Origin of the sequence: Cupriavidus sp. UME77 (assembly GCF_014170355.1) — a bacterium.
In the GTDB taxonomy this organism is placed as follows: domain Bacteria; phylum Pseudomonadota; class Gammaproteobacteria; order Burkholderiales; family Burkholderiaceae; genus Cupriavidus; species Cupriavidus basilensis.
On record NZ_LZZU01000046.1, the window covers coordinates 1 to 189,522 of the forward strand.

The following is a 189,522-nucleotide window of genomic DNA, read 5'->3' on the forward strand; positions in this document are numbered from 1 at the left end:
CTCCACGCGCCGCGCGCGCCACCATGGCCCTGTTTTTTGTCAACGGCGCCACCTTTGCCACCTGGGGCGTGCATATCCCGACCATCAAGGCCCGCTTCGGCTTGTCGGATGCGGTGCTGTCGCTGGCCATGCTGGCCGTGGCCGGGGGCGCCATCGCGGCGATGGGGCCGGTGGGGCGCTGGGTGGGCCGCGTGGGCAGCGCGGCCGCTTGCCGGCGCAGCGGGCTGGTCTACGCCCTGGCTACCGTGGCCATCCTGGCCATGCCGGAGTTTGCGTTGCTGATCCTGGCGCTGATCGCCTTCGGCATGGCCAACGCGGCCTTCGACGTGGGCATGAACGCGCAGGCCGCCACGGTGGAGGCCAGCCGCGCGCGGCCCATCATGTCCGCGCTGCACGGCATGTTCAGCCTGGGCGGCATGGCGGGCGCGGCGGTTGGTGGCGTGCTGCTGGGCCTGGGCGTGCCGCCGCTGGCGCACGCCCTCGGCATGGCGGTGCTGACCGCGGCGGTCACGGCGGGCGTGGCGCCCTGGCTGCTGGACGACCATCCCGTGCCGCCACCTTCCGCGCATCACCGCGCGCATGCGGTGCGCGCGCTCTGGCTGCTGGGCCTGATGGCGTTCCTGGGCCTGGTTGGCGAGGGCGCGATGTATGACTGGTCCAGCGTCTACATGCGCGAGGTGGCGCTGGCGCCGGACGCCTGGATCAGCGCCGGCTATGCCGCCTTCTCCGGTGGGATGGCCTGCGGCCGCTTTGGCGGCGACCGCCTGCGCGCGCGCTGGTCGGACGCGCGCACGCTCGGCGCCAGCGCCTGGGTAGCATTCGTGGGGATCCTGCTGGCGCTGTTGTGGCCCGCGCCGGCGGCGACCCTGGTCGGCTTCGCACTGATGGGCCTGGGCGCGGCGAACATGGTGCCGATTTTCTTCGTGGCGGCTTCGCGCCTGCCGGGCGTGGCGCCGGCCGAAGCTATCTCGCGCGTGGCGCGCTTTGCCTATATCGGCCTGCTGATGGGGCCGGTGATGATTGGCGGCGTGGCCCATGTCACCAGCCTGCAATACGGCCTGGGGGTGGTTGCTCTCACCATGGGCTGGATCGCCGTGGCGGGCGCGCGCCTGGCGCGCCCTTACCTGTTGGCCCGCAAGGCATGATGCCCAGGGGCTGGCTCAGGCAGCCTCGCTCCACGCCGGAGCCTGGCGCGTGCCGGCCCCTTCGAACACGAAGGTATCCATCGCCAGCACGCCATAAGTGACCTCATCGGCCACGCGTGCCACGCCGGCTGGCGCCTGCTCGGCGGGCACGCCTTCGTGCGGGCCCAGCGCCGCGCCCAGCGCCACGAAGAACGGCAGCAGGTGCTCGTCGGCGGGATGGGCGCGGCGCGCATACGGCGCCTGCGCGCGATAGTCCGCGATGCGCGTGGTGTCGCCGGTGGCCAGCGCATCATCCAGCGCCTGGATCATCCAGCCGCGGAATGCCTCGACATAGGGCTCGACGGGCGAGCCGTGCTGCTCGCGCCGGCCCCCGGCACCGAAGACTTCCTGCAGGTTGTGGGTAAAGCTGCCCGAGCCCAGCACCAGCACGCCCTCGTCGCGCAGCGGTGCCAGCGCGCGGCCGATCTCGATCTGGGCTGCGGGGGGGAGATAGGGGTTCAGGGCCAGCTGCACCACCGGGATGTCGGCATCCGGGAAGAAATGCCGCATCGGCATCCAGGCGCCGTGGTCCAGCGGGCGCTCATCGTCTTGTAGCACTACCGCGGCGCCGGGGACCTGCGCGGCCTCGACCAGCGCCTTGACGCGAGCGGCCAGCGCCGGCGAGCCCGGGGCGTCGTAGCGCAGTTCGTACAACGCGCGCGGAAAGCCGCCGAAGTCGTGCCACGCCTCCTGCCGCTCGCGGGTGCCGACCACCAGGGTGCTGTAGATCCAGTGCGCCGAGACGACCAGCACGGCGCGCGGCTTGCGCGCCCTCAGCACTTGGCCGAGGGCGTCGAAGGCGGCGCCGCTCGGGCCTGGCTCGAGGGCAAGCATGGGCGAACCGTGGGAGATGTAGATGGCGGGAAGCATGATGGCGGCCTTCAAGTCCTTTTGATAGCAGTGTTCAGTTTGACAAAACTACCCTGCCCCTGCGCCACCCATTTGCGGACACCTCCATCAAAAAACTTGAATTCACGCGGCGCCACCGTACTTCCCGCCACCGCACGCACGGCCTGCCAACCCTGCGAGCGTGGGGTGCACCACACAACGCTTTAAAGATTCGGACACGCAGCGGGCAATCGGCTTATGATTCCAGCACGGGGTCCGGTCCAGCTTTGCGCGGCGCAACGCGTTGTCCGCGCAGGTCCGGTCAAACCCCGCATGACTGGATACGACGCGCCATGAAGCGTGTCAGGTTGGAGAACACCGTGGTCAAGCGCACAGCCCACAGGCCCTTGCTGCCCCATGCGAACTGGTGGCAGCCAGGCGTGTTTGCAAGCGGACCGGCTGTGCTCCTATGGATCGCCGCCCGCCTTCCCGCCCCCTTGCTGGTCGATGTATTCAACGCGCCTGGCGCCCCGGCGCTGCTCAACCATGTGGGCGATTCCGTCTTCGTGGCCGGGTGGGTCGGCAGCGCCCTGTGGCTGTGGCTCACGCGCCAGCGCCCGGATACGCCGGAGCCGCGACAAGACGCCGGCCCGGGCGAGGCGCCCGACGCCCGCAGCGCGCGCCAGCATCACGCCAGCCAGCCCTGAATCCCGGTCGTCGCGCGCCCTGGACGCCGGGCACGCGCATGCGTGCTTCACGTGGAACATTCCACGGGGCGCTGGCCGCACAGCCGGCCATGCGAATCTGACTCCACACGCTGCCATCCCGCTGGCGAATTAAAGAATCGCTTACTATTCTGCCTTTCAGAGCGCATGCCCGGTTTCGAGGCAGGCCTCCCGCCGATTTCTCACCGCATCAAACGCCACATGCAAGCCAACGCTGCAATACCTCAAGTCCACGAAATATCCAAAGCCCAACGACGAAAGGCCATCCTCGCCGCCACCATCGGCAACGGCCTGGAGTGGTTCGACTTCACCGTCTACAGCTTCTTTGCGCTGATCATTGCCAAGCTGTTCTTCCCCACCGGCAATGACCTCACGTCTTTCCTGCTGACCGTCGCCACCTTCGGCGTGGGCTTCTTCATGCGCCCGGTCGGCGCCATCGTGCTCGGCGTCTACGCCGACCGCGTCGGCCGCAAGGCAGCGCTGACCCTGACCATCCTGATGATGGCACTCGGCACCGCCATCATCGGCCTGGCGCCCACCTATTCGTCGATCGGCCTGTGGGCACCGGCGCTGATCGTGCTGGCCCGGCTGATCCAGGGCTTCTCGGCCGGCGGCGAGGTCGGCGGCGCCACCGCCTTCCTGATCGAGCACGCGCCCGATGAGGAGCGCGGCGCCTATGCGAGCTGGCAGCAGGCCAGCCAGGGCATTTCCTTCATGCTGGGTGCTGCCATGGGCGCGCTGGTGATCAACGGCCTGGAGCCGGAGCAGATCGATGCCTGGGGCTGGCGCATCCCGTTCCTGTTCGGCCTGCTGATCGGCCCGGTCGGGATGTATATCCGCTCGCACCTGGAAGAGCCGCCCGCCTTTGAAGCCCGCCGCGCCGAACGCGCTGCCAGCAAGGTCAAGTTCTCGCCGCTCACGCAGGTGCTGCGCGACCATCCGCGCGAAGTGCTGGCCGGCCTGGGCGTGACCATCCTGTGGACGGTCTGCACCTATGTGCTGGTGTTCTACATGCCGTCGTACGCCAAGCAGCAGCTCGGCCTGCCCCTGGGCGCCACCTTCCAGTCGACCGCACTGTGCGGCGCCATCATCCTGGTGCTGTGCCCGCTGATGGGCATGCTGTCCGACCGCGTGGGCCGCAAGCGCATGCTGGGCACCGTGGCGCTGATCATCGGCGTGCTGGCCTATCCGCTGTTCCACTGGCTCAACGTCTCGCCGACCACCCAGACCCTGCTGATGGTCCAGGTGATCCTGGGCATCCTGCTGGCGGCCTTCACCGGCCCGGCGCCGGCCGTGCTGGCCGAGCAGTTCCCCACCGAGGTGCGCTCCACCGGCCTGTCGCTGGCCTACAACTTCGCCGTGACCATCTTCGGCGGCTTTGCCCCGCTGATCGTGACCTGGCTGATCGCATCGAGCGGCAGCAAGCTGGCGCCGGCCTACTACGTGATTGCCGCGGCCGCGATCAGCTTTGTCGCGCTGCTGTTCATGCACGACCGTACCGGCAAGCCCCTGCAGTAATACCGCCCTACGTCGCATTGGATTGGAAAAGGCCAGCCGCAAGGTTGGCCTTTTTCTTTGCGCTCAGTCCGGCGGCTGCTGCGCGCCCAGCACCCGCAGCAGCCGCCAGGCCATCAAGCCCAGCACGCCGACCGCCAGCAGCAGCGCACCCCACAGGATAAGCCGCCGGTTGCGCTGGGTGTCCGAAGGCACGGCGGCTGGCGGCGATGCCGTCATGCCCGCAATCCGGGCGTCGGCGATCGCCGGTGCGGGCCCGGCCAGCAACGCAGCCCGCGCGACCGCCCCGGGTTCTTGCGCCGCGCCCGGCGGCTCCCCCACCGCCAGCGAGAACGGCTGCGCGCCGCGCGCGACAAAGGTCACCACGGCGGGGCGCCAGCCAAGCGCCAGCACCGGCATGCCAGCGCCAAGCCCACCGGCGCGGGCATCCACGCTCAGGCGCCACAGGCGATCCGTGTTGCGCCCGATCGCCAGCTGCGCGCTTTCCTGCTCGGTGCCCGCCGCGCCGGAAAGACGGTAGAGCTGTGCGCTGCTGACCATGCGCCAGGCCGCCTGCGCATCGGGCCGCGACCACAGCGTGGCCTGCACCACCGTATTGGTCTGCGGCAGGCGAATGCGCACGCGCTCGGCCGGAAAGCGTCCGCCGCTGTCGAACAGGTAATCGCCCCCAGGCTGGGCCTGCGTGGCGACGATACCGTCGCGCCACTGCAGCGCCAGCGGCGAAGGCTGGCTGGCCGCCACGGTCTCCACCTGCACGCGCGCCGGCACGGGCGGCGCGCCCTGCCACTGCAGCCGCAGGTAACGCGCCCGCAGGCGCCCCAGCGCAATGCGGTCCTGGCTCAGCGTGCTGCCCTCGCGGCTCAGCCGCAGCAGCTGCGCGCCGCCCGCGGTTTGCCAGTGCTGCAGGTCGTCGCTGCTGGCAATGTCCACCGTGCCCTGGTAATCGCCATCCGGCAGGCCGATCACGACCGCGCCAGCGTCGTCGCGCAACTGGCTCAGGTCGAGCAGCCATGCCCCGGCAGTGCCAGCTGCGGGCGGGACGGTGGCGGCGCGCAGCGCGCCGTCGGTCCCGATCACCACGCCCATGGGCGCGGACTGCCGCGACTGCGCGGCCGGCAGCGCGAACCACGGCACATCGTGCAGCGTGCGTACCTCGGCCGCCGGCTCGGGCGGCAGATCCAGCGCGTAAGGCAGCAATTCGCCCGTGCCGTTGCGCACGCGCAGGTCGGCCAGCCCGGGTCGCGTGCTATGGGTGTAGACATCGGCGTCCAGGGTCACGGCGTAGTACGCCGCGTCGCGTTCGGTCGCCAGCGCGAACCGCTCAGCCCACGCGGGCAGCGGCAGCGCTGGCAACAGCGCGGCCAGCAGCATCGGCAGCGCCCGCCCGGCCGCGGTTCGGAAAGCCGCCATCACGTCGCCTCCTCTTGCTTCGGCGGCAGGGGCGAGAAGTAGCCGATCAACAGCAGCAGCACGCCCACACCGATAAACGAGATGATCCGCTCGATGCCCTTGACGAAGGACAGGTCGAACAGGAACAGCTTGATCACCGTCACTCCCAGCAGCGCGCCCCCCACAAACCACAGCGCGCGCGCGCCGCGGCGGGTGGCTGCCACCATGGTGATCAGCGCCAGCACGGTCCAGAACATCGACAGCGACGCCTGTACCAGCGTGGAGCCGCCCAGGCCCTCCAGCGTGTAGGGCACGCCGGCCCAGTGGTGCAGCGTGCGCAGGAGCACGGCGTTTAGCCACAGCAACACGGTGGCGATCGCGGCGTACCCGAGCACGCGCGGCCGCGTGGCCAGGCCGGCGGCGGCAAGCCGGTGCTGCCACAGCGCCACCGCCAGCATGGCAAGCAACTGGGCGACATCGAGCGGGTTGAGCAGCGGCAGGTAGGAAAGCGGCGCGGCGTCGCCGTCGCTGGACACGCTGGCAATGCTCCACAGCCACAGCAACGCCACCAGCGGCAGCGCGCCATAGAGCAGGTAAGCACGCTGGAAACGCCCCACCGGCCAACGCAGGCGCCAGCCCCAGGCCGAGAGCAGCGCCAGCAGCCCGCCATAGCCATAGGCCCAGGCGCTCCAGCTCCAGGCGCCCTCCGGCACATAGGCGCGCAGCCGCCAGTAAGCCTCGGTGGACAGCAGCACGCACACTGTCCAGAACAACAGGGCATGCATGGGCACCAGCAAGGCATCGCGTTCATCGTCCTGCTGCCGCCACAGCAGCAGCCAGGCCGCGCCGAACACAACCAGCCAGGCGAGCGCGCCAAAGCCGAGCAAGGGCGACGCCGACGGCACGATGCAGCTAAGCACGCCCAGGACCGCCAGCAGCGGCGCCATGCCCTGCGCCGGCACGCTGGCCAGCGGCCACGCCAGGACGCGCCGCGCCACGTGCGCCAGCCACGCACTCAGCACCGTGAACAACGCCAGCATGTCGAGCAGGGCGCGCAGCTGCCAGCCCCGCACGCTGTGCCAGTGCTGGATTTCGATCACGCCGCCGCCCAGCCACCACAGCAGCCCCCACAACGCCGCGCCCAGTCCGAGCGGCGCGCATGGCGCGGACCAGGCACGCGCCTCGGGCTGCCCGTGCAGGCGCCAGCCGCTGAAGACACCAGCCACCGCCAGCAGCAGCGTGCCCACGTAGCGGCTGTTCAGCACCGGCCACGCCAGTTGCGTGGCCTCGAACAAGCTGCCCGCGGCAAACGCCGCGCCGGCCGCCAGCTGCAGCAGCAGCCCGCTGGCCAGCGCAAGGCGCCGCTGCTGGCGCACCCCCACCCACACCACGGCAGCGCCTTCCACGGCCCATACGGCGCTTGTGGTGCGCCCGTCGAACGCCAGCGGCACCGCCAGCGACGCAAAGATGACGCCCAGCGCCAGCACGGCTTCAAACAGCAACCCCAGGCGATCGCGGCGCGCCGCCAGCCAGGCCGCCAGGCCGAGATAGAAGGCGGCGAGCGCCACCGCGCTCCATGCCATGGCAAAAGGAATATTGCGCACCAGCGCGGCCTGCAGCCCCATGGCCAGCAGCGGCGTGCCGAACACCAGCGTGCCGTCCACGTAGTCCTTCAGGCTGACCTGCCGGCGCAGCGCATAGCGCAGCGCGATGCCCGTATACATCAGGAAAAACAGGATCAGGAACGGCTCCGTGGTGGCGAGCAGCTCGGGCCGGTAGTTCAGCGCGCCCCAGGCCGTGCCGATGCCAAAGGTAAACGCAAAGCCGAGCAGGTTGAGCTGGCGCCAGGCCCGGAACCAGGCAATGGCAAAGATGCCGGCATTGAGCAGCGCGTAGTAGCTGAACAGCATCACATGGCTGCCGCCGCCCGTTGCGATCAGCACCGGGGCAAGGAAGCCGCCAGCGCTGCCGGTGAAGGCCAGCGCCGGGGCGTTCTGCAGCACCGCGAGGCCGCCGGCGAGCGCGCAGATGGCCACCATCAGCGGGAACGCGGCCGCGGCCGGCAGCAGCCCGTAGAGCTTGGTGGCGGCGAAGACGGTGAGATACAGCACGCCCACGCCACCGCCCTGCAACACCAGCGCATAGGCGGCGCGCCGCTCACGCAGGCGCCAGCCCGCCAGCAGCAGCACCACCGCGCCAGCCGCCACGCCGGCCAGCCGGAACTCGACCGGCAGCATGGCATTGTCGGAGGCGTACTTGAGCAGGAACGCCACCCCGAAGAACAAGATCAGGATGCCCACCCGCACCACGCTGTTGCCGCCAAGCAGCCAGCCGCGCGCGGCGGATATCGCGCGCTCGACGAAGTCGGGTTCGCCGGGCCCGAGCGTGGACGAAAGCGGTGGTTCAATGTGGCGCGCGCTTGCAGGTGCGGGAGCCGGAGCCGGAGCTGGCGTGGGGATCGGCGCGGGCGCCGCCTCAACCGGGATTGGAATCGGGATCGGGATCGCCGCCGGGATGGATGGCGCTGGCACCGCGACACTGGCAGCCGGTGCGAAGGACGGGAATTCGCTGGCGGCAACCGTACCCGGCGCTGCGCCAAGGCCCGATGTGGCCGATGGGGCGCCCGCGCTCTCGCCGCGCAGGCTCGCCAGCTCGCGCTTGAGCGTGGACAGCTCCTGCTCGAGCCGCAGCACGCGGGCTTCGAGCGGAGCCGCCGCCGCGCCCTGCACCTCGCCGTCACCAAGAGGCCGGGTGGGCCGGTCACTGACCATCCAGCCAAAACCGAAGCCCAGGACCGCGCCCGTCAGCGCACCGCCAAACCCGGCCGCCACCATGCCGAGCACCAAGCCAATCACCCCGAATATCCAGCGCATCAGATGAGGTTTCGCCTAAGAAGGTTAGGGAAGGCGGCGGCCGTTGGTGCGGATACTGCGTTTGCCGGCATCCGTAACCGCCTGCACCATGCGTGCCCAGTGTAACGCCAGGGCGACATTTCCAGGCGATTCCGGGCGCTTCCAGTCGATATGCGCCGGCTGGGCGCTTGACCGCGGGGTTATTCTTCTTCGCCCTCTTTATGGATATTGATCACATGCCGCGCCTCGAACCAGAGCGGCATGCCGGGCGCCATTTCTTCCGTGCAATAGGGCTGGTTGTCCAGCTCGCCGCTGTAGAGATCGCCTTCGCGCCCGGTCACGATCACCCACATGCGTTCCACGTGCTGCTCCTCGCGGTCCTGCTCGTCGGCGGTGACGATGCGAAAGATCAGCTTCACCAGCTGGCCGGCCTGCAAGGCCTGGCGCTCCGCCAGTGCCGGCACCCAGAACGTCTCGGGGTGCGCCTCGCCGATGACCTCGCCGTCGTCGAGCTGCCAGCCGTCTTCTTCGATGGTCGCCAGTCGTTTTTCCATGTCAGTCCTCTCAATCAATTCGTCCTTTACGGGCGGCATCGTAGCAAATGCGCCCCGAGGCCGCGCGGGCGCGACATGCAGCGCGAGTCGCTTTAAGATGGCAAATCGAAGGAGAACGCACCCATGGCAGCAGATAGCGACGTGACAAGAAAAGTGGCACCGAAAGCAGCGAAGAAAGCGGCGAAGAAAGCGGCGCACGCGGCGACAAACATCGTGGCGGACACGGAGCGCCAGCGCTGCAGCTGGTGCGGCACGCTGGAAGACTACTGCCACTATCACGACAACGAATGGGGCTTTCCCGTCGACGACGACCGGCGCCTGTTCGAGAAGCTATGCCTGGAAGGTTTCCAGGCTGGCCTGAGCTGGCTCACCATCCTGCGCAAGCGCGAGGCGTTTCGCCGCGCCTTCGCCAACTTCGAGATTGAAAAGGTGGCCCGCTTCGGCGAACGCGATATCCAGCGGCTGCTGGGCGACGCCGGCATCGTGCGGCACCGCGGCAAGATCGAGGCGGCGATCAACAACGCGCAGCGCGCCCTGGAACTGCTGGAGACGGAGCCGTCGCTGGCCGCGTACTTCTGGCGCTTCGAGCCCGATCCGGCCAGCCGCCCCAAGCTCCTGACGCCGGAAGTGCTGCGCACCATGGCCATCTCGCCGGAATCCACCGCGCTGTCCAAGGACCTGAAGAAACGCGGCTGGCGCTTTGTCGGCCCCACCACGATGTACGCGCTGATGCAGGCCATGGGCCTGGTCAACGATCACCGGGAAGGCTGTGCAACGCGTGAGGAAGCCTTGCGAGCAAGGCAAGCGTTCAAGGTGCCGCGAAGGTGAGGTAAACGTCGGGCAGGCGATGGCAGCACGCGACGCCAACACGTATACCTGCTGGCGAGGATGCCCGTGCAGGTATACGTGCGAAGCGCTGCAACAAAGGCGGGCAACGTATACGTCCGGCGCAATGGTTGCCTTATGTCTTTCTTTATTGTTTACGTATACCAATATAGTAGTAGTAGGTAAACGGCCCGTTTTTCCGTGGATAAGCCGGTTTTTCCCTTTCCGCTCAATGACTTGCGGATGGGATAAGCCCTAGGGAATACCCTGATCTCGCGGGATATCTATTGGACGTATACGTGGCGGGAAAAAACCGCCTCGAAGTTGTTCGTATACGCCCCACAACCCACCCCCAGCCGGGGCACAGCTTTCCTGCCTGCTTATCCCCAGGTTTTTGCCAGGTTATCCACAGCCCGGGGTAAACGCCTCTCGCTTTCATCGATCGCATGTTGTGTCCTGCCCAACCGCGGCCAGCATGCGTGTCTGTCGTTCTCCAACAGGTTTACCCGAAAAAGTGGCGACGCCGGCGCTATTGGCGCCGCCAGGCGGGTGGCATGGTCCATGCGGTTAAGGGTTCAGAGCGCGGCGCCGATGCTCGTTTCCTTCCACGTTCCCACCGTCCCACCTGGAGCCATCGCTCCTTTGGAGAACCGTCATGAAGATCAACCGCCATGAACCACGAGAGAGCCGGCCCTGCTCGCGCATGCAGGCAGCGATGCGAACGCTGCGCCGAGGAGTCCTGTTGATGCGGGTGCTCGCGCTGTGCGCGAACAGCATCGCCTATGCCCAGCCGCCCGCACCGGTCCAGTCTTTGGTCACGCCAGAGCAGACGTTTGCGCAGGGTTACCTCGAAGCCGTCTCCACCGGCTATGACAACGGCCAGGTGCTGCTGGGATCCGAGGGCATCGCACCCGTGCGGTTGCCGCATGCGCCCGTCCCTCAGATCAAGCCATCCCCAGCGCCGTCCGCCCCGTCACCCACGGCCGCAAATCCGTCGGTGGTCCCGGTTTCGCAAAAGACGCGCCGCGAGTAACCGCGGTGAGCCGTGAGAACGACGTGCGCCCTGCGGGCGCATCAGGGAATGCCGTACTCCAAAACAAAAAACGCACTACGTCGTTAAACGTAGTGCGTTGTCTTGTACTGCGAATCCTGGTGGACCGAAGGAGGATCGAACTCCCGACCTCTGCATTGCGAACGCAGCGCTCTCCCAGCTGAGCTATCGGCCCGTGACGAACGATTGTAGCTCAGTTTTTCGCGGCTGTTCAATCACGTTGCCATGCCTGCGTTGCCGGTCATGCCGCGCACCGTCGGCAGGTTCAACGGGCGGGCGGTGACCTCGCCGGAGGCGCGCAGCCACTGGGCCATCAGGTCCCAGATCGGCGGGCTGCCGCTCTGGCGGGCGTCTTCCGAGACGGGTGCCCAGCCGGCTACCTTGTAGGTCTTGGCGGCGTCGATGGGCTGGCCCTTGAGACGCATTTCGGTGATGCGTTTTCCCATCGACGCGGTGGGGTCGATGGTGTATTGCAGGCCGCCCACGCGCACCATGTCGCCGCCTTGCTGGTAGTAGGGGTCGGGGTTGAACAGGTTGTCGGCCACGTCTTCGAGGATGGTCTTGATGGTCTCGCCGCTCATCGCGGTGACGGTGGTGTGGGGATACGTGATGGCGGTCTGGTCCATCAGGTGTTCCATGGTGATGGCCTGCCCGGGCAGCAGCGTGGTGCCCCAGCGAAAGCCCGGCGAGAAGGCGATCTCGGCGCCCTGCACGTCCATCAGGCCGTCCAGGATCAACTGGTCGAACGTGCCGTTGAAATTGCCGCGGCGATATAGCAGGCCGCTGTTGCGCGCCAGCACTTCGCCGAGTTGCTTCTCGTACGGCGCGCGCACCTTGGCGATGAGCGCGTCCATGGCGGGATCGGCGGCGAGGTAGTTGGCGAAGACCGGCAACAGGCGGTAGCGGAAGCCGCCGACCTTGCCGCCCTTGACGTCGAAGTCGAGCACGCCGAGGAACTTGCCGTTGGAGCCGGCGTTGGTGACCAGCGTGGTGCCCCCGGCGTTGCTGACTGGCACCGGCGCCGGCATGCCGTCGTGCGTGTGGCCGCCGAGGATAGCGTCGAGCCCGCGCACGCGCGAGGCGAGCTTGAGGTCCACGTCCATGCCGTTGTGCGACAGCAGCACGGCCACTTGCGCGCCCTTGCCGCGCGCCTGGTCGATGACCTGCTGCAGGTTTTCTTCCTGGATGCCGAAGGTCCAGTCGGGCGTGAAGTAGCGCGGGTTGGCGATTGGCGTGTAGGGGAACGCCTGGCCAATGATGGCCACCGGCACGCCGTTCATCTCGCGGATCACGTAGGGGTCGAAGACGGGATCGCCGAAGTCGTTGGTCTTGATGTTCTGCGCGAGGAAGGCGACCTTGCCCTTGAAGTCGCGCTCGACGATCTCGGTGACGCGCTCGGCGCCGAGCGTCATCTCCCAGTGCGGGGTCATCACGTCCACGCCCAGCGCCAGCGCGGCGTCGACCATGTCTTGCCCACGCGTCCACAACGCGGTGGCGGAGCCCTGCCAGGTGTCGCCGCCGTCGAGCAGCAGCGCGCCGGGCCGCCCGGCCTTGAGCTGCTTGACCAGCGTGGCGAGGTGGGCGAAGCCGCCAACCTTGCCGTAGCGGCGCGCGGCTTCGGTGAAATCGAGATAGGTGAAGGCGTGGGCCTGCGCGCTGCCGGGGGCGATGCCGTAGTGGCGCAGGAAGGCCTGCCCGACGAGGTGCGGCGGCTTGCCCGCGTAGTCGCCCACGCCGAGGTTGACGTTGGGCTCGCGGAAATGCAGCGGGCGCAGCTGTGCGTGGCAATCGGTGAAATGCAGCAGGTGCACATTGCCGAAGCGCGGCACGTCATAGAGCTTGCCGGCGGCCTGCGCGGCTTGCGCGTCGGTGGCGGGAAAGGTCATGCCGCCGGCGCCGGCGATAGCCAGCACCTGCAGGAACTCGCGTCGGTTCATTGTCTCGTCCTGTGCATGTCATGCGCCGGTGTCAGGCTCTTGCGACCCGGCATCTTGTGGCCAATGTGGCCGGTGTGGCCAATGTGGCCGGTGTGGCCGATGTGGTTGATGCGGCCGATACGGCTACTTCTGCGTTGGCGTGGCGTACCTGGCCAGCGCCGCGACTTCCTCTTCCAGCATCTCGCCCACCTCCTTCTGCACGACCTTGCCGTGGGCGTCGATCACATACAGCTCGGGCAGGCCGCGGCGCTTGCCGAGCGCGGCGCGCAGCGCCGGCGTGTCCATCGCGGCGGGGAAGGTGTAGCGGTGCTTCGCGATGTAGGCGGTGGCGTCGCGAGGGTCCTTGTCGATGCTGACCGCAAGCACCTGCAGCCCGCCGCGCGCGCCGCCGGTGCTCTCGAAGAGTTTTTGCAGGCGCGGGTTCTGCAGTGCGCAGAAGGGGCACCACGATGCCCAGACTTCCACCACCAGCGGCCTGCCAGCCAGGTCGGCGGGTGTCAGGACCCGGCCGTCGAGCAACTGCACCGGTGGCAGGCGCACGGTGTCGCCTACCTCCAGCGCGGCGGCCGCGCCGCTCCAGGCCACTGCGGCAAGCAGCAGCACGCGCGCGCGCCGCAGGGAGCCTGCCATGCGGCTGGGTGTCATCGCGCAGCCTTACTGGTTGACCGGCGAGGCCGGGTCCAGCAGCAGCGCCATCACGTCGCGGATCTGCTGCTCGGTGAGAATGCCCTTGTGCCCGAAGCGCGGCATGTTGGAGCAGGCCGCGAACGCGCTGGAATCCCAGATCTTGCCCCAGGTGTACTTGAGCACGGCCTCGGAGTCGCCGCGCAGCTTGCCGTACTGGTACAACGACGGGCCGATATTGCCAAACGAGATCTCGGCCTTGGTCATCTGGTGGCAGGCATAGCAGTTGGCGCCGTTGGGGCTGCCGACAGCATCGGAAAACTGCATGCCGCGCCCGTTCTGGGCGGTCTTCTCGCCTTCCTTCCAGTCGCCCAGCCATTGCTTGTCGGCGGGGTACTTGATCTGCTTGAGTTCGGCGGCCTCGATCTTCCTGGCCACCGCGGCTGGCACCTTGGAGCGGTCGGGGTAGTCGCTGCAAGCCTTCTGCATGGCGTCGCGATCGAGCACGCCTTCGACCGTGGCCGGGCCCTTGGAGGTGAAGGAGCTTTCGATCAGCTTCTTCATGTCGGCGTCGCTGACGGCGGCGACCTTGGCGGTGACGTTCGCAGGCTTTGTGGCCTTGGCCGGCTTGGCGCTGTCTTCCGCGTGAGCCATGCCAGCCATGCAGGCCAGCATGGCGACCGTGGCCAGCGTGCCTTGTGCGTATTTATGCGCTTGTTTCATCTCTGCTCTCCCTTGCCTCAGCGCTTCATGGCCGGACCGTCATAAGTGCCGCCGTTTGCGTTCCTGGCGAGGAACAGGCTCAGCGCGGTGATCACGTCGGAGCCATAGGCGGGTTCGGGAAAGCGCTGCTGGCGCAGGCAGTCATAGAGGCGGTGCTGCATCGAGCGTACCTCGCCCTGCGAGACGCGATAGGCGGGCCACGTGGTGTACGCGGCTTGCGCGCCTTGCTTGGTCAGCAGGTTGGGCAGTTCTTGCAGGCGGATGCGCTGGCCGTCCACGGCGTGGCAGGTGGCGCAGGCGAAGTCGTAGGCACCGCCACGGTAGAAGAACATCTTCTGGCCGAGGGCGTACACGCGCTTTTCTTCGGGATGGTTCAGCTCCACGTTCATCTTGACGCCGCGCGACTCGCCGGCCACGAAGGCCACCAGGCGCTCGATGTCGGAGGGCTTGCCGGTGGAGGCGAAGGGATTCTTCAGGGCCTCTTCCTGGGTCAGGCCCTGCAGCGTCACGCGGCAGTAGGCCAGGCGTTGCTCCAGGTCCATCACGCGCCCGGTGTCCTTGAACAGGCGCGGCAACTCGGCGTAGGCGCCCTTGGTCACGCCGGGGCCCTTGCCCAGGTCGCATTGCTCGAGCGAGGCGTTCTTGGGGCCGGCGGGCTTTTTCCAGAGTTCCTCGCCGGCGGCTTCCCATAGTTCTGCGGGGTTGCCCTCGGCGAGCATCTGCCGGTACTTGGCGATTTCCTCGGCGGTGCTGCCCTGGGCGTGCACCGCCGCGGCGGCAAGCGCCACGGTGCCGGCCAGCGCCAGCGCGGCGCCGGTGTGGCGGCGTCTGATCGTTTTCATGGGGCTTCTCCTCGGGGCCTCCGGGGCCTGCCGCCGTGTGGCGCCAGGCCGCGCGGGCCCATCTTATGGCTTGTCTTCCCGTTATTGGCGCCCGGTGCGGGCCGGCTCTTGCGCGGGTGCTGCTTACAACCTGTCAGCTTACAACCTGTCTGCTTGCAACGTGCATTTACGGCTTGATGTAGGCATAGCCTTCGTCGAACTGCAGTTTGGCCACTTCCACCACGCCAGCCTGTACCACCTTGGCCTCCATCAGCAGGCTGGACTCCGGAATCTTGCGCGCCATGAGCGTATTGCGGCAAACGCGGAACTCGACGCCGGAACTGGCCAGCGCGCCGACCGCCGCCTCGAAGGTGTTGCCGCGCGCGTCACGCGCGCCTTCCACGATGAAGTCCACGCCGTAGCCAAACGCCACCACCACGATCTTGGTATCCGGCGCGGCGTTCAGGTGGTTGCGCAGGTTGGCCATGGCTCGCACCGCCTGGTCCGTGCCTTCGGACAGCTGGTAGACCACCTTGACGCGCCCGCCCTTGCCGGCAGCCACCGGCGCCGCTTGCGCCGCCGCCTTGGCAGTCAAGCCGATCGCCGCCAGCGCCGCCGTTGCTCGAATAAATGCTCGCCGCATGATTGCTATCCTTCCGGTCGCGCCCCCGCGCGCACCATGCGCCGGCCCGGGCCCGACATTCGACCTGAACCATAGCAGAGGATGCCGCTGCCCGCTCGGCCTGGCCGGTACCGGCCCGTACCCGGTCCGATCAGGAAATGGTCGCTTCGTCGGTCCGCTTGTCACCGCGGTTGTCGACCCAGGTCACGGTGACCTTGTCGCCCTTGGCGCCGCCCTTGAACTTGAAGTTCAGGAAGGGATCCTTGGATACCGCCGGGCCGAACTGGGCCTGGAATACGTCCTTGCCTTTGCACTGTGCCGTCACGCTCTGGATATGCCAGGCGGGAATGATCTTGCCGGACGCGTCCTTGCGCTGGCCGGTTTCCATGTCGTGCTTCATCAGGATCTTGACGTCGACCACACCGCCGCTCTCGGCGGCACGTACGCGCATCGGGTCTGCCATGTTCTTTCCTCTTTCAGGTAATGGTGGGGCGGGAAATCCGCTTGGGTGGATGGGAGCGTGGCCTCAGCCGCCGCAGCCACCCAGCGTCACCTTGATTTCCTTGGACGCCACGTACCATTTGCCGCCGGCCTTGACGGCGGCGTACACCATCGAGGTCTGGCCCATCTTCACCCGCGTGGAGACGAAGGGCTCGGTGCCGGCCGGGATGATGAAATCCGCTGCCAGCGTGTTGGGATTCTTTTCCACCAGGATGGCGATCTGCTCGGTGCCAGGGATGTTGCTGGTCACGGCGACCGGCACCACGGCGCCGTTCTCGGCGATGTCGGGGGCGGTAAAGACAATAGCGGTGCTCTTCTCGGTGCCGCTGCCGCCAAACGCCTTGATGACGTCGGCCACGCTCTTGCCGTCGAAGGCGGTCTTGTTCCACTCCGCCGCCTGCGCCTTGCTGATCAGGCCGGTGGCGGCCATCAGTGCGAGCACGGAGGTGACCCGCAATACGTCTCGTCGTTTTGAATGCATTGTTTCCTCTTCTCCTGCGTTTTCCGTTCCGGCTTGGTTTTCTGTTGGCCTGCCGCGCCTTTTTCGCGCCGCAGCGGGCGGTGCATTGCCGCCCTCGCACAGGGGCGCCAGCGGCGCCCCTTTGGTCCCGAAGCCGTAACCGGTCCGGGCAGGGCTTGCCCTGGCTGTGCTTACTTGGCCGGGGCGCCTGCCAGCACCCACTCCACGACCGTCTTCAGGTCGGCGTCGCTCAAAGCGGCATTGGCGGGCATCGGCACCGGGCCCCAGACGCCAGCACCACCACTCTTGACCTTCTTGGTCAGCGTTGCCAGCGCGTTCTTGTCGCCCTTGTACTTGGCCGCCACGTCCTTGTAGGCCGGGCCAACCAGCTTCTTGTCGACCTGGTGGCAGCCCATGCAGGCGTTCTTGTTGGCGATTTCCTGGGCCTTGGCGGCATCGACTGCAGCGTTGGCCGAGGCGGCGCAAGCCAGCATCAGCGTTGCGATGACAAACTGCTTCATGGATATGCTCCGAACTTTGAAGAGCCGTGGGGACGGCGAAAAGCCCGCTCGCTGCCAGTGTTGCCTGTCGGCACGGCCGGCGCGGCGGCGCGCTGGCCGCGCCACGGGGCGGCCAGTCCGCTATTTTGCCTCAAGAATCCACCCCACCACGGTGCGCAGGTCGGAATCGGGAATCTGCGCCTGGGGCGGCATCGGCATGCTGCCCCAGGCGCCCTGCCCGCCCGCCCGGATCTTGTGGGCGAGCGCGTCCTGCGCATCCTGCCCCTTGTACTTGCGCGCGACCTCGGCAAAGCTCGGGCCGACCAGCTTGCGATCGGTGGCGTGGCAGGCCATGCACTGGTACTGGCTGGCCAGCTTCGCACCCGCCGTCTCGCCGGGTGTGGCCGGGGTTGCCGGGATGGCGGCCGCGGGTGCGCTGGCGCCACCGCCGGCCGCCCAGCCGCGCGTGGGCCCTACGGTGCGCTGTTGCGCCGCCAGGTCGCCGTGGGCATCGCGGGCATAGGCCGGCATGGTCGACACGATCTTGACCGTGGGCGTGCAATCCTTCATGCACGCCGTATTGCGCGTATCCGCCTGGCCCCGCCCGGGCCACAGGCCGTGCTGCAGGGTCATGCCATTGCGGTTCGGCATTTTTTTCTGCACCTCGGCGATATTGCCATCCGACAGCGTAAAGTCCGCCGGCACGATATCGCCCAGGTTGAGCAGGTAGGCCGTGACCGCGTAGACGTCGTCGGCGGACAAGCTCCGGGGCGCGTTCCACGGCATCGCACGGTGGATGTAGTCCCACAGGGTGCTGACCGTGCTGACCTTCATCAGCGTGGTGCGGTACGGCTGGTTGCCGGTCAGCGAGGCCACCCGGCCACGCCGGATATCGCCGGCGCTGGTGCCGCCGACGATGGGCGAGAACACCTCGTTGGACTCACCGAAGTCACCATGGCACGAGGCGCATTTGCCGTCCCAGATGGTTTGTCCCTGCGACACCGTGCCGCTGCCCTTGGGCAGGCCCTGGAAGTCGGGGCGCACATCGATATCCCAGGCCTTGAGCTCGGCCGGCGTGGCAGTGCGGCCGAGCGCCGCACGCGCATTGTCAGCCGGAGCGGCGGCCATCGCCACTTGCACGCATAGCGCGGCGGCACAGGCGAGTATTGCCGCGCGCCCGGCATCGGGCAAGTTAGTCAACGTGGACATTGGAGACCTCGCCGCCATCGGCCACCTGCCAGCTCTGGATGGCGTTGTTGTGATAGATCGAGCGCGCACCCCGCACCGCGCGCAGTTGCGCCAGGCGGGGCTGCACGTAGCCGGTCTCGTCGATGGCGCGGCTCTGCAGGATGGCGGGGGAGCCGTCCCACACCCAGTCCAGGTTGAAGCGCGTCAGGCATTTGGACAGCACGGGCGTTTCCAGCCTCGCGGTGCGCCAGTTGCGCCCGCCGTCGACGGACACATCGACGCGTTTCACGCGCCCGCGCCCGGACCACGCCAGCCCGCTGATGTTGTAGAAGCCGCGCCCCACCAGCTGTTGCCCGCCGGAGGGCGTGGTGATGACGGACTTGCACTCCTGGATCGAGGTGTACTGGCGCAGCATGCCGTCGGGCATCATGTCCACGTAGTGCACGGTTTCGTCCTTGGTGTTCCACGGCTGGTCGCCGAGCTCCAGCCGGCGCAGCCACTTCACCCACGACACGCCCTGCACGCCGGGCACCACCAGCCGCAGCGGGTAGCCGTTTTCGGGGCGCAGCATCTCGCCGTTCATGCCCCAGGCGACGATGATCTCGTCGGCCAGCGCCATCGGGATGGTGCGGGTCATGCCTGAACCGTCGCCGCCTTCGGCCAGCAGATAGTGCCCGCGCTTGAAGTCCGCGCCGGCATCGTCGAGCAGGACCTTGAGCGGCACGCCGGTGAACTCGCAGCACGACAGCATGCCGTGGGTGTATTGCACCGTGGGCACCGCCACGTTGCCCCACTCCATGCCGGTATTGGCCCCGCACTCGATGAAGTGCATGCGCGACACCGCGGGCAGGCGCATCAGGTCGTCCATGGTGTAGACGCGTGGCGCCTTCACCAGGCCGTTGATCATCAGGCGGTGGCGGGCCGGATCGATGTCTTGCCAGCCTTGATGATGCCGCTCGAAGTGCAGGCCGTTGGGCGTGATGATGCCGAAGAAGCCTTGCAGCGGGGCAAAGGATACCGAGGCCGCCGATACCCGCGTCAGGCCTGGCGACTCGCGGCGCACCAGGTTTTTCTCGAACGGTGACGGCTGGCCGTAGGGATGCGCGGCAACCGGCTGGCCGAGCGTGGTGGCCCAGGGCTGCGGGGTGAGGATAGCGTCGTCGCCGGCAGCGCCATCCGCTGCGCCGGCCCGGCCGGCAACGCCGGCGGCCAGCGCGGCTGCGGCGCCCAGGAAGCTCTTGCGCAGGAAGTCGCGGCGAGGGCTGTCGGACGCGCCTACGCCATGCTGCATGATGTCCTGCTGCAGCGAGGCGCTGACGAAATGCTCCGGCGCACGCACGATGCGCCCGGGGCGGCTCTGTTCCGGCACTGCGGTCTCCTCCGGCTTGCGCGTGCGGCGCCAGCGGCGCCGTCGGCGAACCTGTTGTGGGTCAGCGCCCGCGCAAGCGGACGGCTGCCGTCAAACCTTGGTGCGAGCTGCTCAGCGGCTGCGCCGACGCGGTGCCGGGGTGGCCTGCGGCATGAAGCGATCGACCATGCTTGCTGGCAAAGCGCTGTCTTCCAGCCGGCTGGCGACCTGCACGCAGACCGTGCGGCACAGCTCGATCACGCTCTCGTCCTCGATGGCGTAGAACACGAGGTTGGCCTCCTTGCGGCGCGACAGCACGCCCGCGCGGTACATCGCGGTGAGATGGCGCGACACATTGGTCTGCGACGATCCCACCGTCTCCACCACGGTGCCCACCGGCTTCTCGCCATCGCACAGGGCGTGCAGGATCTTCAGCCTGGTGGGCTCTGCCAGCAGGCTGAAATACCCCGACACTTTCTCGAACACGCGATCCATCTCATCCATGCCGTTCAATATATTCGTATATGCGTAATTGCGCATATAGTGTTTACCCCTTCGCGTACCGAAGCCGCTGAACGGGCCATAGCCGCGCGCCATGGCGAAGGCTGTCTCTCCCTCTCCCCTCAGGGGGAGAGGGCCGGGGAGAGGGGTGGCTCAGCTAGGAACCACTTGAAGCGAGGCCCGTGGTGTTTTCCAGCACGACAGCGCAGATCGTGACTGCCGCGGACCGCCTTCAGCCCAGCATGTCGGCCCAGATGGCATCCGCCCATGCCTGCGCATAGGTGCCTTCCAGCGCGTTCGGCGCCGCCGACAGCCCGCCTGACCCGGGCACCGTGACCATGGTCTTCTGCGCGGCATCGTAGCGATGCACGCTGGCGACATGGATGGCCTCGCGCTCGGAGGTGAAGCTGTAGCAGGTGTTGTTGTACAGCGGCTCGGGGTTGGGCGCGTGGCCGGCTAGCAGCGACACGATGGCGGCGGCCGCCACCTTGCCATGCTGGTTGGCCATATGGCCCGACTTGGGCATCAGCGGCGCAATCTGGATGGCATCGCCCAGCACGTGGATATTGGGCGCGGCCTTGGATTCGAAGGTGAGGAAATCGACCTCGCACCAGCGGCCGTTGGCAGTGGCCAGCCCGCTTGCAACGGCGATGGCCCCGGCCCGCTGCGGTGGCAGCAGGTTGAGCACGTCGGCGCGCTCGTCGTCCTGCACCTCGAACTTGAGCGTGCGGGTGACAGGGTCCACATCGACGGCGTTGTACTGCGGCCGGTACTCGACCATGCCCTGGTAGCGCGTGGCCCAGACCTGCTTGAACAGCGCTGCCTTGGAGGTGACGTCGGGATTGGCGTCAAGGATCAGCACCTTGCTGCGCGGCTTGGCCCGGGTGAAATAGTCCGCGACCAGGCAGGCGCGCTCATAGGGGCCAGGCGGGCAGCGATACGGCGCCAGCGGAATGCTGATGGCGAAGGTGCCGCCGTCGCGCATGGCCTCCAGCTGGCGGCGCAGGCCCACCGTTTGCGGGCCGGCCTTCCAGGCGTGCAGGATCTGGTCGCCGCCGGGCTGGGCGAGGCCCGGGATCTCGCCGCAGAGCACGTCCACGCCGGGCGAGAGCACCAGCTTGTCGTAGGTGAGCGTGCCGCCGCCCGCCAGGCGTACCTCGCGGCGCGCGGCGTCGATCGCGCTGACATGGTCGCGCACGACCTTGACGCCGTGGCGCTTTGCCAGCGCATCGTAGGACAAGGTGATGTCGTCGATGCGCTTGCTGCCGGCGAGCACCAGGTTGGACAGCGGGCAGGACACAAAGCTGGCGTTGGGCTCGACCAGCGTGACCTCGATGCCCTGGGCGCTCCATTCGCGCAGGTAGCGCGCGGCAGTGGCGCCGCCATAACCGCCGCCCACCACCACCACCTTTGCCTTGCGGGTCGCGGCCCGCGCGCCGAGCGTGCCGAACATGGCCGTGCCGGCCAGCGCGCCGAGAAACTCACGTCGTTGCATCTGGAAATCTCCTTGCCGGGTTGCAGGGTTAGCGCACGGCGGCGAACCAGCCCGCGATGGCCTCGATCTGCTGGTCGCTGTAGCCCTTGGCGATCTGCTGCATCACGGTGGCTTCGCGCTTGCCTTGCTTGAAGTCCTGCATCTGGCGGACCAGTTCGGACTGGCTGCGCCCGGCGAGTGCCGGCACCACGCTGCCCGCAGGCGCGCGGCCGGCCGGGCCGTGGCAGCCGGCGCAGGCGGCGGCCCAGTTGCGTGCCTGCAGCGCGGTGGCGCCGGGCGCCTGCGCGCGCGCGCAGGCTGGCAAGGCCAGCAACGTCAGCGCCATTAGCGCCGCAGTCAGGGCAGCTGGTGTGGGGGTCTGGTTCATGGTGTTCGCTCCGGGGGTCGCGCCGCGAGGGCGTGCCAACCCTAGCACAGCGCAGCGCGCGCATGTGATGCGAAATCCGCAGATCGAACTGCGCCGGCTGCTGTCAGGTGCGGGCGGCGGACGGCAGCAGCCCGCAGAGTCGGCGGGCGCTGCGCGAAAGGCGGGAGCCTGGCGGGCCGCCTTTCGCGCCTGGCCGTTCAGGGCAGGTTACGGCCGGGCGGCAATGCCACCGGCGAGGCAACGGGCGATGCCACCGGGCTGGTCGTGGCGCCGCTGGCGGCGTCGGGTGCGGTTTGCGCAGGCGCCGACTGCACCGGTGCGGGCGTACCAGGTGTGGCGGGCGCTGCGTCTGTCGGCGCGGTCCGCCCGGTGGCGGCAGCGTCGAGCCTGGCCGCCTCGGCTTCGGTCACATAGTCGAAGGCCTTGACCACCTTGACCACGCCGCTGGCATTGCGCGCCACATCGGTGGCGCGCTCGCCCTCGGGCGGCGTGACCACGCCGAGCAGGTAGACGACGCCCTTCTCGGTGACGATCTTGATCGAGTTCGAGGGCACGCCATCGGCAGTGACCAGCATGGTCTTGACCTTGCTGGTGATAAAGGTGTCCTGGCTTTGGGTGGCAAACGACGGTGACGAGATGATCTCGAGCTCGTTGACCACCTCGCGCGCATTGGGCAGGCCCTTTACGTATTGCTCGATCTGCTGCTTGACCGTGTTGTCCTTGGCTTCGCCGGTCAGCAGCACCTTGCGGTTGAAGACCGTCACGCTCACGCGGGCCTGGCCGTTGTAGCGCGAGTTCAAGGTGTTCTCGGCTTCGAGCTGCAGGCCGCGGTCGATGGTCTGGGTAGCGGTGGGCCGGCGGTCGGTGGCCATGGTCACGCCGCTGGCCATGCCGGCAGCGATGACCGGAAAGCAGCCGGCGAGCTGCGTGGCCGCGACGGTCAGGGCCGCCATCATGGCGGCGGTGCGGGCCAGGCGTGGCAGGTGCCCGGTCAGCCGGGCGGCGCGGGATTCACGCGGGTTGGGCAGAGTCGTCATGCGGTCCTTGCTGAAAGCGGTGGGGCAAAAAAACGGTGTTGGCAAAAGGCGGCTGCGCCGCGCGGCGGGCTTGGGTGGGCGCGGGCCTTACCCCTCGCCCAGCAACGCTTCGTCGATGCCGTCGCACAGGCAATGCAGGGTCAACAGGTGCACTTCCTGGATGCGCGCCGCGCGCTCGCTGGGCACGCACAGGTGTACGTCGAATTCGTCGAGCAGGCCGGCAAGCTCGCCCCCGCCCTGGCCGGTCAGCGCCACCACGCTCATGTCGCGCTGCTTGGCGGCCAGCACCGCGGCGATCACGTTGGCGGCGTTGCCGGAGGCGGACATGGCGAGCAGCACGTCGCCCGGCTGGCCGAGCGCCTCCACCTGCTTGGAGAACACCACGCTGAAATCGTAGTCATTGCCGATGGCGGTGAGGATGGAGCTGTCGGTGGTCAGCGCAATCGCCGCCAGGCCCGGGCGCTCGCGCTCGAAGCGGCCGATCAGGTCGGCCGCGAAATGCTGGGCATCGGCGGCGGACCCACCGTTGCCGCAGGCCAGGATCTTGTTGCCGCTGGTGAGCGCGCCAACCAGGCGCTCGATCGCCGCGGCGATGTGCGGCGCCATCACCGTGGCGGCCTGGCGCTTGGTCTCCGCGCTGTCGAAGAAATGCTGCTGGATGCTATCGATATGCATGGCTCGATCGGCCTTCTTGTTTTCAAACGCTTTTCAAATACGGCATGCGCCGCAAGATACCGCTGCATTATGACGCAGGCGCCTGGGCTGCCTGCCGCTTCATTGCGCCGCGCCAGCATCGAACGCATCGCGGATCCATTCGAGGCGGCCCGGCTCCAGCGCGACCACATCCAGCCGGCAGCGCGGCTCGAAGCCCTGCCCTGCCTGCGCCGCCAGGTAATGCGCCGCCGCCAGCAGGATGCGCCGCTGCTTGGCGGGCGTGACGCTGGCCGCCGCACCGCCATAAGCACGGCTGGCGCGCTGGCGCACCTCGACAAACACCAGCGTGCCGTCGGCCTCGCGCATGATCAGGTCGATCTCGCCGCCTTTGCAGCGATAATTGCGAACCACGAGCGCCAGGCCCTGCCTTTGCAGGTAGTCCAGCGCGCGCGACTCGGCCCGGGCTCCCCGCGCCTGCGTCGGCGACATCGTGGATTTGAATGATGGTTTCAACGGAAGTTCTCAAGCATGACTGACTGGATCTCCCTGGCGGCCGGCCAGTCCTACCCGTCCGGCACCCTGTATGTGGTGGCCACCCCGATCGGCAACCTGGCCGATCTCTCGCTGCGGGCGCTGCACGTGCTCGGCCTGGTCGACGCCGTGGCCTGCGAGGACACCCGCAACACCGGGCAACTGCTCACGCGCGTGGGGCTGCATCGCCCTTTGCTGGCGGTGCACGAGCATAACGAGCGCGAAGCGGCCGAGCGCATCAACGCGCGGCTGGCGGCCGGCGAGCGCATCGCCTATGTGTCCGATGCGGGCACGCCCGGCATCTCGGATCCGGGCGCGCGGCTGGTGGAAGCGGCGCGCGCCGCGGGCCACGCGGTGGTGCCGCTGCCCGGCCCGAGCGCGACGGTGGCCGCGTTGTCGGTGGCGGGCGCGATGCTCGACAGCGGTGACGGCCGTTTCACCTTTGCCGGTTTCCTGCCGCCCAAGGCGCGTGCGCGCGCCGACGCCATCGCCGGGCTGGCCACGCTGGACCATGCCTGGGTGGTGTATGAGGCGCCGCACCGCATCGCCGACACGCTGGCGGCGCTGGCCGCCGCGCTGCCGGCCGGCAGGCGGCTGCTGATTGGCCGTGAGCTGACCAAGCTGTTCGAGGAAATCAAGGTGCTGCCCGTGAGCGAGGCGCCGGCCTGGCTGGCCGCCGATCCGTCGCGCGCCAAGGGCGAGTTCGTGCTGGTGGTGGAAGGGGCCGCGCCCACGGCGGCGGATGCCGGCCTGCCCGACGCCCGCGCCCAGCAGGTGCTGGGCCTGCTGCTGGCCGAGTTGCCGGCCAAGCGGGCCGCCAAGCTTGCCGCCGCCATTACCGGCGCGCCAACGGATGCGCTGTACCGGCTGGCGCTGGCGCAGCGCGCCGAGGGTGGCGCGGACGACGAAGCCACGGAGTAAGTTGGAGACAAGCGCGAGGCTGGCGCCGTCGGCCTCGCGGACCTGGCAGGGCTGCATGGTCCGCGCCCCGGCTCAGCGGCTCTTGCGCTTGGTGGTGGCAGGCTTGCGCGCCTTGCGGGCCGTGCGCGCCGGCCTGGCGGGATTGTCGGCCATCTCGGAAACGGTGGAGGCATCGTCGCCGCCATCGCCCGCCTCGTCGTCGCCCGGCGTGATCTGTGGCCCCAGCGCCGCCACCTCGGAGCGCGACAGGCGCCGGATCTCCACCTGCGTCGAGCCGTGGTCGGTGAAGCCGAGGCGCTTGGCGGCGCCGTAGGAGACATCGAGGACGCGGTTGCTGTGATACGGCCCGCGATCGTTGATGCGAACCACCGCGACCTTGCCGTTACGCAGGTTGCGCACCAGCACCCAGCTGTCGAGCGGCAGCGAGGGATGCGCGGCGGTCATCGCACGCATGTCGAAGCGCTCGCCATTGGCGGTCTTGCGGCCATGGAAGCCCTTGCCATACCAGGATGCCAGGCCACGCTGCTCGAAGGAGCCCAGATCGGGCCGCAAGCCTTCCAGCGAGCCCTGGCCGGCGCCCTCGCCCAGCGCATCGTTGCCGCCGCCCCAGCGGAACAGGCCCCAGCCGTTACCGTTGTCTTTCTGGGCATGATCGGTCGCCTCGCCCCTGGCGGCATCATCGGCCTTGCCATTCTTGCCGCCGGTTTTGTCGCCGTTCTTGTCGCCCTTTGCCGTCTTGCCCGGCTTGGCAGCCTTGGCACTTCCCGGGGTGGCGGCAGTGGGCATGCCCTCCTGCCCTTCATCCGCCGGCGGGATCGCACAGGCGGCCAGCGCCAGCGCGCACGTGGCGTGCAGGCACAGGCGGACGATCCGCCCGGGGCGGGAAAAATAGGGGGGTAACCAAGACATCGCGGGAGTCTAGCATCACGCAGTTACACCTATGGCCTTGATTATGTTACGAATTGTCTGTAACACGCGGCAAAAACCGTACCCGATTCGGCGGCGGTCGGGCGCAATGCCAGTCCTGGCAAGGCTTTCGCGGTGTGATGCCCGCATGGCTTCATGTCCTGGCCGCGCTGCCGGGAGAAGTACGTTCCAGTGTGCCCGACGCTACAATGCGGGGACGATTCCAATCGCGGGCCGTCCCGGCGGTTGCGCCAATTGTGGCGCATCAGGCGCTCGCGGCTTCCGCGGCTTTCGCGATCTCCCGCGTTCCCCCTCCTGAATTCCGCTCCATGCAAGTCCTATTGATTCCCGTGACGCCCTTCCAGCAGAACTGCGCGCTGCTGATCGACGAGACCACCGGCCGCGCCGCGGTGACCGATCCCGGCGGCGACCTTGACCGCATCCATGCCGCGGTCAAAGAGCACGGCGTGACACTGGAGAAGATCTTCCTCACCCACGGCCATGTGGACCATTGCGCGGGCGCCGCGTCGCTCGCGCGCGAGCTTGGGATCCCGATCGAGGGGCCGCACGAGGACGAGCGCTTCTGGATCGAGCAACTGCCCGAGCAGACGCGCCGCTTCGGCTTTGGCCATGCCGAGATCTTCGAGCCGCAGCGCTGGCTGGACACGGGCGACACCGTGCAGTTCGGCAGCGAGACGCTGGAGGTCTACCACTGCCCGGGCCACACGCCCGGCCACGTGGTGTTTTTCTCGCGCGCCAACCGGCTTGCCATCGTGGGCGATGTGCTGTTCGCCGGCTCGATCGGCCGCACCGACTTTCCGCGCGGCAACCACGCCGACCTGATCCGCTCGATCCGCACCCATCTGTGGCCGCTGGGCGAAGACGTCACCTTCGTGCCCGGCCATGGGCCCGTCTCCACCTTTGGCGAGGAGCGCAGGAACAACCCGTACGTGGCCGACCACCTGATCGATGTGGCCTAGCGGGCCAAACCCGCCACCGCTCTTCCCGAACCTCATTTCCAAGGCAGGCCATGGCCAAGCGACAGGCACCTGACACCCGTCCCGAAATCTATGTCAGCACCGACGTGGAGGCCGACGGCCCCATCCCCGGACCGCACTCCATGCTGTCGTTCGCCTCCGCCGCGATGCTGGCGGACAAGACCGTGCTGAGCACCTTCTCGGCCAACCTGGAAACGCTGCCGGGCGCGGCCGGACATCCGGCGCAGATGCAGTGGTGGCAAACCCAGCCGGAAGCCTGGGCCGCCTGCCGGCGGGATCTGGAACCGCCCGAGCGGGCCATGGTGCGCTACGTGGAGTGGGTGGAAAGCCTGCCTGGCAAGCCGGTCTTCGTGGCCTTTCCCGCTGGCTTCGACTTCACCTGGATGTTCTGGTACATGATGCGTTTTGCCGGCCGCTCGCCGTTTGGCTGGGCCGCGCTCGACATCAAGACGCTGGGGTTCGCCATGACCGGGCTGCCCTACCGCAAGACCGTCAAGCCGGCGCTGCCGGCCGCGTGGAAGGACCCGCTGCCGCACACCCATGTGGCGCTGGACGATGCGCTGGAGCAAGGTGCGCTGTTTTGCAACATGCTTGCCGAGCTGCGCGCGCGGGAGGCCACGCTGGCCGCCGCGCAAGCTTTGGCCGAAGGCGACGGCGCGCCGCCGGCTCCCACGGCCTGAGCAGGCTGGCCTGCGGGTTGCCGCGGGCCTTGCGCCGGCCTCGCATCCTGGGCCACGCCAGCTATAGTTAAGTCGTATATGGCATCCGAACCCACCCCGTCTCTCAGGGCTGCCGCGGCGCCACGCCATATACGGCTTGCACGGCCTCGCGAGCCACGCCCAGGAGGTGTCGCCCATGCGTTTCCATCCCAACCTGCACTTGCGCCAGATGGCCGGCCGGTTGCATTGGCCGCACGTGACCCCATCCTCGCGCGAGTCCACCCGCCCGCACTCCCTGGAGGACGATGCCGAAGTCGCCAAGGCCACGGTCTACGTGAGCGCGGTGACGCTGGTGATCCTGCTGGTGGTCCTGGCGGCAATCGCTTTCGGCCAGGAGGCCATGCACTGGCTGGGTGTTCATTAGACGACCCGCCTGAAGCAGTCCAGCCTCCCTGACCGGGCCGGCCCTCACCTAGGTGGGGGCCGGTTTTATTTCGGGGCCAAGGTTTGCCGGCGCCGGCTCAGGCCAGCAAGGGGGCGACGTTCTCGGGCGGGCGGCCGATGGCGGCGCGGCGGTTGCGCACCACCAGCGGGCGTTGCAGCAGGATGGGGTGGTCGGCCACCGCGCCGAGCACCTCGGCATCGGTCAGGCCCGGATCGGCCAGGCCAAGTTCCTTGTAGGGCGCTTCGTTGTCGCGCACCATCTCGCGCACCGGCACGCCTAGCATGGTGTGGAGCTGTTTGAGCGTGGACAACGTGGGTGGCGTCTTCAGGTATTCCACGATCTCCACGGGCTCGCCCAGCCGGCCAGCGGCTGCCTCGACCAGCGCGAGGGTTTCGCGCGACTTCGAGCAACGGGGGTTGTGATAGATGGTAATCATGGCGGCACTCCTGGTTCGACCGAGGCCCCGGCGCCGGGGCTGAAACCCGCACTATACAAGCGGCGTTGCCCGCCCGCATGCCCCCGAGAGGTGGCATACCGGCTCAGGCCGGGCTTTGCCCCTGCGGCGCCAGCCGCAGCAGGGCCGCCACGGTGGCGCGCAGCCCGGCGCGCAGCGGCTTGTCGTGGCGCAGCACCAGCGCCAGCGTGCGCGCCAGCGGCGGGGCCAGCGGGCGCACGGCGATCCGCGCGCGCGGCTGTCCCGGCGGCAGCGCCATGCCAGGCAGCACCGAATAGCCCAGCCCGGCGCCCACCAGCTCCTTGATCGCCTCGACGCTGTCGAGCTCCATCACCGGGCGTGCGCTGATGCCGGCGCGCAGGAACCATTCGTCCACCAGCCGGCGCGTATTGCCGCCGGGCGAGAACAGCACCAGCGGCCGGCCGGCCAGGTCGGCGGGCGCCACGGTAGCGGGCAACGGCTCGTCGTCGGCGGGGCCGATGGCCACGAACGGGTCTTCCAGCACAGGCGTGATGTCGAACATCCGGCCAGAGGCCGGCAGCGTCACGAAGGCCAGGTCCAGGGCGTTGTCTTCCACCCCCTTGAGCGCCTCGCCGGTGTTTTCCGTGCTGACCACGATCTCCAGCGCAGGCATGGCGCGGCGCAGGTCGCGCAGCACCGCTGGCAACAGGTAGATGCAGGCGGTGGCGCCAGTGCCCAGCCGCACCCGGCCGACCACCCCGCCAGCGTGGCGCGCCATGCTGTCGTCGGCGGCGGCCAGCGCACCGGCCACGCCGCGCGCGTGCGCCAGCAAGTCCTCGCCGGCGGGGGTGGGCAGCACATGGCGCCCTACCCGCTCGAGCAGGCGCAGGCCATAACGCTGCTCCAGCTGGCGCACCTGCAGGCTGACCGCCGGCTGGCTCAAGCCGAGGCGCTCGGCCGCCGCCGAAAAGCTGCCAAGATCGCAAACCAGCGAAAAAGCCTGCAGGAAGTCGGGATTGAGATGCCGCATGCCAAAGAATTTCTTATGCGCTGCATAAGTCAGCGAAGCTTCCTTTATAGCATCGGCGCAAGTTAAGGTAGCAGCGTGCCCTGGCCCTTGCCACCGCCGGGCAGCTCGCTGCAACACGGCTCTCATCCACGTATCGCTTTTCCTCCGGCATCGACTACGCTCGAACCGGCTCACCTGCCCAGACCGCTCGCCGCGCCTGCATCATGAAAGCCCCTCTCGCCACACTCAGCGCCGCCTCCGCCACGCCGATGGCCGTGGCCAATGCCACCGCCGCCGTCCAGGCTTGCGCCAGCCCGTCGATCCGCGACGCCACCGCTGCCGACATCCCCGCCATCCAGGCCATCTACGCGCACCACGTGCGTCACGGCCGCGCATCGTTCGAGGAAGTCGAGCCAGGCGTGGACGACATCCGCCTGCGTCACGCCGAGGTGAAACGCCAGGGCCTGCCCTACCTGGTGGCCGAGCGCGGTGGCGAGGTGCTGGGCTATGCCTACGCCAGCGCCTACCGCACGCGCAGTGCTTACCGCTTTGCCATTGAGGATTCGGTCTATATCGATGAGCGCTACCGGGGCCAGGGCCTTGGCCTGGCGCTGCTTGCCGCGCTGGTGTCGCGCTGCGAGAGCGGCCCGTGGCGGCAGATGGTGGCGGTAGTGGCCTGCACCGCCAGCGGCGAAGGCGCTGGCTCGCTGGCCTTGCACGAGCGGGTGGGCTTTCGCACCATCGGCCGGCTGCAGTCCGTCGGGTTCAAGCACGGGCAGTGGATCGATACGGTGCTGATGCAGCGGTCGCTGGGAGATGGGGACGAAACGCCGCCGGTGGAGCGTTCTGCCAGGCCGTAAGTGCTGGCCGGCCCCAAGCCGGCAGACAGCCGATCCACCTGAATTAATTCCAATGAGGAATTTTAAGTGGATCTTGCTAGGTAAATATATTCGTCATGCGCATGATCTTGCGATCAAGGCTGATGAGAGGGCGCGGCGAGCGCCTGCCCCCTCGTTTAGTCCCAAGGCTGATACCAGCCCCGGGACCATGACAGATCAACCGATCAGATCCGACAGCGCCAGCGCCACCACCTTGGTGGCACGGTTCAGGTCGTTCAGGCGCAGGTTCTCGTCCGAGTTGTGGCCGCGCGCTTCCATCAGCGTGCGCGGGCCGGCGCCGTACAGCACGGTGGGGATGCCGTACTTGGTGTAGTGGCGGGCATCGGTGTAGAGCGGCACGCCTTGCACCGGGATCTCCACGCCGAACACTTCCTCGGCACGGCCCTTCAGGGCGCCGATCAGCTTTTCCACGCCCGGCAGTTCCGACAGCGGCTCGGCCAGGATGATGCGCTCGACCTTTACCTCGATGCCCGGACGGTCCTTGGCGGCCTTCTCGACCACGGCGCGCAGCTCGCCTTCGGCATCGAAGCCGATTTCCTCGGGGATCATGCGGCGGTCGACACGGAAGGTCACCAGGTCCGGCACCACGTTGGTGTTGATGCCGCCCTTGATCAGGCCGACGTTCAGCGTGGCAGTATCGATGCCCAGCGTCTTCGACTTGCGCGTGGCCAGCTCGGCACGCAGGCCGTAGATGGCTTGCAGGATGTGAGTGGCGGCTTCGATCGCGTCCACGCCGGTGTGCGGCATGGCGGCGTGGCCTTGCTTGCCCTTGACCGTCACTTCCACGTGCAGGCAGCCGTTGTGGGCCGAGGTGATGCCGTAGGAGAAGCCGGCCGAGATGGCGTAGTCGGGCTTGCTCAGGCCCTGGTCGAGCAGGAACTTGGGACCGATGTCGCCGCCGGTTTCCTCGTCGTACGTGAATTGCAGCTCCAGCGTGCCGTTGAGCTTGGCGCCTTGCTTTTCGGCTTCCATCAGCGCCAGCACGGCGTACGTGTAGGTGGCGAAGTCCGACTTGGACACCGCCACGCCGCGGCCATACATGACCGGGCCGTGCTCGCTGTCGGCGATCTCGCCGCCGTACGGGTCCTTGGTCCAGCCCAGGCCCGGAGGCACCACGTCGCCGTGGGCGTTCATGGCGATGGTGGGGCCACCCGTGCCAAAGGTCTTGCGCACCAGCAGGTTGGTGGCGCTGATCATGCCAGCGGCCTTGACCAGCTCGTCCGGCACCTTGTGCGCTTCGACCTTGAAGCCCAGGCCTTCGAGCAGCACCTTGGCGCGCGCGCCGTGCGCGTCGCAATCGCCCGGCGGGTTATCCGACGGCACCTTGACCAGTTCGGCGAGGAAGGCTTCCTGCGCGGAACGCTGGGCGTCGATGTAGTTGGTGAGCGTGGTCTGCAGCGGGTTCACGTTGTCTCTTGCGGTCATGTTGATTCTCGAAAAAGTCTCTCAGGATGGCGGATGCGGGCGCTTTACTGCTGCCGCGCGGAATGCTTGTCGAAATGCTCGACGAAATCGCTGAACACGGCAGCGGCGCTGGCGGCGTCCTCCGCGGTCATGATCTCGGTGGGGTGATGGCTGATGCCACCGTTGCCGCAGCGCACAAACAGCATCGCGACATCGGCAATGGCCGCGATGGCCATGGCGTCGTGGCCGGCGCCGGAAGGCAGGTGCCGCACCGGCAGCCCCTGGCGGGCGATGGCGTCCGCCCATTGCTGTTGCAGCCAGGGCGCGCACGGCACGCTGACGGCCTCATGGGTCTTGCGGATCTGCACGCGCACATTGCGCCGGGCGCACACGCGCTCGATTTCCGCCAGCACGTCATTCACGGCAGCCTGGCGCACGGCGTCTTCGCCGGCACGGATGTCGATGGAAAAGACCGCGCGGCCCGGCACCACATTGGCGGCGCCGTTAGGCACGTTGAACTGGCCGATCGTGCCGACCAGGCCAGGCAGGCCACTGCAACGGCGCTCGATAAACAGGCCGATCTCGGCGCCGGCCATGGCGGCGTCGCGGCGCATGTCCATCGGCACGGTGCCGGCGTGGCCGGCCAGCCCTTCAAGTTCCACGATAAAGCGGGTGGCGCCGGAGATCGCGGTCACCACACCCAGTGACAGCCCTTCGTTGAGCAGCACCGGGCCTTGCTCGATATGGACTTCCACGAACGCCAGCACCTGCTCGCGCGCATGCGCGGCGGCGGGCAGGCCAGCGGGATCGAAACCTGCCGCGCGCATCACTTCGCGCATGGTCTTGCCCGAGTCGTCCACGTTGTCGAGCACATTGGTGTCGAAGGTGCCGGCGATGGCGCGGCTGCCCAGCAGCGTGGCCTTGAAGCGCACGCCCTCCTCCTCGGCAAAGCCGACCACCTCGATGGCGAACGGGAAGCGCTTGCCCTGGCGGTTCCACTGCGCCACACAGGCGACCGGGAGGATCACGCCGAGGTTGCCGTCATAGCGGCCACCATCGCGCACGGTGTCGAAATGCGAGCCGGTGAGCAGCGCGGGCGCATTGGGCGCGGTGCCCTCGTAGCGGCCGATCACGTTGCCGGCCGCGTCGCGGCGCACCGTCATGCCGGCAGCCTGCATCCATTCGGTGAGCTGCGCGGCGGCGCCGTGGTGAGCCTCGGTGAGATAGGTGCGGGTGAGCATGCCGGGCTGCTCGGTGTGGACGGCCAGGGTATCGGCCCAGGCCATGATGCGCGCCCCGGTTTCGGTAGCGGGCGTGAGGGTTGCTGCCATGCGTGTCTCCTGCTGGAAGTGCGCGAATGCGGGTGGCGCCGGATCATGCAAGCCCCGCGCTAGCGGTGCCTCGGGTGCCGGACCGGCGCCGCCGGACCATCCCGGTGCGCCCTGACTCTCGTGCGAGAGCTCTATTTTGTGCGATTCATGGTAGCACAGTGAATTCAAAAATTGCATACAAAAATGATATGCACTATATTGGCTTCCACGTTCCGACAATTCGCTGCGGACAATCCGATCCGGACAGCGAGTTGCGTGGATTCCGCACCGACAAGAGAGCGAATCCACGATGCGGCGCAGCCCTCACCCGGCAGCGCGCGCGGGACGTCAGGCCGGCTGTCCGCCACGCGGGCAACCGGCAATTCCACAGCACGACAGGATGCGCCAGCCAACGTCTAGGACGCGTCCGCATGGAGACAACGATGCACCCAGCAGTCCAGCAACGGCCGGCTTCCGGCCGCCCGCAAGCCGCCTTTTCGCGCTTCTTCCAATCCCTGTTTGGCCAGGTCCTTGTCGCCCTGGTGCTCGGGACTGCGCTCGGGCTGCTTTTCCCCGAATTTGCCGCCAAGCTCAAGCCGCTCGGCGATGCCTTTATCAAGCTGATCAAGATGCTGATCGGCCCGATCGTGTTCTGCGTGGTGGTGGCGGGCATCTGCGGCGCCGGCGAGCTCAAGAAGGTGGGCCGGGTCGGCATCAAGGCTGTGCTCTATTTCGAGGTGGTCACCACCATCGCGCTGGCGCTGGGCATCGCGCTGGCCTACATCTTCCACCCCGGCACCGGCATGAACGTGAACCCGGCCTCGCTCGACGCCTCGGCCATGTCTGCCTACGTGGACACGGCCGAGAAGGTCAAGAGCGCGGGCATGGTGGACTTCCTGCTCAAGCTGATCCCCAGCACGGTGATGGGCGCGTTCGCCAGCGGCGACGTGCTGCAGGTGCTGCTGGTATCGATCCTGTTCGGTTGCGCGCTGTCGCTGGTGGGTGAGCGCGGCCAGCCGCTGGTGACGATCATCGATACTTTCTCGCACACGCTGTTCAAGATGATGGGCTTCATCATCAAGCTGGCGCCGCTGGGCGTGCTGGGCGCGGTGGCCTTCACCGTGGGCAAGTACGGCATCGGCTCGCTCAAGCAGCTGGGCTACCTGGTGCTGGTGTTCTACGGCGCGGTCGCCTTGTTCGTGATGGTGGTGCTGGGCACGGTGATGCGCCTGTGCGGCTTCTCCGTCTTCAAGCTGATCCGCTACCTGCGTGCCGAGCTGCTGGTGGTGCTGGGCACCGCATCGTCCGACAGCGTGCTGCCCCAGGTGATGAAGAAGCTGGAGTTCCTCGGTATCAAGAAATCGGTGGTGGGCCTGGTGATCCCCACGGGCTACTCCTTCAACCTGGATGCCTTTTCGATCTACCTGACGCTGGCGGCGGTGTTTATCGCCCAGGCCACCAATACGCCGCTGGCGCTGGGCGACCTGCTCGGCATCCTGGCCGTGGCGCTGGTCACCTCCAAGGGCGCGCATGGTATCCCCGGCTCGGCCATCGTGATCCTGGCGGCCACACTGTCGGCGCACCCCGCCATTCCCGCCATCGGGCTGGTGCTGGTGCTGTCGGTGGACTGGTTCATCGGCATTGCCCGCGCGGTCGGCAACCTGATCGGCAACTGCGTCGCCACCGTCGTGGTCGCCGCCTGGGAAAAGGATATCGACCGGGCTCGCGCCCACGACGTGCTCAACGGCAGGATCGACGCCAGCGACCTTGAGGCGGGCTTTGCCCCGGCGCCGCACGAGGCCGCCCTGGCTACCCCCGGGGCATCCCCGCTGCCCGGCGCGGCCGCGGGGCGCTAGAATCTCGGGATTCCTCCAACCGAGACGCTGCGCAAGTGCGCGACCATGCCTGAGCATATCGACCCTGCCATGACCGCCGAAGCGATCGCCGAAGACATCGTCGCGGCGATCGTCTCGCACCGCCTGCCGCCCGGCACCAAGCTGCGCGAAGAGGCCCTGGCCAGCGTCTACCGCGTCAGCCGCACCAAGGTGCGCGCCGCGCTGCTGATGCTGTCCAAGGACAAGCTCATCCAGATCGTGCCGGACAAGGGCGCCTTCGTGGCCAAGCCCAGCGCCGAGGAGGCGCGCGAAGTGTTTGCGGTGCGCCGCATCCTGGAGGCGGCCCTGGCCCGTGAATTTGTGGCGCGCGCCACCGCCGCCGACTACAAGCGCATCGACCGGCACCTCGTCGCCGAGAAGAAAGCGCTGGGCGGCAGCGATGCGCATGTGCGCACCCGCCTGCTCAGCGATTTCCACATCATGCTGGCGGACGTGGTGGGCAATGGCGTGCTGACCGGCATGCTGCAGGAGTTGTCGTTGCGCAGCGCGGTGATCACCATGCTCTACCAGTCCCGCCGCGACGCCGCCTGCTCCTCGGATGAGCATCGCGACTTCATCGAGGCTGCCCGCGCCGGCGACACCGAGCGCGCGGTGACCCTGATGGTGGAGCACCTGAACCACGTCGAGGCGGCGCTGCATTTCGAGCAGGTGCCCGCCGCCCGCAGCAAGGACCTGGTGACGGCGCTGCTGGCCTGAGCCCGGCACGCAGCTGCGTGCTTGACCCAGGTCAAGGCGCGCCACGCGCCTTTGCATCATCATCGACCTCGTCATGAAGCTGCGGGGGCGCGCTTCATGACACACTGGCCCGTCCATCGCGGACGGCAGCCCGCACGCCGGCTTGGGTGCGGGCTTTTTCTTTTGCGCGCCGCGCGCACCGTCATTGCCAGATCGGCGCGTGATCGAATCGCGGCTTCGGAGTAGGATGTCGGAGGCCCAAGTCAGAGGCCGCTTAAAAGATCAGTGAAGATCAATGGCAAAAGATAAAAGCCAGGAGACCGACATGACCCGTTCCAGCCGCCCGGTGGCGATGCCCGAGGCATCGCCAGAGCCAGCCCGCGCCATCCTGCTCCCCGATTTGCCGATCCTGGCGGCCCCGCCATCCGTGCGCCCGCGCCGCGTGCGCGGCTGATCTTCCCGCCCGACTCCCGTGCCGGGCCATCCGCTTTCATCATCCAACCCATCCTGGTGAGGGAAACCCATGTCCAACGCGTTCAAAGATGACGTCCTGGCCGGCAAGGTCGTGTTTATCGCCGGGGCCTCGTCCGGCATCAACCTGGGCATCGCCCGGCATTTTGCCAAGGCGGGTGCCAGGCTGGCGCTGGTCAGCCGCGACCCCGAGCGCATCGCCGCGGCGGCGGCCAGCATCAACGACGCCGGAGGCAGCGCCATCGGCATGGCGGCCGATGTGCGCGACTACGCCGCGGTGGAGGCGGCGCTCGCGCGCACGCGCGACGAGCTTGGCCCGATCGATATCGTGATCTCGGGCGCGGCCGGCAATTTCGTGGCGCCGGCGCTGGGCATGTCCGCCAACGGCTTCAAGACCGTGGTGGATATCGACCTGATCGGCACCTTCAATGTCTTTCGCGCCTGCTTTGCCTTTCTCAATGCGCCGGGCGCCTCGCTGATCGCCATCACCGCGCCGCAGGCGGTCAACGCGATGATGTTCCAGGCCCACGTATGCGCCGCCAAGGCCGGCATCAACATGCTGGTGAAATGCCTGGCCATGGAATGGGGCCCGGCCGGCGTGCGCGTCAACGCCATCTCGCCCGGCCCCATCGCCGGCACCGAGGGCATGGCGCGGCTCGCTCCCACGCCGGAAATGGAGGCGCGCTTCAAGGCACGCCTGGCGCTGCGCGACTACGGCGACAAGGACGATATCGCTAATACGGCGCTGTTCCTGTCCACCGACAACGCCCGCTATATCACCGGCACCATCGTCGACTGCGATGGCGGCAGCAAGCTGGGTGACGCGTCCGCCGACGCACTGCATCCGCCCAAGGCGCCGGGCAAGCCGGCCTGAGCCGCGCGGCGCTCCACGCACCCAAGCCTTCGTGCATTTGCGCATTTGCACATTTGTGCGTCAGAACACCAACGACAAGGAGACACCTATGACATCACCCGTGCTCTATCACGCCGCCGAGGGCGTGGCCACCATCACCCTGAACCGCCCCGACGTGCTCAACGCGCTCAACAGCGCGCTGATGCTAGAGCTGCGCGCCGCCGTCGAGCGCGCCGCGCAGGACGAGGCCGTGCGCGCAGTGGTGCTGACCGCCAATGGCCGCGGCTTTTGCGCAGGCGCCGACCTGGCCGGGCGCGAGCCCGGGCTGCAGGATTCGGGCACGCTGCTGCGCGAGCGCTATCACCCGATCATCCTGGCGCTGCGCAATATGCCCAAGCCCGTCATCACCTCGGTCAACGGCGTGGCGGCCGGCGCCGGCATGAGCCTGGCGCTGGCCGGCGACGTGGTGCTGGCTGGCCGCTCCGCGTCGTTCCTGCAGGCGTTCTCGAAAATCGGCCTGGTGCCCGATGCGGGAAGCACCTACTTCCTGCCGCGCTACGCGGGCGAGATGCGCGCCCGCGCGCTGGCCATCCTGGCCGAGAAAATCGACGCCGAAGAAGCCCATCGCATCGGCCTGGTGTGGAAGGTGCATGAGGACGATGCGCTGCCGGCCGAGACCGCCAAGCTGGCCGCCCACCTGGCGCAGATGCCCACCTTTGCCTACGGCCTGATCAAGGAAGCACTCAACGCCAGCCTGGAGAGCGACCTGCCGGCGCAGCTCGAACGAGAAGCCACGCTGCAGTCGCGCGCATCGAAGAGCGAGGACTTCAAGGAAGGCGTGGCGGCGTTCCTGGAAAAGCGCAAGCCCGCATTCAAGGGCCGCTGACCACCGCTGGCTACGCACCGCACCACCAATTCGAAATCAATTCGAAACCAGGAGACGCGCACCATGCTAGGCCTCATGCAAGACCGTCCGTTGCTGATTTCCTCACTGATCGAGTACGCCGCGCAGTACCACCCGCTGCAGGAGATCGTGTCGCGCACGATCGATGGCGGCACGGTGCGTTCCAACTACGCGCAGGTGCACCGCCGCGCAAAGCGGGTCGCCAGTGCGCTCGTCGGCCCCGGCGAGCTGGGCGGACTCGACGTTAAGCAAGGCGACCGCGTCGGCACGCTGGCGTGGAACACGCATCGCCACCTGGAGCTGTACTTTGGCGTGTCGGGCGCGGGTGTGGTGCTGCATACCGTCAATCCCCGCCTGTTCCCCGAGCAGATCGACTACATCATCAATCACGCGGAAGACCGCGTGCTCTTCTTCGACCCGTGCTTCGCGCCGCTGGTGGCGCAACTCGCGCCGCGCCTGTCCAGCGTCAAGCACTACGTGGCAATGACCGATCGCGCCGGCACCGACGCGCTCGGCCTTGCCGGCAAGCTGCCCAGCCTGCTGTGCTATGAAGACCTGGTCGAGGCCGGCAGCGAGGACTATGCGTGGCCGCAGTTCGACGAGCGCACCGCGTCGTCGCTTTGCTACACATCGGGCACCACCGGCAACCCGAAAGGCGTGCTGTATTCGCATCGCTCCACCGTGCTCCACAGCCTCAAGGCCTGTGCGTTCGACACCTTTGGCGTGAGCGCGGACAGCGCGATCCTGCTGGTCGTGCCGCTGTTCCACGCCAACGCCTGGGGCATGCCCTACGCATGCGCCATGACGGGGGCCAAGATGGTGCTGCCCGCCCAGCACCTGGACGGCGAAAACGTCTACCGCATGCTGCGCGACGAACGCGTGACCTTTTCCACCGCGGTGCCCACGGTGTGGCTGATGCTGTTCCAGTACCTGGATGCGCATCCCGAGATCGATCCGCGCTCGCTCGGGCTGAAGCTGGCCGGCGTGGGCGGCTCCGCCGCGCCGGCGGCGATGATCGAGCGCTTCGAGCTACAGTTCGGCGCGCGTTTTGTCCAGGGCTGGGGCATGACGGAGACCAGCCCGATCGGCGTGATCAGCACGCTCTTGCCCAAGCATCAGGGGCTGGGCACGCAGGAGCAGTTGAAGATCAAGCTCAAGCAAGGCCGCGCGCTGTGGGGCGTGGACCTGCGCATCGAGGACGACCAGGGCAACGCGCTGCCGCACGACGGCCAGGCCTTTGGCCGGCTCAAGGTGCGCGGGCCGTGGATCGCCTCGGCATACTTCAAGGCAGAGCACGACGCGCTTGACGCCGACGGCTGGTTCGACACCGGCGACGTTGCCAATATCGATGCCGACGGCTATGTGCAGCTGGTGGATCGCGCCAAGGACGTGATCAAGTCCGGCGGCGAGTGGATTTCTTCCATCGATCTGGAGAATGCCACCATGGGCCATCCCGCCGTGGCCGAAGCCGCCGTCGTGGGCGTGCCACATCCCAAGTGGCAAGAGCGCCCGCTGCTGGTGGTGGTGCGCCGCGCGGGCAAGCACGTTAGCGCCGCCGAACTGCTCGAGTTTCTCGCCGCGCGCGTCGCCAAATGGTGGGTGCCCGACGACGTCGCCTTTGTCGACTCGCTGCCCCACACCGCCACGGGCAAGCTGCTCAAGGTGAAGCTGCGCGAACAATTCAAAGACTATGTCCTGCCCACGGCGCAGGACCCGATTCCAGCAAGGAGCCATGCAAGATGAGCACCAGCAGCGACCGCATCATCCTGACCCTCGAAGAGGGCGTGGCCGAGGTCAGGCTCAACCGGCCCGACAAGATGAACGCGCTCGACCCCGCCATGTTCGACGCGCTGATCGAGACCGGCCAGCGTCTCGCGCGCGAACCGGACTTGCGCGCCGTTGTGCTGTCGGGCGCAGGCCGCGCATTTTGCGCCGGGCTCGATATGCAGAGCATGGCCGGGCTGGGCGATGGCCAGGGCGACGCCATCGCCGCGGGGCGCCTCGCGGCGCGCAGCCATGGCATCTCCAACCGCCCGCAGTTCGCCTGCATGGTGTGGCGCGAACTGCCGGTGCCGGTGATCGCCGCGGTGCACGGCGTAGCGTTCGGCGGCGGCTTGCAGGTCGCGCTCGGCGCCGACCTGCGCTATGTCACCGCGGACACGCGCATGTCGGTGATGGAGATCAAGTGGGGGCTGGTGCCCGACATGGCCGGCATGCTGCTGATGCGCGGCCTGGTGCGCCCCGACCGCCTGCGCGAGCTGATCTACAGCGGCCGCATCGTCACCGGTGAAGAAGCCTGCGCGCTGGGCCTGGCCACCGCCGTGGTGGACGACCCGCGTGCCGCCGCGCTAGCCGCCGCGCGCGACATCGCCAACCGCAGCCCGGACGCAATCCGCGCCGCCAAGCGCTTGATGCAGGTGAGCGAAGACGGCGACGGCGCCGCCATCCTGCTGGCCGAATCGGTCGAGCAGGACCGGCTGATCGGCGGCGCCAACCAGCGCGAAGCGGTGATCGCCAATATGGAAAAACGGGCAGCGGCGTTCAAGCCGGCGTCGTAGTGTTGCATGGCGCCGGCCGAGGTGCCTGGCGCTCCGCGTCTTGCGCGCTCAGGCGTGCCGACGCGTTCGCTGGCGCCGCATCCGGCGACAGAGCGCCACGTAGACCGCCAGGTTGAGCGCCAGCACCACGGCGCCAAGCACCATCTGGATCTCGCGCGTGAGGCCCTCGGGATAGATCAGCGCCAGCACGTAGTGCTGCACAAAATCCCCGCCATAGGCTGGCTGCCCCGCGCGCTCGCGCAACGCATTCTCCAGCGGCGTGAGCGGGCAGATCCATCCGCTCCACTCCACCACCACGCCCCAGGCCGCCGCCGGCAGATGCAGCCAGGCCATGCGCGGCCAGCGCAGCACCAGCAAGCCGCCCAGCATGACAAAGACGATAAAGGCGAGGTGAAACAGGACGACCGCGTCCGCGAGCCACGCCGCCATCATCGTCCTTGCCGCCCGGTCCAGTACCCCGGCACCGCGAACGCCGCCTTCAGGTGCTCGATAAAAAAACGGATCTTTGCGGGCACCGGACGCTGCTGCGGGTACACCGCAAGGATGTCGTAATCCGGCAGCGCATACTCATCCAGCACCGTGATCAGCTCCCCGCTCTCCAGCTGCGGCAGGATTTCCCAGGTGGAGCGCCAGCCCAGCCCCAGGCTCTCGCCCGTCCAGCGATGCAGCAACTCGCCGTCGTTGCAATCCAGGTTGCCATTGACGCGCACCGTCACCGTCTTGCCGTCCTGCTGGAAATACCAGCCGCGCTGCTGGCCTCCCTGCAGGTTGAACGCCAGGCAGTTGTGCTGCGCCAGGTCGTCCAGCGTCTGCGGCACGCCATTGCGCGCGAAGTAGGCCGGCGTGCCGCACACCACCCGCTTGTTGGTCGCCAGCTTGATCGCGACAAAGTTTGGATCGATGGCCCCGCCGATGCGGATGCCCACGTCATAGCCCTCGCGCACGAGGTCCACCACGCGGTCGGTCAGGTTGAAGGAGATCTGCACTTCGGGATTCGCCGCCAGGAACGCCGGCGCATGCGGCGCCACATGCTTGCGCCCGAACGCGGCCGGGGCCGACACGATCAGGTGGCCGGTCGCCTTGTGCTTGCCCTCGGCGATCAGCATCTCGGCCCGGTCCAGGTCCGCCAGGGCCTTCTTGCACTGCTCCATGAAAGCCGCGCCCTGCTCCGTCACCACGATGCGCCGCGTTGAGCGGTGCAGCAGCTTCACGCCGATGCGCGCCTCCAGCGCATTGATGCGGCGCCCGATCATCACCGGCGTCACGCCCTGCGTCAGCGCGGCGGCGGCCATGCTGCCGTGTTCGACGACGGCGATAAAGGCTTCGATCTGTTTTAGCTTGTCCATGCGGTGTGTCTCCTGGGCGTCATTGTGGCGCATTTGCAGGCGGCGGGCATGTGCTTGGGGCTATGTGGGCTATGGGGCTATGGGGCCATGGGGGCGATTAGGGTGGGGGTACTCAGGCGCCCGGACGATGCATCACCGCACTCACCTGCCCGCACGCACCGCGGGCCGCCCGCGCGGCATCGTTTGCGCGCAGTGCCGCACCTCCTTGCTGAACTCGGCGCAGGCCTGGGTCATCAGGTCTTCCGAGCGGTAGACGAGGAACACGCGGAACTCGGGTAGTTCGTCGCTGATCGGCAGGCGGATCAATGACGAAGGATCGAGCCGCAGCGGGCCGGTGCCGTCGAAGACGAAGTCGGACCACATGCTGATCAGGTCGGTGCGCGTGGCCAGCTGCAGGCCGAGCAGGTTGGAGGCGCTCTGCACCACGCGCTTGGGCATGTCGAGGCGGTGCAGCCGCATCACGCTGGCGAGCGGGCTGCCGGGGTCGTCGAGGGGGTCGAGGACGAGCCAGTCGGCGTCGAGCAGCGGCCGCAGCCGGCGTACCCGCCGCAGCGGATGGCCGGCGCGCACGGCCAGCGACATTCCGGTGGAAAACAGCGGTTCCCACTGGAAGGCGCCGGTGCCCGGGCCGCTGTTGGTGGAGATCAGGCCGAGGTCGAGCCGGCCTTCACGCAGGCCTTCGAGGATCTGTTGCGGGCGCAGCTCGAAGCCGCGCAGGGCAACGTTGGGAAAGCGCTTGCGGAACGCGGCCATGGCGTCGGGCAGCGGGCCGCTGGAGGCCACCGCGGTGAAGCCGATGTTGAGCTGCGCGTCGGCGTGGCCGCGGATGGCTTCGATGTCTTCCAGCGCATGGCGCAGCTCCTGCTCCACCAGGCTGGCGCGCTTGACCAGCGCCACGCCATAGGCGGTCAGGCTGACGCCGCGCACGGAACGCGACATCAGGGTGACGCCGAGTTCGCGTTCGAGTTCGGCGATGGCTTTGGACAGCGCCGGCTGCGACACATGGAGGCTGCGCGAGGCTTCGTGGATGCTGCCGTGCTGGGCCACCGCCAGCAGGATGCGTAGTTGCTGCAGCTTCATCTTGGCTTTTCCTCTTTTTATGTTCTTCCAGGCTCTTCCAGGCGCCCCGCAACGGTGCGCGCCGCCCCGGCGCCGTGCCCGAGCGCCGTTGGCGGCACTACGGCGCGGACCTGGTGCCGCGCCGCGAATGCCCACGGCACAAGGTTTCTCGGTACTTGTACCGATAGCGGCGCGACAGTGGTTATGACGGCGATGCCATTTGGTTATCAGGATGAAAATATATGATTTTTGGCTTGCCGTGTTTGCCTCAATACTTCATCGCCAGGGAGTCCCCACATTCCCGCGATGGATGCCCGGCAAGCGCCGGCCTCCACGGCCCTCACCCCGCCACCCCCTCAACCAGTTCGTGGAGACACCGACATGAACGATGCCACCCTGCCTGCGGCGCCTTCGCTGGCCCCTTCCCAGGCCGCGCCCGCAAGCCCGGCGCGCCAGAGCCAGTCCCGCCTGATCGCCGCCTGCTCGATCGGCAATGCGCTCGAGATGTACGACTTCACCGTCTACAGCTTCTTCGCGCTGCTGATCGGCAAGCTGTTCTTTCCGTCCGACAGCGCATACGGCTCGCTGCTGCTGGCGGTGGCAACCTTCGGCATCGGCTTCGTGATGCGGCCGCTGGGCGGCTTCGTCATCGGCAACTACGCGGACCGCCATGGCCGCAAGGCGGCAATGACGCTGACCATCGGGCTGATGGTGATTGGCACGATGTGCCTGGCCTTCGCCCCGACCTACGCGTTCGCTGGCTTGTTCGGGCCGGTGATGATCGTGGCCGGACGCCTGCTGCAGGGCTTTTCGCTGGGCGGCGAGATTGGCGCCTCCACCGCCATGCTGATGGAGTCCGGCGGCGTCAAGGGCCGCGGCTTTCGCGTCAGCTGGCAACTCGGCAGCCAGGGCATCGCGGCGACGCTGGGCGCGCTCACGGCCGCCATTCTTTATGGTGTGCTGCCGCAGGCTTCGCTGGAAAGCTGGGGCTGGCGCGTGCCCTTCGTGCTGGGCCTGCTGATTGCGCCTGTGGGGTTGTATATCCGAGCTCACCTGGACGAGACGCACACGGCCGAGGCGCACGCGCCTAGCCCGCTCGGCACGCTGTTCCGCGAGCATGGCGGCACGGTGGTCAAGGGCATCCTGACCATCATCGGCGGCACGGTCGCCACCTATCTGGTGGTGTACTTCATGCCCACCTACATGATCCGCGAACTGCATCTGCCGCCATCGCTGTCGCTGCTGTCGGGCTGCGTGACGGGTGTGGTGTGCCTGGTGATGTCGCTGGTGGCCGGCACGCTGGCCGACCGCCTGCCGCACCGCAAGCCGCTGGTGCTGGGCTCGATGGCCTTTACGCTGGTGTGCCTCTATCCCGCGTTCTGGCTGATGACCCATTACCCGAGCGTGCCGCTGGTGCTGTCGCTGTCCGCGTTGCTGACCGCCAGCGTCTACCTGGGTTCCACGCCGATGCTGCTGATGATGATGGAGCTCCTGCCGGCCCATGTGCGCGCCAGCGGCCTGTCGGTGATCTACGCGGTTGGCGTGACGGTGTTCGGCGGTTCCTGCCAGTTCATCGTCACCTGGATGCTGGCCAAGACCGGCAACCCGATGGCGCCCGCCTTCTACATGATGGCCTGTGGCACGGTGACCATCCTCGCGGTGCTGACGATCCGCGAAAACGCCCAAGCGCATTGAGCGCTCTCCTCCCTCTCCTCCTCTACCCGGCCAGGCTGGCCAGCTTGCAGCAAAGGATAAACACATGACCCGCGAACCGACCCTGACGCCCTTCCAGCTGCTGCCGCACCTGCTGCCGGCGATCCAGATCGATGCCGAGACTTTTATCGGCATCCGCCGCCAGATCCACGCCCAGCCTGAGCTCGGCTTCGAGGTTGGCGCCACCAGCAAGCTGGTGGCCACCTTGCTGGAGAGCTGGGGCTACGAGGTGCACACGGGCATCGGCAAGAGCGGCGTGGTGGGGCAGTTGAAGCTTGGCAACGGCAAGCGCCGCCTGGGCATTCGCGCCGACATGGATGCGTTGCCGGTCGTCGAGGCCACGGGCCTACCGTATGCCAGCAAGATCCCGGGCAAAATGCACGCGTGCGGCCACGACGGCCACACCGCCATCCTGCTGGCCGCCGCCAAGGCGCTGGCGGATAGCCGCGATTTCGATGGCACCCTCAACCTCATCTTCCAGCCCGACGAGGAGAACCTCTGCGGCGCGCGCGCGATGATCGAGGATGGCCTGTTCACGCGTTTCCCGTGCGATGCCGTGTTCGCCTTGCACAATATGCCAGGCGTGCCCGCCGGCACCTTCCGCGTGCTGCCCGGCCCGGTGAGCTTGTCGTCCGACGTGGCCGACGTGACCATCAAGGGCGTGGGCGGGCACGGCGCCATGCCGCACCGCGCGCGCGATCCGATCGCGGCTTCCGCGGCCATCGTCACCGCGCTGCAAACGGTGGTGGCGCGCAACGTGGCGCCGGACGATACGGCCGTGCTATCGGTGGGCTTCATCCGTGGCGGCGCCACGCACAACGTGATTCCGGACTCGGTCACGCTGGGCCTGAACGTGCGCGCGGCGCGCCCGGAGACGCGTGCGCTGGTGGAGCAGCGCATTCGCGAGATCGTGAGCCTGACCGCGCAGGCGCACGGCGTGGAGGCGCATATCGACTATCGCCAGCTGACGCCGCCGATGGTCAACACGGAGGCCGAAACAACGCTGGCGCAGCAGGTCTGCGCCGAACTCGTCGGCACCGACAAAGTCGTCACGCAAGCCCCCAAGGGCCTGAACGGCAGCGAGGACTTTGCGTGGATGCTCAACGAGGTGCCGGGCTGCTACCTGATCCTCGGCAACGGCGAAGGCGAGTTCGGTGGCTGCATGGTGCACAACCCGGGCTACGACTTCAACGACCAGGTGCTGCCGCTGGGCGCGGCTTGCTGGGTCCGGCTGGCCCAGACCTACCTGGCGGGTTGAGGCAGCGCAGGCAGCGTGGACGGACCCGCTGCTGCGTGGTCCGTGCGGTCCGCGTGCGCCGCGGCATCCGCCTCTGGCGAGGTCGCGGCTGCATCCCCGAGCGCGCTTGCCTGGAGGACTTCGGGCGGTACCGGCGCCGGAGATGGGACCGCGGATGCGGGCGCTGCCATGGGTTCGGCGGCGACCACTGCCGATGCCGCCGCGGGCGGTGTCGGCGCTTTTTCCAGCTGCGCGCTGATCTGTGCCGCTTCGCCAAGCACGTAGGCAAGCCGGCGCAACGGCCGGCTGACCTGCAATTGCAGGAAGACCGCCAGCGCCGCGCCCGACACGAAGACAAGGCCGTAGAGCGACAGCAGCGGCAGCAGGCTACCGCCTTTGCGCGGCAACTCGAACAGGCCCGTGACCAGCACCAGCGCGGCCGGGCTGACCGCGATCAGCAAACCGATCGTCCTCGCCATGCCCTCCCACATCCGTAACTGCACCTCCACCCGCCGTGCCCTGGCGCGCAGCGCCTGGGCGGGGACGCGCGCCAGCGAGCGCAGCAGCGCGCTCTCCGCCTCATCGTGCCGGTCGACCTGGTCGACCAATGCCCCGAGCGGATCGCGCAGCTTGCGCGCCAACGCCGGCAGGTGCGTGAGCAGCAGCGCCGCAAGCCCCGCCACGCTGCCGCCCAACAGGCCATAGACCAGGCGCGCCAGCCATGGCGCCAGCGTCTGCTTGATCTGGTACCTGGTGTACAGCACGGCGCCGGTCACCAGCAGCGCAGCCACCGAACAAGCCCAGAACAGCACCAGCAGGCCCCTCTGCAGCCGCATCAGCTTCATGGCGGCCGTGGGCGAACCGGCGGTATCGGATACGGCGGGCGTCTTGCGCTTGAGCGCGTCAAGCAGTTCGCGGGTGGGAGGGAGCCTGGTATGCATGGCGGTCAGGTTGGCAATAGGTGGTTCCTGCGCCGTGCCTTGGCACAGGTACTGGCGCGATACCCGCACATTGTCGCCATTTAGCGGGCCGCAGGGTGTGCGCCGGGACCGACGGGCGGGCTTTTCCCGCAATTTCCTACGTATCGTTGCCGTCACACAACGTAGTTCCATGACACGCGCCAGGCCGCGCCGGGTGACCGTGTTTTCTGCCTCGATCGGCCTCATTCGATATCACGGGTATCGAATCAACTGATCTCCCTTCCCTTTATCCCAACCCGCTTGCGGGAATAGCATGGACTCCAACAGTGATTCGCAGCCATCCATAGCCATTCACAAAACATCGCATCCACGATTGGAGACAGACATGCCGAAGATGAGAGCAGTTGACGCGGCCATCGCCGTGCTGGAAAAAGAAGGTATCACCACCGCGTTCGGCGTGCCCGGCGCCGCCATCAACCCGTTCTACTCGGCCATGCGCCGGGCCGGCACCATCGACCATTTCCTGGCGCGCCACGTGGAAGGCGCCTCGCACATGGCCGAAGGCTACACCCGCGCCGAAGCCGGCAATATCGGCGTGTGCATCGGCACCTCGGGCCCGGCCGGCACCGACATGATCACCGGCCTGTACTCGGCCTGGGCTGACTCCATCCCCATTCTCTGCATCACCGGCCAGGCGCCGCGTGCACGCCTGTACAAGGAAGACTTCCAGGCCGTCGACATCGAGTCGATCGCCAAGCCGGTGACCAAGTGGGCCGTGACCGTGCGCGAGCCGGCGCTGGTGCCGCAAGTGTTCCAGCAAGCCTTTCACCTGATGCGCTCGGGCCGCCCGGGCCCGGTGCTGATCGACCTGCCGTTCGACGTGCAGGTCGCGGAGATCGAGTTCGATCCGGAAACCTACCAGCCGCTCGCCCCGTACAAGCCGGTTGCCTCGCGAGCGCAGATCGAGAAGGCCATCGCCATGCTCAACGCGGCCGAGCGCCCGCTGATCGTGTGCGGTGGCGGCGTGATCAACGCCGACGCGGCCGAGCTCCTGGTGGAATTCGCCGAGCTGGTCAACGTGCCGGTGGTCCCCACGCTGATGGGCTGGGGCGTGCTGGCCGACGACCACCCGCTGCAAGCCGGCATGGTTGGCCTGCAGACGTCGCACCGCTACGGCAACGCAACGATGCTGGCATCGGACTTCGTGCTCGGCATCGGCAATCGCTGGGCCAACCGCCACACCGGCAGCGTCGAGGTCTACACCAAGGGCCGCAAGTTCGTGCACGTGGATATCGAGCCTACCCAGATCGGCCGCGTGTTTGGCCCGGACCTGGGCATCGTCTCCGACGCGAAGGCCGCGCTGGAGCAGTTCGTGGAAGTGGCGCGCGAGATGAAGATGGCCGGCCGCCTGCCGTGCCGCAAGAGCTGGGTGGCGGACGTGCAAAAGCGCCGCCGCACCATGCAGCGCAAGAGCGATTTCGACAACGTGCCGGTCAAGCCGCAACGCGTGTACCGCGAGATGAACCAGTACTTCCCGCGCGATGTGCGATACGTCTCCACCATCGGCCTGTCGCAGATCGCCGCCGCGCAGTTCCTGTCGGTCAACGAGCCGCGCCACTGGATCAACTGCGGCCAGGCCGGCCCGCTGGGCTGGACCATTCCCGCCGCGATCGGCGTGAAGGTGGCCTCGCCGGAATCGGATGTGGTGGCCATCTCGGGCGACTACGACTTCCAGTTCATGATCGAAGAACTGGCCGTGGCCGCGCAGTTCAAGGTGCCGTACATCCACCTGGTGGTGAACAACTCCTACCTCGGCCTGATCCGCCAGGCGCAGCGCAATTTCGAGATGGACTACTGCGTGCAGCTGGCCTTCGACAACGTCAACTCGCCTGAGCTCAACGGCTACGGCGTGGACCACGTGAAGGTGGTGGAAGGCCTGGGCTGCAAGGCGATCCGCGTGTTCAAGCCGGAAGACATCGCGCCGGCCTTTGCCGAGGCGCGCGACCTGATGGCCGAATTCTCGGTGCCGGTGGTGGTGGAAGTGATCCTGGAGCGCGTGACGAATATCGCGATGGGCACCGAGATCGACAACATCAACGAGTTCGAGCCGATCGAAGACATCGAGGAAGCCATCCTCAAGGAAGAAGTGGAAACGGCGTAAGCACAGCAGGCTGACAAGCGCGGGCCACGAGCCCGCGCGCAGCGCTGTGTCCCTTGATGCGCCCCCAATCACCGCCTCCGCGCGAGCGGAATCACAAGACAAGTCATCCGGAGACATCCATGCCAAAACTTGCCGCCAACCTGACCATGCTGTTCAACGAAGTGGCCTTCCTCGACCGCTTTGAAGCCGCCGCGCGCGCGGGCTTCCGCGGCGTGGAGTTCCTCTTCCCCTACGCCTTTCACGCCGACCAGATCGCAGACCGGCTCAACCGCTTCCAGCTCGACCTGGTGCTGCACAACCTGCCGGCGGGCAAGTGGGAAGCGGGCGAGCGCGGCATTGCCTGCCACCCGGACCGCGTGAGCGAATTCCAGGACGGCGTGGGCGAGGCAATCAAGTACGCCAAGGTGCTGGGCGTGCGCCAGCTGAACTGCCTGGTCGGCATCCAGCCGCAGAACGTCAAGCAGGATCAGGCACAGGAAACGCTGGTGGAAAACCTGCGCTTCGCGTCGCAGGCGCTCGGCGCCGAGCAGATCGACCTGCTGGTCGAGCCGATCAACACATTCGACATCCCCGGCTTCTTCCTGTCGCGCACGCAGCAGGCGCTGGACCTGATCGCACAGGTCAACGCGCCCAACCTCTACGTGCAGTACGACATCTATCACATGCAGCGCATGGAAGGCGAAATCGCCGCCACGCTCAAAGCCAACCTGCCGAAGATCAAGCACGTGCAGCTGGCCGACAACCCGGGGCGCAACGAGCCGGGCACCGGCGAGCTGAACTACCACTTCCTGTTCAAGTGGCTCGATGAGATCGGCTACGGCGGCTGGGTCGGCTGCGAGTACAAGCCCCGCACGACCACGGTGGAAGGACTGGGCTGGCGCGCGGAACACGGCGTGCAGTAATTTCTGTTCATGCTGTGAGCGCGCGGCGCTTGTTTGCTCCCCTCTCCCGCTTGCGGGAGAGGGGCCGGGGGAGAGGGACGGCGGTCGTTACGACGGCGTGCTGAAAAAACCGTTGGCTTCGTTTCCAGTGGTTCCTAGCTAAGCCACCCCTCTCCCCAACCCTCTCCCCCTGAGGGGAGAGGGAGTAAACGCCGGCGGGCATTTCAAGCGGCTCTGGCAAGCGCTTCAAGCCACGCAGCAGGACTGAAAAGGGCATTGCATCACCAACACAGGTTTCAACATTCCATCAAGGAGACATCACATGGCAAACCAACGCAACGTCGGCTTTATCGGCCTGGGCATCATGGGCGCACCGATGGCGGGCCACCTGCGCGCGGCCGGCCACACGCTGTTCGTGCATGACGTGAACCCCGCACCGCAAGCGCTGGTCGATGCCGGCGTCACGGTCTGCACCAGCGCCGAGGAAGTCGCCAAGCGCGCGGACATCATCGTGATCATGGTGCCGGACACCCCGCACGTGGAAGCCGTGCTGTTCGCCGAGAAGGGCGTGGCCGCCGCGCTCAAGGCCGCCGGCAAGGAAGCCGCGCACGGCAAGATCGTGGTCGACATGAGCTCGATCTCGCCGATCGCCACCAAGGATTTCGCCGCGCGCGTCAACAAGCTCGGCGCCGCCTACCTGGATGCACCGGTGTCCGGCGGCGAAGTGGGCGCGAAGGCCGCATCGCTGACCATCATGGTCGGCGGCCCGCAGGAATCGTTCGACGAGGTCAAGCCGCTGTTCGACCTGTTGGGCAAGAACGTGACGCTGGTCGGCGGCAACGGCGACGGCCAGACCACCAAGGTGGCCAACCAGATCATCGTGGCGCTGAACATCCAGGCCGTGTCCGAAGCACTGCTGTTCGCCTCCAAGGCGGGCGCCGATCCGGCGCGCGTGCGCCAGGCGCTGATGGGCGGCTTCGCGGCTTCGCGCATCCTGGAAGTGCATGGCGAGCGCATGGTCAAGCGCACCTTCGATCCGGGCTTCCGCATCGAGCTGCACCAAAAGGACCTGAACCTCGCGCTGCAGGGCGCGAAGGCGCTGGGCGTGGCACTGCCCAACACCGCCACCGCGCAAGAGCTGTTCAACACCTGCGCCGCCAACGGTTGGGCCAAGCAGGACCATTCGGCACTGTGCCGCGCCATCGAGATCATGTCCAACCATGAGATCGCCAAGGGCGGCGCCAAGTAAGCCAGCAGCGCCATCACGGCCTGCCTCGGCAGGCCAGCATCACTCCCGGCCGCTCGCGGCCGGGAACGCAGCACTTCCGGATCCCGTCATGCTCGCCACCGATTCCTACCCTACCCTGCAGGCGCCCCAGCGCCCTGCCGGACTCACCGATCCGCGCGCCCTGCTGCGCGACCTGTTCGATACCGCGGTTGCCGCCGTCAGCGCCAGCCATTGCCTGCCGCCGCAACTGCCCACGCCGCCCAAGGGCCGCACGGTGGTGATTGGTGCCGGCAAGGCCGCCGCCGCCATGGCGCAAGCTGTCGAGGCGCACTGGCAAGGCGAGATTTCCGGGCTGGTTGTTACGCGCTACGGGCATGGCGCGCCGTGCCAGCGTATCGAGGTGGTGGAAGCCGCGCACCCGGTGCCCGACGAAGCCGGCCAGCGCGCCGCGCAGCGCATGGTGGCGCTGGTCAAAGGCCTGACCGCCGACGACCTGGTGCTGTGCCTGATCTCCGGCGGCGGCTCCGCGCTGCTGGCCGCACCGGCCGACGGCATCACGCTTGCCGACAAGCAAGCCGTGAACCGCGCGCTGCTGAAGAGCGGCGCCAATATCGGCGAGATGAATTGCGTGCGCAAGCACCTGTCGGCGCTCAAGGGCGGCCGGCTGGCGTTGCACTGCGCGCCCGCACGCGTCGAGACCCTGTTGATTTCCGATATTCCCGGTGACGATCCCACGTTGATCGCCAGCGGCCCCACCCTGCCCGACGCCACCACCTGCGCCGACGCGCTGGCGGTGATCGCCAAGTACGGCATCGAAGTGCCCGCCAATGTGCGCGCCCACCTGGAGAGCGCAGCGGGCGAAACGCCCAAGCCCGGCGATGCGCGCTTTGACGGCCATCGCAGCGTCACGCTGGCCACCGCGCAGCAATCGCTGGAAGCCGCGGCGGCGCGCTCGCGCGAGCTGGGCATTGACGCCCATATCCTGTCCGACAGCATCGAGGGCGAATCCCGCGATGTGGCGCTGGTGCATGCCGCCATCGCGCGGCAGGTTGCGCAGCATGGCCAGCCGTTTCGCAAGCCCTGCGTGATCCTGTCCGGCGGCGAGACCACGGTGACGGTGCGCGGCAACGGCCGCGGCGGGCGCAATGCCGAATTCCTGCTGGCGCTCGCGGTCGCACTGGACGGCCTGCCGGGCGTGCATGCCATTGCCTGCGACACCGACGGCATCGATGGTTCCGAAGACAACGCCGGTGCGTTGCTCGCCCCCGATACGCTGACCCGTGCCGAGGCGCGCGGACTGTCCGCGCGCGCGCACCTCGGCAACAACGACGGCTACGGCTTCTTCGCCGGCCTGGACGACCTGATCGTTACCGGCCCGACCCGCACCAATGTGAATGATTTCCGCGCCATCCTGATTGTGTAAGCAAGCAGGCATGCCACGTGTTTGAACAACGGCGCGCCCATCGCGGCGCGCCGCCCGAGATTGGAAGAGGAGACAAAATGAGACGCCAGCGCAAAGCCAAGATCGTTGCCACGCTCGGACCGGCCAGCACCGACATCGAGGTGATCCGTCAGTTGTTCGATGCCGGGGCGGATGTCTTTCGCCTGAACTTCAGCCACGGCTCGCACGACGACCACAAGCGCCGCTATGACGCCGTGCGCCAGGTCGAGGCCGAGACCGGCCGCCCCATCGCCGTGCTGGCCGACCTGCAAGGCCCCAAGCTGCGCATTGGCACCTTCGCCGCGGGCAAGGTGGCGGTCAAGGCCGGCGACGCCTTCGTGCTCGACAGCGATCCCAGCCCGGGCGACGCCACGCGCGTGCACCTGCCACATCCGGAACTGTTCCGGGTGGCCGCGCCGGGCCAGTCGCTGCTGATCGACGACGGCAAGGTGCAGTTGAAGATCGAGGCGGTGGCCAGCGGCAGCATCGCCACGCGCGTGGTCAACCACGGCACGCTGTCCGACCGCAAGGGCGTGAACGTGCCCGACGCCGTGATCCCGATCCCCGCCCTGACCGAGAAGGACCGCAAGGACCTCGACTTCGCGCTGGCGCTGGGCGCCGACTGGATCGCGCTGTCGTTCGTGCAGCGCCCGGCCGACATCGTGGAAGCGCGCGAGATCATCGGCACCCGTGCCGGCGTGCTGTCCAAGATCGAGAAGCCCGCCGCGCTGCAGCAACTCGAAGAGATCGTGCGCGTGTCCGATGCGGTGATGGTGGCGCGCGGAGACCTGGGCGTGGAACTGCCGCCGGAACGCGTGCCGGGTGTGCAGAAGCGCATCTTGCGCATCTGCCGCCAGCACGGCAAACCCATCGTGATCGCCACGCAGATGCTGGAATCGATGATCGATTCGCCGGTGCCCACGCGCGCCGAAGCCTCCGACGTGGCCAGCGCCATCTATGACGGCGCCGATGCGGTGATGCTGTCGGCCGAATCGGCCAACGGCCGCCACCCGGTGCCGGCGGTGGCCATCATGAACCGCATCATCACCGAGGTGGAGCGCGATCCGCTGTACCGCAACCTGCTGGACGCGGGGCATGAGGCGCCGCTGTCCACCCGCCAGGATGCGATCTGCGCGGCGCTGCGCGAGGTCACGCAGATCATCGGCGCGGTGGCTACCGTCACCTACACCTCGTCGGGCTCCACTGCGCTGCGCGCCGCACGCGAGCGGCCGTGCGCGCCCATCGTCAGCATCACGCCGAACCTGGAAATCGCGCGGCGGCTGGCGATTGCGTGGGGCGTGCATTCTACCGTCAGCCCGGACGTGCAAAGCGTGGACGAGATGGTGAATGCGGCAACCCGCGCGGCGCTGGCAGAGGGCTATGCCGAACCCGGCGACCAGATCACCATCGCGGCAGGCATGCCGTTTGGCCAGGGCGGCACCACCAACCTGCTGCGCGTGGCCGAGATCGGCGGCGCGGAGCCGGGCAAGGCGCAGGGGCAAGCGGCTGCCAGCACGGCACCGGCGGTTACCGCCTGATACACCACACGCATGCGTTGGCGGCATTGCCGTTGCTATACTGATCGACACGCTGCGGCCACCTTTTTGCCGCGGCGATCAACCAGTAATGCGGAGCCACCATGCGTCTCGACGACGAAGCCGAAAGCCAGAATGTAGAAGACCGCCGGGGTGAAGGCTCCGGCGGTTTCGGCGGCTTTGGCGCGGGGCCCAAGACGCTCGGCATCGGCACCATCCTGGTGGCGCTGGCGGCGTCTTATTTCTTTGGCATCGACCCATCCGTGATCATGCAGGGCGCCTCGGTGCTGCAGGGCTCGCAGCAGCAAGCGCCGCAACAGCAGCATGTGCCCAGCCATCCCCCCGCCCGGGACCAGATGACGGTCTTCGTGCGCAAGGTGCTCGGTAACACTGAGCGCACCTGGTCGCATATCTTCGAGACCGATCTCAACCGCCGCTATGCGCCGCCCACGCTGGTGATCTTCTCGGGCGCCACGCCTACCGCCTGCGGCACGGGCCAGTCGGCCATGGGGCCGTTCTATTGCCCGGGCGACCAGAAGGTCTATATCGACCTGGCTTTTTACGATGAATTGCGCCAGCGCTTCGGGGCCGGTGGCGATTTTGCCCAGGCCTACGTGATTGCCCACGAGGTCGGCCATCATGTGCAGAACCTGCTCGGCGTGTCGGGCAAGGTCGACGCCGCGCGCCGCCGCATGGGCGAGGCGCAGGCCAACCAGTTGTCGGTGCGCGTGGAGCTGCAGGCCGATTGCCTGGCCGGCGTATGGGCCGCCACCGCAGAGCGCTTGAACCAGCAGTTGCTCGAACCCGGCGATATCGAGGAAGGCCTCAAGGCTGCCGCCGCCATCGGCGACGACCGCCTGCAAAAGCAAGCCCAGGGCTATGTCGTGCCGGAGGCGTTCACCCACGGCACCAGCGAGCAGCGCACGCGCTGGCTGCGCCAGGGCCTGACCAGCGGCGACATCCGCAAGTGCGACACCTTCGCGGCCAAGCAACTCTGAGCCACGCATCCGGATGACTGCGCCGCCCCCCCTCCCCCGGGGGCAGCGCCCCCTCGCTGGTGGGGCACTCGTTTGTGCTGAATTCGCCATGTAAACGTTGTTTACAAAGTGAGCGGTGTTTATAATCGCGGCCATGTCCGCCATCCGCCCAGCACAATCCAGCCCGTCGGCCCCGCCCGCAAACGTACCCGCCACGCCGGTTGCCGCGCGTGCCGGCGCGCCCGTTGCGCGGGCCAGCGGTGCCGAGCTGCGGCGCGAAAGTGTGCGCGAAGCCTTTTTCAATGCTGCCCGCGCATTGTTTGCCGAGGCGGGCTTCAGCGGCGTCACGCTGCGCCGCATCGGCGAGCGCTGCGGCTATAGCGCGGCCGCCATCTACCGCCATTTCGAAGACAAGACCGCACTGCTGTTCGAGCTTTGCGCGCAGGACTGGGTACGCCTCGCGGCGGCGCTGGCCGACGCGCGCGCCGCCGCGGGCACGCCTGCGCTGGCGTTGCCGGCCGTGCTCGATGCCTATGTGGCGTGGGCCCTGGCCAACCGCCACAGCTATCACCTGATGATGATGATGGGCCTGCCGGCCGACGCCGAGCGCGCGATCGACCTGCGCTGGGGCGAGCGTTTCCCGGAAGACCCGGTGAACACGGTGCTGTTGGCTTGCGTGCATGACCAGCAAGCCACCGCGCTGATCGATTCCATGTACGACCCCGGCGATGTCACCAATGCGCTGTGGACTGCCGTGCACGGGCTGGCCGCGCTCGAAATCACGTTCGAGCACCTGCCCCACGAGGACTGGCAGCCGCTGGCGCGTCGGCAGCAGGTGCTGCTCGCGGCGCTGCTGCGCGGCTTCTCCCGACCGTCCCGCTAGAGCGACGGCCAGACACACTTCCCCACAGCGTTTCTGCCACGCTGCCCGGCGCGTTTCACCGCTCGCATCTCGCGGTGCCCGCGCGCCGGATCCGTTCCACCGCGCGCTCGCGGCAGCTAGCCGCCGCGCACGCGCAAAACAATCCAATGTGCCATGGCGTCCTTTTTTCTTCGCCGGCCCGCGTTCGCGTGGGTTATTGCCATCCTCACCATGGTGGCGGGCCTGATCGCCCTCACCCGCATTCCCATCGCCCAGTATCCGGCGGTGGCGCCACCCACCGTGATCGTCTACGCGGACTATGCCGGCGCGTCCGCGCGTACCGTGGAAGATGCGGTGACCGCGGTGCTGGAGCAGCAGATGCACGGCATTCCCGGGCTGCTCTACCTGGATGCCAGCAGCGAGGGCGGCGCCGCCACCATTACGCTGGGCTTCCGCCAGGGCACCGATGCGCAGCTGGCGCAGGTCAACGTGCGCAACCGCGTCATGCAAGCCGAGCCGCTGTTGCCGGAGGCGGTGCGCCGCGGCGGCATCTTCGTGGACCAGGCCGGCAGCAGCCCCTTCATGTATGTCTCGCTGGTGTCGCAGAACAGCCAGCTCGACGAAACCGCGCTCGGCGACTTTGCCGCCGCTTCGGTGCTGCCGATGCTGCGCCGCCTGCCCGGCATCGGCAAGGCGGAGCCCTACGGGGCCGAGTACGCACTGCGCATCTGGTTCGATCCCGACAAGCTCAATGCCTACGGCCTTACGGCCGCGGACGTCGAACAGGCCATCAAGGCGCGCAACGGCGACGTCACCCCGGGGCAGCTCGGTGGTGCGCCAGCGGTGCCGGGCCAGCCCTACCAGGCGCTGGTGCGCCCGCCCCGGCCGCTCGCCGAGCCGGAGGCCTTCGGCCAGATCGTGGTGCGCGCCGGCGGCGACGCCTCGCTGGTACGGCTGCGCGACGTGGCGCGGGTGGAGCTGGGCGCCAGCGACTACCGCTACAGCTCGCGCCACGATGGCCAGGTGGCAGCCTCGATCGGCCTCAAGCTGGCAGACGGTGCCAACGTGCTGGCCACCTCGCGCGCGGTGCGCGCCGCGCTCGACGAAGCCGCACGCGGCTTCCCTGCAGGCATGCGCTACGAGATCTCATCCGACAACGCGCAGTTCGTCGAACGCTCGATCTGGCGCGTCCTGACCACGCTGGGCGAAGCCACGGCGCTGGTCTTCCTGATCCTCTACCTGTTCCTCGGCAACCTGCGCGCCACGCTGATCCCGGTGATCGTGGTGCCGGTTTCGCTGCTTGGCACGGTCGCCTGCCTGTACGCGTTCGGCCTGTCTCTCAATGTGATCACGCTGTTTGGCGTGGTGCTGGCGATCGGCATCCTGGTCGACGACGCCATCGTGGTGGTGGAGAACGTCGAGCGGATCATGCGCGAAGATGGCGTGGACGCCATGGAGGCGGCGGCCCGCTCGATGCGCGAAGTGTCCGGCGCGCTGGTGGGTGTCACGCTGGTGCTGTGCGCGGTGTTCGTGCCGATGGCGTTCCTGGGCAGCGCGGTGGGCGTGATCTATCGGCACTTCGCCATCACGCTGGCGATCTCCATCGCCTTCTCGCTGTTCTTCGCGCTTTCGCTGGCGCCGGCCATGTGCGCCAGCCTGCTGCGCCATGCCCCGCATCCGCAGCGCGGCCCGCTGGCCTGGTTCGAGCGCGGCTTCACGGCGCTCACCGCGCGCTATGCCGGCTGGATACTGGCGCTGCAGCGGCGCCGCCTGCGCTGGCTGGGCATCTACCTGGCGCTGGCGGTGGCCGGCGGCGTGCTGATGTGGCAGATCCCCGCGGGCTTCCTGCCAGAGGAGGACACCGGCGAACTGGTGATCGATATGGAACTGCCCGCGGGCGCCACGCAGGAGCAGACGCGCGCCACCGTGGCGGCGCTGGAAGCGTGGCTGAAAGCCGGCAAGTATCCCGTGCGCTCGACCTTTGCCGTGCTGGGCTGGAGCAATTCCGGTAACGGCGAGCAGCGCGCCAGCATGTACCTGGCGCTGCGGGACTGGTCGGAGCGCGGCGCCGACGAACGCGCGGACGCCGTGCTGGCCAGGCTCCAGGCCGGGCTGGAAGCGTGGCCCGGGCGGGGACAGGCGCAGCTGTACGCGTATAACGGTGCTGCCCTGCCCGAGCTGGGCAGCACCGGCGGGCTCGACATGCGGCTGGTGGCGCAGGCCGGCGCCGGGCGCGAAGCGCTGTTTGCCGCGCGCGACAAGCTGCTTGCCGCCGTCAAGGATGAGCCGTCACTGGGGGAGGTGCGCGCCACCACCGGCCAGCCGGCGCCGGCGCTGGACCTGCACATCGACTATGAGCGCGCGCGCAGCTTTGGCGTGGAGCCGGAGGCCATCCACCATGCGCTGTCGGCCACGCTGGGCTCGCGCTATATCGACGAAGTCGCGCGCGAAGGCCGTATCCGCCGGGTGATCCTGCAAGCGGATGCGCCTTACCGCATGGACCCGGCCAAGCTATCGCGCGTGCATGTGCGCAATGCCAGCGGCGGCATGGTGTCGCTGGGTGCCTTCGCCGAACTGGCCTGGGGCAAGGGCGAAGCGACGCTGGAGCGGTTCAACGGGCTCACCTCGGTGCGCATCAACGCCGAAGTGGCGCCGGGCCACAGCACCGGCACAGCCATGGAACGCCTCACGGCCAAGGTGCGCGAGCTGGGCGGCGCCTACGACGTGCGCTGGACCGGGCGCGCCTTCGAGCAGCAGCAAAGCGGCACGCAGGCGCCGTGGCTGTTTGCCTTGTCGATGTTGTTCATCTTCTTGTGCCTGGTGGCGCTCTATGAAAACTGGACCTTGCCGCTGGCAGTGCTGCTGATTGTGCCGGCGGGCCTCGTTGGCGCGCTGGTGGCGATCTGGCTGCGCGGCATGCCGAACGACGTCTACTTCAAGGTGGGCGGCGTGGTGATCATGGGGCTGGCGGCCAAGAACGCCATCCTGGTGGTGGAATACGCCGAGCAGTTGCGCCGCGGCGGCATGGACCTGCTGGAAGCCGCCGGCCAGGCCGCCCGCCAGCGGCTGCGCCCGGTGGTGATGACCTCGCTGGCCTTTATCCTGGGCGTGGTGCCGCTGGCAATCAGCACCGGCCCGGGTGCGGCCGCGCAGCGCGCGGTCGGCACCGGGGTGCTAGGCGGCATGCTGGGCGCCACCGTGATCGGCTCGCTGGCGGTGCCACTGCTCTATGTCTTGATCGGGCGCAGGCGTGCCGGGCGCGAACGGCAATGACAAGGCGCGTGGCGCCCACTGGCGTTCGGGGTAGTTCGGGGTAGTCGGGGCGGGGAACCTACGAGGCTGCCGGAGGAAAAACGAAAGGCAGGGAATGCGGGGTGCGGCGGGCAAAAATCACCCACCCGGCGGGAGAGAAAGGAGGAGGAGGTCAGCCGGGCAGGTGGGAGATAAAACGGGGAGCAACAGCGATACCGAAGCGGCCACCAGAGTGGCCGCCGGGTAACACGGGGTCGGTATCAGACCCGGTAGCCGTACAGCGAGCCGTCGCCGCTGCGCGAGTTGTCCAGTGAGCTGGCTGCGATCTCGCCACTGAAAGCGGCACGGGCACCATCGGTGAACGTGTCGAACTTGCCGGCCTTCGCGCCGTCGGTGAACGTGTCGAACTTGCCGGCCTTCGCGCCGTCGGTGAACGTGTCGAACTTGCCGGCCTTCGCGCCGTCGGTGAACGTATCGAACTTGCCGGCCTTCGCGCCATCGGTGAACGTATCGAACTTGCCGGCGCGTAACGCGTCGGCGTACACGTCGAACTTGCCGACCTTGCTGTTGGCGGGGGCCGCCAGTACCGCGGCCGACGAGGCCACCATCAGCACGGCGAGAGCGCTGCCAAGGATGCGTTTGGCATTCATTTGGGACTCCTTCAACTGATTGTGTCGTTCTTGCTTTTAATTTGCTGTACAAGCTGCCCCGGCAAATCTATGTTGCGCTGCAGGCACGGACTGAAGATTAGTGGCTTGGCGGGCAAGGAGAAATACCACTGCGACGAATGGTGCGTTGCGAGTCGTGAAACGCTGGAAAGTCGGACGAACGGCGCGGATTGGCCGCCCAATGGCGCGGTGGGAGGGCTTGCGAGGGGGCGCGGCGGGTGGCCAAAGCGATGCCTGATGGCCCGCCAGCCCAGGCCGGAGGCCGGTCCGCGGGCGAACAGCTTGCTCGCGGGCTAGCGTTTTGCGGGATGGGCGGCGCCGATGAGCGCGCGCCGGGGCGCCACGACCGGCGCCCGGAATCAGCCTTGAGTCGGCCTGAAAGTACCAAAAAAGTGCAGGATAAGCTTTTGACCAGGCCTTAGACGGTGTACTGGCCGTTGGCCTCAGGCTGGAAAGACAGCTCCACCACGGTGACGCTTTGCTCACGTCCGTCCGGCAGACGATAGCTCACGGTCTGCCCGGCGCGCGCGCCCAGCAGCACACGGCCGATCGGCGACAGTACCGACAGGCGGCCTTCCTCGAAATCGGCGGTATCCGGATAGACCAGCGTCCAGCGGCGCGGCGTGGCCTCGCCCTCCAGCGCGCACAGCAGGCTGGAGTTCATGGTGACCACATCCTTGGGAATTGCCTCGGCCGGCACGATGGCCGCGCGCTCGAGGATGCTGTCGAGCATTTCGGCCAGCGGCGCGGCGCCGGCGCGGCCCGCGATGCGCTCCAGACGGGTGACGTCGAGCTCGGTCAGGTAAAGGGTCGGTTGTTGTTTGGACGATGCCGTCATGATGAATCCTCGCTAAGTGGCGATGCGGCGACCCGGAACAGGCGGGAGCGATCCGTCGGGGATCGGCTCCTGGCGTTGCCAGGTCATGAAATAAGGTGAGCTGTTACCGGCGGTCAGTACCGGCGGGAAAACCGCGAACTGGGGGTGACTCGGCCCGGTTCAGCGTCTGCCTGCGTTGGGGGGAACGTCAGGCTGGGAACCGGGCAGGATCAAGCGGTGCGCTGATCCGGCGGCAGGCAATCGCCTGTTTGGCTTGTGCGCGCGGCGCCTGGACTGCGCGCGCGGTCGCGCCGGCCTGCCCGACAGGGGCAAGCTCGACAGCAATCGGCGACAGGCAGCAAGGCGTCATTGGGTGCGGCAGCAATTGGAATGGAAAATCGGGAAAGCGCGCCATGCGGCGAAACTGACGAGAGCAATGGCTCACTCAAAGGCTTCGTCGCGGGCTCGGCCCGCCGCTTTTTCACCAGCTTGGTGCGCGGCAGGTAAAGGGATCGTAGCATAGCCGGCACCGTTCAGGCACCGGGGCGCAACCCTTACGCTTGGCTCTCAGGATGCGGATGGCATTCGCAGGCGGCGCCGGCCGCGGCCTGCTGCAGGTTCTGCAGGATCCCGCATTCGCTGGCCGGATGCGGCTGGTCGCAAGTATGGCGAAGTGCCCGCAACTGCCCTTCCAGCGCCTCCAGCGCCACGCGCTGGGCGTGGATCTGCTCGATCTGGCGATCCAGCAGGCTGTTGATATCGTCGCAGGCCAGTGTCGGATCGCGCTCGAAGTCGCGCAGCCGGCGCACGTCGGACAGGCTCATGCCGAGGGAGCGGCAGTGCCGCACGAAGTTCAGCTGCAGCAGATGGCCGTCGCCGTAGCGGCGATAACCGTTGTCCTCGCGCTGGGGCGCGTCGAGCAGGCCTTCGCGCTCGTAATAGCGGATGGTTTCCACGTCGCAACTGCTGTGCTTTGCAAGCTCACCGATACGCATGCCGACTCCAGGTCACTCCCGACCGCATCAAATACCCTGTAGTAATTACGGGGTTAGTCGACAGTGTAGACCATCGTGGCAAGCCTTGCCAGCTTCGTGCTCAGCCCGGCGCCGGGCCTCGCGCCTGGTTGCGCAGCGTGAGCGTGCGCGGCACGAAGGCCGCGCGCATCACCTCCACCGCCAGCTCCGGGCGGGCGGCGCCGCACATGAACACATCCACGGCGGCAAAGCCGTACTCGGGCCAGGTATGGATGCTGATGTGCGACTCCTTGAGCAGCAGCACCCCGGTCACGCCCAGCCCCGGCCCGAAGTGCCGGAAGCGCGCATCGACCACGGTGGCACCGGCGACCTGCGCCGCCTGGTAAAGCACGCGCTCGACCAGTGTGGCATCGGCCAGCAGGTCGCTTGCCACGCCTTGCAGGTCGGCAAGCAGGTGGTGGCCGAGCACGGCCGGGCAAGGCAGGGCTGGGGCGTTCATGGCCGCCGGCTCATTTGTGGCCGCCGCCAGAGGACCAGCCGCTGGAGCCGGAGGAACCGCCGCTCCAGCCACGCGAGCTCGCGTATCCGGACGAGCCGGAACCGGTGGATTCGCCGATGTTGAAGAAGGTCGTGCCGAACAGCACGATGATGCCGTAGACAAGATAAAGCAGGCGCACGCTGACTCAATCCTTTCCGGCCCAGCGCTGGACCAGCCAGATCGGCACCCAAAGCAGCAGGAAGCCGATGACGATAGTGAACCAGCCCCGATCGGTGACGAGCGCCACCGGGACATTGAGGATGGCGAGGAGGATGGCGTAGACCTTGGCGCTCTTGCGGCAAAAGGCGAGGTCGGCGCTACTGCCCGCAGCCGATGCGCGCGCTGCCTGCGGCGCGCGGGCGGCCTCGGCCAGCCCCGGGCTGGACTTGAACCACTGCGCGAGCTGCGCGCGCGCCACGGTGGTGGACAAAGTCCAGACGATCTCCGTGCCGGAGGTCTCGCGCGTGAGCCGGCGCGCCGGCTTGCCGAATTCGGTCAGGCGCGTGGTGTCGCCCACCTTGACGCGCCAGTTGAAGGTGCCCGCCGCGTACAGCACCTCGCTCTCGTAGTCGTAGCCTTGCTGGAACGTCTGGCCCTGGTAGCTTGCGGCCGTGCCGGAGACCATGCGCGGCCAGGTATCCAGCACCTCGACCCGGTCCCAGCCGCTGTCCTGCTCCACCAGCCACATCAGGCCACGCTGCTCGTTGAACAGCAGATACTCGACCCAGGTGGAGGCTTCTTCCTCGTCGTTGTCGGTGCACTGCATCAGGCCCAGCACCGTGTACGGCTTGCCGTCGATGTTGCCGATGTCGCCCGGCGCCAGGCTGGTCTTGAGCGCATCGAGCTCACGCTGCTTTTCCAGCACGAGAGCCGTGGAGGTGGAGCAGTCGATTTCGCTGTGGCAACTCGGGCAGACCACGAAACTGGCCACGCCCGCGCGGTAGGCGATCGGGCCGCCGCAGCCCGGGCAGGCCAGCGGCACTGCCTTGCCGCGGTAGCGGTCGGCGGTGCCGGCGATCTGGTCGGCCTCGCGCAGCAACTGGCATTTGAGCTGGTCGAGCGTGACCGCCTGGCCCGTATAGATGGCAGGCGGATCGCCGTCGGCGTAGTCGAGCGTGAGGAAACGGCCTTCGTCGCGGAAGTCCGCAACCTGCGCGGTCCAGCCCGCGCCCACCGTGAACGGCAACTCGCCCTGCCCGCCGGTGCAGCGCGCGCTGCGCACGTCGCTGGCCAGGTAGCGATGCTTGTCGAAGTACAGGGGCGTGCCGGGCGTGAGCTGGTCGTAGCGCGGCAGCGCCACGCCGTTAAGCTGGGCGGCGGATTGCTCGGCCGTGACGCGCCGGGTCAGCATGTACTGGCCGGAGGCATCCGCCAGCCAGCCGTCGCTGCCGTCGTCGAACAGCAGGTACCACTCGTTCCACAGGCCGGAGTCGTAGCGCAGCTGGATGCGGCCGACCAGGGTGAAGCCCTGCCCGTCCCACTGGCCCGTGGTGTGGATCTGCAGCGGCGTGTAGTCCTCCAGCACGGTGGACATCTTGCCGATGTCCTTGACCGTGTCGGCGTCCTTGAGAAGCGTGCTGTGGCAAAACTCGCACACCACCATCACCGCGGCAGACGAGCGGAAGGCCGCCGGCGCGCCGCAGCTTGGGCAGTTGATTTCTTGCATGCTTAAGGGATAGGGGCGCGCTCAGCCGATCAGTTTCTTGAGGATCTCGGCCTTGGCGGTGTCGAACTCCGCCTGGGAGATCAGGCTCTTGTCGAGCAGGTCCTTGAGCTTTTGCAGGCGTGCGGCGGGATCGTCGGCGGGCGCGGCCACTGCGGCCGGCGCCGCTGCCGCAGCGGGTGCGGCAGGCTGGACGCCGGCGGCGGCGCCAAGCCCGCCCGCCATCGCCTGGCCCATCACCGCGCCCGCCGCCAGGCTGGCGCCAAGGCCGGCCACGCCGCCTTCGTTCTGCGCGGCCAGCGGGATCGAGGTGGCGACCTGGTACTGCGTGAACTTCGCCATATCGCCCATCATGCCCATGGAGATACGGGTGTCGATGGCCTTCTGCAATTCTTCCGGCAGCGACACATTGGTCACCGCGAAGTTATCCAGCGCCACGCCGTAGCGCTCGAACTCCGGCGCCAGCTTGTCGCGGATGGTCTGCGACATCAGCGCCTGGTTGGCGGCCATGTCCAGGAAGGGTACCGAGGCGCCGCCCAGCGTGGCGGTCATGGTGGCGATCAGCAGGTTGCGCAACTGCTCTTCCACTTCGTCGCGGGTGTACTCGGCGCGCGTGCCGCTGATCTCGGTATAGAACCTGGCGGCGTCGGCCACCTTGTACGAATACAAGCCGAAGGCGCGCAGCCGCACCATGCCGAAATCGGCGTCGCGGATGGTAATCGGCTGGGCCGTGCCCCACTTGCGGCCGATCTGCAGGCGCGTGCTGAAGAAGTACACATCCGACTTGAAGGGCGACTCGAACAGCTTGTCCCAGTTCTTCAGGTAGGTCAGCACCGGCAGCGTTTGCGTGGTGAGCTTGTGCATGCCGGGCCCGAACACGTCGGCGATCTTGCCTTCGTTGACGAACACCGCCATCTGCGACTCGCGCACGGTCAGGCTGCCACCGTACTGGATTTCCATATCCTCCATCGGATAGCGCCAGGCCAGTACGCCGTCCGTGTCCTCCGTCCACTGGAGGATGTCGATAAACTGCTTCTTGATGAACGATCCGATGCTCATGGCAATCCCCAGGTTCTCAGCGTTGTTCCAGCACGTTCAGGAAGTCAGGACAGGCAGGCGGCATTGATCAAGCCGACCGTCACTGAAATAGCGCCCATCAGGCCGCCCATGCCGATATTGTTCGATTCGATCGCTGCATCCATGTCGGGCAGCGCGCGCGCCAGGCCCGCGTAGGCCAGCGCCTGTACCAGCATCGCCCCCACCGACCACACCAGGAACATCAGGAAGGTGTCGTTGTGCTGGATGCTGGACGACAGCGTAAAGCAAAAACCGATCATCGCCCCCGACAGCGAAAGCGCCGCCGCGAGGTTGCCCTGGCGGATCAGCGCGAACTCCCGAAACGGCGTGATCCTGGTGTAGACTCCGACGAACACCGCCAGCAGGGCAAGGCCGGCCAGCAGGTGCAGCACGTAGGCGTAGATGGCTTGCATCTTGGTTGTTCTCCGGCTGGTTCTACGACGGTGTTCCGGGCTGCCGCAACAGTAAGCGAGCCGTGAATCGTGAAGCCATATTGGCGATATCAGCATTGTTGGCAGTTGGCGCCCAAGTATATCCGTTGTCCATTTCGGTTCATCACAACTTTTTTGCGGTTTGCCAGGCGTGCGCGCATCGCGCGGCGGCTCGCCTGAGCGTCACGCCTGCCCCTCCCGGCTTCCTTCCCGGCTTCCTCTCCGATCCCCGATTCCCGATTCCCTAGCCCCGATGCGCGACCGTACCCTTGTTCTTTCGGTGTTGATCGTGGCGTCCTGCGGGCTCGGCTACGAGCTGATCGCCGGCGCCTTGTCCAGCTACCTGCTGGGCGACTCCATCCTTCAGTTCTCCTCCATCATCGGCTGCTACCTGTTCGCCATGGGCGTGGGCTCCTGGCTGTCGCGCTATGTGAAGGACGAGGACGTGCTGGCGCGCTTCATCGATATCGAGATCCTGATCGGCCTGCTCGGCGGCATCTCCGCGGCGCTCCTGTTCGTGGTGTTTGCCTGGCTGTCCGCGCCCTTTCGCACCGCGCTCTATGCCATGGTGTTCGTGCTCGGCGTGCTGGTGGGCATGGAGATCCCGCTGGTCATGCGCGTGCTCAACACGCGGCGCACCGCCTTCAGTGAGCTGGTCAGCCGCGTGCTGACGTTCGACTACCTTGGCGCGCTGGCTGTCTCGCTGGTGTTCCCGCTGGTGCTGGCGCCGCGCCTGGGGCTGTCGCGCACCGGCTTTTTGTTCGGCATGCTCAATGCCGGCGTGGCGCTCGTCACCATCCATATCTTCCGCGATGAACTCAAGCCGGTGATGTCGCGCATGCTGCGCGCCTCGCTGGTGCTGGTGCTGCTGGCAGGCGGCTTCCTGGCCTCGGGGCGGCTGACCCACTGGGCCGAGCGCGGCATGTTCGGCGACGAGATCATCCATAGCGAAAGCACGCCGTACCAGCGCCTGGTGATCACGCGCTGGAAGGACGACATGCGCCTCTATATCAACGGCAACCTGCAGTTCTCCTCGCGCGACGAGCACCGCTACCACGAGGCGCTGGTGCATCCCATGCTGCAGGCGCTGCCGTGGGCGCGCCGCGTGCTGGTGATCGGCGGCGGCGACGGGCTGGCCGTGCGCGAGATCCTCAAGCACAAGAACATCGAGCACGTGACGCTGGTCGACCTCGACCCCGCCATGACCACGCTGTTCTCGCGCAGCGAGCCGCTGGTGGCGCTGAACCAAGGCTCGCTCAAGGATGCGCGCGTGCAGGTGGTCAATGCGGATGCCGCGCAATGGATGGAGCAGCACAACGAGATGTTCGACGCCATCATCGTCGACCTGCCCGACCCGTCCAACTTCGGCCTGGGCAAGCTGTACTCGGTGCCGATGTACAAGCTGATGTCGCACCATCTCGCGCAGAAGGGCTATGCGGTGGTGCAGTCCACCTCGCCGTACTTCGCGCCGCGCTCGTTCTGGGATATCGACGCCACGTTGCGCGAGGCGGGCCTGCATACCTGGCCCTACCACGCCTATGTGCCGTCATTCGGCGAATGGGGCTTTATCCTTGCGGGCAAGCGCGACGACTACACGCCGCCCACGCGCTACACCGTGCCGCTCAAATTCCTCGATGCCGACAGCACCGCGCTGATGTTCCGCTTCCCCGCCGACATGGCGCCGCGCGAGGCGCGTGCGAACCGGCTCAACGAGCAGTCGCTGGTGCATGACTTTGAGCAGGACTGGCGCAATGTCATTCGCTGATCCGCATCCCCCGCATTCGGAGCTGGCATGGACCGCCGCCGCTTCCTGATCGCCGGCGCCGGCGCGGGCGGCCTGGGCTTGCTGTCCGGCTGCGATCGCCTGGGCGACGATACCAGCCGCTTCCTGGCCGGCGTGGGCCTGCGCGAGCCCATGCCTGTGGTGCTGCGCCCCGGCATGGCCGAGGGCCACGCGCTGCGCGATGCCGCCAGCTGGCCGTCGACCGTTTCCGCGCAGGATGAGATCGTGACCGACGTCGCCATCCTGGGCGGTGGCGTGGCCGGGGTCAGCGCGGCGTGGCAGCTGGCGCGCGGCGGCCTGAAGGATTTCCTGCTGGTGGAAGGCCCCGAGTTCGGCGGCAACGCGGCGGCCGGAAGTTTCGGCGGCGACCTGGCCTTCCCGCGCGGCGCGCACTATCTGCCGCTGCCCTCGCCCGAATCCACGCACATCCGCGAGATGCTGGCCGACACCGGCGTGATCCAGCGTGACCCGTTCGCCGCGCGGCCCGAGTTCGACGAACGCGCGCTGGTGCATGCGCCGGATGAGCGCCTGTTCTTCGACGGCAAGTGGCACGACGGCCTGCTGCCTGGCGACGCTGCGCCGGAGCAGGAAGCGGCGCAGCACGCGCGCTTTCTCGCGCGCGTCGAGCAGCTCAAGAGCGCGCGCGGCAGCGACGGCCGCAAGGCCTTTGCCATCCCGCTGGCGCTGGCCTCGCAAGATCCGGCCTGGACCCGGCTTGACCAGCAAAGCATGCGGCAGTGGATGCTGGCCGAAGGCTTTACCGCGCCCACCCTGCACACCTATGTGGACTACTGTTGCCGCGACGACTACGGCGCGGGGCACGAGCTGATCTCGGCCTGGGCCGGCCTGTACTACTTCGCCAGCCGCGCGGGCCATGCAAGCGATGCGGCCGACGGCGCCGTGCTGACGTGGCCGGATGGATTGCACGCGCTGGTGACGCGGCTCTCGGCGCGGATCGATGCGCACCGCGGCGTCAAACCTGGCACCCAGCCCTGGCGCCGTCCCGGCATGGCGCTGCAAGTGCAGGAGCAGGGCCGTGGGGTGTCGGTGCTGTGTGCCTGGTGGCCGGATGGCGTTGGCGCCCGGCCGCCGCGCCTCTACCGCATCCGCGCGCGCCGTGTGATCTGCGCCATGCCCCTGCATGTGGCCGCCCGCGTGGCGCCGCTGCGCGAATTCGGCTTCGACCCGGCGCGCCACCTGCCGCCCACCGCGTCCTGGATGGTGTCCAGCTTCCGCCTGCAGGGCTTCCCGCCGGAGGCGCCGGGCGTGCCGCTGGCGTGGGACAACGTGGTGCACGGCGGACGCGGGCTGGGTTATGTGGTGAGTACCCATCAACTGATCCGGCAGGCAAAGCCGGCAGCCACGGTCTTTACCGCGTACTGTCCACTGGACTTTGCGGCCAGCCCCGGCGCGGCACCGCGCTCGCTCACCGACACCCGCCGCTGGCTGGCCGAGGCCAGCGCCGCCGAGCTGATGGACTATGCCACCACCGATCTGCGCACGGTCTACGGGCGCGCCTTCTGGCGCCACGCGGATGCGGTGGAAATCACGGTGCGCGGGCACGCCATGGCCTCGCCGCGCACGGGCTTTCTGGGCAATGCCGGCGCCGCGGCCCTGCGCGCGGCCGATGGCCGCATCCTGTTTGCCCATGCGGACCTGTCCGGCGTGTCGGTGTTCGAGGAAGCGGCGTGGTGGGGTACGCGTGCCGCGCGGAATATCCTGGGCTGAGCGCCGTGGAGTGATGCTTTCGCCATAACATGCCACGGCGGCGCATCCTGTAGAATTCTTTGCTCGATTTCGTGTCGAACCCCCTGACACGCGATCCCAACCCCAATTTTTCGTGCGCGCCATCCGCTTACTGCTGCTGCTCCTGATGCTTGCCGTCATGCCCTTCCAAAGCTGGGCAGGCGCACGCACGTGCGCAGTGGGCAACGCGGTGCAGGCGGATGCGTGCAGCACCTTGGCACAAGACGCTGCTGTCGCCACGGCAGACGATGCGGCGCATGCTGCCGCCATCGATGCCAGCGGCGCCCCGGGCCCCGCTGACGTTGACGTTGGCAGTGCCGGCGACGCCAAGGATCCGTCGCAGCCCGGCGCCGACCTCGCCGAATCCCTGTTGCCGGCCTCGCCCCCGCGCTTCAACGCAGGGCTTGCCCGCAGCGCAGCGCCCGCGCACCGCGCGGGCGTCATGCCCGACCCCGACCTCCCCCTTCAGCAGCGCCCTCCCAGCGCCTGAGTCTCCCCCGCGCGTGCGCTGGCCTTGCGTGCGCTCGTAGTCAGGTTCCCGGTTTTCCTGTCGTTAGTCTCCTGCACGCGGCGCGCCTGGCTTGGCGCTGCGCGTGCTTGCGATGCGCGCCCCCGTTTTCACCATGGCATTGATCACTTCCTCACACAAAAAATGAAACGCGTCCTGCTCTTCCTGGCGACCAACCTCGCCGTCATGCTTGTCCTCAGCTTCACCGCCAGCTTGCTGGGCGTGAACCGCTTCCTCACCGGCAATGGCCTCAACCTCGGCATGCTGCTGGCATTCGCCGCGCTGATGGGCTTCGGTGGTTCCTTCATCTCGCTCTTGATGTCCAAGACCATCGCCAAGTGGTCGACCGGCGCGCAAGTCATTACCCGGCCCAGCAACGGCACCGAAGTCTGGCTGGTGCAGACCGTGCAGAAGCTGGCTGACCGCGCCGGCCTGCCGATGCCTGAAGTCGCCATCTATGAAGGCGAAGCCAATGCGTTTGCCACCGGCGCCACCAAGAAAAGCTCGCTGGTAGCCGTTTCCACCGGCTTGCTGCAAACCATGTCGCACGACGAAGTGGAGGCCGTGCTCGCGCACGAAGTCGCCCACATCGCCAATGGCGACATGGTCACGCTCACGCTGATCCAGGGGGTGGTCAACACCTTCGTGATCTTCCTGGCGCGCGTGGTGGGCTACTTCGTGGATTCGATGCTGCGCAAGAACGATGAGGAATCGAGCGGCCCCGGCATCGGCTACATGATCACGGTGGTGGTGTGCGAGATCGTGTTCGGCATCCTGGCCAGCATCATCGTGGCCACCTTCTCGCGCCATCGCGAATACCGTGCCGATGCCGGCGCGGCCAAGCTGATGGGCAGCCCCACGCCGATGGTGGCGGCGCTGCGCCGGCTGGGTGGCCTGGACTCAGAAGGCCTGCCGCAGAACATGCAGGCGATGGGCATTGCCGGTGGCAAGTCGTGGCTCTCGCTGTTCTCCAGCCACCCGCCGATCGAGCAGCGCATTGCCGCGTTGCAAGCTAAGGCCTGAGGCCCTTGCCGGGCTCCTCTGGGCTCGCCCGGAACGCTGCCCGATAGCGTTCCGGCGTGGTCTGCACATGCCGCTGGAAGGCCTGCCGCATCACGTCGGCGTTGGCAAATCCAGTCGCGCGGGCGATGCCATCCAGGCGTCGCCCGTCTTCCTCCAGCATCCTGCGCACCGCTTCCACACGTAGCCGTTCCACGTAGCGCGCCGGCGTCTCGCCGACCTGCCGCGCGAACACGCGCGCGAAGTTGCGCGGGCTCATCGCCACGCGCTCGGCCAGCACCTGCACCGACAGGTCGCGCGCCAGGTGCTCCGCCATCCAGGCCTGCAATTCACGCAACTCCGGACTCTGCGCGCTCTGCGCCTGCAGCAGCGTGGAGAACTGCGCCTGGCTGCCGGGACGGCGCAGGAACAGCACCAGCTCGCGCGCCACGGCCAGCGAGGCGGCATGGCCGAGGTCGTCCTCCACCAAGGCCAGCGCCAGGTCCATGCCAGCGGTCACGCCGGCCGAGGTGTACAGATCGCCCGCGCGGATCCAGATCGGGTCCGGGTCCACTTCCACCAGCGGATGGCACTGCGCCAGCCGCGCGGCGTGTCGCCAGTGCGTGGTGGCGCGATGGCGGTCCAGCAGCCCGGTGCGCGCCAGCACGAACGCGCCGGTGCAGACCGCGCCAAGGCGGCGCACGTGCGGCGCCTGCGCACGGACCCAGTCGATCAGGCGCGCGTCGTTGGCTGCCGCGGCGTGGCCTGAGCCGCCGGCGATCAGCAAGGTATCGATCGGCCCGGGCAGCATGTCGCCGATGCGGTGATACGGCGCGTCGGCCAGCAGCCGGATCCCGCTTTCGGTGCACACCAGGCCGTCGTCGCGCACGCTGGCAATACGGATGTCGTAGGCCGGCGAGGCCCGGCCGGGGAGCCGGTTGGCATGGCCGAAGACGGCGCTGGGCCCGGTCACGTCGAGTTCCTGCGCAGGGTCCGGCGCGACGAGCACGACGATGCGCGGCGGATCATTCGGCAAGGGATGGCTGGCAGGCATGGACGGTGACCCAGGGCGAGAGTGTGAGTGCGCGAGCGCGGTTGCCGCCGATCATACTGGCGCCGGCGCTTATCCGGCCAGCACCGCCGCGCGCGGCGTGCTGCGCCGCCAGCCTAGCGTGACCAGCAGCGCCACCGCCAGCGCCGGCAGCACGGCAAGGTTGACCGCCTGCCAGCCATAGCGGTACAGCACCTGCCCGGCAGCGAGCGTGGCCAGCGCGGTCAGCGCGGCGGCGGAGAATTCGGCCAGCGCCTGGGTCCGCGCGCGCTCGGCGGGCCGGTAGCTTTCCGCCAGCAGCGTGGTGCCGCCGACAAACATGAAATTCCAGCCAATGCCAAGGCACAACAAGGCGACATAAAAGGCTGGCAGCGCCGTCGAGGCCAGGGCCACGAGCGAGGCCATTGCAGCGAGCGCGATGCCGCACATCAGCATCGGCCCGCGCCCGAAGCGCTGCAGCAGCCAGCCGGAGAAGAACGACGGTGCGTACATGCCCACCAGGTGCCACTCGATGATCTGCGCGCCCTGCGTGATGGTATGGCTGCACGCCACCGCGGCAATCGGCGTGGCGGTCATCACGAACATCATCACCGCGTTGCCGATGCCGTTGTTGGCAAACGCCGCCAGGAACACCGGCTGGCGCGCGATCTCGGCGAGCGGGCGCGCGGGCAACGCCGCGGCGCCGTGATCGGCCGCTACCGTGCCTGCGTGCGCCTTCGGCTCGCGGTAGCCAAGCGCCAGCAGCAAGACCGTGGCCATGCCGAACACCGCGACCACCGCATACGAGCCGGCGAAGGGCTGCGCCACCATCAGGTCGCTGCTCCACGCGGCGATGGCGGGACCGCACACGGCGGCCACCACGCCGCCGGTGAGCACGGTGGAAATAGCGCGCGGCTTATCCACAGGCGCGGCGGCATCCGCCGCGGCCAGCCGGTAAAAGCGCGCGAACGCCTGGAACACGCCGACCAGCGCCGTGCCCACGCAGAACGCCACGAAGTCATGGTGCGAGATGGCCCACACCGACACCAGCCCGCCCGCGCAGCACGCGAGCCCGCCGAGCGAAAAAGCGATGCGGCGCCCCAGCCGCTCGATCAAGAAGGCGGCCGCGATGGCGGTGAGCGCCGACGCCACCGTGATCAGCGCGAACGGCAGCGTGGCCAGCGCCTTGTCGGGCGCGAGCGTGTAGCCGACCAGCCCGGTCAGGGTCAGGTCGACCGACAGCGCCGAGGTGAACAGGGCCTGGCAGATTGCCAGGACCCGGGCTTGGGACATCGCGGGACGTGCCATCGTGGCGCTCCGGTGAGGAAGAGGCGGGGATGGCACCGAGCGTACGAAAAGCGCGAGCGTGGCGGCTGACAATGATCCGCAGAATCCTGCCAACTCGCGCCAGGCTGGGCTAGTTGAACACGTCCTGGCGGTAACGACCCTGCGCCACCATGCCCGCCAGCCAGTCGGAGGCCGCGGCCTCGCTCATGCCGCCCTGCTGCGCGGCGATCTCGATCAGCGTGCGCCGCACCGCGGGCGCCATCTGCCGGCCGTCGCCGCACACATAAATCGTGGCGCCGTCCCGCAGCATCGCCCAAATGGCCTGGCGATCACGCCATAGCAGATGCTGCACATAGCGTTGGTCCGCAGCGGCTGTGGTGGAGTAAGCCGCATGCGCCTGCACCACGCCCGCGGCCTGCCAGCGGGCCACATCATCGCGGTACAGCCAGTCGTGCCCGGGATGGCGGCAGCCGTAATAGAACTGGCTGGCGGCTACCGCCTGTCCGGCGGCCTTCTGCGCCGCGCGCTCTTCCAGGAAGCCGCGGAACGGCGCGATGCCCGTGCCGGGCCCGACCAGGATCATCGGCCGCGCCGGATCGGGATCGGGCGCGAAGGCCGGGTTGGGCGTGCGGATCGCTGCCGCCACCACCGCGCCCGGCGCGAGTCCTTGCAGCCAGGTGGATGCCACGCCACGGAACATGCCGCGCCCCGAGAGCGCGGGCGACCACACGGTGCCGACCGTGATCGTCGCCACGTCCGGTGAGACCAGGGGAGACGACGCGATGGAATAGAAGCGCGGCCGCATCGGCACCGTGCAAGCCAGCAGGCCCGGCAACGTGAGCGCGATGGCGGGGTGGCTGACCAGCACATCCACCAGCCCCAGCCGTTGCGAGGCCACGCGCGCCGCGTAGCCCTCTTGCGCGTGGTCCGAGCCGAGCCGCTCCAGCGCCGCGCGCGTGAACGGGCAACGTGTGTATTGCAGCAGCGTGCGCAGCGTCTGGCGCGACACCACATCTTGCAGCTCGATGAAATGCGTCAGCAGTTCACGCAGGGGCAATGCCTCGTCCAGTGGCAGCCCACGCGCGGCGTAGCCAGGCGCGGCGGACAGCGTCACCATGGCGTCGGGATCGAGATCGAGCCGCTCGCACAGGTCCCGCACGGTGGCGGGATGGTTCTGTGGATACACCGCAAGATGATCGCCGGTCGCGTAGCTTGCGCCTTCCGGCAGGCGCAATTGGATGTCGCGCGTGGCGGTGCGCGGCGCTTCCAGCGCGAAGTCCCACAGGCCCGCCGGATCGTTCACCAGCTCCGTGTTGGCCAGCACCGTGAAGGCTTGCGTCGACGGCGGCAGCGTGCTGGCACGGATGGCGGCGATATCGCGCAGCCGCACCTCGATCTGGCTGGCGCCCGCCGCATCTGGCGCCGCGCCCTGCTCCACGCGCAGCGCCTGCAGCGATTGCCACAACGCGGTGAGCCATGACTCCGCCGCCTGGTCGAAGTCGCCATTGCCATCCGCCTCGCCGCGCGCGAGCAAAGGCGCCGCGCCAGCCGCGCTGAAGAAGTCGTGCAGCCGCTTGGGGAATGCCTGGTACGTGGCCCATTGCGAATTGCCGCAGCCTAGCAACGCAAAGCGCAGGCCTTCTGCGCGGTAGCCGCCGGCATCGCCGCTATCGAGCATTGCTTCGAAGCGTCGCGCTGAATCGGGTGCGCGCCCGTTGTAGGTCGCCGCCACGATCACGGCGAGCCCATCGGTGGGCAACGCGCCCACGGCTTCGTCCAGGTCGCGCAGCGTGGCGGCAAAACCGGCCGCCAGCGCGCCGGCGTGGATCTGCTCGGCCAGCTCGCGCGCGGTGCCCAGGCTGGAGCCGCACAGCACGGCAAGGGGCTGGCCGTTGCCGCGCACCGCCGGGGGTTGCGGCTGCGCGCTGGCAGCGCCGGGCGCAGCCGCGGCGGCGATGCGCTCGTGCGCACGGCGCCGCCGTGCGCGCAGCGTGAACGCATCCGGCTTCAGGGTCAGCGTCTCCTTGATGCGGAACTGGTAGTCGTGCGGATCGCTGAACTGGAAGTTGCGCAGCATCAGGGCCAGCGCGAGCTTGGCTTCGGTCAGCGCGAACTGGCGCCCGATGCAGGCGCGCTCGCCATTGCCGAACGGCTTGTAGGCGTGGGGATGGATCCTGGCTTCGTTCTCGGGCAGGAAGCGGTCGATGTCGAAGGTCTCCGGATCGGCCCACACTTTCGGGTCGCGGTGCAGCGCGGTGAGCACCACCGAGATGCGCCGATCCTTGCGGATCAGGTAGCGCCCGCCGATCACCGTGTCCTCGAATGGCGCCACCGCAAAAGCGGGCGCCGTGGGCCACAGGCGCAGCGTTTCCTTGAGCACGCGGTCAATCACCTGCAGCTTCGCCAGGTCGGCATAGACCGGCGGCGCGTCACCCGGCAGCACCGCGTCCACCTCGGCATAGGCTTGCGCCAGCACGCCGGGATGGCGCAGCAGCTCATACAGCGCGAACGTGAGCAGGCCGCTGGTGGTCTCGTGCCCCGCGATCAGGAAGGTGATGACCTGGTTGCGGATGTTCACGTCGTCCAGGCGCTGGTCGGTGTCGGGGTCGCGCGCCTCCAGCATCAGGTTGAGCAGGTCGTGCGCGGGCGGCTGTCCGGCGTTCTTGCCGGCCGCGGCGCGGCGCTGCCGCACCACGTCATCCACCAGCTCTCGCATGTACCGGATATCGTCGGCGAACTTGCGGTGCGCCTTGTGCATGAACTTGTCCTGCAGCGCAAAGCGCGTGAGCTTGCCCATGGCCTCCTCGAGCGCGCCGACCATGGCGTCGATAAAGGGATGGAGCTGCTCGCGCGAGAACGAATCGAAGTCATAGCCGAAGCCAGACAGCGCGATGGTGTCCAGCGTGAGCCGGGTCATGTCGTCGGCGATCGGGATGTCGGTGTCGGCGCCCTGGCGGTCCCACTTGTCGACCAGCCGGTTGGCCACGCGCAGCATCACGTCGAAGTAGCCCTTCATCGCGCGCTGGCTGAAGGCGGGCATCAGGATGCGGTGAGCGCGGCCCCAGTTCTCTTCCTCGGCGTGCGCGGTGAACAGGCCGTCGCCAGCCAGGTCGCGCAGGTAAGACAGCGGCGGCCCGACGATCTTGCGAAAGTGCTGCCCGTCCGACAGCTCGCCCACCAGCGCGGCGTCGCTCACGAACGCCACGCGGCGCCCGGCGAAATCGAGTTCGAAAATGCCATCGAAGGCACGGCTGCGCGCCAGCAGGTGCTGCCCGACCTTGCCCGGCGTGACCTGCAACAGGTTGCCGACCAGCGGCCAGCCCGGATCGCGCGGGATGGGTTCGAGCGTGCGTGCGGGCTGCGCCGCTGGCATGGTTGCCGAGGTCGCGGCCGTAGCGGCGGAGGCGGGAGTGGAAGTGGAGGCGCGCTGCATATTCAGGTCACCAGATGGTAGTCGGCGGGTGTAACGCCGGGGTTGGGCCAAGGGGCTCAGGCGCCGCCTTGTGTCTCTTGTCCGTTCTTCTGTTTTCTGCCGGGTGCATGGCGTACATGGCACACATGGCACACATGGCTATCCCTGCAAGTTGACGTAGACAACCGTCTACTTTTGCAGCAAAGTAGACGAATGTAGACCGAGTGTCAATTCCAAACCGGATTCGCTCAAGCGGGCGTATTCAAGCCGGTGTATCCCGGCCTTAACTTTTTTGCCTGACACCATGGAAGACGTTGCCGGCGGCAAACGCAAACTGATCGACGCGGCGCTGCGCCTGGCCGCAGCCAGGCGCAGCTTCGCCGGCCTCGGCCTGCGCGAACTGGCGCGCGAAGCGGGGCTGAATCCCAATACCTTCTATCGCCACTTCCGCGACATGGAAGACCTGGCGCTGACCGCCGTGGCCGAGGTCGGCAACGAACTGCGGCCCATGCTGCGCGCGGTGCGCTGGGCGGTGGCGCAGGACAACCCCGGCGAGGTCGCCACCCGCGCTTGCGACGCCTTCTTCGCCTACGCCGATGCCCACCCCGACGCCTTCTTTGTCGGCGTGTGCGGCAGCACTGGCCCGCAGCCGGCGCTGCGCGAAGCGGTGCGCCAGGTGCTGGCGGATATCGCCGGCGAGATGGCGGAAGACATCGAGAGGCTGGCGCTCTGCCCGGGCCTGTCGCGCCCCATCGTCGACGACCTCTGCGGCTACGTGGTGTCCTACCTGTTCCACCTGTCGACGGACTATCTCGAAGATAACGCCAAGGGACGCCGCTTGCGCATCCAGCAATCCAAGCAGCTGATCAGCTGGCTGCTGCGCGGCGCGGCCGAACAGCAGCGGGCGCAGGATCAGCCGGCGCCCGTACCCGCACCTGCGCGCAAGCGCAAGCCGGCGGAGCGCCGGCCGCACTGAGCGCGCCGGCCGCTGCGGCTGCGTTTGCAATGCGGGCGGCAAGCGGTGGAACAAGCGGCCGAACGCCTGCCCTGCCGGGTCTCCTCGGTATTTTCCCTGAGCCAGCCGCGCAACGGCGGGAAAGCTGGATGAAGGCTTGCCATGCCTACGATGCAGGGGCTTCTCTCATGGCCGGGACACGCGTCCCGCCCGCGAGCAGCCCGAATCATCGACAAGACTAGCGAGCCCCGAGGAGATCAACTTGAAAGCCAAAACCAAAACCAAAACCACAGCCCTCGCGCTGGCAATCGGCGCGGCCTTTGCCGGCCACGCCAACGCGCAATCGAACGTGACGCTGTATGGCCTCATCGACACCACCATCAGCACCATCAGCAACGCCGACGCCAAGGGCGACCGCCTCACCGGCTACCACCAGCCGGCGTGGTTCAGCGGCAACCGCTGGGGCCTGACCGGCGCGGAAGACATCGGGTTCGGCACCAAGGTGATCTTCAAGCTGGAGAGCGAGTTCACCAGCTACGACGGAAAGATGGACACCCCCGGCGTGCTGTTCAACCGTGACGCCTGGGTCGGCATCAACAGCAATGTCTTCGGCAAGCTGACCTTCGGCCGCCAGAATGCGCTCGGGCGCGACCCGATGGCATCCGGCCTCTATGGCGACCCCTACGGCCCGGCGGCCATCACCGCGGAAGAAGGCGGCTACACCAACAACAACAACTTCAAGCAGCTGGTGTTCTACGCAGGCAGCGCCACCGGCACCCGCATGGACAATGGCGTGGTGTGGAAGAAGCTGTTCGACAACGGCCTGACCGCCGGCGCGGCCTATCAGTTCGGCGAAGTGCCGGGCGCGCCGTCGCGCAACACCACCGAAACCGTCACCCTCGGCTACAACGGCGGCAATTTCCACCTCTCCAGCTTCTTCACCACGGCCAACGTCGCGGGCAACCGCAACCGCACCTATTCGGTCGGCGGCAACTATGTGTGGGGCATCGTGCGCGCCAACGCGGGCTATTTCCACTACACCGCGGACCAGGGCGCGCTGGGCCAGCGCAAGGACGACGCCTACACAGTGTCGCTCAAGATCGACCCGGCAGGCGCCTTCGACTACGAGATCGGCTACCAGATGATGAAGGCCGGCCACGCCGCCCTGAATGCCGACGGCTTCACGATCAACGCTTACGGCAACACCACGGGCTCCACCGCGACCGACAGCGGCCGCAAGAACACGGTGTACGGCTCGATCTTCTACCACTTCTCGAAGCGCACCGAGGTCTACCTGGCGGCGGACTACATGTTCCTGCAGCACGGCTACCATGCCGCGCAATCGAACGGCTTCGCGCATCAGAGCGAGTTCGCCGTGGGTATGCGCACGCGCTTCTGATCCCGTTGCATCGGCCTGCGCCTAGCGGCGCGGGCCTGGCTCCGAACTTTCCTTGTCCCGGCCACAAGCCGGGTTTTTTTTCGCCTGGCGGCTTGGTTCCATGCTTCAGGTTTGCTGCCATCTCCCACTTGTGGGAGATGGGCCGGGGCGAGAGGGAGCGACAGCCGTCGTCATGGCGTGCGGTGTTGGCCCATCCGTCGGCTCCGTTCGATGCCATTGGTCTGCTCCCCAAGCACTTGTGGGAGAGGGGTCGGGGGAGAGGGCGGGCGCTCGCAGGAAGCCCGGCGAACCAAGCAAAAAAGGCCCACCCCGACGGAGAGTCGGCGTGGGCAAGGGAGATGGCGTCCCAGCGCGCGTAGCGCTATTGCGCTGTGCCGCCGCGACGCAGGGTCAGGCCAGGTTGCCCGGCTTCCATTTCAGCAGGCGGTTTTCCAGCGTGGTCAGCAAGAAGTCCGCGGCAAGCGCCACCACCGCCAGCACGATCATGGCGGCGAACACGCCGCTGGCATTGAAGGCGCCCTGCGCCGTGGCGATCAGCAGGCCGATGCCCTGCTTGGAACCCAGGAACTCACCAACCACCGCACCGACCAGCGCGAAGCCAAAGCTGACGTGCAGGCTGGCCAGGATCCAGCTCAACGCCGACGGCACCACCACGGCGAAGGTCAGTTGGCGTTTGGAAGCGCCGAGGATCTGCGCATTGGCGATCAGGTAGCGGTCGGCTTCGCGCACGCCCTGGAAGGCATTGCCGAACACCACGAAGAACACCATCACCACCGCCAGTGCCACTTTGGAGGCCATGCCCAGGCCCAGCGCGATCACGAAGATCGAGCCCAGCACCACGCGTGGAATGGAGTTGGCAATCTGGATGTAGATGCTGAACACATCGGCCAGCAGCTTGTTGCGCCCGAGCACAATGCCGCAGATCACGCCGGCGACCGAGCCGATCAGGAAGCCCAGCCCGGTCTCCTCCAGCGTGACCGCCACCTGCTCCAGCAGCGGGCCCTGCGAGGTGCCGTTGACGAACCAGTCGTAGATCTGCTCCGCAATCAGCGAGGGCATGGAGAAGAAGAACGGGTCGATCCAGTGCAGCCGCCCCGCCAGCTCCCAACCGCCCAGCGCCACCACCAGCAAGCCAATGCGCAGGGTGATGATCAGTTGGCGGCGCCGGCGCATGGCTAGCCTGGCTTCCCGTTCAAAGACGTCGAGTTCGTCGGCAAGGGCCGTGTTTGCTTCCATATTCATTGGTATTGGCATTGGCGTTGGCATTGGCTACGGTTGGCGGCGCAGCATCAGTCGATGTGGACTTCTTCGCGCAGATCGGCCCAGATCTCGCGCGACAGTTCGACAAAGTGCTTTTCGTAGCGGATCTCCGAAGTCACGCGCGGGCGTGGCAGGTCGATCTCATAGACACGCTTGAGGGTGGCCGGACGCGCGGTCAGCACGAAGACCCTGTCAGCCATGGCGATGGCTTCTTCCAGGTCGTGCGTGACGAACACCACCGAGCCAGCGTTCTGCGACCACAACTGCAGCAGCTCGTCCTGCATCAGCGTGCGGGTCTGCATGTCCAGCGCGCTGAATGGCTCGTCCATCAGCAGGATCTGCGGGTTGTTGATGAAGGTCTGCGCCAGCGCCACGCGCTTGCGCATGCCGCCCGACAACTGATGCGGGTAGTGGTTGCTGAACTTGGCCAGGCCGACCTTGCGCACCCATTCCTCGGCCAGGCCATAGGCCTGGTCGCGGCCGGCGCCGCGAAACAGCGGCCCGGCCGCCACGTTGTGCAGCACCGAGCGCCACGGGAAGACCGCATCGGCCTGGAACACAAAGCCGATGCGCGGATCGATGCCGGTCACGCGTTTGCCCATCAGGCGCACCTCTCCGGTGCTCGGCTTGAGCAAGCCGGTGATCAGGCTCAGTGTGGTCGATTTGCCGCATCCCGTCGGCCCGACGATGGCGACGAACTCGCCCTTGCCCACACACATGGAGAAGTCGCGCAACGCCACGGTGGCAGTGCCATCGGGTGCGATGAAGCGGCAGGAGACGCGCTCGAATTCGATGGCCGGCGCATCTTGCGGCACGGTATTGGTCATGAGGTTTCCTTGCTGTGCGCGCACGCCGGCGGCGCGAACCGGTTGTTCGCCTGGTGTCTCACTTGGCGGTGCGGTCGACGAACTCGTTGGTAAATGTGCGGCCCAGTTCGATGTGCTTGCCCTTGACAGTCGGATCGAACGAGGCGAGCACCTTGAGCACCGTTTCAGGGCCGCCGGCGGGCATCCTGCCGTCGTCCGTGAACATGGGCAGCGAGGCGCCCAGGGCCTTGACGTAGAGCTCGCGGTTATTGCCGTAGTAGTCCTTGGGCATCTTCTGAGCGATCTCCTCGGCGCTGTGGGTCTTGATAAAGCGCATGGTCTTGACGAAGGCGCGCGCCAGCTTCTGCACCTGCTCCTTGTGTCCCTCCACCCAGGCGCGCTGCATATAGAGGCTGGAGGCCGGATAGAGCCCGCCCAGCGCCTGGGTGGTGCCCTCGGCCGTGCGCATGTCGACCAGCACCTGCGCCTCGCCGGTCTTGAGCAATTGCGAGATGGTGGGCTCGGTGGTCATGCCGGCATCGATGCGGCTCTGGCGGATCGCGGCCATGAAACTGTTATCGGCGCCAACCGGCAGCACCGTGTACTGGCTGGGCGCCACCCCCGCCTTGAAGGCCAGGTACTGCGTCAGGAAATTGGTCGACGAGCCCAGGCCCGTCACGCCGAGCGTCTTGCCTTTCACATCGGCCATGCTCTTGATCTGGCCGGCCGCACGCGTGGCCACCATCTCCACCTCGCCCGGCACCTTGCCGAAGACCACCACGGCCTCCACTTCCTTGCCCTTGCTTTGCAGATCGATGGTGTGATCGTAGAAGCCCACCACGCCCTGCACCGCGCCGGCCAGCAGTTCGTTTTCGGCATCGACCCCGGCCGGCTGCGAGAGGATCTCGACATCGAGCCCCTCCTCCTTGAAGTAGCCCAGTTGCTCGGTCAGCCTGGCCGGCAGGTAGATGATCTTGGTCGCGCCACCCACCATGATCGACAGCTTTGCATCGGCCGCGTGCGCCGTGTGTGCACCCGCAAGTGCCGCAAGTGCTGCAAGTGCCGCAGAGGCCACGGCAAGCGGGCCCTTCCTGTATGCATTCATCTTTGTCTCCCTTGTTTTGCTGGCGCCAGGTCTTGGTGGCCGGGGCATGATTGGGCTCTGGTTACGGCGTGCCTCCGCGCTCGCCGGGGCCACAGCGCGGGGTTCGGAGCATTCTAGGCAGCGCAAACCTTCACGCAGCTTTCGCGGCATCTCAGGGAATATCCCGATGCGGCGCCGTGTCTGCGGCGTGGCGGGCAGTGGTAAAAGGAGACCCCGGCAACAGTAGGTCCTCACCAGAGCGGTTCATGAAGGTATTGCTGATCGAAGACAACGCTTCGCTCATCCACTGGCTCGCGAGGCTACTGAAGGAAGAGCGCTTCATGGTCGATACCGCGCTGGACGGCGAGTACGCCGATCAGTTGCTGCAGACGCAGAGTTACGACGTGGTGCTGCTAGACCTGCAGATCCCGCGCCTGGCCGGCAAGAGCGTTTTGCGCCGGCTGCGCGCGCGCCGCAACAACGTGCCGGTGCTGGTGGTGACCGCGAGCGCGTCGGTCGACGAAAAGGTGGAGTGCCTGGGCCTGGGCGCCGACGACTACCTCGTCAAGCCTTTCGAAGTGCGGGAACTGGTCGCGCGCATCAAAGCCCTGGCGCGGCGGCAGACCGGGGAGAAGCAAGCCGAACTGGCTTGCGGCGACCTCACCTACAACACCGACACGCGGCAGTTCTACGTCGCGGGCGAGTTGCTTTCGCTGCGGCTGAAAGAGCATACCGCGCTGGAGATCCTGATGATGCGGCTTGGCAAGACCGTGTCCAAGGCGAGCCTCATGTCCGGCGTGTATTCGCTTGACGAGGAGGCTAGCGAGGATGCCATCGAGATCTATATCCATCGCATCCGCAAGAAGCTCGAGGGCTGCCAGGCCACCATCATGACGCTGCGCGGCCTGGGCTACCTGCTGCAGCAAAAGCAATGATCCACAGCCTGCGCGTACGCTTGCTGCTATGGCTGCTGGTGCCGCTGGCGGCTTTTGTGGGCATCAGCAGCTATGCCGCCTACCTGAGCGCGGCCGATACCGCAAACCGCGTGCAAGACCGCGCGCTGCAAGCTTCGGCCGACGTCATCGCGGGCCACATTGCGTGGGCGGACGGACGTATCACGGTGCAGGTGCCACCATCGGCGCTGTCCCTGTTCGACTCGCCCTATGGCGACCACGTTTTCTACAACGTGGTCGACGATCGCGGCCGGATCCTGGCAGGTAACCCACGCTTCGAGCAGCCACCGATGGCGGGCGCCGCCAGCCCCGTGTTCTACGCTTCGCGTTTCCAGTCGCAGCCGGTGCGGGTAGTGCAAGCCACCCGCACGATGTTCGACTCCGGCGAGGCCCGCAAGGTCACCGTCACCGTGGGGCAGACACTGAACGGCAACCACGAGCTGGTTCGCAGCCTGCGCATGCCGGCGCTGCTGCGCGAAGTGGTGATGCTGGTGCTGGCCGTGGGACTGGTGATGATCGGGCTCACGGTGGAGCTGAGCCCGCTGCTGCGCGTGAAAGACGAAGTGGCGGGACGCGACCCGATGGATCTGGTTCCGGTGAGCGCAATCGACCTGCCGCAGGAGTTGCGGCCCATTGTCGAGGCGATCAACCAGTGCATCCAGCGCCTGAACGAATATGTGCGCCAGCAAAAGCGTTTTATCGCCGATGCCGCGCACCAGATCCGCACACCGCTCGCGGTGCTGGGGGCGCAGCTGGAGTTTGCCGCGCGGGTGGACGATGAAGCCAGGCTGCGCGAGATCCTCGGCTCGATGGAGACCAGCACGCAGGCCATGACCAACCTGGCCAACAAGCTGCTGTTGCTGTCGCAGGCCGAAGCCGCGCGCAGTGCCGGTGCCGCGCAACAAGGCGCGGACCTGGTGCCGCTGGTGACCGCCGTGCTGGAAGACATGGTGGTGCTGGCGCAGCGCAAGGGCATAGACCTGGGCGCCGAGCTGGCGGTCGATAGCGCACGGGTGAGCGTCAACGAGTGGATGATGGCGGCCGTGGTATCGAACCTGGTCGACAACGCGATCCGCTATACGCCGGCGCAAGGCCAGGTCACCGTGGCCGTGACGCTCGAGGCGAAAAGTGCCGTCCTCGCGGTGAGCGACAACGGCCCCGGCATTCCCGCCGAAGCGCGGCCCAAGATATTCGATCGCTTCTATCGCAACGCGCTGCCGAACCAGGAAGGCAGCGGCCTGGGGCTTGCCATCGTCAAGGAGATCGTGCTGACGGCGCAAGGCCAGGTAAGCCTGAGCCCGGGCATCGGCGGGCGCGGCGTCACGCTGACGGTGCGCCTTCCCCTGGCCGCCTGAGCGCCGATGTCAGCTTCGATGCCAGGCGGCGGAGTGAGACAAAGGTGCCAGCGCGGGCTCGCCGCCCTTAGAGGCCGTTTCAAAATGAAGCGAAGCGGTTCTGGCTAGGCGCGCGGCCGCAGACAGTACAAGTGGTACGGCCAAGGCCGCGCAACGACGCCAGAATCTTTTTGAAGCGGCCTCTTAGTCCACCACCTTGCCGCGCTGCGCCTTGACCTGGCTGCGCTGGCTCTTGCCTTCGAGGCGCCGCATCTTCGAGCCGAAGGTAGGCCGCGTGGGGCGGCGCGTGCGCGGCGGCGTAGCCACGCTGCGCACCAGGTCGTGCAGGCGCTGCACCGCCTCTTCCCGATTCATCTCCAGGCTGCGGTGTTGCTGCGCCTTGATCACCACCACGCCATCGCGCGTGATGCGGTGGTCATGCAACTGCAGCAGCCGCGCCTTGTGCCCTTCTTCCAGCGACGAGGCACGGACATCGAAACGCAGGTGGACCGCGTTGGACACCTTGTTGATGTTCTGCCCGCCCGCGCCTTGCGCGCGGATCGCGGTGATCTCGTATTCGGTGTGGAGGATGGTGATGTCGGGCTGCATGGCACGCATGATAGCAAGGGCCGGCGCGGCCCGCTCCCATGCGCGACCCGTGTGCTACCCATGCGCTAGCGGGCAGACGGCAGCTCGCCCCAGGCCACCAGGATCCGCTGGATGCTGCGCGCGTAAGCGTCGCGCTGCCCCGGCGATTCGGAGTGGTAGGCGCCAATGGCGCGCCAGGTGTTGCCATGCCTCACCATCTTTTGCTTTAGCAGCCAGGCGGCGACAAAGACGTTGACGCATGAGTTGGTCAGCGCGCGACTCGGCACCCCGTGGCGGGCCAGGTCATTGAAATGCACTGAGTTGATCTGCAACTGCCCGACGTCGATCGACCCGTTCGCATTGCGGTTCACCGCGGCGGGATCGCCCTTCGACTCGAACCACGCGATGGCACGCAGCACCGAGGGGTTGACGCCTTGGTAGGTGCCCGCTTGCTCGAAGCAATCCTGCGCGCGGGCCGCACCATGGAACAGCAACAGCGAAACCACCAGCAAGCTGCCGGCGAGCCCGCGGTGCTGGCGTAGGCCGGCCGCCTTCGTATGGGCGTTAGCGGACACGATGGATGCCCTCGCTTGCCAGACGTTGGCGATGATCTTCAGCCGGCCCCGGCGGGGACGACTGCAGCAGGGCCAGGTCGAGCTGATGTCCGATGGTGTCCAGGTACGCACGCGAGGTGTCCGACACCACCAGCCGCACTACCGGCGCCAGGCTCTTGCGTTCCGGCGCGGGCGGCGCTTTGATCCGGGCCCTGGCGGTGTGGCCCACGCGCGGCGCGCTGAGCTCGTCACCGCCGCTCGCGGGCGGCAACATGGCCAGGGTTGGCAGCGGTGGATAGACCTTGTCCGCCGCCGGCGCGGCTGCGGGCAAGGCAGGACGGACATCGGCGCCAGGCTCGGTGGCAAGGGCCGGCATGGCCAGCGCCAGGCTGGCGGCAAACAGGATGAGGCGGTGCATCGGCTGCGGCTCCTAGTTGCGGTGTGATTGCGGTGTGATTGCGGTGCTATTGCGGCGTTATTGCGATTGCGCCGTCTTGACGGTCACGCTGTACGGCTGGCTCGTGCCGGCCGTCAGGTTCTCGAGGTGAACGGCGGTGGTGCGCTGTGCCGGTACACCCTTCCAGATCGCCTGGTTGAGGTAGGGCAGGTCCTGGCCGAGCGCGGTGACGACGATGGTCGCCGGCTGCTTCTGCCGGGCCGCCAGCGCGCCGGCCTTGGCAAGCACGGCCGCGAGCTGCGCATCGCGCGCGCCAAGCGCATCAGGCGGGATCACGAAGCTCGCGATCGTGCTCTGCGGCGCCGGCGCGTCCGCCGTCGCAGAGGCTGGCAGTTGGGCACAACCCGCCAGCGCGAGCAAGGCTGCCGAGCCGGCCAGCGGCATCGCCAGGCGCTTTGCCCACGCGCCCTGCAGCCGAGGGGGAGCGACGGCCTGGCGCGTCCGTTCGCGGGGCACTTTGTCAGCGATATTGCACATGGAATGGCCTCCCGAGGCGTTTAATGCGGGCCATTTACGCATTGGGCCGATCGGGCGAAAAGGCGCAATTAAGGGGAGAAATTGCTTCTGTTTGCGGATTGACAGTGCCTCCCACCGGGCAGCCGTAGTGCGCGCAGGCGCGGCTGCGCGCCGGCCATGGCACTTTTCGGGAAGGCACGTGCTCGACAAGCCGCGCGGCGCAAAAGCGAAATGCTCCACGCGCCATACCGCGAGCGCCGCCGGAAATCGCCCGCGACGGTTCCTCCTCAGCCCGAAACCTGCCCAGGCGCGCGCAGCTGTATCACCGGCACAACGCGCGCATCGCCATGATTGCGCTCAAGGCCCCCGCACCGCGCCCTGGCGTGCCGGCCGCACCAGTAGCAGGCTTGCCACAGCCATGAGCACGCAACTGACACCGGCCACCTGGGCCACGCTGACCCGCTCGCCCAGCAACACCGCCGCCAGGACGACCGCCGACACTGGCGCAAGCGCGGTAAACAGCGCCGCCTCGCTGCCGCTCGTGCGCGCCGAGCCCGCGTACCACAGCAGGAATCCGCCGACCGTCGGCACGATTGCGTAGTAGATCACCGCACCCACCGCCTGCGTGGAAAACGTCAAAGTCCACGGCGCCTCGAACACAGCGAACAGCGCCGATGCGACCAGCCCGATGCCGCACATGAGCGCTGATAGCGCGAGTGGCGCAATCGCCTGGTCCAGCCGCCGGTTGAGCAGGATGAACAGCCCCTCGCACACGACGGCTCCCAGGACGAGCGCGTTGCCGAGCAAGGAATGCCCGCTGCCGGCGCTGGAAGGAAAGGCAACCATGACAATCCCCGCCGTGGCCAGCCCGATCGCGAGCATGAGGAAACGATGGGGCCGCTCGCCAAGCAGCAGGATCGCGATGACCGCCGATACCACGGGCAGCGTACCAATGATGACGCCCGCATCCGCGGCCGAGGTCAGCCGCAGACCGGAGATCAGCAGCGTCGTATAACCCACGCTGCCCGCCGCCGCCTGCACCACCAGCGTGATCCGGTCACGCCCGCGCGGCCTAGGCCAAGATGCGCCGGTCAGTCGCATTGCGCCCAGCAAGCAAGGCAAGGCGATCGCGAACCGCAGCGCGGTGGCCGTGAACGGCGGCAGGCCGGACGCAATGACTTTGCTGGCAATCACGGTGCTGCCAACCAGCACCATCGCAAGGGTCAGATAGAAATACCCCAGATAGCTTCCCCGCTTGCCCGGCATGCGCAGCCCCCGCCATGGAAAAGCAGCAGGCTAGCCGGGCCGGCACATCGGGTCTTGAACGAAATTGCAGCTCAGCGCACCACGGCCGCATAGGCGCGCGGCGACACGCCGTACTGGCGCACGAACATCCGCGTCATGTGGCTCTGGTCGGCAAAGCCGCTGGCGGCGGCCGCATCGGCCAGGGCCTTGCCCTGCGCAATCAGCGCGCGAGCCAGATGGATGCGTCGCTGCAAGAGGTACGCGTGCGGCGTCAGCCCGGTTGCCTTGGAAAACGCACGCAGCAACTGGAACCGGCTCAGCCCGGCAACCTCGGCAAGTTCGGCCAGCGAGACGGCTGCGGCCGGATCATCGTCGATCAGGCTGCGCGCCCGATCGATCGCCCCCGCCTGTGCCCCCGCCTGCGCGCCTGCGCTGCGTGCAAGGCCGGGATCCGCCACCCGCGCCAGCAGGGCGAGCAGCATCGCTTCGCGCTGCAGATCCGAGCCAGCGCCGCCGCCGGCCGTAGCGAGCAGATAGAGCTGCTGGAAGCCGGCCGCCACCGCCGCATCGCTGACGACCGGGTTGGGGAATTCGCACTGCCTCGTCCTGCCTTCGCTCAGGTCCAGGCTGGCCCGCGCGATGCATGCGGGATCGAAGTAAAGCATCCGCCACGAGCGCCCGGCGTCGCCGATGGGCATGCCATCATGCACCTCGCCCGGGTTGACCATGATCATGTCGCCCGGGCCCGCCTCGACCATGCCGCGCCCGCTGTGCGACCTGTGCGCGCCCTGCCAGATCACGCCGATGCCAAATTGCTCGTGGGTATGCCGCGCAAAGGTGTGGCGCGTGCTCGCCTCGACGGCCTCCACGCCAAGCATCTCGCAGCGAAGGATCCTGAATTGTCCTGAGCGCATTCTGTGCTCCCTTTTGCGCGACGATATACCAGCGAGAGATTGTCAGCACGCCCGTGGACGAAAGGTACGTTACCGCCTTCCACGCCATCGCCGCGGACCCGAATCAGCGTCTCGTGGTAGCCGTGGATGGCGGCACGGCCATCGGCACGCTGCAACTGTCGTTCATACCCGGCATCGCCCGCGCAGGTGCATGGCGGGGGCAGATCGAAGCGGTTCGCATCGCGGTGCCGTTTCGCAGCGCAGGGCTCGGCCAGCAGATGTTCGACTGGGCGATCTCGGAATGCGGGTCCCGCGGTTGCGCCATCGTGCAGCTCACCACCGACAAGGGCCGTGCGGATGCGCACCGGTTCTACGAAAGGCTTGGCTTTGTTGCCGGCCACGCAGGCTACAAGCTGATCCTCTAGGCCTGTCGAAAACGGGAGGCAAGGAAACGGGGAAGCTGGGGTGATGCCACTGACGGAAGTGCCAACACTGAAGCTAGGTGCAATTTAGCTACAGTGGGTGTTCAAGGTAGTGGAGGGAAGTGCCGCAATCCCTTGTCAGGATTGGTGCGCCCGGCTGGGATCGAACCAGCAACCCCTGCCTTCGGAGGGCAGTACTCTATCCATTGAGCTACGGGCGCACAGGGTATGACGGGGTACAACGCGGGCAGCGCGCGAGTGCCGCTGCCGGAAAGTCGCATAGCATACCGTGTTTGGCGAAAGACGTCCACGCCGGGCTGAAAAGTGCAGCCAGATGACGTCTCTTGCAAGCCGCTTTTGCCTCCATACGGTAAGTCTTTGGGGCTATAATCGCGAGTTATTTGTGTAAAAAAGGGGCTGCGCAACGTCCACATCAGGTCCGGGGATGATGGTGCCGCGCCCTGCTGGCTGGCCCGTTTCGGGGCAGTTGGCACCGGATAATAGTCCGATGCGCGCAATTGGCCAGGGGGAATTGGCCACCGAGCAAGCGGCCACATAAGCAGCCGATCGCGAGCGGCCACAGGTTTCCTGCAAAATTGAGAGTTGAGTATGAGCGACGTCCATAACGCACAAGACGAACACGAGTCTCCCATCAAGACCCCCAAGCAGCTGATCGCTGTGGTGATTGCCGCCTTCCTGGTGCCAATCATCGTGATCATCCTGCTAGTCAACTTTGTCGGACACGGTGCCAAGGAAGGCGCGGGTTCTACCGCTACCGTGGAAGCTGTCAATGACCGCATCAAGCCGGTCGCCTCGCTCGAACTGAAGGACCCGAACGCACCGCGCGTCTACAAGACGGGCGAGCAGGTCTATAAGGAAGTCTGCGCTGCCTGCCACGCCACCGGTGCTGCCGGCGCGCCCAAGTACAGCAACGCTGGTGACTGGGCTGCGCGTATCGGCCAGGGCTTTGACGGCCTGCTGAACTCCGTGCTGCATGGCAAGGGCGCCATGCAAGCCCGCGCCGGCACCACCGCCGACGACTACTCCGATTACGAACTCGGCCGCGCCGTGGTCTACATGGCCGACGCCGGTGGCGCCAAGTTCCCGGAACCCGCCGCGCCCGCCGCCGCTCCGGCTACGGCTGCTGCCTCGGACGCCGCTGCGCCTGCGGCAGCCGCTGCTCCGGCCGCTCCCGCAGCGGCACCTGCAGCCGCCGCACCGGCTGCCGCAGCTGCAGCCGCGCCGGCTTCCGCCGAAGTGGGCAAGAAGGTCTACGAACAAGTCTGCGCCGCCTGCCACGCGGCCGGTGTTGCCGGTGCGCCGAAGTTCGGCGACAAGGCAGCCTGGGCTCCGCGCCTGAAGGAAGGCATGGACGCCGTGCACGCCTTCGCCCTGAAGGGCAAGGGCGTGATGCCGCCGAAGGGTGGCTACGCCGGCCCCGACGCCGACGTGATGGCCGCAGTGGACTACATGGCCAACGCTTCGAAGTAAGCGCAAGCAGCTCTCAACAAAAAAGCCCGCGGCATGCCGCGGGCTTTTTGCTTTCCGGTGTGACTCAAACCACGCGCGAGTAGCGCGTTGGCATCGGCAAAGGCGTACCCGCATCAGCGCTCCGGATGGCAGCGGGCTCGGTGCGCCGGGCATCCTCGCGCAGGAAGCCGTCGAACACCATGGCCAGGCGGCGCACCAGCAAACGCCCCAGCGGTGTCACCTCGATGCGCCCAGGCTCACAGCGCACCAGCCCGTCTTCGGCCAGCCGCGCCAGTTCCGTCAGCTCGTGCGCGAAGTGCTCGGCAAAATCGATGCGGTGGCGCGTTTCGACCGCCGCCATATCCAACACGCCATTGCACATCAGCGCGCCAATCACATCGCGCCGCAAGTGATCTTCGTCACGCATGGCGAAGCCGCGCATCACGGGCAGCACGCCGGCGTCGAGGCCACTGTAGTAGTCATCCAGCGTGCGGGCGTTCTGCACGTAACGGCCCGCCACTGCGCCGATTGACGAAACGCCGAAGCCGAGCTGGTCATGGCCGGCGTGGGTGGAATAGCCCTGGAAGTTGCGCTGCAGCCGGCCCTCGCGCTGGGCCACGGCGAGCGCGTCGTCCGGCAGCGCGAAGTGGTCCATGCCGATGTAGACGTAGCCCGCGGCGGTCAGCTGCTCGATCGTGCCGACCAGGATGTCGAGTTTTTCGGCAGCGGCCGGCAGTGCGCGTTCGTCGATGCGCCGCTGCGGCTTGAACACGTGCGGCAGGTGCGCGTAGCTGTACACCGAGAGCCGGTCCGGGCGCATTGCCAGCACTTGTTCCACGGTGGCGGCAAAACGCGCCGTGGTCTGGTGCGGCAGGCCGTAGATCAGGTCCATGCTGACCGAGCGGAAACCCAGCCGGCGCGCGGCGTCGACGACCGCCTGCGTCTCGGCCAGCGATTGCACGCGGTGGATGGCGCGCTGGACCTCGGCGTCGAAATCCTGCACGCCCAGGCTGATGCGGTTAAAGCCAAGTTCCGCCAGCAGCGCCATCTGCGTGTCACCGATGCGGCGCGGGTCGATCTCGATCGAGTGCTCGCCCTCGGGCAGCAGGTGGAAGTGCTGGTGCAGCGCGTCCATGACACGGCGCATCTCGGCGGGATCGAGGAAGGTCGGCGTGCCGCCGCCCCAGTGCGACTGCACTACCTCTCGCCGCGTGCCGATCTGCTGCGCCACCAGCGCCATCTCGCGCGCCAGGTAGTCCACGTAGCGGGCGCTGCGACGGTGGTCCTTGGTGATGATCTTGTTGCAGCCGCAGTAGTAGCAGATGTTCTCGCAGAACGGCACGTGCACGTACAGCGAGAGCGGCGCGGCGGCTTTGGCGGTGTTGGTGGCGCTGGCAGCGCAATCGGCCAGCGCCTGCTGGTAGTCCTGCGCGCCGAAGCCGCCGTGGAAGCGGTCCGCCGTCGGGTACGAGGTGTAGCGCGGGCCGTTGATATCCATGCGCCCCGCCAGCGCGCGAAAGTCCGACAAGGCATGCGGATCCGGCGCTGCCGCGCCCCGTCCCGCCGGCTTGCCGGTGCAGGCGGCGCCGCACTTGCCGGAGCAGGTGCGGGACTGGCTCGAGACGGCAACGGCAATGGGAACGGACATTGCATTGGGAAACGGGGCGGGGGCAGTCGCAGCCATGGGGCGGCCTTTGTCGTGGATTCGATGGCCCATCGTAGGGCGCGCCGCCCGCGCCTGCGTTGACCGGGGTCAAGCCGCGGCCCATGACATGCCCGGCGTCATGCCAGCGTCACCTGGGCCGGATAGGCTGCGCGGCGCTCTCCCCCAATCATGCCATTGCTCTGTACCTGGCCTCGCGGATTCCCATGCACGCTTCTTCCCTGATCGCCAACCCCGCACGGCCGCCGCGCCGCCGGGTCCTGGCCGCGCTTGGCAGCGCCATGCTGGCGCCTGCCTCCTTGCTGGCGCAGGCGCCGCCGCGCCGCCCGCTGGTGATCGGCCACCTGGTGGACCGGGGCGGCGCCCAGGCCGACCTGGCACGCGACTACCTGGCGGGGGCCAAGGTGATGTTCGATGCGGCCAACGCCGGCGCGCGCGAGCCGCGCGTGGTGCATGTGGTGCGCGAGGTCGACGCCGATCCGCGCGCGGCCACGGCGCAGGCGCTGTCGCTGGTCGACGGAGAGCGGGCGGAATTGCTGTTCGGCCCCAGCGATGCCCTGCTGCCGGTGCTGGCCGCCTCGCCCGAGCTGGCCCGGCGCGGCGTGCAGATCGTGGCGCCGTTGTCGGGGCTGTCGCTCGCGGCGGATCATGTCTGGTACACGCGGGCCGACTACCGCAGCGAGCTGGATGCGGCCATCCGGCAGTTGCGCAGCTATGGCCTCAAGCAACTGGTGCTGGCCGTGGCGCCGGATTTTGCGGCCGGCAGCCTGGCTAGCGGCACGCCGTGGCGGCGCCAGGCCGAGCAGGAGCCGGGACTGCAGGCACTCACGCTGGATGCGGGCAAGGGCAGCGACGCCGGGGCGGTCGCGCAACGCATCGCCGCCGCGCGCCCGGCCGCGGTGATCGTGGCAGGCGATACGCTGGCCTATGGCAACCTCGGCCGCGCGCTGGCGGCGCGCGGCTGGTACGGCTTCCTGGTGGGCTTGTCGGCGGTCAATTCGCTGGCGGCACGCGAGATTCTTGGCGCCGGCTACACCGGCGGCATCGTGCTGACGCAGATCGCCCCGGGGCCGCAGGACCTGACCCTGCGCGTGGTCAAGGAGCACGTGGGCCGGATGAAGCAGTTCCTGGACGAGCCCGCCTCGCCGGCCACGCTGGCCGGCTATATCGGCGCGGCCTGGCTGGTGCGCACGGCGCTGGCTGCGCCGCGCGGGGCCAGCCCGGCGGACCTGCGGCGCGCGCTGCAGGCCCGTGTCGACGTGGGCGATTTCGTGCTGGATTTCACGCGCGGCTCGCGCGGCTCGCAGTATGTGCAGCTTGCCGCAATGGGTGGCGGCACGGCACGGCACGGCACGGTGAGCGGTAGCGTTGGCACCGGGCCGCCCGCGGCTCAGGCGCGCGGCAGCACGATGCGCACCCGCAGGCCGCCTTCCGCCCGGTTGGCCAGGCTGAGCTCGCCGCCGTGGCGCGAGACAATATCCGCGGCGATCGACAGGCCCATGCCGACCCCGCCGGTGGCACGGTTGCGCGAGGATTCGAGCCGGTAGAACGGCTCCAGCACGCGCGCCATTTCCTCCGGCGGAATGCCGGGGCCGTTGTCGCACACATCGATCACCACCCGCTCGGGGCTGTCCGCCAGTTCAATGCACGCGCTGCCGCCGTAGCGGTGCGCGTTCTCGACCAGGTTGACCACGGCCCGGCGCAGTTCGGCCGGATAGGCCAGCAGCGGCTCGGCGTCGCCAGACAAGGTGACGTCCTGGCCGACTTCCGTGGCATCGTCCACCACGGCCTGCAGCAAGGCATGCACATCCACCCGCTGGCGCGGCGCGGCGGCGCCGTCGCGCTCGCGCAGGTAATACAGGGTGGCATCGATCAGACCGTTCATCTCCGCCAGGTCCTGGCGCAGGCGATAGCGGACCTGGTTGTCGTCGACGCCTTCGATGCGCAGGCTCATGCGGGTGAGTGGGGTGCGCAGGTCGTGGGACACGGCAGCCAGGAAGCGCGATTGCTGTGCCAGCTGGGTGCGGATGCGCTGCTGCATGTGGTTGAAGGCCTTGGCTGCGGCGCGGGCCTCGGCCGGGCCGCTGTCTTCGTCCAGCGGCGGGGCATGCACGTCCTGGGCCAGCCGGCCGGCGCTGCTGGCCAGGCGCTGGACCGGCCTGGCCAGCAATCGCGCACCCACCCAGGACGCGGCCACAATGGCGGCGAGCTGGAACAACTGGCCCAGGCGCGGCGGCCCAAGACCGTGGGTGCGGCGCGGGCGGCGTGGCGGCACTGGGGCTCCGGCTCCGCCTTGGCCGTTGTCCGCGCGCGCCTCGGCGTCCGGCGGCGGCGGGGACTCGCCCCGCCGCCCCTCTTCACCCGGGGGCGGCGGCGGCATCTCGTCGCCGGGCACGAAGGTGAACCCGGTATGCCCCGGGCGCGGGAACACACTCTCGATGACCGTGACGCCGAGCAGATGCACGGCCAGCATGATCGCGGCCATCACCAGGAACAGCCGGATGAACATGGAGTCGTGGCGGGCTACCCAGCCCGCGCGCTCAGGCTTCGACGGCACCGGTGAAGACATAGCCCTCGCCTCGGACGGTACGGATCAACGTCGGGTCGCGCGGATCGTCGCGCAGCTTCTGGCGCAGGCGCGAGACCAGCAGGTCGATGCTGCGATCAAAGACGTCGAGATCGCGGCCGCGCGCCTGGTTGATCAGCAGCTCGCGATCCAGCACGCGGTTCGGATGCTCGATAAACGCCAGCAGCAGCCGGAATTCCGCATTGGACAACGGCACCACGGTTTCCTCGCCATCCACCAGCTGGCGCAGCGTGGTGTTGAGGCGCCAGCTGCCGAAGCGCAGTTCATGGCCGCCCGCCGCCGCCGGGCGCTTTACGCCGCCGCCCCGGGCACGGCGCAGCACGGTGTGGATGCGCGCCACCAGCTCGCGCATCTCGAAGGGCTTGGTGACATAGTCGTCGGCGCCCACCTCCAGCCCGACCACGCGGTCGGCCAGCTCGGTGCGCGCGGTGAGCATGATTACCGGCAGGTTGCTGCGCTCGCGGATCTCGCGGCACAGCGTCAGGCCGTTTTCGCCGCGCAAAGAGAGGTCGAGCACCACCAGGTCGTAGTCGCGCGTGGCCATGGCGGCGCGCATGGCGGCGCCGCCCTCGGCGCCGTCGGCTTCGATGCCAAAGGTGGAGAGGTACTCGGCCAGCATGGCGCGGATCTGCGGATCGTCGTCGACGATCAGCAAATGAAGGGGCGAGGCGGGAGAATGGTCCATCGGGTTTCGTCGTGCTTTGCAGCGGTTCGCCGCGTCGTGCGCGGCAGGTTGGTGCGCCGGCAGGCCGGTATTGCAGCGGATTCGGGCGAATCAGGGAGGCCCGGCAAGCCGCCGCCGCCGCCAGGGATTCACTCTACCAGCCCGGCGCGGCGGCCTGATAGGCAGGGTGTGGCCGCTTTGTACCGGGCTTGATACAAAGCGGCTTGCCCGGCGGCCCGCTTTGTACGGCATTGCTTCCGCGCGCTGACCAAGCGCTCAAGCAATAGCGGGCCGGCCTTTCTAAGATGTCATGTCGTTATTCCGCCGCTTTTGTGCCTGCCAGTTCCTGACCGGCGGGCCACGGCAGCCCGGCGCCCCCGCATGACCTCCATGGAGAATCCTTGTGACCCAGCCCCAAGCCTTGTTGCCCCGCCTCCGCGCCTTGCTGTCCCTTGCCGTGCTGTGCGGCGCCTGCGCCTTGACGCTGCCGGCGCACGCGCTGCAGACCAGCCCGCTGGCGGTTGCCGGCCCCGGCCGGCCGGCGGCGCCCACATCGCTGCGCGACGCGCTGGCGCTCACGCCTGCCCAGGCCACCCTGTGGCAAACCGCCCTGGACGCGGCGCGGGAAGCGCATGCGCACGCGCTGGAACTGCAGGCGCGCTTTATCCGCGAGGGCGGCGGCCCCGGTCAGCCGGAGGGTCCCGAGTCGTCGCTGCGCGCCCGCGCGGAGCGGGAAGACCGCCTGCACGATGCGCTCGACAAGGATCGCCGCGCCGTGCGCGATCGCTGGATCGCATTTGAAGAAAGCCTGGATGCCGGCCAGCGCAAGCGCCTGCGCGACATGCCAGAGGGCCGTTTGGCGGGTCCGCCGCAGGGCGCATCCGCCCACCCTTTCCCCGGCGCCATGGCAGGCCCCATGCCCTGCACCTTCGGGGCGAACGGCCCATTCGGCGTACCCGGCGCTGCGGTGCCTCACCAACTAGGAGCGCCAGATGCCCGGTAAGCCCCTCGACCACGCAAGCCCGGTAGCAGGCGCGCGCCTGATGGCCACGGGACCTGGCGGATTCCCAAAAAAAACGCCCCCGGACCCAAGTGCGGAGGCGCAGAACAGGGAAGAAGTCGGGCGTGCTGCCCGGCCACGCCACTCCGAAGGGACGGAACGGCGCGGCGCCTGGTCCATACGTCGGGCCAGGCACCGGCGATGTTAGACAGACATCGGGCGAGGGTCATGTCCCGCTTGTAGGCTAATGTATCGACTTTGTACGATTGGCACCGGGATGGGGCACGGAACACCGGCCGGGGCCGGTCATGCCGAGGTCTTGCCGGGCGTTCCCAGCAAGGCCTTGAGTCCGGCCAGGCGGTCCTTGGGGCTCATGGCGGGCGTTTCGTCCTTGATCGCGGGGGCCTCTTCGAGCTTCATCTCGCCGATAAAGCGCGAGGGCTCGCAAGAGTAGGTATCGCGGGCGCGCTTGCGCTTCTTGCACCAGCTCAGGTGCAGGCTGCGCTGCGCACGCGTGATGCCTACGTACATCAGGCGGCGCTCTTCCTCGATCTTCTCGTCGCTCATGTCTTCGTCTTCGCGGCAGTGGGGCAGGATGCCCTCTTCCACCCCGACCAGGAACACGTGCGGGTACTCCAGCCCCTTGGAGGCGTGCAGCGTCGACAGGCGCACCGCGTCGGGATCTTCCTCGCGGCCTTCGAGCATGCTCATCAGCGCCACCGTCTGGGTCAGCTCCAGCAGGTTCTTGCCCTCGTCGCCAAAGCCATCGGCGGTGTCGAAGCCGGTGGCCTCCTCGCCCTCGCCCGTGGCCTCGGGCTTGGTGCCCTTGCGCTTGAGCCAGTCGAGGAATTCCAGCGTGTTGGTCCAGCGCGACTGGGCCTGGCGCTCGTCGAAGGTGTCGTACAGGTAGGCCTCGTAATGAATGCCTTCCATCATGTCGTCGAGCACCTGGGTGGCGGGATCGCTGGCCGCGCGCCCGGCCAGGCGCACCATGGCTTCGCAGAACACCCGCAGCGGCTCCAGCTGGCGCGGCTGGAGCTTGCCTTCGATGCCGCCCATCATGGCCGCCTCGAACAACGACACCTTGGCCTGGCCGGCGAAGGTGCCAAGCACTTCCAGCGTGGTATTGCCCACGCCACGCTTGGGCGTGGTGATGGCGCGGATGAAGGCGGGATCGTCGTCCGGGTTGGCGATCAGGCGCAGGTAGGCGCAGATGTCCTTGATCTCGGCCTTGTCAAAGAAGCTCTGCCCGCCCGAGAGCACATAGGGAATGCGCTCGCGGCGCAGGATCTGCTCGAACAGCCGCGCCTGGTGGTTGCCGCGATACAGGATGGCGTAGTCGCGGAACTGCGCGCGGCGCTCGAACTTGTGGGCCGACAAGCGGAACACGACCGACTCCGCCTCGTGCTCCTCATCGTTCATCGGGTTGACGGCAATGGGGTCGCCCATGCCGTGCTCGCTCCACAGCTTCTTGTCGAACAGCTTGGGATTGTTGGAGATGACCGCGTTGGCCGCCTCCAGGATGCGCACGGTGGAGCGGTAGTTCTGCTCCAGCTTGACCACCTTGAGGTCGGGGAAATCGGTCTGCAGCAGCTTGAGGTTGTCCAGCGTGGCGCCGCGCCAGCCGTAGATGGCCTGGTCGTCGTCGCCCACCGCGGTGAAGGCCGGCGCGCGCAGGTGCGAGCCGCCGGCGAGCTGCTTGAGCAGCTGGTACTGGCAGGCGTTGGTGTCCTGGTACTCGTCCACCAGGAAGTAGCGCAGCCGGTTCTGCCAGCGCAGGCGCACCTCTTCGTTGCGCGCGAACAGCTCCGCCGGCAGGCGGATCAGGTCGTCGAAGTCCACGGCCTGGTAGGCATGCAGCGTAGCCACGTAGTTGCGGTAGATCAGCGCCGCCTGGTGATCGTCGGGGTTGTCGGCCTGGGCGATGGCGGTCTCGGGATCGACCATGCCGTTCTTCCACAGCGAGATGGTGCTCTGCACGCTGCGGATCAGCTTCTTGTCGGTGGAGGCGAGCTGCTCCTGCACCATGCCAAAGCAATCGTCCGAGTCCATGATGGAGAAGCGCGGCTTCAGGCCCACGTGCTCGGCCTCGGCGCGCAGGATCTGCACGCCCAGCGAGTGGAAGGTGCTCACCGTGATCTGCTTGATGGGAATGCGCTTGCCCTCGCGCGTGGTCTTGCCTTCCATCAGCTTGGCGATCCGCTCCTGCATCTCCTTGGCGGCCTTGTTGGTGAAGGTCACCGCGGCGATGTGCTTGGGCTGGAAGCCCTTGTCCTCGATCAGGTGCGCGATTTTCTGCGTGATCACCCGGGTCTTGCCCGAGCCGGCGCCGGCGAGCACCAGGCAGGGGCCGTCGAGGTAGCGAACGGCTTCGGATTGGGCAGGGTTGAGTCCGTGGGTCATGCGAGGGCTGGTGGTGATGCTGGGTGGCGGGATGGCCGGCAAGGCGGGCGCGGGCTTTTGCGCATGGCAAAGGCAGCACATGCACGGGCGCGGCCAAGGCCACGGGTGAAGCCTGCGGCACAGCAAAAGCCATCGGAGCCGCAGATGTTAACACGCCGGCCAGCCGGCCCGCGGCTGCGCCCGGGCTGGCGCGCGAGCGCGTTGACAAGCCCCCGAGGCTGGCTGTAGAGTCGCGCCATCCGACCGGGAGAGCGCGCAGATCTTGCGCCGCCGAAGGGGTATCACCCGAAAACTCTCAGGCACCATGGACTGGTTGGATCGGCTTGCAACATGCACACGATGCACGCCGTACTCTGGAGAGCGGCACCCGCCACTGATCGATTCCGTCGACAGCCTTGGTGAGCGTGCCCACCGAAGGGGCGCGCAAGGTTTGGATTTCCGGCAGTTCAATTGGGATCCCGCCTTGTAATCTCTCAGGTATCGAGGACAGAGGGGTCATCCGCCGCAGCGGATCTGGCAGCGCTATGGCGCGCCGAATCCTGCGGCGGATGGCCCTTTTTCGTTTTCGAACCGAGATTTGCCTTCCCCCGAGGATTCCATGACGCTCCAGGCCACGCCCCTCAACGCCATCCACCGCGCACTCGGCGCCCGCATGGTCGACTTCGGCGGCTGGGACATGCCGGTCAACTACGGCTCCCAGATCGAGGAACACCATGCCGTGCGCAGCGATGCCGGCATGTTCGACGTCTCGCACATGTGCGTGGTCGACCTCAAGGGCGCCAATGTGCGCCCCTTCCTGCGCGGCCTTCTGGCCAACAACGTCGACAAGCTGCAAACGCCGGGCAAGGCGCTGTACTCCTGCATGCTGGATGAGAAGGGTGGCGTCATCGACGACCTGATCGTCTATTTCTTCGCCGAGGACTATTTCCGCCTGGTGGTGAACGCTGGCACCGCCAACAACGATATCGAATGGATCGCCGCACGCAACGCCGCCACCAATAGCGGCGTGCGCATCACGCCGCGTCGCCACGACAATGCGCCCGACGGCGTGGACCCGCTGGCCATCGTTGCGGTGCAGGGCCCGAATGCCCGCGCCAAGGTGTGGAGCGCCTTCCCCTCGACGCAACCCAGCGAAGCCCTGAAGCCGTTCAACGCCGTGGTGGTGCAGGATCCCGCCCTTGGCGAAGTCATGGTGGCACGCACCGGCTATACCGGCGAAGACGGGTTCGAGCTGGTAGTGCCAGCCGAGAACGTGGCCGGCCTGTGGGAAAAGCTGATCGCCGAGGGCGTGCGCCCGGCGGGCCTGGGCGCGCGCGACACGCTGCGCCTGGAGGCCGGCATGAACCTGTACGGCCAGGACATGGATATCCACACCTCGCCGCTCAACGCCGGCCTGGGCTGGACCGTGGACCTGCAAAGCGAACGCGACTTCACCGGCAAGGCTGCCCTGGTCGCCGGTGGCAAGACCCAGCAGTTCGTCGGGCTGATCCTGCGCCCGGCCAACGGAAAAGCAGGCGGCGTGCTGCGCGCCCACCAGAAGGTCATTACCCCTGCTGGCGAAGGCGAAATCACCAGTGGCACCTTCAGCCCCTCGCTGTCCCAATCCATCGCTTTTGCCCGCCTGCCGCTCGACGTTGCGCTCGGCGCCGAGGTGCAGGTCGAGATCCGCGACCGCAAACTCGCCGCGACTGTGGTTAAACTGCCGTTTGTGCGCAATGGCAAGGCACTCGTGAGCTGAACGCTCGCACCGGTCACAGCGCGCCCGCCGGCGGTTACCCCGTCGAACATCGACATCCCCCGGCGGGCGCTGAATAACAAATTGAATCTGGAGCAATCCCATGAATTTCCCCGCCGACCTGAAATACACCGAGTCCCATGAGTGGGTGCGCGTCGAAGCCGACGGCACGCTGACCATCGGCATCACCGACCACGCGCAGGACGCGCTGGGCGACATCGTCTTCCTGGAACTGCCGGAAGTGGGCAAGTCGGTCGGCGCCGGCGACGCGCTGGCCGTGGTGGAATCGGTCAAGGCCGCGTCCGACATCTACGCTCCGGTGGCAGGCGAAGTGATCGCCATCAACGACGCCGCCGCCGCCTCGCCGGAAAGCGTCAATGCCGACGCCTTCGACGCCTGGCTGTTCAAGCTCAAGCCGGCCAACAGCGACGACGTGAACGGCCTGATGTCGGCCGACGCCTATAAGGCCAACGTCGGCGCCTGATGCCAGATCGTCATTCCCGCGCCACGGGAATGACGGATAAAGACTGCCGCGACGCGGACCGGGCCGACCACCCGCCGCACCGCTCCCACGAGATTCTTGCCATGAACGCCCCCCTGCCCATGACTGCCGCCCAAGTTGCCCGGCCCACGCTGGCCGAACTGGAGGCGCGCGACGCCTTCGCCTCCCGCCATATCGGCCCCGATGCCGCCGAGCAACAGCACATGCTCAAGGTGCTCGGCTATGACAACCGCGCCGCGCTGATCGACGCCGTCATCCCCGCCGCCATCCGCCGCCGCGACGGCATGCCGCTGGGCGAGTTCACCGCGCCGCTGACCGAAGAAGCCGCGCTGGCCAAGCTGCGTGGGCTGGCCAGCAAGAACCGCGTGCTCAAGAGCTTTATCGGCCAGGGCTACTACAACACGCTGACCCCGGGCGTGGTGCTGCGCAATATCTTCGAGAACCCGGCCTGGTACACCGCCTACACGCCCTACCAGCCCGAGATCTCCCAGGGCCGCCTGGAAGCCATGCTGAACTTCCAGCAGATGGTGACCGACCTGACCGGCCTGGACATCGCCAATGCGTCGATGCTGGATGAAGGCACGGCGGCGGCCGAAGCCATGACGCTGCTGCAGCGCGTCAACAAGCACGCCTCCACCACCTTCTATGTCGCGGACGACGTGCTGCCGCAAACGCTGGAAGTGGTACGCACCCGCGCGCTGCCGCTGGGCATCGAAGTCAAGGTTGGCCCCGCCGCCGAAGCGGCCGGCGCCCATGCCTTCGGCGTGCTGCTGCAGTACCCCGGCGTGAACGGCGATGTGGCCGACTACCGCGCCATCGCCGACGCGGTGCATGCCGCTGGCGGCCTGGTGGTGGCTGCCGCCGACCTGCTGGCGCTGACCCTGATCGCCGCGCCCGGAGAGTGGGGCGCCGACGTGGCGGTGGGCAACTCGCAACGCTTTGGCGTGCCGCTCGGCTTTGGCGGCCCGCACGCCGGCTACATGGCGGTCAAGGATGCCTTCAAGCGCTCCATGCCCGGCCGCCTGGTGGGCGTGACCATCGACGCGCAAGGCAACAAGGCGTATCGCCTGGCCCTGCAAACGCGCGAGCAGCATATCCGCCGCGAGAAAGCGACGTCGAACATCTGCACGGCACAGGTGCTGCTGGCCGTGATGGCCTCGATGTACGCCGTGTACCACGGCCCGCAAGGCCTCAAGCGCATCGCCCAGCGCGTGCACCGCCTGACGGCCACGCTGGCCGGCGGCCTGGAACAACTGGGCTACACGCGCACCAACGCCACCTTCTTCGATACGCTGACGCTGGAAACCGGCTTCAACACCGAAGCCCTGCACGCCTCGGCCACCGCGCGGGGCATCAACCTGCGCCACGCCGGCGCCACCCGCATCGGCATCTCGCTGGACGAGACCGCCTCGCGCGAGGACGTCGTCGCCCTGCTGGAAATCTTCGCCCACGGCAAGCCGGTGCCCAGCTTCGATGCACTCGAAGCCGCCGCGCAAGACGCGTTCCCGGCCGGCCTGGCGCGCCAGAGCGCCTACCTGACGCACCCGGTGTTCAACACGCACCACGCCGAGCACGAAATGCTGCGCTACCTGCGCATGCTGGCCGACAAGGATCTGGCGCTGGACCGCACCATGATCCCGCTGGGCTCGTGCACCATGAAGCTCAACGCCACCAGCGAGATGATCCCGGTGACGTGGCCCGAATTCAGCAAGATCCACCCGTTCGCGCCGCTGGACCAGACGGTCGGCTACCGCGAGATGATCGACCAGCTCGAAGCCATGCTGTGCGCCGCCACCGGCTATGCCGCGGTGAGCCTGCAGCCCAATGCCGGCTCGCAAGGCGAGTACGCCGGCCTGCTGATCATCCATGCGTACCACGCCAGCCGTGGCGAAAGCCACCGCGACATCTGCCTGATCCCCTCCTCCGCGCACGGCACCAACCCGGCGTCGGCACAGATGGCTGGCATGAAGGTGGTGGTGGTGGCCTGTGACGAGAACGGCAACGTCGACCTGGAAGACCTGGCGAAGAAGGCCGAGCAGCACAGCAAGAACCTCGCCGCGATCATGATCACCTACCCGTCTACGCACGGCGTATTCGAGCAGGGCGTGCAGCAGATCTGCGACATCGTGCACAAGCACGGTGGCCAGGTCTACGTGGACGGCGCCAACATGAACGCCATGGTCGGCACCGCCGCGCCGGGCCAGTTCGGTGGCGACGTGTCCCACCTGAACCTGCACAAGACCTTCTGCATCCCCCACGGCGGTGGCGGCCCGGGCGTTGGCCCGGTGGCGGTCGGCGCGCATCTGGCTGACTTCCTGCCCAACCAGGACAGCGTGGGCTATCGCCGCGACGACCAGGGCATCGGCGGCGTGTCCGCCGCGCCGTTCGGCTCGGCCAGCATCCTGCCGATCTCGTGGATGTACATCGCCATGATGGGCTCGGCCGGCCTGACCGCCGCCACCGAGAACGCCATCCTGGCCGCCAACTACGTGGCGCGCCGCCTGTCGCCGCACTTCCCCGTGCTCTACACCGGCCAGCACGGCCTGGTGGCGCACGAGTGCATCCTGGACGTACGCGCGCTGCAAAAGACCACCGGCATCTCCAACGAGGACGTGGCCAAGCGCTTGATGGACTACGGCTTCCACGCCCCCACCATGAGCTTCCCGGTGCCGGGCACGCTGATGATCGAGCCGACCGAGAGCGAGGCCCTGCACGAACTGGACCGCTTTATCGACGCGATGATCGCCATCCGCGCCGAGATCGCCCGCGTGGAAGACGGCAGCTTCGACCGCGAGGACAACCCGCTGAAGAATGCGCCGCACACCGCCGCGGTGATCACCGCCGACGTGTGGGAACACAAGTACACGCGCCAGGAAGCCGCCTACCCCGTGGCCGCGCTGCGCACGCAGAAGTACTGGCCGCCCGTTGGCCGTGCGGACAATGTGTACGGCGACCGCAACCTGTTCTGCGCCTGCGTGCCGATGAGCGAGTACGCGCAAGAGTAAGCTGGCATGAGGCCGGAGCGGCCGCGCGTTGCGGCGGCCCCGGCGCATCGCCCTCGCGCTATGCTCTGTGTGGATGCGCGGCCACCCGGCCGTGCCCGGAATACGGAGCACGCATGTGGAATCTCAGCGCCCCATGGTGGGAATTCGTCCTGCGCGGACTGATCGTCTACGGCAGCCTGCTGGTGCTGCTGCGGCTGTCCGGCAAGCGCCAGATCGGGCAGCTCACCTCGCTCGACCTGGTGCTGCTGCTGGTGCTGTCCAACGCCGTGCAGAACTCCATGAACGCCGGGGACAACTCCGTCACGGCCGGGTTGATCCTGGCGGTGACGCTGGTCAGTGCCAACCTTGTGCTGGCGTGGCTGAGCTGGCGCAGCCGGCGCTTCGAGAACGTCGTCGAGGGGCGCCCGCAGGTATTGATCCACGAAGGCATGGTCTTCGGTGACGTGATGAAGCGCGCTTTCGTGACCCGCGACGACCTGCGCAAGGCACTGCGCCATGCGGGGTGCGAGCGTGTCGCCGATGTGCATTTCGCGATCCTCGAGAACGACGGCACCATCAGCGTGCTGGTAAAGAAAGACGCGCCACCCACGCCGCCCAATGCGGCGGGTTCGCTGTGGCGCGCCCCCATCAATCAGGACACGGACGCGCCGGTCTGATCCCGGCGCGAGCCAACCCCAGGAGCCTACCGTGGCTGTCAGCGTCTTCGATCTGTTCAAGGTGGGCATCGGCCCATCAAGCTCGCACACCGTTGGTCCGATGCGCGCCGCGCTGATGTTCGCCCAGGGCCTGGCGCGCGACAGCCTGTTACCGCAGGTGGCCAGCGTGCGCGTGGAGCTGTACGGCTCGCTCGGCGCCACCGGCCGCGGCCACGGCACCGACAAGGGCGTGATCCTCGGCTTGCTGGGCGAAGCGCCCGACACCATCGACCCCGACACCATCGACTTGCGGCTGGCCGCGCTGCGCGCCAGCCGCACGCTCTCGCTGCTGGGCACCCATCCCGTGCCCTTCGTGGAGAAGGAGCACATCGTCTTCTACCGCCGCGAGGCCATGGCCGAGCATCCCAACGGCATGAAGTTCCACGCCTTCAATGCTGGCGGCGAGCGCATCCGCGAGGGGCGCTACCTGTCGGTGGGCGGCGGCTTCATCATCACGGCCGGCGCAGCCAATACGCATATCCTGGAGGCTGACCAGCAGTTGCCGCATCCGTTTCGCAGCGGGCGCGCGATGCTGGAGATGGCAGCCGCCAGCAAGAAGAGCATTGCGCGGCTGATGATGGAAAACGAATGCGTGTGGCGCAGCGAGGCTGAGGTCAACGCCGGCCTGCTGCAGATCTGGGCCGTGATGCAAGCCTGCGTGGCACGCGGCTGCCGCACCGACGGCGAGCTGCCCGGGCCGTTCAAGGTCAAGCGCCGCGCCCACGACCTGTTCCGCAACCTCACCGAGCACGCCGAGCGCGCGCTGGCCGATCCGCTCTCGGTGATCGACTGGGTCAACCTGTATGCGATCGCCGTCAACGAAGAAAACGCCGCCGGCGGCCGCGTGGTCACCGCGCCCACCAACGGTGCCGCCGGCATCATCCCGGCCGTGCTGCATTACTACGACCGCTTCGTGCCCGGCGCCAACCCGCAGGGCGTGATCGATTTCCTGCTGACAGCCGGCGCCATCGGCATGCTCTACAAGCTCAATGCCTCGATCTCCGGCGCCGAGGTCGGCTGCCAGGGCGAGGTCGGCGTAGCCTGCTCGATGGCCGCCGGCGCCCTTGCCGCCGTGATGGGCGGCACGCCGGAGCAGGTAGAGAACGCGGCCGAGATCGGCATGGAGCACAATCTCGGGCTGACCTGCGACCCGGTCGGCGGGCTGGTACAGATTCCTTGCATCGAGCGCAACGCCATGGCCTCGGTGAAGGCCGTGAATGCGGCGCGCATGGCGTTGCGCGGCGACGGCATGCACTATGTGTCGCTCGATTCCGTGATCAAGACCATGCGCGAGACCGGCGCCGACATGAAGACAAAGTACAAGGAAACGGCGCGTGGCGGCTTGGCGGTGAATATCGTGGAGTGCTGAGGCCACCCCGCAGTGCAAGCCCAAGCGAACGCGCGCTTTCTGCTACGCTTGCCGGGCATCACCCCAATCCAATCCAACGGGAGTCCGGCATGATCAAGATCAGCTTTCTCTATCCGCACAGCAAGGATGGCAAGTTTGACATGGATTACTACCTGCAGCGCCACATGCCGCGTGCCATCGCGCTGTTTGGCGCGCACCCCGGCTATCGCGGCGTGGCGGTGGAACGCGGGCTGGGCGCCGGCGCGCCGGGTTCCGATCCGGCCTTCACGGTGATGTGCCATTTCCTGTTCGAGTCCGTGCCTGACTTCGTGGCCGCCGCCAAGGCAGCCGGCAATGAGCTGCAGCTCGACATCCCCAATTACACCGATGCGGTTCCCATGATGCAGATCAGCGAAGTGCTGACGATCGGCTGATCGCGCCCGCTGGCGGCGCTATCATGTAGCGTTTCCCCACTAGCGGGCATGGCCATGCAGACCTTCCATCAGCTGTTTGACGAAACCTCGTCCACCTACACCTACTTGCTGATCGATGCCGCCACGCGCCAGGCGCTGCTGATCGATCCGGTGGACCACCAGCTGCAACGCGACATGGCGCTGCTGCAGGCCTGCGGCGCTACGCTGGCGTGGGTGGTCGAGACCCATGCCCATGCGGACCATATCACCTCGGCCGGCCATGTTGCACTGCAAACCGGCGCACGTACCGCAGCCCCCTCGGGCTGCGACATCCAACCCGCGCAGAAGCAGCTGATCGACGCAGACACGCTGCAGTTCGGCACGCAGACGCTGCGCGCCATCCATACGCCGGGGCACACCGCCGGCAGCATGAGCTACCTGTGGGAAGAGGCCACGCCCGCCGGCCTGGTGCGCCGCGTCTTCACCGGCGATGCGCTGCTGATCGACGGTTGCGGCCGCACCGACTTCCAGTCCGGCGACGCCGGCACGCTGTACGACAGCCTCACGCAGAAACTCTTCGCCCTGCCCGACGACACCGTGGTCTACCCCGCCCACGACTACAAGGGCCGCACCGCATCCACCATCGGCTTCGAGCGCGCCAACAACAGCCGCGTGGCCGGGCGCACGCGTACCCAGTTCATCGAGATGATGGGGCAACTGAACCTGCCCAAGCCGAAGCTGATCGATGTGGCGGTCCCCGCCAACCAGCGGCTCGGGCTGCGGGATGGCGAAAGCGTGCCGCACGGGGCGTGACGCGCGCTAAACGATAGGCAATCAGCTATCAGCATTCAGCCTTGGCGGGCACCTTGATGGAGAGAGAAGACATGGCCCAGTACACCGCAGAGATCCTCTGGCAACGTGGCGAGCAGGATTTCCTCGGCAATCGCTATAGCCGCAAGCACCTGCTGCGCTTCGACGGCGGCGTGGAAGTACCCGGATCCTCATCGCCCCATGTCGTGCCCCTGCCCATGTCGGACGCCGCCGCCGTGGATCCCGAAGAAGCCTTCGTTGCGTCACTTTCCAGTTGCCACATGCTGTGGTTCCTTTCCATCGCCGCCAAGCACAAGTTCTGCGTGGACCGCTACTTCGATGCCGCGGTCGGCACCATGGCGAAGAACGCGGAAGGCCGGATGGCCATGACGGTGGTCACGCTCAGGCCGGAGGTCACCTTCAGCGGCGAGCGCCAGCCGACCCGGGAGGAACTGGCACACCTGCATCACACGGCGCACGAAGCCTGCTTCATTGCCAACTCGGTGAGGTCGGAGCTGCGCTGCGAGCCGGTGTACGTGGGCGCGCAGGCGTAGTCAGCCGGCCCAGCTGTCGCAGGTCTGCCGTACCGTTTCGCGCAGGCTGCGCGTGGTGCTTTCGATCTGGCGCACGCGCTCCGCGTCGCCGTTGCGGCTTTGCGCCAGCGCGCGGATATTGGCCAGCGCATCGAGCGAGCCCAGCGCTTCGGCATGCGGCACCAGCGCGTCGCAGATCGAGATGATGTGGTCGGCGATCGGCATCCGGGTCAGCTCGTTGGGGTGCACGTACTCGCCTTCCAGCCCGAAACGGCAAGCCTGGAAGCGGTTGAAGGTGTAGACCAGGTAGTCGTCTTCCTGCGGCATGAACGGGCGCGACAGCAGCAGGTAGCGCGCGAGTGCCTGGATGTAAGCGGCGATATCGCAGGCGCGCCCGACGGTCAGCGGCGTGTCCATCACGCGGACTTCGATGGTGCCGAACTCCGGCTTGGGACGGATATCCCAGTAGAAGTCCTTCATGCTCTCGATCACGCCCGTGTTGCGCATCTTGTTGAAGTACGCGGTGAAAGCGTCCCAGGTGAGCAGATACGGCGCGCGCCCGCTCATTGGGAAGGCGGCGACGGAATTCAGCCGTGCCGAGGCGAAACCAGTGTCCACCCCTTGCACATAGGGAGAGGAGGCGGCCAGCGCGATGAAATGCGGCACATAGCGGCCGATGGCGTGGAGCAGGAACAGCGATTCGTCGGCGCTCGGGCAGCCGATGTGCACGTGCTGGCCGAACACCGTGAACTGCTTGGCCAAATAGCCATAGAGCTCGGAAATGTACTGGTAGCGCGGCGAATCCGAGATGGTGCGATCGGCCCATTGCTGGAACGGGTGCGTGCCGCCGCCGCAGATGCCGAGGTTGAGCGAGCGCGAGGCGTCGACCATCAGGTCGCGCATGGTGCCCAGTTCGTCCAGCGCCTGTGCATAACTTTTGCAGATGCCGGTGCTGATCTCGATCATCGAGGGGCTGATCTCGGGCTTGATGTCGCCGGCGTGTTGCGCGCCTTTCAGCGCACGCAGCAAATCCGGCGCGAACGGCGCCAGGTCATAGTCATGCCGGTTGACGAGCTGCAGTTCCAGTTCCACGCCAAACGTCAGCGCCTCGGAATGCTTGAACGGTTCGAGTGACATCAGCGCCCTCCTCCATGGCTTCTGACCTCGCCCGCATAGCGAAGTGCCCAGCCCGCCAGCGTAGGCCCAAGCAACTGCTCGATCGCCAGCGTACACAGGATGATGGCTGCCAGCGGCTCACCCGTGGCGGGATACAGCAGCGCGATATCGCTCATCAGCAAGTACGCGAGCCCCGACATGGGTGCCAGCGCAAGCCCGAGTGCCACGCACTGCTTCATGCTCAGGCCCGAGAACGAACCCAGCGAGACAACACCGGCCAGCTTGGCAATATGACGCAGCAGTACCAGCACACAGGCGGCGCCACCACCGATGGCCCAGTCGTGCGCCGTCAGCGGCAGGCCGAGCGAGACCACCATCACGATGATCAGCAAGCTGCCCGCGCTGCCGAAGTGCGCCGGCCATACGCGCGGCTGGCTGTCCTGGTGCTTGAACACCACACCAGCCAGCATCAGCGTGAGCGGCATCGACAGCTTGAGCACGCGCGTGAGCGCCAGCGTGAACAGCACCAGCCCTACCAGCACCAGGAAGCTGTAGTGATCGTCCGTTTCCATGCGCGCATAGATCGCGTGGCCGAGCTTGCCAACGCCCCAGGCCAGCAGGCAGGAACCCACCAGCAGATAGAGCGGATGCAGCAGCGCCGCACCCAGGTTGCCGTATTCGGAATGCAGCCAGCCGGTGGCGACCTGGACGATGGCGGCGGCGTAGATGCTGTTCAGCGCGGCCATGGCGAGCAGCCGCTCGGTAACCTGCCCTTCGGCGCGCAGCTCGTTCTTGAGCTGCAGCACGATGGTGGGCGAGGTGCTCACGGCAATGCCGCCGGCCAGGATGGCAACCGCCGGGCTCACGCCGATCCATTGCAGCACGGCGGCAACCAGGCCCCAGGTCAGCAGGCTTTCAAAGGCGCTGGTGAAGAGCAGCCAGCGATTGGCCCGCAGCCAGGTGAGCGAGAGCCGGTGCCCGAGCTCGAACAAGGCGAGCGCCAGCGCCATGTCGATCAGGATGCGGGTCTGCGCGATCATGTCCTCGTCCACGATGCCGCGGCCGAGCATGCCAGCCGCGAGACCCGTGGCGGCATAACCGACGATGCGGGGCAGCCGCAGGTACATGCGGCACACCTCGCCCGCCAGGCCGGCGCCCACCAGCGCCAGCCCGACCCAGAAAAGCCCGCCCGGTGCCAGGGGCAGGCTTGGAAACAATTGGCTCAGTCCATTCATGGGCTATATGGTAACGGAGCCACATGACATTCCATGTCGGAGTTTGTCCGACAGAGGCACGGAATTTGCTGTCAACATGACGCGTTCACACGTAAAAAAACGCCATCTTACAGGGATGGCGTTTTTTATCGTGACTGGACCGGTGATGCCGCCGGCCCCCGCTGGCTACACGCCCCAGAATTTCCATCCCGGACGCGTCGCCCGCAGGCCGGTTTCCATGCGGGCGTAGAGTGAGCGCGTCTTGCCCTGCGCGGCGCCACTCGCGCGGGCCTTGTCGAAGTAGCCCAGCGCCGTCTCGCGCTGCTCCAGGCCCAGCGCGGCCTCGACGGCGCCCAGGTACGCCTCGCCATCCCAGCCGTTGCGCGCGGCAAAGGCGGCCTCGAAGTCCGTCAGCGCTTCGGCGTATTGCTTCTCGCCGTTGCGGATCAGCGCGCGCTGCAGGCGCGGGAAGGCCTGGTCCGCAGGATCGTCGGCGGTCAGCGCGATGGCTTGCTCGAACATTGGCAGCGCGCGCTCCGGTGCGCCCAGGCCACGCCAGACCATGCCGAACTGGTTGCACAGCCACGCGTCCTCGATCAGCAGCGCGCGGCGCTGCAGGGCCTCGATCTCGGCCTGCGCGTCGGTGCGGTCGTGCTGGTCCATGCTGTCCATGGCGTTGCGCAGCAGCCCCGCAAAGTGCGCGCGGGCGTGGGCCAGCGCATGCGCGGTCTGGCTGCGCTCCTCCACCGGCAAGGCGTCGGCGCGCGCATCCATGTGCGCCAGCGCGTCACGGGCCGCTGACGTCACTTCCGTGCCGCCGATGGCCTTCCAGGTGCTCATCAGCCGGCTGAAGATCCAGCCCACGTTGGCGGGATCGCGCTCCAGCGGATAGCGGTTGAGCACGTCGCCCGCGACTTCCACGGCTTTTCCGTGCTGGCCGGCAGCCTCGAGGCACTCGAGCAGGTCGATCCAGTGCTCGATGAATTCGCTGACCGCGATGCCCTTCTCGTGCAGCGCTATGCGCTCCGCGCGGTTGCCCTCGCCTTCCAACCGGGTCGCCAGGTTGTGGCACAGCAACGAGTAGATATGGGGATCAGCGTCGTCGTAGCCGCCCTCGCCGGTGGCGAAGTAGGCTTCGAAGCGCGCCAGGCCCAGGCGATAGGCCTTGATCAGGTGCGGCATCAACGCCGCCTCGGCCGCCGGCACCGCGTCCATGAACTCAGCCAGCGCCACGCCAGCATTGTAGTAACCGGTCGCATCCGTCGCGCCCTCGACAAAGGCAAAGCGCAGCCAAGGCGCCGCCTCGCCGGACTGGTGGCGCCATTCGAGCTCGCGCACCTGCGCCTTGGGGTCCGGCGCCTTGCGCTGGTAGATGGCGAAATCGTCCCAGGCACCATCGAGTTCGCCCGCGCGGTAGCGCAGCGGCGCGCGGATGCGGCGGGCGTGCGGGTGGTCCGGCTGGCTGGCCAGCACGATGGCGGCCTGCTCGGCGGCCAGCGCATCGCCCGCAGCCTCGTCGAGCTCCAGCAGGTCGGGGTTGTCCAGGCCGATCCGCGCCAGGCACAGGCGCAGCATCGGCTCGGCCTCGTCGCCTGCGGCATTCACGTGGGCCAGCGCCTGGCCCAGGATGTCTTCGGCGCCAAGATCCGGTGCGCGATAAAGCAGGTCATACCAATAAGCGCCGGCCGCGGCGAAATTGCCGAGCCGGTAATGCACCAGCCCGGCGTGCAGGCGGGCGCTCCACTCGCCGGAAGACAAGCCGTTGCGCAGCGCGGCCTCTTCCAGCCAGGGCAGCGCCTCCTGCAAGCGCTCCATCCCCATCAGCAGCATGCCGTAGCGATGCGCGATCACACCCCGCGAGGACCAGCGGTGCGCCGGGTGCAATGGCAGCCCGGGCAGCTTGGCCAGCGCCGCATCGAGCACGGCAAAGGCGCCCTGCGCATCGCCACGGTCAAAATGCAGGCGTGCCCGCAGGCAGTCGAAATCCACCACTTGAGGCTGCGCTTGCGAAAGCTGGTCGAGAATGACCAGCGCTTCATCGTAGCGCTCTGCGTTGGCTAGCTCGATGGCGTGGTCGTAGCTGACTTCCTGCACGGACACGGACTGCTCCTTCGGGGTGGATGTGCGAGTGCGGGATTATGCGCCATCGTGGCCCCCTCCTGCTCGTGAAAACAGGGGGAGAAATCTGCCGCTAGTGCAGCACTAGACTTCGGCTGGGTCCCCATGTATGCCAGAAACGACAGCGCCACGCCGCAGGCTTGAGAATATAGAAACAGGGCCTAAAATAGGTCTGAATTTAGATCTATCTGGAACATGTGATGGAAAACATCCACAGCCTGCTGACCGTCAGCATCTCGGAATTCAAGCAAAACCCCAGCAAGGTTGTCGAGGAGGCCCATGGCCAGCCGGTGGCTGTTCTGAACCATAACCGGCCCGCGTTCTACACCGTATCTCCGGAATTCATGGCCAAGATGGCCGAGCTGTACGATGAGCGCCAGCTTGAGAGCCTGGTACAGACACGACTCAAATCGGTGAGCCGCGCGGTCAAAGTCAACATTGACGACCTGTAAATGCCCCACGAACTACGGTTCGTCCCAGAGGCACTCGAGAATTGGGCGAAGCTCGATGGTTCGGTCAGAGCCCTATTCAAGAGCGCACTGAAGCGGCGCCTGGCGACGCCGAGGGTCCCGGGCGCGGAACTCCGGCCACCGCTCATTGACTGCTACAAAATCAAGCTGCGCGGCGTCGGATACCGGCTGGTCTATCTGGTCCGCGACGATGAAAATCCGCCCGATATCGTTGTTCTGGCAGCCGGCCGCCGCGATGGCGGCATCTACGAGGATGCGGCGGCGGCGTGGGAGGGTGGGCAGGACCTCGGCGCCAACGAAGACTGAGGGCAGGTCTCGTCTGCATTTACCTGCCCCTGCGGGTCAAGATAGATCTTGCCGTAGAAAAACGCCCCAGCCGCTGGCTGAGGCGTTTTGCACTCCCCTCGCGGGGCGCCACCAACGCTTTAACCCGACGGGGAGGCCCGCAGGGTGGCGTTGTCGTTCCAGAGCAGAATAGCTTACTTGCCGCCAACCGTCTCCAGCACGGTCCACTTGCCGCCAACCACCTTGTAGACGGTGATGCCGCCGTCCTTCAGGTCGCCGCGCGCGTCGTAGGCCAGGGTCTTGGTGGTCACGCCTTGCATGTTGGTGGCCGCCAGCACCGGCAGGTAGCGCGCCGGATCGGCCGAGCCTGCCTTGATCATGGCGGTCATCAAGGCGGTGGCGCCGTCATAGGCGTACGGCGAGTAGGTCTGCACCTTGCTGCCGAAGCGCTTCTCGTACTTCTTCTCGTAGGCGGTGCCACCGGGCATCTGCTCCAGCGGCAGGCCGGCCAGCGAGACGACCGTGCCCTCGGCAGCGGGACCGGCCAGCTTGAGGAAGTTGTCAGTCTTCGACATTTCGCCCGACACCACCGGCGACTTCATGCCGAGTTCCTTGACCTGCTTGGCCATCGGCGCGGATTGCGTCTCGGCGCCGCCAAAGAAGATCACGTCCGGGTTGCTGCGCTTGATGTTGGTCAGCACGGCCTTGAAGTCCACCGCCTTGTCGTTGGTGAACTCGCGGCGCACGATCTTGCCGCCGGCGGCCTTGGCGGCCTTCTCGAACTCGTCGGCCAGGCCTTGGCCGTAGGCGGTGCGGTCGTCGACGATGGCGATGTTCTTGGCGCCCAGCTTCTTCACCACGAAGGCACCGATCACCGAGCCCTGCTGGGTGTCGGAGGTCATCATGCGGAAGGTGGTCTTGAAGCCCTGGCGGGTGTACTCAGGCGCCGTTGCCATGGCGATCTGGGGAATGCCCGCGCGGTTGTAGACCATCGACGCCGGGATGCTGGTGCCCGAGTTGAAGTGGCCCAGCATGCCCTGGATGCCGTTGTCGACCAGCTTTTGCGCGACCACCGAGCCAGTCTTGGGGTCTGCCGCGTCGTCTTCAGAGAGCAGTACGAACTTGACGTCCTTGCCGCCGATCTTGGGCTTGGTCGCGTTCATTTCCTCGATGGCGAGGACAACGCCGTTCTGCATGTCCTTGCCGTATTGCGCCTGGCCGCCGGTCATCGGCGCGGCAAAGCCCAGCTTGATTTCCTGCGCCTGGGCGAAGGCGGCCGAGGTGGCGCACAGGCCAGCGACGGACAGGGCAACGGTGAGGGCCGTCTTGTGGAAAGTCGAGTTCATCTGTTCTCCTTGGTAGCTATTCTCTATAGCCTTTGCTGCGTTTTTGGACGCGTCCGGGTGTGGCGCGAAACGCTCCCCGATTTTCAAATACGCGAGGTTTGCGGGATCACCGCTTTCTCGCGTCGCTTCGATCGACGCCCGGCGTTAGCCGATCGTCATCAAACTCGCATTGCCGCCCGCTGCCGCCGTATTGACGGACAGCGAACGCTCGATCAACAAACGCTCGATGGCGATATTCGGTTCACCATGTGCCAGGCCTTGCACCGAAATGATTGGGCCGGGGCGCGTGGCCAGCTGTTCGCACACGGCGCGCAGCTGGTCGGAATCGCCATGGTGGAGGACCGCGTCGAAGCCGGTGTCGCTGGCCGACCAGTCGGCCACCAGGCTGACGCGCGATTGTACTGCCTTGGGCAGGCGTGCAAACAGGGCCCGGGACATGGGGCTTTCAACCCACACGGCCTGGCTGCCAGCCGCCAGCACGGCCGCCAACTGCACGGCCAGGTCGGTCTCCTGCTGGGCCAGGCAAAGCACGGCGGCGCGCGGCAGCAGCGTGTAGGTGTTGCGCTCGCCGGTGGGGCCGGGCAGCGTGACCGACAGGCCGGCCGCCGAGGCCGCGGCAAAGCGCTCGCACACCGCCGCCAGCCCGGGCAGCGCCGCGCTCTCGCGCTGCGCCCATTCCTTGAGCGTACCCAGTGCCTCGGTCAGCGTGCGGCGCACCGGGCTGGTCTCGTCGGCGCCGCCCAGGGTGTCGGAGGCGCGCACCACGCGGGCCACAGCGTCCTGTGGGCAGACCGACAACAGGCGGTGCAGGTACAGCGGGCCGCCCGCCTTGGGGCCGGTGCCGGACAGGCCTTCGCCGCCGAAGGGCTGCACGCCCACCACCGCGCCCACGATATTGCGGTTGACGTAGAGGTTGCCCACTTCCGCGCGCTCGACGATGTGCTCGATGGTTTCGTCGATGCGGGTGTGAATGCCCATGGTCAGGCCGTAGCCGGTGCCGTTGATCTGCGCAAGCAGCGTGTCGAGGCCGGCTCGCGGGTAGCGCACCACATGCAGCACGGGGCCAAAGACTTCACGCTGCAGTTCTTCGATGCTATCGAGCTCGATCAGCGTTGGCGACACAAACGTGCCATTGCGGCAGGCTGCGCTGGCCGCGCCGTTCGGGTCGGCCTGGTGGACGCGGCGGCCCTTGGCGCGCATGGCGTCGATATGGCGCACGATGTTGCCGCGCGCCTCTTCGTCGATGACCGGGCCGACGTCGGTGGACAAACGGTCCGGGTTGCCCATGGTGAGCTCATCCATGGCGCCCTTGAGCATTTCCAGCACGCGGTCGGCCACTTCTTCCTGCAGACACAGCACGCGCAGCGCTGAGCAGCGCTGGCCGGCCGAGTCGAAGGCGGAGTTGACCACATCGCCAACCACCTGCTCGGCCAGCGCGGACGAGTCCACGATCATCGCGTTCTGGCCGCCAGTCTCGGCGATCAGCGGCACCGGGCGGCCAGCCGCGTCCAGCCGGCCGGCCACGCTGCGTTGCAGCAGGCGCGCCACTTCGGTGGAGCCGGTGAACATCACGCCCTTGACGCGAGCGTCGCCCACCAGCGCGGCGCCCACGGTTTCGCCGCGGCCCGGCAACAACTGCACGGCGCCAGCCGGCACGCCAGCCTCACGCAGCAAGCGCACCGCCTGTGCGGCGATCAGCGGGGTCTGCTCGGCGGGCTTGGCCAGCACGGTGTTGCCGGCAGCCAGCGCGGCCGCGACCTGGCCGGTGAAGATGGCCAGCGGGAAATTCCACGGGCTGATGCAGACCACCGGCCCGAGCGGACGATGGGTATCGCTGGAGAAGGTCTCACGCACTTGCGCGGCGTAATAGCGCAGGAAGTCCACGGCCTCGCGCACTTCGGCGATGGCATTGGAGAAGGTCTTGCCGGCCTCGCGCACGATGATGCCCATCAGGGACTGCATCTGCGCTTCCATCAGCTCCGCGGCACGTTCCAGCGCGGCGGCGCGCACATCGGCCGGGGTCGCCTGCCAGATGGGCGCGGCGTTGACGGCGGCCTGCAGCGCGGCTTCCACCTCGGCCATGCTGGCTTCGGTGACATGGCCGACCACGTCGCGCAGGTCGGACGGGTTGCGCACCGGTGCCGGCTGATTGGCGTGCTCGCCGGCGGCGACTTCCGTGCCCAGCAGCGGCACGGCGCTGACCGCCTCGCTCGTGCCGGCCAGTAGCGCGGACGACAGCGAGGCCAGGCGATGCTCGTTGGAGAGGTCGATGCCAGCCGAATTGGCGCGCGATTGGCCATAAAGCGTGCGCGGCTGCGGAATGCGCGGATGCGGCAGGCCTAGCGCGCCCTCATCGGTGTGCATCTGCTCGACCACGGCCACCGGGTCAGCCACCAGTTCGTCCAGCGAGATGGTGTCGTCGGCGATGCGGTTCACGAAGGACGTGTTGGCGCCGTTTTCCAGCAGGCGGCGCACCAGGTAGGCCAGCAGCGTCTCATGCGTGCCGACCGGCGCGTAGATGCGGCACGGGCGGTTGAACTTGCCATCAGCCAGCGGGCCGACCACCTGGTCGTACAGCGGCTCGCCCATGCCGTGCAGGCACTGGAACTCGTACTGGCCGGGGTAGTAGTTGTGGCCAGCGATCTGGTAGATGGCCGCCAGCGTGTGGGCGTTGTGGGTAGCGAACTGCGGGTAGATCACGTCCGGCACCGACAGCAGCTTGCGCGCGCAAGCCACGTAGGACACGTCGGTATAGACCTTGCGCGTGTAGACCGGATAGCCCTCCAGCCCGTCCACCTGGGCGCGCTTGATCTCGCTGTCCCAGTACGCGCCCTTGACCAGGCGGATCATCAGGCGGTGGCGGCTGCGGCGGGCCAGGTCGATCAGGTAGTCGATCACGAACGGGCAGCGCTTCTGGTAGCCCTGCACCACGAAGCCGATGCCATTCCAGCCGGCCAGCTCGGGCTCGAAGCACAGGCTCTCCAGCAGGTCGAGCGAGATTTCCAGGCGGTCGGCTTCCTCGGCGTCGATATTGATGCCGATGTCGTACTGCCGGGCCAGCAAGGTCAGCGACTTGAGGCGGCCGTACAGCTCGCTGATGACGCGCTCATGCTGCGCGCGGCTATAGCGCGGATGCAGCGCCGAGAGCTTGATCGAGATGCCGGGGCCTTCATAGATGCCGCGCCCGCGCGAAGCCTGGCCGATGGCGTTGATGGCCTGCTCGTAGGAGGCCAGGTAGCGTTGCGCGTCGGCCTCGGTCATGGCCGCTTCGCCCAGCATGTCGTAGGAGTAGCGGAAGCCCTCGGCCTCGTACTTGCGTGCGTTGGCCAGTGCCTCGGAAATGGTCTCGCCGGTGACGAACTGCTCGCCCATCAGGCGCATCGCCATATCCACGCCCTTGCGGATCAGCGGCTCGCCGCCCTTGCCGATGATGCGGGTCAGCGCCTTGGACAGGCCGGCTTCGGTATGGGTGGCCACCAGCTTGCCGGTGAACAGCAGGCCCCAGGTGGCGGCATTGACGAACACCGACGGGCTCTGGCCCAGGTGCGACTGCCAGTTGGCGCCGCTGATCTTGTCGCGGATCAGCGCGTCGCGGGTGGCCTTGTCGGGAATGCGCAGCAGTGCCTCGGCCAGGCACATCAGCGCCACGCCTTCCTGCGAGGACAACGAGAACTCCTGGATCAGGCCCTGCACCAGCCCTTCGCGGCCGGTGCCGACCTTGCGCTCGCGCAACCGCGTGGCCAGGGTCCGGGCCATGGCGAGAGCGGCTTCGGCCTGCTGATGTGGCAGGCGAGCCTGCTCAAGCAGCACCGGCACGCACTCGGACTCCGGGCGGCGATAGCCGGCGGTGATGGCGGCGCGCAGCACCGATTGCGGCTGCACGCTCTGCGCAAACTCCAGGAAAGGCTGTATCGCGCCGTCACCAGCCGCGCCGTCAAAGGCGTCGGCACCGTCCGCCGCACCCTCGCCCCCTGTACCGGCGGCGCTGGTCTCATGCGGGATGTTGCCCCGTTCGACCTGCTCCAGGTACGTGAAGATCGCCTGCTTGATCAGCCAGTGCGGTGTGCGGTCGATCGACTGCGCAACGCGCTTGAGGCGCTCGCGGGAGGCGTCGTCGAGTTTGACGCCGAGGGTGGTGGTGGCCATGCGCTTGATTCTCCGTAAGACGCGGACGCCGGTTTCCTGACTGCGGGGAAACCGGCAGATTGGCGCGATCATACTCCCGGGCAAACCAAAGGTGCAACTAGGTACAACCACTCAGATACATCATAAAAAGTGGTTGCACCATACCTCGTGCTGCGCTGCCCCTGGCGCAACCGGACCCCAGTCAGGTTCCACTCAGATGCGCAGGGGATCGATCTCTAACTGCCAGCGCACGCCCTTGGCATCGCCCAGCGCCTCGCCGAAAGTTTGCACCCACTCGCTGATAAATCTTTGCAGTGCAACGCGCGAGGTACTTTCCACCAGCATTTGCGCGCGTTCCCGGTTAGCCACCCGCACCATCGACATCGGCACCGGGTCATGGAGTTGCACCTCAGGTGCCATCCGGCACGCATCGGCCCGATTCCGCGCGCTCTGGAGGAAGGCCAGCGCACGCTCCAGTTCGGCATGGTCGGCCGTGACGAGCACCTGGTAGGCAAACGGGGGCAACCCGGCCTGGCGGCGCTCGCGCAACTGGGTAGCCGCGAATCCATCATAGTCATGGCGTACCAATGCCTGCAATGCCGATGCATCGGGATAGCGGGTCTGGATCAGCACCTCGCCCGCCAGCCCTGCCCGCCCGGCCCGTCCGGCCACCTGCATCAGGGAGGCGAACAAATGCTCGGCTGCGCGGAAATCGTGGCTGAACATGGCGGCGTCCGGATGGACGATGCCGACCAGGGTCACGCGCTGGAAGTCGTGTCCCTTGGCCACCATCTGCGTACCGACCAGAATGTCGACCTCGCCCGCGTGGACCTCATCGAACATGGCCTGCGCGGTGCCCTTGCGGCGCGTGGAGTCGGCATCGATGCGGGCGATGCGCGCTTGCGGGAAGCGTGCCGCCAGGGCCTCCTCGATGCGCTGGGTGCCTCGACCAAGTGGCGCCACATCCACGTTGCCACAATCCGGGCAATGATGCGGCACCGGGGATTCCAGCCCGCAATGGTGGCAGCGCAGGCGGCGCTCCGGCCGGTGCAGCACCATATAGGCCGAGCAGCGCGGGCATCCGGAGAGCCAGCCGCAGCTATCGCAGGCCAGCACCGGAGCGTAGCCGCGCCGGTTCAGGAACAGCAGGCTCTGCTCGCCACGCTGCAGGCGGGCCTCGATGGCGTTGAGCAACGGCACCGACAACCCTTCGTAGAGGGCACGCTGGCGCTGGCGTTCCTGGTTGATATCGATCAGCCGCACCGTGGGCAGCGTGGCATCGGTCTGGGCCCGCTCACGCAGCACCAGCTTGCGGTAGGTGCCCTGCTCCGCACGCCACCAGGACTCCATGGACGGCGTGGCGGAGCCCAGCACCACGGCCGCGCCGAGCTGCTTGGCCCGCCAGACGGCCAGGTCGCGCGCGGAGTAGCGCAGGCCTTCCTGCTGCTTGTAGGACGTGTCGTGCTCCTCGTCGACCACGATCAGCGCCAGGTGCGGCAGCGAGGCCAGCACCGCCAGCCGCGTGCCCAGCACGATGCGGGCCTCGCCGCGGTGCGCGGCCAGCCATTGCAGCGTGCGCTCCTGGTCGGCCAGGCCGCTATGCAGCACGGCCAGCGGCAGATGGGGAAAGCGCGCGGCAATGCGGCCCTGCAGTTGCGGCGTGAGGTTGATTTCAGGCACCAGCATCAGCACCTGCGCCTGCGCATCGCGCGCCAGCACCTCGGCCATGGCGTGCAGGTAGACTTCGGTCTTGCCGCTGCCGGTCACGCCGTGGAGCAGGAATGGCGCGAATCCCTTGGCCTGCCCGATGGCTTCCACGGCCACACGCTGCTCTTCGTGCAGCGGCGGCGCAGTGGACGGCTCGGCAGCCGAGGGCGCGCCCAGCAAGGGCTGGTCGGCCCGCTCGGAGATCACCCAGCCGGCCTCGGCCCACTCCGCCAGGCGCGAGAGCGCGGCGCTGCATAGCACGCGCGCCTCGGCGGCGGATACCGCCCGCCCTTCCCCAGCGGCTGCCACCAGCGCCTGAGCCAGCGCCAGCACGGTGCGGGCGCGCGGCGGCACCGCCGCCAACAGCGCCTCGCCCTGCCCCGAGGCCACGCGGTAGTGTTCGCTGCGGGCACGCAGTGCCAGCCGCGCCCAGCCGTCGGCCTCGCGCAGGGCCGGAGGCAGCGCGGGCAGCATGACTTCGCCAAGGCAGCGGTGGTAATAGCGTGCGGCAAAGCTCGCCAGCGCAATCCAGTGGGCGCCAAGCGGTGGCAGCCAGTTCAGGCGCTGTGCGACAGAACGCAGTTTGTCCGCGGGTACATCGGAGTGTGCGCAACGCGATACCGCTACGCCGACCAGCGTACGGCGCCCGAACGGCACGGTGACCAGTTCGCCGGGCTGGACTTCCGGGCCAGCGAGGTAATCGAAGACATCGTCAGCCGGCGTATCAAGTGCCACCCGCACGACGGCAAGCGGTGCGCCGTCGGTCGGCTCCGCGGCCAGCGCGGCTTGCTCGGGGATCGCCGGTGACGTCACACCGTGCCTCCCGGGCCGATCGTCCAGCGCAGCGGTGGGTACGGTCCAGATTGGGGCGAGCAAGCCCAATGCATGTGCAGACCGAGGTTGAGCCGCTTTCCAGACAAACTCAGTGTGCGGTGCAACATCAACTTAAAGTAACGCTTCAAATGTGCCCCTAAGTCGATGATAGATGGCTGGTTTTCCCGGCCCCGGGCAGCGCCTGTGGATAACTTTGTTGAAAACTCGTCCGGAGTTCCCGGCAAGCCCCGTAAAACAAGGCTCCCACGGGCATTCCAGCTTGTGCGTGGCCAGATGCAATGCCTTGTAAATCAAGGACTTGGCGATATCCCTCAGATGAGTTAGGGACTAACCCGCTCTTGCACTGCGGAAAACCCATTGATGTGCATAAGTCAAGCCTTGACAAGCGCGAACCGGCACCGAAAGGGCGAAATATTGCAAAATAGTTTACTTGACAGCGCTTCGGGCAAGCCTCCCCCGGCACCCGCCCGCCCGGCTGCGGCGCGCGAGGCCATCTCGCTGCGCCGCACAGGCGGTACCCCCGGGTGGGAGGGAAGACGTGCACCAGCTGTCACCTTGCCGCAGTACGCAGCTGCCGGCTGTAGCGATGCACCTCGTCCACCAGCACCGTCACATTCTCGGGCGGAGTGAACTGAGAGATGCCGTGCCCAAGGTTGAAGACGTGTCCGTCGCTGCCGCCGCCGGCCGCATAACTGTCGAGCACGCCACGCACCTGCTCGCGAATCGCGGCTTCCGGCGCAAACAGCACATTGGGGTCGATATTGCCCTGCAGTGCCACCTTCCCGCCGGTGCGGCGGCGCGCCTGCGTCAAGTTGACCGTCCAGTCCAGACCGAGCGCATCGGCACGGATCTCGGTGAGCGCCTCCAGCCACAATCCGCCGCCCTTGGTAAACACGATGGCCGGCACCTGCTCGCCGTTGTGCTCGCGCTTCAATCCGGCCAGCACCTTGCGCATATAGGCCAGGGAGAACGTCTGGTACATGCCGTCGGCCAGCGTGCCGCCCCAGGTGTCGAACAGCATCACGGCTTGCGCACCTGCCTCGATCTGCGCATTCAGGTAGGCCGACACGGCCTGCGCGTTGATCTCCAGGATGCGGTGCATCAGGTCGGGGCGGCTGTACATCATGGCCTTGACCGTGCGGAAATCGGAGGAGCCCGCACCCTCGACCATATAGCAGGCCAGCGTCCAGGGGCTGCCCGAGAAGCCGATCAGCGGCACGCGCTGGCGGCCGTCCTGCACCAGTGCCCGGCGGATCTCGCTGACCGCGTCGAACACGTAGGACAGCGAGGCCATGTCCGGCACCGCCAGCTTCTTGACGTCGCCTTCGGTGCGCAACGGGTGGGCAAAGCGCGGACCCTCGCCTTGCGCAAACGACAGCCCGAGGCCCATGGCATCGGGCACGGTCAGGATGTCGGAGAAGAGAATGGCCGCATCGAGCGGATAGCGCTCCAGGGGCTGCAGGGTAACTTCCGTGGCGTAGGCCGGGTTCTTGGCCAGGCCGAGGAAGCTGCCGGCGCGAGCGCGCGTGGCGTTGTATTCGGGCAGGTAACGCCCCGCCTGACGCATCAGCCACAGCGGGGTGTACTCGGTCGGTTGCCGGCGCAGCGCGCGCAGGAAGGTATCGTTCTGCAATGCGGTCATGGTCATCCTCGTAAGACCGCCATTTTACGGGATGGCCGGCCGCTGCCGGCAGCTTAGATATCCTCCGCGAGTTCCTTGAAGGCCTGCGCGGCGCGGCGCATCCATTCGCGCGCGCGCGGGGCATCGGGCTGCAGGCGGGCAAAGCCGTGCGTCATCCCGCTTGCCTCCAGCGTGATCACCGGCGCGCCGTAGCGCACCAGGTAGTCAGCGTAGGCCAGGCCGTCGTCGCGCAGCACGTCGTGGGCGGCAACCATCACGACGCTGGCCGGGGGCAGGTGCTGTGGCGCGGCGCCCATCAGGTGGATGCGCGTGTCTTCGATGGCGGCGCCGGCGGCAAGGCGCTCGGCGCCGATGAATTCCGTCCAGAACCAGGCCATTTCGTCGCGGGTGAGGCCGGGGCCATCCGCAAAAGCGCGATAGCTTTCGCTGGCCAGCACCGGCGCGGCCACGGGATAGATCAGCAACTGGGCGTTGACCAGGCCGGGGCGCCCGTGCGCATTGGCCCAGCGCGCGGCCTGCGCGGCCAGGTGCCCGCCCGCGCTGTCGCCCGCCACGGCCAGGAAGCCGGTGTCCAGGCGCAAGCGGGCGCGTTGCTCGGCGAACCACAGCACCGCCTGCAGCGCGTCGTCACACGGCGCGGGGAACGGATGCTCCGGTGCCAGCCGGTAGTCCACGCTGGCCACCGCGCAGCCAGTGTCGGCGGCGAGCAGCGCTGCCACGCTGTGATGCGTGTCATGCGATCCCACCACCCAGCCGCCGCCGTGGAAATAGACGATCAGGCGCGGCTCGGCCACGCCTTCCTGGCGGAACAATCGCGCCGCCAGCGTGCGGCCGGGTAGCTCCAGCTCCATATCGGTGGACTTGATGCCTTCCGGGTCGGGCACGACCGAGGTCGCCGTGATCTCGGCGAAGCGCGCGCGACGGCCGGCGGCACCGGCCGGCTCGGGCTGCCCGGCGTAGCGTTCGGAGAGCCGGCGGTAGTAGTCGAGAAGCTGGGGATCGATGGCCATGGCTGCTTGGGACTGAATTGAGGGCGGGATTGAGGATGGAATTGAGGACGGGATTCGGAGCTAGCGTGGCTAGTTTAGCGGGATCAGGCGGCCTGGCGCATCAGCTCGATCTTGCTGCAGCGGTCCTGAACCGCCAGCAACCCGGCGGCGGTGGCCCGGGCAAACGCCTCATCATTGACGATGCCGAGCTGCAGCCAGACGCCGCGGGCGCCGATCGCGATGGCATCCTCGACCACTGGCGGCACATCGGCTGCGCGGCGGAAGATATCGACCCAATCAATGCGCTGCCCGAACTTGGCCAAGGCCGCGGCGGCCTCGGCCAGGCTGGCGTAGCAGGTCTCGCCCAGGATGCGCTCGCCCGCATGGCGCGGATTGACGGGAACGATGCGATAGCCGTGGCGCTGCAGGTAGGCGGCCACTTCATGGCTGGGCCGGTCCGGGTGTCCGGACAGGCCGGCCACGGCTACCGTCTTCATCGCCAGCATGCCGCGAATAGCTGTCTGCATCTCGCTCACGTCGATTCCTTCTCAAAGGGTTCCGGGGACTTGTCGCGGCCGGTACCGACCGGGCGGGCACAACTGCCCAGCCGCGCGAACGGCACCGCTACCTGGTAGGCGCCCTGCGCAAATGGGCCGACCGCGTAGGGGGCATAGTGCAACACCACGCCACCGCGGTACAGGGTAAACGGGACGCGCGATTCCTGCAGCGCTTGTGCGTCAAGCAAGCCACGCGCGGGCTCGGCTGCGCCCTGCCGCTTCAGTGCCGCTTGTAGCTCGTCATTGAGTTTTTGCAGGCAAGCCTCGCCCGGCTGCAAGAGATCGGCTAGCCCGACCCGGCGATAGACCGGCTGGGCAGTTGGCGCGGATGCCACTGCACCCGCCAGGCCATGACGCCGCCACGTGCCACTCACGAAGTCGAGGCTGCCATGCGCGCCACCGCTGTAGCGCCAGGTGGTGCGCAGCAGGCCGACGTTGCCGGCATCCAGCCGCATTACCTCGATCGCGCTGCGGCACTCCTGTTCGCCCTGGCCGCAGGCGCTGGTACGCAGTGACGTAATGAGGGCATCCACGTTTGGGCGGCCGGTTTCGGGATAGCGTTCGGTAAGACGTGCGCCAGCCACATTCACGGTGCGCTCGCGATAGATTGCCTTGCGCGTGAGTGTCAATGCCTGGCGGCGGGTACCGTCGGTATTCATCCATTCCCCACTGACACTCAACCCATCGGAGGAGACGGTGCCCTCGAAACGTGCACCATCGCGGGCTTCGGGATACTCAACAGGCGCCTGGCCAGTGACGCGCTCGTGCACGCTCAGCCGTCCGTCGGATGTCAATTGGCCATCGAGTTGACGCGGCGCGCTGGCAAGCATTGAATCGTAACGGGCCGTGCCATCGATCCCGCCAGTGCCCGCGCGCGGAAATATCGTCAGCGATACCTGTATGCGGCCGTCGAGCTCGCCTTGCCAGAGCGCGCCGGCGGGGGCTTGCGGCTCGGCCGCGCCAACCTGGCCAACCGCCATGAAAGACGCGGCCAGTAACGCCGCCAGCCTATGCTGGACAAGGCCTCTCGCGATATTTGCGGGAGCCTGGGCAACGCTGTAAAAAGGGGAAAAGGGGAAGGAAAGCGGCATGGCAGTGGATGGCCGGACCGCATGGCGGATGGCAGGATCAGCGAAAGCTATCGGACCCGCGCCGCGTGGTGATGTTCCCGCCGCCTGACGGCGAGTGCGGTGGCACGTGGCCTAGCATGCCCATTTATGCCTATTTAGACGCTTATTTGGTTACCGCGCTTTCAACTTCTTGCAAACCGATACATTTTGTTACTGCCATCCCCAAAAGTTTCCCCCACAATGCTTCAACACAATCAGTTTTTGTGAAAGGCGTTCCCTCCCCCAAACAGAAAGGGAGGGCGTCATGGAAGAAAGCCTAAGGAAGCATTCCCACCCAGATTGACCGGATCGCAGGCGATGCCTGTGATCGGTGTACCAGGTTGAGATGATGTTGGCGCTTGCCGGTTCCGGATGGTTGGATCGTCTGAATGCGATCAATACCGCCTGACCGAGTGCTGGACCACCAAGAATGTGGTTAGCGCCTGTTGGTTGACCTGGACCTTACCCGTTCCTTCGAATTGACCCCTCGAAGGGATTTTCCCGTCCGCGCGGCGCCTCCCCGGCCCGCGCGCTTTTTTTTGTCCTGAGCCGACAGAATAGTCGTTGGCATGAAAAAAAGGCAGCCTCGCAGCTGCCTTTTTTTTCGCCGCCGCCAAAAAAACAACAGCTGCAGCGGCCCTGCTTTTTCTTACCGTTTCCGGCGCAGGCGCGCGATGGCAGCCAGCTGTGCTGCTGCCACGGCAAGCTCGCTCTGGGCACGTGCCAGGTCGAGATCGCTGCTCTGGTTCTGCATCAGCTCCTCGGCGGCGCGCTTGGCTTCCTGCGCCTTGGCTTCGTCGAGATCGCTGCCGCGGATAGCGGTGTCTGCCAGCACGGTGACGTGCTTGGGCTGGACTTCGAGAATCCCGCCGGCCACGAACACGAACTCTTCGCTGCCGTCTTCCTTCTCGATGCGCACCGCGCCCGGCTGGATACGCGTAATCAGCGGCGTATGGCCCGGCAGGATACCCAACTCGCCCGACTCGCCCGGCAGTGCCACGAACTTCGCCTGACCGGAGAAGATCGACGATTCGGCGCTGACGACGTCTACAAGAATGGTTGCCATGTGAATTCCTTTAGTCCCTGAAAGCTTCGGCTTCCCGTTGCCAGGAAGCAAATATTCCGCTGCCGGGCTGAGCGCGGCCGCCCCGGACATTGCTGTCCGTGGCTAGGCCGCCACTCCGGCGCCGGCAGCGAAAGACGCCGCTTACTGGAGCTTCTTGGCCTTCTCGAAGGCTTCGTCGATCGAGCCGACCATGTAGAACGCTTGCTCCGGCAGGTGATCGCACTCGCCGTCCACCAGCATCTTGAAGCCGCGGATGGTTTCCTTCAGCGTGACGTACTTGCCCGGCGAACCCGTGAACACTTCCGCAACGTGGAAGGGCTGCGACAGGAAACGCTGGATCTTACGAGCGCGCGACACCGACTGCTTGTCTTCCGGCGACAGTTCGTCCATGCCCAGAATCGCGATAATGTCGCGCAGTTCCTTGTAGCGTTGCAGCGTTTGCTGCACGCGACGGGCCACGTCGTAGTGCTCTTGACCCACGACTTGCGGGTCCAGCTGACGCGAGGTCGAGTCGAGCGGATCGACAGCCGGGTAGATACCCAGCGCGGCGATGTCACGCGACAGCACGACGGTCGAGTCCAAGTGCAGGAAGGTGGTAGCAGGCGACGGGTCGGTCAAGTCATCCGCAGGCACGTACACGGCCTGGATCGACGTGATCGAGCCAGTCTTGGTCGAGGTGATGCGCTCTTGCAGCTTGCCCATTTCCTCGGCCAGCGTCGGCTGGTAACCCACTGCGGAAGGCATACGGCCCAGCAGTGCGGACACTTCGGTACCGGCCAGCGTGTAGCGGTAGATGTTGTCGACGAAGAACAGGATGTCACGGCCTTCGTCGCGGAACTTCTCGGCCATGGTCAGGCCGGACAGTGCCACGCGCAGACGGTTGCCCGGCGGCTCGTTCATCTGGCCGAACACCATGGCCACCTTGTCGAGAACGTTCGAGTCCTTCATTTCGTGGTAGAAGTCGTTCCCTTCACGGGTACGCTCGCCCACGCCGGCGAACACCGACAAACCGCTGTGCTGCTTGGCGATGTTGTTGATGAGCTCCATCATGTTCACGGTCTTGCCGACGCCGGCGCCACCGAACAGACCCACCTTGCCGCCCTTTGCGAACGGGCACACCAGGTCGATCACCTTGATGCCGGTTTCGAGCAGGTCAACCGAAGGCGACAGTTCGTCGAACTTCGGGGCCTTCTGGTGGATCGAGCGCAGCTCGTCCGAAGCGATCGGGCCGGCTTCGTCGATGGGACGACCCAGCACGTCCATGATGCGGCCCAGCGTGCCGTGACCGACGGGCACCGAGATCGGGGCGCCAGTGCCCTTCACTGCCATGCCGCGGCGCAGGCCGTCCGACGAGCCGAGGGCAATGGTACGCACCACGCCGTCACCCAGCTGTTGCTGCACTTCGAAGGTCAGGCCCTTCTCGGCGAACGAGGCTTCGTTGCTGTCTTCCAGCACGAGCGCTTCGTAGACCTTAGGCAGCGCGTCGCGGGGGAACTCGATGTCCACCACGGCGCCAATACACTGCACAATATTTCCGATACTCATTTCGTATCTCCGATAGCTTGAATACTTGACGCCTTAGACGGCTGCGGCACCGCTGACGATTTCCGACAGTTCCTTGGTAATCGCTGCCTGACGGGTCTTGTTGTAGACCAGTTGCAGTTCGCCGATCACGTTCTTGGCATTGTCGGATGCCGCCTTCATGGCCACCATGCGCGCCGATTGCTCGGACGCCATGTTTTCGGCCACGGCCTGGTACACCAGCGCTTCGACGTAGCGGACCAACAGTTCTTCCACTACGGTCTGTGCGTCGGGCTCGTAGATGTAATCCCACGAGTAGGCGCGCTTTTCATCTTCGGTCTGGGCAAACTTGTCGGCGGGGAGCGGCAGCAGCTGCTCCACCATCGGCTCCTGCTTCATCGTATTGATGAACTTGGTGTAAGCCAGGTACACAGCATCGATTTCACCATTGGTGAAGGCGTCGAGCTGGACCTTGATGGCACCGATCAGTTTTTCCAGATGCGGGGTGTCACCGAGGTGCACCACGTGCGAGAGCACCTTGGCGCCGATGCGGCCCATGAACTGCAAGCCCTTGGAACCAATGGCGGTGCTCTGCACCTCCACGCCGCGGCTTTGCAGCTCACGCAGCTCATTGGTTACCGCACGCAGCACGTTCGTGTTCATGCCGCCGCACAGCCCCTTGTCCGTCGTTACCACGATCATGCCGGCGCGCTTGATGTCGCGTGCCACCATGAAGGGGTGCTTGAACTCGGGGTTGGCCGCAGCCAGGTGCGCCGCGATATTGCGCACTTTCTCAGCATAGGGACGGGCGTTGCGCATCCGTTCCTGCGCCTTGCGCATCTTGGACGCGGCGACCATCTCCATCGCCTTGGTGATCTTGCGCGTGTTTTGCACGCTCTTGATCTTGGTTCGAATTTCTTTCGTTCCGGCCATATCTTCCTCTCCATTCGTGCCGCACCGGCACCGTCATGGCAACGGTGCCGGCGCAGTTTCGTGGAATTGCGCGGTTAGAACGCGGCGGACTTCTTGAAATCCTCGATCGCGGCACGCAGGGTGGCTTCGTCTTCCTTCGACAGATCCTTGGAATCTTCGATGCGATTGACGAGGTCGGCGTACTTGGTCTTCAGATGGTCGTGCAGGCCCTTCTCGAACGGGAGAATGTCCTTCACTTCCACGTTGTCGAGGAAGCCGTTGTTGGCTGCGTACAGCGACGCGGCCAGCTGCCACACCTGCAGCGGCAGGTATTGAGCCTGCTTGAGCAGTTCCGTCACGCGGCGGCCGCGCTCCAGCTGCTTGCGGGTGGCATCGTCCAGGTCGGAAGCGAACTGCGCGAACGCAGCCAGTTCACGGTACTGGGCCAGGTCGGTACGGATACCGCCGGACAGCTTCTTGACGACCTTGGTCTGGGCGGCACCACCAACGCGCGACACCGAGATACCGGCGTTGATTGCGGGGCGCACACCTGCGTTGAACAGGTCGGTTTCCAGGAAGATCTGGCCGTCGGTGATCGAGATCACGTTGGTCGGCACGAAAGCGGACACGTCGCCAGCTTGCGTTTCGATCACGGGCAGCGCGGTCAGCGAGCCGGTCTTGCCGGTCACTGCGCCCTTGGTGAACTTCTCGACGTAGTCGGCGTTCACGCGGGCTGCGCGCTCGAGCAGACGCGAGTGCAGGTAGAACACGTCGCCGGGGTAAGCTTCGCGGCCCGGCGGGCGGCGCAGCAGCAGCGACACCTGGCGGTAGGCCCAGGCTTGCTTGGTCAGGTCGTCATAAACGATCAGCGCGTCTTCGCCGCGGTCGCGGAAGTACTCGCCCATCGTGCAACCAGCGTAGGCAGCCAGGTACTGCATGGCGGCGGAGTCCGAAGCCGTAGCAGCAACGACGATGGTGTATTCCATCGCGCCCAGTTCTTCGAGCTTGCGCACCACGTTGTTCACGGTCGAAGCCTTCTGACCGATTGCCACGTAGACGCAGAAAACGCCCTTGCCCTTCTGGTTGATGATCGCGTCGACAGCAACGGCGGTCTTGCCGGTCTGGCGGTCGCCAATGATCAGCTCGCGCTGGCCGCGGCCAATCGGCACCATCGCGTCGATCGACTTCAGGCCGGTCTGCACCGGCTGGCTGACCGACTGACGTGCGATCACGCCAGGGGCAACCTTTTCGATCACGTCGGTTTCTTTGGCGTTGATCGGGCCTTTGCCATCGATCGGCTGACCCAGCGTGTTGACCACGCGGCCCAGCAGTTCCTTGCCAACCGGCACTTCCAGAATGCGGCCGGTGCACTTGACCGGGTCGCCTTCGGAAATGTGTTCGTAGTCGCCCAGCACCACGGCGCCGACAGAGTCGCGCTCGAGGTTCAGTGCCAGACCGAACGTGTTACCGGGGAATTCCAGCATCTCGCCCTGCATCACGCCAGACAGGCCGTGCACGCGGCAGATACCATCGGTCACGGAAATCACCGTGCCGGTGTTGCGCACTTCAGCGTCGGCGCCAAGACCCGAGATGCGGGACTTGATCAGCTCGCTGATTTCTGAGGGGTTCAGTTGCATCACAATGCTCCTAATTCTTCAATCCGTCGGCTGGTGCGCTTCTCGCGCATCATGCGGTCAGCGCCACTTGCATTGCTGCCAGGCGCGCACGCACGGAGGTGTCGAGCACTTCGTCGCCGACCTTGACGCGCACGCCGCCAATCAGCGACGGGTCCACCGCAACCGAGGGCTGCAGCTTGCGGCCGAACTTGCGTTCGAGCGCGGCGACGAGGTCGGTCAGGCTTGCGCCCTCAAGGGGGAAGGCACTCGTGATCTCGACATCAGCCGACCCTTCACGGTCGTTCTTGAGCGCATGGAACTGCTCGGCGATTTCCGGCAATACCGACAGGCGGTGGTTATCCACCAGCAGGCTGACGAAGCGCTTGGCTTCGTCGTTGACCGGAGACTTCAGGGCCGACAGGAACAGTGCGCTCAGCTTGTCGCCGTGCACGTTCGGATCGCCAGCCACCGCCTTCATGTCGGGATTGGCGGCAACTTGCCCCATTTCCGACACCAGCTCGGACCATGCATCCAGATTGCCGCTCGATTCGGTCGCGACGCGGAACAGCGCCTCGGCGTAGGGACGGGCAATGGTTGCGGTTTCAGCCATGATTAGAGCTCAGCCTTGAGTTGATTGAGCAGATCCGCGTGGACCTGCGCGTTCACTTCGCGCTTGAGGATCTGCTCGGCACCCTTGACGGCCAGCACGGCGACCTGGTCGCGCAATTGCTCGCGCGCACGGGTAACTTGCTGTTCGGCTTCGGCCTTGGCCTGGGCAATGATGCGTGCGGCTTCTGCCTGGGCGTTTTGCTTGATCTCGTCAGCGGTCAGCTGAGCGCGCTTCTCGGCGTCAGCGACGCGTTGAGCGCCTTCGGTGCGGGCTTCGGCCAGGGCCTGGTCCACGCGCTTGTTGGCGAGTTCGAGCTCAGCCTTGCCTTTTTCAGCGGCGGCGAGGCCATCGGCGATCTTCTTTGCGCGTTCGTCGAGCGCCTTCACCAGCGGCGGCCAAATGAATTTGGCAACTACCCACCACAGGATGAAGAACACGACCATCTGCGCAAAAAACGTTGCGTTCAGATTCATGGTGTGTTCCTTTCGGTAATCAAACTACAGATAAATGCGCAAGGGCGGCCAGGCTAAGTGGCCCGCGCCGCCCGTCAGCATCATGCAGACCGAAAAGAATTACTTGATGACAGCCAGCAGCGGGTTGGCGAATGCGAACAGCATTGCAACGCCCACGCCGATCAGGAATGCCGCGTCGATCAGGCCAGCCAGCAGGAACATCTTGGTTTGCAGCGGGTTCATCAGTTCAGGCTGACGTGCGCACGCTTCGATGTACTTGCCACCCATCAGGGCGATACCCAGGCAGGCGCCGATTGCGCCCAGACCGATGATGATGCCGATACCGATGGCGGTCAGACCCTGGATGTTGGCGAGATATGCTTGCATGACTACTCCTTTAATTGAGAAGAGACTTAGAACCAAAAAACCGAAAAACCGAAAAACTTAAATCAGTGGTGATCGTGTGCCTGGCCGATGTACACCAGCGTCAGCATCATGAAAATGAAAGCCTGGAGCAGAACGATCAGGATGTGGAAGATCGCCCATACCGTACCGGCCAGCACATGACCGACGAAGCCCAGCGCGGAGAGGTCCGCACCGAACGTCCAGATGGAACCCAGCAGCGCGATCAGCAGGAACACCAGTTCGCCGGCGTACATGTTGCCGAACAACCGCATGCCCAGCGAAACCGCCTTGGCCAGGAATTCAATCAGGTTCAGGATCAGGTTGAACGGGGCCAGGTACCACTTGGCGCCGAACGGGGCCGACAGCAGTTCATGGGCAAAGCCGCCCACGCCCTTGATCTTGAAGCTGTAATAGATCATCAGCACCAGCACTGCACACGACATGCCCAGCGTACCGTTCAGGTCGGCCGTGGCAACCGCGCGGTGGTGCGGCAGATGGATGTGGAAAATACCCAGCAGGCCGTTCAGGCCGGTAACCCAGTCGACCGGGATCAAGTCGATGGCATTCATCACCGTGATCCAGCAGAACACCATCAGTGCCAGCGGAGCGATGAAGGAACGGTCGCCATGGATGATGCCCTTGGCCTGGTCGTCGACCATCTCGACGATCATTTCCACGAAAGCCTGGAAGCGGCCCGGCACGCCGGCGGTCGCGCGGCGCGCGGCGGCGTACAGGAAAATCACGGCGATGGCGCCGCACAGCACCGACCAGAACACGGTGTCGTAGTTGAGGACGCTGAAGTCAACGACGGAGGCTTGCTTGCCGCCAACCGTATTGAGGTTCTGCAAGTGTTCGGCGATATAGCCGGAGGGGGTGAGGGCCTGTTCGGCGCCTTGAGCAGCTGACATGTCGAAACGAACCGTAATATTGCGAAACCAGTTGCCGGCAATTTGCCGGTACGCTTCTTGCACCGCCTTCAGCACACTTTGCTGGTCACCGCGGGCAAGCTCGTTTGAACCTTATCCACGCCGCGCTTCACTGTTGTGACGCGCCACGCAAAAACATCTTGATATTCTGTTTTCGTGCCCCACTTCGACGAGAAGCACACTTATCCGACCTACCGCGCCTGGCCGGCCCACCAGCCTGGGGCGCAACCTCAGCGAATCGCCAGCGCGACCCAGTAAGTCTTGAGCACAAGCAGGAACGTGACCAGCATCGGTACCCAGCGCAACTCGCTGTACAGCACCACTACCAGGACGAACAACCCGGCGGTGGCAAACACCTTGATCGCCTCGCCGACCACCAGTCCGCTGATCGAGGGACGTTCGCGCGCCATCCAGAGTCGCAGCGCGAAGAAACCACTGGGCACGAAACAAACCGTGCCACCGAGCAGTGCCGACCAACCCGCCGCGCCGGCGTTACCGCCAGCAAAAAGTCGCCAGGCAATGGCCGACAACAAAGTAACCGCAACCTGCGCCAGCACGACCCTGCCGGGCGTCATGCGCGAAGGGCGCAGCGCGCGCTCGCCGAACAGCGTTTCCGCCTCGACGCGCGACAGCGGATCGACCGCCTCTTCTTCGCGTTCTGCCTCGTCTTCCCAGGCATCACGCGTCTGCCAGTCGGTTTTCCGACCAGCATCCTGACGATCTGAAACCACCTGCTATTGCCTTTGCTCGTTGCTGCTTGTTGTTTAATCCGCCCCGGAACTTTTCTGGACCGGCCGGAATTCAAACCGCACGATTTTACGAGGAATGCACCATGCGAGTCAATCTGCTTACAGACGCCTTGCAACAGTCCGCATTTCACTTGCAATCGCCACGAACCCATAGTGCGTGCGCGGCCGACGCCCAACAATAACGCGCCAGGTAATTGAGCCGCCCAAGGCTGGCGGCGCACCATATTCGTTTATCGGCCTTGCACAGACCTTACACAGGCGTGCGCGCGCCGAGCCAGAACCGGCCAGCATCCAATTGCACCAAGCCGCTGCACAGCGGCACCGACCGTTAATCGCGCACTATTTTTGGGAAATCCCGCTCAGGCGGGTGACTGGCTTTCGCCGGGCTCGCGCAGGCGTGTCAGCACACCGTCGAGCGCATCATTGCTGGTGAAGTGAATGGTGAGCTGGCCTTTGCCCCGCACGCCCAGCTTGATCTGCACCGGCAGGCCAAGCACGTCGGATAGTTCTTCCTCAAGCCGGGCCACGTCGCGCGCCGGCGCGCCGTTGTTCGGCTTCTGCAACCTGAGGTCAAAGGGCTTGAGGGTGGAGGCTACCAGCTTTTCGGTCTCGCGCACCGATAAACGTTTGTTAATGATCTGATTGGCGAGCGTGATCTGGTTGGCGCCGTCGGCGGAGAGCAGCGCACGGGCGTGGCCCATGTCGAGGTCGCCCGCCATCAGCATGGTCTGCACCGGCTGGGCCAGGTTCAGCAGACGCAGCAGGTTGGACACCGCGCTGCGCGAGCGCCCTACCGATTCCGCTGCCTGCTCGTGGGTGAAATTGAATTCGCGCACCAGGCGCATGATGCCCTGCGCTTCTTCCAGCGGGTTGAGGTCTTCACGCTGGATATTCTCGATGAGCGCCATCGCAGCCGCGGCTTCGTCGGCCACGTCCTTGACCAGCACCGGCACCTCTTCAAGCCCGGCGATCCTGGAGGCGCGGAAGCGGCGCTCGCCGGCAATGATCTCGTAGCGATCCGGCTCTGCAACGCGGCGCACCAGGATCGGCTGCATCAGGCCTTGGGCACGGATGCTCGCGGCCAGCTCCTGCAGCGCGCCTTCGTCCATGCGCGTGCGCGGCTGGTACTTGCCGGGCTGGAGCTGGTCCAGGCGGAGCACAGAGGGTGCGCCCTCCTGCTTCACGGCATCGACGATCTCGGCTGGCCCACCCAGCAGGGCTTCCAGTCCGCGGCCCAGGCCCTTCTTCTTCGCGGTGCTCATCTCGGTATCCTGTATTCGGTGACTCTCAACCCGGTGACTCTCAGCCCGGCGTTCAGTCGAGTTGCTTGACGCGCGCGATCATCTCGGCGCCGAAATCGAGGTAGGCCTTGGCCCCCTTGGACGACGGATCGAACGCCACGCCGGGCACGCCATAGGATGGTGCTTCCGCCAGTCGCACATTGCGCGGGATGACGGTCTTGAACACCTTGTCGCCAAAATGCGACTCAAGCTGGGCCGACACTTGTTGTTGCAAAGTGACACGCGGATCAAACATCACACGAAGCAAGCCAATCACTTTCAGGTCGCGATTGAGGTTGGCGTGCACCTGCTTGATGGTATTGACGAGATCCGACAGCCCTTCCAGTGCGAAGTACTCGCACTGCATCGGCACGATCACGCCGTTGGCCGCGCACAGCCCGTTGAGGGTCAGCAGCGACAGCGACGGCGGGCAGTCGATCAAGACGAAATCGTATTCGGCATCGACCTCGGCAATGGCGTTCTTGAGGCGTTTCTCGCGCTGGTCCAGTTCGACCAGTTCCACTTCCGCGCCGGCCAGTTCGCGGTTGGCGGGCAGCACGTCGTACTTGCCGGATTCGGAATGCTGGCGCGCCTGGCTCACCGTCGACAAGCCAACCAGCACCTGGTAGACGCTGTGCTCGAGCGACTGCTTGTCGATGCCGGAACCCATCGAGGCATTGCCCTGGGGATCGAGGTCGATCAGCAACACACGCTGGTCCTGTGCCGCCAAGCCGGCGGCAAGGTTCACCGTGGTGGTGGTCTTGCCGACGCCGCCCTTCTGGTTTGCGATCACGAATACCTTGGCCATATGTTCCTGCTGCTCCTGCTTGATTTCTACCTGCCGGGGGTGGGCGCCGGCGACAACCACCGGCCGGGTCAGCGGCGCGACAGCACCACCAGGTGACGTTCTGCGTCCAGTTCCGGTACGGTCAGGCGTGGTATTGCCTCAACCTGCCACTCGGCCATCAGGCCGGCCGCTTCCATGCGATCGAGTTCGGGCTGAGGATAAACGCCCTTCATGGCAATCAGCTTGCCGCCCGGCGCCAGCAGGTGGCCGGCGAGCGATGCGAAATCGCTCAGCTCGGCAAACGCGCGAGACGTGATGACTGCGTATCCCTTGCCATCTTCCAGCTTTTCGACCGGGCCCCAATGGGCAGCAGCGTTGGACAGGCCGAGCTGTGCCCGGCATTGCGTCAGGAACGCAGTTTTCTTTTGCACGATGTCGACCATCAGCACCGACAGGTCGGGACAGGTGATGGCCAGCGGCAGACCAGGCATGCCGCCGCCCGAACCTACGTCCAGCACCCGGCCACGCGCGCCCTCCTCGACCGCCGCGGCGCGAGCCGCTTGCGCCAGCACCGGCACGGCAGCCAGCGAGTCGAGCATGTGATGGGTCAACATCTCGTCGGGATGGCGGATGGCGGTCAGGTTATAGATGGCGTTCCATTTGCGCAGCAGTGCCAGATAGGCAAACAACTGATCGATCTGGCTCGCGGAGAGCGCCAGGCCGATGGCGGACAAGCCTGCCTCCAGGCGGCGGCGCTGGTCGGCGTCATCCACGGCCGCGTAACGTTGGTTCCTCACTCAGGCGGCCTCTTGGCTGGAGTCGGACTTGGTACGCCCCATGCCCTTCTTTTTCAGATGGACCAGCAGCAGCGAAATCGCGGCTGGCGTCACGCCAGAAATACGCGATGCCTGGCCGAGGGTCTCGGGCCGGTGCTGATTCAGCTTCTGGCCAACCTCAATGCCAAGGCCCCGCACTTCCGTGTAGTCGAAATCTTCAGGCAGGCGGGTGGATTCGTTGGCTTCGAGCTTGTCCACCTCTGCGGCTTGCCGGGCGATGTAGCCGTGATACTTGATGCCGATCTCGATCTGCTCGCGAATCTGCGCGACCAGCAGCGGGTCGGCATCGAGTGCCTGGGCAGGTGCGAACTTGCCTTCCTGCAACGCCATCAGCGCTTCGTACGTGACAGCGGGACGGCGCAGCAGATCGGCGAGGTTGTACTCGCGCTCGATCGCCTTGCCCAGCAACGGCACGGCATCGGCTTCCGGCAGGATGCCCGGATTCACCCAGGTACCCTTCAGCCGCTCTGTTTCACGTGAAACAGCATCGCGTTTCCGGTTAAATGCATCCCAACGCACATCATCGACCACACCCAGCTCCCGACCGGCCTCGGTCAATCGCATATCGGCATTATCTTCCCGCAGGCTCAAACGGAACTCGGCGCGGCTGGTGAACATTCGGTACGGTTCCGAGACCCCACGGGTGATCAGATCGTCGACCAGAACCCCAAGATAGGCTTGGTCCCGCCGGGGAGTCCAGGCATCGCGCTCCCGTACGAAGCAGCCGGCATTGATCCCAGCCAGCAGGCCCTGGGCAGCCGCTTCTTCGTAGCCAGTAGTGCCGTTGATCTGCCCGGCAAAGAACAAGCCGCTGATGGCCTTGGACTCCAGCGAGGCCTTGAGGGCACGCGGATCAAAGTAATCGTACTCGATGGCGTAGCCCGGGCGCAGGATGTGCGCGTTCTCCATGCCCCGGATCGAGTGCACCAGGGCAAGTTGCACGTCGAACGGCAGGCTGGTGGAGATACCGTTGGGGTAGAACTCGTTGGTCGTCAGCCCTTCCGGTTCCAGGAAGATCTGGTGGCTGTCCTTGCTGGCAAAGCGGTGGATCTTGTCCTCGATGCTGGGACAGTACCGCGGCCCCACCCCTTCGATCACGCCGGTGTACATCGGCGAGCGATCCAGGCCGCCACGGATGATGTCGTGGGTCCGGCTGTTGGTATGCGTGATCCAGCACGGCAGTTGCTGCGGGTGCTGCTCGGCACGACCCAGGAAGGAGAACACCGGCACCGGATCGAGATCGCCGGGTTGCTCATCCATCACGGAGAAATCGATGGTGCGTCCGTCGATACGCGGCGGCGTACCGGTCTTCAGGCGGCCCTGCGGCAGCTTGAGCTCTTTCAGGCGCGCGGAAAGCGAGACCGAGGCCGGGTCGCCCGCGCGACCGCCTGTGTAGTTATCCAGCCCCACGTGAATCTTCCCATCGAGGAAGGTACCGGCGGTCAGCACCACGGCGCGTGCGCGGAAGGTGATGCCGACCTGCGTGACGGCGCCGACAACACGATCACCCTCCACCACCAGGTCATCCACGGCCTGCTGGAACAGCATGAGGTTGGGCTGATTCTCCAGCCGCGCGCGAATCGCCTTGCGATACAGCACACGGTCCGCCTGAGCGCGCGTGGCACGTACGGCCGGGCCCTTGCTGGAATTCAGGATGCGGAATTGGATGCCCGACTCATCCGTGGCTGCCGCCATGGCGCCGCCCATCGCATCCACCTCCTTGACGAGATGGCCCTTGCCAATGCCGCCGATGGACGGATTGCAGCTCATCTGACCAAGGGTCTCGATGTTGTGGCTCAGCAGCAGCGTCTGGCAACCCATACGCGCCGCGGCGAGTGCAGCTTCCGTGCCGGCGTGGCCACCACCGACAACAATGACATCGAATTCTTTTGGGTAAAGCATGGAGGCACCTCCTCCGGGAGGCTAGCGGGAATAAATCGGGATGCCGAATTATAGCGGCAATCTCCGTGGCGTCCCTGCGCCGCAGCATGTTTCACGTGAAACATGCGCCATGAAGAACTTGGGTGTGTTCCACGTGAAACAAAAAAGCCAGGCGCAATGGCCCGGCTTTCTTGTGTGCACAGCGGAAGACCGAGGCACCTACAGTCTGCGTTGCTCGCTCAGATAAGCGCCGATGCGCTCGACAAGTCGACCAAGATTGACCTGGAGTTCGTCAAAGCCACCGTTACGCTCACGTGTCACTTCATCCATGTACAGCGGCCGGCGAATCTCGATCTGCAAGCTGTTGCGCCGCTCGGCCGGGCGGCCGATTTGTGCGATCAGTTGCACGCCCTTGTACGGATCGTTGCGCGCCACGGTATATCCCAGCGCGCGCAATTCCGACGCCACCAGCCCGACAAAGCCAGCCTCGCAGGTGGCGCCATCGCGGTCGCCCAGCACAAAATCGGCCAGCGGGTGCGGACTCTGAATCTTGAGGCGCTCGTACGCGTTGTTCGGCATCGAGTGCAGGTTCAGATGCCAGACCGCCCCGAAGCGCCGATAGGTGTCCTCGACCGCTTCCGACAGCGCCCGATGGTAGGGCCGATAGTAGCGGTCGATCCGGTCGCGTACCTCTTGCAGCGAGAGCTTGCGGTCGTAGATCGGGGTGGCCGCATCCATGTTGCGCCAGATCAGCCCGTAGCCAAGGCGAGTCTTCTCGCCCGGCGCCAACGGCTCGGGCCACGCACCGTCCAGCAAGTCGGGGTCCAGATCATCGAGCGTGCGATTAGGATCGATGTAGACACGCGGAAAATTAGCCGCGATCAGCGTACCGCCGACGCGCGGCACGGATTCCCAAAGCGCGTCGATGTGCGTGTCCTCGCCGGCACGCAATCGCTGTGTGGGGATGGCCGCCCGGAAGTCCCGCGGGTAATGGGTGCCGCTATGTGGCGAGTCGCACACCAGCGGCAACGCCTGGGCCAAGGGCGCGAAGCGGACGAAGGGCTCGAAGTTGTCGCTCATCGCTGTCAGTCCAGCTTGATATTGGCGGCCTTGGCCACGCGCGCATAGCGCGCCATCGCTTGCTGGATCTGCACCTTGAAGCCGTCCGGCGTGGTCGGCACCAGCGTGCCGCCGGACTCCTCGACCTTGCGCTTGAACTCCGGATTCAGCATCGCCTTGTGGATGGCGTCGTTGAGCTTGGCGACGATGGCCGGCGGCGTGCCGGCAGGTGCGACGATGCCGAACCAGCCGCCATCGCCCATCTCCTTATAGCCCAGTTCCGCATAGGTCGGAACATTGGGCAGCTGCGGCGAACGGGCGGAACCGAGCACGGCCAGCGCTCGCAGCCGGCCCGATTTCACGTGGGGCAGCGTGGACGAAAGGTTGTCGGTAATGGCGTTGACCTGCCCTGCCACCGCATCGTTGAGTGCCAGGCCCGCGCCCTTGTACGGCACGTGCAGAATGTCGATCTTCGCCAGCATCATGAAGTTCTCGATGTTCACATGGCCGAGCGAGCCGGCGCCGGGAGAGGCGAAGCTGTACTTGCCGGGGTTGGCACGGACAAGCGCGACGAACTCCTGCATGGTCTTGGCCGGCACGCTGGGGTGCACAGCGAACACGCTCGGGATAGCCACCACGTTGGTGACTGGCGCGAAATCCTTGATCGGATCGTAGTTCAGCTTGGGATAGACAGCCGGGTTCGAGCCGTGCGTGCTGACCGTCGCCATGCCGATGGTGTAGCCGTCCGGCGCCGCGCGGGCAACCTGCTCCATGCCCAGCGATCCACCGGCGCCACCCTTGTTCTCCACCACGATGGACTGGCCCAGCTCGCGCCCGCCGAACTCCGCCACCAGGCGTGCCGACAGGTCGGTCGAGCCGCCCGCGGCAAAGGGCACGATCAGGCGAATCGGCTTGTTCGGATAGTTGGCCTGCGCTTGCGCGCCACCGGCTGCGGTCAGGCTGGCGCATGCCGCCAGGCAAGACAGGACAAAATGCCGGCGCGGAAGTTGGGCTCGGATCATGCGGACTTCTCCTTGGATTTCTATGAGTTGGCTCGCCAAGTGTCGGGAGTTTACCGAGTCCGCACAAACGACTATATTGCACGGTTGCATTACCAAAGATCATTCTCGGCACACCCGCCCCCACCGCATGCGGCTACGCTCGCCCTCGATGTCCGAACTCCATGCCTTTGCCGCCGCCGCGCGGCTGGGCAGCTTCACGCGCGCGGCCGAAGACCTGTGCGTGACCCAGGGCGCGATCAGCCGTGCGATTGCCCGGCTGGAATCCCACTTTGGCCAACCCCTGCTCCAGCGCAACGCGCATCGACTGACGCTCACCGATGCCGGCCGTCAGCTGCTCGACTCGGTGGCCGGCCCGCTGGCAGTCATCGAGAACGCCAGCGCCGCCCTGCTCTCTCGCGACCGTCAGCATCACCTCACGCTGTCCGCCGTGCCCACGCTCGCCAGCGTATGGCTGATACCGAGGCTGCCGGATTTCCACCGCCGCTACCCCGAGATCCGCCTGGACTTCGTGCCCTACCGGCGCAACGAGGACTTCTCAGGCCCGGCACCGGATGCCGCAATCCTCGCCGGCACCTCGGACCGCTGGCCGGGCCTGCAATGCGACTACGTGATCGGCAGCGAGATGGTGCCCATCTGCCATCCCGACCGGGCCCGCGCCCGCCATGAGTCTGGACGATGGTCCCGACCGGCAGAACTGCTCGAGGAACCCTTGCTCTACCACACCACCGCCCCGGCCAACTGGCAGCACTGGCTGTCCGCGGCAGGCGTACCCAGTGCTGCGCCGGCGCTTGCCACGGGCTTCGACCAGGTCTCGATTCTGGTCCAGGCGGTCAAGGCGGACATGGGCGTGGCCGTGTTGCAGCGCTGTCTGGTACGGGATGAGATCGCCGCAGGGCGCGTAGTGGCGCCGTTTGATTTGCCGATCAGGCTGACGCGGGGATACTTCCTGTGTGCGCCGAGGGAGAGGCGGGACCATCCCGCATTTGCCAAGTTTCGTGCGTGGCTACTTGGCATGGCAGCACAAGATCCCGACGTGCTGCAGGCCAATCAGGAAAATTCACTGGATACATAGTAGATAGCTTGATTCCAGAAATTATTTTGTTCAGCGAATATTCACTTGCCTCTTGGTCCACCGATATCTACATAACGAATGTATAGTCAATTCTTATGATTCCCAACATTCTTCGCATGGATATACAGCGTACCTATCCCTGCGCTAACCCTGGATCAAGAACACTTCCGCAAAGGTCCGGTTTCTAGCAATCCAATGCATAAATAATAATGACCGGCAATGCCGGTCATTATTCGTCGTATAAATTCTGGCGATCGATAAGGCCTAGGCCGCCTTTTTCGCCAGCCCCAGATACGTCTCGATCACCTTCGGGTTAGCCGCCAGCTCGGCAGCCGGCCCCTCCATCGCCATATCCCCCGTCTCGATCACGTACCCGTAGTCGGCAACCTGCAGCGCCGCCCGCGCGTTCTGCTCGATCAGCAGTGTCGCCACCCCCGTCTTGCGCAGGTCATTGATGATGTGAAAGATCTCCTTGACGATCAGCGGCGCCAGCCCGAGGCTCGGCTCGTCCAGCATCAGCAACTGCGGCTTGGCCATCAGCGCCCGGCCCACCGCCAGCATCTGGCGCTCGCCCCCGGACAGCGTGCCGGCGTCCTGCTTCGCCCGCTCCTTCAGGCGCGGGAACAGGCCGTAGACCACTTCCATCTGGTCCAGGAAGTTCTTCTCACCCGCACGCTTGCGGCGATAGGCGCCCAGCACCAGGTTGTCCGCCACGCTCATCGAGCCAAACAGTTCGCGCTTCTCCGGCACCAGGCACATGCCGCGCGCCACACGCCCTTCCACCGGCAGGCCGGCGAGGTCGTGGCCGAGGTAAGTCACCGCGCCGGTGGACGAACCGCTCACCGGCAACGCGCCCATGATGGCGTTGAGCATGGTGGACTTGCCCGCGCCATTGGGGCCGATCACCGTGACGATCTTTCCCGCTTCCACTTTCAGGTTGGCGCCATGCACGGCTTCGACCTTGCCGTAGCGCACGTGGAGGTCCTTCACTTCCAGGATCAGGCTCATTGTCGTTTCCTTACTCCACGCCGCCGAGATAGGCCTCGAGCACCGCCGGGTCCTTCTGCACATCCTCGGGCACGCCTTCTGCAATGCGCGTACCGAACTCCATCACCACCAGCCGGTCCGTCAGGTTCATCACGAAGTCCATGTCATGCTCGACCAGCAGCACACTCATGCCCTCGCCCTTGAGCTTCTTCAGCAGCTCGGCCAGTGCCTGCTTCTCCTTGTAGCGCAGCCCTGCCGCAGGCTCATCCAACAACAGCAGCGCGGGATCGCAACACAGTGCGCGCGCGATCTCCAGGATGCGTTGCTGGCCCAGCGCAAGGCTGCCGGCTTCCATGTACATGCAGTCGGCCAGGCCCACGCGCTCGAGCTGGCGCGCGGCTTCGTGCAGCAGCTTGGCCTCCTCGTTCTTGTTCATGCGCAGGATCGCTGCCGTCACGCCGCCCTGCGGCGCAAAGTCGCCGCGCAGATGCGCGCCGATGGCCACGTTCTCCAGCACGGTCATGGTGGGCAGCAGATGCACGTGCTGGAAGGTGCGGCCGATGCCGCGCTTGACGATCTCGCGCGAGGGCAGCCCGGAGATCTGCTCGCCGCGATACAGCACCTCGCCGCGCGTGGCCGGCAGCACGCCGGTGACGAGATTGAAGGTGGTGGACTTGCCCGCGCCATTAGGGCCGATCAGCCCGATGATCTCGCCCGCGCGGACCTGGAAGCTCACGTCATTGACCGCCACCAGCCCGCCGAACTCCTTGCGCGCGGCTTTGACATCGAGGATCAGTTCGCCGGCCTGCGGCTTGGCGCGCAAGGGCAGCGCGGGCGCTTGCGCCGGCGCAAGCACCGGTGGCCCGCTGGGGAACAGCTTCTTGATGAACGGCCAGATGCCATCGCGCGCGTATTGCAGCAGCAGCACCATCAGCACGCCGAAGACGATGGTCTCGAAGTTGCCGTTGGCGCCCAGCAGCTTGGGCAGCACGCCTTGCAGCACGTCCTTCAGGATGGTGAGGATGCCGGCGCCAAGCACCGCGCCCCACACGTGGCCTACGCCGCCCACCACCGCCATGAACAGGTACTCGATGCCGTAGTTCAGCCCGAACGGCGTGGGGTTCACCGCGCGCTGCAAATGCGCGTAGAGAAAGCCGGAGATGCAGGCCAGCATCGCCGCTACCACAAAGATCACCACCTTCATCCATGCGGTGTTCACACCCATCGCCTCGGCCATGGTGCCGCCGCCCTTCAACGCGCGGATGGCGCGGCCCGGGCGCGAGTTGAGCAGGTTCTGCATGGCGATCACCGACACCAGCACCACGGCCCAGATCAGGTAGAACATCGAGCGCCCGGAGGCCAGCTCGATGCCGAGCACATGCAGCACCGGAATGCCGTTGAGGCCGTCGTACTTGCCGAGGAATTCGAGGTTGCCAAACAGGAAAAACAGCGACAGGCCCCACGCGATGGTGGCCAGCGGGAGATAGTGGCCCGACATGCGCATGGTGATCAGGCCGATCACATAGGCCGAGGCCATCGTGATCACCAGCCCCACCAGCAGGCCGAGCCAGGGCGACAGCCCGAACTGCGTGGTGAGGTAGGCGGTGCTGTAAGCACCCAGCCCGACGAAAGCGGCCTGGCCGAACGAGGTCATGCCGCCCACGCCGGTGAGCAGGACCAGGCCGATGGCGACGATGCTGTACAGGCCGATGTAGTTGCCCAGCGTGATCCAGAATTCGGGCGTGGGCAGCACCGGCAACAGCGCCAGGACTACCGCGAAGGCCAGCAGGAAGATTCGGTTCTTGAGGTTGGTGTTCATGGCGTGTCCCTTATTCCTCGTCTTCCACATGCTTGCTGGTGAGCGAGCGCCACAGCAGCACGGGCAGGATCAGGGTGAACACGATGACCTCCTTGAACGCACTGGCCCAGAAGGACGAATACGATTCGAGCAGCCCCACCAGGATGGCACCGGCAGCCGCCACCGGGTAGCTCACCAGACCGCCCACGATCGCGCCGACGAAGCCCTTGAGGCCAATCAGGAAGCCAGATTCGTAGTACACCGTGGTCAGCGGCGCGATCAGGATCCCGCACAGCGCGCCCATTGCCGCTGCCAGCGTGAACGACAGGCGCCCGGCCTGCGTTGTGCCGATGCCGACCAGCCGCGCGCCCAGGCGATTGACCGCCGTGGCACGCAGCGCCTTGCCGGCGATGGTGCGTTCGAAGTAGAAATACAGCCCCGCGATCATCAGTGCCGATGCGCCGACCACCCAAAGGCTTTGCCCGGAGATCGTCAGGCTGCCCACTTCAAAGCGCGCCTCGGAGAAAGGCGCGGTGCGCGAGCCCTCGGCGCCGAACATCACCAGCCCCAGCCCCACCAGTGCAAAGTGCACGCCCACCGAGACAATCAGCAGCACCAGCGTGCTGGCCTCGGCCAGCGGCTGGTAGGCAAGGCGGTACAGCATGGGCCCGAGCGGAATCACGATCAGCAGCGTCAGCGCGATCTGCGCCAGCATGGGCATCGACTGCCCGTCGAAGTTCTGCGCCAGCAGATGCACAGCCAGCGGGAAGACCAGGTATTTGCCGGCCAGCACCGTGATCCGCCTGGGCGCGGTCCGCCGCAGTTCGGCGCTGCGCAGGATGGTGACCGTCTCATAGAGAAAGGTCAGCACGCCCATGACCAGCAGCAGCCAGCTGCTTTGCGGCGCATGGCCGGACTGGATCGCCGCCAGGGTCAGCGCGCCATAGGCGACGAACTCCCCTTGCGGAATGAAGATGACGCGGGTCACCGAGAACACCAGCACCAGGGCCAGCGCGAGCAGCGCATAGATGGCGCCCGAGGTGATGCCGTCCTGCGCCAGGATGGCGGCGATCGAGAGGTCCATTGTCTCCCCGTATTGTTGGTGAGTCCGGCCGGCGGAGGGAGGCCGGCTGGCTTGTGAAATTACGAGTTACGAAATATGAAACAACTTACGCATAGCGGAAATCCCGACGAACCCTTAGATTGCGCAGTGCCGCATCGGTAATCTGGCACGGCAGGCAGGAAGCCATGCCTATGCCGGGTGCAGCATATCCGCGGCGCACCATGGCCGTCATCCCGTTCCGCTTGCCTGGGCAAACACCAAATTCATTAACACGTTAAAGATCTCGCATGGCGGATGCGGTGTCAAGTGCGGGATTGCCTGTAGTCGCGCAGTGACGTGGGATGGCATGAAACAGCACCAACAAAAAGGGCGCATGGCTGGCCATGCGCCCTTTTTGCATCAAATGCAGCCAGCGTTTGCCGCTTACTTGGTCTGCAGCTTCCACTTGCCGTCGACGATCTCCACCATCACGCGCGCGCGCTGGTCCAGGCCAAGGTGGTCGGTCGGCGTCATGTTCATGATGCCGTGGGAAATCGGCAACTCCTTGGTCTGCTCCATGGCATCGCGCAGCGCCTTGCGGAACTCCTTGGTGCCCGGCTGCCCCTTCTTCAGCGCCTCGGGGATGGCTCGCTGCAGCAGCAGGCCGGCATCCCAGGCGTGGCCGCCGAAGGTCGAGACCTGGCCGCCAAATGCCTTCTCGTAAGCCGTCTTGTAGGTGATGGCGGGCTTCTTCACCGGGTTGGTGTCCGGCAGCTGCTCGGCCACCAGCAGAGGCCCGGCCGGCAGGAAGGTGCCTTCGCAGTCCTTGCCGCACACGCGCAGGAAGTCGGCGTTGGCCACACCGTGGGTCTGGTAGATCTTGCCCTTCCAGCCACGCTCCTTGAGCGCCTTGGCGGGCAGCGCGGCGGGCGTACCCGAGCCTGCGATCAGCACGGCGTCCGGGTTGCTGCCCATCATCTTGAGCACCTGGCCGGTGACCGAGGTATCGGTGCGCGCAAAGCGTTCGTTGGCCACCACCTTGATCTTGCGCATCTCGCCGACCTTGGCGAACTCTTGCGCCCAGCTATCGCCATAGGCGTCTGCGAAGCCAATAAAGGCAACCGTCTTCACGTTGTGGTTGGTCATGTGCTCGGCAATGGCGGTGGCCATGTGCGAGTCGTTCTGCGGCGTCTTGAAGACCCAGGCGCGCTTGGCATCCATCGGCTCGATGATGCGGGCCGAAGCGGCCAGCGTGATCATCGGCGTTTCGTTCTCGGCGACGACATCCACCATGGCCAGCGAGTTTGGCGTCACGGTGGAGCCGACAATCACGTCGACCTTGTCTTCGCTGATCAGCTTGCGCGTATTCTTGACCGCCGTGGTGGTGTCCGACGCATCGTCGAGCACGATGTACTCGATCTTCTTGCCAGCGATCTCCTTGGGCAGCAGCGAGATGGTGTTCTTTTCGGGAATGCCCAGCGAGGCTGCGGGCCCGGTGGCCGATAGCGTTACTCCGACTTTGACCTGTGCGCTGGCGGTGCCGGCGCACAGGCTGGCGGCGGCGAGAGCCAGCAGGCTGGCGCGCTTGAATGTCATCGTGTCTCCTTCCATTGCGGCAAACGGAAGAGGCAGCCGTGCCGCCTCGCGGCCAGCCGGATGCCTCAATCTGGTCTTCTGATCTTTTGATCTTCTGATCTGTCTTGTCCTGGTGGATCTTATTGTGCCGGTGCCCTTTCGGTGCTGTTCAGGCCCGTATCCAGGCGCAACGCCGGCGCCTGCCTGCTACCCGGGGCGATGGATGGGCGAATCCGCATCCGCCCTGCCCCAATCTCCCGTCCTGCGCGTGATCCCCGGCGGCGCTCGGCAGGGCTCGCCAGGCAATGCCATGGTGCGCCACGCCGGCCGCTCATTCACCGACCGTCCGGTCGGGAATGCGTAGCGAGTCTAGCAACAGGCATATCGCCGGGCTAGCGGGATTAACCCGCATCGCAGCATGCAAGCGACACGGCCACGAACCGACGCTCAGCGGCCGAACGCATCCCAGGCGGTTTTCACGATCAGCGCAGCCACCACCACGATGAACACGCGCCGCACAAAGGCGCTGCCATGCTTGAGCGCAAGGCGGCTGCCAATCTGGCTGCCGCCCACGTTAGCCACCGCCATGACCAGCCCGAGCTGCCACCAGACGTGCCCCTTCGCCGCCAGCAGCAGCAAGGCCGCCAGGTTGGTGGCGAGGTTGACCACCTTGGTCGATGCCGAGGCGTGCAGAAAATCGTAGCCGAACACGCGCACGAACACGATCATCAGGAAGCTGCCGGTGCCCGGCCCGAACACGCCATCGTAGAAGCCGATCACGGCCCCCGCCAGCAAAGCCGCGGCGCGCTCCTTGCCGCCTGAGAGCGACGGTGCGTGCTCGGTGCCCAGGCTCTTCTTGGCCACCGTATAGACCAGCAGGGCCACCAGGATGAAGGGCAGCGACTTGCGCAGCGGCTCCGCGGGAATCAGCGTGAGCGCGTAGGCACCCGCCATTGAAAAGGCAAAGGCCGACAGCATCGTCGGCAAGGTCGCGCCCCAATAGATGCGCACGCTGCGGCCATAGCGCAACGCCGCATTCGTGGTACCGGCCAGCGAGGCCACCTTGCTGGTGCCGAGCAGCGTGGCCGGCGCCATGTTGGGATAGGCCGAAAACAGCGCGGGGATCTGCACCAGGCCACCGCCGCCGGCGACAGCATCGATCAGACCGGCAAGAAAGGCGGCAACAGCAAGAAACGCGAATTCCATGGACGCGGGGAGACGAAGAAAGAGAAAAGAAAGAGAAAACGGAGGGAAGGAGGCGAACCAAGCGCGGCAGGCGCGCTGGAAGCGTCAGCCCAGCATCTTGGCGGCTGGTGACAAATTGAGATGCCACAGGCCGCTGGCATGCGGCGCAAAACCCGCCGGTGCAGCCTGCGCCGCGGACAGCAGCGCTGGCGCCAGCAACAGATGGCGCACGCCATGCGCGCTGCACCAGTCGGCCAGCAGGCCGCAGCAATCCAGCAGCAAGGCGGCGCCCCTGTCCGCCGGCACTTCACCAGCCCACCATTCGGTGGCAAGCGCCGTAAGGCCGGCAAGTCCGAGATGCGGTATCAGCGTAACGGGCAGGCAACCGAGCAGATCCTGGCCGGCGCTGGCCTGCGCCACCACGCAGGCCCCGCGCTCAGGCCGGGCAAGCAGGCCTTCCAGCAGCGCCTGCCGGGCACGCGCCGCCGCTACGGGCAATGCGTGCCGTGATTGCAGCCAGGCACCCAGGCTTTGCGCATCGCCAGTACCGGCCAGGCGTATCGAGGCCGGGGGCACGGCGGATTCAGGCGAGCAAGGAATTAGAGAGGGGGAATCTGACGGCATGGCGGGCCCGGTGGCAAGGCCGCATTGTCGCATGCGCAATCGGTGGCTTCGACGACGATTCCGCATGGCGGAAACGTCACGCACCAGAAACGGGCATGCAACCCGGAAATTAAAAAAGGCGTTGCCGAGGATCACCCAGCAACGCCCTTATCTTATATTGACACTGCAGCCTAGTGACTGCGCGCCTGTCGTCTCCTCGCTTCCGCCTCCATTTAACCTGCGAAAACCGTATATGCAATGTAACGAAGCGGTGCGTTTCGAGCAAGCTAGAAGAAACCCTAGCCCCAAAATCGGGCATGTCGCCCCACGATCACTCCCGGGCCTTCCCAAAACGGGCAAGAAGCTCGCCCATGATGCCGCGGCGGAACGTCAATACGCAGATCACGAAGATCACGCCGGTCACCATTGTGACGGATTCGCCAAGTGAGTTGAACCACTCGATGCCCGTCGTCGAGGCCAGGAAGGTGCCGATGTCGCCAAGCTTGTTTTCCAGCGCCACCACCACGAAAGCCCCGACCAGCGGTCCTGAAAGCGTGCCCAGGCCGCCAACCAGCGTCATCAGGATCACCGAGCCCGACATGGACCAGTGCACGTCGGTCAGCGTGGCAAAGCCCAGCACCAGCGCCTTGATCGACCCGGCCAACCCGGAAAGCGCCGCAGACAGCACAAAAACCATCAGCTTGAAGCGGTCCGTATCGTAGCCCAGCGAGATGGTGCGCGGCTCGTTTTCCTTGATTGCCTTGAGGATCTGGCCGAAGGGCGAATGCACGGTCCGCACGATCAGCGCGAAGGCCGCTACGATGATCGCCAGCGCCACGTAATACAGCGTCAGATCGTTGGCCAGCGACAACACACCGAACAGCTTGCCGCGCGGAATGCCCTGCAAGCCATCCTCGCCCCCGGTGTACGGCACCTGCAGGCAGAAGAAAAACAGCATCTGCGCCAGCGCCAGCGTGATCATCGAGAAATAGATGCCTTGCCGGCGAATCGCGATGTACCCGACCACGTAACCGATCAAGGCGCCCGCCAGCGTGCCCAGCACCAGCCCGACCTCAGGCGTGACGCCCCATACCTTCATCGCATGCCCGGCCGTATAGGCCGCGCCGCCAAAGAAGGCCGCATGGCCGAACGACAGCAGCCCGGTATAGCCGATCAGCAGGTTGAAGGCGCACGCGAACAGCGCGAAGCACAGCACCTTGAGCACGAACACCGGATACGCTCCGGCCATCGGCGCCAGGATCAGCGCTGCCAGCAACAATCCGTACAACAGTTTCTTCTGCACGCCCCGCCCCTGTCTTGTCTGCCCCGCGGCCACTGCCGCGCCGGTTGGTTGGTTCATCACTTCTCCCTCCCGAACAGCCCGGCCGGGCGCAGCATCAGCACGATCACCATGATGAAGAACACGACCGTGGAGGAGGCCTCGGGGTAGAACACCTTGGTCAGGCCCTCGATCACGCCCAGGCCGAGGCCGGTCAGGATCGAGCCCATGATCGAGCCCATCCCGCCGATCACCACCACCGCGAACACGATGATGATCAGGTTCTGCCCCATCAGCGGCGAGATCTGGATCACCGGTGCCGCGAGCACGCCGGCAAACGCCGCCAGCGCCACGCCGAACCCGTAGGTCAGCGTCACCATCAGCGGCACGTTGACGCCAAAGGCTTCAACCAGCTTGGGGTTCTCGGTGCCGGCGCGCAAATAAGCGCCCAGCTTGGTCTTCTCGATCAGGTACCAGGTGGAGAAGCACACCACCAGCGAGGCAGCCACCACCCAGGCCCGGTAGTTCGGCAGGATCATGAAACCCAGATCCGTGGCGCCACTCAGCGCCTCGGGCGCCGAGTACGGCAGCCCCGACACCCCATAGATCGAGCGGAAGATGCCTTCGATCACCAGCGTGATGCCGAGCGTCAGCAGCAGGCCGTAGATATGGTCGAGCTTGTAGATCCAGCGCAGCATGGTGCGCTCGATCACGATGCCGATCAGCGCCACCGCCAGCGGCGACAACACCAGCATCACCCAGTAGTTGAGCCCGGCGTACTCCATGCCCATCCAGGCCAGGACCGCGCCGAGCATGAACAGCGCCCCGTGGGCAAAATTGATGACGTTGAGCAGCCCGAAGATGACCGCGAGGCCAAGGCTCAACATCGCATAGAAGGCACCGTTGACCAGTCCCAGCAGTAACTGGGACAGCATGGCGGGCAGAGGAATACCGAAGATGTCCATCGCAGGCGTTACCGTTTGCGCACCAGCCGGGATCCGTCGTTCCCCGCCAGGCAGGCGCTGTCAAAATGAAGCGAAGAAAGACACTGGCCCCCGCTCCCGAACCCGGTCAACATGCAACGGTCCCGGGCGGGGGCGCCATACCTCAATCAACTCTACGCAACTCAACTCAGTTCAAACGCTTACTCGCTTACTTCTTCATCAACGCGCACTTCGATTCCGCCACCGTGGTGAAAGCCTGCTCACCCGGGATCGTGGCCACCACCTTCAGGTAGTCCCACGGCTTCTTCGATTCGGCCGGCGACTTCACCTGCATCAGGTACATGTCGTGGATGCCGCGGCCGTCCTGGCGGATGTAGCCCTTGGTGTAGAAGTCGTTGATCTTCATCTTCTTGAGCTCGGCCATGACCTTGTCCGGGTCATCCGTCTTGGCTGCCTCGACCGCCTTCAGGTAGGTATGCGCGGCGGAGTAGTCGGCGGCCTGCAAGCTGCTCGGCATCTTCTTCATCTTGGTGAAGAAGCGCGCGGCGAACTTGCGCGTATCGTCGTTCATGTCCCAGTACCAGCTGTCGGTCATCAGCAGGCCTTCGGTGTTCTTCAAGCCCAGGCTGTGGATGTCGTTGATGAACATCAGCAGGCCGGCGATCTTCATCGTCTTGGTGATGCCGAATTCCTTGGCCGCCTTGATCGAGTTGATGGTGTCGCCGCCGGCATTGGCCAGGCCCAGGATCTGCGCCTTGGACGCTTGCGCCTGCAGCAGGAACGACGAGAAGTCGGAAGCCGACAGCGGATGGCGCACCGAGCCCACCACCGTGCCACCGTTGGCCTTCACCACCGCCGCGGTATCGTTTTCCAGCGAGTGGCCGAAGGCGTAGTCGGCGGTCAGGAAGAACCACGACTTGCCGCCCTGCTTGACCACCGCGCTGCCGGTACCCTTGGCGAGCGCCACCGTGTCATACGCATAGTGCACGGTGTACGGCGAGCACTCTTCGTTGGTCAGGCGCGCCGAGCCGGCACCGATATTGAAGTAGACCTTCTTCTTCTCCGAGGCCACCTTGTTCATGGCCAGGCCGGTAGCCGAATTGGTGCCGCCGATCAGCACGTCCAGGCCCTGCTGGTCCATCCACTCGCGCGCCTTAGAGGCGGCGATGTCGGCCTTGTTCTGGTGATCGGCCGAGACCAGCTCGATCGGCTTGCCCAGCACCTTGCCACCGTTGTCCTCGATTGCCATCTTGATGGCTTCGAGGCCGCCCGGGCCGTCGATGTCGGCGTACAAGCCCGACATGTCGGTGATGTAGCCGATCTTGACGGTATCGCCCGAGACCTGCGCCGATGCCGAACCCATTGCCACGCCCGTTACGATAGCCGCCAGAGCGACCGCCTGCCGAGTCATCTTCATTGCCTGTCTCCTTAGTTTCGGCGGCACCTGACGCCACCCGTTCCTGCCCTAAAACAATGCCTGCGATTCATGACGGCGCCGCGCGCCGATTCGAATCAGACCCCAAGCAGCTCGTTCAGCACCGGCATCTTGGCCTGCAGCTCCGCAGCCGCGAAGCGCTCGACGATCGTGCCGTGTTCCATCACATAAAAGCGGTCGGCCAGCGGCGCGGCAAAGCGGAAGTTCTGCTCCACCATCACCACCGTGTAGCCCTTTTTCTTGAGCATCAGGATCATGCGCGCCAGCGCCTGCACGATCACGGGCGCGAGGCCCTCCGAGATCTCGTCGAGCAGCAGCAGGTTGGCGCCGGTGCGCAGGATGCGCCCGACGGCGAGCATCTGCTGCTCGCCGCCCGACAGGCGCGTGCCCTGGCTCTGGCGGCGCTCCTTCAGGTTAGGGAACATCTCGTAGATCTCGGCCTCGCTCATGCCGGTGACAGCGCTGGCGCCCTGCCCTTTCAACAGCGGCGGCAGCATCAGGTTTTCCTCGCACGACAAGCTGGCGAAGATGCCCCGCTCTTCCGGGCAATAACCGATGCCGCAGTGCGCGATATTGTGCGTCGGCATGCCGATGGTCTCGGTGCCGTTGACGCGGATCGAACCCTTGCGCTGGCCGGTCAGGCCCATGATGGCGCGCAACGTGGTGGTGCGCCCTGCGCCGTTGCGCCCCAGCAGCGTCACCACCTCGCCGGCATTCACGGTCAGGTCCACGCCATGCAGGATGTGCGATTCGCCATACCAGGCGTGCAGATCCTTGATTTCTAGTGCGGGCGTTGTGCTCATCCTGGCTCCTCAGTGCGCGCCCTGCAGTTCGGCCTCGACGGTGCCCATATAGGCCTCCATCACGCGCGGGTCTTTCGATACCTCGGCGTACGGCCCCTCGGCCAGGATCGCGCCGCGCTGCAATACCGTGATCTTGTCGGCAATCGACGAAACCACGTTCATGTTGTGCTCCACCATCAGGATGGTGCGCCCCACCGCCACCTTGCGGATCAGCTCGGTCACGCGCGCCACGTCTTCGTGGCCCATGCCCTGGGTCGGCTCGTCCAGCAGCATCATCTCCGGCTCCATCGCCAGCGTGGTGGCGATCTCGAGCGCGCGCTTGCGGCCATACGGCAGGTTGACCGTCACCGTCTGCGCCACATCGGTCAGCCCGACCTGCTCCAGCAGTTCCATGCCGCGCGCGTTCAGCGCGTCGAGCGTGGTTTCGCTGCGCCAAAAATGATAGGACGTGCCAAGCTGCCGCTGCAGCCCGATGCGCACGTTCTCCAGCACCGTCAGGTGCGGGAACACGGCGGAGATCTGGAACGACCGGATCACCCCGCGCCGGGCGATCTGCGCGGGCTTCTCGCGGGTGATGTCGATGCCGTTGAACAGGATCGTGCCCGTGGTCGGCTCGAGGAACTTGGTCAGCAGGTTGAAGCAGGTGGTCTTGCCGGCGCCGTTGGGGCCGATCAAGGCATGGATGGAGCCGCGCCGCACCTTGAGGTTGACGTCGCTTACCGCGGTGAACCCCTTGAACTCCTTGGTGAGGTTCCGCGTTTCCAGGATCGTTTCTTGCTGATTCATGGTCTCCTGCCCGCCCTCTTGCAGCGGCGCCGGCTTCTGGTCGGCACCGCCAAATGGTCAGAACTGTGGTGCCAGTCGCACCACCACCGCACAGGTCGCGCCAATCCAGTTGCGCTCCCCGTGGCTGTTGCGGCTCTCGCGCCGCTTGTATTTATTTGCTGTCTTTATTGCTGCCTGGATGTCCGCCGTGCGCGCCCCTCCCGGAACGCGCGACGCGCCCTTGTAGGGGCGCGCCAATGTGAGCGGTGCTGCACGGCATCTCGGCGTCTATTGTGTGCGTCTGCTGCGTCGCAAAACATCCGGGTTTGCACTGATTATGAAACATGAACCAGATGTCAGGTTGGTGTCAGGTTTGCCGCGCGTTGGCCCCCCGTTCGCAGCAGGCGGCGTACTCAGGCCTGGGTTGTGGCTCCCGCTTTGCTGTCCAGCGAAGCCCCCGCCGGGGAAACAGCGCCGTGCGCGACCCCTTGCGCCACGCCGCTCGCGCGCCGGCGCCGGTCCTCGCGGATCATGTCGCTGGCACGCTCCGCGATCATGATGGTCGGGGAGTTGGTGTTGCCCGAGGTGATCAGCGGCATGATCGATGCATCGACCACGCGCAGGCCATCGATGCCGATCACGCGCAGGCGCTGATCCACCACGGCCTGCGGGTCATCGGGACGGCCCATGCGGCAAGTCCCCACCGGATGGAAGATGGTGGTGCCGATCTCGCTCGCGGCCTGGGCCAGTTGCTCGTCGGTCTCGAACGCCGCGCCCGGCAGCCATTCCTGCGGTTTGTAGGGCGCGAGCGCGGGCGAGGCCACGATGCGCCGCGTCAGCCTCAGCGAATCCGCCGCGACCTTGCGGTCGGCGTCGGTGGTCAAATAGTTGGGCGCGATCACCGGCGCGTGGCGGAAATCCGGATCGGCAATGTGCACGCTGCCGCGCGAAGTCGGGCGCAGGTTGCACACGCTGGCGGTAAACGCATTGAAGCGATGCAACGGATCGCCGAACTTGTCGAGCGATAGCGGCTGCACGTGGTACTCGAGATTGGGCCGCGCATACGATGCATCCGAGCGCGCGAAGGCGCCGAGCTGCGACGGCGCCATGCTCATCGGGCCGCTCTGGTTGACCGCGTACTGCAGGCCGATGCCAAGCTTGCCCCACCAACTGCCCGCGCGCGTGTTGAGCGTGCGCACGCCCTCCACCTTGACCACGCTGCGCAGCTGCAGGTGGTCCTGCAGGTTTTCGCCCACGCCGGGCAACGCATGGCGCACCGCGATGCCCGCCGCCTGCAGCCGCTCGGGCTGGCCAATGCCGGACAGCTCCAGCAACTGCGGCGTATTGATCGCGCCCGCCGCCAGGATGACCTCCTCGCGCGCTGCCGCCGTGAATGGCTTGCCGCCGCCGAGATAGTCCACGCCGGTGCAGCGGCGTCCCTCGAACGTCAGCGCGCTCACCTGGGCGCCGGTGACGATCGTCAGGTTCGGCCGCTCCGCCGCGCGGCGCAGGAACGCCTTCGCGGTATTCCAGCGGATGCCGCGACGCTGGTTGACCTCGAAGTAGCCCACGCCAAAGTTGTCGCCGCGATTGAAGTCATCGGTGCGCGGGATGCCGGCCTGCTCGGCGGCATCGATAAAGCGCTCCAGGATGTCCCAGCGCAAGCGCTGCCCTTCCACCCGCCATTCGCCACCCGCGCCGTGGAATTCATCCCCGCCGCGATGATGGTCCTCGCTGCGCTTGAACAGCGGCAGCACATTGTCCCAGCGCCAGCCGTCGTCACCCGTCAGGCGCGCCCAGTCGTCATAGTCTTCGCGCTGCCCGCGCATATAGATCATGCCGTTGATCGAGGACGAGCCGCCCAGCACGCGGCCGCGCGGGTAGCCCAGCGAGCGCCCACCCAGGCCGGCTTCCGCCACGGTGCGGTACATCCAGTCGGTGCGCGGGTTGCCGATGCAATACAGGTAGCCCACCGGGATGTGAATCCAGTGGTAGTCGTCGCGCCCGCCGGCTTCCAGCAGCAGCACGCTCACCTCGGGGTCCTGGGTCAGGCGGTTGGCCAGCACGCAGCCGGCCGATCCGGCGCCGACGATGATGTAGTCGTATGTCTCCATGCTTTCTCTTGTCAGGCCTTGCGCCACGTTTGGAAAGGTTGATGATGAGCCCGCGCGGGAAGATCCCGCCAGGATGGCAAATGCATGCGTCCATGCGCGGCATGCCGAGCTTGGGCCGTGGCTGCGCGCAATGGTTCAGCTGATGGCAGCCAGGGACACATCATGCGCGCTCACGCCGCCTGCGGCTGCAGATGCTTGCGCAGCCAGCCGGTGAGCGCGGCCAGTACCTCGCCGCGCAGCGGCTGTGCCTCGTTGAAGATCTCGTGGTAGCCGGTGTCGAACCAGAGCGCCTCGCGCAGGTCGGGCGGCGCGTTGTCGAAGAAGCGGCGGCTGCCGGCCGGATCGACGATGCGATCGTCGCCCGCCACCAACATCAGCATGGGTGCTTCCAGCAAGGGCGCGTCGGTTTGCGCCTGCGCCATGCCGCGCACGAAGGTCTCCAGCACGCCGGCGCTGATGGTGCCCTGCACCAGCGGGTCGGCGCGGTACTGCGCCACCACCGCGGCGTCGTGCGACAGGTAGCACGCATCGATCGGGTTGGGCACGCGCAGGCGCGGCACCAGCGTCAGCAGCATGCGGTGCAGGGCCAGCATCGGGGCGGAGAGCCTCAAGGCCAGCGCCGGCGATGACAGCACGAGCGCGCGGATGGGCCGCACGCGCGCGGTGGCAAAACGCGCGGCCACCAGCCCGCCCATGCTGTGCCCCAGCAGGAACGGCAGCTCCTGCCACTGGCCCACCGCGGCGTCGTGGATTTCGGTGAGGTCTTCGACAAACACATCCGGATGCTCCGCCACCATGCGCGGACCGCCGCTGGCGCCATGGCCGCGCTGGTCGTAGGCGCGCACACGCAAGCCCAATCCGCACAGCAGCTCCACGACATGCTGGTAGCGGCCACAATGCTCGGCCAAGCCGTGCACCAGCAATAGCGAACCGGTGGGCTCCGGGAACAGGTCGGGATCGGGCTGCCAGGTGCGCAGGAACAGTTCCGTGCCGTCGCGCATGCGCTGGCGGCTTTCGATGGGGGTGGCGGGCCGCGCGGGCGCCGCCACGGCAGGGCCGCCGACGTCGGTCGGCTCGGCGGGAGCAGCGGTACTCGGTCGATCCATTCGGTTGATCTCCATCTGTGTTCCGCTACGATGCCTCCGGCCTTCCCCGGCTAGGAGGCCGCGGTGCTGCCCTCGCCGTGACGATGGCAGGCCGGCACCGCGCCATCGTTGTTGCCACCCGCATCCACTTCCTCCGCCGCCAGGCCGAATCCTGCCTGCGCCATATCGGCGAGGATCGGGCAGTCGGGCCGCGCATCGCCACTGCAGGCCTCGGCCAGCTGGCGCAGCGTATCGCGCATGGCGGCAAGCTCGGCAATGCGCTGCTCCAGGTCCGCCACGTGGCGCAAGGTGAGCGCCTTGACGTCGGCGCTGGCCCGCGCGCGGTCGTGCCACAGCGACAGCAGCCCGCGTATCTCGTCGAGCGAGAACCCGAGATTACGGGCACGCCGCACGAAGCGCAAGGTGTGCACCGCGCGCTCGTCGTAGCGGCGGTAGCCACCCTCGCTGCGCGGCGGTGGCGCCAGCAGGCCGATGGACTCGTAGTGCCGGATCATCTTGGCCGAGACGCCGGAAGCCTGTGCTGCTTCGCCGATATTCCTGCCGATATTCATGCTTGCTCTCCCGCCGGCTTCCAGCGCCGCAGCAGCAGCGCATTACCGACCACGCTCACGCTGGAGAATGCCATGGCCGCGCCGGCCACTACCGGGTTGAGCAGGCCGGCCGCCGCCAGCGGGATGCCGATCACATTGTAGAAGAAGGCCCAGAACAGGTTCTCGCGAATCTTGCGCACGGTGCGGTGCGAAATCGCCAGCGCATCGGCCACCAGCGCCGGGTCCCCGCGCATCAGCGTGATGCCGGCAGCATGCATGGCCACATCGGTGCCGGTCGACATGGCGATGCCGACATCCGCCGCGGCCAGCGCCGGCGCATCGTTGATGCCGTCGCCAACCATCGCCACCACGGTGCCGCCCGCCTTGAGCCCGTTCACGCGCTCGGCCTTGTCGGCCGGCAGTACTTCCGCCTGCACCTCGTCCAGCCCCAGCGTCTGGGCCACGCGCGCGGCGGCGCCCTGGTTGTCGCCGGACAGCATCACCGTGCGCACGCCGGCGGCACGCAGCCGCTCGATCGCGCGCCGCGCACCCGGCTTGATGGCGTCGCCAAAGGCAACCAGCCCCACCACGCGGTTTTGCGTGGGCGACGCATCCCGCGCGCCCGTCTCGATCAGCCAGGACACCGTGCGGCCCGCTTGCTGCAGTGCCTGCGCCTGCGCTTCGAGCGTACCCGCGGCTGCGTCCAGCGAGGCGCGCAGGCGCTCGCTGCCAAGCTGCAACGCCACGCCATCGACCTTGCCGGACAAGCCCATGCCGGGCAATGCACGCACATCGGTTGCCGTCGGCGCGTGGATGCCGCGCGCGCGGGCCGCTGCCAGCACCGCGTGCGCCAGCGGATGCTCGCTGCCGGCCTGCAGCGCGGCCAGGCGTGCCAGCAAGCGCGGCTGCGCATCCTCACCGGCACCCGCCGGCACCGCCAGCGCCACCACTTCCGGCTTACCCACCGTCAGCGTGCCGGTCTTGTCGAAGACCACCACCTTGACCCGGTGCGCCACTTCAAGCGCCTCGGCGTCCTTGATCAGGATGCCGGCGCGCGCACCCGCGCCCGTGCCCGCCATGATCGCGGTCGGCGTTGCGAGGCCGAGCGCACACGGGCAGGCGATCACCAGCACCGCCACCGCGTTGAGCAAGGCCGCCTCCCAGTTGCCGCCGAACAGGCCCCAGCCTAGCAGCGTGACCAGCGCGATGCCCAGCACCACCGGCACGAACACCGAGCTCACGCGGTCGACCATGCGCTGGATTGGCGCCTTGGCGGCTTGCGCGTGCTCGACCATGCGGATGATGCGCGCCAGCACCGTCTCCGCGCCCACCGCCACCGTGCGCGCCACCAGGCGGCCTTCGTAGTTGATGGCGCCGCCGGTCAGCAGCGCGCCGGGCGCCTTCGGTACCGGCAGGCTCTCGCCGGTCAGCATGGATTCGTCCGCATGGCTGCTGCCTTCGATTACCTTGGCATCCACGGGCACGCGTGCGCCCGGCAGCACCACGATCTCATCGCCGACCCGCACCGAGCCCAGCGGCACGCTCACCTGCGCGCCGTCACGGCGCACGATCGCGCTATCGGGGCGCAGCGCGGCCAGCGCGCGGATGGCATCCGCCGTCTGGCGCTTGGCACGCGTTTCCAGCCACTTGCCCAGGCGCACCAGCGTGATGACCACCGCCGCGCTCTCGAAGTACAGGTGCGGCATATCGTCCGCGCCACGCCACATCAGCCACAAGGACAGGCCATAAGCCGCCGAGGTGCCGAGCGCGACCAGCAGATCCATGTTGCCCGCACCCGCGCGCACCGCCTTGAAGCCAGCCTTGTAGAAACGCCAGCCAAACACGAACTGCACCGGCGTGGCCAGCAGCCACTGCACCCAGGCCGGCAGCATCCAGTGCACGCCAAACCATTCGGCCACCATGGGCGCCACCAACGGCAACGATAGCGCCGCCGAGATCGCCACCGGCCATGGCCCGGACCAGAAGCCTTCGCCAGCCACCGCCCCAGCCGGCAATTCGCCGGTGACCGGCACCGCGCCATAACCGGCGCGCGCCACCGCAGCAGCCAGCGCATCGGCATCCACGGCCCCACGCAGCACGGTCACCTCAGCCTGCTCCGTCGCCAGGTTGACCTGCGCATCCACCACGCCGGCCACGGCCTTCAGCGCACGCTCGACGCGGGCCACGCAGGAAGCGCACGTCATGTCGCTGATGGACAAGGTCATGGCCTGGTGCGGCACCTCGTAACCGGCAGCCCTCACAGCCTCGGCGGCGGCCGGCAGCACGGCTGCGCTATCGGCCTGCAGCGTGGCTTCTTCGGTGGCGAGGTTGACGGCGACCTGGCGCACGCCAGGCACCTTGCCCAGCGCGGTCTCGACGCGCCGCACGCACGAGGCGCACGTCATGCCGCCGATCGGCAGCCGCCATTCGGAGGCCGGCGCGCCTGCTGCGGCGCCGGGTACGGGAAGGAGTTGGGAGTTAGCGGGCATGGCAGGGATCGGGTCCACAGTGATGACAACCACATCATGGACCTTACCATGTTGGGAAGGTCAAGCCCGCGCGCAAGCAACGCATTCATCACGTGCCGCACGCGAGAACGTTTGGAAAAGGCCTTGCGCTTCCCACGGTGGGAAGGTGCAAACTTCAGGGGTAGACCGAAGTCCCGCCCGGCCAGCGCAGCGACAGGTACGCTTTTTGGACGGCCGGACACTCACCTTGATTCCTTACCCCAGGTACCAACAGGAGTTTCCAGATGATCCAGTTCCAGGTTGAAGGCATGTCGTGCGGCCATTGCGTGGGCGCCATCACCCGCGCCGTGCAAGCGCTCGATCCCGCCGCGAAGGTGTCGGCCGACATCCCCGCGCAGGCAGTCACGGTAGAGGCCACCGCCAGCGGCCAAGCGCTGCGCGAAGCCATCGAGGCCGCGGGCTATCCCGTCAAGGGCAGCGCCCAGGCCGCGGGCTGAGCCGGCAGCGGCACAAAGCAAAACGGGCGCCAAGCAATGGCGCCCGTTTTGTCGTCTGGCGAGCCGCTTAGAAGCGGTAACCGACGTTCAGGTAGGTCACGACCGGATCGATCTTGATCTTGGTATGCGACACAACGGTAGCATTGCCCGCCGCACCCGCGTTCTGCGTGGTGAGGGTGGCCGTGCTGGACAGCGGCAGGTAGGACACCGACAGGCCGACGAACCAGTTATCGGTGATGGCGTAGTTCGCGCCGACATTGAACACTGGATTCCACGAGCTCTTGGCGCTCGCCGTCATCTTGGCGTTCGGACCAAACTCGGAGCGCACGAAAGTCTGGTTGTTGATGGTCTCGTCGGTGAACCACGTGTAGTTCACGCCAAGGCCCACATAGGGGCGGAACTTGGTCTTCGCTTCCCCGAAGTAGTACTTCACCAGTACCGCCGGGCTCCATTGCTTCACATTGCCCAGCGTGCCGTATTTGGCAAACGTGCCAGCGCCCTCTACGTCGTGCCTCGGCGGAATCCCCGCCACGAATTCGCCTGCGATATTGTCGGTAAAGAAATGCGTGAACGCGATGCCAAGCGTATCCGCGGACTTGATCTTGGCACTCGTGCCGGCTTCGGTCTGGTTGACGGGGAAGCCACCGATGCTATCGACGACCAGCGCGTCGGCCGAACTCGTCGGCATCACGCGGAACCAGCCCAGGCTGACAATATTGCTGCCGGCGCTCTGCGCTTGCGCGGCACCAGCAATTAGCATGGCTACGCTGGCCAGCAGGATCTTCTTGGGGGACATGCCTCTTACTCCTTTTGTTGACTCTCTACCCGAGGCAGGCATTATCCGGTCTGGTGTGACCTGTCTGTTTCAAACGCTTAACACTTTTGTAGAAGCCCGCCCCTAAATCACGGGTTAACCATTAAAAACGCGGGCAAACGAGCCAAATCGGCCGGAGAAACCGTATGCAATTCGCGACGCTCGCCGGACAAAAAACCTACTGCACGGTATAGGCCTACTGGCTGCAAGGGAATTACGCTGTGCCGGCACTCGCCAGCACACATGCGGCCAAATCCCACAGGGCGTAACCGACACTCTTGAAAACCAACGGGCTGCCGTGGCGCGCGCGCAGTGCGTCCGCGGCGAGGATGGCGTGCTCGAACGGCTGCACGGTGGACCAAGCGATGCCCGCCTGCAGCAGGTCGCCCGCCTCCTCCTCGATGCCGAACAAGGTATCGGCCAGCAGCCGGCCGTGCGCCGAGGCCGCCTGGCAAAGCGCCGGCGGCAGCTCGCACATCTCCGGGCGGAACGCACCCACCGCGGCGATGAAATGATCGTCGCGCCACAGGCCGCTATCCAGGTCCGGCAACACCGGCACCAGGCTGGACGTCACCGTTACCACCATCGACACGCGCGGCAAGACCGTGCGCACGTCATCCACCGTCTGCGCCTCCACGCCCAGCGTGCGCGCATGCGCGGCGAGGGCTTCGGCCTTGGCGGCCGTGCGCGAATGCAGCCACACCCGGCGCGGCGAGAGGCCGGTGGCAAAGGCCTCCAGATGGGTCAGCGCCTGCACGCCGGCACCGATGATCAATAGCTCCCCAGCGGGATCCGGCGCGAAGCACTGCGCCGCCAGCAGCGACACGGCAGCGGTGCGCCGGCCCGTCACGGTGGGGCCGTCCAGCAGCGCCAGCCGGCGTCCGGTATGGGCGTCGGCCACCACCACCTCGCCGAGGATATTGGGCAGGCCGCGTTGCGGATTGCCGGGGTGCACGGTGATGTTCTTGGTCATCACCAGCTCCCGGTTACGCGCCGGCATCACCAGCAGCGTGCCCTCGCCGCCAGCGGGATCCCCTACAGGCAACGCAATGCGCGGCGGCGCCATGGCCGTGCCCGCGCGCAGCTCCGCCAGCATGTCGGCAATGGCGCGGGCCAGCGCGGGGTAAGGCAGGCGGGCCGCGGTCTGGGCGGCGTCTAGCAGGGCAACGGACATGGCAGGTGGCTCCGGAGGCGGTTCGCGATGCTGGATTATCGGTGAACTCGCCGTCGGCCTCCCCCACGCTCCACAGGTTCAGCCGGTTCAGGCGGTTCAGCGCGCCAGCAAGGACATCACCTGCCCCGGATAGCGCGTACCCGCGACTGCGTCTGCCGGGAACACGGCGTCGATGGCCGCCATGTCGGCCGCGTCCAACACCACGTCCAGCGCACCAAGGTTGTCGTCAAGGTTGGCCACGCGCCGCGTGCCAGGGATCGGCACCAGCATTTCGCCACGCGCCAGCACCCACGCCACCGCCAGTTGCGCCGGGCTGCAGCCCTTATCGCGCGCCAGCGCGTTCACCTTGTCCACCAGCACCAGGTTGCGCGCGAAGTTCTCGCCCATGAAACGCGGGCTGGTACGGCGGTAATCGTCCTGCGCGAAATCCTCAGGGCTGCGGATGGCACCGGTCAGGAAACCCCGGCCCAGCGGGCTGTATGGCACGAAGGCAATACCGAGCCGCTGGCACGTAGCGAGAATGCTCTGGTCGCCACCCGCCTCCACGTCGCGCGTCCACAGCGAATACTCGCTTTGCAGCGCGGTGATGGGATGCACGGCATGCGCGCGCTCGATGGTCTGCGCGCCGGCCTCCGACAGTCCCAGCCAGCGCACCTTGCCCGCCTTCACCAGTTCCGCCATCGCACCCACGGTTTCCTCGATGGGCACCTGCGGATCGACCCTGTGCTGGTAGTACAGGTCGATATGCTCCACCCCGAGCCGCTTGAGGCTGGCATCACAGCTGGCTCGCACATATTCGGGCCGGCCATCCACGCCGCGCGCCACCGGGTTGGCGGCGTCGCGCACGATGCCGAACTTGGTCGCCAGCACCACGCTGTCGCGGCGAGCCGCGATGGCCCGGCCTACCAGGCTTTCGTTGGTGTATGGGCCATAAATATCAGCCGTATCGATAAAATTGATGCCTTTATCAATAGCGTGATTGATAGTGAGAATAGATTCAGCGTCATCATGCGCGCCGTAAAACTCGCTCATGCCCATGCAGCCCAGGCCAATCGGGAATACCTGTGGGCCATGCTGGCCCAGCTTGCGTAGTGCGGTCATGCGGAACTCCTTGGTTGAGGAACCTCGGCAGTATCGCCAAGGCCGGGGCGCGGAAACAGCCGGCTACGCTGCATGCGTCATGAAGCATAGCTTCACAATCGAGTTACCTTCTTAAGCTGGACCCCATGGTCGATGGGAAGGGCAACGGGCTCTCATCCCGGGTTCTCCCGGCGGGACAGGAAGTCAACCAACACCCGCAGCTTAGGCAGCATGTGCCGGCTCGATGGCCACAGCATCCAGAATGTGCCTTGCACCACGTTGTACGTGTCCAGCGCCGTCACCAGCCGCTGGTCGCCCAGCGCCTCCTGCGCCACGAAATCCGGCACGTAGCAAATGCCCAGGCCGCCGATCGCCGCGGCCAGCACGCCTTCGATGTTGTTCAAGGCGAACGTGCCCGGCAAACGCACTTCCTCGCCATCGGCATCCTGCGTCAACACCCAATCCTGCAGTTTCCCGCTGGAGGGGAAACGATAGCGCAGGCAAACATGCTGCTCCAGGTCCTTCGGCCGCCTGGGCATGCCGCGCCGCGCGAAGTAGTCCGGCGCGGCACACACCACCTGGCGAAAAGGCCGCAGGCGCCGCGCCATCAGCTGGGAATCCACCAACTCGCCGCTGCGGATCACCAGGTCGAAGCCCTCCTCCACCACGTCCACCATGCGGTCGCTGAAATCCAGGTCGAACTCGATCTCCGGATAGGCGGCGCAAAACGCAGCCAGGTCGGGCAGCAACAGGCGATAGCCGATCGCCGGCACGCTGATGCGCAGCCGGCCACGCGGCGCCTCCTGCAGCCGCGACAACTCCAGTTCCGCGTCGTCGATTTCCTCGAGGATGCGGCGGCAGCGCTCGAAGAAAAGCGCGCCCTCGTCCGTCAGGCGGATCTGCCGCGTGCTGCGGTGAAACAGCCGGATGCCAAGCCTGGCCTCCAGCCGCATCACGCTCTTGCCGATGGCCGATGGCGAGACACCGAGAAGCCGTCCCGCCGCGACGAAGCTCCGGGTCTGCGCCGCGCGCACAAAGGCGTACAGGCCACTAAGACTATCCATGACGATCCATGCTGCTTCATTAGAGAATTTTTGTCCGTTAAGCACGGAAATCCGGGTGCTTTAAGACACATTAAGGCCATCCTATCATCAGTCCACTTTCGCAATGCCCACAGCCACGTGCGATCGGCGGCAGCAACATGCGGCGCCCGCCCCGCCCTCCAACCCGGACTCCCGATGCCCAGACCTGCACCCGACGCCGCGCACACCACGGCGCAAAAACTGATGATCCTTGGCGCGGTCTGTCTTGCCGCGCTGGCCATGCCCCTGAGCTTCACCGGCCCGGCGGTAGCCTTGCCAGCGATCGCCGCCGATCTCGGCGGCAGCCCCATCGTGCTGAACTGGGTCACCAACGCCTTCATGCTCTGTTTCGGCAGTTGCCTGATGGCAGCCGGCGCGCTGGCCGACCGCTTCGGGCGCAAGCGCGTATTCCTCGCCGGCATTGCCGGCTTTGCGCTTAGCTCGCTAGCCCTCACGGCAGCGCCCGACATCGCCTGGCTGGATGGCCTGCGCGCAGCGCAAGGGGTGGCTGGCGCCGCCGCCTTCGCCGGGGGCATGGCAGCACTGGCGCAGGAGTTCGAGGGGCAGGCCGCTACCCGCGCGTTCAGCTTGCTGGGCACCACGTTCGGCATGGGACTCGCTTTCGGGCCGGTGCTGGCGGGATGGCTGATCGAGCAAGCCGGCTGGCGCAGCGTCTTCCTCAGCGCAGCCGCGATCGCCGCCTGCGCCGTGGTGCTGGGCGCGCGCTGCATGCGTGAGTCGCGCGACCCCGCCGCCAGCGGGCTCGACTGGCCAGGCGCGGGCACCTTTACCGGCGCGCTGACCTTGTTCACCTATGCCGTGCTGCGCGCGCCGGACAGCGGCTGGGGCAGCTTGCCGGTGATCTTGCTGTTGGCCAGCGCCGCCGTGCTGATGCTGGCGTTCGTCATGATCGAGCAGCGCGTGCGCGCGCCTATGCTGGACCTGTCGCTGTTTCGCTATCCGCGCTTTGTCGGCGTGCAATTCCTGGCGGCCGCGCCCGCGTATTCGTACGTGGTGTTGCAAGTGCTGCTGCCGGTCCGCCTGATCGGCATCGAAGGCTACAGCGCGATCGAAGCCGGCCGCATGATGATTGCGCTGTCCGCACCGATGCTGGTAGTGCCGCTGCTGGCCGGGCATCTGATCCGCTGGCTCTCGGCCGGCCTGATCTGCGGCCTGGGCTTGCTGGTGTGCGCCGGCGGCCTGCTATGGCTGGCCCAATGCGCACCGGGCCAGCCGAGCGCCGGGCTGGTGCTGCCGATGCTGGCGATTGGGCTTGGCATCAGCCTGCCCTGGGGCCTGATGGATGGCCTGGCCGTCAGCGTGGTGCCCAAAGAGCGAGCGGGCATGGCCACCGGCATCTTCAGCACCACGCGGGTGGCGGGCGAAGGCATTGCCCTGGCCATCGTTGGCGCCATGCTTGCCGGGCTTGCCCAGTCCAGGCTGCACGCCATCGCCACTGCGCCCTCGGCCACGCTGGCGCAAGCGGCGCACCGGCTCGCCATGGGCGACCTGCCCCGCGCCATGGCCCTGCTGCCGCAGGCGAGCGAGCAGGCACTGGTGCAAGGCTATGGCGATGCCTTCCGGCTCCTGCTGTATATCCTTGCTGCGATCACCGTTGCGTCGGCGGCATTGGTATTCGGCTTGCTCAGCCATTCACGGTTGCCGCATCTGTCAGGATCCGCGCCAGAAGCCTTGCGTTAGCGACGCGCCGCCGCACGCTTCGCGGCAAGGCACGCCATGCTACCCTCGCCGCACTATGAAGCCTGATGTCTCCTTTGACCCCGACCTGCTGCCGGCCATGGCCGCCTTCGTCCGCGTGGCGCGCCTGGGCAGCTTCACCGCCGCCGCCGCCGCGCTGGCGGTGAGCCCATCGGCCATCTCGCAGACCATCCGCCAGCTTGAGCGGCGCCTGGGCGTACGCCTGCTGCAACGAACCACGCGCCGGGTCGGCCTGTCCGAAGCCGGCGCCGCGCTGCTGGCCCGCGTGGAGCCCGCGCTGACGGAGATCGGGGCCGCGGCCGACGACGCGCGCCAGCAGCGCGAAATGCCCGCCGGCACGCTGCGCATCACCACCTCATACTCGGCTGCGGCCACCGCGCTGCAACCGGTGCTGGTGGAGTTCATGCGGCTCTATCCGTCGATCTGCGTCGACGTGGCCGTCGACGACCGCTTCACCGACCTGATCGCGGAGGGCTTCGATGCAGGCCTGCGCCTGGGCGAAGCACTGCAGCGCGATATGGTGGCGATTCCCATCACCGGCCCGATGCGCATGGTGGTGGCCGGCACGCCGGACTACTTCGCGCGCCACGGCAAGCCCAAGCTGCCGCGCGACCTGCAGGCGCATGCCTGCCTGCACTACCGCTTCGGCCCCGCGGGCCAGGTCTATCGCTGGGAGTTCATGCACGCCGCGCGCCAGGCCACGGTCGATACCGGCGTCGCGCTGATCGCCAATGACAAGGCCCTGCTGCACCAGGCAGCGCTCGCCGGGCTCGGGCTGCTTTACGAGTTCGAGGCCTTGCTGCGCGCGCCTCTCGCCTCGGGCCATCTGGTCACGGTGCTGGACGACTGGCTGCCGCCGTTCGATGGCTTCTACCTCTACTACCCGGGCCGCCTGCTGATGCCGGCCAAGCTGCGCGTGTTCGTCGACTTCCTCAAGGCGCGCGCGCCGCTCGCGCCGGCGTAGTCAGCGGCATAGTCAGCGGCGCCTTGGCGACGGCGCCGCGCACTTCGATGCCGATGCGGTCAACCACCTTGCCCGCGGCATCCAGCAACTCCACCTCGTGCCGGCCCGGCCAGGGCAGCCAGGAGAGCTGGCCGCCGCGCCCCAGCGGCTTGCCATCAATGCGCCAGCTCACGCGTTGCGCGGTCTGTCCGCTGACGCCCTCGGCATGGAACCAGACGCGCTGCGCCGCCGGCGGGATATCGGGATCGAGCGCGAACACGGTGCCGTCGGCAGGGCTGGCGATGGCGGTGACGCGATCCTTGGTGGCACGCACGCTATCCGCGCTGGCAAGGTTGACAACACGCATGGCGGTACCCGCGAGGAAGACCTCATCGCGCGCGGGCTCGAGATCATCGGCGAAGCGCAACGGCACACGCTCCACGCCGGCAGGCATGGACGGCGCCACGCTCGGCACCGAGCGGTGCAGCGCCTCCATGATCTCGTGCCACACCGGCGCGGCGCCGGACACGCCCGAGACCTCATGCATGCTTGCGCCACTGGCGTTTCCCACCCACACGCCAACCGTGTAGCGCTGCGACCAGCCCACGCACCAGTTGTCGCGCATATCCTTCGACGTGCCCGTCTTGACCGCGGTCCAGAAGCGCGTGGTCAGCGGGCTGTCCAGGCCAAACGTGCGCGCCCGCGCATGGCGATCCGACAGCACGTCGGCAACCAGGTAGCTCGCCGCAGGCGACATCACCGCGCGCACGGTCGCCGGCGGTGCATCGGCGCGCAGCCGCACGCCCGCAAAACGCCCGCCGTTGGCGAAGGCGCGATAGGCATTGGTGAGCGCGACCAGCGGCACATCGGCGCTACCCAGCGCAAGGCTGTAGCCGTAATAATCGCCGGCCTGCGCCAGCGGCAAGCCGAGCGCGGTCAGGCGCTGGTGAAAGCGATACGGCGTGACCATCACCAGCGTGCGCACCGCGGGCACGTTCAGCGACGACGCCAGCGCTGCCCGCATGCTCACCCAGCCCGCATATTGCCGGTCATAGTTCTGCGGCACATAGAGGCCCCCACCGCCGCCCGTGGGCAGGTTGACAGGCCGGTCGTCCAGCAGCGATGCCGTGGTCAGCCGCCGTGCCTCCAGCGCCTGCTCATAGAGGAACGGCTTGAGCGTGGATCCGGCCTGGCGCGGCGCGGCCGCGTGGTCGACCTGCGCGGCCGCCGACAACGCGCCCGACGAACCCACATAGGCCAGCACGTCGCCACTCGCGTTGTCGATCACCACCACGGCGCCGTCTTCCACATTGCGTCCGGCAAGCTCGCGCAGATGCCGATCCAGGCTCGCCGTGGCAATGCGTTGCAGGCCGGCATCGAGCGTGGACGTGATGGTGGCAGGCACCGGGCCGGCGCCGCGGGCCTGCGATACCAGCAAGCGCGCCAGATGCGGTGCCAGGTTCGGCGTGAGGTTTGGCGTGAAGTTCGACATCGATGTTGTGCCCGCGGTGCTGCCGCCGCTGCGCAGCAACGCCAGTTGCGCGAAGCCGTCCAGCCCATCGCATGCCTTGGGCAATTGCTGCTCGCGCAGGATGCCGCACGCGCGCTGCGCCACCTGCGGCGCACGCGCGTTGGGCGCACGCACCAGCGCCACCGCCAGCGCCGCCTCGCGTGCATCGAGGCCGCTCGGATACTTGCCGAACAGCGCCTGCGACAGCGCGGACAGGCCGACCAGCTCGCCGCGAAACGGCACCAGGTTGAGATACGCCTCGAGGATCTGGTCCTTGCTCCAGTTGCGCTCCAGTGCCGTCGCGCGCACGGCCTGTGCCATCTTCTGGCTCATGCTGCGGCCGCCGTCGACTCGCCGCAGGTCCTCGTCGAGCAAGCCGGCGAGCTGCATGGTCAGGGTGGAGGCGCCGCGTGTGCGCGTGTTCCACAGGTTGGCCCACGCGGCGGCGGCAACGCCCTGCCAGTCCACGCCGCTGTGCGCATAGAAGCGGCGGTCCTCCGACAGCACGATAGCGGTGCGCACCGCGGGCGATATCTCCGCCAGCGTGACCCAGTCGCCGCGGCGCACACGAAAATCGTCGCGCACGCGGGACAGGGTTTCGCCATGGCGGTCGAGCACCACCACATCCGCGCTGCGCCAGCTGGCGCGCACGCTGTCGAAGGAAGCAAGCGCCAGCGCAGGCGCAGGCGCCCAGGCCACGCAGGCCATCACGGCTACCGCGCGCAGCCCCGCGTTCATTTGTCCCGCCCGGCCGCCACGCCGGCCACCAGCAGCACTTGCGCGGCCGCGTAGGTCCACCAGATGCCGAGCGCAAAGGTATCGAACGGCACGAGGAACCGCGCGGTGCCAAGCAGGCCGTCAGACACGGCGAAGCACAGCGCGCCGATTGCCGCCAGCGGCGTCGGCAGTTTCGCCAGCAACGCGGCGCAAGCCATCGCCGCGAGCGCGCCGATATAGACCGAGACCGGCACCGCCAGCGTGCCCAGATTGGGCCAGAAGCGCGCGAGCATCACGCCGGCCGCGCCCACGACCACGCCACAAGCGATCAGGCGATGCGCGCGCCAGTCGCCCGCCATGGGCACGAACAAGCCTAGGTAAGCGAAGTGCGCGATCAGAAAGGCCCCGAGGCCGCCGATGAAGGAGAACGACAGCCACGGCATCGCCAACAGAAAGTCCCCCAGCGCGGAGAACAGCAGCGCCGCCATCAGCCAGCGCCGCTCGCGGCGCAAGGGATGGAAGTGCGCGGCGCGTACCAGCAGCAACGCCATGGCGGTCTTCCACAACGGCTGGAAGGCGATCTGCCCGTTCAACGGCGCGCCGGGCGGCGAGTCCATCGCGACGGTGACCAGCAGGCCGCCGTAGACCAGGCCAGCCATGGTGCCGGCCAGCCACCACTCGCGCACCCGCGCGGGCATCATCATTGCAAGCCAGCTCAAGGGCGTGCTCCTACGGTCAGTCTGGCATTGGGTTGCGCGCCGAATACATCCGGCGCGTACATCGCTTCCACCCGGGTGGGCGGCAAGGCGAACTCGCCGGCATTGTTCAGGCGCACGGTGTATTCCAACGTGGCACTGCCACGCGGCATGTAGGCGTAGTACTCGCGCAAGGCCTGCGGCGTGCGCTCGGTAAACGCAGGCCATGCGCCCTTGCGCCGCTCGCCGCGCGTGGCGATCTCCGAGTCGCGCCCAAGGCCGCTGCCGAGGATGGTGGCGCCGGCGGGCACCGGGTCACTCACCACCACCCAGGTCATGTCGGCCTGCGCATCGATCTCCAGCTTCACGCGATACGTGTCGCCGCGCGACCACTTGCCCGCCACCGCCTGCTCCACCGCCGTCACGCTGCGCGTGATGCGGTAGCCCGCCGAGAGCGGCGCAGCGAGCGGCACCGCGGCCAGCGCGCGCACCGTGGCCCAGGGCTTGCCGGCGCCTTGCTGCACGGCCTGCAGCGTGGCGGACTCGCCCGCGCGTGGCCACGGCAGGCTGAGGCTGCCGCTTGCCACGCCATCCACCTTCCCGGCGCGCGCCCAGTCGAAGCTGCGCGATGCATCCGGCACCCCCTCCAGCGTCACGCGCGTGGCGCCCGACACCGGCGTCTTCTCGAAGGCTTGCGCAAAGCGCGTGATCGCCAGCGAGCCCCAGGCGTTGGCCGTGGTCGTGCCCCAGGCGCCGCGCATCTGCCGGCCAAGCAAGCCGGTAGCGAGTTGCGCGCTTTCGTCCTTCCAGCCGGGCAGATCGAGCGACAGCGCCAACAGGCGCGCGGCGTTGAGATCGCCGCCGCTCATCAGCCACCACCAGTTGTCGTCGCGCTCGGTGGAAAACGCCAGCCGCGTGCCTTGCACGGTCAGCCGCGAGCGCAGGATCTGCTGCGCTTGCGCCAGGCGCTCGTCGCGCTGCGGGATATCCTGCACGCGCGACAGCACGGCAATCCAGTCGAGCAGCGCAGAGGTGGGCCACTGCGCCGGCAGGATCTGGATCGAGCCCAGCATCCGCGCCTGCGCGTGCCCGCTGCGCGACAGCGCCTCTAGCGCCGCCAGCTTGCGCACTTCCAGATCCTGCGTCGGTGCCCAGCGTTCGCGCTTGATGCGGCCCTCGATGAACGCGGTCAATCCACTTTCCATGCGGGCCCGCGTTTCGTCGGGCAGGCGCAGCGGCAGCCCCGCGTGCACGGCTTCATCGGACACGGCCAGCAGGTAGGCGGTCAGCACCTCGCTGCCGGCGTTGCCGTCGTTTTGCAGCGGGAAATACGAGGCCAGCCCGTCGTTGTCGAGATAGCCAGGCAGTTGCGTAGTCAGCGCATTCCACTGCGCCGCATCGCCCAGCCCGATCGCGCGCGAGGCGCGCTGCTCCAGGCACGAGAACGGATAATTGCGGAACCACTCGCGCACGCCCGGCATGCCGCCTGCCAGCGAGGATTGCAGGTTCACCTGCAAGCCACCGCGAGGCTGCCCCGCGCCATCGGCCAGCGCACCCTGCGGTGCGCGTACCGGCACCGACAGGTTTGGCGCGAGCTGCGCCAGCGTGGCTTGCTGCACGGTGAGCGGCACCGCCGGCACCAGTTGCTGCGAGAGCTTGACGCGGTCGCTGGCGCCGCCCGCCTTGCCGGCCTCGGTCGCTTCCACCTCCCACTGCACCGTGCCGTCCTGGGCCGACGAGCCCGCCGGCAACAGCGGCGCGGCCGCATCCCAGCCGACCTCGCGCGATTCACCAGCGGGAATCTCCACTGTCTGCGCGGCCAGCGCCTGCGGCTGCGCGGACTGTCCCGGCGGGCTCACACGGGCAACGGCCTGCACCGTCATCGCGCGCTGCGTGGTATTGCGCAGCGTAAACATGGCGCGATAGCGATCTTCCTCGCGCACCAGCGGCGGTAGTCCCGAGATCACCTGCAGGTCTTGCGTGGCGGCAATGGTGGCGCCGCCGTTGCCGAAGCGGCCCACGCCCAGGTCGGCCACGGCCACAATGCGGAATCGCGTGAGCGAATCGTTGAGCGGCACCGTCAGCGTGGCGCGCCCTTCGCCGTCAAGCTGCACGCGCGGATTCCACAGCAGCAAGGTATCGAACAGCTCGCGCGTCGGGCTCTTGCCGCCGCCGCCGCCCGCCGGCACGGCCTTGCGGCCATAGTGGCGCCGGCCGATGATTTCCATCTGCGCGGTGGCGGTCTCCACGCCATAGCTGCGCCGGCGCAACATGGCGTCGAGCAGATCCCAGCTCGTGTTCGGCATCAGCTCCAGCAGTGCCTCATCCACCGCGGCAAGCGCGACTTCGCCATTGGCGGCAGGCTTGCCGTCGGGCAGCTTCACCTGCACGGCTACCTGCGCCTTGCCGCGCACGGGGTAGCTCATCTTGTCGGGCGTCACCTTCACGTCGAGCTTGTAGCCCTCGTTGCCCACGCGGATCTCCGCCAGCCCGAGGCGGAATGCGGGCTTGGACAGGTCCACCAGCGCGCTTGGCGCGGCATACTCGCGGCCCTCGCTGCGAAACGCCTGCCACCACTCGGTCGGCTGGCGCCAGCCCCAGGTGAAGAACGAATACCATGGCACCTCGCGCAAGCGCCCGCGCAACGCCAGCACCGACACATACACATTGGGGCCCCACTCCGGCCTTACCTTGACCCGCACCGTGGGATCACGCCCGTTGAGCTCCACCACGCTGGTCTCCAGCACGCCCTCGCGCTCCACCGCGACCAGGGCGGTGGCATGGCGGAACGGCATGCGCACCTGAAACACAGCGGTCTCGCCCGGCGCGTAGGCCTTCTTCTCGGGCAGCAGGTCGATGCGGTCGTTGTTCTCGCCGCCGAACCACAGCTCGCCCTGGCGCGTCACCCAGACCGAGGTGGCGGCCTGCGATACGCGTCCCGCGTTATCCCGGGCCTGCGCGATCAGTTCCACCTGCCCGGCCTCGGGCAGCGTCACGTCGCATTGCATGCGGCCTTGCGCATCCGTGCGGCCCTCGCACACGATGCCCAGGTCCTTGTTCTCGTTGCGGTTGTCGTAGCGATAGAAGCCGCCCACCACGCGCTTGCGCACCGAGGTGGTGATGCGCACCTGCGCGCGCAGCGAGATCGGCACGTTGGCCTGCGGCCGCCCCTGCGGATCGAGCGCCACGGCATGCACGGGAAGCTTCTGCTTGACCGAGACCCAGCTCTCGGTGCGGATGCCTGCCACCACACCCGCCGGCCACATCGGCACCGTCTGGCGCAGCGTCTGGATCTCGCCGTTGGGATCGGCAAAGCCCGACTCCACCACCAGGTCCTTGGGCGCGTCCAGCCTCGGCATATTCTTGAGGGTAAGCGTGCCGCCGCCGTTCTTGTCCAGCTTCAGCGGCAGTTTGTCCGCCACCAGCTTCTGCGCATCGTCGCGCTGCGTATTGCCATCCTCGCCCTCGTCCTCATCGCCGCTGCTGTCCTTTTGCGGCTTGCGCGGCGCGGCGAAGGCATAGCTGTCGTAGTCGGCAAAGCGCACGTACTTGTCGCGCAGCAGCGCCGACACCTGCACCGGCAAGCCTGCCGCGCCACCACCCGAGACGTAGTGCACTTCCAGGTTGAGCGGCACCTCCGCCGGGGCCACCAGCGCCCCGCCGCTGCCGGCCTTGAGCGTGCCCGCGAGCACCGGCAGGCGGAAGGCCTCGACGCGGAAGCTGCCGCTGTCCAGCACACGGTCCTTCGCATCGCTGAGCGACACCGTATAGACGCCCAGCTTCGCCGCGGCGGGAATCGCAAACGTGCTTTCGGCGCTGCGCCCACCGGTAGCGGTGCTGCGCCATTGCACCGGCTGCTCGTAAGTCTGGCCACTGCCTTCATGCTGGATGACCAGCTTTGCCGGCAAGGGATCGCCCGCGCCCGGCAATGCGAAGCCGTTCGCAGTCTCGGTGCGGATCATGTGCTTCATCGACACGGTCTCGCCGGCACGCAGCAAGGTACGGTCGAAGATGGTATGGACGCGCACGTCCGGCACCGCGCTGGTGTCGGTCGGCACGTTGAAGCGCCAGCTCTCGATGCCCTGGTTCCAGTCGGACATCACGAAGGCCATGTCGGCCTGGCCGCGTGCTTGCGGATGGTCCGCGGCGATGCGTGCCGAAACGAAATAGCCGGACAGCCCGGTGTCGTCGCAACTGCGCTCGCGCACGTCGTCCAGGCCGTTGAAACTCGCCAGCCCGGCGGCATCGGTGCGGCCCGAGGCCAGCAGCTTGCCGCTGCAATCGCGCAGCGCCACCGCGGCGTTGGCCACCGGCTTGCCGTCGTCGAGCGTAGTGACCCACGCCAGCGCGGTCATCTTGCCGGGGCCTCGCGCGAGCTTGAAATGCACGCCGAGGTTGGTCACCAGCGCGGCAGTGCGCACGTACATGGGCGCCGGCTTGCCGAGCAGCGCCTCGCCCAGCATCGGCGAAGCGATCTCCACCACATGAAAGCCGGCTTCGGGCAAGGGAATGCCGACCACCTCGAACGGGCGTGGCGCCTTGCCGCCCGGCTCAACCAGTTGCGGAATGGCGAGCTTGCGCGCACCGGCCACGCCATCGAGCAGCGAGATGGAGCGGGTCTCGATGGAAGGCGCGTTGCGCGGGTTGTTGACCGCGGACGGCGAGCGGCCGGCGAGAATGGCATCAAGCTCGCCACGCGTCCAGCTGCCTTCGTGCAGCCGGCGAACCAGCCCGTACCAGCGCAGTACCGCGCCATCGTCGTCCACCTTCAGGCGGCGTACCGTGCCGGCTTGCGCGCGCACGCCTTGCACCGGCAGGTCGGCCTCGACATTGCGCAGCGTCACCGGCAGCAGCGCCGGATAGTCGGCCGCTGGCTTGCCCTTGGGCAGCTCGCCAAAACGTTCGAGCACGCCGAACGGCGCGGCCGAGAATTTCGCCAGCGGTGGCATCGCGGCCATGCTCACCTTGAGCGGGAACAGCTCGGCATTGGACAGCACGCGGCCGCTGTCGTCCTTCAGGCCGGCGGGTACGGACAGTGTGAACTCTGCCTTCTCGGCAAAGGGTGGCTTGAAGCTGACACTGCTGACAGGCGCGTCGCGCGCCGCTTCCGGCTCGAACTGCGGGGCGCGCGGGCCTTTCGGGGTATTGAGCAGGATATGCTCGGCATCCTTGCGCGAAATCGGCGCGGAGAACGACAGCGAGATCGGCCGCAATGGCGTGCAGGGCGACTGCGCGCGCTCTCGCTCGCAGGTAAAGCTCGCGGTGAAGGGCTCGCGCACGGTGTAGTCGAAGCGCCGTTCGTCGCGCGTGGCCAGCCCCGAAGGCGTGGCTACGCCGCTGCCCAGCACCAGTTGCATGCGCGCGCCGGACGGCAGGCGCTGCTGGCAGGCCAGCAGGTGGACGGTATCCACCTCGTCGGCCTTCAGCTTCCAGTGCAGCGCGCCCAGCACGGCGTCGCGCTCCTTGCCGGCAACGAGACGCACGGGGATGCGCTCGCCCAGGCCTTGCGCCTGGCACCAGGCGGCGTTGCGCACCGAGTCCGCGGTGGCCGGGCCGTTCAAGCGCAGCGCAAAGACCTGGTCCTCTTCGATCTCGCCGCCGCCGGGACGCGCGGAGACCACGGTGGGCCCGCCGGTCTCGAAGCGATACTCCGGCTTGCCGGTGTACGCCTTGCCGGCCTCGCTCTTGAGGCCGGCCGCCATGCGCACCGTGCATTTGACGCCAGGCGGCAGGTCGCGCGCAAAATCGAATGCCCAGTTCTTCGCGTCGATCCAGCGTGCCTGTCCGGTGATCGGGCTGCCATTGCAGGACACCGTGGCGGGCGGGCTCGCCTGCAGGTCGCCCAGCGGCACCATGGCTTCATCGAAGCGGATCGCCACCTGCCGCACGCGAGCGACCTCGCCCTCCGGCGAGAAACGGACCACCTGCGCTGCCTGGCCCGAGCCCGGCATCGTCGCCAACACTGCCTGCAGGCAGGCCGCGGCGGCCCACCAGTACCCACGTCTCTCACGCTTGTCCATCCGCGCGACGATCTGCGTCATCCTGCCCCCTCCCGATTACGGCACCCGGCGAGGGTGACATGCGCCGATGGCAAGCGCAAGCCCGCGCGCGCTGCGAGCGGCCCGCAGGCTAGCGCAAATGCGACAGTGGCAATGGCCCGTCGCGCTTGAGCGCGGTCAGCACGATGTTGGAACGCACGCTCTCCACACCTGGCACGCGCATGAGCTTCTTCATCGTGAATTCGGCCAGCGTCGGCAGGTCGGGCACCATGATGCGCAGCAGGTAGTCGGCCTCGCCCGCCACGGAGTAGCACTCCTGCACTTCTTCCAGCAGCAGGATGTCCTCGCGGAAGCGCTCGACGATGGTGTCACCGTGGTGGGCCAGCTTGACGCTGGTAAACACCAGCACGCCAAGCCCGAGCGACGGCGGCGACAGCACCACGCGGTAGCCGGTGATCACGCCGTCGGCCTCCAGCCGCGCGAGCCGACGCCCGATCTGGCTGGGTGAGAGATGAATGCGCTCGGCGAGCTGCTGGTGGGTGGAGCGGCCGTCGGTCTGCAACGCCGCCAGCAGCGCGAGGTCGAATGGGTCGAGGTTGATCATGGTCATGTCGCTTCGGTGGCGTTGGACAGGTTCGGCGCGTGGGTCGAGCCGGACTCGCTTCTTGTTGTGCACCAGGCCTGCGGGTAGGAATGCTACCCCCGCCGCCGCCTGGCGGCACGCCGATTGTCACTGGCAGCGCACCCGCGCACATTTCCCGCAGACAATACCAAATTTTTGCGCTCTTGATGCATCACCTGACGAAACCAAGCCGTTTTTGCGGGCCATTTGCGTCATCTCCTAGCTAAACTGTGCGGTAAATCTGCAGGAGATAAAACATCATGGACGCAATGGCTACCGCCACCCACGCTGGCGACGCCCAGGCCAGCTTTTCCGGCACCCTGACCGACAAGCTCAAGGAACAATTCGACGCCGGCCTGCTGTCTGGCCAGGAATTGCGCGCCGATTTCACCATCGCGCAGCCACTGGACCGCTATACGGACACCGACCACGCGGTGTGGGCCAAGCTCTATGACCGCCAGGCCTCGATGCTGCGCGGCCGCGTCTGCGATGAGTTCCTGCAAGGCCTTTCCACGCTGGGCATGGAGCGCGACCGCGTGCCCAGCTTCGACAAGCTCAACGAAACCCTGATGCGCGCCACCGGCTGGCAGGTGGTGGCGGTGCCCGGCCTGGTGCCGGATGCCGTGTTCTTCGAGCACCTGGCCAACCGCCGCTTTCCCGCCAGCTGGTGGATGCGCAAACCCGAGCAGCTCGATTACCTGCAGGAGCCCGACTGCTTCCACGACGTGTTCGGCCATGTGCCGCTGCTGATCAACCCGGTCTTTGCCAACTACATGGAGGCCTACGGCAAGGGCGGGCTCAAGGCGGCCTCGCTGGGCGCGCTCGACATGCTGGCGCGGCTGTACTGGTACACCGTGGAATTCGGCCTGATCCGCACGCCGCAAGGCCTGCGCATCTACGGCGCGGGCATCCTGTCGAGCCAGGGCGAATCGATCTACAGCCTGGACTCGGCCAGCCCCAACCGCATCGGCTTCGATGTGCGGCGCATCATGCGCACGCGCTACCGCATCGACACCTTCCAGAAGACGTACTTCGTGATCGACAGCTTCGATCAGCTGTTCGACGCCACCCGCCCCGACTTTGCGCCGCTGTATGAGGAACTGCGCGCACAGCCCACGCTGGGCGCGGGCGACGTGGGGCAATCCGACCTCGTGCTCCAGCGCGGCTCGCGCGAAGGCTGGGCCGACAGCGACGACGTCTGACGCGCGCTACCCACGCTACCCGCGCGCACCCTTTGTGAAACAATGACGGCATGCCCGCTCCACCCCCGCCTCCATGCGCATCGCAAGGGCCGGGAGGCCGAGCAGGCGGGCCGGCATTGCCCTTTGCCAACTTCCTTTTCGACCATCGAGCCCATCATGTCCCCTGCGCCTGTCGTGCCCCTAACGCTTGAAGAACGTGCACCGCTGCTGGCCAGCCTGCCCGGCTGGAGCACGGTCGATGACCGCGACGCGATCCACAAGCGCTTCACCTTTGCCGATTTCAACGCCGCCTTCGCCTTCATGACGCGCGTGGCGCTGGCCGCGGAAAAGGCCGACCACCATCCGGAGTGGTTCAACGTCTACAACCGGGTCGACGTCACCCTGTCCACCCATGACGCCAACGGCCTGACCCGGCGCGACACCGACCTGGCCGCCTTCATGGACCGCGCGGCGGCTTCGCTGGCGAAAGCCTGAGCACGCACGCGGCAAGCCAGGACACTCTGGAGACTGTAGGCAAACCGAAAGCTCGCTGGCGGTCGTGCGCTGTACAATCAGCGGCTGACCGTTTGTAACTTTCGTTACTCTCCCGATCCCTTTCCAGCCTCCCAGCCTGCCACCATGCGTATCCTTCTGATCGAGGACGACCGTCAGATCGCCAGTGGCGTCGAAGCCGGCCTGGCCCAAGCCGGCCATCAAGTGCGCGTGGTGCACGACGGCGTCTACGCCACCGAGCACCTGCTGCGCGAACAACATGACCTGGTGATCCTCGACCTGGGCCTGCCCGGCATCGACGGCATGACCCTGCTGGCGCGCTACCGCGCCCGCAACCGCTCCACGCCTGTCATCATCCTGACCGCGCGCGACGAGCTCGAAGACAAGCTCTCCGGCCTGAATGCCGGCGCCGACGACTACCTGGTCAAGCCCTTCGCCCTGCCCGAGCTGGAGGCGCGCGTGCGCGTATTGCTGCGCCGCAGCCAGCACGGCGAGGCCGCGCCCGAGCGCGACGTGCGGCTCGGCCGGCTACGCCTGTCGGGCAACGACCGCCGCATGTTCATCGATGGCAAGCCGCTGGAGCTCTCGCCGCGCGAATTCGCCGTGCTGGAGTTGCTGCTGCAGCGCCAGGGCCGCGTGGTCAGCAAGGCACAGCTGCAGGACCACCTCGCCACTTTCGCGCATCCCGCAGGGGAAGGCGGCGACACGGTCGGCGATACCGCGATCGAGGTCTACGTGCACCGCGTGCGCAAGAAGCTCGAAGAATGCGACGTGGAGATCGTGACCGTGCGCGGCTTCGGCTACCTGCTGCAGATCCGCGCCGGCACCTGACGCCGCCCCAGGGAGAAGCCTGCCATGTGGCTGCGCCCACGTCCTCCCCAGCCTCCCAAGGCCCTGACCGACGCCGCCGGCGGCGCATCCGGCAAGGCCGCAACAGCCGCTGCAACCACCGCCGCGACGCCATCCGCGCGCTCGGCCTCCACGCAAAGCCTGCGCGTGCACTTGCTGCGCGCGCTGGCCACGCCACTGTTCGCGCTGGTGCTGACCAGCGGCTCGCTCTCCTACTGGCTGGCGGCGCACTACACCACGCAGGTATTCGACCGCGCCCTGTATGGCGTGGCCAACAATATCGCCCAGCAGATCCGCATTGCCGGCCCCCGGCTGGAGCAAGACATCCCGATGATTGCGCAGACGCTGGTCGAGGCCGAAGGCACCGACCGCATCTACTGGCGCATCCACGGCCCCGACGGGCTGATCGGCGGCATGGACACCTGGCTGGGCTACGGCACCGGGCAGACCTCGCTGCACGATGCGCGGCTCTTCTATGCCTGGTTCAGCGGGCGCCAGGTGCGCGCCGTGCGGCTACCGGTCAACCTGCCCAGCCCGGCCTCGGATGAACTGGCCACCAGCGAGGCCGGGCGCGTCCCGCGCGGACCCATCGTGGTGGAAGTGGCCGAGCTGCTGGACCGGCGCGAGACCGCCGCCAACGAGATCCTGCTTTCGGTCTCCGTGCCGCTGATCCTGCTGCTGGTGGTGGGCAGCCTGATCCTCTCGCACGTGCTCAAGGAAGAGCTGGTGCCGCTGCAGATCCTTACCGACAAGCTCAATCGCCAGACAGCGCGCTCGCTGGCGCCGCTCGATGAAACCCAGGTACCGGCCGAAGTGGAACCGCTGATCCGCGCGCTCAACGCACTGCTGGCCAGGCTGCGCGATGCGCTGGACGCGCAGCGCAAGTTCATCGCCGATGCCGCACACCAGTTGCGCACGCCGCTCACCGCTGTCAAGCTGCATGCCGACCGCGCGGTGCAGTCGGTGGATCCCGCGGTAACGGACCACGCGCTGCGCGAGCTGCAATCTGCGGCCGACCGCGCGGTGCGCCTGTCCAACCAGTTGCTCTCGCTGGCCCGCGCCGAGCCTGGGCTATCGCTGGAGCGGCTGGGCCCGATCGAGCATTTCGACCTGGCCACGCTGGCCTTCGAGACCGGCGCCGAGTGGGTGCCGCAGGCGCTGGCGCGCCAGATCGACCTGGGCTTCGAGACCTTGCCCGGCCCCACCTTTACCGGCGCGGCGCCCTCCACGATACGCGGCAACCGCTTGCTGATGCGTGAAGCGCTCAGCAACCTGCTCGACAACGCCGTGAAATATGTGCCACCCGGCGGGCGCATCACCGTGCGCGCGGGCGGCGAGGCGCTCGGCCATCGCGGCATGGCGGTGGTGATGGTGGAAGATAACGGGCCGGGCATTGCGCTGGCGCGCCGCGAGGAAGTCTTCAAGCGCTTCTTCCGCGGCGACCATACGCCGGGGCCCAATGCACCGGCGCAACCGCCCGGCGGCGCGGGCCTGGGTCTGGCGATCGTGCATGAGATCATCGGCCTGCATCAGGGCACCATCCGCATCGAGGATGTGCCCGCCTCCGGGGAGGAGGCCGAGGTGCGCGGCATGCGCTTTGTGATCCGCATCCCGTGCGAGGCCGCCGGGACGGTCTGAGGCGGGACAAGCCGCGATGCGGCTCGCCCGTCTCTTTTCCAGCGCCCTACCTGGCCTTCTTTTCCTTCGGCGCCAGCATGGTGCCGCGGCATTTCGGGCTGCCGCAACGGCACTCGAACTCCTTCTTGAGCTTCTTGGTGTAGCGCGCGTCGATCACCAGCCCATAGTCATAGAACAGCTCCTCGCCGCCGGCGATGTCGCGCAGCGCGTGGATGAACACCCGCCCCTTTTTCTCGCGCGCCTCGCAATTGGGCTCGCAGGCGTGGTTGATCCAGCGCGCGCGGTTGCCGCCGAACTTGGCGTCGATCACGTCACCGTCTTCCAGGCTGAAGTAGAAGGTATGGTTGGGATCCACCGGATCGTGCGGATGGCGCTTGAGCGCTTCCTTCCACGAAATGTGCTCGCCCTTGTATTCGATGATGCGCTCACCCTCGGCAATCGGCGCGTTCGCATAGACGCCTTTGCCATGCACGCCAGAGCGGCGCACTTCAACGCGGTCGGACGCGGTCTTGCGCTTGCCTTCCTTCGGGCTCTTGACGCGCTTGGGGTCTTTCGCGTCAGTCACTTCCTGCTTCAATTCCTCTTGCTTTGCCTGTTCCGCCATGTGCCATCCCGTATAGATCCGCCTGCCTGCCACCCCGCGTGGCTGTGCGCCGCCCGGGCGCGATGGCGATGATACCTGCCCATATTGGCTGCGGCATCCCCTTGCCGGCAAATAGCCGTATACGGGCAGCCCGGGGCAGCCCGCCCGAACCCGCACACATCAAGCCAGGTATACGACGCACTGGTTTACGGGGGGAGCCATCATCCAAAACAGCCTCAATCGGCGCTTCGATCAATCGGCGCTTCGATGTTTACCGATGCTTACGTATACGACCGCGCCCCCGTCGATCGTCTGTGGATAACCCGGCAAAAATCTGGGGATAAAGACATGCAATTCATGTGGGCTGCCTGGGGTTGGCATGGGGATGCATCAGGCATAAGTCGGAGGGTTGCACCCGACACCCTCCGCCAAAAGGCTAAGTCATCCACGTCCGCCAACACCGGGTCCCACCACTTCTGCTTCTTGCAACACACTGATTTGAAAAGCGTTTACGTGGTTATCCACAGAAAAGGCAGCCGTTTACCTATTACTACTATCTGTATACATTAAAGAAAGAAGTAAACAGAAAGGACTGCGTCCTGCTATCGGTGAGCAAAAGGAACCAGGCAAAGAATAAAGGGCTGAAAAGCCGCTTCAGGCGTGGCTTCTTTTTTGAGCAGGAGGAATTTGCTGGCCGCGGCACGGTTTACTGCCGTGCCACCCTGGGTTTTTGACGAGAAAGACCGCGTATACGCCTCATCTTCATGCCGGGCACGGTCGTATACGTTCCGTTTCGCGGTGGTATACGTCCGCGCCGCCTGGCGCGTAAACCGCGCACCGTTACGTTAACCGCCCGGTCAGTGCATGCACGACGCGAATAGCCCCGGAATTTCGGCCGCGCTTGCTCATCGAGCGTCATGCACAATAGTGCATACCGTCCCTGGCGGCCCCACAAGCCTCGCTGCTACGCTGCAATGGGTACGCGGTCCCGCCGCTCGGCTTCAGCGAAAGAAGCGCCCACAGCGCCTGTCGGGCCCCTTTGCGGGCCCGCATAGCCGCCGCGCGCCGGTCAATGGCCATTGGCACCGGACCGAAGCGTGGGCGTCAGAGGGATTTCGCCCTGCACGCACCGGGTCGCGCCACTGCGACGCAATGCCCCTGAGACGGCCTACAAGGCGATTGGAGCCGTTTTTCAGGTGTGGATGCCCTGGGGGGCACCTGGGCACGTTAACGCGCCTGAGGCCCATCCTGACGCTGCCGAGGGCCCTGCTGATCCCCCTGAATCCCCACAAAGCCCCAGCCAGCGCGGCCTGGAGCGGGATGCGCTGTAACAATCTGTTCCGGGTTGACGTGGCCCGACACGGTATGATGTGGCCCGCGGCGCCTTTGCCGGCGCCGGTGCGCAGTGCGCCGGCCCAGCCAGGCGTCCTTGTTTTATCAACTCGACACGGAGTGAAGCATGACGAAAACCGAACTGATCGACGCCATCGCGGCCGGCGTGGACGGCCTGACCAAAGCCAAGGCAGAACAAGCGCTGAACGTGACGCTTGGCGCCATCATGGAAGCCGTGGCCAAGGGCGACACCCTGAGCCTGATCGGCTTTGGCACCTTCAGCCAGGGCGAGCGCGGCGAACGCATGGCGCGCAACCCGCGCACCGGCGAAGAAATCAAGGTCGAAGCCGCCAAGACCGTCAAGTTCAAGGCTGGCCAGAAGTTCAAGGACGCAGTGAACCAGTGAGTTCCGCGGGCGGTTTCGTGCCTGCCCCGTTGGATCAACCCCGCCGTGCCGCCGCCAGTTGCCTGATGGCATGGGTGAGCGCCAGGCGGGGCGCGTTATCCACAGTGTTCGACCCGCGGTTATCCTGCCGCTTCGCGGTATACGCCGCACCCTTTGCCAGCCCGGTAAGATGCTGCCCTATCGGCGCCTTCCCTCAGTAAATACAAGGGTCTAGGGCGTCCTGCTCAGTAGGCCTCTCATGCACCTTCGTCCGCCGCGCGGCAGATTTCCACAGCTTTATTCACAACGTTTCCCACAAAATTTTCCACAGGTACGAGGGCTTAGCCTGAGTCTGTTGATGGCGCTCGCGCTGGTCGCGGGTTGCACCACGCCTTCTCCGCCCGCCCGGCCTCAGGCGACCCCCCTCCCCGATACGGAAAGACCCGTGACAACGCCCGGCGCCACGCAGCGCCAGCGCATCGTCGAGATCGCCTGGCAGGAATGGCAGCGCTGGGGTGGCCAGACCGTGCGCCTGGGCCGCGACGACACCGCGTGCGTGGCCGACAGCCCGCTGCCAGCACCTGTATTGCCCGGCATGCCGGTGGCGGGGTCCAATGCGGATGGTGCGGAGGATGCCGCGGACCGCTCCGCCGATCGCGAGGAAGAAGAGAGCAGCGAGTCGGCCTGCCTGCACTTTCCGGATGGCACCGGCATGGAGGCCACGCCGCAGGGCTGCAAGCTCGCCCAACGCTACTGGGCCATCGTGGGCAAGGCCGTCACCTGCCGTCAGATCACCCAGGGAAACTGGGCCTGGTCTGCCGTATTTATTTCCTGGGTGATGCGCAAGGCCGGCCTTGACGATCGCCAGTTCCTGACTGGCGATTCGCACTCGATGTACGTGGTGGACGCACGCGACGGCATCCTGCCCGCGCCGGCGTTCCGCGTCGAGCCGTTGCCCGCCATGCCCCGCCCGGGCGATTTGATCTGCGCCGCGCGCGGGCGCGACAAGTACCTCGACAGCGCGGCCGAGATCGGCTTTGGCACCACGCCCATGCACTGCGACATCGTGGTCGAGGTCGACCCGGCGGCACGTCTGGTCAAGGCCATCGGCGGCAATGTCCAGCAATCGGTGTCGATGGAGCTGATCGAGCTCGGTGATTCGGGCATGATCGACGGCGTCACCAACTCGCACATGCCGTGGCTGCTGATCATGCGCAACACGCTGCCTTGAGCCTGTGGCGTTGCGGATTGCCCTGCCATCACGCTGGCGCACGAGGGTAGCCCCCGGCTTGACCAGTCCTGCAAAATCATTAACATGGTAATTAATTGGGCAGCGGGATGGGTTTCCGCGCACTGACATTCCGGCCCGACCCCACCTGAACCGCATTCCGAAACCGCGCGCACCGACGCCGCGAGCAACGCGAGAGGAGACCTGCATGGCTGTTGCCAACTGTCATCCGGCGGAATGGGAGGCGCGCGTCAAGCTCGCCGCCTGCTACCGCATCTTCGACCGGCTGGGCTGGACCGAGCTGATCTACAACCACATCACCTTGCGCCTGCCGCCGGAGGCTGGTGGCGACGGCAGCAATCCCCATTTCCTGATCAATCCTTTTGGCCTGCGCTATGCGGAGGTGACCGCTTCCAACCTGGTGAAAGTCGATCTGGCGGGGCAGGTCATCGGCGAGAGCCGCTGGCCGGTCAACCCGGCCGGCTTCACCGTGCATGCGGCCATCCACGCCGGGATCCCGGGCGCGCACTGCGTCATGCACACGCATACCACGGCGGGCATGGCGGTCGCCTGTTCGGCGCAGGACCTGTCGATGAGCAACTTCTACGCGGCGCAATTGTTCGACAAGGTGGCCTACCATCCGTTTGAGGGCATCACCGTGCACGACGACGAAGGGCCGCGCCTGGTGCGCAATATCGGCGACAAGCCCGCCGTGATCCTGCGCAATCATGGCCTGCTAGCCTGGGGCGACAGCATCGCGCGTACCTTTTCCACGCTCTGGCTGCTCAACCGCGCCTGCGAGATCCAGCTGGCCACGCTGGCCATGGGGGCGGCGCTGCCGGTGCCCGAGGAGATCCAGCGCAAGTGCACGCGTGACTCGCTGCAGTTCAATCCCAAGTTCGGCGCGGGTGAAGATGTGTTCGCGGCACTGACCCGTGAAATTGACCGCATCGATGAATCATATCGTGATTAGTGATCGCTGATTCTTCGCAAGAATAAACAAACAGGAACAACGCAGTCATGACATCCCTATGCATCGTCGGCGCAGGTGCCGTCGGCGGCTTTATCGGCGCACGGCTCGCCCGTTCCGGCCAGGCGCTGAACGTACTGGCGCGCGGCCAGACGCTGGAGGCGCTGCGCTCGCAAGGCCTGACCCTGATCGAGGGCGAGCGCACCGAGACGTTTCCGGTCAACGCGCAAGGCGATCCCGCAGCGCTAGGTACGCAAGATGTGGTGATCCTGGCAGTGAAAGCCCCGGCATTGCCGCAGCTGGCGCAGACCATCGGGCCACTGATCGGCCCCGGTACGGTGGTGGTGACGGCAATGAACGGCGTGCCGTGGTGGTTCTTCGAGCGCCCCGGCCCGCATGCCGGGTTGTCGCTGCGCGCCGTGGATCCGCAAGGCACCATTGCGCGCGCCATCCCGTCCGCGCAGGTGATCGGCTGCGTGGTGCACCTGACCGCCTCCACGCCGGCCCCGGCCACGGTGCGCCACGGCTTTGGCGCACGCCTGATCCTGGGCGCCGCGGGCGGCGCTACGGGCATGGCAGCCGGCAAGCTCGAGGCCTTGGCTAGCCTGCTTGCCAGTGGCGGCCTGGAGGTCGAGCGCAGCGCCGCGATCCAGCAGGACATCTGGTTCAAGCTGTGGGGCAATATGACGATGAACCCGGTCTCGGTGCTGACCGGCGCCACCTGCGACCGCATCCTCGACGATCCGCTGGTCAATCGTTTCTGCCTGGCGGTGATGGAAGAAGCCAGCAAGATCGGTGCGGTCATCGGTTGCCCGATTGCGCAGAGCGGCGAGGAGCGCAGCCAGGTCACGCGCAAGCTGGGCGCTTTCAAGACTTCGATGCTGCAGGATGCGCAGGCCGGGCGGCCGTTGGAGATCGATGCGCTGGTGGCATCGGTGCGGGAAATCGGCGAGCACGTCGGGATCGCGACCCCCAACATCGACGCGCTGCTGGGGCTGGTACGGCTGCACGCGCAAGTGCGTGGGCTTTACTGACCGGGTGTGTCCGGGTAGTGGGGTTTCGTATTCTCGCTACCAATCAAAGTAGTCTTTATACGTTCTATTTGATAAGTGGAAAGAATAGTTTCGACATGGATTGCCAAGACCCTGGCTCACTGCTCGTTGAGCGAGCTGCCTCGACGGCACGTAAGTTATCCATGTAAAGAATATTTTCTATTTACGATTGGCTTGGTTAATTTTTGGTGCAAATATAAAGGGGCCTCATGGAGGCCCCTTTTTCACCCTTGCGGCGCCAGCTTCGCGCGCTGGCGCCCCGCCCAGATCCCCTCGACCGCATAAACAACCAGCGATATCCAGATCATCGCGAAGCCGATCTGCTTGCTGGCCGGGAACGGCTCGTTCCAGAGCCATACGCCTAGCAGCAATTGCAGCGTCGGGCCGGTGTACTGCAGCAGCCCCAGCAAGGACAACGGGATACGCCGCGCGCCGGCCGCAAACAGCAGCAAGGGGACAGCGGTGACCGGCCCGGCAAGCAGCGCCAGTAACTGCACCCCGCCGCCCGCCTCGGTGAAGTCGGCCTGGCCCGTCGCGAACAGGTACGCCAGAGCGCTTGCCGCCAGCGGGAACAGCAGCATGGTCTCCAGCGAGAGGCCTTCCAGCGCGCCCAGCGTGGCGGTCTTGCGCAGCAGCCCGTAGCCGCCGAAGGTGGCGGCCAGCGCCAGCGCAATCCATGGCAACTGGCCGGCGGCCACGGTCAGCCAGACCACGCCAGCCGTAGCCAGCGCAATGGAGGCCCACTGGCCGGGACGCAGCCGCTCGTGCAGGAACAGCACGCCCAGCAGCACATTGAACAGCGGGTTGATGAAGTAGCCCAGGCTGGCATCGACCACCCGGCCGTTCGATACCGACCAGATGTAGAGAAACCAGTTGCCGCTCAGCAGCAGCGCGCTGGCGACGAAGCCGGCCAGCAAGCGCGGATTGGTCCAGACTCCGCGCAGCCAGCCCCAGTGGCGCCGCCAGGTCAGCACCAGCCCCAGGAACACCAGCGACCACACCATGCGGTGCAGCAGGATCTCCATAGGCGCGATGCCGTGGAGGGATTTGATATAGAGCGGCAGCAAGCCCCAGATGATGTAGGCGAGCAGCGCGTAGATGATGCCGGTTTGCATGAAGAGTCCCAATGAATCGGGGGATTCTACCGGCGTAAAAAAGCCCGTGCTGGGCACGGGCTTATGGCAGGCTTGCGCCACCTCGCGCAGATGGCGGCAGCGCGCTTACAGCTTGCGCGCGAAGCTGAACTGCGAAAATGCTTGCTCGGCCACGTTGAACCACGCTGCTTCGTTGTTGCGGAAGACGCGCCAGTCGTCATAGATCTTCTTGAACGACGGGTTCTTGGCGGTTTCCTCGGCGTAGGCGTCCTGGGTCGCCTTGAAGCAGGCTTCCATGATTTCCTTGGAGAACGGACGCAGCTTCACGCCGTTTTCCAGCAGGCGGGCCAGCGCTTGCGGATTGACCGCGTCGTACTTGGCCATCATGTTGGTGTGGACTTCGATCGTGGCCGTTTCCAGCGCGCGCTTGTACAGCGCGGGCAGCTTCTCGTACTCGGTTGCCGATGAATAGAAGGACAGCTGCGCGCTGCCTTCCCACCAGCCCGGGTAGTAGTAGTACGGGGCGACCTTGTAGAAGCCGAGTTTCTCGTCATCGTACGGGCCAACCCATTCCGCCGCATCGATGGTGCCCTTTTCCAGCGCGGGATAGATGTCGCCGCCAGCGATCTGCTGCGGCACCACGCCCAGGCGCGACAGCACCACGCCAGCGAAACCGGCGATCCGGTACTTCAGGCCCTGCAGGTCGGCAACCGTCTTGATCTCCTTGCGGAACCAGCCGCCCATCTGCGCGTTGGTATTGCCGCCCAGGAAGTTGACGACGTTGTATTCCTTGAAGAATTCGCGCATCAGCTTCATGCCGTTGCCCTGCATCATCCAGGCGTTTTGCTGGCGCGAGGTCAGGCCGAACGGGACGGTGGTGTCGAAGCACAGTGTCGGGTTCTTGCCGAAGTAGTAGTAGCCGGCGGTGTGGCCGATCTGGACGGTGTTGTTCTGCACCGCGTCCAGCACCTGCAGGCCCGGCACGAGTTCGCCGGCGGCGAAGACCTTGATGTTGAATTTGCCGTCGGTCAGTTCCTTGACCCGTTGCGACAGCAGTTCGGCGCCACCATAGATGGTGTCAAGAGACTTGGGGAAGCTCGAAGCCAGGCGCCATTCCACGGCCGGATTGCTGCCGATCACGGCCGGTGCGCTGGCACCGGCGGCGGCCGGCGCGGCGGCCTTTTCTTCCTTGCCGCACGCGGCCAGCGCACCCGTGGCGGCCACGGCCGATGCCTTCAACAGAAAGGAACGACGTTCCATGACTTCTCCTCTTTTATAGATTTTTAGTGCGGCAGCAGGGGATGGGCACGCTCGCGTCATGCGCGGGCATTGCGCTCTGTACCGAGACGCGCAAGCAGCCAGGGTAAGGCCACCGCGCAACAATGAGCCTGTTACGGAGACACGCCAGGAATGTGGCGTATCCTGGCATGCCTTCGTAACAGGCTCGGGGGCGCCGGTCCGTACCCGTCGGACAGGCCAGATGATTATAGCGGTGGCCCTTTCGCCACGGGGGGCCGTGCAAGTCCGGGTTTTCGCTAGGAAAGTGCAGATTCAGGGGTGCCTGTACATCGTCCTGTCATCCCGCTCCGCTCCCATTGGCATGACCGTACCGTCGTATGCCAGATGCCGCCAGCGACGTATTCCATATGGTGAGAAGGACGCCCCGCCACGGATTTTGTAACCCCGCTTGCGGTCCAATCGGTCGACTGTTAAAAAATCACGCCTTACTGGTCCTGCCCTATGTTGTTTGCCGTTTCGCCCGCCTCCGGCCGCTTGCCGGTGCTCCGCTCGCGTTGCCTGGCCGTTGCCGTGCTGGCCGCCTGGGGATTGAACGCGTGCGCGCAGACCGGGCCCGACCTGGCGGCAGCCGATGTGCCGGCCACGCCCACGGCGGCACAGCGTGCGGCTACCCCGCCTGAGGCCGACCCGCTGGCAGCGCTGATTTCAAACGAACAAGCGGCTGCGGGCCCGATAGCCGGCGAGAACGGCAAACAACATAGGGCAGGACCAGTAAGGCGTGATTTTTTAACAGTCGACCGATTGGACCGCAAGCGGGGTTACAAAATCCGTGGCGGGGCGTCCTTCTCACCATATGGAATACGTCGCTGGCGGCATCTGGCATACGACGGTACGGTCATGCCAATGGGAGCGGAGCGGGATGACAGGACGATG

At 66.8% G+C, this 189,522-nt stretch carries 164 protein-coding genes, 2 tRNA genes, 1 pseudogene and 2 riboswitches; of the genes and pseudogenes, 61 read left to right on the top strand and 106 right to left on the bottom strand.

Annotation, left to right across the window (positions count from 1 at the left end; all coding sequences use genetic code 11):
• The coding region (locus A9975_RS17905) for an MFS transporter (protein ID WP_255503293.1) at positions 1 to 1,145 on the top strand (1,145 nt) is incomplete at its 5' end.
• 15 nt (positions 1,146 to 1,160) lie between these two features.
• Here A9975_RS17905 and A9975_RS17910 read toward each other — a convergent pair.
• Positions 1,161 to 2,054, bottom strand: coding sequence for a class III extradiol ring-cleavage dioxygenase (locus tag A9975_RS17910; protein WP_183034008.1), 894 nt, complete (start codon positions 2,052 to 2,054; stop codon positions 1,161 to 1,163).
• A 311-nt stretch (positions 2,055 to 2,365) separates the two neighbouring features.
• Here A9975_RS17910 and A9975_RS17915 point away from each other — a divergent pair, with 311 nt between their 5' ends.
• Both A9975_RS17915 and A9975_RS17920 read left to right on the top strand, forming a co-directional pair.
• Entirely contained in the window at positions 2,366 to 2,719 is a 354-nt protein-coding gene (locus A9975_RS17915) for a hypothetical protein (RefSeq protein ID WP_183034009.1), read from the top strand.
• Between the two features lie 219 nt (positions 2,720 to 2,938).
• Positions 2,939 to 4,255 carry an MFS transporter gene (locus A9975_RS17920; RefSeq protein ID WP_144409859.1) on the top strand — a complete coding sequence of 439 codons (1,317 nt, stop codon included), beginning with the start codon at positions 2,939 to 2,941 and terminating at the stop codon, positions 4,253 to 4,255.
• Positions 4,256 to 4,318: 63 nt separating this feature from the next.
• Here the strand turns inward: A9975_RS17920 and A9975_RS17925 are convergent, their stop codons facing one another.
• The 3 genes from A9975_RS17925 to A9975_RS17935 form a co-directional block, all read right to left on the bottom strand.
• Positions 4,319 to 5,662, bottom strand: a complete 1,344-nt coding sequence (locus A9975_RS17925) for a DUF3999 domain-containing protein (protein ID WP_183034010.1) — start codon at positions 5,660 to 5,662, stop codon at positions 4,319 to 4,321.
• Complete coding sequence (locus A9975_RS17930) at positions 5,662 to 8,514, bottom strand: DUF2339 domain-containing protein (RefSeq protein WP_183034011.1); 2,853 nt, start codon at positions 8,512 to 8,514, stop codon at positions 5,662 to 5,664. Before A9975_RS17930 ends, A9975_RS17925 begins: the two co-directional genes overlap by 1 nt.
• A gap of 179 nt (positions 8,515 to 8,693) precedes the next feature.
• Entirely contained in the window at positions 8,694 to 9,047 is a 354-nt protein-coding gene (locus tag A9975_RS17935) for a DUF2314 domain-containing protein (protein ID WP_150991201.1), read from the bottom strand.
• A 123-nt stretch (positions 9,048 to 9,170) separates the two neighbouring features.
• Between A9975_RS17935 and A9975_RS17940 the strand changes: the two genes are divergently transcribed.
• Positions 9,171 to 9,875, top strand: a complete 705-nt coding sequence (locus A9975_RS17940; RefSeq protein ID WP_255503294.1) for a DNA-3-methyladenine glycosylase I — start codon at positions 9,171 to 9,173, stop codon at positions 9,873 to 9,875.
• A 652-nt stretch (positions 9,876 to 10,527) separates the two neighbouring features.
• Positions 10,528 to 10,905 carry a hypothetical protein gene (locus A9975_RS17945; RefSeq protein WP_183034012.1) on the top strand — a complete coding sequence of 126 codons (378 nt, stop codon included), beginning with the start codon at positions 10,528 to 10,530 and terminating at the stop codon, positions 10,903 to 10,905.
• Positions 10,906 to 11,022: 117 nt separating this feature from the next.
• On the opposite strand, the gene A9975_RS17950 is transcribed toward A9975_RS17945, so the two are convergent.
• From A9975_RS17950 to A9975_RS18030, 17 genes are all read right to left on the bottom strand, one after another.
• A tRNA-Ala gene (locus A9975_RS17950) sits at positions 11,023 to 11,098 on the bottom strand.
• A gap of 40 nt (positions 11,099 to 11,138) precedes the next feature.
• A complete protein-coding gene (gene soxB / locus A9975_RS17955) occupies positions 11,139 to 12,860 on the bottom strand; it encodes a thiosulfohydrolase SoxB (RefSeq protein ID WP_183034013.1) in 1,722 nt (573 codons plus the stop codon).
• Between the two features lie 123 nt (positions 12,861 to 12,983).
• The gene (locus A9975_RS17960; protein ID WP_255503295.1) at positions 12,984 to 13,490 is read right to left on the bottom strand and encodes a TlpA disulfide reductase family protein; all 507 of its coding nucleotides are present in this window, start codon (positions 13,488 to 13,490) and stop codon (positions 12,984 to 12,986) included.
• Positions 13,491 to 13,514: 24 nt separating this feature from the next.
• Positions 13,515 to 14,207, bottom strand: a complete 693-nt coding sequence (gene soxX, locus A9975_RS17965) for a sulfur oxidation c-type cytochrome SoxX (protein ID WP_183034015.1) — start codon at positions 14,205 to 14,207, stop codon at positions 13,515 to 13,517.
• Between the two features lie 17 nt (positions 14,208 to 14,224).
• Positions 14,225 to 15,049 (bottom strand): sulfur oxidation c-type cytochrome SoxA, encoded by an 825-nt coding sequence (gene soxA / locus A9975_RS17970; protein ID WP_183034016.1) that lies wholly within the window; start codon positions 15,047 to 15,049, stop codon positions 14,225 to 14,227.
• A gap of 166 nt (positions 15,050 to 15,215) precedes the next feature.
• Positions 15,216 to 15,671, bottom strand: coding sequence for a DsrE family protein (locus tag A9975_RS17975; protein WP_183034017.1), 456 nt, complete (start codon positions 15,669 to 15,671; stop codon positions 15,216 to 15,218).
• 130 nt (positions 15,672 to 15,801) lie between these two features.
• Complete coding sequence (gene soxZ, locus A9975_RS17980; protein ID WP_150991211.1) at positions 15,802 to 16,113, bottom strand: thiosulfate oxidation carrier complex protein SoxZ; 312 nt, start codon at positions 16,111 to 16,113, stop codon at positions 15,802 to 15,804.
• Between the two features lie 63 nt (positions 16,114 to 16,176).
• Positions 16,177 to 16,632 carry a thiosulfate oxidation carrier protein SoxY gene (soxY, locus tag A9975_RS17985; RefSeq protein ID WP_043350495.1) on the bottom strand — a complete coding sequence of 152 codons (456 nt, stop codon included), beginning with the start codon at positions 16,630 to 16,632 and terminating at the stop codon, positions 16,177 to 16,179.
• A gap of 170 nt (positions 16,633 to 16,802) precedes the next feature.
• Positions 16,803 to 17,132, bottom strand: coding sequence for a c-type cytochrome (locus tag A9975_RS17990; protein ID WP_150991213.1), 330 nt, complete (start codon positions 17,130 to 17,132; stop codon positions 16,803 to 16,805).
• A 120-nt stretch (positions 17,133 to 17,252) separates the two neighbouring features.
• Complete coding sequence (locus A9975_RS17995) at positions 17,253 to 18,239, bottom strand: c-type cytochrome (RefSeq protein WP_370564954.1); 987 nt, start codon at positions 18,237 to 18,239, stop codon at positions 17,253 to 17,255.
• A 64-nt stretch (positions 18,240 to 18,303) separates the two neighbouring features.
• Complete coding sequence (gene soxC / locus A9975_RS18000; protein ID WP_183034019.1) at positions 18,304 to 19,668, bottom strand: sulfite dehydrogenase; 1,365 nt, start codon at positions 19,666 to 19,668, stop codon at positions 18,304 to 18,306.
• A 111-nt stretch (positions 19,669 to 19,779) separates the two neighbouring features.
• A complete protein-coding gene (locus A9975_RS18005; RefSeq protein ID WP_183034020.1) occupies positions 19,780 to 20,187 on the bottom strand; it encodes a metalloregulator ArsR/SmtB family transcription factor in 408 nt (135 codons plus the stop codon).
• A gap of 193 nt (positions 20,188 to 20,380) precedes the next feature.
• The gene (locus A9975_RS18010; protein ID WP_183034021.1) at positions 20,381 to 21,643 is read right to left on the bottom strand and encodes an NAD(P)/FAD-dependent oxidoreductase; all 1,263 of its coding nucleotides are present in this window, start codon (positions 21,641 to 21,643) and stop codon (positions 20,381 to 20,383) included.
• Between the two features lie 28 nt (positions 21,644 to 21,671).
• Positions 21,672 to 22,010 (bottom strand): c-type cytochrome, encoded by a 339-nt coding sequence (locus A9975_RS18015; protein WP_183034022.1) that lies wholly within the window; start codon positions 22,008 to 22,010, stop codon positions 21,672 to 21,674.
• A gap of 197 nt (positions 22,011 to 22,207) precedes the next feature.
• Complete coding sequence (locus tag A9975_RS18020; RefSeq protein ID WP_183034023.1) at positions 22,208 to 23,047, bottom strand: BON domain-containing protein; 840 nt, start codon at positions 23,045 to 23,047, stop codon at positions 22,208 to 22,210.
• An 87-nt stretch (positions 23,048 to 23,134) separates the two neighbouring features.
• The gene (locus A9975_RS18025; RefSeq protein WP_043350515.1) at positions 23,135 to 23,722 is read right to left on the bottom strand and encodes a phosphoheptose isomerase; all 588 of its coding nucleotides are present in this window, start codon (positions 23,720 to 23,722) and stop codon (positions 23,135 to 23,137) included.
• A gap of 99 nt (positions 23,723 to 23,821) precedes the next feature.
• The gene (locus A9975_RS18030) at positions 23,822 to 24,190 is read right to left on the bottom strand and encodes a YraN family protein (protein WP_150993570.1); all 369 of its coding nucleotides are present in this window, start codon (positions 24,188 to 24,190) and stop codon (positions 23,822 to 23,824) included.
• A gap of 39 nt (positions 24,191 to 24,229) precedes the next feature.
• On the opposite strand from A9975_RS18030, the gene rsmI reads away from it, so the two are divergent.
• A complete protein-coding gene (gene rsmI / locus A9975_RS18035) occupies positions 24,230 to 25,153 on the top strand; it encodes a 16S rRNA (cytidine(1402)-2'-O)-methyltransferase (protein ID WP_183034024.1) in 924 nt (307 codons plus the stop codon).
• Between the two features lie 72 nt (positions 25,154 to 25,225).
• Here the strand turns inward: rsmI and A9975_RS18040 are convergent, their stop codons facing one another.
• A complete protein-coding gene (locus A9975_RS18040) occupies positions 25,226 to 26,062 on the bottom strand; it encodes a septal ring lytic transglycosylase RlpA family protein (protein ID WP_183034025.1) in 837 nt (278 codons plus the stop codon).
• A gap of 326 nt (positions 26,063 to 26,388) precedes the next feature.
• Between A9975_RS18040 and A9975_RS18045 the strand changes: the two genes are divergently transcribed.
• From A9975_RS18045 to A9975_RS18055, 3 genes are all read left to right on the top strand, one after another.
• Complete coding sequence (locus A9975_RS18045) at positions 26,389 to 27,039, top strand: MBL fold metallo-hydrolase (RefSeq protein ID WP_150993562.1); 651 nt, start codon at positions 26,389 to 26,391, stop codon at positions 27,037 to 27,039.
• 50 nt (positions 27,040 to 27,089) lie between these two features.
• Positions 27,090 to 27,737: an exonuclease gene (locus tag A9975_RS18050; RefSeq protein ID WP_183034026.1), complete on the top strand. Its 648-nt coding sequence runs from the start codon at positions 27,090 to 27,092 to the stop codon at positions 27,735 to 27,737.
• A gap of 175 nt (positions 27,738 to 27,912) precedes the next feature.
• Positions 27,913 to 28,140, top strand: a complete 228-nt coding sequence (locus tag A9975_RS18055; RefSeq protein ID WP_150993566.1) for a hypothetical protein — start codon at positions 27,913 to 27,915, stop codon at positions 28,138 to 28,140.
• A gap of 97 nt (positions 28,141 to 28,237) precedes the next feature.
• Here A9975_RS18055 and arsC read toward each other — a convergent pair whose 3' ends face one another.
• A complete protein-coding gene (arsC, locus tag A9975_RS18060) occupies positions 28,238 to 28,597 on the bottom strand; it encodes an arsenate reductase (glutaredoxin) (RefSeq protein WP_150993568.1) in 360 nt (119 codons plus the stop codon).
• Between the two features lie 103 nt (positions 28,598 to 28,700).
• Positions 28,701 to 29,606 (bottom strand): LysR family transcriptional regulator, encoded by a 906-nt coding sequence (locus A9975_RS18065; protein ID WP_183034027.1) that lies wholly within the window; start codon positions 29,604 to 29,606, stop codon positions 28,701 to 28,703.
• Positions 29,607 to 29,854: 248 nt separating this feature from the next.
• On the opposite strand from A9975_RS18065, the gene A9975_RS18070 reads away from it, so the two are divergent.
• Positions 29,855 to 30,445 carry a GNAT family N-acetyltransferase gene (locus A9975_RS18070; RefSeq protein WP_150992589.1) on the top strand — a complete coding sequence of 197 codons (591 nt, stop codon included), beginning with the start codon at positions 29,855 to 29,857 and terminating at the stop codon, positions 30,443 to 30,445.
• A 195-nt stretch (positions 30,446 to 30,640) separates the two neighbouring features.
• On the opposite strand, the gene A9975_RS18075 is transcribed toward A9975_RS18070, so the two are convergent.
• On the bottom strand, positions 30,641 to 31,909 hold the full coding sequence (locus A9975_RS18075) for a M20/M25/M40 family metallo-hydrolase (RefSeq protein WP_183034028.1): 1,269 nt from the start codon (positions 31,907 to 31,909) through the stop codon (positions 30,641 to 30,643).
• A gap of 44 nt (positions 31,910 to 31,953) precedes the next feature.
• On the bottom strand, positions 31,954 to 33,219 hold the full coding sequence (locus A9975_RS18080) for an allantoate amidohydrolase (RefSeq protein ID WP_183034029.1): 1,266 nt from the start codon (positions 33,217 to 33,219) through the stop codon (positions 31,954 to 31,956).
• Between the two features lie 422 nt (positions 33,220 to 33,641).
• Here A9975_RS18080 and A9975_RS18085 point away from each other — a divergent pair, with 422 nt between their 5' ends.
• The 7 genes from A9975_RS18085 to A9975_RS18110 all read left to right on the top strand — a co-directional run bounded on the left by A9975_RS18085 (position 33,642) and on the right by A9975_RS18110 (position 40,554).
• The gene (locus A9975_RS18085; RefSeq protein ID WP_183034030.1) at positions 33,642 to 35,054 is read left to right on the top strand and encodes a C4-dicarboxylate transporter DctA; all 1,413 of its coding nucleotides are present in this window, start codon (positions 33,642 to 33,644) and stop codon (positions 35,052 to 35,054) included.
• A gap of 45 nt (positions 35,055 to 35,099) precedes the next feature.
• On the top strand, positions 35,100 to 35,789 hold the full coding sequence (locus A9975_RS18090; RefSeq protein ID WP_043350559.1) for a GntR family transcriptional regulator: 690 nt from the start codon (positions 35,100 to 35,102) through the stop codon (positions 35,787 to 35,789).
• 304 nt (positions 35,790 to 36,093) lie between these two features.
• Complete coding sequence (locus A9975_RS38140) at positions 36,094 to 36,222, top strand: hypothetical protein (protein ID WP_255503296.1); 129 nt, start codon at positions 36,094 to 36,096, stop codon at positions 36,220 to 36,222.
• Positions 36,223 to 36,291: 69 nt separating this feature from the next.
• Positions 36,292 to 37,113: an SDR family oxidoreductase gene (locus A9975_RS18095; protein ID WP_183034031.1), complete on the top strand. Its 822-nt coding sequence runs from the start codon at positions 36,292 to 36,294 to the stop codon at positions 37,111 to 37,113.
• Positions 37,114 to 37,201: 88 nt separating this feature from the next.
• Positions 37,202 to 37,978, top strand: coding sequence for an enoyl-CoA hydratase-related protein (locus A9975_RS18100; protein WP_183034032.1), 777 nt, complete (start codon positions 37,202 to 37,204; stop codon positions 37,976 to 37,978).
• 63 nt (positions 37,979 to 38,041) lie between these two features.
• Entirely contained in the window at positions 38,042 to 39,739 is a 1,698-nt protein-coding gene (locus A9975_RS18105) for a long-chain-fatty-acid--CoA ligase (RefSeq protein ID WP_183034033.1), read from the top strand.
• Positions 39,736 to 40,554, top strand: coding sequence for a crotonase/enoyl-CoA hydratase family protein (locus A9975_RS18110; RefSeq protein ID WP_183034034.1), 819 nt, complete (start codon positions 39,736 to 39,738; stop codon positions 40,552 to 40,554). The genes A9975_RS18105 and A9975_RS18110 overlap by 4 nt, the downstream gene beginning before the upstream one ends.
• Positions 40,555 to 40,602: 48 nt before the next feature.
• Here the strand turns inward: A9975_RS18110 and A9975_RS18115 are convergent, their stop codons facing one another.
• The 3 genes from A9975_RS18115 to A9975_RS18125 form a co-directional block, all read right to left on the bottom strand.
• The gene (locus A9975_RS18115; protein ID WP_183034035.1) at positions 40,603 to 40,986 is read right to left on the bottom strand and encodes a DUF2784 domain-containing protein; all 384 of its coding nucleotides are present in this window, start codon (positions 40,984 to 40,986) and stop codon (positions 40,603 to 40,605) included.
• On the bottom strand, positions 40,983 to 41,900 hold the full coding sequence (locus A9975_RS18120; RefSeq protein ID WP_006157327.1) for a LysR family transcriptional regulator: 918 nt from the start codon (positions 41,898 to 41,900) through the stop codon (positions 40,983 to 40,985). The genes A9975_RS18115 and A9975_RS18120 overlap by 4 nt, the downstream gene beginning before the upstream one ends.
• Positions 41,901 to 42,041: 141 nt before the next feature.
• Entirely contained in the window at positions 42,042 to 42,980 is a 939-nt protein-coding gene (locus A9975_RS18125) for a LysR family transcriptional regulator (RefSeq protein ID WP_183034036.1), read from the bottom strand.
• A gap of 360 nt (positions 42,981 to 43,340) precedes the next feature.
• On the opposite strand from A9975_RS18125, the gene A9975_RS18130 reads away from it, so the two are divergent.
• Positions 43,341 to 44,654, top strand: coding sequence for an MFS transporter (locus tag A9975_RS18130; protein ID WP_183034037.1), 1,314 nt, complete (start codon positions 43,341 to 43,343; stop codon positions 44,652 to 44,654).
• Between the two features lie 64 nt (positions 44,655 to 44,718).
• Positions 44,719 to 45,930 carry a M20 aminoacylase family protein gene (locus A9975_RS18135; RefSeq protein ID WP_183034038.1) on the top strand — a complete coding sequence of 404 codons (1,212 nt, stop codon included), beginning with the start codon at positions 44,719 to 44,721 and terminating at the stop codon, positions 45,928 to 45,930.
• On the opposite strand, the gene A9975_RS18140 is transcribed toward A9975_RS18135, so the two are convergent.
• Positions 45,915 to 46,850, bottom strand: coding sequence for a hypothetical protein (locus A9975_RS18140; RefSeq protein WP_183034039.1), 936 nt, complete (start codon positions 46,848 to 46,850; stop codon positions 45,915 to 45,917). The genes A9975_RS18135 and A9975_RS18140 overlap by 16 nt on opposite strands.
• Positions 46,851 to 47,214: 364 nt before the next feature.
• Between A9975_RS18140 and gcl the strand changes: the two genes are divergently transcribed.
• The 8 genes from gcl to A9975_RS18180 all read left to right on the top strand — a co-directional run bounded on the left by gcl (position 47,215) and on the right by A9975_RS18180 (position 59,187).
• Positions 47,215 to 48,990, top strand: coding sequence for a glyoxylate carboligase (gene gcl / locus A9975_RS18145; RefSeq protein WP_043350593.1), 1,776 nt, complete (start codon positions 47,215 to 47,217; stop codon positions 48,988 to 48,990).
• A gap of 119 nt (positions 48,991 to 49,109) precedes the next feature.
• Positions 49,110 to 49,892 (top strand): hydroxypyruvate isomerase, encoded by a 783-nt coding sequence (gene hyi, locus A9975_RS18150; RefSeq protein ID WP_174425817.1) that lies wholly within the window; start codon positions 49,110 to 49,112, stop codon positions 49,890 to 49,892.
• 301 nt (positions 49,893 to 50,193) lie between these two features.
• On the top strand, positions 50,194 to 51,120 hold the full coding sequence (glxR, locus tag A9975_RS18155) for a 2-hydroxy-3-oxopropionate reductase (protein WP_183034040.1): 927 nt from the start codon (positions 50,194 to 50,196) through the stop codon (positions 51,118 to 51,120).
• 88 nt (positions 51,121 to 51,208) lie between these two features.
• Positions 51,209 to 52,522 carry a glycerate kinase gene (locus tag A9975_RS18160; protein ID WP_183034041.1) on the top strand — a complete coding sequence of 438 codons (1,314 nt, stop codon included), beginning with the start codon at positions 51,209 to 51,211 and terminating at the stop codon, positions 52,520 to 52,522.
• Between the two features lie 77 nt (positions 52,523 to 52,599).
• Complete coding sequence (gene pyk, locus A9975_RS18165) at positions 52,600 to 54,078, top strand: pyruvate kinase (protein ID WP_183034042.1); 1,479 nt, start codon at positions 52,600 to 52,602, stop codon at positions 54,076 to 54,078.
• A 101-nt stretch (positions 54,079 to 54,179) separates the two neighbouring features.
• Positions 54,180 to 55,073, top strand: a complete 894-nt coding sequence (locus tag A9975_RS18170) for a neutral zinc metallopeptidase (protein ID WP_150992575.1) — start codon at positions 54,180 to 54,182, stop codon at positions 55,071 to 55,073.
• Between the two features lie 133 nt (positions 55,074 to 55,206).
• The gene (locus A9975_RS18175) at positions 55,207 to 55,935 is read left to right on the top strand and encodes a TetR/AcrR family transcriptional regulator (protein ID WP_183034043.1); all 729 of its coding nucleotides are present in this window, start codon (positions 55,207 to 55,209) and stop codon (positions 55,933 to 55,935) included.
• Between the two features lie 153 nt (positions 55,936 to 56,088).
• Positions 56,089 to 59,187, top strand: coding sequence for a multidrug efflux RND transporter permease subunit (locus A9975_RS18180; protein WP_183034044.1), 3,099 nt, complete (start codon positions 56,089 to 56,091; stop codon positions 59,185 to 59,187).
• Positions 59,188 to 59,426: 239 nt separating this feature from the next.
• On the opposite strand, the gene A9975_RS18185 is transcribed toward A9975_RS18180, so the two are convergent.
• The 8 genes from A9975_RS18185 to A9975_RS18220 form a co-directional block, all read right to left on the bottom strand.
• Complete coding sequence (locus A9975_RS18185) at positions 59,427 to 59,816, bottom strand: hypothetical protein (RefSeq protein ID WP_183034045.1); 390 nt, start codon at positions 59,814 to 59,816, stop codon at positions 59,427 to 59,429.
• A gap of 436 nt (positions 59,817 to 60,252) precedes the next feature.
• On the bottom strand, positions 60,253 to 60,672 hold the full coding sequence (gene rnk, locus A9975_RS18190; RefSeq protein WP_043350617.1) for a nucleoside diphosphate kinase regulator: 420 nt from the start codon (positions 60,670 to 60,672) through the stop codon (positions 60,253 to 60,255).
• Between the two features lie 533 nt (positions 60,673 to 61,205).
• Positions 61,206 to 61,646 carry a Cd(II)/Pb(II)-responsive transcriptional regulator gene (locus A9975_RS18195; protein ID WP_183034046.1) on the bottom strand — a complete coding sequence of 147 codons (441 nt, stop codon included), beginning with the start codon at positions 61,644 to 61,646 and terminating at the stop codon, positions 61,206 to 61,208.
• 100 nt (positions 61,647 to 61,746) lie between these two features.
• Positions 61,747 to 62,124: an adenosylmethionine decarboxylase gene (gene speD / locus A9975_RS18200; protein ID WP_183034047.1), complete on the bottom strand. Its 378-nt coding sequence runs from the start codon at positions 62,122 to 62,124 to the stop codon at positions 61,747 to 61,749.
• A gap of 10 nt (positions 62,125 to 62,134) precedes the next feature.
• Positions 62,135 to 62,302 carry a hypothetical protein gene (locus A9975_RS18205; RefSeq protein ID WP_158001334.1) on the bottom strand — a complete coding sequence of 56 codons (168 nt, stop codon included), beginning with the start codon at positions 62,300 to 62,302 and terminating at the stop codon, positions 62,135 to 62,137.
• A gap of 6 nt (positions 62,303 to 62,308) precedes the next feature.
• Positions 62,309 to 63,829, bottom strand: coding sequence for a DUF4178 domain-containing protein (locus A9975_RS18210; RefSeq protein ID WP_183034048.1), 1,521 nt, complete (start codon positions 63,827 to 63,829; stop codon positions 62,309 to 62,311).
• A 21-nt stretch (positions 63,830 to 63,850) separates the two neighbouring features.
• On the bottom strand, positions 63,851 to 64,885 hold the full coding sequence (locus A9975_RS18215; RefSeq protein ID WP_183034049.1) for an SPFH domain-containing protein: 1,035 nt from the start codon (positions 64,883 to 64,885) through the stop codon (positions 63,851 to 63,853).
• 44 nt (positions 64,886 to 64,929) lie between these two features.
• On the bottom strand, positions 64,930 to 65,316 hold the full coding sequence (locus tag A9975_RS18220) for a DUF350 domain-containing protein (protein ID WP_043350632.1): 387 nt from the start codon (positions 65,314 to 65,316) through the stop codon (positions 64,930 to 64,932).
• 271 nt (positions 65,317 to 65,587) lie between these two features.
• Between A9975_RS18220 and A9975_RS18225 the strand changes: the two genes are divergently transcribed.
• The 4 genes from A9975_RS18225 to htpX all read left to right on the top strand — a co-directional run bounded on the left by A9975_RS18225 (position 65,588) and on the right by htpX (position 70,394).
• On the top strand, positions 65,588 to 67,099 hold the full coding sequence (locus A9975_RS18225) for a polyamine aminopropyltransferase (protein WP_183034050.1): 1,512 nt from the start codon (positions 65,588 to 65,590) through the stop codon (positions 67,097 to 67,099).
• Between the two features lie 27 nt (positions 67,100 to 67,126).
• Positions 67,127 to 68,845, top strand: coding sequence for an FAD-dependent oxidoreductase (locus tag A9975_RS18230; RefSeq protein ID WP_183034051.1), 1,719 nt, complete (start codon positions 67,127 to 67,129; stop codon positions 68,843 to 68,845).
• A gap of 157 nt (positions 68,846 to 69,002) precedes the next feature.
• Entirely contained in the window at positions 69,003 to 69,353 is a 351-nt protein-coding gene (locus A9975_RS18235) for a hypothetical protein (RefSeq protein ID WP_255503297.1), read from the top strand.
• A gap of 162 nt (positions 69,354 to 69,515) precedes the next feature.
• Positions 69,516 to 70,394 (top strand): protease HtpX, encoded by an 879-nt coding sequence (gene htpX / locus A9975_RS18240; protein WP_183034052.1) that lies wholly within the window; start codon positions 69,516 to 69,518, stop codon positions 70,392 to 70,394.
• On the opposite strand, the gene A9975_RS18245 is transcribed toward htpX, so the two are convergent.
• The 3 genes from A9975_RS18245 to A9975_RS18255 form a co-directional block, all read right to left on the bottom strand.
• Positions 70,384 to 71,424, bottom strand: coding sequence for a GlxA family transcriptional regulator (locus A9975_RS18245; protein WP_183034053.1), 1,041 nt, complete (start codon positions 71,422 to 71,424; stop codon positions 70,384 to 70,386). The two genes, htpX and A9975_RS18245, sit on opposite strands and share 11 nt — an antisense overlap.
• 69 nt (positions 71,425 to 71,493) lie before the next feature.
• The gene (locus tag A9975_RS18250) at positions 71,494 to 72,708 is read right to left on the bottom strand and encodes an MFS transporter (protein ID WP_183034054.1); all 1,215 of its coding nucleotides are present in this window, start codon (positions 72,706 to 72,708) and stop codon (positions 71,494 to 71,496) included.
• A 109-nt stretch (positions 72,709 to 72,817) separates the two neighbouring features.
• The gene (locus A9975_RS18255; protein WP_183034115.1) at positions 72,818 to 76,060 is read right to left on the bottom strand and encodes a bifunctional cytochrome P450/NADPH--P450 reductase; all 3,243 of its coding nucleotides are present in this window, start codon (positions 76,058 to 76,060) and stop codon (positions 72,818 to 72,820) included.
• Positions 76,061 to 76,403: 343 nt separating this feature from the next.
• On the opposite strand from A9975_RS18255, the gene A9975_RS18260 reads away from it, so the two are divergent.
• Together A9975_RS18260 and A9975_RS18265 are read left to right on the top strand one after the other, a co-directional pair.
• Positions 76,404 to 77,075 carry a TetR family transcriptional regulator gene (locus tag A9975_RS18260; protein ID WP_183034055.1) on the top strand — a complete coding sequence of 224 codons (672 nt, stop codon included), beginning with the start codon at positions 76,404 to 76,406 and terminating at the stop codon, positions 77,073 to 77,075.
• A 241-nt stretch (positions 77,076 to 77,316) separates the two neighbouring features.
• Positions 77,317 to 78,453 (top strand): porin, encoded by a 1,137-nt coding sequence (locus tag A9975_RS18265; RefSeq protein WP_183034056.1) that lies wholly within the window; start codon positions 77,317 to 77,319, stop codon positions 78,451 to 78,453.
• 390 nt (positions 78,454 to 78,843) lie between these two features.
• On the opposite strand, the gene A9975_RS18270 is transcribed toward A9975_RS18265, so the two are convergent.
• Genes A9975_RS18270 through A9975_RS18280 form a run of 3 tightly spaced genes read right to left on the bottom strand, consistent with a single transcriptional unit; the run spans position 78,844 to position 81,624 of the window.
• On the bottom strand, positions 78,844 to 79,707 hold the full coding sequence (locus tag A9975_RS18270) for an ABC transporter permease (RefSeq protein WP_183034057.1): 864 nt from the start codon (positions 79,705 to 79,707) through the stop codon (positions 78,844 to 78,846).
• A 35-nt stretch (positions 79,708 to 79,742) separates the two neighbouring features.
• The gene (locus A9975_RS18275) at positions 79,743 to 80,540 is read right to left on the bottom strand and encodes an ABC transporter ATP-binding protein (RefSeq protein WP_183034058.1); all 798 of its coding nucleotides are present in this window, start codon (positions 80,538 to 80,540) and stop codon (positions 79,743 to 79,745) included.
• A 58-nt stretch (positions 80,541 to 80,598) separates the two neighbouring features.
• On the bottom strand, positions 80,599 to 81,624 hold the full coding sequence (locus tag A9975_RS18280) for an ABC transporter substrate-binding protein (protein ID WP_183034059.1): 1,026 nt from the start codon (positions 81,622 to 81,624) through the stop codon (positions 80,599 to 80,601).
• A gap of 245 nt (positions 81,625 to 81,869) precedes the next feature.
• Between A9975_RS18280 and A9975_RS18285 the strand changes: the two genes are divergently transcribed.
• Entirely contained in the window at positions 81,870 to 82,538 is a 669-nt protein-coding gene (locus A9975_RS18285; RefSeq protein ID WP_183034060.1) for a response regulator, read from the top strand.
• Positions 82,535 to 83,911 carry a sensor histidine kinase gene (locus A9975_RS18290; RefSeq protein WP_183034061.1) on the top strand — a complete coding sequence of 459 codons (1,377 nt, stop codon included), beginning with the start codon at positions 82,535 to 82,537 and terminating at the stop codon, positions 83,909 to 83,911. Before A9975_RS18285 ends, A9975_RS18290 begins: the two co-directional genes overlap by 4 nt.
• Before the next feature lie 183 nt (positions 83,912 to 84,094).
• On the opposite strand, the gene arfB is transcribed toward A9975_RS18290, so the two are convergent.
• The 6 genes from arfB to A9975_RS18320 form a co-directional block, all read right to left on the bottom strand.
• A complete protein-coding gene (arfB, locus tag A9975_RS18295) occupies positions 84,095 to 84,499 on the bottom strand; it encodes an alternative ribosome rescue aminoacyl-tRNA hydrolase ArfB (protein ID WP_150992873.1) in 405 nt (134 codons plus the stop codon).
• A 65-nt stretch (positions 84,500 to 84,564) separates the two neighbouring features.
• Positions 84,565 to 84,990 (bottom strand): lytic transglycosylase domain-containing protein, encoded by a 426-nt coding sequence (locus tag A9975_RS18300; RefSeq protein ID WP_220810815.1) that lies wholly within the window; start codon positions 84,988 to 84,990, stop codon positions 84,565 to 84,567.
• Positions 84,991 to 85,042: 52 nt separating this feature from the next.
• The gene (locus A9975_RS18305) at positions 85,043 to 85,450 is read right to left on the bottom strand and encodes a hypothetical protein (RefSeq protein WP_183034062.1); all 408 of its coding nucleotides are present in this window, start codon (positions 85,448 to 85,450) and stop codon (positions 85,043 to 85,045) included.
• Positions 85,451 to 85,507: 57 nt separating this feature from the next.
• The gene (locus tag A9975_RS18310) at positions 85,508 to 85,873 is read right to left on the bottom strand and encodes a hypothetical protein (RefSeq protein WP_183034117.1); all 366 of its coding nucleotides are present in this window, start codon (positions 85,871 to 85,873) and stop codon (positions 85,508 to 85,510) included.
• 429 nt (positions 85,874 to 86,302) lie between these two features.
• Positions 86,303 to 87,211: a DMT family transporter gene (locus A9975_RS18315; protein WP_183034063.1), complete on the bottom strand. Its 909-nt coding sequence runs from the start codon at positions 87,209 to 87,211 to the stop codon at positions 86,303 to 86,305.
• Between the two features lie 71 nt (positions 87,212 to 87,282).
• On the bottom strand, positions 87,283 to 88,104 hold the full coding sequence (locus tag A9975_RS18320; protein WP_183034064.1) for an AraC family transcriptional regulator: 822 nt from the start codon (positions 88,102 to 88,104) through the stop codon (positions 87,283 to 87,285).
• A 53-nt stretch (positions 88,105 to 88,157) separates the two neighbouring features.
• Between A9975_RS18320 and A9975_RS18325 the strand changes: the two genes are divergently transcribed.
• Positions 88,158 to 88,508 (top strand): GNAT family N-acetyltransferase, encoded by a 351-nt coding sequence (locus A9975_RS18325; RefSeq protein ID WP_370564919.1) that lies wholly within the window; start codon positions 88,158 to 88,160, stop codon positions 88,506 to 88,508.
• 142 nt (positions 88,509 to 88,650) lie between these two features.
• On the opposite strand, the gene A9975_RS18330 is transcribed toward A9975_RS18325, so the two are convergent.
• Positions 88,651 to 88,726 (bottom strand) — tRNA-Arg (locus A9975_RS18330).
• Positions 88,727 to 89,114: 388 nt separating this feature from the next.
• Between A9975_RS18330 and A9975_RS18335 the strand changes: the two genes are divergently transcribed.
• Positions 89,115 to 89,996, top strand: coding sequence for a cytochrome c5 family protein (locus tag A9975_RS18335; RefSeq protein ID WP_183034065.1), 882 nt, complete (start codon positions 89,115 to 89,117; stop codon positions 89,994 to 89,996).
• Between the two features lie 64 nt (positions 89,997 to 90,060).
• On the opposite strand, the gene hemN is transcribed toward A9975_RS18335, so the two are convergent.
• Positions 90,061 to 91,473 carry an oxygen-independent coproporphyrinogen III oxidase gene (hemN, locus tag A9975_RS18340; protein ID WP_255503305.1) on the bottom strand — a complete coding sequence of 471 codons (1,413 nt, stop codon included), beginning with the start codon at positions 91,471 to 91,473 and terminating at the stop codon, positions 90,061 to 90,063.
• Between the two features lie 371 nt (positions 91,474 to 91,844).
• Between hemN and A9975_RS18345 the strand changes: the two are divergent.
• A pseudogene (locus A9975_RS18345) lies at positions 91,845 to 92,969 on the top strand (ABC transporter substrate-binding protein); the annotation flags it as partial.
• A 59-nt stretch (positions 92,970 to 93,028) separates the two neighbouring features.
• Here the strand turns inward: A9975_RS18345 and A9975_RS18350 are convergent.
• Both A9975_RS18350 and A9975_RS18355 read right to left on the bottom strand, forming a co-directional pair.
• On the bottom strand, positions 93,029 to 94,207 hold the full coding sequence (locus tag A9975_RS18350; RefSeq protein WP_183034066.1) for an ATP-binding protein: 1,179 nt from the start codon (positions 94,205 to 94,207) through the stop codon (positions 93,029 to 93,031).
• Complete coding sequence (locus A9975_RS18355) at positions 94,179 to 94,910, bottom strand: response regulator (RefSeq protein ID WP_183034067.1); 732 nt, start codon at positions 94,908 to 94,910, stop codon at positions 94,179 to 94,181. Before A9975_RS18355 ends, A9975_RS18350 begins: the two co-directional genes overlap by 29 nt.
• A 382-nt stretch (positions 94,911 to 95,292) precedes the next feature.
• Here A9975_RS18355 and A9975_RS18360 point away from each other — a divergent pair, with 382 nt between their 5' ends.
• Positions 95,293 to 95,892, top strand: coding sequence for a hypothetical protein (locus A9975_RS18360; RefSeq protein ID WP_183034068.1), 600 nt, complete (start codon positions 95,293 to 95,295; stop codon positions 95,890 to 95,892).
• A 303-nt stretch (positions 95,893 to 96,195) separates the two neighbouring features.
• On the opposite strand, the gene A9975_RS18365 is transcribed toward A9975_RS18360, so the two are convergent.
• Entirely contained in the window at positions 96,196 to 98,292 is a 2,097-nt protein-coding gene (locus A9975_RS18365) for a UvrD-helicase domain-containing protein (protein ID WP_183034069.1), read from the bottom strand.
• 234 nt (positions 98,293 to 98,526) lie between these two features.
• Positions 98,527 to 98,614: riboswitch (glycine riboswitch) on the top strand.
• Between the two features lie 21 nt (positions 98,615 to 98,635).
• A riboswitch (glycine riboswitch) is annotated at positions 98,636 to 98,792 on the top strand.
• Positions 98,793 to 98,890: 98 nt separating this feature from the next.
• Between A9975_RS18365 and gcvT the strand changes: the two genes are divergently transcribed.
• The 8 genes from gcvT (at position 98,891) to A9975_RS18405 (ending at position 107,354) form a co-directional block, all read left to right on the top strand.
• On the top strand, positions 98,891 to 100,030 hold the full coding sequence (gcvT, locus tag A9975_RS18370; protein ID WP_150987479.1) for a glycine cleavage system aminomethyltransferase GcvT: 1,140 nt from the start codon (positions 98,891 to 98,893) through the stop codon (positions 100,028 to 100,030).
• Between the two features lie 100 nt (positions 100,031 to 100,130).
• Positions 100,131 to 100,511 (top strand): glycine cleavage system protein GcvH, encoded by a 381-nt coding sequence (gene gcvH, locus A9975_RS18375; RefSeq protein ID WP_150987481.1) that lies wholly within the window; start codon positions 100,131 to 100,133, stop codon positions 100,509 to 100,511.
• Between the two features lie 101 nt (positions 100,512 to 100,612).
• The gene (gene gcvP, locus A9975_RS18380) at positions 100,613 to 103,534 is read left to right on the top strand and encodes an aminomethyl-transferring glycine dehydrogenase (protein WP_183034070.1); all 2,922 of its coding nucleotides are present in this window, start codon (positions 100,613 to 100,615) and stop codon (positions 103,532 to 103,534) included.
• A gap of 113 nt (positions 103,535 to 103,647) precedes the next feature.
• Positions 103,648 to 104,190, top strand: a complete 543-nt coding sequence (locus A9975_RS18385; protein WP_183034071.1) for a DUF421 domain-containing protein — start codon at positions 103,648 to 103,650, stop codon at positions 104,188 to 104,190.
• A gap of 31 nt (positions 104,191 to 104,221) precedes the next feature.
• Positions 104,222 to 105,598 (top strand): L-serine ammonia-lyase, encoded by a 1,377-nt coding sequence (locus A9975_RS18390; protein ID WP_183034072.1) that lies wholly within the window; start codon positions 104,222 to 104,224, stop codon positions 105,596 to 105,598.
• An 89-nt stretch (positions 105,599 to 105,687) separates the two neighbouring features.
• A complete protein-coding gene (locus A9975_RS18395; RefSeq protein ID WP_183034073.1) occupies positions 105,688 to 106,011 on the top strand; it encodes an EthD family reductase in 324 nt (107 codons plus the stop codon).
• A 54-nt stretch (positions 106,012 to 106,065) separates the two neighbouring features.
• Positions 106,066 to 106,803 carry an MBL fold metallo-hydrolase gene (locus tag A9975_RS18400; RefSeq protein WP_183034074.1) on the top strand — a complete coding sequence of 246 codons (738 nt, stop codon included), beginning with the start codon at positions 106,066 to 106,068 and terminating at the stop codon, positions 106,801 to 106,803.
• A 71-nt stretch (positions 106,804 to 106,874) separates the two neighbouring features.
• Positions 106,875 to 107,354: an OsmC family protein gene (locus tag A9975_RS18405; protein WP_183034075.1), complete on the top strand. Its 480-nt coding sequence runs from the start codon at positions 106,875 to 106,877 to the stop codon at positions 107,352 to 107,354.
• On the opposite strand, the gene A9975_RS18410 is transcribed toward A9975_RS18405, so the two are convergent.
• The 3 genes from A9975_RS18410 to A9975_RS18420 all read right to left on the bottom strand — a co-directional run bounded on the left by A9975_RS18410 (position 107,355) and on the right by A9975_RS18420 (position 111,763).
• Positions 107,355 to 108,470 carry a YbdK family carboxylate-amine ligase gene (locus A9975_RS18410; RefSeq protein WP_150987493.1) on the bottom strand — a complete coding sequence of 372 codons (1,116 nt, stop codon included), beginning with the start codon at positions 108,468 to 108,470 and terminating at the stop codon, positions 107,355 to 107,357.
• Positions 108,470 to 109,684, bottom strand: coding sequence for a cation:proton antiporter (locus A9975_RS18415; protein ID WP_174426843.1), 1,215 nt, complete (start codon positions 109,682 to 109,684; stop codon positions 108,470 to 108,472). The genes A9975_RS18410 and A9975_RS18415 overlap by 1 nt, the downstream gene beginning before the upstream one ends.
• 165 nt (positions 109,685 to 109,849) lie before the next feature.
• Positions 109,850 to 111,763, bottom strand: coding sequence for a tetratricopeptide repeat protein (locus A9975_RS18420; protein ID WP_183034076.1), 1,914 nt, complete (start codon positions 111,761 to 111,763; stop codon positions 109,850 to 109,852).
• Positions 111,764 to 111,981: 218 nt separating this feature from the next.
• Between A9975_RS18420 and A9975_RS18425 the strand changes: the two genes are divergently transcribed.
• Entirely contained in the window at positions 111,982 to 112,233 is a 252-nt protein-coding gene (locus tag A9975_RS18425) for a type II toxin-antitoxin system Phd/YefM family antitoxin (RefSeq protein WP_174426841.1), read from the top strand.
• Complete coding sequence (locus tag A9975_RS18430; RefSeq protein WP_183034077.1) at positions 112,234 to 112,557, top strand: type II toxin-antitoxin system RelE/ParE family toxin; 324 nt, start codon at positions 112,234 to 112,236, stop codon at positions 112,555 to 112,557. It begins immediately after the preceding gene.
• Positions 112,558 to 112,730: 173 nt separating this feature from the next.
• Here A9975_RS18430 and A9975_RS18435 read toward each other — a convergent pair whose 3' ends face one another.
• From A9975_RS18435 to A9975_RS18540, 22 genes are all read right to left on the bottom strand, one after another.
• A complete protein-coding gene (locus A9975_RS18435) occupies positions 112,731 to 113,882 on the bottom strand; it encodes a branched-chain amino acid ABC transporter substrate-binding protein (RefSeq protein WP_043350739.1) in 1,152 nt (383 codons plus the stop codon).
• A 144-nt stretch (positions 113,883 to 114,026) separates the two neighbouring features.
• Complete coding sequence (putA, locus tag A9975_RS18440) at positions 114,027 to 118,028, bottom strand: trifunctional transcriptional regulator/proline dehydrogenase/L-glutamate gamma-semialdehyde dehydrogenase (RefSeq protein WP_183034078.1); 4,002 nt, start codon at positions 118,026 to 118,028, stop codon at positions 114,027 to 114,029.
• A gap of 192 nt (positions 118,029 to 118,220) precedes the next feature.
• Positions 118,221 to 120,512 carry a primosomal protein N' gene (locus A9975_RS18445; protein WP_183034120.1) on the bottom strand — a complete coding sequence of 764 codons (2,292 nt, stop codon included), beginning with the start codon at positions 120,510 to 120,512 and terminating at the stop codon, positions 118,221 to 118,223.
• A 586-nt stretch (positions 120,513 to 121,098) separates the two neighbouring features.
• On the bottom strand, positions 121,099 to 122,196 hold the full coding sequence (hemE, locus tag A9975_RS18450; protein ID WP_183034079.1) for a uroporphyrinogen decarboxylase: 1,098 nt from the start codon (positions 122,194 to 122,196) through the stop codon (positions 121,099 to 121,101).
• Between the two features lie 47 nt (positions 122,197 to 122,243).
• A complete protein-coding gene (locus A9975_RS18455; RefSeq protein WP_183034080.1) occupies positions 122,244 to 123,200 on the bottom strand; it encodes an alpha/beta hydrolase in 957 nt (318 codons plus the stop codon).
• Positions 123,201 to 123,283: 83 nt separating this feature from the next.
• Positions 123,284 to 123,706: a CoA-binding protein gene (locus tag A9975_RS18460; protein WP_183034081.1), complete on the bottom strand. Its 423-nt coding sequence runs from the start codon at positions 123,704 to 123,706 to the stop codon at positions 123,284 to 123,286.
• A 5-nt stretch (positions 123,707 to 123,711) separates the two neighbouring features.
• Positions 123,712 to 124,716 (bottom strand): RsiV family protein, encoded by a 1,005-nt coding sequence (locus tag A9975_RS18465; protein WP_255503300.1) that lies wholly within the window; start codon positions 124,714 to 124,716, stop codon positions 123,712 to 123,714.
• 778 nt (positions 124,717 to 125,494) lie between these two features.
• The gene (locus A9975_RS18470) at positions 125,495 to 125,911 is read right to left on the bottom strand and encodes a F0F1 ATP synthase subunit epsilon (protein ID WP_043350759.1); all 417 of its coding nucleotides are present in this window, start codon (positions 125,909 to 125,911) and stop codon (positions 125,495 to 125,497) included.
• Positions 125,912 to 126,052: 141 nt separating this feature from the next.
• Entirely contained in the window at positions 126,053 to 127,456 is a 1,404-nt protein-coding gene (gene atpD, locus A9975_RS18475; protein WP_150987508.1) for a F0F1 ATP synthase subunit beta, read from the bottom strand.
• Between the two features lie 33 nt (positions 127,457 to 127,489).
• Positions 127,490 to 128,365, bottom strand: a complete 876-nt coding sequence (gene atpG, locus A9975_RS18480) for a F0F1 ATP synthase subunit gamma (protein WP_043350766.1) — start codon at positions 128,363 to 128,365, stop codon at positions 127,490 to 127,492.
• 74 nt (positions 128,366 to 128,439) lie between these two features.
• The gene (atpA, locus tag A9975_RS18485; protein ID WP_150987510.1) at positions 128,440 to 129,981 is read right to left on the bottom strand and encodes a F0F1 ATP synthase subunit alpha; all 1,542 of its coding nucleotides are present in this window, start codon (positions 129,979 to 129,981) and stop codon (positions 128,440 to 128,442) included.
• 49 nt (positions 129,982 to 130,030) lie between these two features.
• Positions 130,031 to 130,570 carry a F0F1 ATP synthase subunit delta gene (locus tag A9975_RS18490; RefSeq protein WP_006157248.1) on the bottom strand — a complete coding sequence of 180 codons (540 nt, stop codon included), beginning with the start codon at positions 130,568 to 130,570 and terminating at the stop codon, positions 130,031 to 130,033.
• A 2-nt stretch (positions 130,571 to 130,572) separates the two neighbouring features.
• The gene (locus tag A9975_RS18495) at positions 130,573 to 131,043 is read right to left on the bottom strand and encodes a F0F1 ATP synthase subunit B (protein ID WP_043350775.1); all 471 of its coding nucleotides are present in this window, start codon (positions 131,041 to 131,043) and stop codon (positions 130,573 to 130,575) included.
• Positions 131,044 to 131,142: 99 nt separating this feature from the next.
• Complete coding sequence (atpE, locus tag A9975_RS18500; RefSeq protein WP_006157246.1) at positions 131,143 to 131,409, bottom strand: F0F1 ATP synthase subunit C; 267 nt, start codon at positions 131,407 to 131,409, stop codon at positions 131,143 to 131,145.
• A 62-nt stretch (positions 131,410 to 131,471) separates the two neighbouring features.
• A complete protein-coding gene (gene atpB / locus A9975_RS18505) occupies positions 131,472 to 132,335 on the bottom strand; it encodes a F0F1 ATP synthase subunit A (RefSeq protein ID WP_150987512.1) in 864 nt (287 codons plus the stop codon).
• A 248-nt stretch (positions 132,336 to 132,583) separates the two neighbouring features.
• A complete protein-coding gene (locus A9975_RS18510) occupies positions 132,584 to 133,084 on the bottom strand; it encodes an ATP synthase subunit I (protein ID WP_183034083.1) in 501 nt (166 codons plus the stop codon).
• Positions 133,085 to 133,461: 377 nt separating this feature from the next.
• Positions 133,462 to 134,364 carry a ParB/RepB/Spo0J family partition protein gene (locus tag A9975_RS18515; protein ID WP_183034084.1) on the bottom strand — a complete coding sequence of 301 codons (903 nt, stop codon included), beginning with the start codon at positions 134,362 to 134,364 and terminating at the stop codon, positions 133,462 to 133,464.
• Positions 134,365 to 134,416: 52 nt separating this feature from the next.
• Positions 134,417 to 135,190, bottom strand: coding sequence for a ParA family protein (locus tag A9975_RS18520; protein WP_150987514.1), 774 nt, complete (start codon positions 135,188 to 135,190; stop codon positions 134,417 to 134,419).
• A 68-nt stretch (positions 135,191 to 135,258) separates the two neighbouring features.
• The gene (rsmG, locus tag A9975_RS18525) at positions 135,259 to 135,966 is read right to left on the bottom strand and encodes a 16S rRNA (guanine(527)-N(7))-methyltransferase RsmG (RefSeq protein WP_183034085.1); all 708 of its coding nucleotides are present in this window, start codon (positions 135,964 to 135,966) and stop codon (positions 135,259 to 135,261) included.
• Positions 135,967 to 137,907, bottom strand: a complete 1,941-nt coding sequence (mnmG, locus tag A9975_RS18530; RefSeq protein WP_183034086.1) for a tRNA uridine-5-carboxymethylaminomethyl(34) synthesis enzyme MnmG — start codon at positions 137,905 to 137,907, stop codon at positions 135,967 to 135,969.
• Between the two features lie 198 nt (positions 137,908 to 138,105).
• Positions 138,106 to 138,966, bottom strand: coding sequence for an N-formylglutamate amidohydrolase (locus tag A9975_RS18535; RefSeq protein WP_183034087.1), 861 nt, complete (start codon positions 138,964 to 138,966; stop codon positions 138,106 to 138,108).
• Positions 138,967 to 138,971: 5 nt separating this feature from the next.
• Complete coding sequence (locus A9975_RS18540) at positions 138,972 to 139,967, bottom strand: tripartite tricarboxylate transporter substrate binding protein BugE (protein ID WP_183034088.1); 996 nt, start codon at positions 139,965 to 139,967, stop codon at positions 138,972 to 138,974.
• A gap of 127 nt (positions 139,968 to 140,094) precedes the next feature.
• Between A9975_RS18540 and A9975_RS18545 the strand changes: the two genes are divergently transcribed.
• Positions 140,095 to 141,039: a LysR substrate-binding domain-containing protein gene (locus A9975_RS18545; RefSeq protein WP_183034089.1), complete on the top strand. Its 945-nt coding sequence runs from the start codon at positions 140,095 to 140,097 to the stop codon at positions 141,037 to 141,039.
• A gap of 264 nt (positions 141,040 to 141,303) precedes the next feature.
• On the opposite strand, the gene A9975_RS18550 is transcribed toward A9975_RS18545, so the two are convergent.
• The 15 genes from A9975_RS18550 to A9975_RS18620 form a co-directional block, all read right to left on the bottom strand.
• Positions 141,304 to 142,047 carry an ABC transporter ATP-binding protein gene (locus tag A9975_RS18550; RefSeq protein WP_174426825.1) on the bottom strand — a complete coding sequence of 248 codons (744 nt, stop codon included), beginning with the start codon at positions 142,045 to 142,047 and terminating at the stop codon, positions 141,304 to 141,306.
• A 10-nt stretch (positions 142,048 to 142,057) separates the two neighbouring features.
• On the bottom strand, positions 142,058 to 143,845 hold the full coding sequence (locus A9975_RS18555; protein WP_150987527.1) for an ATP-binding cassette domain-containing protein: 1,788 nt from the start codon (positions 143,843 to 143,845) through the stop codon (positions 142,058 to 142,060).
• A 10-nt stretch (positions 143,846 to 143,855) separates the two neighbouring features.
• The gene (locus A9975_RS18560; protein WP_183034090.1) at positions 143,856 to 144,908 is read right to left on the bottom strand and encodes a branched-chain amino acid ABC transporter permease; all 1,053 of its coding nucleotides are present in this window, start codon (positions 144,906 to 144,908) and stop codon (positions 143,856 to 143,858) included.
• A 402-nt stretch (positions 144,909 to 145,310) separates the two neighbouring features.
• Positions 145,311 to 146,462, bottom strand: coding sequence for an ABC transporter substrate-binding protein (locus tag A9975_RS18565; RefSeq protein ID WP_183034091.1), 1,152 nt, complete (start codon positions 146,460 to 146,462; stop codon positions 145,311 to 145,313).
• 426 nt (positions 146,463 to 146,888) lie between these two features.
• Positions 146,889 to 147,647, bottom strand: coding sequence for a TSUP family transporter (locus tag A9975_RS18570; protein WP_150987533.1), 759 nt, complete (start codon positions 147,645 to 147,647; stop codon positions 146,889 to 146,891).
• Between the two features lie 84 nt (positions 147,648 to 147,731).
• The gene (locus tag A9975_RS18575; RefSeq protein WP_370564937.1) at positions 147,732 to 148,202 is read right to left on the bottom strand and encodes a hypothetical protein; all 471 of its coding nucleotides are present in this window, start codon (positions 148,200 to 148,202) and stop codon (positions 147,732 to 147,734) included.
• A gap of 358 nt (positions 148,203 to 148,560) precedes the next feature.
• Positions 148,561 to 149,589 carry a branched-chain amino acid ABC transporter permease gene (locus A9975_RS18580; protein ID WP_174426821.1) on the bottom strand — a complete coding sequence of 343 codons (1,029 nt, stop codon included), beginning with the start codon at positions 149,587 to 149,589 and terminating at the stop codon, positions 148,561 to 148,563.
• Positions 149,589 to 150,473 carry a branched-chain amino acid ABC transporter permease gene (locus A9975_RS18585; RefSeq protein ID WP_043350832.1) on the bottom strand — a complete coding sequence of 295 codons (885 nt, stop codon included), beginning with the start codon at positions 150,471 to 150,473 and terminating at the stop codon, positions 149,589 to 149,591. The genes A9975_RS18580 and A9975_RS18585 overlap by 1 nt, the downstream gene beginning before the upstream one ends.
• Before the next feature lie 187 nt (positions 150,474 to 150,660).
• The gene (locus tag A9975_RS18590; protein ID WP_183034092.1) at positions 150,661 to 151,869 is read right to left on the bottom strand and encodes an ABC transporter substrate-binding protein; all 1,209 of its coding nucleotides are present in this window, start codon (positions 151,867 to 151,869) and stop codon (positions 150,661 to 150,663) included.
• 95 nt (positions 151,870 to 151,964) lie between these two features.
• Positions 151,965 to 152,690 (bottom strand): ABC transporter ATP-binding protein, encoded by a 726-nt coding sequence (locus A9975_RS18595; RefSeq protein WP_183034093.1) that lies wholly within the window; start codon positions 152,688 to 152,690, stop codon positions 151,965 to 151,967.
• 9 nt (positions 152,691 to 152,699) lie between these two features.
• Positions 152,700 to 153,476 (bottom strand): ABC transporter ATP-binding protein, encoded by a 777-nt coding sequence (locus A9975_RS18600; RefSeq protein WP_150987542.1) that lies wholly within the window; start codon positions 153,474 to 153,476, stop codon positions 152,700 to 152,702.
• 392 nt (positions 153,477 to 153,868) lie between these two features.
• Positions 153,869 to 155,569 (bottom strand): GMC family oxidoreductase, encoded by a 1,701-nt coding sequence (locus A9975_RS18605; protein ID WP_183034094.1) that lies wholly within the window; start codon positions 155,567 to 155,569, stop codon positions 153,869 to 153,871.
• Between the two features lie 170 nt (positions 155,570 to 155,739).
• Positions 155,740 to 156,675, bottom strand: a complete 936-nt coding sequence (locus A9975_RS18610) for an alpha/beta hydrolase (protein WP_183034095.1) — start codon at positions 156,673 to 156,675, stop codon at positions 155,740 to 155,742.
• 50 nt (positions 156,676 to 156,725) lie between these two features.
• Positions 156,726 to 157,226 (bottom strand): Cu(I)-responsive transcriptional regulator, encoded by a 501-nt coding sequence (gene cueR / locus A9975_RS18615; RefSeq protein ID WP_183034096.1) that lies wholly within the window; start codon positions 157,224 to 157,226, stop codon positions 156,726 to 156,728.
• The gene (locus tag A9975_RS18620) at positions 157,223 to 159,694 is read right to left on the bottom strand and encodes a heavy metal translocating P-type ATPase (RefSeq protein WP_183034097.1); all 2,472 of its coding nucleotides are present in this window, start codon (positions 159,692 to 159,694) and stop codon (positions 157,223 to 157,225) included. The genes cueR and A9975_RS18620 overlap by 4 nt, the downstream gene beginning before the upstream one ends.
• 263 nt (positions 159,695 to 159,957) lie before the next feature.
• Between A9975_RS18620 and A9975_RS18625 the strand changes: the two genes are divergently transcribed.
• Positions 159,958 to 160,170 carry a heavy-metal-associated domain-containing protein gene (locus A9975_RS18625; protein WP_183034098.1) on the top strand — a complete coding sequence of 71 codons (213 nt, stop codon included), beginning with the start codon at positions 159,958 to 159,960 and terminating at the stop codon, positions 160,168 to 160,170.
• A gap of 67 nt (positions 160,171 to 160,237) precedes the next feature.
• On the opposite strand, the gene A9975_RS18630 is transcribed toward A9975_RS18625, so the two are convergent.
• The 4 genes from A9975_RS18630 to A9975_RS18645 all read right to left on the bottom strand — a co-directional run bounded on the left by A9975_RS18630 (position 160,238) and on the right by A9975_RS18645 (position 164,302).
• Positions 160,238 to 160,966 (bottom strand): OmpW family protein, encoded by a 729-nt coding sequence (locus tag A9975_RS18630; protein ID WP_183034099.1) that lies wholly within the window; start codon positions 160,964 to 160,966, stop codon positions 160,238 to 160,240.
• 232 nt (positions 160,967 to 161,198) lie between these two features.
• Positions 161,199 to 162,158, bottom strand: a complete 960-nt coding sequence (locus A9975_RS18635) for a delta(1)-pyrroline-2-carboxylate reductase family protein (RefSeq protein ID WP_183034100.1) — start codon at positions 162,156 to 162,158, stop codon at positions 161,199 to 161,201.
• Between the two features lie 96 nt (positions 162,159 to 162,254).
• Entirely contained in the window at positions 162,255 to 163,259 is a 1,005-nt protein-coding gene (locus A9975_RS18640) for an aldo/keto reductase (RefSeq protein WP_183034101.1), read from the bottom strand.
• Between the two features lie 152 nt (positions 163,260 to 163,411).
• The gene (locus A9975_RS18645) at positions 163,412 to 164,302 is read right to left on the bottom strand and encodes a LysR family transcriptional regulator (protein ID WP_183034102.1); all 891 of its coding nucleotides are present in this window, start codon (positions 164,300 to 164,302) and stop codon (positions 163,412 to 163,414) included.
• Positions 164,303 to 164,476: 174 nt separating this feature from the next.
• On the opposite strand from A9975_RS18645, the gene A9975_RS18650 reads away from it, so the two are divergent.
• Both A9975_RS18650 and A9975_RS18655 read left to right on the top strand, forming a co-directional pair.
• Entirely contained in the window at positions 164,477 to 166,021 is a 1,545-nt protein-coding gene (locus A9975_RS18650) for an MFS transporter (protein ID WP_220810813.1), read from the top strand.
• A 55-nt stretch (positions 166,022 to 166,076) separates the two neighbouring features.
• Entirely contained in the window at positions 166,077 to 167,003 is a 927-nt protein-coding gene (locus A9975_RS18655) for a LysR family transcriptional regulator (protein WP_183034103.1), read from the top strand.
• Here the strand turns inward: A9975_RS18655 and pbpC are convergent.
• From pbpC to A9975_RS18675, 4 genes are all read right to left on the bottom strand, one after another.
• Positions 166,972 to 169,230 (bottom strand): penicillin-binding protein 1C, encoded by a 2,259-nt coding sequence (gene pbpC, locus A9975_RS18660; RefSeq protein WP_183034104.1) that lies wholly within the window; start codon positions 169,228 to 169,230, stop codon positions 166,972 to 166,974. The genes A9975_RS18655 and pbpC overlap by 32 nt on opposite strands.
• On the bottom strand, positions 169,227 to 169,928 hold the full coding sequence (locus A9975_RS18665) for a lysoplasmalogenase (RefSeq protein ID WP_183034105.1): 702 nt from the start codon (positions 169,926 to 169,928) through the stop codon (positions 169,227 to 169,229). The genes pbpC and A9975_RS18665 overlap by 4 nt, the downstream gene beginning before the upstream one ends.
• Complete coding sequence (locus A9975_RS18670; protein ID WP_183034106.1) at positions 169,925 to 175,945, bottom strand: Ig-like domain-containing alpha-2-macroglobulin family protein; 6,021 nt, start codon at positions 175,943 to 175,945, stop codon at positions 169,925 to 169,927. Before A9975_RS18670 ends, A9975_RS18665 begins: the two co-directional genes overlap by 4 nt.
• A gap of 88 nt (positions 175,946 to 176,033) precedes the next feature.
• Positions 176,034 to 176,513 carry an Lrp/AsnC family transcriptional regulator gene (locus A9975_RS18675; protein WP_150987569.1) on the bottom strand — a complete coding sequence of 160 codons (480 nt, stop codon included), beginning with the start codon at positions 176,511 to 176,513 and terminating at the stop codon, positions 176,034 to 176,036.
• 281 nt (positions 176,514 to 176,794) lie between these two features.
• Between A9975_RS18675 and phhA the strand changes: the two genes are divergently transcribed.
• The 4 genes from phhA (at position 176,795) to A9975_RS18695 (ending at position 180,706) form a co-directional block, all read left to right on the top strand.
• On the top strand, positions 176,795 to 177,727 hold the full coding sequence (gene phhA / locus A9975_RS18680) for a phenylalanine 4-monooxygenase (protein WP_183034123.1): 933 nt from the start codon (positions 176,795 to 176,797) through the stop codon (positions 177,725 to 177,727).
• 156 nt (positions 177,728 to 177,883) lie between these two features.
• Positions 177,884 to 178,201, top strand: a complete 318-nt coding sequence (locus A9975_RS18685) for a 4a-hydroxytetrahydrobiopterin dehydratase (protein WP_253929198.1) — start codon at positions 177,884 to 177,886, stop codon at positions 178,199 to 178,201.
• A 144-nt stretch (positions 178,202 to 178,345) separates the two neighbouring features.
• Positions 178,346 to 179,050, top strand: a complete 705-nt coding sequence (locus tag A9975_RS18690; RefSeq protein ID WP_150987573.1) for a response regulator transcription factor — start codon at positions 178,346 to 178,348, stop codon at positions 179,048 to 179,050.
• A 24-nt stretch (positions 179,051 to 179,074) separates the two neighbouring features.
• Entirely contained in the window at positions 179,075 to 180,706 is a 1,632-nt protein-coding gene (locus tag A9975_RS18695; protein WP_183034108.1) for a sensor histidine kinase, read from the top strand.
• A gap of 46 nt (positions 180,707 to 180,752) precedes the next feature.
• Here the strand turns inward: A9975_RS18695 and A9975_RS18700 are convergent, their stop codons facing one another.
• Positions 180,753 to 181,310 carry an SET domain-containing protein gene (locus A9975_RS18700; protein ID WP_255503302.1) on the bottom strand — a complete coding sequence of 186 codons (558 nt, stop codon included), beginning with the start codon at positions 181,308 to 181,310 and terminating at the stop codon, positions 180,753 to 180,755.
• A gap of 1,438 nt (positions 181,311 to 182,748) precedes the next feature.
• Between A9975_RS18700 and A9975_RS18705 the strand changes: the two genes are divergently transcribed.
• From A9975_RS18705 to A9975_RS18720, 4 genes are all read left to right on the top strand, one after another.
• Positions 182,749 to 183,027 carry an HU family DNA-binding protein gene (locus A9975_RS18705; protein WP_006162250.1) on the top strand — a complete coding sequence of 93 codons (279 nt, stop codon included), beginning with the start codon at positions 182,749 to 182,751 and terminating at the stop codon, positions 183,025 to 183,027.
• Positions 183,028 to 183,265: 238 nt separating this feature from the next.
• Positions 183,266 to 184,237 (top strand): DUF2272 domain-containing protein, encoded by a 972-nt coding sequence (locus tag A9975_RS18710; protein WP_183034109.1) that lies wholly within the window; start codon positions 183,266 to 183,268, stop codon positions 184,235 to 184,237.
• Between the two features lie 205 nt (positions 184,238 to 184,442).
• The gene (locus tag A9975_RS18715; RefSeq protein WP_183034110.1) at positions 184,443 to 185,207 is read left to right on the top strand and encodes a class II aldolase/adducin family protein; all 765 of its coding nucleotides are present in this window, start codon (positions 184,443 to 184,445) and stop codon (positions 185,205 to 185,207) included.
• Positions 185,208 to 185,254: 47 nt separating this feature from the next.
• Entirely contained in the window at positions 185,255 to 186,238 is a 984-nt protein-coding gene (locus A9975_RS18720; protein WP_183034111.1) for a 2-dehydropantoate 2-reductase, read from the top strand.
• Positions 186,239 to 186,480: 242 nt separating this feature from the next.
• Here A9975_RS18720 and rarD read toward each other — a convergent pair whose 3' ends face one another.
• Both rarD and A9975_RS18730 read right to left on the bottom strand, forming a co-directional pair.
• Positions 186,481 to 187,371, bottom strand: coding sequence for an EamA family transporter RarD (gene rarD / locus A9975_RS18725; protein WP_183034112.1), 891 nt, complete (start codon positions 187,369 to 187,371; stop codon positions 186,481 to 186,483).
• A 105-nt stretch (positions 187,372 to 187,476) separates the two neighbouring features.
• Positions 187,477 to 188,610, bottom strand: coding sequence for a TRAP transporter substrate-binding protein (locus A9975_RS18730; RefSeq protein WP_174424353.1), 1,134 nt, complete (start codon positions 188,608 to 188,610; stop codon positions 187,477 to 187,479).
• Positions 188,611 to 189,522 lie beyond the last annotated feature (912 nt).

Coding starts and splice junctions, on each gene's coding strand:
- A9975_RS17910 (WP_183034008.1), bottom strand. CDS start 2,054: ATGCTTCCCGCCATCTACATCTCCCACGGTTCGCCCATGCTTGCCCTC.
- A9975_RS17915 (WP_183034009.1), top strand. CDS start 2,366: ATGAAGCGTGTCAGGTTGGAGAACACCGTGGTCAAGCGCACAGCCCAC.
- A9975_RS17920 (WP_144409859.1), top strand. CDS start 2,939: ATGCAAGCCAACGCTGCAATACCTCAAGTCCACGAAATATCCAAAGCC.
- A9975_RS17925 (WP_183034010.1), bottom strand. CDS start 5,662: ATGGCGGCTTTCCGAACCGCGGCCGGGCGGGCGCTGCCGATGCTGCTG.
- A9975_RS17930 (WP_183034011.1), bottom strand. CDS start 8,514: ATGCGCTGGATATTCGGGGTGATTGGCTTGGTGCTCGGCATGGTGGCG.
- A9975_RS17935 (WP_150991201.1), bottom strand. CDS start 9,047: ATGGAAAAACGACTGGCGACCATCGAAGAAGACGGCTGGCAGCTCGAC.
- A9975_RS17940 (WP_255503294.1), top strand. CDS start 9,171: ATGGCAGCAGATAGCGACGTGACAAGAAAAGTGGCACCGAAAGCAGCG.
- A9975_RS17945 (WP_183034012.1), top strand. CDS start 10,528: ATGAAGATCAACCGCCATGAACCACGAGAGAGCCGGCCCTGCTCGCGC.
- soxB (WP_183034013.1), bottom strand. CDS start 12,860: ATGAACCGACGCGAGTTCCTGCAGGTGCTGGCTATCGCCGGCGCCGGC.
- A9975_RS17960 (WP_255503295.1), bottom strand. CDS start 13,490: ATGGCAGGCTCCCTGCGGCGCGCGCGCGTGCTGCTGCTTGCCGCAGTG.
- soxX (WP_183034015.1), bottom strand. CDS start 14,207: ATGAAACAAGCGCATAAATACGCACAAGGCACGCTGGCCACGGTCGCC.
- soxA (WP_183034016.1), bottom strand. CDS start 15,049: ATGAAAACGATCAGACGCCGCCACACCGGCGCCGCGCTGGCGCTGGCC.
- A9975_RS17975 (WP_183034017.1), bottom strand. CDS start 15,671: ATGCGGCGAGCATTTATTCGAGCAACGGCGGCGCTGGCGGCGATCGGC.
- soxZ (WP_150991211.1), bottom strand. CDS start 16,113: ATGGCAGACCCGATGCGCGTACGTGCCGCCGAGAGCGGCGGTGTGGTC.
- soxY (WP_043350495.1), bottom strand. CDS start 16,632: ATGCATTCAAAACGACGAGACGTATTGCGGGTCACCTCCGTGCTCGCA.
- A9975_RS17990 (WP_150991213.1), bottom strand. CDS start 17,132: ATGAAGCAGTTTGTCATCGCAACGCTGATGCTGGCTTGCGCCGCCTCG.
- A9975_RS17995 (WP_370564954.1), bottom strand. CDS start 18,239: ATGGCCGCCGCTCCGGCTGACAATGCGCGTGCGGCGCTCGGCCGCACT.
- A9975_RS18005 (WP_183034020.1), bottom strand. CDS start 20,187: ATGCGCAATTACGCATATACGAATATATTGAACGGCATGGATGAGATG.
- A9975_RS18010 (WP_183034021.1), bottom strand. CDS start 21,643: ATGCAACGACGTGAGTTTCTCGGCGCGCTGGCCGGCACGGCCATGTTC.
- A9975_RS18015 (WP_183034022.1), bottom strand. CDS start 22,010: ATGAACCAGACCCCCACACCAGCTGCCCTGACTGCGGCGCTAATGGCG.
- A9975_RS18020 (WP_183034023.1), bottom strand. CDS start 23,047: ATGACGACTCTGCCCAACCCGCGTGAATCCCGCGCCGCCCGGCTGACC.
- A9975_RS18025 (WP_043350515.1), bottom strand. CDS start 23,722: ATGCATATCGATAGCATCCAGCAGCATTTCTTCGACAGCGCGGAGACC.
- A9975_RS18030 (WP_150993570.1), bottom strand. CDS start 24,190: ATGTCGCCGACGCAGGCGCGGGGAGCCCGGGCCGAGTCGCGCGCGCTG.
- rsmI (WP_183034024.1), top strand. CDS start 24,230: ATGACTGACTGGATCTCCCTGGCGGCCGGCCAGTCCTACCCGTCCGGC.
- A9975_RS18040 (WP_183034025.1), bottom strand. CDS start 26,062: ATGTCTTGGTTACCCCCCTATTTTTCCCGCCCCGGGCGGATCGTCCGC.
- A9975_RS18045 (WP_150993562.1), top strand. CDS start 26,389: ATGCAAGTCCTATTGATTCCCGTGACGCCCTTCCAGCAGAACTGCGCG.
- A9975_RS18050 (WP_183034026.1), top strand. CDS start 27,090: ATGGCCAAGCGACAGGCACCTGACACCCGTCCCGAAATCTATGTCAGC.
- A9975_RS18055 (WP_150993566.1), top strand. CDS start 27,913: ATGCGTTTCCATCCCAACCTGCACTTGCGCCAGATGGCCGGCCGGTTG.
- arsC (WP_150993568.1), bottom strand. CDS start 28,597: ATGATTACCATCTATCACAACCCCCGTTGCTCGAAGTCGCGCGAAACC.
- A9975_RS18065 (WP_183034027.1), bottom strand. CDS start 29,606: ATGCGGCATCTCAATCCCGACTTCCTGCAGGCTTTTTCGCTGGTTTGC.
- A9975_RS18070 (WP_150992589.1), top strand. CDS start 29,855: ATGGCCGTGGCCAATGCCACCGCCGCCGTCCAGGCTTGCGCCAGCCCG.
- A9975_RS18075 (WP_183034028.1), bottom strand. CDS start 31,909: ATGACCGCAAGAGACAACGTGAACCCGCTGCAGACCACGCTCACCAAC.
- A9975_RS18080 (WP_183034029.1), bottom strand. CDS start 33,219: ATGGCAGCAACCCTCACGCCCGCTACCGAAACCGGGGCGCGCATCATG.
- A9975_RS18085 (WP_183034030.1), top strand. CDS start 33,642: ATGCACCCAGCAGTCCAGCAACGGCCGGCTTCCGGCCGCCCGCAAGCC.
- A9975_RS18090 (WP_043350559.1), top strand. CDS start 35,100: ATGCCTGAGCATATCGACCCTGCCATGACCGCCGAAGCGATCGCCGAA.
- A9975_RS38140 (WP_255503296.1), top strand. CDS start 36,094: ATGACCCGTTCCAGCCGCCCGGTGGCGATGCCCGAGGCATCGCCAGAG.
- A9975_RS18095 (WP_183034031.1), top strand. CDS start 36,292: ATGTCCAACGCGTTCAAAGATGACGTCCTGGCCGGCAAGGTCGTGTTT.
- A9975_RS18100 (WP_183034032.1), top strand. CDS start 37,202: ATGACATCACCCGTGCTCTATCACGCCGCCGAGGGCGTGGCCACCATC.
- A9975_RS18105 (WP_183034033.1), top strand. CDS start 38,042: ATGCTAGGCCTCATGCAAGACCGTCCGTTGCTGATTTCCTCACTGATC.
- A9975_RS18110 (WP_183034034.1), top strand. CDS start 39,736: ATGAGCACCAGCAGCGACCGCATCATCCTGACCCTCGAAGAGGGCGTG.
- A9975_RS18115 (WP_183034035.1), bottom strand. CDS start 40,986: ATGATGGCGGCGTGGCTCGCGGACGCGGTCGTCCTGTTTCACCTCGCC.
- A9975_RS18120 (WP_006157327.1), bottom strand. CDS start 41,900: ATGGACAAGCTAAAACAGATCGAAGCCTTTATCGCCGTCGTCGAACAC.
- A9975_RS18125 (WP_183034036.1), bottom strand. CDS start 42,980: ATGAAGCTGCAGCAACTACGCATCCTGCTGGCGGTGGCCCAGCACGGC.
- A9975_RS18130 (WP_183034037.1), top strand. CDS start 43,341: ATGAACGATGCCACCCTGCCTGCGGCGCCTTCGCTGGCCCCTTCCCAG.
- A9975_RS18135 (WP_183034038.1), top strand. CDS start 44,719: ATGACCCGCGAACCGACCCTGACGCCCTTCCAGCTGCTGCCGCACCTG.
- A9975_RS18140 (WP_183034039.1), bottom strand. CDS start 46,850: ATGCATACCAGGCTCCCTCCCACCCGCGAACTGCTTGACGCGCTCAAG.
- gcl (WP_043350593.1), top strand. CDS start 47,215: ATGCCGAAGATGAGAGCAGTTGACGCGGCCATCGCCGTGCTGGAAAAA.
- hyi (WP_174425817.1), top strand. CDS start 49,110: ATGCCAAAACTTGCCGCCAACCTGACCATGCTGTTCAACGAAGTGGCC.
- glxR (WP_183034040.1), top strand. CDS start 50,194: ATGGCAAACCAACGCAACGTCGGCTTTATCGGCCTGGGCATCATGGGC.
- A9975_RS18160 (WP_183034041.1), top strand. CDS start 51,209: ATGCTCGCCACCGATTCCTACCCTACCCTGCAGGCGCCCCAGCGCCCT.
- pyk (WP_183034042.1), top strand. CDS start 52,600: ATGAGACGCCAGCGCAAAGCCAAGATCGTTGCCACGCTCGGACCGGCC.
- A9975_RS18170 (WP_150992575.1), top strand. CDS start 54,180: ATGCGTCTCGACGACGAAGCCGAAAGCCAGAATGTAGAAGACCGCCGG.
- A9975_RS18175 (WP_183034043.1), top strand. CDS start 55,207: ATGTCCGCCATCCGCCCAGCACAATCCAGCCCGTCGGCCCCGCCCGCA.
- A9975_RS18180 (WP_183034044.1), top strand. CDS start 56,089: ATGGCGTCCTTTTTTCTTCGCCGGCCCGCGTTCGCGTGGGTTATTGCC.
- A9975_RS18185 (WP_183034045.1), bottom strand. CDS start 59,816: ATGAATGCCAAACGCATCCTTGGCAGCGCTCTCGCCGTGCTGATGGTG.
- rnk (WP_043350617.1), bottom strand. CDS start 60,672: ATGACGGCATCGTCCAAACAACAACCGACCCTTTACCTGACCGAGCTC.
- A9975_RS18195 (WP_183034046.1), bottom strand. CDS start 61,646: ATGCGTATCGGTGAGCTTGCAAAGCACAGCAGTTGCGACGTGGAAACC.
- speD (WP_183034047.1), bottom strand. CDS start 62,124: ATGAACGCCCCAGCCCTGCCTTGCCCGGCCGTGCTCGGCCACCACCTG.
- A9975_RS18210 (WP_183034048.1), bottom strand. CDS start 63,829: ATGCAAGAAATCAACTGCCCAAGCTGCGGCGCGCCGGCGGCCTTCCGC.
- A9975_RS18215 (WP_183034049.1), bottom strand. CDS start 64,885: ATGAGCATCGGATCGTTCATCAAGAAGCAGTTTATCGACATCCTCCAG.
- A9975_RS18220 (WP_043350632.1), bottom strand. CDS start 65,316: ATGCAAGCCATCTACGCCTACGTGCTGCACCTGCTGGCCGGCCTTGCC.
- A9975_RS18225 (WP_183034050.1), top strand. CDS start 65,588: ATGCGCGACCGTACCCTTGTTCTTTCGGTGTTGATCGTGGCGTCCTGC.
- A9975_RS18230 (WP_183034051.1), top strand. CDS start 67,127: ATGGACCGCCGCCGCTTCCTGATCGCCGGCGCCGGCGCGGGCGGCCTG.
- A9975_RS18235 (WP_255503297.1), top strand. CDS start 69,003: ATGCCCTTCCAAAGCTGGGCAGGCGCACGCACGTGCGCAGTGGGCAAC.
- htpX (WP_183034052.1), top strand. CDS start 69,516: ATGAAACGCGTCCTGCTCTTCCTGGCGACCAACCTCGCCGTCATGCTT.
- A9975_RS18245 (WP_183034053.1), bottom strand. CDS start 71,424: ATGCCTGCCAGCCATCCCTTGCCGAATGATCCGCCGCGCATCGTCGTG.
- A9975_RS18250 (WP_183034054.1), bottom strand. CDS start 72,708: ATGGCACGTCCCGCGATGTCCCAAGCCCGGGTCCTGGCAATCTGCCAG.
- A9975_RS18255 (WP_183034115.1), bottom strand. CDS start 76,060: ATGCCAGCGGCGCAGCCCGCACGCACGCTCGAACCCATCCCGCGCGAT.
- A9975_RS18260 (WP_183034055.1), top strand. CDS start 76,404: ATGGAAGACGTTGCCGGCGGCAAACGCAAACTGATCGACGCGGCGCTG.
- A9975_RS18270 (WP_183034057.1), bottom strand. CDS start 79,707: ATGCCAATACCAATGAATATGGAAGCAAACACGGCCCTTGCCGACGAA.
- A9975_RS18275 (WP_183034058.1), bottom strand. CDS start 80,540: ATGACCAATACCGTGCCGCAAGATGCGCCGGCCATCGAATTCGAGCGC.
- A9975_RS18280 (WP_183034059.1), bottom strand. CDS start 81,624: ATGAATGCATACAGGAAGGGCCCGCTTGCCGTGGCCTCTGCGGCACTT.
- A9975_RS18285 (WP_183034060.1), top strand. CDS start 81,870: ATGAAGGTATTGCTGATCGAAGACAACGCTTCGCTCATCCACTGGCTC.
- A9975_RS18290 (WP_183034061.1), top strand. CDS start 82,535: ATGATCCACAGCCTGCGCGTACGCTTGCTGCTATGGCTGCTGGTGCCG.
- arfB (WP_150992873.1), bottom strand. CDS start 84,499: ATGCAGCCCGACATCACCATCCTCCACACCGAATACGAGATCACCGCG.
- A9975_RS18305 (WP_183034062.1), bottom strand. CDS start 85,450: ATGCACCGCCTCATCCTGTTTGCCGCCAGCCTGGCGCTGGCCATGCCG.
- A9975_RS18310 (WP_183034117.1), bottom strand. CDS start 85,873: ATGCCGCTGGCCGGCTCGGCAGCCTTGCTCGCGCTGGCGGGTTGTGCC.
- A9975_RS18315 (WP_183034063.1), bottom strand. CDS start 87,211: ATGCCGGGCAAGCGGGGAAGCTATCTGGGGTATTTCTATCTGACCCTT.
- A9975_RS18320 (WP_183034064.1), bottom strand. CDS start 88,104: ATGCGCTCAGGACAATTCAGGATCCTTCGCTGCGAGATGCTTGGCGTG.
- A9975_RS18335 (WP_183034065.1), top strand. CDS start 89,115: ATGAGCGACGTCCATAACGCACAAGACGAACACGAGTCTCCCATCAAG.
- hemN (WP_255503305.1), bottom strand. CDS start 91,473: ATGGATATCAACGGCCCGCGCTACACCTCGTACCCGACGGCGGACCGC.
- A9975_RS18350 (WP_183034066.1), bottom strand. CDS start 94,207: ATGTCTTCACCGGTGCCGTCGAAGCCTGAGCGCGCGGGCTGGGTAGCC.
- A9975_RS18355 (WP_183034067.1), bottom strand. CDS start 94,910: ATGGACCATTCTCCCGCCTCGCCCCTTCATTTGCTGATCGTCGACGAC.
- A9975_RS18365 (WP_183034069.1), bottom strand. CDS start 98,292: ATGACCCACGGACTCAACCCTGCCCAATCCGAAGCCGTTCGCTACCTC.
- gcvT (WP_150987479.1), top strand. CDS start 98,891: ATGACGCTCCAGGCCACGCCCCTCAACGCCATCCACCGCGCACTCGGC.
- gcvH (WP_150987481.1), top strand. CDS start 100,131: ATGAATTTCCCCGCCGACCTGAAATACACCGAGTCCCATGAGTGGGTG.
- gcvP (WP_183034070.1), top strand. CDS start 100,613: ATGAACGCCCCCCTGCCCATGACTGCCGCCCAAGTTGCCCGGCCCACG.
- A9975_RS18385 (WP_183034071.1), top strand. CDS start 103,648: ATGTGGAATCTCAGCGCCCCATGGTGGGAATTCGTCCTGCGCGGACTG.
- A9975_RS18395 (WP_183034073.1), top strand. CDS start 105,688: ATGATCAAGATCAGCTTTCTCTATCCGCACAGCAAGGATGGCAAGTTT.
- A9975_RS18400 (WP_183034074.1), top strand. CDS start 106,066: ATGCAGACCTTCCATCAGCTGTTTGACGAAACCTCGTCCACCTACACC.
- A9975_RS18405 (WP_183034075.1), top strand. CDS start 106,875: ATGGCCCAGTACACCGCAGAGATCCTCTGGCAACGTGGCGAGCAGGAT.
- A9975_RS18410 (WP_150987493.1), bottom strand. CDS start 108,470: ATGTCACTCGAACCGTTCAAGCATTCCGAGGCGCTGACGTTTGGCGTG.
- A9975_RS18415 (WP_174426843.1), bottom strand. CDS start 109,684: ATGAATGGACTGAGCCAATTGTTTCCAAGCCTGCCCCTGGCACCGGGC.
- A9975_RS18425 (WP_174426841.1), top strand. CDS start 111,982: ATGGAAAACATCCACAGCCTGCTGACCGTCAGCATCTCGGAATTCAAG.
- A9975_RS18430 (WP_183034077.1), top strand. CDS start 112,234: ATGCCCCACGAACTACGGTTCGTCCCAGAGGCACTCGAGAATTGGGCG.
- A9975_RS18435 (WP_043350739.1), bottom strand. CDS start 113,882: ATGAACTCGACTTTCCACAAGACGGCCCTCACCGTTGCCCTGTCCGTC.
- putA (WP_183034078.1), bottom strand. CDS start 118,028: ATGGCCACCACCACCCTCGGCGTCAAACTCGACGACGCCTCCCGCGAG.
- hemE (WP_183034079.1), bottom strand. CDS start 122,196: ATGACCATGACCGCATTGCAGAACGATACCTTCCTGCGCGCGCTGCGC.
- A9975_RS18455 (WP_183034080.1), bottom strand. CDS start 123,200: ATGGCCATCGATCCCCAGCTTCTCGACTACTACCGCCGGCTCTCCGAA.
- A9975_RS18460 (WP_183034081.1), bottom strand. CDS start 123,706: ATGCAGACAGCTATTCGCGGCATGCTGGCGATGAAGACGGTAGCCGTG.
- A9975_RS18465 (WP_255503300.1), bottom strand. CDS start 124,716: ATGGCGGTTGGCCAGGTTGGCGCGGCCGAGCCGCAAGCCCCCGCCGGC.
- A9975_RS18470 (WP_043350759.1), bottom strand. CDS start 125,911: ATGGCAACCATTCTTGTAGACGTCGTCAGCGCCGAATCGTCGATCTTC.
- atpD (WP_150987508.1), bottom strand. CDS start 127,456: ATGAGTATCGGAAATATTGTGCAGTGTATTGGCGCCGTGGTGGACATC.
- atpG (WP_043350766.1), bottom strand. CDS start 128,365: ATGGCCGGAACGAAAGAAATTCGAACCAAGATCAAGAGCGTGCAAAAC.
- atpA (WP_150987510.1), bottom strand. CDS start 129,981: ATGCAACTGAACCCCTCAGAAATCAGCGAGCTGATCAAGTCCCGCATC.
- A9975_RS18490 (WP_006157248.1), bottom strand. CDS start 130,570: ATGGCTGAAACCGCAACCATTGCCCGTCCCTACGCCGAGGCGCTGTTC.
- A9975_RS18495 (WP_043350775.1), bottom strand. CDS start 131,043: ATGAATCTGAACGCAACGTTTTTTGCGCAGATGGTCGTGTTCTTCATC.
- atpE (WP_006157246.1), bottom strand. CDS start 131,409: ATGCAAGCATATCTCGCCAACATCCAGGGTCTGACCGCCATCGGTATC.
- atpB (WP_150987512.1), bottom strand. CDS start 132,335: ATGTCAGCTGCTCAAGGCGCCGAACAGGCCCTCACCCCCTCCGGCTAT.
- A9975_RS18515 (WP_183034084.1), bottom strand. CDS start 134,364: ATGAGCACCGCGAAGAAGAAGGGCCTGGGCCGCGGACTGGAAGCCCTG.
- A9975_RS18520 (WP_150987514.1), bottom strand. CDS start 135,190: ATGGCCAAGGTATTCGTGATCGCAAACCAGAAGGGCGGCGTCGGCAAG.
- mnmG (WP_183034086.1), bottom strand. CDS start 137,907: ATGCTTTACCCAAAAGAATTCGATGTCATTGTTGTCGGTGGTGGCCAC.
- A9975_RS18535 (WP_183034087.1), bottom strand. CDS start 138,966: ATGAGCGACAACTTCGAGCCCTTCGTCCGCTTCGCGCCCTTGGCCCAG.
- A9975_RS18540 (WP_183034088.1), bottom strand. CDS start 139,967: ATGATCCGAGCCCAACTTCCGCGCCGGCATTTTGTCCTGTCTTGCCTG.
- A9975_RS18545 (WP_183034089.1), top strand. CDS start 140,095: ATGCGGCTACGCTCGCCCTCGATGTCCGAACTCCATGCCTTTGCCGCC.
- A9975_RS18550 (WP_174426825.1), bottom strand. CDS start 142,047: ATGAGCCTGATCCTGGAAGTGAAGGACCTCCACGTGCGCTACGGCAAG.
- A9975_RS18555 (WP_150987527.1), bottom strand. CDS start 143,845: ATGAACACCAACCTCAAGAACCGAATCTTCCTGCTGGCCTTCGCGGTA.
- A9975_RS18560 (WP_183034090.1), bottom strand. CDS start 144,908: ATGGACCTCTCGATCGCCGCCATCCTGGCGCAGGACGGCATCACCTCG.
- A9975_RS18565 (WP_183034091.1), bottom strand. CDS start 146,462: ATGACATTCAAGCGCGCCAGCCTGCTGGCTCTCGCCGCCGCCAGCCTG.
- A9975_RS18570 (WP_150987533.1), bottom strand. CDS start 147,647: ATGGAATTCGCGTTTCTTGCTGTTGCCGCCTTTCTTGCCGGTCTGATC.
- A9975_RS18580 (WP_174426821.1), bottom strand. CDS start 149,589: ATGAACCAACCAACCGGCGCGGCAGTGGCCGCGGGGCAGACAAGACAG.
- A9975_RS18585 (WP_043350832.1), bottom strand. CDS start 150,473: ATGGACATCTTCGGTATTCCTCTGCCCGCCATGCTGTCCCAGTTACTG.
- A9975_RS18590 (WP_183034092.1), bottom strand. CDS start 151,869: ATGAAGATGACTCGGCAGGCGGTCGCTCTGGCGGCTATCGTAACGGGC.
- A9975_RS18595 (WP_183034093.1), bottom strand. CDS start 152,690: ATGAGCACAACGCCCGCACTAGAAATCAAGGATCTGCACGCCTGGTAT.
- A9975_RS18600 (WP_150987542.1), bottom strand. CDS start 153,476: ATGAATCAGCAAGAAACGATCCTGGAAACGCGGAACCTCACCAAGGAG.
- A9975_RS18605 (WP_183034094.1), bottom strand. CDS start 155,569: ATGGAGACATACGACTACATCATCGTCGGCGCCGGATCGGCCGGCTGC.
- A9975_RS18610 (WP_183034095.1), bottom strand. CDS start 156,675: ATGGATCGACCGAGTACCGCTGCTCCCGCCGAGCCGACCGACGTCGGC.
- cueR (WP_183034096.1), bottom strand. CDS start 157,226: ATGAATATCGGCAGGAATATCGGCGAAGCAGCACAGGCTTCCGGCGTC.
- A9975_RS18620 (WP_183034097.1), bottom strand. CDS start 159,694: ATGCCCGCTAACTCCCAACTCCTTCCCGTACCCGGCGCCGCAGCAGGC.
- A9975_RS18625 (WP_183034098.1), top strand. CDS start 159,958: ATGATCCAGTTCCAGGTTGAAGGCATGTCGTGCGGCCATTGCGTGGGC.
- A9975_RS18630 (WP_183034099.1), bottom strand. CDS start 160,966: ATGTCCCCCAAGAAGATCCTGCTGGCCAGCGTAGCCATGCTAATTGCT.
- A9975_RS18635 (WP_183034100.1), bottom strand. CDS start 162,158: ATGTCCGTTGCCCTGCTAGACGCCGCCCAGACCGCGGCCCGCCTGCCT.
- A9975_RS18640 (WP_183034101.1), bottom strand. CDS start 163,259: ATGACCGCACTACGCAAGCTGGGCCAGCATGGCCCACAGGTATTCCCG.
- A9975_RS18645 (WP_183034102.1), bottom strand. CDS start 164,302: ATGGATAGTCTTAGTGGCCTGTACGCCTTTGTGCGCGCGGCGCAGACC.
- A9975_RS18650 (WP_220810813.1), top strand. CDS start 164,477: ATGCCCAGACCTGCACCCGACGCCGCGCACACCACGGCGCAAAAACTG.
- A9975_RS18655 (WP_183034103.1), top strand. CDS start 166,077: ATGAAGCCTGATGTCTCCTTTGACCCCGACCTGCTGCCGGCCATGGCC.
- pbpC (WP_183034104.1), bottom strand. CDS start 169,230: ATGAACGCGGGGCTGCGCGCGGTAGCCGTGATGGCCTGCGTGGCCTGG.
- A9975_RS18670 (WP_183034106.1), bottom strand. CDS start 175,945: ATGACGCAGATCGTCGCGCGGATGGACAAGCGTGAGAGACGTGGGTAC.
- A9975_RS18675 (WP_150987569.1), bottom strand. CDS start 176,513: ATGACCATGATCAACCTCGACCCATTCGACCTCGCGCTGCTGGCGGCG.
- phhA (WP_183034123.1), top strand. CDS start 176,795: ATGGCTACCGCCACCCACGCTGGCGACGCCCAGGCCAGCTTTTCCGGC.
- A9975_RS18685 (WP_253929198.1), top strand. CDS start 177,884: ATGTCCCCTGCGCCTGTCGTGCCCCTAACGCTTGAAGAACGTGCACCG.
- A9975_RS18690 (WP_150987573.1), top strand. CDS start 178,346: ATGCGTATCCTTCTGATCGAGGACGACCGTCAGATCGCCAGTGGCGTC.
- A9975_RS18695 (WP_183034108.1), top strand. CDS start 179,075: ATGTGGCTGCGCCCACGTCCTCCCCAGCCTCCCAAGGCCCTGACCGAC.
- A9975_RS18700 (WP_255503302.1), bottom strand. CDS start 181,310: ATGGCGGAACAGGCAAAGCAAGAGGAATTGAAGCAGGAAGTGACTGAC.
- A9975_RS18705 (WP_006162250.1), top strand. CDS start 182,749: ATGACGAAAACCGAACTGATCGACGCCATCGCGGCCGGCGTGGACGGC.
- A9975_RS18710 (WP_183034109.1), top strand. CDS start 183,266: ATGCACCTTCGTCCGCCGCGCGGCAGATTTCCACAGCTTTATTCACAA.
- A9975_RS18715 (WP_183034110.1), top strand. CDS start 184,443: ATGGCTGTTGCCAACTGTCATCCGGCGGAATGGGAGGCGCGCGTCAAG.
- A9975_RS18720 (WP_183034111.1), top strand. CDS start 185,255: ATGACATCCCTATGCATCGTCGGCGCAGGTGCCGTCGGCGGCTTTATC.
- rarD (WP_183034112.1), bottom strand. CDS start 187,371: ATGCAAACCGGCATCATCTACGCGCTGCTCGCCTACATCATCTGGGGC.
- A9975_RS18730 (WP_174424353.1), bottom strand. CDS start 188,610: ATGGAACGTCGTTCCTTTCTGTTGAAGGCATCGGCCGTGGCCGCCACG.